The following is a 169653-nucleotide window of genomic DNA, read 5'->3' as shown; positions in this document are numbered from 1 at the left end:
GTACTCAGAGCGGGAATCGAACCCGCACGACTTTTAAGGTCACAGGATTTTAAGTCCTGCGTGTCTACCAGTTCCACCATCTGAGCAGGTGTTAAACCTTTTAAAAATAAAAACCTTCTTAGAGAAGGCTTTAGAGCGAAAGACGAGATTCGAACTCGCGACCCCGACCTTGGCAAGGTCGTGCTCTACCAACTGAGCTACTTTCGCATTGGTATAGTATTATAGGTTCTGTATAACTTTATACAGTGAGTACTCAGAGCGGGAATCGAACCCGCACGACTTTTAAGGTCACAGGATTTTAAGTCCTGCGTGTCTACCAGTTCCACCATCTGAGCAGGTGTTAACCTTTTAAATAAATGCCTTCCGGTAAAGAAGACACTTAGAGCGAAAGACGAGATTCGAACTCGCGACCCCGACCTTGGCAAGGTCGTGCTCTACCAACTGAGCTACTTTCGCATTGGTTTTATCAACATCATCCGATGTTTCCGTCACATTTGCAAGGCTTAAAACTGTATACCTTGTTTCCGTTTGGGATTGCAAATATAAGGACTTTTATATTACTGTCAAGTTATTTTTAATAAAAAAAACAGGTATTAGCTTAAGTTATTGTCCTTCAGTACTTCAGAAATCAAATTATTTTCAAAGCCCTTCCCCATAAGGTAGGTAATCAGCTTGTATTTCCTTTTATAGGCATCTTTCTCTATTAAAACTGCTGATTTTTTTTCAGCAGCAGCGAGGATAGTTTTTAAATAATCGTCATAATCAATAGAATTTAATGCTTTTAAAATCATTTTCTCCGGAATCTTTTTCAATTTAAGTCCCTGTTTGATCTTAACCTTGCCCCATTTCTTGATATTAAACTTGCCAGACACATAGGCCATCGCAAACCTTTCCTCATTCAGAAAATTATTCAGGATAAGTTCTGTGATCACTTCTTCTACTTCATCATGTCTTAATCCCCAGTCATAAAGCTTATTTCTGATTTCCTGTTGCGCACGCTCCTGGTAGGCGCAGTAACTTTCCGCTTTAACTAAAGCAGTCCTTTTGTCCAGTACAGGTTTTGAATATTCTTTTTCCAATATGAATTACTTGTTATATATAGCTGATACTGCAAATATCCGCATTATTTATTACAGCCTGTTTACAAATAAACGCTAAACTAAACTAAACAGGCTCTTAGAAAAGTTTAACTTTATCCCATTCTAGTATTCGGATCAATGAGTGAAATAAACTATACCATTCAGCAGTTGGCTGAACTTTTAAATATAAAATCCTTCGAATTAAAACATCCCGCTTTAATTAATAGCCTGCTTATAGACAGCCGTGTAGTGATCAGCCCGGAATCCTCTTTGTTCTTTGCCCTGTCAGCTACCAGAGACGGACATGAATTTATTGCAGAAGCCTATGCCAACGGCATTAAAAACTTTGTCGTTAGTAAAGCCGGGTACCAGAGGAAATTTCCTGACGCTAACTTTCTTTTAGTAGCTGATGTGCAGGCCGCCTTACAACTCATCGCTGCAAATCACCGAAGCGCATTTGACCTGGAAGTCATCGCAATTACTGGGAGTAACGGAAAGACTATCGTTAAAGAATGGCTATATCAATTACTCTCAGCAGATTTCCATATTGTCAGGAGCCCGAAAAGCTTTAATTCGCAGCTTGGTGTTCCTCTTTCTGTCTGGCAGATTCATCAGGAACATACGCTTGGAATCTTTGAAGCTGGTATTTCTAAAAATGGAGAAATGCAGCAGCTCGCTGAAATTATACAGCCCACTATTGGTATTCTGACCAATATAGGAGAAGCCCATGCCGAAGGATTTACTTCTTCTGAAGAAAAGTTGAAAGAGAAATTGAAACTCTTCAAAGACGTTAAACTATTTATTTACAGTCCCGATTATACCAAAAATATACCTGCAGATGAACTACCTGGTGAACAACAGTTCTCCTGGAGTATAAAAACTGAAGCAGATTTGTCCATTTTATTTGTAGAACCAATTAACGGTAAAAGCTATATCAAGGCACTTTACAAAGGAGAAGAAATTGAATGCCTGCTTCCATTTAGTGACCGGGCATCCGTTGAAAATGGAATTATCTGCTGGGCTGCTTTATTAGCCCTGGGATACACTCCAGAGCAAGCAGATGTTCGTTTAGAGCATTTAACGGCCGTAAACATGCGCTTAGAACTGAAAAACGGTATCAATCAATGCTCCATTATTGACGATTCCTACAGTGCTGACATCTCTTCGCTCGCTATAGCTCTTGATTTTCTGAATCAGCAAAACCAGCATCCACTGAAAACAGTGATCCTGTCAGACTTGCCCGAAACGGGAAAAACGGATGTGGAACTTTATACTGAAATTGCTGCTTTGTTAAAACAAAAGCAGGTAAACAGGCTGATCGGTATAGGGCCTCATATCAGTGCATTCGCTTCACTCTTTGATTTACCCGCAGCATTCTATGAAAGTACAGAAGAATTCATTCAGAAATTTGCTGAAATAACATTTAACAGTGAAACAATCCTGGTTAAAGGAGCAAGGCGATTTGAATTTGAAAGGATCAGTAAACTCCTGACGCAAAAAGTTCATGGAACAGTCATGGAAATTGATTTAAACGCATTAGCCAGTAACCTTAAATTCTATAAAGCAAAGTTAGCGCCTGGTGTGAAAGTAATGGCCATGGTCAAAGCCTTCTCTTATGGTAGTGGAAGCTTCGAAATTGCCAATTTATTACAATATCATAAAGTAGATTATCTTGCTGTAGCTTACACAGATGAAGGAATTGCCTTAAGAAAAGCGGGGATCACCTTGCCTATTATGGTGATGAGCCCGGAACCATTTGCTTTTGAAGCAATTCTGAAATATAAACTGGAGCCTGAACTTTATAACCTTGATATTCTGAAAGCGTTTGTTGCTTTCTTACCCGAAACGCAAACTGCTTATCCAGTGCATATTAAAATTGACACCGGGATGCACAGACTGGGATTTGAGGAACCAGATCTGCCAGAATTGCTGCCCTTGCTGAACCAGACTAAAAAGCTCAAAGTAGTTTCTGCATTTTCACATCTTGCAGCAAGCGAAGACCCGCAGCACGATGAATTTACAGGCTATCAGCTGGAAACCTATCTCCATCTTAGCGGAGCGCTGCGCAAAGGATTAGGCTATGATTTTATACAGCATATTTCCAATACCTCAGCGATAACCAGACATCCCGAAGCACAATTGGATATGGTCAGAATAGGTATAGGTTTATATGGTTTTGACAGCGGGCTGGCAGATAAGAGCGGACTCCGTACCGTAGCAGTTTTAAAAACTACGATCACACAAATTAAGACAGTAGGCCCTAAGGACACTATTGGTTATGGCCGCTGGGGAGTTTTGCCCGATGGAGGCACTACGGCAACTATAAAAATAGGTTATGCAGACGGGTACCGCAGATCTTTTGGAAACGGAGTAGGGAAGATGCTCGTCAATGGTAAATTTGCTCCTGTAATCGGTACCATTGCCATGGATATGTGTATGCTCGACGTAACCGGACTCGACGCTAAAATTGGGGATGAAGTCATTATTTTCAATAACGAGCTGACGGTTGACGATTTAGCGAAGCAAATTGATACCATTCCTTACGAGATTTTAACAAATATCTCACAAAGGGTAAAACGCATCTATTTTTATGAGTAGTTTTGTGTTATGAACAGGATTGGGAAGGCGCTGTTAAATTACCTGATTAAGGGTTTATTGATAGTATTGCCTATAGCTTTAAGTATTTACATCGTGATATGGGCAGTTACCACGGTCGATAGCTGGTTGAATGTCAATAATATTTTGGGAGTTGATCCAAGAACAGGAGAAAGCAGGAATATCCCGGGCTTGGGGCTTGCGCTGGTTATTGCATTAATTCTGACCGCAGGGATATTTGTGACCAATTTTGTAACTGAACCTATGTACAATTGGTTCAATCGCTGGATGAACAGATTACCCGGGTTAAATTTTATTTATTCTTCCATTAAGGACCTTACTGAGGCATTTGTTGGTGATGAAAAGAAATTTAATCACCCTGTTTTAGTAGAAATGACTGCGGATATCAAAAGAATTGGATTTATGACACAGAGCGATCTGTCGTCGATTGGCTTACCCGGAGATTGTGTGGTTTATTTTCCATTTTCTTACTCCTTTGCCGGACAAGTTTGTGTCGTGTCTAAGGATAAGATCAAAGAATTGAAAATGAATGCTGCAGATGCTATGAAATTAGTTGTATCAGGAGGGGTTAGTCATATCTAACCCCTGCAAAATATCAGCCTAGAAATTAGGTTTCAGAACGTATTTATCATAGAATCTGAAAATATGCTCGGTTGCTTCCTCAGCAGTATCCGCTAATCTGAACAAGTTTAAATCTTCTGCATGGATATTATGCTCTTTCTCCAACATCGTGTTTTTGATCCAGTCAATTAATCCGCCCCAGTAATCCTTACCTAACAATACGATCGGGAAACGTGCAATTTTACCGGTCTGGATCAATGTAATCGCTTCAAACAATTCGTCCATTGTTCCCATTCCACCAGGTAATACGATAAATCCCTGTGAGTATTTCATGAACATGACTTTTCTTACAAAGAAGTAATCGAATTGCAGTAATTTATTGTGGTCAACATATTTATTGTGGAACTGCTCAAACGGCAGGTCAATATTAAGTCCTACAGATTTTCCGCCATTGGTATGGGCACCTTTATTACCAGCTTCCATAATACCAGGGCCACCACCCGTAATTACACCATAACCGCGATCAGTCAGTAACTTACCGCAATCTACTGCCATCTGATAATATTTATTCGTTTCAGCAGTTCTTGCAGAACCAAAAATGGATACACAGGGGCCAATTTTAGCCAGCTTCTCAAAGCCATCTACAAATTCAGCCATTATTTTAAAGATCTGCCAGGAATCAGTTACTTTGATCTCCTGCCAGTTTTTGTTTTCAAACGCGCTTCTTATTTTCTCTTCACTCGTCATTATTATGCTTATTTATATTTTAAAATTTAGTTTGGTCAGCCGTATTTCTTCCGGTAACCCAAAGTAGTAAAAATGTAATCAAACCGTTTAGCACAATCAGCTCAAAGCTCATCGCATAGCCAAACCATTTTATACTGTGCGTATTGATCACAAAACACAACACAGGGGATGAAATACACAGATAAGGTACTAATTTATCTGCAACTGCTTTCTTTGTCAGCATCCCGAAAGCAAATAAACCTAACAGCGGGCCATAAGTGTAACCTGCCGCTGTGAATATTGAGTTGACCACAGAATCATCATTAATTGCTTTAAATACCAGGATAACAGCAACCATGACAACCGAAAAACCAATATGCACCCAGTGTCGCTGTGTCACCAGTTTAGGGTCATTCTGATCTTCTTTTTTGTCAAAATGCAGGAAGTCCATACAAAACGAAGTTGTCAGTGCAGTCAGTGCAGAATCCGTAGTTGCGAATGTCGCAGCTGTCAAACCCAGCATAAAAATAATCCCTGGAATAATATTTAAATGATTTAAAGCAATTTCAGGATAAAGATGATCCGGTGTTTTTAAGTTAGCAACTGCTATGCCATTTTTTGCAGCATACAGGTACAATAAAGCCCCTACACTCAGGAAAAAGATATTCATGACTACAAATACCCCTGTAAAAGTGAACATGTTTTTCTGTGCTTCTCCAATACTTTTCATGCTCAGGTTCTTTTGCATCAGATCCTGATCCAGTCCTACCATGGCAACAGTGACAAAAATACCTCCTAAAAATTGTTTCAGAAAGTGGGACTTGCTGCCCAGGAAATCTTCCCAGAAGAATATTTTGGAGTAACTGCTGTTTTTTACCGCTTCAAAAGTGCCTGCTATATCCAGATGTAGTGATTTTGCGATGAATATAATAGACAGGACAACTGATAATAACAAAAAAATCGTTTGCAGGGTATCGGTGATGATAATGGTTTTAAGGCCACCTTTATGGGTATAAACCCAGATTAATACCAGGCAAAGTACAATGGTTAACCAGAATGGGATATTCCAGGCATCAAAAATGAATTTCTGTAATACGATCGCAACCAGGTATAGTCTGAATGAAGACCCAATAGTTCTGGAAATAAGGAAGATTACTGCTCCGGTTTTATAACTGTAAGCACCTAGTCTTTTTTCCAGGTACGTATAAATGGAGATCAGGTTCATCCGGTAATACAGCGGTAAAAGGACGGTGGCTACAATGATAAAGCCCACGGCATTCCCTAATACAAATTGGAAATATCCGAATTCACCTTTACCAACTGCGCCCGGCACAGAGATGAAAGTTACCCCGGAAAGGGCCGTTCCAATCATTCCGAATGCTACCAGGTACCATTTTGAATTGCGGTTGGCAATAAAAAATGAGGCGTTGTCAGATGAATTTCTGGAGGTGAAATAGGCTACTCCTATTAAAAGGGCAAAATATCCTAATAGAAAGGATAAAAGTATGGCGGGAGTCATATATAATTATACTTTAGGAGCTAAATGTAATAAAATCATCTGCTAAAAGTCAAAAGGGTGTTTAAAAAGTTGATGATAAATTTTAAACAGTCTCTAAATAACAGAAGATAAATATAAATTTGTAAGATGAATTTTTCTTCCAAGCTACTTGAAGACGCTGTTAACGAATTTTCTAAACTACCTGGTGTAGGACAAAAGACCGCATTGCGTCTGGTACTGCACTTACTGAACAAGGAACAAGAGGAAGTAGACACTTTCGGGAATTCTATCATCAGGTTAAGAAAGGATATCAAGCACTGTAGCATTTGTCATAATATATCAGACCTGCCCATATGCGGGATTTGCAGTTCCAATAAACGGGAAAAAGAAATAATTTGTGTGGTAGAAGACACGCGTGATGTCATGGCTGTGGAAAATACCTCTCAATATTTTGGCGTTTACCATGTATTAGGCGGCTTAATCTCTCCAATGGACGGAATCGGGCCATCCGATCTGTTTATAGACTCTTTAGTTCAGCGGGTTGCTACAACACCTGTTAAGGAGATTATTTTAGCCTTAAGTGCAACTATGGAAGGCGATACGACCCTGTTTTATCTTTACAAAAGACTCAAAGACTTTCAAATACCAATTACCACTATTGCCCGCGGAATCGCTTTTGGCGGTGAACTGGAATATGCAGACGAAATCACTTTAGGCCGCTCAATCGTTACCAGAGTACCTTATGTCAATTCAATAACCAAATAAATCACGATGGATTTTAAGAATAAAGTAGTCATTATTACCGGTGCTTCATCGGGTATAGGAAAGTCATGCGCTGAAGAATTTGCTAAACGCGGTGCAAACTTAGTACTGGCAGCGCGGCAATTTGTGACTTTATGTGAAGTTACTGCAGACCTGGAAAAAAGATATGGGATTAAAGCCCTTGCCGTACAAGCCGATGTCAGCAAAGAAGCAGATTGTGAAGCATTAGTTAAACAAGCGCTGTTAACCTTTAATCAGGTTGATATTATGGTAAACAATGCAGGATTATCCATGCGTGCACTCTTTAACGAACTGGATTTATCAGTCCTTAAAAACCTGATGGATGTCAATTTCTGGGGTACAGTTTATTGCACTAAATATGCATTACCTGAAATCCTGAAGACTAAAGGAAGTATAATTGGCGTTTCTTCTATTGCTGGCTATCGTGGTTTACCCGGCAGAACAGGTTACTCGGCGTCCAAATTTGCGATGAATGGATTTATGGAAGCATTAAGAACAGAACTCCTGCATACCGGAGTACACGTGATGGTAGCTTGTCCAGGTTTTACCACTTCGAATATCAGAGTGGCAGCCCTGGCAAAAGACGGTACCTCACATGGAGAAACCAGTATGGAAGAAGGAAAGATGATGTCTTCAGCAGAAGTTGCAGAAAATATAGTCAATGGAATTGCTGCGCGTAAGCGTACATTGATCATGACCGGACAAGGTAAATTGACCGTATGGATTAATAAACTGTTTCCGGCACTGGCCGATAAGCTGGTGTTTAACCATTTTACAAAAGAGAAGAATGCCTTAATTAAGTAAGGAATGACCCACATAAAAAAACTACTGATGTTATTTGCCTTTCTGGGACAGTTCTTCGCTTTAACGGCTAAAGTAAAAGTAGAGAAGAATATTAATTACACTGCGGTAAATGATCAGTACAGGCAACTGGATGTTTTTTATCAGAAAGATATAACCAAAGCTAAAGATGTGGTGGTTTTTATCCATGGGGGCTCATGGAGTAGTGGAAAAAAAAATATCTATTGGTGGCTGGGAAGGAACCTGGCCCGTAAAGGAGTGGTGACTGTAAATATCAATTACGGCTTAGCACCAGCTTACAAATATGACCGCATGGCTGAAGATTGTGCTCAGGCAGTGAAATGGGTAAAAGAACATGTGAATGAATATGGCGGGAATCCTGAGCGGATTTTTTTAATGGGACATTCTGCTGGAGGGCACCTTGCCGAACTCATTAATGATGACCCGGTTTACTTTAAAAAGGCCGGTATAGCAAATCCTGTGAAAGGTGTAATTCTGAATGATGCCTTTGGTCTGGATATGAAAGAGTACATGACCAGTTCGGAAAAGGATAACAACTATTATGATTTTCTGAGAACATTCTCTAAAGATCCGGCAATTTGGGAAAAAGGTTCTCCTTTACATTACGTTGAAAACAGTAAAAATCCGCATCTGATCTTTTATGGTGCGAAAACTTATCCCGCAATACAACTGCAGTCCGAAAGGCTGAATAAATTGCTTAATAATGCTCAGGTGCCATCTGCACTGCATATTATCCCTAAAAAGAAACACGTAGGGATGATTTCACAAATGGTATTTGGCAGCAATCAGCTTTATGACTTCATAATGGATTTTTTAAAACGTACTTAAGAATTTACTACCTATCTATTGAAATTTATTTATGTTTACAATTCACAAATTTTAACCTTTAATAAGAAACAAACACGAAAATGAGATTTCAAAAAACACACTTACTATTAGCTGGTATCGGCTTATTCGCTTTTTCTCTTCAAGCTTGTAAAACGAAGAAAATCGTTGCAAAACCTAATCCACCAGTAGCAGTAGAAAAACCAGTAGAGAAACCAGTAGAAAAAGCGCCTGTAGAAGAAAAAGTGGAAACTCCTGCACCAGAGAAACCAAATTTTAACTTCGCTAATGTCCAGTTTGAATTTAACTCTGACGTGCTGAAAACTGCTTCTTTCCAGATCCTGGATAATGCAGCTAAAGAAATGAAAAAAGATCCTTCAGTTAAATTTGTTCTGAACGGAAACTCTTCAGCTGAAGGTACGCCTGAGCACAATATGTCATTGTCAGTAGACAGAGCAAACTCAGTAAAATCGTATTTAGTGAATGCAGGTATCAGTGGTAATAATTTATCAGTAAAAGGATTTGGTGCAACCAAACCAATTGACAATAACTCGACTGAAGCAGGTAAAGAATTGAACCGCAGGGTAGAGATTAAAGTAGCGCAATAACCAGCACTTTAACTATTTTATAAATGGCTGAAGGTTCTTTTTTTAAGGAGAGCCTTCAGCCATTTTTTTATAATGCCTTTTTTTATAATGCGAAATAAATAACGGAACTTACCAACCCGATAACCCAGAGACATGAGTATCCTTGAATTTATAAAGCAACCCTGGCCATGGTACGTTGCAGGCCCGCTGATCGGAATGACCGTACCCATACTGCTGCTGCTCGGTAACAAAGCATTTGGTATCAGCTCTTCCTTACGTCATATTTGTGCGGCCTGTATACCGGCTAAAATCCCTTTCTTCCAATATGACTGGAAAAAAGAAGCCTGGAATCTTTTCTTTGTTGCAGGTATATTTTTGGGTGGTTTTATTGCTGCGTCCTTACTTTCTAATCCTTCAAATATCGTATTGAACCCTAAATTGGTAACTGAATTATCGGGCTATGGTATTACAGATTATCAGGCTATGGTCCCTGCGCAACTGTTTAACTGGTCTTCGCTTTTCACATTGCGCGGGTTGATTATGATGGTTGGTGGTGGTTTTCTGGTTGGTTTCGGAACACGCTATGCTGGCGGATGCACAAGCGGGCACGCCATTATGGGGATTTCAACGCTGCAATGGCCTTCGTTAGTCGCTACCTGCTGCTTTATGGCTGGTGGTTTTATCATGGCTAATTATATCCTTCCATATATACTTTTACTTGGTTAATGATGATGAACAATATAAAATATCTTTTAGTCGGTATCGCGTTTGGTATTGTTTTCGTCAAGGCCGAAGTCATTAGCTGGTTCCGTATTCAGGAAATGTTCCGCTTGCAATCTTTCCACATGTTTGGGGTAATTGGCAGTGCAATCGCAGTAGGTATGCTCTCTGTGTGGCTCATTAAAAAGTTTAAGATCAAAACGATTAATGGGGAAGCCATAACCTTTACGCCAAAGACTTTCAACAAAGGCCAGATTTACGGAGGACTTATTTTTGGGTTTGGCTGGGCGATTACAGGTGCCTGTCCAGGACCATTATTTGCACAAATAGGGACAGGGGCAACTGTCATCAGTATTACCTTACTCAGTGCTATTGCAGGAACCTGGGTGTATGGAAGCTTTAAGGATCATTTACCGCATTAAAAAGGGGTGTCTTTCTTCAAAAAAGACACCCTTTTGGTATTTTTAAACCTCAACAAGTTATTTAAACCTCACCAATTCCACCAATTTTGGCAATCTCATTATTTTCGAGCTTTATTTCAATTCCATGTTCTGTATCTAACTGATAACGGATCGGAATACTGATATTCTGATTATCCTCAATCCTGATTTGCAGGATATCCCTCATGTATTCAAAATGCTTTTCAGCTGTAACAATATTTAATGGCGCTTCTCCTGATTTTTCCTCATGCTCATAATAATGCGCATATAATCTCTTGTAACGCTCAAAACCCTGCGCTTTAATTGCTAAAAGTACATCAGGAAGATTAGTTAAAAATGCTGAAAACGTATCAGCGTACTCATCAAGACTTATATTGTTTGGAGGAGTATCAATTTCATCCCCATCTTCATCAAATTCGCTTCCTAAAAATATTTCTATTTCCTGTTCGCTGAAATTTGGAATATTATATTTTTTTTCAGCGGTATAGCCCATCAAACTTTCTGTTATCTGACCCCAGAACTTGTGTTTGCTCATATAAATTATAGTTTTTGTTACTGTGCGAATGTAATTGTAAATAAGTAATTTGTCTTCTCAAAAAAATATTTCAACAAATAGTTGTTCTTTTCCAAAAACAATTCCATATTTGTTTCACAATGATACAAACAAACGGACTTAACATTTGGTGGTGGCACAACGCAATAGCGTAGTGTAACCCTATTTTGTACGTTTTATTTTATATACAATATTTTGAGGGTTGCTTTTTAAGCAGCCCTTTTTTTTTGACCCCCCCATGAAGAAAATACTCAACCACTTATTCGAAAACAAGTCTTTTAGCAGGGAAGAAGCCCAGCGGATTTTAATAGCAATTGCCTCAGGGGAATTTAATACTTCGCAGATTGCGGCGTTTATTACGGCCTTCGGGATGCGTAATATAACAGTTGCAGAGCTGCAGGGATTCCGGGATGCGATGCTTGATCTTTGTGTAAAAGTTGATCTGTCCAATTACGAGCTAGTCGATCTTTGCGGTACTGGAGGTGATGGAAAAGACACTTTTAATATCTCTACGCTGGCTTCTTTTGTAGTAGCCGGAGCAGGATATAAAGTAGCCAAACACGGTAATTATGGGGTGTCTTCAGGCTGCGGTTCTTCCAATGTAATGGAATACCTGGGTTATACTTTCACTGCTGATCAGGAAGAATTGAAAAGAAGTCTGGACAGGGCAGGAATCTGCTTTATTCACGCCCCATTATTTAATCCTGCGATGAAAATTGTAGCTCCAATACGGAAAGACTTAGGGGTTAAAACCTTTTTCAATATGCTGGGGCCAATGGTTAATCCGGCACAGCCGAAAAACCAGATCGTAGGCGTGTTCAGTCTTGAACTTGCCCGCTTATATGCTTATTTGTATCAGGATACCGATAAAAACTATACAATTATACATGCTGTGGATGGCTTTGATGAAGTATCCCTCACTTGTGATTTCAAAACATTCAGTAAAAACGGAGAGGCTTTAGTTAAAGTGAGCGACCTTGGCTTTGAGGAATTTGATGTACATGAAATTGTTGGTGGCGACACGATTAAATCATCAGCTCATATCTTTACCAGTGTATTACAAGGCACCGGTACTGATCCGCAAAATAATGTAGTGTTGTGTAACGCGGCAATTGCGATTCAGACCATTAAGCCAGAGCAATCTTTTGCAGATTGTTTTTATGAAGCAGAATCTTCACTGGTTGGTGGAATGGCCTTGAAAAGTTTCCAAAACTTAATCGGATGAAATATAAATTAAAGATCTGCGGGATGAAAATACCTGCTAATATAGCAAAGGTGGTTGCTTTGCAGCCTGAGTATATTGGCTTTATCTTTTATCCCGGTTCTAAAAGATTTATTGGTGACCTTGATCCTTCTCTGATTAAAAATATACCTGAAACTATAAAAGCTACAGGGGTATTTGTAAATGAAGAACTGGAAGCCGTAAAAAGTGCCATCGTAACTTATCACCTGAAAGCTGTTCAGTTACACGGTCAGGAAAGTGCAGCGTATTGTGAAGCGCTGAAAGGACATGCAGAAGTCATCAAAGCCTTTGGAATTGATGAAAACTTTGATTTTAATACACTGAATGAATATCAGGCGTATATAGATTACTTTCTTTTTGATACACAAACTCCGGATCATGGAGGCTCAGGGAAAACTTTTAGTTGGCAACTCCTGGGAAATTATAAAAACCAGAAACCCTATTTTCTGAGTGGTGGAATAGGAATTGATCAGCTTGCTGAATTAGGAAAAATTAAAGACGATAGGTTATATGCAATAGATGTCAATAGCAAATTTGAACTTTCACCAGGGTTAAAAGACACTGCATTGCTGAGTACCTTTAAACAGGGGCTTGATAAAATTTAAATATTACAGGGTTGTTATTGCAACTTATAAAAAGATAAGACTATGAATTATTTTGTAAATGAAAAAGGTTATTACGGAGATTTTGGAGGAGCATATATTCCCGAAATGCTTTATCCGAATGTAGAAGAGCTGAGACAAAATTACCTCAAAATCATTGGGGATGCAGAATTTCAAAAAGAGTTTCATGCACTGCTGAAAGATTATGTAGGCAGACCTTCTCCGCTTTACCTTGCAAAACGGTTATCTGAAAAATACAATGCGAATATCTTCCTTAAAAGAGAAGACCTGAACCATACCGGGGCGCATAAAATAAACAATACTATTGGTCAGATCTTATTGGCTGAGAAATTAGGTAAAAAGCGGATTATCGCTGAAACTGGTGCAGGACAGCATGGCGTGGCTACCGCAACAGTATGCGCATTGCGTGGTCTGGAATGCGTAGTTTATATGGGCGAAATTGACATTCAACGTCAGGCACCCAATGTAGCCAGAATGAAAATGCTTGGCGCTAAAGTTGTGTCTGCAGTTTCAGGAAGTAAAACCCTGAAAGATGCCACCAACGAAGCCATGCGCGACTGGATCAATAATCCAGTAGACACACATTATATTATAGGGTCTGTAGTTGGCCCGCATCCTTACCCTGATATGGTTTCTATCTTTCAATCTATCATTTCTGAAGAAACTAAAAAGCAATTGATCGAACAGACCGGAAATGACCAGCCTGATTATGTACTGGCTTGCGTAGGTGGTGGAAGTAATGCTATGGGCATGTTTTATCATTTTATCAATGATGAAAATGTAAAACTGATTGCTATTGAAGCAGGAGGGAAAGGAGTAGATACGGGATTCTCGGCAGCAACTACTTTTCTAGGTAAAGAGGGGGTGCTGCACGGAAGCAGAAGTATCCTCATGCAAACTGCAGATGGACAAGTTGTAGAACCACATTCTGTTTCTGCCGGATTGGATTACCCCGGAATAGGCCCTCAGCATGCACATCTTTTCAAGACTACCAGAGCGGAATATGTTTCGATCACAGATGATGAAGCATTGGATGCAGGATTGCTGTGTACCCAAATGGAAGGAATTATCCCTGCCATTGAAAGTGCACATGCACTGGCTCATTTAGAGAAAATGAAATTTAAAGGTGGAGAAAATGTAGTCGTTTGTTTATCCGGCAGGGGAGATAAAGACATGGATACCTACATGAAACATTTCGGTTTTTAGAGTCTGTTTAGACAGTCTTTTATATATACTATAGCATACAGATCAAATGAACAGGATTAATAAAATATTCAAAGAGAAAAAGGACAATATACTATCGATATACTATACAGCAGGTTATCCGGGTTTGGGTGATACGGTTGCGATCGCAGCTGCCTTGGAAAAAGCAGGAGCCGATATGCTGGAAATAGGTTTTCCCTATTCAGATCCGGTAGCAGATGGCCCGGTTATTCAAGCCAGCAGTAAACTATCCTTAGACCAGGGAATGGATTTAAACTTGTTATTTGAACAGTTAAAAGAACTGCGCAAAACAGTTACAATCCCGGTCTTGTTAATGGGGTATGTAAATCCAGTATTACAATACGGTGTAGAGCGCTTCTGTAAAGCCTGCGCTGAAGTGGGGGTTGATGGTTGTATTGTACCCGATCTGCCAATGGTAGAATATGAGGAATTTTACAAAGACGTTTTCCTGAAATACGGATTGAGCAATATATTTTTAGTTACCCCGCAAACTTCAACAGAGCGTATCCATAAAATTGACTCCCTGAGCAATGGGTTTATCTATTTATTATCTTCTTCTGCCACAACAGGGCAGAACTTGCAAGTATCGGATACCACAGAAGCTTATTTTTCAAGGATTGCAGAGCTGAAACTAAATAATCCAACAATGATTGGATTCGGAATCAGCAGTAAAGAGACCTTTGATAAAGCCTGTAAATATGCAAATGGAGGAATTATCGGTACTGCATTTGTGAAGGCTATTGCAGCAGGCAGCCTGGACGAGAATATAAAAGCGTTTATGACGAAATTTACGTCATAAACGCCGCTAATACGAATAAAATAGCCAGGTTGAATACGGGTAATTTATGAGCGCGAATACTGGTAAACTTATTATAAATAGTTTTCCAGTATTCCTTTTCCCTGACGGATAATTTCAAAGTCGCCCTGCGTGCAATCCACAACTGTGGAAGCCTCATTGTCGCCATAGCCGCCATCAATCACCGCATCAACTAATGCTTCATATTTCTCGTAGATCAATTCAGGATCTGTAGAATACTCTACCAGCTCATCATCATCCTTAATGGACGTCGATAAAATCGGGTTGCCTAACATTTCAACAATTGCTCTTGCAATGCTGTTATCGGGCACCCTGATCCCAACAGTTTTCTTATTTGAGCTCAGTAATTTTGGAACATTGTTGTTCGCATTGAATATGAAAGTAAAAGGGCCTGGAAGGGCTTTCTTTAACAAGCGGAATACAGTAGTATCAATTGGCTTGACAAAATCAGAGATATGTCTGAGGTCAGAACAGATAAAAGAAAAGTTCGCTTTTTCGGGCTTTATGCCTCTGATCTGACAAATTCGCTCAATCGCCTTCTGATTGGTGATATCGCATCCTAATCCATACACAGTATCAGTGGGATATATGATAATACCGCCCTTTTTGAGGACTTCAACCACTTGTTCAATCGCTTTCGGATTCGGATTTTCCGGGTATATTTTGATTAACATATGTAAATTTACAGATAATTTGGTTGAGTCGTTGATAAATGTTCGTACTATTGCCCCTGATTTAGTAATTACAACAATATGAGAAAAGCATTTATTGCGATTGCCGCATTTTTAGTCACGGCAACTTTGATGATTAGCCTGGCTTGGCCACCGTTTTATTGGGCCTTTATTTTTATAGGTCCCATTGTCTTATTGGGCATTTATGATCTTTACCAGCCAAAACATAGTATTGTTCGAAACTACCCTGTTTTAGGCCGCTTAAGATATCTTGCAGAAGATTTGCGCCCTAAAGTATATCAGTATTTCGTAGAAAGTGACACGAATGGAAAACCTTTCAGCAGACTAAACCGTTCGCTGATTTACCAGCGTGCAAAAAAAGAAAATGATACTATTCCGTTTGGTACACAGCTTGACGTTTATGAAAATGGATATGAATGGTTAAGCCATAGTATTGCAGCAATCAGTCACCATGAATTGAATGAAGACCCAAGAGTATTGGTAGGCGGCCCTGATTGTGCACAACCATACTCTGCGAGTATATTAAATATTTCTGCAATGAGTTTTGGTTCCCTGAGCCAGAATGCCATCCTTGCCTTAAACGGAGGTGCCTTTATGGGTAACTTTGCGCACAATACCGGCGAAGGAGGAATCAGTGATTACCATGCCGCTCCAAAAGGAGATTTGATCTGGCAGATCGGAACCGGCTATTTCGGTTGCCGTAACGATGATGGCTCGTTTAATTATGATGCTTTTGGCGTGCGTTCAAAAACTGAGCAGGTTAAGATGATTGAGATTAAACTTTCACAAGGTGCTAAACCAGGCCATGGTGGTATCCTGCCTGCAAAAAAGGTAACTCCTGAAATTGCAAGAATCAGGTTAGTGAAAGAAGGGTTTGACGTAATTTCCCCGCCTGCACACGCTGCATTTTCAACGCCTTTAGAGTTGCTTGCTTTTGTGAAAAAGTTAAGAGAGCTATCCGGTGGAAAACCAATTGGATTTAAACTATGTATCGGTCGTAAAAGTGAATTCTTCGCTATTTGCAAGGCGATGGTAGAAACAGGTACATACGTAGACTTTATTACCGTTGACGGTGGTGAAGGTGGTACAGGAGCATCTCCGCAGGAATTCTCCAATGCAGTAGGTATGCCTTTAAGAGAAGGTGTAGCTTTTGTTTATGATGTGCTTTCAGGTTTCGATTTAAAGAAACATATTAAGATTATTGCTTCAGGTAAGGTTTCATCGGGATTTGACCTGGTAAAAAACATTGCATTAGGTGCAGATTTATGTAATTCTGCCAGAGCAATGATGTTTGCTTTAGGTTGTATCCAGGCATTGGAATGTAACAGCAATACTTGTCCTACAGGTGTGGCGACACAAGATCCAAGCTTAATGAAAGGTTTAGTTGTAGACGATAAAAAAGTACGTGTGTTTAACTATCACCGTTTAACGGTTGCAAGTGCAGTTGAGCTTTTAGGTGCAGCAGGTTTACGCCATACTTATCAATTGAGCAGAGCTTATATCAACAGAAGGATTGCACCAAATGTAATGCAGTCTTATATGGAGACTTTCCCGTATATTCCGGAAGGAAGTTTGTTGAATACCCCTTATCCGTTAAGATTTGAACTGGGAATGGCTTTAAGTACTTCTTCCAGCTTTGCGCCTACAGATTACAGGGTAACCGCAATTGATTATGCACATGCGAATTCATTTACAGATACGCAGCAATCAAACAACTAGTTTAATCAGAAGATAAAAAAAGGGGATGTGTCTTAAAAGATACATCCCCTTTTTTTATCAAAATATACGCTCTACCAAACACCTACACGGTTAGCAGGCGCAACATACATCTTCGCAGTTGCTGGTATATTAAATGCTTTGTAGAAAGCTTCCAGGCTGTAAACAGCACCATTAACTCTGAACATTTCAGGAGAGTGCGGATCAGTTTTTAAACGGACACGCATAGACTCATCTCTGCTTTTAATACGCCAAACCTGCGCAAAGCTCAAAAAGAAACGTTGATCAGGAGTAAAACCATCGATCTTCTTATCGCTTTTACCATCCGGGGTTAACTTGAAGGCTTGATAAGCGATCGCTAAACCACCGATATCTGCCAGGTTTTCTCCTAAAGTCAGCTCCCCATTTACATGTTGATTGTCCAGTAAAGTAAAACCATTGTACAGCTCTACTACCTTTTTAGCTTTCTCTTTGAATTTAGTCGCATCTGCAGCTGTCCACCAATCTTTTAGATTTCCGTCTTTATCATATTGTTTACCCTGATCGTCAAAACCATGTGTCATTTCGTGGCCAATTACAGCACCAATAGCCCCATAATTGATCGCATCATCTGCATTGACATCAAAGAAAGGGAACTGAAGAATTCCTGCCGGGAAAACAATCTCATTAATAGAAGGATTATAATACGCATTTACCGTTGGCGGGGTCATTCCCCATTCTGTTTTGTCTACAGGTTTGCCCATTTTTTCTACCATCTCTTTGTAAGCATGTTTATCTGCTGATTGAAGGTTCGCGAAATAGGTGTTTTTTGAAATTTCTACGTCATCGTATTTTTTCCATTTATCAGGATAACCTATTTTTTTAATGAAGGCATTCAGTTTCTCCAATGCTTTTTGTTTAGTAGCAGGAGTCATCCAGTCCAGTTTCTCGATTCTTGATTTGTAAACTTTTTGAAGATTATCTACCAGTTCCAGCATTCTTTTCTTTGATTCTGGGGTGAAATGCTCTTTCACATACAATTGTCCAAGCAATTCACCAATGTTTCCATCTGTGCTGCTTACAATAGCTTTCCAGCGTTCTTTTGGTTCTTTTAGTCCTTGTATAGTTTTACCGAAGAAATCAAACCTGGCGGTACGGAAATCTTTGCTCAACGCGCCTGTTGCATTATTGATCGCATCAAACTTTAATTTTTCTTTCCAGATAGCGATTGGCTCTGATTTTAACAGGTTATTTAGTGCCTGGTAGTATTTTGGCTGACCTACGATGATCGTGTCAGTTTTAAGCTCTAATTTGCTCAATACTGATTTCCAGTCAATGTCAGGAGTCAGCTTCTGGAAATCGGCCAGGTAATATTTGTTGTAGTTTTTTGGAATATCACGTAACTCAACAGGAGTGGAGTGAGAATTTGCGATACTTGTTTCCAGTTTAAGAATATGGTCAGCAGATTTTGCTGCATCTTCTTTTTTTGAGCCAGTTAGTACAAAAAGTTGTGTGATGTAATTCAAGAAACCTGCTCTGATTTTCTTGGTTTCTGCATCGTTATTGAAGTAATAACTGCGCTCTGGTAAGGTAATACCAGACTGGCCAAAGTTAACTGCATTTTTATTGCTGATTTTATCATCCGGCCCTATATGGAAATCTAATAAATCTCCATTACCATTTTTATAACCATCGGCAATAAAACTGATCACTTCTTTATAATCTTTAAGTCCATCAATCTGTGCAAGTAATGGCTTTAATGGCGTATAACCTAATTTTTCAATGGTCAAAGTATCCATTCCACTGGCATAGAAATCACCTACTTTTTGTTCCAGGCTACCTTTGCTATGTTCTTCTTTTGCAGCATTGGTCAGGATCTGTTCCAGGTTTTTTATATTATCATTGTATAATGTATAGAAAGATCCCCAACCCGTTTCAGTTTTTGGGATATCTGTGTTTTTCATCCATTTACCATTGGCATACTGAAAGAAGTTGTCTCCCGGTGTAACCGTGGTATCCATGCCAGACTTATCAAAGAACTCTGTTCTGGCCTCTTTATTAGCAGCACTGCCTTTGTCCTTATTCTGACAAGCAGCTAGCAGTGCCAATCCTGCTAATGGTAAAATTATTTTTGCTTTCATCTATTTGTTTATTATTTTTTCTGTCAGATGGAGCCTTTGATGATTAAAATAATTATTGCCCTGCGGATTTAATTATTTTAATCATTTCAGGTTCATATTTGAAATTTATTCCTAAAACTAATAAATAGCGATGAAAAAGCACAAAAAAAGAGGATACCATTACTGATATCCTCTTTTTAGATAATTTATAGCGTTTAAAACTCTGCGTTTTTCGGGAAACGAGGGAAAGCAATCACGTCTCTGATGTTAGTCATACCAGTAACAAACAAAACTAAACGTTCAAAACCTAAGCCGAAACCGGCATGTGGAGCAGAACCGAATCTTCTGGTGTCTAAATACCACCACAACTCTTCCTGAGGAATATTCATTTCATCCATACGTTGAGTCAGCTTGTCCATTCTTTCTTCTCTCTGTGCACCACCGATCATTTCGCCAATACCAGGGAATAAAACGTCCATCGCAGCAACAGTTCTTCTGCCTTCAGCATCCGGCTCATTCTGACGCATATAGAATGCCTTGATATCTGCCGGATAATCCGTTAAGATTACTGGCTTTTTAAAGTGTTTCTCTACTAAAAAGCGCTCATGTTCAGACTGCAAATCAGCACCCCATTCATTAATCAGGTATTTAAATTGTTTTTTCTGGTTAGGTTTTGACGAACGCAGGATCGCAATCGCTTCTGTATACGTTAAACGTACAAAGTCATTATTGATACAGAAATTCAGCTTTTCTATCAATGATAATTCACTGCGTTCTTGCTGAGGCTTAGTTTTTTCGTCCTCTAATAAACGGTTATTTAAGAATTCAATTTCTTCTTTACAGTTGTCCAGCGCGTAAGTGATGATATATTTCATCATATCTTCCGCAAGCTGCATGTTGTCTTCCAGGTCAGCAAAAGCAATCTCAGGTTCCACCATCCAGAATTCTGCAAGGTGACGTGTAGTATTTGAGTTTTCTGCTCTGAAAGTAGGGCCGAAGGTATAAATCTGACCAAAAGCCATCGCTGCCAATTCACCTTCCAGCTGACCGGAAACAGTTAAGTTAGTAGCACGGCCGAAGAAATCTTCAGAAAAATCTACTTTTCCATCTTCAGTTCTTGGTGTCTTATCAAAATCAAGAGTTGTTACTTTAAACATTTCTCCCGCACCTTCAGCGTCAGACGCTGTAATTACAGGAGTATGCATGTAAACAAAACCTCTTTCATTATAAAATTGGTGTATCGCAAATGCCAATGCATGACGCACTTTAAAAACAGCATTAAAAGTATTGGTGCGGAAACGCAGGTGTGCAATTTCTCTTAAAAATTCAAGACTGTGTTTTTTTGGTTGCAAAGGGAATTTTTCCGCATCACTATCACCAAGAATTTCGATAGAAGCCGCTTTTACATCAACACGCTGGCCTTTACCTAAAGATTCTACCAATTGACCAGTTACAGCAATTGCTGCGCCTGTGGTAATCCTTTTTAATAATTCCTCCGCTGTATTTTCAAAGTCAACAACTATTTGAATATTTCCCATGCAGGAACCATCATTGATGGCAATAAACTGGTTGTTACGGAACGTTCTTACCCAACCCATTACGGTCACTTCTCTGTTAAAATCAGTTGTTTCTAACAGGCTTTTTATTTTTTCTCTTTTAATCATGATTTTCTTGTGGAGCGCTCAAAAATAATGATTTCCATTTAGAAATAACAGGGTTAAACTTGAAGATTTGAGTTTTTAGCAGTAGAGTCTAAATTACAGATCATCGAATTATAGTGTAAAATGAGTTAAGTTAAATTATTTTAGGATAATTTTGGTTTTTTTTGTTTTTACTGGTTGTTTTATTTGTATTTTTTTAATTATTCTATGTTATTTTAGTTTTATTGGTGGTTGTATTTTAATAAATTACTGTTTTATTTGATTTTTGATGATTTATTTTTGATTTAATTTGTGTTTTTATGTTTTTTATTAAAAATATTGTGTGTTTATTTGAATTATTGTGTCTGTTAGTCAGGTAATTAAGATTTTATTATTGATTAATGTGTTTTAAAGTGTATTAATGTTTTGTTTTGTCACAAAAGTGCCTATATTTGTATTGCTCGTTTAAATTATATTTGGTTAAAAAACCTCTGGCTTAATTGCTGGAGGTTTTTTTGTTTAAGCGAATTGGAAGAGAGGATAAGCTGAATAGCTTTTTTGAAATTAAGGGCATAAAAAAAATGCCAACTGCTTTTACACAATTGGCATTCCTTATATAGTAAGCATTCGTTTAAAGCGAATGCGAAGAGTTTCCTCTTTTTTTTATCTGTTATAGACTAAGCTAAAACCTGAGTAACTAAAGCAGCAGCATCTTTCAATGCAATTGCAGAGAACACTTTCAAACCAGACTCATCAATTAGTTTTTTCGCTTCAACAGCATTTGTACCTTGTAAACGACAGATAATTGGAACAGGAATATCTCCGATTTCTTTATAAGCGTCAATTACACCCTGAGCAACACGGTCACAACGAACGATACCACCAAAGATGTTGATTAAGATAGCTTTAACGTTTGGATCTTTTAAGATAATGTTAAAACCAGCTTTTACAGTTTGTGCGTTAGCGGTTCCACCTACGTCAAGGAAGTTAGCTGGCTCACCACCTGCAATTTTGATAATATCCATAGTTGCCATAGCTAAACCAGCACCGTTAACCATGCAACCAACGTTTCCGTCTAATTTTACATAGTTTAAGTTTGATTCACTAGCTTCAACGTCAGTTGGATCTTCTTCCAGTTTATCACGCATTGCTGCATAATCAGGATGACGGAACAACGCATTCTCGTCTAAATCTACTTTCGCATCAACAGCAATAATTTTATCGTCTGATGTTTTCAAAACCGGGTTGATTTCAAACATTGCAGAATCAGTGTTGTCATAAGCTTTGTAAAGCGCAGTAACAAATTTCACCATTTCTTTAAAAGCAGCACCGCTTAATCCAAGGTTGAAAGCAATTTTACGTGCCTGGAATCCCTGAAGACCAACTTTAGGATCGATCTCTTCTTTAAAAATTAAGTGAGGAGTGTGTTCTGCAACTTCTTCGATATCCATACCACCTTCGGTAGAATACATGATGATGTTTCTTCCGCTAGCACGGTTTAATAAAACACTTACATAGAATTCTTTTGTTTCAGAAGCTCCTGGATAGTAAACATCCTGAGCAACAAGAATTTTATGTACTTTTTTACCTTCTGCACTAGTTTGAGGTGTGATCAATTGCATACCTAAAATATCGGTAGCTCTTTGTTTAACCTCGTCAAGGTTTTTAGCCAACTTAACACCACCACCTTTTCCTCTTCCACCAGCATGTACTTGTGCTTTAATTACTACCCAGTCAGAGTTGTAGTCTGCTTTCATTTTTTTAGCAGCTTCTACAGCCTGCTCAACAGTTTCGGCAACTATGCCTTCTTGTACGGCAACACCAAAACTTTTAAGTATTTCTTTACCTTGATATTCGTGTATATTCATTTGCTGAAAAAATTTGATCCAAATCTACAATTTCATATTGGTTTTAAAAACTTAGAGTCAGTTTAAATTTATAAAATAACCTTGTTTATTGCTTATTTTTCAGTGAAAGCAGGCAAATGTTAAGACCTTAACATTTGCTATACACTCTTAGCCATGGTTTTACCCTAATATAAAAAACTGCAATTCTTGCGTTAACTGAAATTAATCTCAAATTTTGTAAGTTTGTTGCATGCTAAAAGCCACAGGTATCAGAAAAGCTTATGGAAGTCTGCCTATTCTAAAAGGAGTAGATTTTGAAGTTGCCAAAGGAGAGATTGTCAGTATCATCGGGGCTTCAGGTGCGGGTAAGAGTACTTTACTGCATATTCTGGGTACGCTGGATAAACCAGACGAGGGAACTGTCGAATTAAATGGAACCAAACTGGCACAGCTTTCTGGTGAGCCGATGAGTATCTTCAGAAACCAGAATATTGGTTTTGTATTCCAGTTTCACCATTTACTGCCGGAATTCAGTGCGCTTGAAAATATCTGTATTCCTGCTTTTATTGCTAAAAAGAGTAAAAGAGAGGCGGAAACGCGTGCATTGGAACTTTTAGAGCTGCTTGGCTTAAAAGATCGGGCGTCGCATAAGCCAAACCAACTTTCGGGAGGGGAGCAGCAGCGTATTGCAGTAGCCAGAGCTTTAATTAATAATCCTGCCATTATATTGGCCGATGAGCCATCAGGAAATCTTGATTCAGCAAATGCTGAGTCCTTGCATCAGTTTTTTATCACTTTGCGTGATAACTTTCAGCAGACATTCGTAATTGTTACCCATAATAAAGACCTTGCCTCAATTAGCGACAGGGTTGTCACCATGAAAGATGGTTTAATTGTATAAAATTTGAAAACACTGATTACCGGGGGCAAATCTGCCCAGGCACAAAAAATATTAAAGGCATTTACCGGCGACCAAATCTTGTTAGGAGATTATGGCGATATGCCTTCTTTTGCGTCCGCTCAATACCAGTTTGTAAGTTTAGGTGAGCGGAATGACGATACGATAGCGCATACGTTGCTGAACGCTTGTTTAGACCAGCAAGCAGACCGTTTATTACCATTGTATAGTTTCGAACTGGAAGCTGTAATGAGGTCGGCTGTTTTATTTGAAGAGTTCAATATTCATGTTTTATTACCCGATTTGCTTCATTTTCCGCTTTACCTGTCTGAAAAGATCACGGATAAAAATAACTGGGCTGTGTTTGACAAAGGAGAATTGCTTTATGCAGCTATACCAGCAGCTCAATTAGCCGTACTGGGAAAAGAAAAAACATTAAATGGTGTTTTCTATATGAATGAAGCGCCGCAGGAACAAGCATTATTTACGATTGCGTAATGAAATACCAAGAGCTCATTAATCCCAGACAGGCCTTTGTTTTTGGTCTGGATGATGTTTTATATCCTGTAAAGGATTATCAATTGCAGGTTTATTATCTGTTTGCACAGTTTATAGAGTATGGGGAGCAAATAGATGCACAGGAAATTGTGCAGTTTATGAATGAAACCTATCTGAAAGATGGTGCTGCGGATATCTTTGCTAAAACAGCCGCAAAGTTTAATTTACCGCAGAAATACATTATTAACTTTGATTTACTGCAACAGAATGCCAAACTCCCACTAAAATTATTACTTTTTGCACCCGTTCTGGATTTTCTGAAAGAAATCCATGCAGCAGGTAAGCCGATCTTTTTATGGGTAGATGGTGATCCGGTACAGCAATTGAATAAAATCAGGCAAATGGAGTGGAACGGTTTAGAGCAGTCCCTGGTTGTCTATTTTAGTGCAGAAACAGGTACCTTTGAACAGACGCTGGACATGATCGTGCTGAAGCATGATTTAAAGAAGAAAGAAGTTTTAGTTATTGGTAAAAGTCTGTATGTCAGTAAAGATAAAATTGAATTTTTGTCCGTAGATCAACTTTAATAGGTATTCTTTCTTTACCTTAATTGCATATTTCATATTACCTATTTATGAGGATAAATTTATTCAGTAATCGTTTAGCGATTTATACGCTGTTTCTTTTAATCGTGATTTCAAGTTCATGTAAAAAGAGCCCTAAGCCAGACACTACAGGCGGCAACCCTCCAACGGGACCAGCCACAGGGACTCTTACCCAGTTGACGCTGGATTCTCTGTTTTTATATGCTAAACAGATTTACTACTGGAGTGACGCCCTTCCTACTTACGAGGCCTTCAATCCAAGACAGTATTCCAGCAAATCGCAACCAATTGATAATTATGATGACGAGTTATTTGCGATCAGTAATCTGAAGATCAATCCTGCAACAGGCAAACCTTATGAATATAATGGTTATGGTTATCCTAAGTATTCGAGAATCGATGACCTGACCCAGGCAAATCCAAATGCTACCTCTGCGGTAAAAACTGCAAATGTAGATGTAGACAACAATGGATATGATGTGGGGATCAGACCTATATTTTATCTTTTCAGAAATTCTGATAAATATCAGTTATTTGTAACTGCAGTTTACCCGGGTTCTCCGGCCGAAGCTGCAGGTGTGAAAAGGGGATGGTTAATCACAAAAGTTAATGGCAAGACTGTAGGTGCGAGTTATACGAATGAAAATCAAACGGTATTTAACTCGTTTTCGGCAGCTTCAATAACTATCGAAGGATATAATTCAATTGACAAAGTTCCTTTTAGTTTAACGCTGAACAGAAGAGCTTCTTATAAAAGCAGCCCGGTATATACATCCAAAGTTATTACCCGGTCTGGTAAAAAAATCGGCTATTTAGCTTATGCAAGATTTGCGAAACTATCAAGCAGTACTGGTGCGAGCGATGTCAGTTTAGACCCGGTATTTGCAGATTTTAGTGCGCAGGGTGTAACAGATCTTATTGTTGATTTAAGATACAATGGCGGTGGTTATGTGAATGCAGCATCTTATCTGACCAATCTGATCGGACCATCAAGTACTTCAGGAAAGACCATGTTCACTGAGATTTATAATCCATTGATGCAGGCTGGTAATGCAACTATTCTTGCCAATCAGCCACTTCTTGATGGAGATGGAAAGATTATACGTCAAAATGGAAAAATAGTGACTGCCGCTGACGATAACTATTCAGTAGCAGCCAACACGATTACCTTTAGTAAAAAAGGAAGTTTAAGCGGAGTCAATAATATCGTTTTCATTGTAACCCGTAATACAGCTTCTGCAAGTGAGATTGTGATTAATAGTCTGAAACCTTACATGAACGTAAAACTGGTAGGGGATACTACATACGGTAAACCTGTTGGATTCTTTCCTGTTACCTTAGAAAACAGATACCAGGTTTATATGCCAATGTTTGAGACCAGAAATTCTAGAAATGAAGGTGGATATTATACAGGAATGGTACCTGATGTATTGGATGAATATGATGATCCGGAATATGTTTTTGGTGACGTAAGAGAGAATTATCTGGCTAAAGCATTAAATGTACTGGCGCCTTCAGTTACCGCGACTCAGGGCATTGCCAACACCGAGACCAGAAGAGCAAGCACAGTGGAATTCAAAAGCCAGCAGATCAGAAAAGTTAATCCGAACAGTGAATTTGTAGGAATGATTGAAACCAGACATTCCCTGAAAAAATAAGTGAGACAAACTGGCGAACCGCCAGTAAATTACGATTCATGGCCGGAATTTATTCCGGCCTTTTTTATGCCTTAAAAGCTAATTTAATTTGTAAATCTACCGCAATACACGCTTTTGGAAACTTCGTCACTCATGATATCTTTAAAAGCTATAAATACCTCATAGGTGTTATTCTTGATGTACCCGGGTTTCATGGGGAAAGTATGGGTGAGTTCATCCCTTTGTGCACCGCGTTTCCGGGCTTAAGGAGCTCTCCATCCGCCACTAAAACAGTATTCCAGTTCAGCTCCTGGTTAGGAAATTCTCCTTTAGTTTAGTTGTTGTTCGATGGCGATTGGGCGAAATTTGAAAGAGCTACGAAAGGCCTGCGAATGACGTCTGAACAAGGTAGGGTAACTACTATGTTCGTCAGTGAGTTACGATGGGCGTATTCTCGCTGTTTTTTGGGCATAACTGATTGTTTTCAGGCTGGTTTAGTCAGCTTGAAAACAGGCAGTTATAGCAAAGAAAGAGTTGAGGAATTATTGATTATCGTCTTTTAGACTGAAGTCTGTCACGCAGTATTTTTTCTACGGTACGCTCTTTATCAAAGTTATCTGTGATTTCTAAAATACCATTTGCAGCATTAATGAAAAATGCCTGGTTGATATTCTCAAATTTATCTGAAGATTTATGGTAATCTTTATGATCCTCTACTCCAAAGTAGATGAACGGGATGTTTTTAGCATTGAAAGCAGACTGATCGCTTTGATTTGTCCAGTCATCTGCTGCCAGCTTTGAGTTATCATGTCCGAAAAGTATTTTTAAATCAGGAATGGTTGTGGCAATATAGTTTTTGAGCTGCGGATATTTATAGGTTCCGGCAGCATAAAGTTCACCTTTATCGTTATGGCTGATCATATCCAGGTTAAGGTTCAGTTTGATTTTATCCAGGTTTACCGGAGGATGGTTCACAAAGTACTCAGAACCTTTCCTGCCAAATTCTTCTGCATCAAATGCAACAAAAATCAGGGTGTACATCGGTTTATTCTTTGCATAGTGTGTTGCGATTTTCAGTAATCCGGCAACACCAGAAGCATTGTCGTCTGCACCATTGTAGATCGTGCCGTTAATTACGCCTAAATGGTCATAGTGAGCAGAAATAACGATTACTTTACTCGTTGTTCCCTTGATATAACCAACGATATTTTTACCAGTGATTTTTGGATCATCGATACCTGAAAAGGTAAAGGATTGCTGGTAGCCATTACAGATTTTGTAAGCTTTGAGGCCAATTTCCTTAAAACGTTTAGTAATGTATGTCCTGGCTAATTCAGCACCTTTTGTGCCTGTTTTTCTGCCTTCATAAGCATCAGAAGAAAGGACCTTGACGTCATTGATTAACTGATCAGCGTGAACGGGTTGATTGGATGTTTTTACTGCATTGCAACCCAGTGTAAATGCCAGGGGTAATAGCAAATATAATTTCATAGCGCCAGGATTTTATTAATAGGTTGTTGTGTTGATATCCCTAATATATTACAAATTAGTGACACTTCAATGGGCTATCGTAAAAACTTAACTAAAGGGCTCCTGTTCTTATTTTACACATTTAGCTTATTGATCGGCAGAAGAATCAGTAGCCCTGTAATCCAGGTGATACTGATCAAAGTGCTGAATTGAAAATAGCTGACAATTAAAATTCATATAAAAATGGAATACAGACGTTTAGGGAAATCGGGATTACAATTAAGTGCACTTTCTTTGGGGAGCTGGCTGACATTTGGCAATCAGATCAGCGATAAAGTTGCAGATGAACTGATGGGAATTGCTTATGATGCTGGCGTAAACTTTTTTGACAATGCCGAAGGTTATGCAGAAGGAAAGTCAGAAGAAGTAATGGGTAAAATCATTAAAGCACACCAATGGGAGCGTGAATCTTACGTGGTTTCCAGCAAAGTTTTCTTTGGAACTGAAAATAAAGGCCCGAACAGGACAGGCTTATCAAGAAAACATGTGATCGAAGCTTGTCATGCTGCGTTAAAGAGGTTACAGGTAGATTACCTGGATTTATATTTTTGTCACCGTCCTGATAAGAACACACCTATTGAAGAGACGGTGTGGGCAATGAATACTTTATTGCAGCAAGGGAAGATCTTATATTGGGGAACCTCAGAATGGAGTGCTGCAGAGATTATGGAAGCTATCCGCGTGGCACGTCAGTATAACCTGATCGGGCCGGTTATGGAGCAGCCTCAGTACAATTTGCTGGAACGGAATAAATTAGAAAACGAATATTTATTGTTGTTTAAAGAGTATGGACTGGGTACTACAATCTGGTCACCTTTAGCTTCAGGATTGCTTTCTGGTAAATATACTGCTGGAGATGCAAAAAATACACGCCTGGACATGAAAGGAATGGAGTGGCTGAAGGAGTCGGCATTGGCAGAAGAAAAACTGGCGAAAGTTAAAAAATTACAAACGCTTGCTGATGAACTGAATGTGCCTCTGGCTAAATTGTCTTTAGCCTGGTGCCTGAAAAATCCGAATGTAAGCACAGTTATTTTAGGAGCTTCAAAAACAGAGCAGTTAAAAGAAAATCTGACTACTTTAAATGTAATGCCTCTATTAACGGACGAAGTGATGGGAGAGATTGAGGGAATTATGGAAACTAAACCTGTATTGCCGCAGTTTTAAGCAATAGCTTTGTAAATCTTTATAAGCAAAAAAGGGCTGGGAATTAATTCCCAGCCCTTTTTTGCTTATTTGTAAATGTGTCTAGTAGTAAGTTAAACGAACTACACCAGCTAGTTTTTTAGCCAGGCGGATCACTTGTCTTGTATAGCCGTATTCGTTGTCATACCAGGTGTAAATCACAACAGACTTATTGTCTTTTGCCATGATGGTAGCCGGGCCGTCAATAATAGAAGCATGGCTGTTACCGATTAAATCAGAACTTACCAGTTCGTTAGAGATGGAGAATTCTATTTGTTCAGACAGGTTTCCGAAAAGAGATGCTTGTTTGATCATATCTATAACTTCATCTCTTGAAGTCACTTTATTCAATGATAAGTTAAGGATGGCCAGTGAAACGTTAGGGGTAGGGACACGCACTGCATTTCCTGTTAATTTTCCACCCAGATGAGGAATTACTTTAGCTACTGCTTTATCAGCACCAGTTTCGGTAATCACCATATTTAAGGCTGCAGATCTGCCGCGACGATATTTTTTATGGTAGTTATCTAAAAGATTCTGGTCGTTTGTATAAGAGTGAATAGTTTCTATGTGTCCTTTTTCAATGCCGAAAGCATCATCAATAACTTTCAATACCGGAACAATCGCATTGGTGGTACAAGAAGCATTGGATACGATCGTTTCTTTTTTGAAATCGAAATCTGCATCGTTGATACCTGCCACTATATTTGGAATGTCTCCTTTGGCTGGTGCTGTCAATAATACTTTAGCTATACCATTAGCTGCAAGATGACGGCTAAGTCCTTCACGGTCACGGAATACACCTGTATTGTCAATTAATAAAGCGTCTTGAATGCCATAAGTTGTATAATCTACATCTTCAGGGTTATTAGCTACAATAAAATAAATGGTTTGTCCATTGATGATCAGTGCTTTATTAATGAAATCTTCAATAATAATCCCGTTAAAAGTTCCGTGGACTGAGTCTGTACGTAATAATTCTGCACGTTTAATTAATTCCTCATCACTATAAGTCCTGGTTACGATGGCACGCAGTCTGAGCTGTTCACCTTTACCGGCCTGCAGGATCAATTCTCTTGCTGCCAGTCTGCCAATTCTTCCGAAACCAAACAGAACAACGTCTTTTGGTAAAAGACTGATTTTGTCTTTGCCAATGTGACGGCTGAGTTTGCTGATCACAAAATCGTGCATAGTTGCAAAATCATTGTTTTCATCCAGCCATTCTGCCGCAAGTCTTCCAATGTCAACACGGGAAGGGGCAAGGTTACATTTGGCAATTTCATTTGCGAGCTCCAGCGTCTCATAAATGTTAATGTCTTTGCCTGAAATTTCTTTAGCGTACTGGTGGTGAGCAAGGATTTCGCTGCTGCCTACGTCGAATAATGGTTTACGAAAAAGTACGAGTTCAATAGATCTGTCGAACCATAACTGGCCAACAACATTGAGTAATTCAACTGCTTTTTTCTCTTTTTCAATCCAGTTCTGAAATTCGGATTGGTATTTATTAAACATATCGGGATTATTTGGTTAGAGTGCCACAAAAGTAAAAAAGATTGGGGGAAACCCAATCTTTTTCTATCCGATATTTAACTTAAGAATCTATTTAAATTTTAAATGACGCTCAGGCTATTAACCCAGGTATGATTTTAATATTTTACTTCTTGAAGTATGACGCAAACGTTGTAGCGCCTTGTCTTTGATCTGGCGGACACGCTCACGGGTTAAGTTAAATTTCTCACCGATTTCTTCCAGAGAAAGTGGGTGGTTAGTACTTAATCCGAAGAAAAGAACGATGATTTCACGTTCACGTTCTGTTAAGGTAGATAATGAACGTTTAATCTCTTCAGAAAGTGATTCGTTAATTAAACTACTGTCTGTATTTGGTTCATGGTTTTCTAAAACATCCAGTAAAGTGTTTTCTTCACCCTGAACGAAAGGAGCATCCATTGATACGTGTCTTCCTGAGTTACTCAAAGTATCAGAAATCTTATCAACAGTTGTTTCCAGGATATCAGCTAATTCTTCTGGAGAAGGTTCGCGTTCAAATTCCTGCTCTAATTTAGAGAATGCTTTACTGATCTTACTCAATGAACCAACCTGGTTTAATGGAAGACGTACAATACGGCTTTGCTCAGCAATAGCCTGTAAAATTGACTGACGAATCCACCATACTGCATAAGAGATGAATTTGAAACCTTTAGTTTCATCAAAACGTTTAGCTGCTTTGATTAGTCCAAGGTTACCCTCATTAATTAAATCACCTAAAGTTAATCCCTGATTTTGATACTGCTTAGCTACAGAAACAACAAAACGTAAGTTTGTTTTTGTCAGACGCTCCAATGCGGCCTGATCACCTTCACGTATCTTTCTTGCCAGTATTACTTCTTCTTCTGCGGTGATTAAATCTACTTTACCAATCTCATGAAGATATTTGTCTAGAGATTGACTCTCGCGATTGGTTATGGATTGGGTGATTTTGAGTTGTCTCATTTATGTGCTTTGGTGCTCTTTATGTGTTAGAACGTGCAAAAGTAAGGATTAAAAGGCAATTTAAAAACATAAATTCCTGAAAATGTTACACTTTACACTGGTTATTTGTATGATAATTTAATAGCAATAATTATTCCAAAGTACATTTGACAGTCTGCCTGTCTTATATTGATATATGTACATTATTTATTGCATATCAATGATAAATGCTTGTTATTTAATAATTCATCTTTTAGAATGTTCTATTATTTTTATAAAAATCATGGCGTTTTATTGATTTAATATGATAATTTAATTAAAAAAATGTTTCTCATTTAACATATGTCTGTCAGTATTGTTTGATATTGTCACGCTGATTTTTTATAATTTTTTCTTAAAATCCTGTCATTTTAGAAAAGATGTCTGCAAAAGCCGACAATTTTATCGATTTTTATCACTATAAATTCAACAACAACTTGCTTATGCCTATAGTCATTAATTTAGATGTAATGCTCGCGAAACGCAAAGTGTCCCTTACTGAATTGAGCCTGAAGGTTGGTATTACTTTATCTAATCTTTCTATCCTGAAAACGGGAAAGGCAAAAGCAATCCGGCTGGAAACTTTAGAGGCTATTTGTAAAGCACTGGACTGTCAGCCGGGAGATATCCTGGAATATAGTCCAATGCCTGTTTAATTGTGAGCTTGAGGCTAAGTGAGATTAAGCTTGATTTAAATCCGGGCTATAAATCTGCCAGTTTCAAAGTATCTTTTAATCTGATCCCTTTTTCGGTCTGCTGTACGGTACAGCATTCATTTACAGCATCGTGCTCTAAATAAAGAATATAGTTTTTTGCAGCTGCTTCTTCTAAAAATGCTTTCTTCTCTTTTAAGGTCTGTAAAGGAAACATGTCATAAGACATGACATAGGGCAGGGGGATATGACCGGTAGAAGGCAGTAAGTCTGCTGTATATATAATAGTCTGCTCTTTATATGTCAGTTCTGGCAACATCATCGCATCGGTATGACCAAATGCAAAACGTACTTTGAAGCCGGATTGAAACTCGATTCCTTCCTGATCGTCAATAAATTTCAACTGCCCGCTTTCTTGTAAGGGCAGGATATTATCTTTCAGGAATGAAGCTTTTTCTCTATCATTGGGATGAACTGCCCAGTTCCAGTGTTTTTCGTTACTCCAGTAAGTAGCTTGTTTAAATGCAGGAACCAGTTTTTCGCCTTCGCGGACAATCGCTCCTCCGCAATGGTCAAAGTGTAAGTGGGTCAGAAATACATCTGTAATATCAGCTGTACTGAACCCTTTTGCTGCCAGGGACTTTTCCATCGTATCATCGCCATGCAGGTAATAATGGCTTAGAAATTTTTCATCCTGTTTATTCCCGATACCGGTGTCAATCAAAATCAGGCGGTCGCCGTCTTCTACTAATAAACAGCGCATCGCCCAGGTACACATATTATTTGCATCCGCAGGATTACTTTTTTGCCAGATAGATTTTGGAACAACGCCAAACATCGCACCGCCGTCAAGTTTAAATAATCCGGTATTTATAGTGTGTAAGTTCATCTAAATAAAATTTGGTATGCTGTAAAAATAAGAAACCCGCTGAGTTATCAGCGGGTTTACATGGTAATATATTTAGTGATGTTTTACAAGTGAATTACTTCTCCGTAAGCATCAGCAGTAGCTTCCATGATCGCTTCACTCATTGTTGGGTGAGGGTGGACAGCTTTTAACATTTCGTGACCAGTAGTTTCTAATTTACGGGCAACAACGATTTCTGCAATTAATTCAGTCACGTTGGCTCCGATCATGTGCGCACCTAAAAGTTCACCGTATTTAGCATCATAGATCATTTTTACAAAACCATCTTTTGCACCAGCTGCACTAGCTTTACCTGAAGCTGAGAATGGGAATTTACCGATTTTCAGTTCATAACCAGCTGCTTTCGCTGCTTTTTCTGTATAACCTACAGAGGCAATTTCTGGAGAGCAATAAGTACAGCCCGGGATATTGTTATAGTCTAATGGTTCTGGAGACTGACCAGCAATTTTCTCTACACAGATAATCCCTTCAGCAGAGGCTACATGCGCTAAGGCTTGTCCACCAACGATATCACCAATTGCATAATATCCTTTTACAGAAGTATTATAGAATTCGTCTACTACTACTTTGCCTTTCTCAGTTTTAATACCTGTTTCTTCCAGACCTATGTTTTCAAGGTTTGCAACAACACCAGCAGCAGAAAGAACGATATCACATTCGATCGTTTGCATACCAGCAGCAGTTTTCACCTGAACTTTACAGCCTGCGCCAGTTGTATCAACTGATTCAACGCTTGATGAAGTCATGACTTCGATACCAACTTTTTTGAAGCTGCGCAATAATTGTTTCGAAACGTCTTCGTCTTCTACAGGAACAATGTTATCCATGAATTCAACCACAGTTACTTTTGTTCCCATCGTTGCATAGAAGTAAGCAAATTCTACTCCGATAGCTCCAGAACCAACGATAACCATTGATTTAGGCATTTCAGGTAAAACCATTGCTTGTCTGTAGCCGATGATTTTTTTACCATCTTGTTTTACACTTGGCAATTCTTTTGAACGTCCGCCTGTAGCAAGGATAATATTTTTTGCAGTTAACTCTGAAGTAGAACCGTCTGCACCTTTAACTTCAACTTTATTACCCGGTTTAACTTTACCGGTACCCATTACTACGTCAATTTTATTTTTTTTCATTAAAAACTGAACGCCTTTGCTCATTCCTTCAGCTACACCACGACTGCGTTTGATCACAGCTGCGAAATCAGCTTCAGCTTCGGCAGTTTTGATACCGTATTCTGCTGCATGATTGATATATTCAAATACCTGTGCACTTTTTAATAAAGCTTTGGTTGGGATACAGCCCCAGTTAAGGCAGATTCCACCTAAGGATTCACGTTCTACAATTGCAGTTTTTAAACCTAATTGTGACGCTCTGATTGCAGCAACGTATCCGCCGGGACCGCTACCTATTATAATTACATCGTAGTTCATATCTTTTAATAGGGGACTTTACTTAGTAAAGCCCAAAATTAAAAAAAAATGTTCGTTAAACAGCGCATTTGATTTTTGTGACATGAATTTGTAGGTATGTGAAGTGCTGATCCGGTTTTCAGGAAATAGCGTCATTTTAGCATATTCCAAATAATGAACTGATAAACTGTGGGTTAAGCATGTATGATAAATGTTAATTGTGGATAAAAAACATATATAATTAATGATTTATTAACATTGAAAGCTAAAACGTTGTGTATTTTATCTATACTTTTGTGGCTGTAAACTATTATGTACCTAAAACGCTTTGCGTTTCAAACAAAACAATTCATTAAAAAAGAAAGTATGAAGAAAGCTCTACTATTTAAAATTGTAGTAATCCTTCTGGCAGTTGCAGGAACTATCTTTTCTGCAAATGCTCAGGTAACTACCTCAGCGATGACGGGTGTCGTGAAAGACGCTAAAGGACCGTTACCTGGTGCGAGCGTTAAAGCTATCCACGTGCCAACGGGGTCAGTGTATACGACAACTACAAACGGCGATGGTCGTTTTACAATCGCTAACATGCGTGTTGGTGGTCCTTACTCAGTAACCATTACTTTTATTGGATTTGAGGCTGCTAAATATGACAACCTTAATCTTAAATTGGGTGGTTCTTATCCATTAAACGTTGTTTTATCAGACGGGGCGCAGCAATTAAGCGACGTTGTGATTACAGCGAACAAAAACAAAATCATTAACAGCTCAAGAACTGGTGCTGCGACTAACGTATCACAGAAGCAAATCGAACAGCTTCCGGCAATTTCCAGAAGTATTACTGATTTAACTAAATTAACTCCTCAGGCTAATACTAAAGGTGATGGTTTCTCTTTTGCAGGTAGAAACAGTTTGTTTAACTCACTGACATTAGACGGTGCACAAATGAACAACGTTTTCGGTTTATCATCATTACCTGGTGGTGGAACGGGAGCTCAGCCTTTCTCTTTAGATGCATTGGAAGAATTACAAGTCAACCTGGCACCTTATGATGTAAAACAAAGTGGTTTTACTGGTGCTGGTGTAAACGCGATTACTAAAGCTGGTACAAATAAATTCTCAGGTTCGATCTATACTTATTACAAAGATCAGAACTTACAAGGTTATGATGTTGGTGATACAAAACTTGATAAATCAACTCAGGCGTTTTTAAATAAGCAATTTGGTTTCAGATTAGGTGGAGCAATTGTTCAGAACAAATTATTCTTCTTTGTAAATGGTGAGATTTCAAGACGTGTTTCTCCAGGTACAAACTTATTAGCTAATCCAAACGCAGTAGCGAATAAACTGACGGATCCTAAAAATATGTCAAGAGTACTAACCAGAGATTTAGACCTGGTTAAAAATACGGTATTGAATAGATTTGGATATGATCCTGGTGTATATTCAGGCTATAGCAATCAGCAAAATGCAGATAACGTTACTGCACGTTTAGATTGGAATATCAATGATGCAAACAGATTAACTGTACGTTATAACTATCTTAAATCTTTCAAGGATGCTGGTGTAAGTACTTCGAACTCTAACCAGGGACGCGGGCCATCATTGACATCAATGATTTATGATAACATGAGATATACACAGTATAACAATATCAATTCGGTTACTGCGGAATTAAACACACGTTTCAGTGATAAATTTGCAAACAACCTGCAATTAGTTTACACTGGTTTCCGTGATTACCGTAAAGCAAAAGGGAATCCATTCCCGGTAGTTGATATTGAAGATGGAAATGGTGCAAACTATATTTCATTAGGTACAGAACCTTTCAGTGGTTTGAATACTTTAAATCAGGATATCTATACTTTAAATGAAAACTTTAACATTTTTGCAGGTAACCATACGATTACTGTTGGTGGTTCTGTAGGATATCAGAAATTTCAAAATGCATTTGCTCAGTTCTTATACGGACAGTTCAGATACAAAAGTGTATCTGACTTTGTTGCTGCAGCAAATGGTAATACCTCTATTAACCCTCTTTTATACCAGTTAACTTATTCAACTGATAAAAATAATCCAGTACCTGCAGCTGCTACTTTCAGCCAGATGCCAGTTGCGGTTTACGCACAGGATGAGTGGTATATCAAACCTAACTTTAAACTGACTTATGGTTTAAGATTAGATATGCCAATTTATACTTCGACAATTCAATCTAATCCATTGGTAACTGCGGCTACTTTCCGCGATGGTGAGAAATTAGATGTTGGAAAATTACCTAAAACACAGCTTTTATTCTCTCCTCGTGTTGGTTTCAACTGGGATGTTAAAGGTGATGGTACTATTCAGGTACGTGGTGGTTCTGGTATCTTTACTGGTGCTGTTCCTGCAGTATGGTTAACTAACCAGGCTGGTAATACAGGTTTAGGAACTGGTAACGACTTTTTAAATAATCCAAAAAACCGCCCGTTTAGTCCTGATCCAGCAGCTTATATCCCTGCTAATCCAGGAAATCCTGCAACATTTGCGATTAACCAGGCTTCTAATAACTTTAAAGTTCCACAAATCTGGAGATCAAGTTTAGCTGTTGATTATAAACTACCAGGAGGTTTAGTAGCTACTGTTGATGGATTATATACTAAATCATTAAACGAAGTATTCCACAGAGATGCAAACTTAGTTAACCCAACTTCTAACTTAACAGGTTCTGGCGATACACGCCCTTACTTCCCGGGTGGTAACTTAAACAGAATTAATCCTTTCTTAACTAATGCGATTGTGTTTGACAACACAAACAAAGGTTATGCATGGAGTTTAACTGGTCAGATTCAGAAAAGATTCGGATCATTCGCTGATATTATGGTAGCTTATACCAGAAGTGATGCACGTGATATTACTTCAACTCCAGGTTCACAAGCTGCGTCTGCATTTAATGGTAACCAGGTTGCTGGTGATCCAAATAAGCCGGTATTGGCTTATAGCAGTTTCTTAGTTAAAAACAGAATCATTGCAGCTGTTAATTTCAACTTCTCGATTATCCCTAAATTACCTACATCAATTGGTGTAGTATATGAAGGTTCTCCTTATGGTGATTCGTTTGGTAACACAAGATTCTCTTATGTTGCTGCAGGAAACGTAAACAATGATAACTCTACTTTTAACGATTTAATGTACATCCCTAAAGATCGTAATGATATCCGCTTAATAGATATTCCTGCTGTTGCTGGCAGATCTACTGCAGAAACAGCTGATCAACAATGGGCAAGATTAGATGCTTATATCAATCAGGATAAATATCTAAGCAAACACAGAGGTCAGATTTCTGAAAGAAATGGTGCTGAATATCCTTGGGCAAATCGTTTTGATATCAGAATTTTACAACAGATCAAAACTGTATTTGGTTCAAAATCTAACAGCAGATTCGAAATCTCTGTTGATATTATCAACTTCGGTAACTTGTTAAACAAAAACTGGGGTTCAACACAAATTCCTTCTTTAACAAACTTTATGCAATATAAAGGTGTAGTGAGTCCTACTAACCTGACTCCTACTTATACTGTAAGTCAGGATTTATCAACCTCTACTTTCAGAGTGAATACAGATATTGCTTCAAGATATCAGATTCAGGTTGGCGCAAGATATAGCTTCAACTAAGCTTTTAAATTTTTGATTAAGCCCCGTTCTGATTCTTCAGGACGGGGCTTTTTTGTTTTCCGTACTTATTGATCTGGATCACTTTTCTGTCATATTAGGTTAAACAATTAATTGGTATATTTAATTTGTGTTTATTTGTAACCGAATGAACGTTCAATTAGAAGATACTTCCGGAAAACGTGTCGCTGTCCTAAACAGTACACTCGCTTTGATTAAAGAGCATGGGTTCCATGGCGCTCCCATGAGTTTAATTGCTAAACATGCTGGTGTTGCTGCTGGCACTATATATCACTATTTCGACTCCAAAGAAACGCTCATTTTAGAGCTTTATGTTCACGTGAAAGATAAGCTGGCATTGGCAATATCGGCGGGTGATGACCCTGAAAAGCCCTATAAAGACCGGTTTTTCAATTTTATGATCAATCAGTTCAATTTCTATGTGGAAAATGAGAACTCTCTTTTTTTTCTCGAACAGTATATGAGCTCTCCTTTTGCGAAGAACTTCCCGGAGCGTGATAGTCAACTATTTGCAGACAAGGTGATTACATTGTTCCAATATGGCATAGAAAATGCTCAGTTCAGAAATATTGACTCGAGGCTGCTTGCCCCGACGATCAAAGGGACGCTTGTTGCCGCTGCGACTTTCCAATTATCGGAGCAAATTGTATTTTCTAAGGAAGATATTCTGGAAGTAGTTAACATCATATGGGATGGAATTAAAAGGCAATAACATGAATAATAGTAAAACAAATACCCTTAATATATATATGAAACCTCACAAATTAATTTTAATGATGCTCGTCTGCATATCAGCTCTTCTGCCAGGAGCGGTATTTGCCCAGACGACAGTTAGAGAGCAGCCGACGCTGAGCAATGCAACCTTGCAGGAATGTATTGATTACGCTTTGCGCAATAAGCCTGGGGTACAACAAGCACTGATTGACGAAGAGATAGGAGAACGGGATATCAAATCGGCGTTATCTGGTTGGTTACCGCAAATTAATGGTACTGGAACAGCAAACCATAATTTTAAGCAGCAGTCTCAGATCCTGACTACAAACGGACAATCTTCTTTACTGACTTTTGGTGGTAAGAATACTTCATCTTTTGTATTACAGGCTGATCAGCAGTTTTTAAATGCGGGATTGATCCAGGCCTCTAAATCTGCTAAGTTCTACAGACAACAGTATAAACAAAGTACAGAAAATACAAAGATCAGTACAATTGTTGATGTCAGTAAAGCATTCTATGACGTGCTGACAAGCAAGGAGCAATTGAATATCATTGCGGAGAATATTGCCAGACAAGAAAAACAGTTGAAAGATGCTAAGGCGCAGTATGATGCTGGTCTGGTTGATAAAACAGATTTTCAAAGAGCACAAATTAGTTTGAGCAATTCTCAGGCAGACAGAAAAAGAACAGATGAGCTGTTGAAATATAAGTATGCTTACTTAAGAGAGTTAATCGGTTATAGTGCTGAGAAGCCTTTCGGTTTATCTTTTACTTCCAGAGATATGGAGAATGATGTCATGATAGACACCACTCAATTGTTAAATTATCAAAACCGCGTGGAATATCGTTTGCTGGAAACACAGAGAAGCTTGCAAAAGATTACTACCAGTTATAATAAATGGGCTTATTCTCCTACACTTTCGGGTTTTATCAATTACGGCTTTAATTATCAGAATAACTCGTTGAGCAATTTGTACGACCAGAATTTCCCAAGTTCGGTTGTTGGATTGAAATTATCGGTACCGATCTTCCTTGGCGGAAAACGTACACAGGAAATTAGAAAATCGCAGTTACAGGAGCGTAAGATTGACCTTGATTTAGTGAATACGAAAAACAAGATCAATACGCAGTATGAGCAGGCTATTGCTACTTATAAAGCGAATCTGAACGATTTAAATACGAACAAGGCGAATGTTGAAATTTCAAAACAGGTTTACAACACTATCAAACTTCAGTATGATGAAGGGATTAAAACCTACCTGGATCTGACGACTTCGGAAACTGATCTTCGTACTGCACAAATTAATTATCTGAATTCATTATATAACCTCCTTTCGTCAAAACTAGACGTAAAACAAGCATTAGGGATAATCACCGTAAACCAATAAAAGACATGGACATTAAATACATAAAATTAGGCATATTAATCCTTGGTTCAGTAACATTAGCATCTTGCGGTGGTCAACCTGCACCGCAGCAAGGACCTCCTCCGGCTACTCCGGTAACCACTTATACAGTTGATGAACAGCCGGTAACTACTGTGGATACTTATCCTGGTGTAGTTGTTGCCTTGAATGAGGTTGAACTTCGTGCGCAGGTTGGTGGTTATATCACAGCGATCTACGTTAAAGATGGTCAGCGTGTAACTAAAGGACAAAAATTATATGAAATTGACCGTACTAAATATCAGGCGGCTTATAACTCAGCTCAGGCTAATGTAGCGGTTGCGAAAGCAAACCGTGATAAAGCGAAGAAAGATGCGGATCGTTATACTAAATTGGCCCAACAAGAAGCAATTGCTAAACAACGTGTAGATTATGCATTGACTGACTTAGCAAATGCTGAATCACAAATCGCTGCTGCCAAAGCAAATCTTGCTTCGGCTGCGAATGATCTGCAACGTTCGATTATTGTTTCTCCTTTAAATGGAACAATTGGTATTTCACAGGTAAAACTGGGCGCTTTAGCTTCTCCGGGTACTACACTTTTAAATACTGTTTCTACAAATGATCCGATTGCGGTTGATATTCCTGTAAATCAAGGTGAAATCCCTCGTTTTATCCAGTTAGAGAAAAATACTGCAGCAGTTAAAGATTCTGTTTTCAGCATTCAGCTTCAGGACAACAGTATTTATAAACGTCAGGGCAGAATTATTGCGATTGACCGTGCAGTTGATCCTCAGACAGGTACTATCAAAGTTAGAATCAGCTATCCTAATGAAGGTGGCAGACTTATTTCTGGTATGAACGTGAACTTACAGGTGTTGAATAAGGCGGCTGGTAACCAATTGGTAATTCCTTATAAAGCGGTTACAGAGCAGTTGGGTGAATTCAACGTTTATGTGGTTGGTGACAGCAGCAAAGCAGCACCAAGAGTAATTAAGGTTGGTACACAGGTAGATCAGAATATCGTAGTGAAAAGCGGTCTGAAAAAGGGTGAAGTTATTGTAGTGGATGGTGTTCAGAACGTAAGACCTGGTGCAGTAGTACACGCAGGATCGGCAGCAGAAGCAAATGGACAGCAACCGGCAGCGGCTGCACCAAAGAAATAGTTATTATAAGAATTTCAAGAATATGATATCAGAGGTATTTATAAAACGACCGGTCACGGCGATCGTCATTTCCATATTAATTGTACTGATAGGGGCGATTGTGATCACCACATTGCCGATCAGTCAATATCCGAGTATTGCTCCGCCTACGGTTACCGTTACTGGTACGTATACAGGAGCTGATGCGCAAACGGTAGAACAAACGGTAACTACACAAATTGAGAGTCAGATTAACGGTACGCCGGGCATGAAGTATCTTTCTTCAAATAGTACATCAGATGGTCGTTCTGCGATTACTGTAACTTTTGATGTAGGTACGAATATTGACATTGCTGCACTTGATGTACAGAACAGGGTGGGTATTGCGCAACCAGGTTTACCTGAAGCGGTTCAGCGTTTGGGTATTACCACTAAAAAAGCAAACAATGATATTTTAATGGTTATTGGTCTGTATTCTCCAAATGGAACGTATGACCAGAAATTCATTTCAAATTATGTCAATTTATATGTAAAGGATGCGTTATTGCGTATCAAAGGTGTGGGTGATGTGCAGGTGTTCAGTCAGCCGTTCAGTATGCGGGTTTGGTTGGATGCAGGTAAATTAGCGAGATTAGGTTTAACGCCGGCGCAGGTTTCTGCAGCGATTGCAGAACAGAATACACGTGCTCCGGGTGGTAGTGTAGGTGGGCCGCCTCAGCAGAATTCACAGACTTTTGAATTCTCTGTGGTCATGGATGGTGATTTAAACTCTGAAGAGCAGTTTAAAAATATCGTGGTTAAAACCGGGCAGGATGGTTCTCCTGTTTATCTTAAAGATGTAGCGCGTGTAGAGTTAGGTGAGTTTGCTTATTCTACAACTGCAAAGGTAAATGGTAAAGTAGCCTCTTTAATGGCTGTTAACCAGACTCCGGGTGGAAATGCGGTTCAAACTGCTGAAGGTATTGATCAGACGATGGCTGAGTTGAAGAAATCTTTCCCTAAGGATTTGGATTTCAAGATCAGTTACGAAACGGTTTCTATTATTAAAGTATCGATCAGTGAGGTAATTCATACTTTGGTTGAAGCGCTTATCCTGGTGACAATTGTGGTATTCTTCTTCTTACAGAGCTGGAGAGCAACCTTGATTCCTGTATTGGCAATCCCGGTTTCTATTATTGGTACTTTCATCTTCTTTACTTTGCTTGGATTCTCGATCAACGTATTAACGATGTTTGGATTCGTCCTCGCCATTGGTATTGTGGTGGATGATGCGATTGTGGTAGTGGAAGCGGTTCAGCATTATATGGACCATGAGGGACTTTCTGCTCCTGATGCTACCCGTAAAGCGATGAAGGATATTACAGCTCCGGTAATTGCGATTGCATTGATCCTTGCGGCAGTATTTATCCCGGTAGGGTTTATTCCGGGGATGGTTGGCCAGCTGTATCAGCAGTTTGCAATCACGATTGCTGTATCGGTATTGATTTCAGCGTTTATCGCTTTATCATTAACTCCGGCATTGTGTTCATTGTTGTTAACGCCAATGAACCTGACCAAGGATTCAAGAGGATTGAATAAATTCTTCTTTAAATTTAATGGGTGGTTTGCGAGAGTAACTAACAAGTATTCGAATGGAGTGAAATGGGCTTTGAAAAAAGCACCTTTAGTGATGATTATCCTGGCTTGTATTTATGTAGGTACAGTTGGTTTATTCATCAAGAAACCTTCAGGATTTATTCCGAATGAGGATGCCGGTATCTTTATTATGGGGGTGACCTTGCCAGAAGGTGCATCAGCGGTTCGTACCAATGCTTTTATCAAAAGGATCACTGATTCTATACAAACAAACATTCCTGAGGTTAAAAATATTACTTCGATTAGTGGTATTAACATTCTGAACAGATCATTCAAGTCGAATGCGGGTACTTTCTTTGTACAGTTGAAGAACTGGGATGATCGTAAAAGAGACGTAGCCACAGTTTTAGGTGAGGTTTCTAAGACATTTGCTGGTGATAAGGATGGAAGTGTGCTAGCGGTTACACCGCCGCCAATTCCTGGTCTGGGTATCAGTGGTGGTTTCTCGATGCAGATCCAGGAAAAACAGGCTGGTGATATCAAGAAGTTTGAAGGTGTTGTAGGTAAGTTCCTGGCCGCTGCGAATCAGCGTCCAGAGATTGGATTTGCGTATACGTTGTTTAATGCGAGAACGCCAAATTATCAGCTGCATGTTGATCGTGACAAGGTGAAAAGGATGGGCGTTTCTATTGGAGCGGTATACAGTACAATTTCTTCTTATCTGGGTAGTAGTTATATTAATGACTTTACTAAATACGGACGTAGTTTCCGTGTAGTTTCTCAGGCGGATACGAATTTCCGTAGCAGTATTGAAAATTTAAACCAGATTTATGTGAATAATAGTGTTGGAACACCTGTGCCGTTGAGTGCGTTTGTTTCTTACAAGATGACTGAAAATGCATCGATTATTAATCACTATAATATGTTCCGGTCGATCGAGATTGGCGGGGCTGCAAAACAAGGAAGAAGTTCTGGTGATGCATTACAGGCTTTAAGAGAGGTTGCTGCACAAACTTTACCACAGGGTTATACTTATAATTTCTCTGGTTTGAGTTTGGAGGAAACTGAGGCTGGTAACAGTACGACACTTATTTTCGGTTTGATCGTGGTGTTTGTATTCTTATTATTGGCTGCCTTATATGAGAGCTGGTCAGTTCCTTTCTCTATTTTATTAGCGGTTCCACTTGGTTTATTCGGAGCGATCCTTGCCTTGATATTCCTGCCAAAACTGGATAATAATATTTATGCACAGGTTGGTCTGATTACATTGATTGGTTTATCTGCTAAGAATGCGATTCTGATTGTAGAGTTTGCGAAGGAGCGGGTTGACTGGGGAATGGAGTTAATTGCTGCGACTATTGAAGCGGTTAAATTAAGGTTACGTCCGATTATCATGACTTCACTTGCATTTATTCTGGGGGTTATTCCTTTGATTATCTCTTCTGGTGCTGGCGCGGTATCTCGTATGACTATTGGATGGACGGTAGCTGCGGGTATGCTTTCGGCAACTATTCTTGCTTTGTTTATTGTTCCGGTACTGTTTGTACTGATCACTAAGCTGGCTTATGGTAAAAAGAAATTGGCTGAGTTAGAGGCTAATTATAAGCCAGAAGAACATGCTGATGTGCTGCATGCGGATTAGGTTTTAATAATTTGATAAAAAGGCCTGCTCATGAGTAATTGTGAGCAGGCCTTTTTTGTGGGGTATATTTTCTTTATGAGGTTTTTTTTATTCACAACATAGATATTTATTACCTTTTAAATATAAAACAGGAGTAGCTTGACCTAAATCAATAAGAATTATGTTAGCTATAACAAATAAATATATTGATCCATTATCAGATTTTGGATTCAAACATCTTTTCGGCGGTGAGCCAAATAAAGAGGTCATGATTGACTTTTTAAACGCACTGTTTGAGGGAGAAAAGCACATTACAGATATTGTCTACAACCCAACTGAACTAGCTGGCGATGACAAAGAACATAAAAAGGTTTTCTTCGACTTGCTGTGTACTGGAGACAAGGGGGAGCAATTTCTTGTGGAAATGCAGCGGGCAGCGCATGATAATTTTGAGGATCGCTGCATTTTTTATCTGAGCCGGCTGATTCAACAGCAGAAGTTAATGGGCAACTGGAGAGTTAAACTGAAAGAGGTTTTTCTGATTGCAATCCTGGATTTTAATATGAAAAATTGTCTGAGTGACCATTATTTGCAAAGTGTTTCGCTGGTCAATACTGGTACTGGTAAAATATTCCACAATGGACTGGGATTTAAGTTTTTGGAACTGCCTAAATTTGACAAGAAAGAAGATGAACTGAAGAGTCAGCTGGACAAATGGGTTTATATGCTTAAACACATGCACAGTTTGGATCAGATTCCTAAATATCTGGATAAACGTATTTTTCAAAAAATATTTAAAATTGCTGAAATGAAGAGATTATCACCAGAAGAACAACTTTTTTACATAGCTGTTTCACAGCAGGAAGAGGACGATATAGGCCTGATGGAATGTCTAAAAGAAAGAGCAGAAAAAGAAGGACTGGAAAAAGGTTTGGAAAAAGGCATGGAAAAAGGCATGGAAAAAGGCATGGAAAAAGGTTTGGAAAAAGGAAAGAAAGAAGGGAAACATGAAACTGCGCTGGCCATTGCGGGAAAAATGAAAGAAGATAATTTTGATCCGGTTAAAATTGCAGTATTTACTTCGCTTTCCATTGAAGAAATAAGACGCTTGTAAACAGAAGAGGCTGTATGACCAGTCAAATTCCGGTTTATGAATTTTGATTGGTTATACAGCCTCCTGTTCAATAAATGCCTTTCTTATTTTACTTCAAAGCTGTAAGTAGCACCTTGCCAGATAGCTTCATAAGCTTTGCCCTGATGCTCGCCTTTTACTTTTTGGAATTCGGCTACTTCGATTACATATCTTCCTGGCCAGATTGGCGTAAACTGAACGTTACCGTTTTCATCCGTTTTGGTTTCTTTAGACCATCCAGAAGGAGAGAATATCGTAACTGTTTTAGCTTTTGCAGCTTCTCTGTTTAAAGATGCAGTTAATTTGATAGTTTGATTCACTTTTACTGGCACACTGTTATCCAGCTTTAAATTCAATATGTTGGTGTTTGCCGCAATTGTGCTGGCTTTTCCAACATTAACGTTCGTGCTAGCCAGAAAATGATATTTAGTCGTACCACCAAGTTCTTTGGCTTCATGACTTACTTCCAGGTTGTATGCGCCATTTTTATCAGGTGTAAAGCTACTTGTAAATGAATTGCTGTCTGCGGTAAGCGTCAGTTGAGTTCTTTGCTGATCAGGGCCTACGAGCCATAAGGTAAAGTCTTTAACGTCAGAATACCATTTGGATACATTTTCTCTTTCGTTAGATACATATTCACCGTAATAAACTTTTACAGTTTGCGGCTGACCGATTTTTCCGGTAGTACCGGTTTCTATCCAAAGTGCGTGTGCAGAAATTTTACTGGTGATTAAGCAGAATAAAATGCTCAGGGTTAAAAAGGTTAGTTTTTTCATTGTGTTATAATTAATAGGGTTTTAAATTGTTTCCTGTAATTCAGGTTTTGATATTTTAAGGGGTTTGAGGTCTTTTGTTGTAATTGATTGTGCAGGTTTTGTGTTTTTAGTCCCCTTTTTCTTGAATTTACGACCATACCAAATCAGAAAGCCTGTGATTGGGAGTGATGCACCAATTAAGGAAGCAAGGAAGGCCAGAACCTTACCGGGAAAGCCGAGTATACTGCCCACATGGATGTCATAATTCATTTTACGGATTTTACCACCTACTCCGGCATCTGCATAAGAGGAGGAATAGATATCATCAGATTTCAGCTCTTTTAGAGTATGCTGGTCAAAGGTATAGCCTACGTTATTGTAAAACTGACCTGCACTGGGGTATACTGTGATATTTATGGCAGATTTTGCTTCAGCGGTGTCAGGGAAACTATAATAGAAACCAATTGATTTCGGGTGTTTAGCCGCAACTTTTTGCCATGCTAAATCCATCGCCTTTTCGGGGGTGTAAAATTTGTTCGCTTGCAGCGAATCAGATTCCAATCTTTTGAATTCGGTTAGTTTTTCTCCCGTAGTGACCCAGTATAAGCCTTCGCTGTACCATTGAATTCCATAAACCATACCTGTTAGTGCTATTGCCAGCAGGAACAGCAGGGAGTAGAATCCAAGCACATTATGAAGATCAAGGTTCAGCCTTTTAAAGGAGGCGCCCCATTTAATCTTAAAGCTTTTGTCGCGTGTAGATTTGTTCCATTTTTTAGGATACCACCAGATCAGCCCGGTAATCAGCAGTACGACAAATACCATTGTGCCGTAGTTAACGATCGGTCTTCCGATTTTGTAAGGCATCCATAGAAAACGGTGTCCGTTGAGTATAAACCTGAAGAAGTCAGTTTCTCCTTTTTTACGTTCTACAGCACTGATTACTTTTCCTGTATAAGGATTGATCTTTAAGGTCACTCCACCGCTTCTTCGTTCTTTAGATTTTGGGTCTTTCAGCGCGAGTGTGATTACGCGCCCTTGCTGATAGGTGGCATAAGAAGCAGCAAGATTCGGATACAGACCCTTTGCAACGCTAGTGAGCTGAGAGGGGGTAAGTACGGCTTTGTCTTGTTTCTCTACTTTAGTCTCTGGTTCGAATAGAGCCGTAATCTCTTCATTGAATACCCAGATACAGGCCGTAATACAAACGATTAAAACGATAACTCCGGAAACCAGGCCCAGCCAAAGGTGCAGCCATTTATTGATCCTTGTAAAGAGTGAATCTGTTTTCTTCTTTTTTTGCGGGGTTTGCTTAGTTCCGTTAACCATAGCCTGATTTGTTTTGTTATAATTATTAAGTCCCAATTTTAATAGCCTAGTGCTGATATAGCTGTAATTGTTCCGCCTTCTACTTTTAATCCGCGTCTGGCGACAGCTAAGTTGGCGTCAAATACATAAACATAACTGCCTTCACTGGCGGTAGTAATTCCTATATATCCTTTTACCCCATCTTTTGGAGAATAATTGGTTGTAGTTGTTTTAGTAATGTCAGCGGGGATACCTGTTACCCACTTAAAGGTTTTGTTAACGACATCTGCTATAGCAAATTTTCCAACAGGCCCGCTTGTCGTATTAGGATTGGTATATAGGTGTAAAATGAATATACCTTTCCCAATATAAGTCTGAGAGGAAATATGATGGCCTCCGGATTGTTGCTGCACGTTGAAAAAATAAGTTTTGTCAAATTCTGTTGTTCCTTTATTGATACGGATAACAGCAGATGGGTTCTTGGATACTGGTTGACTATTACTTGTAGCTGAAGCTCCTGAAAAAGCATAAGCATCTCCATTTTCGATTTCAACCAGGCCATTATTGAAGTAAGCACCGATAAAGCTGGTGCGGTTGTCTCTGATGATCTTTTCTAGTTTAAGTTCCGGATAAGAATAAACAGCTACCCAGGTACTATCTGGATAAGCGGTTCCAAAAACGTCAGGGGCAGCGCCTTTGATACTCATATAAGGTAAAAACACTTTATCACCCACTTGTGTTGCTCCGTTAAAGTGTGCGCGTTCTCCGTTTCCGGCAAGCTTTACTATGTTGACTTGTTGTTCGCCAACAATCTGATATTGGCGTGCATCAATACGAAACATACTGGCAAATTCATTTCCAGATCTGGGTACTTTAACAAGAAATACATCGTCTTTTACTGCTGCAGAAACGTGTACGGTCTCACTTTGGAAATTAGTAAGCTTCGTTAATTTACCAGAGCCATCCAAACGGTAACTGGTTACTGCGCCAGGATTCCCCTGTCCATACAATAAGCTGAAAAATCTGTTTTTATGGGAGATGTAATATCTGTAAGATCCGTCTTGTTCTATTCCATTGCCTTTAGTGGTAATCATACCTTCGTCAAGATTATTTGCTGTTAACAAATAATCAGCAATGCCTGTAGTTCCGATTGGTGTTGCAGCAATGATATATTTAGTGGCACCTGTTAATTCTGTATCTGCATCTTTTACTTCCGAAAAATCCAGTGGTGGATCGCAGGCTGTGAAAAGGCTGACCATACCCAGTGCAAGTAGTTGAAGTATATTTTTGTGTTTCATTTTCAATTTTTTTAATAGGATTATCTGTTATTACTGATAAAATATCTCACTTTGGCATAAAATGCTCTTCCTGGTTTTTGAAGAGAGAAGTTGTCATATACTCTGTTATTCGTCAGGTTTTTACATTCTAATGCGATGTTGTATTTGCCATTTCCAAGGGTGTATACGACGTTTACATCTTGCATCCATTGTCTTGGAATATCATATTTTGTATCAGATGTACCTTGGCTTGGCCACGATAAATAATAGGCGTGAACGTATAGCACATTATAACCTAAGGTCAGGGTATTGTCTTTTTTGCCTACATGATTAAAGAAGAGCGAGGCATCGGCGTTACCAAATAAGTAAGGCATGTTCGGAATTCTATCTCTGTATAAAGGACTTTCCATAGTTTGTCCCTGCTCATACTTCGTATTGTTACGCAAGTTCTGATAAGTCATGTTAACACCGGTAGTAAACAGGTTTTTAAATGAGTATCTGATTTCTCCCTCTACACCAAGATTTGTTACGTCAGCTACGTTACTCATGACTTGCTTGGTTTGGTTTTGATTTAACATTGGACGAATAAAGTCCTTCGCATTTCTGTATAGGACACTTCCGTCAAAACTAAATTTGTGTATTTGATTGAGCTGTGCCTGATAACCTAATCCCAGATTATAATTATGGCTGTATTCTGGTTTCAGTTCGATATTGCCATCCAGGTTCAGCAAATCACCAAAGAGTTCATCATTTTCTGGTAACCTGTAGCTTTTCTCATAAGAAGCTTTAAGCTGAAGTGTTGGCTTAAGAAAATAAGTGGATGCAATACCATAACCAAGCTTATTGAAACTGTTTTTTTGATCCTGATAGGCCACATCACCCCAGTTACCACTTGGGTTATAGCTTACTGAATATTTATTTTGCTGAGAGAAATACTTGGTAAATACAGAAGTATTCCAGCGCTCTGAAGCACTGTATTTATAACCAAAGCCTAAGACGTTTTTTGTGTTTTTACGCGGCTGTTCGTATTTGTCACTTTCTGGAAAAAGCTCGTCGGAACCTTTTCTGTTGAAGGAGTTAAAGACATTATTTAAGGCAAATGAATGCTGATCACTAAGTGTGTAAGTCAGGTTTACAGCACCCATACCGTTGTTGTTTTTGAACTTGTACAAGGAGCGTTCGCGTTCACTTCCCAATCCTTCATATTGTTTGTATTCCTGGAACCAGTTGTAACGACGGTATACTGTGTCGATATTTTGTTCTTGTCCAAGATTAAAATTTCCATTAATTCTCAGGTCAAGTCCATCGACAAATAAGTTTTTCTTGGTATAAAGGACATTCGGCATTACGATATTACCTTTTCTGTGCCAGTCACCAAAAACACTAACCATACGGGCGCCTGTTTGAATCTCTGCGTAGTTCTGACCTAAAGTAACTCCAAATAATAGCTGATCTGCATAAGATTTATTAACTACGCCTGCGCTGGCAATAATAGTTTCGTTATGGTAGGTATCATGGAATCTTTTTACTTTTTGATTTCTGAAATATTTTCCTGAAAAAGCGGCAACGTCTGTGGTTACTGTATAGTTATTGTCTGAGTAATTCTGGAAGGCGTTCAGTTGAAATTTAAATCCTGAAGCCGTAGTATATCCTGTATTGATAGAGGTTTTATGGGTGTTGAATGAGCCATACGAATAGGATACATCTGCATAGCTTTTCATGTCATTGGCCGTAACAATGTTAATTGCCCCGCCTAATGCATCTGAACCCAGCCAAACTGGAACTACACCTTTATATACTTCTACACGCTGGGCAAGATTAATTGGGATATTATTGATCTGGAATGATGAACCAAAGTTATCCATAGGTACGCCATCTAGAAAAAACTTCACTTGTCTTCCAGAAAAACCATTTAGCGAAAATTCCATCCTGGAACCGACACCGCCGGCTTCACGTACTCTTACGCCTGAAACTCTGTCCAGGGCATGAGAAATATCAAGTGTAGAGTTGTGTAGTTTTTTAGCATCTATAGAGGTTACGTTAAAAGCTTGCCTGTTTGCTTCCTGATTTGCTGTCCGGCCGATAACTGAAACTTCTGAAAGATTGGTCTCATCTGCTTGCAGGATAAATTGTGATTTCTTAGCATTAGCTAACGGAAGACTGATTTTAATGGTTTGTTCTGTATAGCCAATGTGTCTGATACGTATTTTGTAAGTGCCTGAAGGCAGGTCTTTGAAATTGAATTCTCCAAGAGAGTTGGTTACTGCTGATTTATTAATTTCGATTGTTGTAACTCCTGCACCTTCAAGTGGCTGGCCGTTAGTGTCTTTTACTGTCCCTTCAAAGCTGTGCTTTTGTTGTGCGATGGCATTAGCGCAATTGAATGTAAGTAAGAGTAAAATAAAAAAAAGCAAAAGGTTGTTTGGTAAAAATTTGCATGTGTTATTTCTTTTGTGTTTATTTAGACTTGTTATTAACAATAGGCAAAAATAACGTATTCGAACTACGAGTTTTGCAGCAAAGTGTACGGAATCAGCAGTCGGAATGGTAGAAGTTTATATTAAAAAAGGAGAAGAGATATTGATCGAATCAGTCAGTATCATTAAGCGTGAGTATGTTTCTGTGTATAAAGCAACAGTGAGATCAATAGATTCAGGTACTTTATTGTTTCTTCCGGACACCACTTTTGAGAATAATTTTGCTGTTAGTTTGCCTGTTGAGCTTTCTGGTCATCAGTTATATAAAATCGGATATGATATTCAGAAAGTTTTAAATGAGCTGACCAGTCGTGGCTCTGGTAAGTACACTAATTTTTATACTAAACTTAAAATCTGCGAGATTATCGTAATGGTTGTTGAAGCGCAGGAAGAGGCCGTTGGACCTGTCCACAAATGGAGTAAAAAGGATATTGCCAGTTTTGAAATGGTTTCCAGGGTAATCAGCCAGAATCTCTCCAAGAATATTTCTATAGCCGGGTTAGCTGAGAAAGCAGGGATGAACCGTACCAAACTTCAGGCGGGTTTTAAAGAGATTATGGGGCAAACGATTAATAGTTATGCTTCTGAGCTTAAAATGCAAAAGGCGAAAACATTGCTGCTTAATAAACCTGGATATAGTCTCAAACAAATTGCTGCAGTAGTAGGATATAGTTGTGGCAATCATTTTTCTGCTGCATTTAAGAAAAAATTCAGTTTTTCTCCGTCCTCTTTGAAAAACACGGCGAATCTGGTATGCTCTGTATGGTTGTGGGATTTTATGTTGCTTTAGAAAGAGCATAAAAAAAGAGCTTGTTTAAAAACAAACTCCTTTTTGTCTATATTTTATAAGGCTTATTCGTAGTTGAATTGCCCTTTTTCACTGGTAATGGTTACTTGTTTGTGTGTAGATTCTTCTACACGACCGATGATTTGTGCATCGATATTAAAGCTTTTAGAAATAGCAATGATATCATTGGCAATTTCCTGAGGTACATATATTTCCATGCGGTGACCCATATTAAATACTTTGTACATTTCTTTCCAGGCTGTTCCTGATTGTTCCTGAATCAATTCAAAAAGTGGTGGAACAGGGAATAGGTTATCTTTAATTACATGGATGTTATCATTGATAAAGTGAAGAACTTTAGTTTGCGCACCACCGCTGCAGTGTACTAATCCGTGGATCTGTTTTCTGTGTTGTTCTAATACTTTTTTGATAACCGGTGCATAAGTACGGGTAGGAGAGAGTACCAGTTTTCCAATAGTGATCTCTGTGTTTTCATCGATACTGATTTTATCAGTTAGCTTTTTACCTCCTGAGAAAACCAGGTCATAAGGTACTGCCGGATCAAAGCTTTCAGGATAGCTGTCTGCTACTGATTTATCAAATACATCATGACGTGCAGAGGTTAAGCCATTAGAGCCCATGCCGCCATTATATTCAGTTTCATAGGTTGCCTGGCCTGAAGAAGATAGTCCAATAATAACATCTCCGTTTTGAATGTGATGGTTGCTGATTACTTCATCGCGCTTGATGCGGCAGGTCACAGTTGAGTCTACAATGATCGTACGTACTAAATCACCTACGTCGGCAGTTTCGCCACCTGTAGAATAAATGGAGATACCCATTTCTCTGAGTTCAGCAAGAATTTCTTCTGTTCCATTGATAATAGCAGCGATAACTTCGCCTGTTATCAGGTTTTTGTTTCTGCCAATTGTTGAGGAGAGTAAAATATGATCTGTAGCGCCTACACAGATTAAATCATCAAGGTTCATAATGATCGCATCTTGTGCAATGCCTTTCCATACAGAAATATCACCGGTTTCTTTCCAGTATACGTAGGCTAAAGAGGATTTAGTACCTGCACCATCAGCGTGCATAATATTACAGAATGCGTCATCATTTCCTAATATATCAGGAATGATTTTACAAAATGCTTGTGGGAAAATACCCTTGTCTATGTTTTTGATGGCTTGATGCACATCTTCTTTCGAAGCCGAAACGCCACGCTGGTTATACCTGTTATCACTCATATTGCTGCAAAGATAGAGAAACGTCCGAATGTAGACGATTCAAACAAAAAAAAATAACCTCTGCGTTTTAAGCGCAGAGGTTATATCAATAAATTAATGGAATTCTATTTTAAAAATAACAACTCTCTGAATTTTGGTAATGGCCAAACGCTGTCGTCTACAATTTGCTCTAATTTGTCAATATTGTAACGGATGGTGTCAAAATGAGATTTAACTTTCTCATCGTAAGCGATAGCTTTTTCTCTTGAATCTTCAATGGTATTGGCAACTTTACGTGCTTCTAACATCGCATCAATTGTAGTTTTTACGATTGACAAGTGATCAGATAATTTGTTGATGATTGCTAATGGTGTAACTAATGCTTCTTTTGATAAACCTAATTCTTTAATGCTTTTTGCATTCTCCAATAGGGTATTCTGATAAGCGATACAAGCAGGAATAATCATGGTATTCGCAACTTCACCCATTACTCTGGCTTCAATCTGTAATTTTTTGTAATAACTTTCTAAAAGAATGTCATGACGTGCATGCAGCTCACGTTTAGTGAAGATGTTTGCTCTTTCAAATAATTCAGTTGATTTCTCAGAGATATAAGCGTCTAATGCTAATGGAGTAGTTTTGATGTTCGCAAGACCACGTTTAGCTGCTTCATCTTCCCAGTCCTGGCTGTAACCATTTCCTTCGAAACGAATATCTTTTGATTCTTTAATGTATTTTTTGATGATGGTTAAAAGAGCGATGTCTTTTTTCTCGCCTTTTTTGATCAATTTATCAACTTCAACTTTAAATTTAACCAGTTGATCTGCCATGATAGAGTTCAGGACTGTCATCGGTGCTGATGAGTTTGCTGAAGATCCTACGGCACGTAATTCAAATTTATTACCTGTAAAAGCAAATGGTGAAGTACGGTTACGGTCGGTATTGTCTAATAAGATTTGTGGGATTTTAGGGATACCTAACCACAATGCATTATCTTCTTTGATTTTTTTGCTGATACGTGAGTGCTCGATCTCATCTAATACTTCGTTCAATTGCTGACCTAAGAAGATCGAAATGATTGCCGGTGGTGCCTCGTTAGCGCCTAAACGGTGATCATTACTTACTGAAGCGATACTTGCTCTCAGTAAATCTGCGTGTTCGTGTACTGCTTTGATTGTATTCACAAAGAAAGCAAGGAACATCAGGTTGTTTTTAGGCGTTTTACCTGGAGCTAACAGGTTTTTACCTGTATTTGTGATTAATGACCAGTTGTTATGTTTACCTGAACCGTTGATGCCTGCATATGGTTTCTCATGTAATAATACTTTGAAATTATGACGGCGTGCAACTTTTTCCATCAGATCCATCAATAATTGATTGTGATCGATAGCCAGGTTGATTTCTTCGTATAATGGTGCACATTCAAATTGCAATGGTGCAACCTCGTTGTGACGGGTTTTTAAAGGAATGCCTAGTTTAAAGGCTTCATTTTCGAAATCAACCATGAAAGTGAATACACGCTCAGGAATTGATCCGAAATAATGATCGTCTAATTGTTGTCCTTTAGCGGACATATGACCAAATAAAGTACGGCCTGTTAAAGCTAAATCCGGACGTGCGTTAAATAAAGCAAGGTCAACCAGGAAGTATTCCTGCTCAATCCCTAAAGAAGCGGTTACTTTGTCAATTCCTTTATCGAAATATTGACAAACGTCAACTGCTGCTTTGTCTAATGCATTTAATGCTTTTAATAAAGGAGCTTTATAATCTAATGCTTCACCAGTATAAGCTACGAATACAGTTGGAATACATAAGGTTTTTCCTGCTTTACTTTCCATAATGAAAGCTGGAGAAGAAGGATCCCATGCAGTATAACCTCTGGCTTCGAAAGTATTTCTGATACCACCATTCGGGAAACTTGATGCATCTGGTTCTTGTTGTACCAACGCACTGCCTGCAAATTTTTCTACCGGACCATCAATCGTAGGTTCGAAAAAAGAGTCATGTTTTTCAGCTGTAGATCCTGTTAATGGTTGAAACCAGTGCGTATAGTGGGTAACCCCTTTAGACATCGCCCAATGTTTCATCGCTGTAGCGATCTGATTGGCATCATCCTGATTAATTAATTCACCCTGATCGATTGCTGAGATAAGTTTTTCGTAGACTTCTTTGGATAAGAAATCTTTCATTTTCTTTTTATCGAACACGTTTGAGCCAAAAAACTCAGAAATTTTGGCTGATGGAGCCTTAACTTCTGGTGAAACTCTGGTTTGTGCTTCTTTTAATGCGTTTGTCCTTAAGCTTTTCATTAGTTTCTTTAAAATTTGATCAAAAATATAATTTTTATAATTAATTATTGAATAATTCTGACTAAAAAATCAATTATCAATATGTTAATTAATATCATTCTGGATATTTTGGTGCATTTAACAAGCGTTTAGCTTCTTTAAGCTCGTTTTTTCGGCTTTAATGCTTGTTTGAGCCTGGATTGCTTTTTTTGTTAAATGGATGTTATTTTTCGGAATTTAGTCATTTCTATCCTTATAATTTGAAGATAATCTTGTTTTTATGTTAAATTTCTGCTCAAACCTTTATAATTTTTACATTTGATCAGGATTTAAAACAAGAAAAGAGCTTATGTTTAAAAGAATTCATCATGTTGCTATAATTTGTACAGATTATACGGTTAGTAAAAATTTCTATACTAATATATTAGGTTTAACGGTTGTTCAGGAGGTATACAGGGAGGAACGTAATTCTTATAAATTGGATTTGTCTGTAAACGGACTTTATCAGATAGAATTGTTTTCTTTTGAAAACCCTCCTGAAAGACCTTCCAGGCCTGAGGCTGCGGGTTTGAGGCATTTAGCTTTTGAGGTTGATGATGTCGCTGCTGTAGCGGCTGCGTTGAATGCCAAAGGAGTGGTGACAGAAGAACTGAGAATTGATGAATATACGGGTAAGAAATTTACTTTTTTTACTGATCCTGACGGATTACCGCTTGAAATTTATCAAAGCTAAATGGGGAGTGTTTTCAGATTTAAACAGTTTGAAGTTGATCAGGCTGGTTGTGCGATGAAAATAAATACGGATGGTGTTATTTTAGGAGCTTTAGCAGCGCATCCGTATCCTGTAAACATTCTGGATATAGGTACTGGCACTGGCGTAATTGCATTGATGATGGCACAGCGTTTCCCTTCTGCCCATGTGAATGCGGTTGAAATTGATGAGTCTGCTGCACTAGCGGCAGCAAAAAATTGTCTGAATTCTGTATTTACTGACAGAATGAGTGTGTCTTATTCTTCCTTTGAAGGTTTTACGACCACGCTGAAGTATTCTATGATTGTTTCCAATCCTCCTTATTTTGTGAATGATCTAAAGAATCCTGAAAAGAGAAAGGAGATTGCGAGGCATGCGGATGAGGATTTTTTTGCCTTATTGTTGAAAAAGACTGCGGGGATGCTGACTGAAGATGGATTACTTTGGCTGATTCTTCCGGTGAAACAGGCAGAGTCTGTTGTGGTCAACGCGGTACTTCAAAAACTTTTTCCTTCAAAAATAGTTCATGTGTATTCGGATCAGACCAAGGCTTCTTTCAGACAGATTATTTGTCTTGGTTTTTCTGACAGGCCGCCTGTGGAAGAACATTTATATATATATGAAGGATTAAATTTATACACGGATCAGTATAAATATCTGCTCAGGGATTTTTTACTGGCCTTTTAAACAATTTTTAATAAATTTTAACGGATTCTAAATGACAAAGATTGGATTAATTTCAGATACGCATGGTTACCTGGATGATGCGGTTTATAAGCACTTTGAAGAGTGTGATGAGATCTGGCATGCAGGGGATTTTGGGCCTGATGTTGCGGAAAAGTTAAAAGCGTTCAAACCGCTAAAAGGAGTGTACGGAAATATTGACGATAAGGAGATCAGGGCAGAGTTTCCAGAGCATCTGCGTTTTAACTGTGAAAATGTGGATGTTTGGATGACTCATATTGGCGGGTATCCTGGGAGATACGCTCCGAATGTAAAGGGTGAAATATACACTAACCCACCGAAGCTTTTCATTACTGGTCACTCTCATATCTTAAAAGTAATGTTTGATCCTAAAATTAGCTGTTTGCATATAAACCCGGGTGCAGCTGGTAAATCAGGCTGGCATAAAGTTAAAACTTTAATTCGTTTTTGTATTTCGGAAGAAAAAATCCATACCTTAGAGGCCATAGAAATAGGTAATAGGTAACGTATAAAGTACACTAAGTATATATGTCGGGTATAAAAACATTAGGACAATTCATTATTGAGAAACAGGCTGATTTCTCTTACGCAAAAGGAGAGCTTTCCAGATTATTGAGAGATATAGGAATCGCCGCAAAAATTGTTAACCGGGAGGTAAATAAGGCAGGATTGGTAGATATTCTCGGAGATGCAGGAACGGTAAATATCCAGGGGGAGGGGCAGAAAAAGTTAGATGTTTTTGCAAATACCCAGTTTATTTCTGCACTGACCAGCGGAGGAGAGTGCTGTATCGTTGCCACTGAGGAGGAAGATGACTTTGTTCCTATTGATTCTCCGGTCTCTAAAAATGCAAAATATATTGTTTGTATTGATCCTTTGGATGGTTCTTCAAATATTGATGTTAACGTGGCTGTGGGAACTATTTTCTCGATTTATCGCAGGAAATCTGTAGAAGGAATGGCTACTTTGGCTGATGTGCTTCAAAAGGGGACAGAGCAGGTAGCGGCGGGTTATGTGATCTATGGTTCTTCAACGATGCTGGTTTATACAACTGGTAAAGGAGTGAATGGTTTTACGCTTGATCCTTCTATTGGAGAGTTCTGTTTATCTCATCCGAACATGAAAGTTCCTAAGGATGGTAGTATTTATTCGATCAATGAAGGAAATTATGTGCATTTCCCTATGGGAGTAAAGCAATACCTTAAGTATGCACAGGTTCATGATGAGGCGACTAACAGGCCTTATACTTCGAGATATATTGGTTCTATGGTCGCTGATATTCACCGTAATTTAATTAAGGGTGGTATTTATATCTATCCGACTACGGCAAGCTCTCCGAATGGAAAGCTGAGGTTATTGTATGAATGTAACCCAATGGCATTTATTGTAGAGCAGGCGGGAGGCACGGCTTCTGATGGTTTTAGAAGGATTTTAGAGATAGAGCCTGTAGAATTACATCAGAGATCATCTATTTTTATCGGTTCAGAGAAAATGGTAAAGATGGCTGAAGAGTTGATGGCTACTTACGCGGTAACTGATTCGAAAGTTAAAACTGCTTAGTTTTAATGTGATATATGTAAACAGGGGCAACTTTAAGCTGTCCCTGTTTTTTTATAATAAAGTTGCTCTGTTTTTTTCTGCTTCGAATTCTATATCGATTTGCTGTGCGGCTCTGTCTTTGGAGGCTGCAACGGCTAATACATCGCATCTTTCGTTTTCAGGGTGATCGTTGTGCCCTTTGATCCAGATAAATTTGATGTCATGTAATTTGTGGACAGCGAGGTAACGAATCCAGAGATCTTTATTTTTTTTATCCTTGAATCCTTTTTTGACCCAGCCGAATACCCATTTCTTTTCTACAGAATCTACAACGTATTTAGAGTCTGAGTAAATGGTAACCTGTGCGCCTGGTTGTTTAATGGCATTCAGGCCTTCGATAACGGCGAGCAGTTCCATCCTGTTGTTAGTCGTCATGCGGAAGCCTCCGCTTAATTCTTTATAATGACTACCTGAACGTAATATTACGCCATATCCTCCTGGTCCTGGGTTTCCGCTTGCTGCACCGTCCGTGTAAATTTCAATCATTATGCTTTGTAATTACTATAAATAAGGTTATAGTGTCTAATTCGTATTTGGGCTAAATTACAAAAGAAAATGTAAATGGGGATAAACGCAATTGTTTTAAGAAGGCTGCATGGAGAGAATAATGGTGGGCATATTTTATTGTTGCAAAAAAATTGGAGTCAAAAAAAAAGCAGTCTGTGAAGACTGCTTTTATACTGATTTTATAATGGGGTGGAATATGGGGCTCGAACCCACGACCCTCGGTACCACAAACCGATGCTCTAACCAACTGAGCTAAAACCACCGTGTTTTTCAGTTTGACAAAAGTACGAATTATAATAACGTTAGCAAATTATTCTGAACTAAAATCGGAATTATTTTTTAAACTATTCATAGACAGTATTTTAAATTTTACTGAAATTTTAAAACATATGCTGGATTTGAGGACGTGAGAGTAGATAAATGACTTTTTTGAGAATTTTCAATGGTTCGATTTAACGTTTCTTAGGTGAGACAACTAATATGCGGAGGTTTTTTATGTTACCTTCAAAAAAAATAAATGGCTTTATCATAGTGTAAAAGGTACAATTAACATCATTGTATCATAAATACTTAAAAAGTGTTAAAATTTTCTTTTTGTTAGAAAAGAATATTACATTTGAGCTTACCCTTTCGAGGGTATGTTTTTCATAGGTAGATGTAGGGCCGGAAATTTATTTTCGGCCCTTTTTTGTTTCTATAGGTTCTGTATCTTTACTGCCTCTATGAAGAAGAAGAAAATCATCGTCGCGATCACCGGAGCCAGTGGTTCTGTTTATGCTAAACTCTTATTGAATAATTTGCTGCAGCTGGCTGACCAGGTTGAAGCGGTAGGTGTAGTGATGTCTGACAACGCAAAAGAGGTTTGGCGTTTTGAATTGGGGAATAGTGACTACGAGCAGTATCCTTTTACCTTTTATTCAAAAATGGATTTTAATGCTCCTTTTGCTTCCGGATCTGCAAAATTTGATACGATGATTATTATTCCTTGTTCTATGGGGACTTTAGGAAGAATCGCTCATGGCATCTCTAATGATTTAATTTCAAGAGCTGCTGATGTTATCTTAAAAGAACGCAGAAAACTGATTGCTGTAGTCAGAGATACGCCTTTTAGTCTGATTCATATCAATAATATGAAAACGGTGACTGAAGCAGGTGGTATTATCTGCCCGGCCAGTCCATCTTATTATAGTATTCCAACAACTATTGAAGAAGCAGCACAAACTGTAGTGAGCAGAGTCATAGATCTTGCAGGATTAGAACAGGATAGTTACAGGTGGAACGAAAACCAGTAAATTGGTATAAAGATAAGCCGCATGCATAATTTGACAATGAACAAATGTTTGGGGTTATACAAACATTAATCTAAAAACTTATCTTTGCACCTCAAATGAATGCTGATATATTCAGCACTATACAATAATGTATAATGCTTATTAGCCTCATAACAATATATTTCAATGAAGAAAGTAGCATTTTATACACTGGGTTGCAAGTTAAATTTTTCGGAAACTTCAACTATCGGACGTCTTTTTACTGATGCAGGTTATGCTGTTGTAGATTTTACTGACGCCGCTGATGTATATGTCATCAATACCTGCTCTGTAACTGAGCATGCGGATAAAAAGTGCCGTAAGGTAGTGAAGGAGGCTCTTAAATATGCGCCAAACGCTTATATTACTATTGTAGGGTGTTATGCGCAGTTGAAACCTGTTGAAATTGCTGAAATTGAAGGTGTGGATATGGTATTGGGTGCGGCTGAGAAATTCCGTATTGTAGAATATATCTCAGACCTGACCAAATTGCCAAAAGCTGTAATTCATCAGCAAAATATTGAAAAAGTTAATCATAATTTCATAGCAGCCTATTCTATAGGTGACAGAACACGTACTTTCCTGAAAGTTCAGGATGGTTGTGATTATCCTTGTACTTATTGTACGATCCCGCTTGCAAGAGGTGGCAGCAGAAGTGATACCATAGAAAATGTGGTTAACCGTGCCCGGCAAATTGCGGAGAGTGGTGTAAAAGAAATTGTACTGACAGGTGTAAACCTTGGTGATTTCGGTATCCGTGACGGAAAGCGTGAGGATAAGTTTTTTGATTTGGTGAAAGCTTTGGATGAGGTTGAAGGTATTGAAAGAATCCGGATCTCTTCTATTGAGCCTAATTTATTAAGCAATGAAATTATCAGCTTTGTAGCTGCTTCTAAAAGATTTGTACCCCATTTTCATATTCCATTACAATCGGGTTCTGATAAGATCCTGGGACTGATGAAAAGACGTTACCGCAGAGATTTATATACGGAACGTGTAGCGACGATTAAAGCATTAATTCCTGATTGTTGTATTGGAGTGGACGTAATTGTCGGTTTTCCGGGAGAAACAAAGGAAGACTTCTTAGATACTTACCAGTTCCTGAATGAACTTGATATTTCTTACCTGCATGTTTTCACGTATTCGGAGCGTGAACAGACTGAAGCTGCTGAAATGACTGGTGCTGTTGCCGGAAGTACACGTGCCGACAGAAGCAAAATGCTGCATATCTTATCTGATAAGAAACGCAGGGCTTTTTACCAGTCACAAATTGGAACTGTTGGAGAAGTTTTATTTGAAGATGATCAGAAAAATGGTTTCATGCATGGCTTCACTAAGAATTATGTAAAGGTAAAAGCTAAATATGACCCTGTAATGGTTAATGAAATTAAAATGGTTAAACTAATGGAATTAACTGCTGATGGTGAGGTAGAAGTTATGGAAACTGAACAAGTTTTAGCACATTAATCTTATATTCGCGTAAAAAAAATATACGCGTATGTTTCCTACCGTTTCTCATTTTATAGAATATCTCTTCGGTATTCAGGTCCCTTTGCCTTTTAATACTTTCGGTGTATTTGTCGCCCTGGCTTTTATTGCGGGTTACTGGGCGTTTACGCAGGAACTAAAAAGAAAAGAAGCTTTAGGTTTATTACATCCTGTAAAAAGAATCATCACTATTGGTCAGCCTGCAACGACTACAGAATTAATTTCTAATTGTATTTTTGGTTTTCTGATTGGTTATAAACTGGTTTATGCTTTATTGAACTATCGTTTATTTGTGAGCGATGCGCAAACTGTATTGTTATCAATGAAGGGAAATATTCTGGGCGGCTTATTCTTTGCCGGATTATTTGCGTACTGGGATTATAAAGAAAAAAATAAATTCAAACTTGCTCAGCCTAAAAAAGTAGAAGTTACGGAACATCCTTATGAGTTGATGGGAAATATGATCGTATGGGCTGCGGTATGGGGTTTCCTGGGTGCAAAAATATTTGATAATCTGGAACACTGGGATACTTTTATCCAGGATCCTATTGGTGGATTATTGTCTTTTAGTGGCTTAACATTTTATGGCGGATTAATCTGCGGTGGTGCAGCTGTATTATATATTGCAAAGAAAAATGGTATCAAACCTTTACATATGCTGGATGTTGGCGGACCCGGAATGATGCTGGCTTATAGTGTCGGCCGGATTGGTTGCCATATGTCTGGTGACGGGGATTGGGGGATAGTAAATATGAATACTAAACCTTTTGGCTGGTTACCTGATTGGTTATGGGCCTATACTTATCCAAACAATGTGGCGATGGAAGGTGTACCTATTCCGGGCTGTGCTGGCAAATTCTGTAACGTATTGCCTCTTCCTGTATATCCTACGCCTATTTACGAGGTGATTGTATGTTTTATCTTATTCCTTATTCTATGGCGTATCCGCCACCAGATTAAGCTTCCGGGCATGATGTTCGGAATTTATCTTATGATGAACGGGCTGGAGCGATTTTTCGTCGAGCTGATCCGTGTCAATTCAAAGTATCATGTTGCAGGTATCTCTTTTACACAGGCAGAGTTGATTTCTTCTCTCTTGTTTATCGGTGGTTTGTTATTGGTAGCGTTCTCGATAAAGAATAAAAATACACACACAAGCTAAATTTTACAATTTGAATTACGAATTACTGAGTTCACAGGTTATCGCAATCGCGCGGTTGGCGGGCAATTTTATACGGAAGGAATCGATGCGTTTTGATGCGGAGGCTATTGAATTCAAGGGATTAAACGATTTGGTTTCTTATGTAGATAAAACTGCTGAAGAGATTATTGTCGAAAATATTGATCAATTGATACCGGATGCTGGTTTTACAACTGAGGAACAAACGATCAATACAAAGGGAAAAACATATAATTGGATTATAGATCCGCTGGATGGTACTACAAACTTTATTCATGGTGTGCCAACTTATTCTATCAGTATTGCTTTGTATGAAGAGGATAAGCCTGTTTTAGGGGTTGTTTATGAGATCAACAGGGGTGAGATGTTTCATAGTTATAAAGATGCTCCTGCTTATTTAAATCACAAACCTATCCGGGTTTCTCAGCGGAATAGTCTGGCGGATTCTTTACTGGCTACTGGTTTTCCTTATTATGAGTTTGATAAACAGGCTCAGTATATGAAGTTACTGGCCGAGTTAATGCAGAAAACACATGGTTTAAGACGGATAGGTTCTGCTGCGGTAGATTTAGCGTATGTGGCTTGTGGTAGATTTGATGCGTTTTTTGAGTATAACCTGAATTCATATGATGTAGCTGGCGGTGCTTATCTGGTGCAGCAGGCTGGCGGAAAGGTGATGAATTTTGGCGGTGGTGATGAGTTCATTGAGCGCAGGGAAATTCTGGCGACCAATGGCTTGGTCGATATAGAAATGCTGGAAGCTATCCAGCGGCATTTTGAAAGTTAAATATAAAAAAAAGGTCTGTGAATTATTCACAGACCTTTTTTTTACTTAGTCTTACAGAGCTGTTTTGAGTTATAAAGCGTTGGAAACAACTTCTTTTACTTCAGGAACCATACGCTGTAATAAATTCTGAATACCAGATTTTAACGTGATTGTAGAGGAAGGGCATCCGCTGCATGAACCGCGAAGTTCAACGGTAACTACACCTTCTTCAAATGATTTATAGCTGATTGCACCACCATCCTGTTCAACAGCGGGACGCACGTAGTCATGTAGTATCTGCTGGATTTTTACTTCCAGGTCAGATCCTTCAAAAGCAGGTGCTTCTTCTGTGGTAATTTCTTTTATTTTATATTCTGATTCTACAGCACCTTTAACAAACTCCTTTAAAATAGGCTCAATATCAGGCCATTCAGCATCTTCAGTTTTTGTAATGGTTACGAAATTACTTGCAAAAAATACACCACTAACAAAATTAAACTTGAATAATTCTTTTGCAAAAGGAGAGTGCTCAGCACTTTCTTTTGTAGCGAAGTCCTCGCTGCCATTAATCAGAAGTTTATTAACCATAAACTTCATGGTGGCAGGATTCGGGGTTTGTTCTGTATATACGTTAATAGTCATTGTCTCTTTTTTCTTACAAAAATAAATAATTAGCGATTCAATTACAGATATCGATGTCTGTTTTAGGTCATTATATATTATCTTGTATTAAGGTACTATTTAAAACCTGAATTTAGTTAAAATACGCCAGTATAATTAAAAGGAGTGATTTGCTTTAATTCTTGCTTTAAATCCTCATCAATTTGAAGACCATCGATAAATGCTGCCATGGTATGTGCAGTAATTTTCTGATTGGTACGTGTCAGGTCTTTCAAGGCTTCATATGGATTAGGATAAGCTTCCCTTCTCAACACGGTTTGTATGGCTTCAGCAACTACTGCCCAGTTATTTTCCAGATCTGCAGCAATAACTTCATTGTTTAATAAAAGCTTATTCAGCCCTTTTAAAGTAGAAGAGATAGAGATTATCGTATGTGCCACTGGTACACCTACGTTTCTTAATACAGTGGAGTCTGTTAAATCTCTCTGTAAACGTGAAATAGGCAGTTTCGCAGCAAAGAATTCAAATAGTGCATTCGCCAGTCCAGCATTTCCTTCTGCATTTTCGAAGTCAATAGGATTTACTTTATGCGGCATTGCTGAAGAGCCTACTTCTCCTTCTTTAATTTTTTGCTTGAAATAGTTTTTAGAAATATAAGCCCAGATATCTCTGTCCAGGTCAATAATAATCGTATTGATCCTTTTCAGTGCATCACATTGTGCTGCAAATTGATCATAGTGTTCAATTTGTGTAGTATGCTGTGCGCGGTTTAAAGTTAATATATCATTGACAAAGTGGTTGGAAAAGTCTACCCAGTTAATTCCAGGATAAGCGATATGATGTGCATTGAAGTTTCCTGTTGCACCACCAAATTTGGCACTGTGAGGGATGTTTTTAAGCGTATTCAATTGAATTTCCAGGCGTTCTGCGAAAACTAAAAATTCTTTACCCAGTTTAGTAGGGGAAGCTGGCTGACCATGAGTGTGTGCTAATAAAGGAATGTCTTTCCAGTCAGCAGCTAATTCCTGAAGTTTAACAATCAGCAATTGAATGTTTGGATAGTATTCTTCTTCAAGTGCAAGTTTAAATGTGTAAGGGATTGCTGTATTATTGATATCCTGAGAAGTTAATCCGAAGTGGATAAATTCTTTAAAGTCTCCAAGGCCTAAATCATCAAATCTTTTTTTGATAAAATATTCAACAGCTTTAACATCATGATTGGTTACTTTTTCTGTGTCTTTTACTTCCTGAGCGTTTTCATCACTAAACTGTTCGAATATACTGCGGAGTTTGCTGTAATTTGTTTTATCAAAATGGCTTAATCCTGTTAAACCAGTTTCACACAAAGCGATGAAATATTCGATTTCAACGTATACTCTATATTTGATTAAAGCCGATTCCGAAAAATATTTAGCCAGGTTTTGTGTGGTGTTTCTATAACGACCATCAACTGGTGATATAGCTTGAAGAGGAGATAAATTCATGTATAGGGATATTTTTACAAATGCAAAGGTAGCATTTTACTCAAACCTACAGGCACAAAAAAAAGGCTTTGGAGAACCAAAGCCTTTCTGTAGATTTTATCTAGCTTATTTTTTAGCTTCAGCAGCTGGTTTAACTTCAGTAGTAGTAGTTTTAACCGCTGTATCTTTAACTGTTGAATCTTTAACAGTAGTATCAACGTCAGTAGTAACAACTGAAGAATCAGTTACTGCTGTATCAGTTGCACCAGCTTTTTTTTCTGAGTTACATGCTGCTACTGATAAAGAGATTGCTAAAGCTAAAAAGCCGAATTTGAATAAGTTTTTCATTTGAATTCTATTTAAAATAATTAATTAATTTTACAGATTAATACCACAATGATCAAAAGGTAACCCACTATTTTAAAAAAAGATTTAAATAATTTTTTTGTCTAATATTGGGTTACCATTCACGTATAAATGTATTAATTGGTGAGTAACAAGTTAAGCGATTCAGTTCCAACAGATAGAGAGGTAGTTTTAGGGATACTAAATAACTCAGAAGATGCACTTAATAAGCTGTACGTCGGGTATTTTCCGATGATTTTGCAGTTTATTATAAATAATAACGGTGATGAGGATGATGCAAAAGATATCTATCAGGAAGCGATTATTATTTTATATAATAAAATTAAAAGCGGAGATTTTGAGTTAAGCAGCAAACTTAAGACCTATATATATTCAGTTTGCAGACGTATTTGGTTAAAAAAGCTTGCGCAGCAAAGCAAAAAAACAAATAATGTTTCTGATTTTGAGGATGTAGTGTCAGTAGAGGTTGATTTAGAGTATCATGAAGAGAAAGATCTTCAGTTTGAGAAGATGGGTTCGGCGTTAGAGAACCTGGGGGAACCTTGTAAAACTATTATTCAGGATTTTTATATAAATAATCTCTCCATGCAGGATATCTGTGAGAAGTTTGGCTATACCAATACGGATAATGCCAAAACTCAGAAATATAAATGCCTGCAGAGATTAAAGAAATTATTTTTTCAATCTTAAGTACGGTATGAGGAACGACATAGAATTAGATGCTATCATTGAAGATTACCTCAGGGGTAAACTTACAGCCGCAGAAGCAGAAGCTTTTGATAAATTGCGCGCCAATGATCCTGTAATTGATCATAAAGTAGTTGCGCATAAAGTTTTTATGGATGCAATAAAGCAATATGGTAAAGTCCTTTCTTTGAAAGAGCAGATGGACAGGGCCCATGCCGGAATAAATGTAGCTGCACTGAGCGAAGAGCTTAGACCGCATCCTTCGTTTATTATCAATATGTGGCGCAAAAATAAATCGGCAATGGCCATTGCTGCCTCATTCATCCTGTTAACTATATTTTCTATCTATTCTATACAGCATAATACCTTGCAAAACGGTAGTTATGAAGTAATGCGCAGAGAAATTACCAATATCAAAAACAGTCAGAATAAACTGGTAAGAACTATCAATTCAAGCCCTAAGACTGAAAAAGGACATGTGCGGTCGGCCCAATTTGGCGGAACAGGGTTTGCCTTAACTGCAAATGGATATTTATGTACAAATTACCATGTAGTGAGAGATGCGGATTCAGTTTATGTACAAAATAATAAAGGAGACTCTTACAAGGTTAAGGTTGTTTACCGTGATCCGCAGTATGATATTGCAATCCTGAAAATTATTGATGAGTCATTTACTCCTCTTTCTGCTATTCCATATAAATTGAAGAAAAATAGTATCGGAATGGGTGAGAATGTATATACGTTAGGTTATCCAAAGGATGATGCGGTATTGGGTGAAGGTTATATCAGCTCAAAAACAGGTCATGTGGGTGATACTACGCAATATCAGGTTTCTATTCCAATCAATCCTGGAAACAGTGGTGGACCTTTATTGGATAACTATGGTAATATTATCGGTGTGATTACTGCGAAAGAAAACCAGGTTGATGGTGCAACATTTGCCATCAAGTCTAAATACATTCTGGAAGCTTTAAATGCAATTCCTCAGGATTCATTAGGTAAGAAGGCTGTCTTTGCTAAAAAGAATCCTTTACAGGGCTTAAACAGAACTAAACAAATAGATAAGATTGAAAATTATGTCTATATGATCAAAGTATATAATTAAGCGAAACGCTTTTTTTTAAAACCCCGAAACATAATGCTTGTTTCGGGGTTTTGTTTTTAAAGCCAATTTTATGGAATTTGGAAAAGTAAATTCAGATCAGGTAAAGGATATAGATTTTACGTTGCCTGAGGATGGAGCGCAGACTTTGAAAGTATTAAATGAGGCGCAAAGCGATCACAAGACCGAGGTCTTTATAGGCTGCGCGAAGTGGGGCCGGAAGGAGTGGGTAGGATTAATCTATCCGCCTAAAACTAAGGAAGCGGATTTCCTGGATGAATATGCAAAACATTTTAATGCAATAGAATTAAATGCGGCTTACTACCAGATTCCTTCTATAGAGTCGGTACGCAAATGGCGTAAAAAGGCCTTGGATAATACGCCTGGTAATTTTTTATTTTGTCCTAAATTTCCCAAAATTATCAGTCATGATCAGCGACTGACGGGATCGGAGCAGTCTACTGCTGAATATTTGAAAGCGGTTGCAGAATTCGGAGATACATTAGGTGCTTGCTTCTTGCAGTTAAGTGAAAGTTTTGGGGTGAAAAACTTGCCGGTTTTATCGGATTATCTTAAATTTCTTCCTGCAAGTCTCAATGTCTTTGTAGAACTAAGGCATGAGCAGTGGTTTGCTGATCCGGTAGTTAGGCAAAAGGTTTTTGAACTCTTTACGGCTACAAAAAAGGGAGCTGTAATTACGGATGTAAGTGGAAGGAGAGATCTGGTACATATGGAGGTTACTGTACCTGAAGTATTTATCAGGTTTATAGGTAATGGTATTGCGCATAAAAAGAGTGATTTTGCAAGGATTGAACAGTGGGGAGAAAGGCTGAGGTTATGGCAAGAGAAAGGTCTTCAAAAGATTTACTTTTTTCTGCATCAGCATGATGAGCTCGACACGCCTCTTTTAGCTGCGCATACGGTAAAGGTGTTTAATGAACAATTGGGGCTTGATATGCCGGCAATATCGCTCCAGCCTACATTGTTTGATTAGCATCATTAAATATGAATGTTCGACATTATTGATAATATTCTACTATATTAGTAGTGTTTGTAAACAGATATAATTGTCCGATTTAAAATCAAAAAATAATAAGATTATGAGTATCAGAATAGGAGATACCGCTCCAAATTTCAAAGCTAAAACATCAATTGGTGAGATCGATTTTTATGAGTTTCTTGGCGATAGCTGGGGCGTGATTTTTTCACACCCTGCTGATTATACTCCGGTATGCACAACTGAATTGGGCCGTACTGCTTCGCTTAAGGGAGAATTTGAAAAAAGAGATGTAAAGGTGATTGCCTTAAGTGTGGATTCTGTAGAATCTCACAAAGGCTGGATACAGGATATTAATGAAACACAGGATACCAATGTTGAGTTTCCAATTATAGCAGATGAAGATAAAAAGGTCGCTGATCTTTATGATATGATTCACCCTAATGCTTCTGAGACCTTAACAGTGCGTTCATTATTTGTAATTTCTCCTGATAAAAAAGTAAAGTTAATGCTGACTTATCCAGCTTCAACAGGCAGGAATTTTACTGAAGTATTGAGAGTAATTGATTCTTTGCAGCTGACCGCTAAATATAGTGTTGCTACGCCTGCGGATTGGAAAGATGGTGATGATGTTGTCGTGATGAACAGTATTAAAACAGAAGATATTGCTGCTAAATTTCCTAAAGGGCATCAGGTCATTAAACCTTATTTAAGAACTACTCCACAACCAAATAAATAATTTTTAAAACTTGTTGCTTTTCTTTAAGTTTGATATAATTGATAATTTAAAGAAATATTAATTTTTATACTTAAATACTATGAGTACGGGAAAAGTAAAATGGTTTAATACGCAGAAAGGCTACGGATTTTTAATTTACGAAGGAAACAAGGATATTTTTGTCCATTTCAAAGACGTTATAGGCGGTATTGAGAGTCTTCAGGAGAATGATAATGTAGAGTTTGATATCACTGAAGGAAAGAAAGGCTTACAAGCGATAAACGTGAAAAAAATATAAATTTAGTCTTGATGCTAAATGACTGAAGCCTCCCGTAATTGGGAGGCTTTTTGCATATTAATAATGCTGTATAATCGTACTTTTGATAATAATTTTACCCTCAGTATTGCTTTGTGTGAAGATGATGAAGGCCGTATCATCAGGTTTAATATGATATTTATCAACCAGGGTTGCTGCTTTGTCCGGATAATTTCTGACAATTACATTTCCAACCAGGTTTTTTTCCTTCTTTATTTTTGCTGCAGACATCACCTCGTTAAGCTGGAATATCCTTCCTGGAAACTCTGGATGAATGACAGAAGAGGTATAGAGTTGGGTTTGATGATGAAATTTTTGCAGTTGATATGTTTCTGCAATCAGGTTAAAAGCACCGCTTTTTAAAAGAGCCACATCAGGTTCATATAAGTATTGACCTGGAATAACCGAACCTGTGATAGCAGTGCTTCCTTCTTCACCCAGTATAAATCTGAACTGCTTTTGTGTCGCGTTTAAGGTAGTACAAATGATATCAGGGGAACCTTCAAAATCTCTTTCGATCACCCAGATCAATTCTTTGCATTCGTTTTTAACGCTAACAATATGTATTTCAGCTACATGATCCAATTCTTTTAATCCTGCGCTGAGATCTAACAGTGGAGCTGTTTTAAGAAGTATCCGTTTTACTTTTGACAATAACAGGCTGAGATTTTCTACGATATCAGGTGTACAGTCTTTGAGCATAAACACCTTTCCCGAAGTGCTTCTTCTGGCTGGATCAATATAAACGCAATCAAATTCCTGATCGGTATTTTTTAAAAATTCAAGGCCGTCTCCGGAAATGAACTGTACGTTATCCTGTTTCAGTAAAATTCCGTTGTAACTGGCAATTGCTGACAGTTCTTCATTGATTTCGCAGTGGGTAACAGACTTTAATTGTTGAGAGAAGTAGTAACTGTCTACGCCATAACCACCTGTCAGATCAATGATAGAATTTCCTGTAGCTAATCCTGCTTTATAGGCCGCGGTAATCTCTGAGGAACATTGTTCTACTGATAACAAGGGTGGATAGTAAATGAAATCGGTGTGAAACCAGGTTGGCAGTTTACGGAATGACTTTTTTCTGGACGCGATCTGATTGGCCAGTTCTTTTCCTGTAACCTCTGGAAAAGGGCTTTTGGCCATAGCAATTTTATGCACATCTGCATTTAAGTTGTTATGGATGTAATCCTGAACGGCCGGTTCTGTAAGTCGCTTATTCAATAGTTGATTTATCTTTCATTACAATCTGGCAGGTATGACGGCTTTTGACTTCCAGCAGAATATCTTTATTGACAGTCACTCTATTGATCGTATCCTGGTTATAGTAGCGGATGGTCACCAACTCCAATCCTTCGTTGTATTTTACCTTATATAAGATTGATAAATCCTGAATCAGGTTATTTATCTTTTCTTCTTCATGATCTACACTCACTGAAAAGCTCAATGCTGAATTCAGCATCGTATTTACTTTCACTTTGTGTTTATGAAACAGGCTGAAGATATCACTCAGGTTTTCTTCAATGATAAAGGAGAAATCCTTCGGTAAGATGGAAATCAACACCTGATTCACTTTGAAAATGAAGGAAGGTACCGGGAGTTCACTGTTGATCCCATTAATTGCTGTTCCTTCGCTGGTTGGATGAAGAAATGACTTCACATACAAAGGGATATTCTTATTTTGAAGGGGCTTGATTGTCTTCGGATGAATCACTGTTGCCCCGTAATAGGTAAGCTCAATTGCATCATGATAAGAAAGTTGCGGGATCCGCTCTGTTTCATCAAACCATTTAGGGTCTGCATTTAATACACCTGGTACATCTTTCCAGATGGTCAGTGCTGTGGCATCCAGGCAGGCACAGAAAATAGCTGCAGAATAATCTGAGCCTTCTCTACCTAGTGTAGTTGTAAAGTTTTCACTGGTACTGCCAATAAATCCCTGGGTGACTACGATACTTTTCTTCAATAGTGGAACAAGGTTACGTTGGATTTCTGTTTCCGTTTTCTCCCAGTCTACTTGTCCTTCGCGGTAAGTATTGTCAGTTTTAATGAAGTTTCTGGCGTCTGCCCAGACTGCAGAAATATTACTTTCATTGAGATAAGCGGCTACAATTTTAGTAGAAACTACTTCACCAATAGAAACAATCTGGTCATAAATATAATCTGGTGCATCACTTGCTTCTTCTTCTAAGAGCCATTCAATTTCTACGAAAGTATTAGCGACGTCATTAAATACAGGATGGCTATGGTTATCAAATAAATCATTTAAGATATTGAAATGATAAGCTTTGACTTCATCGAGTAAGTCATGCGTGTTTTCTTGGCCGAAGATGTAAGCGTTAGAAAGCAATTCTAGTTTATTGGTCATTTTACCCATCGCAGAAACTACGATCAGTAAATTTTCTTTTTCAGCTTGCTGGATAATAGCAGCAAGATTCTTTACTGCTTCTGCATTCACGACAGAAGCACCCCCGAATTTAAATACCTGCATTGTTTATTTGAAATTGTTTTTAAAGCTGGTCTTTGTTAAAAGACGCATTCAACCATCCTGTCTCAATCTGAGCATTATATTTATTATAGAAGTTAATGGCTGGGTCATTCCAGTCCAGCACTTGCCATGTCATTCCGTTATAATTTTTATCTCTGGCTTCTTTCATTACTCTTTCAAAAAGGATCTTTCCTAATCCTTTTCCTCTCTGACTTTCTGTAACAATGAAGTCTTCCAGATATAAGCGACAGCCTTTCCAGGTTGAGTATCTGGTGTAATAAAGTGCAAAACCCAGAATTCCTGTTGCATCTTCTGCTACAAATGCTTTCCAGACAGGTTGTGTCCCAAATCCGGCATCTTCAAATTCAGCTAAGGTAACGGTAACTTCTTCCGGAGCTTTTTCATAAACAGCTAATTCATGAATCAGCTCCAATAAGCGCGGGCAATCTTCTTTTACTGCGAACCTGAGTTGAATATCCATAAGTTTATGCTTTATAATGTTTGATTTTTCTTACACCAAAAATACTGCTTCCTATTCTTACCATGGTGCTGCCTTCTTCGATTGCTAATTTATAATCGCCTGACATTCCCATAGATAATTCTTTGAATGAATCCTCTTTTCTGAAAAAGCTGGTTTTAATGCCATCAAAAAATACTTTTAGTTCTTGAAATTCATCTTTAGTTTGTTTTTCAGGTGCATTGTTTGTCGCAATACCCATTAGGCCGGTAATACGGATGTTTTTCATAGCAAGGTATTCTTCTGATCTTAAGAGTTCGATCGTTTCTGCATGATCCAGTCCAAATTTCGTATCCTCATCAGCAATATAAACCTGCAGCAAACAGTCAATTACTCTGTCATTTTTTGCCGCTTGTTTATTAATTTCTGCCAGTAGTTTTACACTGTCAACGGATTGAATCAATTTGATAAAAGGAGCGATGTATTTAACCTTATTAGTTTGAAGGTGCCCGATCAGGTGCCATTCAATATCTTTTGGCAGCGCTTCTTGTTTTTCTACCAATTCCTGAACAATGTTTTCTCCGAAAATCCGCTGCCCTGCATGGTATGCTTCCAAAACTGCTGCTGCTTCATTGAATTTTGAGACGGCAATTAATTCGACATTTTCCCCTTCTAATTCCTTTTTATATTTTAATAAGTTATCTGCTATGCTCATTTATCAGTATTTTTGGTAAAATTAACAACCTTAGCTTAAATAGCTACGGAAAAAATAATGTTTTATAAACAATGAGAAATTTTTTGTGCATTTGCCTGCTGGTAATCGGCATAGGAGGATGTAAGCCGGGTATCCCCTCAGATATTGTCCAGCCAGATAAAATGCAGGATGTTTTATTTGACATCCATATGGTAGACGGATATATTTCAACTATTGCCAATGCAGATTCAGCGAAAAGCACCAGTGCGGCTTATTACAAAGGTATTTATAAAAAGTTCGGGATTGATTCTGTGATGTATACTAAAAGTATGAATTACTATTATGATCATCCTGAGGTTTTAAATACGATGTATGACAAGATTACAGGAAAATTAAAAAAAGTAAAAGAGAAGGAAGATAAAATCAATGCAAAACGTTTAAAGAAAATTGCAGCTATCGAAAAGGCGAAAAAAGATAGCCTGGATAAAGCTGACCCTAAAAGGGTAATCAGAGCGGCAGCAGCTAAAAAAGATAGTCTTGCCAAGGCAGAAATACTGCTGAAAAAGACTAAAGCAGATGCTGCGAAAAAAATAAAGAAAGATAGTCTTGCCAGAGTAACTGAATTGAAGAAGGTGAAAAAGGAAGAGGCTAAGAAATTAAAGGTGCGTACAGATGAGGCAGCGGCCCTGAAAAAGGAAAGTGATGCCAGTGCGGCTAAAAAGAATCAATAGAAATGATATATCCCGATAATTGTTTAGATAGACTTGGCTTCAGTGAAGTCAGACAACTCATCCTAAAGCATTGCCTGAGTCCGATGGGACAATATATGGTCAGCAAAATGCAGGTGATGAATAAATTTGATCAGATTAATAAGTTTTTAAGACAGACTAAAGAATTTAAAAATATCCTGGAAAACCAGGAGCCGTTACAAATCAGTACTTTTTTTGATATTAAATCACTGGCCGAAAAGGTGCGGGTAGAGGGTAGTTACCTGATGGAGGAAGAATTATTCCAGATTTACCTCTCTTTACAGACCGTTTTTTCAGTATTACGTTTTTTTGAGGAAAGAAAGGATGTTTATCCTAATCTGGAAGCTTTGTTTGAGCACTTGCCAGTGGAAAAAAACATTCTTCGGAAAATAGAATCTGTACTTGACCCTAAAGGTAAAATCAAACCTAATGCTTCTTCTAAATTGCAGGAAATCATTGGGGATATTGCTAAGGGTGAACAGGAAGTCCGTAAACGGATGGATGTTATTTACAAGCAGGCAGTAGCCAGCAACTGGGTAGCAGACGGAAGTTTAACGATCCGTGACGGAAGAATGTGTATTCCTATCCTGGCGGAGAATAAGCGTAAGATGAAAGGTTTCATTCATGATGAATCTGCCAGCGGGCAGACTGTATATATGGAGCCGGAAGTGGTATTTACGCTGAACAATAAAATAAGAGATCTTGAATTTGATAAGAGACGTGAAATTATCAGGATTTTAATTGCACTGACCGATGATTTAAGGCCGTTTACGCCATTATTGCTTTCTTATCATGGCTTCCTGACCAAACTGGATTTTGTAAGAGCTAAAGCTTTATTTGCTATCGAAGTAGAAGCAGATATGCCTGTGCTGGTAGCTGAACCAAGGATTAAACTGATTAATGCAAGGCATCCTTTGTTATACTTGTCATTTAAAGAAGACAAGAAAACGGTTGTGCCTCTTAATATTCATATGAATGAAAATTTAAGGATCGTATTGGTTTCAGGACCAAATGCGGGAGGTAAATCTGTTTGTATGAAAACTGTCGGGCTTTTACAGCTGATGCTGCAATCAGGATTGCTGATTCCTGCGCATGAGTCAAGTGAGGTGGGTATATTTGATAATATCTTTGCTGATATTGGTGATGACCAGAGTATAGAAAGTGATTTAAGTACCTATAGTGCGCATTTAACAAAAATGCGTTATTTCGTTGCACATGCTACGCCCAAATCATTGGTGATGATTGATGAGTTTGGTACTGGGACTGATCCTCAGTTTGGCGGGCCAATGGCCGAAGCTGTATTGGAAGTGCTGAATAATAAAAAGGTAAGAGGGGTAATGACCACTCACTATTCAAACCTTAAATTATTTGCTGGTAATACTCCAGGATTGGAAAATGCTTCTATGTTATTTGATAATGACAAGATGAAGCCTTTGTATGTACTGGAAATAGGTAAGCCGGGAAGTTCTTATGCTTTTGAAATTGCACAGAATATTGGCTTGCAAAAAGAAGTACTGGCATTGGCGCGGGAAAAAACAGGAACCAATCAAAATAGAATTGACAGCTTACTGGTCGACCTGGAAAGAGAGAAAAAACAGATTTATGATACTAAAATCCAGTTGTCTCTGCAACAGAATAAAGTAAAGAACCTGGTCAAAGAAAACGAGGAGTTACAACAGTTTTTAGAAGAAAATAGAAAAACTCTGATTAAAGAGGCTAAGCTTGAAGCGCAGACTATCATAAAAAATGCAAATAAGCTGGTAGAAAATACAATTGCTGGTATCAAGGAAAATCAGGCTGATAAAGTAGCAACCAAACAGCTAAGACAAGACTTGCAGAAGAGTTTGGTTCAGCACCAGGTTAAAGAAGAAAAGAAGCCTGAGAAGGTAGTGATTTCAACGACTGCTATTGAAGTTGGTGATTGGGTACAGCTGAATAATACGGAAACAATGGGACAGGTGATGGAAATTAACCGTGGTAATTTAGTGCTGGCACTAGGTGATCTTCGTTCTGTTGTGAAGAAAGACAGAGTACAGAAAATCAGTAATAAGCAGGCAAAAAAGGTTGTACAGAGCAATTCTTTCTCTGGAAGAATGTCTGAGGCGATCGGAAACTTTACTGCTGAACTGGATCTTCGCGGTATGCGTGGCGAAAATGCAATCCAGGAAGTTGAAAAGTATCTGGATAAGTCAATTATGCTGGGCTTTCCTTTTATCAAGCTGATTCATGGAAAGGGGGATGGTATCCTCCGGAAATTAATCAGGGAATATCTGCGTAAATATAGTCAGGTTAACCGGGTTGAAGATGAGCATGCTGATAGGGGTGGAGATGGTATAACTTATGTGTATTTCAATTAATTAAACATAATTCATTCTGGATTGTTTAATCAATAAACATTCTGCTATGAAAACAATTTTTACTTCAATTATTATTTTGTTTTTGCTGTCAGCTTGTGAAAAAAGCAAAAACAGTGATAGTCCGGACACTTTACCGGATGCCGATATAAAAACAGAAGTACTCACACAGTCTTTAAAATTCCCTTGGGAAATGATATATGGACCAGATAATTTTATCTGGTTCACCGAAAGGGCTGGGAAAATCAGCCGGTTAAATCCGCTGAATGGTGTGGTTACTTTAGTGCATACTATTTCTGAAGTAACCAGTGTTGGTGAAGGCGGCCTGCTGGGGATGGCTTTACACCCACAGTTTAGTACCAATCCCTTTGTATATGTGGTTTATGACTATGGTTCGGGAAATAATTACAAAGGAAAGGTCGTTCGCTTTACTTTTAATAATGGTGTGTTAAGTGCTCCGTTGGTCTTACTGGATCAAATTCCTGCCTCGTCCATTCATAATGGTTCAAGGTTACTTATTACCCCTGATCTCAAATTATTAGTAACTACAGGTGATGCCAGTGCTGCTGCTCAGGCACAAAATATCAATAGTCTATCCGGGAAAATTTTAAGGTTAAATCTGGATGGTTCTATTCCTTCAGATAATCCTTTGCCAAATAATCCGGTATGGTCTTATGGCCACAGGAATCCACAAGGATTGGTAATGGCAAACAACAGACTATATTCTTCTGAGCATGGGCCTGATAATGATGATGAAATTAACCTGATTCAGAAAGGCAGAAATTATGGCTGGTCAAATGTGGAAGGATTATGTGATAAGGCTGAGGAAAAAACATTCTGTGCACTTAATAACGTGGTAGAGCCGATGATGACCTGGACGCCTACCATTGCACCATCAGGGTTAACTTATTATAATTCAGACTATATTCCACAATGGAAAAATTCCTTATTGGTCGTTGCACTTAAAGGATCAAGATTATTACAGCTAAAACTGGACGAAAGCGGGACTAAAATTGCTGCTACGAAAGATTTTCTGCAAAATCAGTTTGGCAGGTTAAGAGCTATTTGCCAGTCACCGGATGGCAAACTTTATATTGGAACCAGCAATGGGACAAATGATCAGATTATAGAAATCTCTGCGCGTTAATTATTCGGTTACTTTGGTAATCCATTGTATACAGTCTTGCGGCTCTACAATAGACCAGGAATGAGGATGTCTTGTTCCATCTAGTCTGTATCCTTTTCCGATTGCAGGTATAAATTCAGCTTCTTTGTTGCCTTGCAATTTTAGAAAATTGATCATTGCGGACAAGCTAGCCGCATTCATGTCAAAATAATCACGGTTTCTTTCATTTATTGCCCATAGTATATCCGGATCTGAATAGATTCTTATTGGCATTTTGAGCAGGTATCTGGCGTTACCGCCATCCTTTTGTGACCTTGAAAACATAGAACGTTTAATATATTGCTCAGGAAACTGTTCTGGTGACCCTCCATAGGTTTTATTATAGAAATCAACGATGGATTTTGCTTCTCTTAAGCCATTCAGTTTAGCAGGTGTTAAGTGAGGTCTTCCTTCATTAATAGCCAGATCTCTTTTGGCTGCAGTATAAAGCTCCGCCACATCTACTGGTGGATCGACACCTAAAACCGCACGAGGTGTTATCGCAGTTTTAGAGTTATTTTCCTGAGCTAATTCGGCGTATCTCAAGGCTATCATTCCTCCGTTTGAGAATCCGCTAAAAACGAATTTGTCTTCTGGAGCTTTAAATTTTGTAATGACTTCTTTAAAGACAGTATTCAGGAAATTGAGTGCGAGTTGGTCGTCATCCATTCCCCGGTCATTATTGATAGATGGTACAATAATGAGAATATGATGCTGTGCCGCCAGCTGGATGAGCTGTTTATTGCAGTTAATTACGTTTTCAACGGTTTCGCCACTACTTGGCAATAAAACCAGTGTACTTTGAACATCTCCTTCTGGTAATAAGCTATAATAAAAAAGAGGTTTTAAAGTGTCTTCGGCTACATAGATTGCATTACTGTCCAGGAGTGAAGTCTTATTGGTTTTTAAGTTACTCAGTTCCCGTTCTTCTAAATTTAAAAACTTTCCTTCTCTAAAGGTTCCCTCCATTTCTAGTCCCGTAGCAAAGGTTGTTTTACCTTTACCTTCTAATGTTCCGTTTGAGAAATTACCTTCCATTGCGTAACGGGTATTTGGAAAAGTAAATTTTCCTTTGCCATTCAAATTGCCTTGATGTACAAGACCTGTATATTTTACACTTTCTTGTCCCTGATTGTACCAGGTTAGTATTCCATATCCTTCAGCAAATTTGTTTTTACAACTGCCAGTCCATGAGATGCTAACTTCTGGAGAATTATTTTCATCTATAATCCTGCAGCCGGTTTTTTGGTCTTTGAGATAGGACGGGGCTTTCTTTTGCGCAAAGGTGTGAAGTCCAAACAGACAAATTGATATAAATAGCAGTAGATTAAGGGATTTCATTCAGAATATTTTGTTTCTAAACAATTGTACGAAATTGTTTGGAAACAGATCCATGTAATAAAAAATATTAATATTTTGCCGGGGTGGTTTTTATCTATAATTTAGCAACCAAACCAAATATATGATCAATAAGAGAGTAGCGGATGCCGATGAAGCAATCCGCGATATTATAGACGGACAAACGATTATGCTTGGAGGTTTCGGACTGTGTGGTATTCCTGAGAAGTGTATTGCTGCATTGGTAAAGAAAGGCGTGAAAGAGCTTACTTGTATTTCTAACAATGCAGGTGTAGATGATTTCGGAATTGGCCTGTTACTGAAAACCCGCCAGGTAAAGAAAATGGTTTCTTCTTATGTAGGAGAGAACGCAGAATTTGAGCGCCAGTTGCTAAGTGGAGAATTAGAAGTTGAACTAATCCCTCAGGGTACATTAGCGACGCGCTGTATGGCGGCTGGTTATGGCATGCCTGTAATTTATACCCCTGCTGGTGTAGGTACAGAGGTAGCTGAAGGTAAAGAAACCCGGAATTTTAATGGAAAGGATTATCTGATGGAATATGCTTTCGAAGCTGATTTTGCAATTGTAAAAGCATGGAAAGGTGATACTGCTGGAAACCTTGTTTTCCGCTCTACAAGCCGTAATTTCAATCCGGTCATGGCTATGGCAGGTAAAATCACAATTGCTGAAGTAGAAGAGCTGGTAGAGCCTGGTGAACTTGATCCGGACCATATCCATACGCCTGGTGTTTATGTACACCGTATTTTCCAGGGTTCAGCTTACGAGAAAAGAATAGAGCAGCGCACAGTAAGACCGCGTAATTAACCAATCAAATATTTATGTTAGATAAGAACGGAATTGCGAGACGTATCGCCAAAGAATTAAAAGACGGTTACTATGTGAATTTAGGAATTGGTATTCCTACACTGGTAGCAAATTATATCCCTGATGGAATCAATGTTGTACTGCAATCCGAAAATGGTTTGCTGGGTATGGGGCCTTTTCCTTTTGAAGGTGAGGAAGATGCTGATATGATCAACGCGGGAAAACAAACAATTACTACTTTGCCTGGTTCTTCAATTTTCGATTCAGCGATGAGCTTCGGTATGATCAGAAGTCAGAAAATTGACCTGACCATATTAGGTGCAATGGAAGTTTCTGAAAATGGAGATATTGCTAACTGGAAAATTCCTGGAAAAATGGTGAAAGGAATGGGTGGGGCAATGGATTTAGTAGCTTCTGCAAAAAATATCATTGTAGCTATGCAGCATATCAATAAAGCAGGAGAAAGTAAATTATTGCCAAAATGTACCTTGCCATTAACTGGTGTAAATTGTATCAGGAAAGTTGTTACAGAATTAGCGGTACTTGATATTCTACCGGAAGGTGGCTTCAGGTTAATTGAAAGAGCGCCGGGTGTGAGTGTTGATTTTATTAAACAATCTACCTCAGGAAAGTTATTCGCTGAGGCAGATGTGAAAGAAATGGATCTAAACTGATCTTTGTGAACTCAGTATAGTTTCTTTTAATTCGTCTGATATCTCTTTAGAAGTGGCGATAATATCTTCCGCCACATGTTTATTGTTAATGATAATTTTCTGACAAGATTCCTTATAAGGAAGCAGAAATTGTTTGTAAGCAGGCATAACGTGGTTAACCCATTGGTACATAATCATATCACGGGTATAACCACGTTCTATCTCATCTCTGGAAATTCTGCGGTTAAGTGTGATTTCTTCATCTGCATCCATGAATATCTTCAGGTCGAATAATCGAGATAATTCCGGGTAATGAAATACAAATAAGCCTTCTACTATAATAATTGGTGCACTCGTTATATTCATTAAACGTGCGCTTTCCTCATTAATGTTGAAAGTATATTCTTTTCTTGAAATTGACTGACCATCAATCAGCAATTTTAAGTCCTCCAATAATTTGGAGTCATCAATTCCCTCCGGCAGGTCAAAGTTGACCCATCCGTTATCATCTACCTTTTGTTCACCAATTGGTTTGTAATAATCATCCTGTGAGATTAAACATACTTCCTCTGTACTGAAATGATGGAGAAAACACTTTAAAAAAAATGTTTTTCCTGAACCACTACCTCCAGCAACACCTATTATATAGGGTTTGTTATTGTTCATTCGCTTGTCCACTGTACGTTAAATTGCACAAAAACCTTTTATCCAATGCGCCCAATGCATCGGCTACCGCTTTTGTGACTACAATAATAACATCTTTTGTGGACTCATTCTCAGTAAATTTACCAACAACCTTTGCAAACGTAGATCTGTTGCTCATCGGATTGGTAATTTTCATGATAGTTCCGATAGGTGCAGTACGGTGAAGTACCAGCATTTTTGAAGAGTCTAAATCTTTATCCATGATCCAGACACCAGCACCTTTTTCATCCATTTGGCTCAGTCCATAACGGCTGGCTGGTAATCTTAATGAAGGGTTTTTAACGGATTCTATAGTATCAGCATCTTTTGGATCTGAGTCGCTAGTTCTCTCATTTTTAAGAGGATACTGTCCGTTTATTAGTAGTTTTTGACCAACATAAAGAGAGTTGGTCGTTAAATTATTTTTAGCTTTTAACTGATCAAGGGTCAGGTTGTATCTGGTCGCGATAGAATACATGGTTTCATTAGAAGCAACCGTATGTTCTACAAACTGGTTCTTGTCTGGAGTGCCCTGATGAACTGGCGTAACTGGTTCAGATTTAACAACAGGTGTTTCTGATTTTTTTACAATTTCAGGTTTTTTCTCTTGAACCGGTGTTGGCGGAGGAGTTGCATGTGCTGGTGTAACCGGAGTAGTTACTACTGGTTTTGTCTGAACCGTTTGAACTGGTACTGTTTGTACAGGCGTAGAAGATGTTGTTTCTGCCCCGGCTTTCACAGGCATTTTTAAAATCTGACCAATTTTAAGATTAATGGTCTTCAGTTCATTGATTCGTTTAATGTCTGCTACAGTTGTACCATATTGTCTGGCCAGCATCATTAAGTTTTCTTTCGGCTGAACCGCATGCTCGGTAAATTCTGAATTTCCCGTATCCGGAGTTGTTTCTGCTGGTTTATTTACTATTGCAGTCTGTTTGGCAGGTTCAACATGTTTAGTTGTTGCTGTTTTTACCGCAGGAGCTTGAGCAGGCCCTGAGAAAGGGACGTTTGTAGGCACCTTGATTAAAACTCCAATAGAAAGGAATTTATTTTCATTGTAAGCGATGATTTCCTTCGGGCTTACATTATATCTTCTCCCAAGGGAGTAATAAGTGTCTTTTGCGGCGACCTGGTGTAAAATAAGCTTTTTGCCATTCAGATTCTCAACACCTATGGAGTCTCTTAGATTATCGGCCTTAACTGCAGATATGTTGAGGATAAGGCCAAATAATAACGGTATATATAATTTTTGCATTAACGTTCTTGTGAATGATTAATTAGGCAATTATACGAATAATATATAAGAGCCTCAATTCTGAGTATTAAACGACAATTATATGTCTCTATTGTATCATATAGTTTTTTTTCAAAACCATTTAATGCCTGTAATTGTTATTCTATCATAGATTAACAACCCACAAAATAAATAAAAATACATTATGGACGCAAAAGAAATTAGTTTGAGTGAGAAACAAGTTAAGCCAGTAGTAGATCTATTGAATGATTATCTTGCAAACTATCATATTCATTATCAAAAGCTAAGAGGATGTCACTGGAATATTAAGGGTCAGAATTTTTTCACACTGCACCTTAAATTTGAAGAATTATATACGAATGCACAATTAACGATTGATGAAATAGCTGAACGTGTTTTAACTTTGGGAAAACCACCGCATAGCCGTTTTGAAGACTATATTAAAGAATCTGGAATTAAAGAAATCAATACAATTGGTTTACAGGATTTAGCTATGGTTGATGCTGTACTAGAAGATATGGCACATTTAATTCAATTGGAACGTGAACTGTTGGATGCAACTTCAGCAGCGGGTGATGATGGTACCAATGATATGGTGAACCGTTTCATGCAGTTCAAAGAAAAAAATACCTGGATGTTACGTTCATTTGCCGGTAAAAAATAATAGGGCATATGCTCTTCGTTTAATAAATGAAAAACCATGCTCATGCATGGTTTTTCTATTTTAATGACCTTTACAAACCAGAAATCTTAATATCTTTGATCTTGATGGGATATAAAAGCTTAGCCGAATGTGTGGCTGATTTAGAAAAACATGGTCATTTACTCCGTATCAAAGAAGAAGTAGATCCTTACTTGGAAATGGCAGCTATACACTTAAGAGTGTATGAACAAAAAGGCCCTGCATTATTCTTTGAGAATATCAAGGGAAGTCCATTTCCGGCTGTCTCTAATTTATTTGGAACTTTAGAGCGGTCCAAATTTATGTTCCGGGACAGTTTACCTCTTGTAAGTCAGCTGGTAGATTTACGTTCTGATCCTATAAAGGCACTTAAGAACCCTTTTAAATTTGCTGGTGCTGGTCTTACTGCTTTTTCAGCTCTTCCATTACAGCAGCGTTTATTTAAGACTGCATTTAAAAAGACAACAATTAGTCAGTTGCCGCAGATTGTGAACTGGCCAATGGACGGCGGGCCTTTTGTTACGATGCCACAGGTTTATACAGAAGATGTCAATAAACCCGGAATATTTAATGCTAATCTGGGTATGTACCGGATTCAGCTTGCCGGGAATGATTATATAAAAGATAAAGAGATAGGATTACATTATCAGATCCACAGAGGAATAGGCGTACATCAATCTAAAGCGAATGCAAAAGGAGTACCGCTGAAAGTAAGTATTTTTGTAGGCGGACCACCATCACATCCGCTTGCAGCGGTAATGCCATTACCGGAAGGTTTGTCAGAAATGACATTTGCAGGTGCACTGGGTAACCGCCGTTTCCGTTATTTCTATGATGAGGAAGGTTTTTGCTTATCAGCAGATGCTGATTTTATCATCACCGGAACAGTATATCCACAGGAAAATAAACCTGAAGGCCCATTTGGTGACCATTTGGGTTATTATAGTCTGACACATCCTTTCCCTTTGATGAAAGTACACAATGTATATCATAAGGAAGATGCAATCTGGTCATTTACGGTTGTTGGCCGTCCGCCTCAGGAAGATACCAGCTTTGGTGCACTGATCCATGAAATTGCAGGCTCCGCGCTGCCACAGGAAATACATGGGTTAAAAGAAGTCAACGCAGTAGATGCTGCGGGTGTCCATCCGTTGTTATTTGCGATTGGCAGTGAAAGATATACTCCATTTCTCAAAGAACGCAGACCGCAAGAAATATTAACTATTGCAAATCATATTTTAGGTAAAAACCAGTTGAGTTTAGCTAAGTATGTGTTTATCGCGGCGCGGGAGGATAATGAGACGCTGGATACCCATGATATTGAAGTTTTCTTAACCCATATATTATCACGTATAGATTTAAAAAGAGATCTTCATTTCCATACGGAAACTACAATTGATACGCTGGATTATAGTGGCGAGGGGCTGAATAGTGGTTCTAAAGTCGTATTGGCTGCTGCCGGGGATATCAAAAGAATATTGTCCAAAGAGCTGCCCACTGGTTTTACACTACCAGTATCATTTGGTGCTTATCATTTTGTAATGCCTGGGGTATTGGCTATTACCGCTGATCAATATACTACAGCAGAAGAGGCGGCTCTTTCAATAGCAGCGCTTAATCTCCAGCTAAAGGATCAGAACCTTGATGGGGTCGCTTTAATTGTACTGTGTGATGATGCCGCATTTACAGCGGAGACTATTAATAACTTTGTCTGGGTAACTTTTACCAGAAGTAATCCTGCGGTTGATATCCATGGGGTAGGGGAGTTCATCACCAACAAGCATTGGGGCTGTGCAGGACCTTTAATTATTGATGCAAGGAAAAAACCACATCATGCGCCTGAATTGATTAAAGATGTTAAGGTAGAAAAAAATATAGACAGGTTTAAAATCTGATTTACAACTGCATAAAAAAATCCCTTGCTGAAATGTCAGCAAGGGATTTTTTTATGTTCGGTATTTAAAATCTTACACCAACAGTCATGAAGATATTATTTCTTGCCACTTTAGTAGATGCTAAAGGTTGAGAATTATCATCCAGGTAGTAAGGATTAAAGAAGTTATTAGTTTCAATACGTTGATAAGCTAAATCAACATAGTACTGATTGATACGGTAACCGATACCACCAGAATAAGATTTAATAGCAGATAAGTTACCTGGATCTTCTTTATAAGGTGTACCACTGTAACCATAACCAGCTCTCAGGCTGAAAAGATCGATTTTATATTCTCCGCCGACTCTGAAATTAACAGCACTCGTATAGTTGTTTTTGATGAAATTGTTATTGCTGATAATGTCAGCAGGGTAACCATCACTTTCTGAAAGTTTAGTAGACTTATAATCTACATAATCAACATCTGCAGTTAACAATGCATTTTGACCAATAATAAAACTTGCACCAAATGAACCTTTATATGGAGTTCTTACATTGTAATTGAAGTTAGTATTCATGTAATCACTTAATAAACGGGTTCCTCCAGAAAAGTTAGCGTCTAATGTTTCAGTTGAATTTACTTCCATATGCATCCAGGTTGGTGCCTGGAATGTAGCCCCTAACCTTACCTCTTCAACTGGCTTATAGATTAAACCTAATCTCCCAGTTATACCTGCTCCGCTTGTATTGCTGTTAACCACGTTAAGCAAGTTATAGTTAGTTCCTGCATACGGATTTGGCTGATTAAATTTATCAGTAGGATCTGATGGGTTTGTTACAATAGTTCCTGTTTCAGAATAAGCTGAGCTTGTTTCGTAACGTACATTTACAAAGCCAATGCTTGCACCCAGATAAAGATTGTTAGAAATATTCATTGCTCCTGAGAAATTCAATTCTGATGTTGAACCGCGGCGAACTTCATTCTGGTTTTGTGTATTATTGCTGGCTGACGTAGCTGGCACATACTGATCAGTGGTACCAGGTACTTTGTCAATCAGGTAATTGTCAAATGCTGCCTTTTCGATACTTCCCTGGTTAAGGCTTCCAGGAGTATATCCGTTTGCACGCTGAGCCCAGTCTGTAGCGATAGAACTTTGTGTGTTTCGGCCTGAATAGTTATTCTCAATACTAAAATCGTTGTTTCTGTTATAACCTATACCAAAAACCAAACTAACTACACCTTTATTTAAGTTTGTGCCTTTTGGTCTGACAACTGGATTGTACCATACAGCAGCAGCCTGATTTAAGTTAAACTTATCTTTAGAAGTATTCGTGTTTTTACCCAGATAATTTGAATTCGCTTGTATAATATTGAACTCTGGTGTGATACTGAATTCTGAGCGGGTAAACATTCCTAAACCAGCAGGATTACCGCCAATAGAACTGATGTCTCCACCTAAACTTGTTTGCGCGTTTCCTAAACCTTTAAAACGTGCTGAGCTTCCATAGTCAGTTCGTGAAAACCTTAAAGCATCACCTGCATAGATACTTTGGGCATAGATATTACCTGTAGTAGCTACTATAGCCACTACAAAGATTTGTATGAATTTTTTCATTTAGATATTAAATACATATAAGTTAGTTTCTACCACTGCGTCCGCCGCCGCCACCGCCTGATGATCTGCCGCCGCCACCACCACCACCGCCGTAGTTGCCGCCTGATGATCTGCTTTGACTTGGAGCATAAGAAGATCTGTCACTATTTCCTCTTTGTTGAGGAGCATAGTTTTGAGATGATCTATCAGGTCTTGTTGAAGACTGACCATAATTACCCTGACTTCTGTCACCGCTTCTGCTATAGTTGCTATTTCTGCCATTTCCATAACCGTCAGCCCTGCTATTTCCGTAGTTTCTGTTTCCATCAGGATTTGATCTGCTTACGCCTGAACCGTTGTAGTTGCCTCTGCCACCGTAGCTGGTCGCTCTTCCTGAATAGTTACCATTGCCATTGCTTCTGGTATCTCTGCTGTAAGCTGGTCTGTAGATGCTATTAGACCGGTAGTAACCACCACCGCCCCAGCCGCCACCCCAGCCTCCGCCGTAGTAACCGCCACCGTAATAGCCTCCGCCCCATAGTCCGCCATAACCGCCGCCCCATCCCCATGGAGAATAGAAAGGAGAGTAAAATCCACCACCGTAGCCAAAGCCTAAACCCCATGAACTACCGTAGTAACCGTTACCGAATCCCATTCCAAAGCCTAATCCTGAGTAATAAGGAGAGTAACCACCGCCATAAAATCCATCATAATAAAAAGGATCATAATAGCTTCTATATGGGCTGCCGTAATAAAATCTGTTGATACGTGAAGAATAATCCATGTCAGCATATAAATCGCTGCTGCCATAATAATCATCATTATCGTTATAGCCGTCATTTACTGATTGCGACGAATACGTGCGCTCAGGTGCGGTATACTCTACCGCTTTCGCTGTTGAGCCATAAACATCGTCATTATGACGAGTTTGCTGGGCCATTTGAGGAGCAGAGCAGGAGGATACGGCGAGAGCCGTAACTACCAGCATGCTGTAAAATAAATGGTTAGGTTTCATAATATGTGAGTTCTTTGTGTGTGTAAACAGTTTTTTTGTAGGCATAAATTTATAAATTTGTAGCCTAGCATGCAAGTTATTTAACACAATAAACGTTCCAAACAGTTATGAGCAAAGGTATTACAAGTAAAAACGAGGATTATTCCCAGTGGTATAACGACATTGTTATGAAAGCCGATCTGGCAGAACATTCCGCTGTAAAAGGATGTATGGTTATAAAGCCCTATGGCTATTCCATTTGGGAGAAAATGCAGGCTGTTTTAGACCAGAAATTTAAAGACACAGGGCACAGTAATGCCTATTTTCCTTTATTCATTCCTAAGTCATTTTTTTCTAAGGAAGCGGCACACGTAGAAGGTTTTGCGACAGAATGTGCAGTTGTGACACATTACCGTCTTAAAAATGATGGAGAGGGCAATATTATTGTTGATCCGGAAGCAAAATTAGAAGAAGAATTGATCGTGAGACCAACTTCAGAAACCATTATATGGAATACTTTCAGAGGATGGGTACAATCGTATCGTGATTTGCCTCTGCTGATCAACCAATGGGCAAACGTAGTAAGATGGGAAATGCGTACGCGTCTTTTCCTGAGAACTACAGAGTTTTTATGGCAGGAAGGTCATACAGCACATGCAACCTCTGAGGAAGCAGTAGCAGAAACAAAGCAAATGCTTGATGTATATGCTGATTTTGCTGAAAAATGGATGGCTTTACCAGTAGTTAAAGGAGTGAAAACAGCTAATGAGCGTTTTGCAGGCGCATTGGATACTTATTGTATAGAAGCATTGATGCAGGATGGAAAAGCATTACAAGCAGGTACTTCTCACTTTTTAGGTCAGAATTTTGCGAAAGCATTCGACGTGAAGTTCACCAATAAAGAAGGTAAAATTGAACACGTATGGGCAAGTTCATGGGGTGTTTCCACGCGTATGATTGGTGCATTGATTATGGCACACAGTGATGATTTAGGTTTGGTTTTACCTCCTATGCTGGCACCTATACAAGTTGTTATTGTTCCTATTTACAAAAATGATGATGACTTTAATAATATTACTGCTTACGTTAACGAACTAACGCCTAAACTTAAAAAATTGGGCGTCTCTGTGAAATATGATAACAGAGATTCTCAACGTCCTGGATTCAAGTTCGCAGAATATGAATTAAAAGGGGTACCAGTACGTCTGGCTATTGGGGGCAGAGATCTTGAAAACGGTACTGTAGAACTGGCCAGAAGAGATACTGGTGAAAAGAAAACAGTAAGTCAGCAAGGTCTGGATATTTATATCGTTCAGTTATTGGATGAAATTCAGGAGAATATCTATAAAAAAGCTTTCGATTACAGGAAAGAACATATTACGATTGCCAACACTTATGACGAATTAAAAGACCTTTTAGACAACAAAGGTGGATTTATTTCTGCACATTGGGATGGTACGCCAGAAACAGAACAAAAAATAAAAGAAGAAACAAAGGCTACAATCAGATGTATACCGTTAGATAATAAGTTAGAAGACGGAATTTGTATTTACTCAGGTAAACCATCTATTCAACGCGTTTTATTCGCCCGTGCTTATTAAGCTTAAGGCATCAAAAATTTAAAAAAGAGCAACATGAAATTTGCAACTAAAGCCATACATGCAGGTCAGGAACCTGATCCAACAACAGGAGCGGTAATGACTCCAATCTATCAAACCTCTACTTACTGGCAAAAATCGCCGGGTGAGCACCAGGGTTTTGAATATTCGAGAGGCACAAACCCAACTCGTCAGGCATTGGAAAATTGTCTTGCTGCACTTGAAAATGCAAAATATGGTATGGCTTTCTCTTCAGGAATGGGGGCTACGGATACTGTTTTACGTTTATTACAGCCAGGTGATGAGGTGATTACAGGTAATGATCTTTATGGAGGCTCATACCGTATCTTTACTAAAGTATATGCAAAATACGGCATTAAATTTCATTTTCTGGATTTGTCAAAACCAGAAAATATGTTGCCATATATCAATGATAAGACTAAGTTGGTATGGATTGAAACACCTACTAATCCAACAATGCAGATTATCGATATTGAAGGTGTAGCTAAAATCACTAAAGAAAAAGGATTGATCCTGACTGTCGATAACACTTTTGCTTCTCCATATTTACAAAATCCGATTGACCTGGGAGCTGATATTGTGATGCACTCTGTGACTAAATACATTGGTGGTCACTCTGATGTAGTGATGGGTGCTTTATTGTTGAATGATGATCAATTGTACAAAGACCTTTGGTTTATCTACAACGCTTGCGGTGCAACTCCAGGTCCACAAGATGCTTTCCTTGTATTAAGAGGTATTAAGACGCTGCACCTGCGTATGAAAGCACATTGTGAGAATGGTGAAAAAGTTGCCCGTTTCCTTAAAACTCACCCAAAGATTGATAAGATCTACTGGCCGGGTTTTGAAGATCACCCTAACCATGACATTGCGAAAAAACAGATGCGTGGTTTCGGAGGAATGGTTTCTATCACCCTTAAAGGTGCCGATTTGGCAGAAACATTCAGAGTAGCTTCTTCTTTTAAGGTATTCACTTTAGCAGAATCATTAGGTGGGGTTGAATCATTGATCAATCACCCAACTACAATGACTCACGGTTCAATCCCAAAAGAGGAGCGTGAAAAAGTAGGTGTAACAGATAACCTGTTGCGTTTGAGTGTTGGAGTAGAAGATATTGATGATCTTTTAGCAGATTTAGCGCAAGCGCTAAGTTAATGAGATAGGTCTCTCTATCACCAATTCATAAATTATTACAAACATATAAAGCCAGTTTAAATCTTTTAAACTGGCTTTTATAAATAAAAACCATTGGAATTTTTAGAACTAAAGGACTTCCTGGACATTAAAGTTGCGCAATATAACAGGCCCGACTTCATCACAAATGATCCAATCTGCATTCCACATCGCTTTTCTAAAAAACAAGATATTGAAATCGCCGCATTCTTTGCAGCCGTTTTGGCTTGGGGACAGCGTAAAACTATTATCAATAAATGCACTGATCTCTTTGACCGCATGGATAACGACCCTTACAACTTCATGCTGCATCACGGTGATGAAGACCTGCGTCGCTTGTTAAACTTCAAACACAGGACTTTTAACGATACCGATCTTCTTTACTTCATCTCCTTCTTTAAACATCATTATGCGCTTTCAGATAGCCTGGAAACAGCCTTCCTGCCAGCGAACTTCGGTCAGCTGGAAAGCTTCACTGCGGAGCACGCGCTGAACCATTTTCGTACCTACTTTTTTAGTCTCCCTGATTCTCCCCGCAGAACCGTTAAACACATCTCTTCACCCACTCAAAAATCTACCTGCAAGAGATTAAATATGTTTCTGCGCTGGATGGTACGCAAAGACCAGACAGGAGTAGATTTCGGGGTATGGACAACCATTTCTCCAGCAGATCTCATTTGTCCCTGTGATGTACACGTAGACCGTGTTGCACGTCGTCTTGATCTGATCACCCGTAAACAAACCGATTGGAGAACTGCTGTTGAGCTGACTACAGAACTTCGCAAATTCGATCCTTTAGATCCTGTGAAATATGATTTCGCACTATTTGGCCTTGGCGTAGAAGAGAAATTTTAAACCCAAAATGCTATCTTTAAATTGGTTAAAGCATAGCTATAAATTGAATTACGAATGATAACTTTTGAAGCAGAAATAGAACGCTTCTCCAAAATGGGTGAGAAAACCGGATGGACATTCGTGACTATCCCGAAGGATGTGGCCAATCAGATCAAACCTGATTGCCGGAAAAGCTTTCGTGTCAAAGGACTTCTCGATGAATTGCACGTAACCGGTATGTCATTCATACCAATGGGGGAGGGAGACTTTATTCTTGCCCTGAATTCCAGTATACGTAAACAATTAAAAAAAGAAGAAGGTGCAAAACTGCGTATGCAACTCGAGGAAGATAAAACCTTCAAAATAGAAATGCCAGAAGACCTGGAACTCTGTCTGCTGGAAGAAAGACATTTTTTAGAGAACTTTCTTAATCTTCCCAAATCCCACCAGAACTATTATATTAACTGGCTGAATACTGCTAAAACAGAGCCCACCCGCGTTAAACGGCTCACACAAATTGTCATCGCTATGGATAAGAAGCAAAATTTCTCTGAAATGATGCGAAGCTATAAAAACGAAAAATAGCTTTCTGACCAGCAAATCTTTTAGCTATCCAATGAGGAATCCAATTAGCTATCTAATATGTAATCCAAATAGCTATCCAGTGAGGAATTCAATTAGCTATCTAACAAGTAATCCAATTAACTATCCAAGTAATCCAATTAGCTATCTAACTAAAAGAAACGTAATCAGCATTTCCGGGATGGAAAAACCTTTAGAAATCAAAAAGAGGGTTGTGTACCCTTCTGACAATGATTCCCATTTCAGGGAATTCCGTCAGAAGGGTACACAACCCTCTTTTTGATCTATTTATCTCTTATAACTCCTGAACCAACTCGTAATCTTCATCTGGATAACCCCAACAAAAGCCTCTCTGAAAATCCTTGTACTCATTTTTGAAGTCCCCTCCGTTCTATCCGTAAATATAATCGGTACCTCTACTACATTAAAACCATACTTTATCGCTGTAAACTTCATTTCAATCTGAAACGCATACCCAACAAACCTGATTTTATCAAAAGGGATTGTTTCTAAAACCACCCGCTTATAACACTTAAAACCAGCAGTAGCATCCTGAATATTAATCCTTGTAATCAACCTCACATACATCGAAGCAAAATAAGACATCAGTACTCTGCTCATCGGCCAGTTTACCACATTGACCCCTCTTACATAACGAGAACCAATGGCAACATCAGCACCATGAACACAAGCTTCCCTTAACGCAAATAAATCATCAGGATTATGAGAAAAATCAGCATCCATCTCGAAAATATAGTAGTAAGAACGCTGTAGCGCCCACTTAAAACCATGGATATAAGCCGTTCCTAAACCCAGCTTACCAGTCCTCTGCTCCATATGTAGACCCGGAAACTCCAACTGTAGTTTCTTTACAATATCTGCCGTTCCATCAGGTGATCCGTCATCAATAATTAAAACCTCAAAAGAAAAACTCAGGTTAAAAACCTTACGGATAATCTTCTCAATATTTTCTTTTTCGTTATAGGTAGGGATAATGACTAGGCTGTCTGACACGTGTGTAGAATAAATGGTAATAAATTATTTGCGAAAATATTGATTAAAATTGAAATTAACCTAATTATCAAGTGATTTAACATCCCTTAACAATAAATCTGTGCATAAAAAAAGGCTGTAGTTTCAAAAACTACAGCCCTCTATTTATAAATATTTACCAGCTAAGAAGTCGCGTTCATTGTTTTCTGTAACCACTTAGTAATGAAAAACAAGATAACCGAAGCAATACCCGCCATGACTACAAATAACATAAAGAAATCATATAGATTTTTGATCGTATAACCAAGGAAAGTAGGTTTCTCAGGATTAAGATTATAAACCTCTACTACAGAAGCCGTCTTGTCACTACCTTTGATAATATAAATTTCAGTTTGGGCAGCATTTGTACCCAATAAGAATTTACCTTCTTTTTCACCAGCAACAGCTAGTTTTGCAATTTCTTTCTCATCCAATTTTCTAGGAGAGATCCTGTTGATTTTATTGGTGTCAATAGTAACAGCTTGTTGAACTGTAGTAATTGAAAGCGCCACTAATGAATCAGGACTAAGCGAATGAGAGTTCTTTTTCACTGTACTTAAATCCCACTGCTGAATATTCTTTTTGCTGTTAGCGACCTGTTGCCAATCAATAGCACTATTTGTCAATACCAAAGGACTAACCTTATATTCCGCTACTTTGGCTTCCTCTTCAGGATACTTAGAGCTTAATTTTCCTGCCAATACGTTTGCACCTGCATTCGCAAGGAACCATACCGCCATTAAAAGAGAAGATAGTTTTAAAGGAGAAAGCTTATTCACCAATGATAATCCGATAGGAGAAAGACATAACTCACCCCAGGTGTGGAAAGCATACATACCGATCAGGTAAATCATACTCACTTTTATTCCTGCACCAACATCTTTAACACCAGTTGCAATAACCAGGTATCCCAATGCAAGCAGCATTAAACCTATAGCCATTTTAGTAGGAGCAGAAGGTTCTTTTCTACCCAGCTTAATCCATAACCAGGCAAATACCGGAGCAAATACAACTACGAAAATAGAGTTTAAAGATTGGAACCAGCTAGAAGGAACTGTAAAGAAACCTAAATTTCTTTGTGTTTGCTCCTCTGCAAAAAACGTTAGTGAAGCTCCTGCTTGTTCGAAAGCACTCCAGAAAAACAAGACAAAGAAAGCAACTATAAAAATTACTGATATTTTTTTCTTCTCAATCTTCGAAAGCGTTTTATCTGTAAAGATCATGATTGCAATACCAACTACTGCAATAATCAGCAGGTAGCTTAAATAACTCACGATTTTAGCATCAATATATAACATTCCTACGCATAACGCAGAAAAAGCAAATAAGCCAAGATAAACCAGAACAGGTGAGACTTTTTTGTCACCAGGATTAGCAGGTTTTAAACCTAAAAGATCTCCATTTGGGTCGCGAACATACTTATCTCTGAAGTTAATGAAAACTATCACCCCAATACACATTGCAATCGCAGCAGCGAGAAAGGCCCACTTAAAGTCGGCAGGATTACCTGTGTCACCAAAATATCCGCAGATAAAAGGGCCCAGTGCACCACCAACATTGATTCCCATATAAAAAATCGTGTAAGCAGCATCAATACGACGGTCACTCTTAGGATAAAGCTGACCTACCATTGAAGAGATATTTGGTTTAAAGAAACCATTCCCGGAAATCATGAACCCTAAACCTGTAAAGAACAAGAAGGTTGAAATATCAGGCATGGTATGATAAAGGGAAGCACAGCCAAACATAATCAGCTCTCCCAATGCCATCAATATACCCCCGGTTACAATAGATCGTCTGTTTCCCCAGTATCTGTCGGCGATAAAACCACCGATTAAAGGAGTCAGGTATACAAGACCTGTATAGCTTCCATATAAATTTGACGCAAATGCTTTGTCAAATAATAAGGCTTTGGTCATAAAAAGCACCAAAATAGCCCGCATACCGTAGTAATTGAAACGTTCCCACATCTCGGTAGCGAACAGTACATATAATCCTTTTGGATGGCCTTTTTGAGCGGCGTCTAATTGCTCTGGCTTAAGGATTTCAGATTGATCCATAAATATTGTTTTATAGGTTAGTTAATTTTAAAAGTTCGCAAATTAATTCTAATTATTGGTTTTTCCCCGTAACTATTTTATTCCTTTTTCTTCCATAATACCATTCAGCCATTTCAAAAGAAAGAAAGCAATAACAGCAGAGAAAAGAAGAAGGCTAAAGTTTACCCAGAAGAAATTAGCTTTGTTTTCATAAGTATCCCAAAGCGTAGCCAGTACACCAGACAATTTATTTCCAATAGAAGTAGCCAGAAACCATCCGCCCATCATCAGCGAAGTGATCCTTACCGGACTTAACTTCGAAACCAGTGATAACCCCATTGGGCTTAAAAATAGTTCACCAATAGTGATTACACCGTAACCAGCTACCAGCCATAAGACAGAAACTTTTTCAGCGCCATTACCACCAGAATAAACAGCACCGATCATTACCAGTACCGAAAGTGCTGAAATGAATAAGCCGAATGCAATTTTTGTAGCTGTACTTGGTTCTCTGTTTCTGTTGCGTAGCCAGGTAAAGAATGCGACTACTAATGGGGTCAGTAAAATCACCCAGGCCGGGTTTATTGACTGACTTAGATTAGTTGCCCAAAGCTCAACTTTTCCACCTTCTGCAGGAAGTTTAGCGGCTGGAATATTTTTAAAATAAGTTGGGTAATTGTATTCTTTTAATACGATCCCGTCTTTCTTTTGAATGCGGAATGCGTTGTCATATAAAGGTATAGAGTCTTTCGAATAGGTAAAGTTTTGTGAGAAATTAAGTTTAGAGAAGGTCTTCTCAGCAACAGGGTTTTGTAAATGTCTGTCTGTATAGCGGTCAGCCCAGGTTGTTAATGCAGTACCATTCTGTTTGAACACCGCCCAAAACAGGATTACCACAGCAAATATGGTAAGTAAGGCAGCAATTGGTCTTTTTTCATCTTTATCAGCCTTGGCAAGTAGAGAGCCGTAAAAATAGATTACAGGCACACAAGCAAAGATAAATGCATCTGTAGAAGCAGAACCAACCAGTGCATGGCCCATTAATTTAGTTGGAAGTATCCAGCCAATTACTCCAGCAATAACAGATGGAACTAAAATTACCAAGACAATTTTCAAGAAAGACATATCGCCTTCCTTTACGCCTTTTTTAACGTCAAAAGCTCTGTAATGCTTCATTCCATAAATAAAAATAGCTACGCCAATGAACATCCCAACTCCGGCTGCAATAAATGCATAGCCCCAGCCCAGCATGATATATAGTGCTGCACCAAAGAAATTACAGATAAAGGCACCGATATTAATACCCATATAAAAGATATTATAGCCCTCATCTTTTTTGTCTGAATATTCAGGTGTAGAGTAGATATTACCCAGCAGGGTAGATATATTTGGTTTGAAAAATCCATTTCCAATAATGACCAGCGTCATAGAAAGATATAGAATTGGTAAACTATGCACTGCCATCATACAATAACCAACGCCCATTAACAGGCCGCCCAGGATGATTGATTTTGCATAACCTAAATAACGGTCTGCAATTAATCCACCTAAAAATGGAGTAAGAAAAACAAGTGCTATAAAAGTACCATATAAGTCGGCAGATTCAGCTTCGGTCATCGAAAAACCAGCTTTAACATCTTTTAAATACAGGGTGAAGATCCCTATCATCAGGTAATATCCAAAACGTTCCCACATCTCAGACAAAAAAAGGAAAGTCAGTCCTTTCGGATGCTTTACTTTAATGGTTTCATTCATCAATTTCAAAAATTAGGTGTGTGTTAGCGAAGTGCCGCATCGCGCAATATAAGGACATGACCCCGTAATCACAAATTTAAGCCCTATAGAGGCGGTATTTTGCTTAAAAACTAGTTCTTTACAGTTGGTATTTCTTTAGGTTTAGGGTCTATATAAAAATCATCCTTCGCATCCGGATCATTTTTTAATTCAATATTTTCCATCAGTTTCAGTTGATTGCCTGCCAGGCGATAACCGTCAAAACTAGAATCGGAAGCATAATATTCAAAATTCCCTTCCATATTAGGGTCAAACGGAGCGAGGTGATCAAATACAATCATTTGTTCATTCTTGTCAAGCCTTAAGGTCATGGAATTCAGTTTATTGTATTCAAATACAATTCTGTTTTTTACTTCAGAATTTTTAGGCCCCTGGAAAATTGTCTTTCCAAATTTCAATTCATCATTTACAAATGAAAGAACCTCAATGACCTTTTTAGAAGTTTTACTGTTATTGCCTTTCCAGCCAAGCAATACATAAGAGGTATTTTGTCCGCTCACAATCAGCGGGACAATTTCATAATACCGTGCACCATACCATTGCTTATTGGTGGTGATCTGATTCAGATCAGTAATATGTTCTGTATCGTCAATGAGCGGGTATAATTTCAGTTTTCCGTCTCTTGTGGCTAATTGAACAGTACCAAAAAAGCGGTAAGTACCTTCAACAGTGGGAACATACCATGAAAAAATCCGGAAAGTATGATCCGGTGATTTTACAACAGAAATTGTTTGCAGGGAATCGAAGCCGAAATCAAAAGAGGAAGGAATCTTCAAAGCCGTTACCAACGTTTTGATGAATTTAGAATTCTGCTCAAAGCGGTCAATATTATTGGACGCTGTAAATAAGTTTTTAGTGATTTTTAGCAAGGAATCCTGGTACTTATTCAGCTCAACGTTACCCGGAGTAAGCTGTGCGGAGACATTGGTCGCTGCACAGCTTATCAGGAAAAATATAAAGAAGGGTTTGAAAACCTTAGACATCAATTTAGATTTTTTCAATAACCAATGCACTTGCACCACCACCACCATTACAAATTCCGGCAACGCCTATTTTGCCATTGTTTTGATTCAGTACAGAAAGCAGCGTCACTACGATACGGGCACCGGAAGCACCAAGTGGATGTCCCATCGCAACTGCACCACCATTTACATTAACTTGAGAATCAGTTAAACCCATTTCCTGGTTATTGGCTAAAGAAACTACAGAAAAAGCCTCGTTGATTTCAAAGAAATCTACCTCATTAATGCTTTTTCCAGCTCTTTGCAGTGCTAGTGGAATCGCTTTTGAAGGTGCGGTCGTGAACCATTCTGGTGCCTGCTGTGCATCAGCATAACTTAAAATACGTGCCAGTGGTTTTAAACCTAGTTCTTTTGCTTTATCTGCACTCATTAAAACTAATGCCGCTGCACCGTCGTTCAATGCAGATGCATTTGCTGCAGTAATTGTTCCGTCTTTTTTAAATACTGGTTTTAACCCAGGTAATTTATCAAAGTTAACGGCGTAAATATCTTCATCCTTATCGATAATTGTTGCATTTCCTTTACGATCAACTACTTCAACAGGAATAATTTCCGCATTGAATTTACCCTCATTGATGGAAGCCTGCGCTCTTTTATAAGAACTCACAGCATAATTATCTTGTGCCTCACGGCTAATATTATATGTTGATGCACATAATTCAGCAGCAGACCCCATATGGTAGTCATTGTAAACATCCCATAAACCATCCTTAACCAGGCCGTCAGTTAATTGTCCATGTCCCAATCTATAACCTGTTCTTGCTTTATCAAGATAATAAGGAACGTTACTCATACTTTCCATTCCGCCTGCAACAACAATATCATTTTGTCCTAAAGCAATGCTTTGGGCTGCAAGCATGATTGCTTTAGTGCCAGAAGCACACACTTTATTTATAGTGGTAGCAGGGACATCAGGTAAACCTGCAAATTTAGCCGCCTGAGTAGCAGGTGCCTGACCTACATTTGCAGATAAAACATTGCCCATGTATACTTCCTGTACATCTTCAGGTTTAATTCCCGCTTTTTCAACAGCAGCTTTAATGGCAAAACCTCCCAATTGGGTAGCTGTAAAACCTGACAGCGAACCGCCGAAACTTCCAATTGGTGTCCTTAATGCTGATACGATAACTACTTCTCTCATTTGTCTCTATTAAATTTGGTTGTTGGCAAATCTAATAATTTTAAATTTGCTCAGGAAGCTCTTTTTTAAAACCTACAATAAAAATGACTTAAACATAGACTGTGCATATTCACCCCAATTCTTTAAAGCATTAGTCAGTGTAAGCTTCAGGCCCTTTTTATCGGTCGCTTTTCCTTTAGCAGGAGGGGGTAGGTTATTTTTACCTACTGGTCTATCTGTTACAGTTTTAGCAAACCATGTAACATTTTCATGAGGTAGTGCCAGTCCTAAGATCATTCCGGGTAAACCCGTAAACGATTCGGGGCCTCCTGAAACTGGAATCTGATCTGTATAAAATGCGACTACATAAATAGAATCCATGATCAGTGCGTTCGCTCTACGGCAATTAAACCCTGCAATTTCCCTGGTTTCATTAGTTATTTTCCAGTTAATTGTCCGGGTACTATCTTTAACCAGGAAGGTTTCTTCAAAGACTTTTTTTTGTGTAATCTGCTGGTGTATATCCAGATCAGTATAAGTAATATTAATCTGACTTACGGCGGGATCTTCACCAAAGAATGGAACAGCAGGAGAATCATCTGCTACAGGCTTAAATAAAGTAGTCTGATTTGTGAATGATAAAGTGCTTTTTGTGAGCTTGAATTGTGGGGATGTTTTTTTGAATTGCTCAAAAAACTGGCTCATATAGCCTTCATTATTCTTATTGATCCTTTTTTGAATCATTGCATACATATTGTTGCTTCTTTCAAATTCTATGACTCCTTCAGTAGTGAATCTGGCATTTTGAGCAAATAATGTGCTGCTCAGACCAATTAAAAGGCAGGTTAAGATTATTATCGTACTTTGTTTCATCTTATTGTTTTTTCTGTCAGATTCATAAGTTATTTTTTTACGGCTCCTCCGCCCATTTTATTAAAGTCCCAAACAATTGAAGCCATGAAATATCTTTTGATAGTAGTATAACTGGTTTGTGTAATCATATTTCCATTGGCGTTTCTATTAAAGCCAACGTTCTGGTTCAGTAAATCATTTGCAGAAAGTGAAAACTTGAGACTTTCAGACTTCAGGAATTTTCTGCTCACCCTTGCATTTAAGAGGAAAAGATTGAAATCTGTATTAAAAGATTGTGTTTTACCCCTGTATTCATAACTCGCATCAGATCCGATTTCAAATTTACCTGGTAAATAGATGGTGAAATAGCTTTGTCCATTTAGGCCCCATCCATTGTCATTAGTTGACTTTTGCAAGGAAGACTGACTGGTTGTGTAAGCAGGCCCGAAAGATAAACGACCTTCAAACTTTTTCTCCTGATATTTCGATATTGACAACTGGCCGGAATAACTGTTGGATTGAGTTTTATTGAGCGAACCATTTACGTAGCTATAATAAGTGTTTCCATTAGAGTTTAAATTCATACCTGCGTACAGCTCGTGGAATTTCAGTTTTTGAGAAACACCCGCATACAAGTAGTAGTTACTGGTTTGATGGTCAGTAAGGTTAGTAGATTTGTAGGTGCTTTTTCCGGTAGGATCCGTGTCTACACTATTTATAATTGCATTAGAAGTGAAATTATAGGCCCCACCAAGATAAATACTCTGACCGCTTAAAATTTTATAAGAATTATAGTTGATATCTATCCTGTTATTGAATGATGACTTTAAATCAGGATTTCCAATTCTGATATTCAAAGGGTCTGTGTTGATTAATACTGGCTGGATCTGATCAATGTTTGGTTGCGAGGTATTACCAGCATAAGCTATGCGAAATGATTTTTGCTGGCTGAATTTATATTGATAACTAACTTGAGGATTCCAATTGATAAAATTTCGCTTATAGGAATTATTTGTAATTACATTCTTTTGATCAAAAGAGATGCTGGCAACTTTTGTCCCAAAATTGACAATGCTTTTATCTTTTTTGAAATTCAAAATAGCTCCCGCAAGGTTGGAAATTTGATCCAGTTTATAATTGTTGCTATAAAGGGTATCTAAATAAGAATAGTTTCCATCGGGTGACTGGTTAAATGATTTTCTATTTGCACTACTATTGCTGGTTCCGAATCCGTAATTAACAATAAGAGATAATGATTTGGATAAGGGTTCAGTGTAGGCCAGGTTAGTGGAAAACTGAGCAGACTTGATCAGATTCGTTTTGAGCTGATCGATAACCTGACTGCTATCCTGGATCCCTTTCGCATTGAAAAAATCATTTTCCGACTTTAAAAAGCCATTACTTTTACTTTCTTTAATAGACTGACTCATGTTTAAAGAAAGTGTACGTCCGGTTTTTTTAAGCTTTTTAGTCCAGAATAGACTCGCATTAAATATTTTATCATGACTGTCATTTGATAACTGCCTTGAACTTTTATTTAATAACAAATCATTGGAAAAGCTACTACCTGTATAACTGTTTTGGGTGTTAGTGTTTTTAGCAGTACCATCGGCTGATACCTTTAAGTTTGAGGTAGAGTCAAGTTTTATCTGGTAAGTGGCATCGAGCTTCTGTTTGAAAAGATAATTATTGAAACTTTCATCCGAATTTGAATTGATAATTCCTGCAGGCAGATTGTTCTGGCTTAAAGTGTTTTTTGTCCCGTCTACACTCAACGAACCTATTTTATAATTTGTATTGATTGATTCTTTATCATTATTCCATTTCGAATCATAATGCAATCCTCCAGTTCTGGCTAGCGGGATACCTTCACCATTATATTTTCCATCATAAGAATCAAGTTCATCATTTTGACTGGATGTAATATATATACCACCATCCTGGAATTGCATCTCATTTCCTGAACCATACTTGCTATTGTCCTGCCAGCCTAAGCCTAGTTTTCCATTGTTCCCAAGTGTACCATAGGCAGAAAATTTCTTTTTCCCTTTAAATGCATTAAACATCCCTTGTGCCTGGTAAAATTTATCTGTTGCTCCGCCTAAATCCAGCTTTCCAAAATATCCGTTCTTTTTATCATTTTTTAATTTGATATTGATAGTTTTCTCTTTTTTACCATCATCTATACCTGTAAAAGCTGCCTGATCACTTTTTTTATCATACAGTTGGACTTTATCTACCATATCACCCCTGATATTTTTAGTGACCAGGGTGGGGTCATCACCAAAAAATTCTTCTCCGTCAACCAATACTTTATTTACCGCCTGTCCTTGCGCGGTGATTTTCCCATCTTTATCTACTTGTATGCCAGGTAACTGTTTCAATAAGTCTTCTACCTTAGAATTTGGCTGTATCTGATAGGCAGCTGCATTAAATTCCGTAGTATCTCCTTTTATTTTTATAGCAACTGCTTTGCCTTTGATGATGACATCCGCAAGGAGAGTTGCTTTTAATGTTAGTTTTATTCTGCCAAAATCTATTGAAGTTTTAGTACTGTCTAAATTAAAATGTTCTACATAATCTGCATATCCAGGATAAGTAATCAATAAAAATAATCTCCCCTTTTGAAGATCAGTTATATTAAAAATACCTTGTTCATTGGCTCTTGTGAACTTTACCAGCGTAGAATCTTTTGCGCGAAGTATACTAATTGTCGTATGCTGCAAATTTGCACCTGAGGCATGATCAACTACAGATCCTTTTAATGAACAGGGATTTTGTGCAAATGTATAATGGAAGGAAAAACAAAAAATAATAAATAGAAGTAATCTCATAAACAATTAAGTATAAGACTAATATATGGTGTTTTTAATAGTAAATGAGTGCTTTATAATGTTAAATAAGGTTAAAGTTTTTAAAATTAATCCTGTGTGTTTTTATGTTAACTATTTTGATGTTTAAGTTTTTAATAGGTTACTTAATGTTGAATATTTTGATGGTAATGTGTTAATATGAGAAATTAAATTGTAATCTAAATGATTTCAGATTACTTCAAATAGGTAATCTGACTTGTTGAATATATCTTTTTTTATTCCTGTTTTATTGCAGTCCGGGATTTATTAGAAAAAATTACAAGGGTTTTTATTGGTGAAAAAACGTTTTTCTTAAGCTATATGTGTAGAATTACATTCAACAGTATTGTTGAATAGTAAAAAAGTATTTAATATTGAATATTAATTAGTTAGGTGTATTTGATGGAGATATTAGACAATAGAGGAAAAAGAATTGTGGAGAAAATGCCCTGGACTGAAGAAGAACTATTCAGTCGTGTCAAAGCAGGAAATAAAAATGCTTTTGAGCAACTATACAGAGACCATAGCGGTGGCATTTATTACAACCTAAGAAGAATGACCAGGGATGACGAGCTTGCTAAAGAAATTCTTCAGGATGTTTTTACAAAGGTTTGGGAAAAGAAAGCAATACTTAAGATTGATAAACCTTTTCAATACTATCTTTTCCGTATGGCTCAAAATTCGGTTACGAATTTCTACCGTAGTATTAAGCGGGATAAAAAAATGTTAGAGAACCTGCAGCTTCTTGCTACAGAAATTACGCATCAGCCAATTGAAAGTATAAAAACGGGAGTTGAAGAGGAGCTATTGCTTCAGGCGGTAGATTGTCTTTCTCCGCGGAGGAAAAAGATATTTATGCTATGCAAACTTGAAGGTAAGTCATATCACGAAGTCAGTAAAATTCTGGGAATAAGTGTTTCCACAATAGGTGATCATATTGTTAAAGGAACGAAAACAATTAAACAGCAGTTGATTAAGCCAAAGAACCGCGCTTCTTTTCAAACATTTCTGTGTTGACTGGGACCGGTTATATTTTCCGTGAAAATTATTTTGAAAAAAAATGAAAATAGAGCAGATGAAAATGGATGGTTTTGCGTCTTTACTATATAAGATCACTAAAATAAAGATATTGCTACCAACGCCCGTTGCTCTGGCAAGTTTAGGTTAATAATAGTTAATAAGCCAGTCGATGTTTGTGGATGCAACATCGACTGATTTTTTAAGCTAGCCTTATAAATTCAATAGTATAGATCGTATGAGGTGAAAAATGCCATTTACCATCTTTATTAAATTGCATTCCTTCAGGTTCAGTAGTCCATATCATCTGATCTCCGTTCACATTTAACTTATAAACTTCCGTTTCCTTACCAAAAGATTGGATCAGATAAGATTCATTACCTTCTTTAAGTATCTCATACGTGGCTTTTGAAGGAAAGGTTTCATTCTCGTTAGCTTTAAAATTTCCGCCATCTAAACCTATACTAATATCAAGTTCTGTATTGATCTGATCAGGATGTATTGTATTCCCTTTTTTATCATTGAATACATATTTATCTGACACAGCTTTCCACTTTCCTATAAGCTGTGCATTGATCTGTTCTTTATTATCCATTTATAATTTATTAATGTTTTATAGCATCAGCCGCCTGTTAATTACAGATTGGGTGATCTTTGCTACAAATATGCTACAAAAAAAGCAGCAGGTATCTTTATTATAAGATTGTGGCTGCTTTAAAAATAAGTATTTAAACAAACTGAACTGTTACAGCTATTTCAATTCTACAGGATAAGTGTTCTTTCCATCATTCCAGCTGCCTGTTAAACTTCCGTCTTGCTGAATTTTTAGTTTGAAAAATTCCTGTTTCTTTGGAATATCATAGTTCGGTTCCTCTTTCAATAAAAGAGAAGAATCTTGATTGATAGTACCTCTCAATTCAGTTTTTTTTCCATATTTATCATAGAAATAAGAAGCCTGGAAAGTGTCTTCCCCAATGTAGGTAACCAATAATGTGATTGGATAAAGCTTGTTTATTTTGCCCTTAAATACACCTTTTCTTAAAATCTGACTTTGAGGTACTGTGCATTTTGATGCTGCAGCAGCTAATAGACATTTACCATATTCATTTAAATAAGGCTCCAGGAATTTATAAGTTAACATATTGTCGTAAATATCTGTTTTACCTTCCATTGCCTGGAAATAATGAGACCCGGAGCAAGACCTTCTCGTTAAATACAGGGCATTCTTTTGAAATTTAAGATCGTCAAGATTCAGGTTATCTTTATCTTGCTCCAACAGACATGAAGAGTAGGTGGTGATCACAGATTCATCTTTACTCGCCGAACTTTTTAAAGTTTTAAGATAAGTGCTCAATCTTGTCTTACGACTTTTGATGATGAATTGACGAATGGCCTCATATCCCTCTTTTGTCACCAGATCGCTAAACTGTATAAGTCTGCCTGTTTGTGAATCAAAATTGTTAATTGCAGAATATTCGTTGAGAGAAGCATTGGTATATTCACTATTGATTTCTACAGAAAATAGTTTAGGTGTATTGACAAGGACTTTATAGGTTAATATCGTTACACCTTGATTTGAGCCTTTCTTTGGTCTTACGTTTTCAAAAATGCTTATTTTATGTTTTCCGGGAAGAACATCCAATTCTTTACCTTGTAAAAATGTATTAATCAGGTTTTGTGCAGGAGTTTTTCCAGTTAGTACAGGGAAATTATATTCTCCAGATTGTTCGAATGTCTCTTTTATCGGACTAACTTTGAAATATTGCGCTTTTGCCTGTATTGAAAATGTTAAAAGTAACAGGGCAGTAAATGATTTAATAATGGTCATTCCGATTGATTTTTTTTTATAATTGATCTTGCAGTTAAATATCTGTTTTTTATTCTAATGTATTTCTCTTTAACCAATGTTTATTCCTTAATTAAGATATAATTTTCATTAACTAACTTGTATTTTTTAATATTTTTTGTGATTACATTATCCTTTCTTACAAATTCTGTGCTAGAATAAGATTTACTCTTCTGATCAACCGTAACATTAGGTGATTTTGAAAGTAAAGTATCTAAAGAGAATAAACCAGCAGTATGATCATAGAGATAATATTTTTCATAGAAATTACCAAGCTCAACATCATCTTTGCTACTTGTTTTTAAAGAAAAGTCAGGATATCCGTCAAAATTATAGTCATCAATATAGAGCGTTGTATTCGTGGAATCTATCTCGTCGAGTTCAGTGATATACTGCAAAGTTCTCCCATCTGCCCTGGTAATTATTTTAACTGCGACCGGAGAGGACTGTTGATCTTTAATCAATTCGAAGTTATATAAAGGTGTATTTCTGATATACAATAAACTGGTTTTTGGAAAGAAGTGCTCTTTTTCGATCCACCCCTTGATCAAATGATGTGATGCCGTTGTAACTTCCACCTGAAAGAATTTTGAATTTTCGCCTTTAATCAATGCGTAATCGCCTTTTTTCAAAAGCGTTAACGACGCTATCTGTTTATCTGGGTACTGATATACAGCAGCAGTAGAAGTCAGGATCTCTGCGCCTTTATACTGATGGTCAATCCATTTTCCATTGACGAGCTCTCCGCTATTTTCCTGCACAAAAAATCCCATTCCCGCATACTGATCCCAATAAGCAGTTTTTGTGAGTTGATGATCAATGAAAGTATACCTTTCTCCACCATGATGTGCAGCCCCATCGCGCCAGTTACTACTTATGGTACGGCTTTTCACCTCTACTTCTACTTGTGAAAGCTGAGATAATTCATCATTATACTCGAAATTATCCTTTTGCGGATTATACAAATAGAAATTATTGGTGTAATTAGGGCCCGCTCCACCACTTTGCATTAAAAACATGAAGTCAGGATAGCCATCAAAATTGTAATCTCCGATCTGAATCACCTGCGTTGGAATTGATTTAAACCCGGCCCAAATATCAAGAAGCACTTGTTTGCTACCAGTTTTTTTATTGATAATCTTTACTGCATTGACAAATTCTTTATCTGCCGAAATTTCAAAACGAAACTTATTGGTTTGCTGTTGCTGCCGGACCCATGGAGAGGAGGCCAAATCTTCTTTTTTGATCCATCCACTGATCGTTTGGAGGAGTGCCGTTCCTTCCTGCATCCCGGAATCCATGGAATAATATTTTCCAGTATCCTTGCGCACCTCAATTCTATCTACCTCATACCATTGCGCTGAATCATCTGCAGTAATTGCTATCGTTTCTCCCTTTCTAAAATAATCTTTAACCAGAGGATGAGTCCCAGGTTTGTCATAGATAAGAATTTTGTCCTCGCTTACATTCGTTCGTAAATCAATATAAGCCTTTGGTCTTTTTCCTTGCCCTACAAAAAATGCCTGTTCAAATTGATAGTTCATACCATTTTGATATTTTCCTGAAATTGTATCTTTTATAGATTGGTTTTTAATCAATGGATTTTTATAAAGCCCAAAATAATCATAGCTATTATTACTATTAAAAGACCACTCTCCTGTTAAATTGCCTGTACCTGCTAAAGAACTGTTATTGCTGCTTTGCGTGATTACTGAATCTTTTTGAATAGAAAATTCCTGAGAAAAATATGAGTTTTTGGGATGATCAACAGTTGAATTCCTGGAAATGGCAATCAGTTGTTTTTTTCCTTCAGTACTCACTGTATCTCTTAAAAAAACAATCTTAATTTGAGTCTTTGCTTGATTTACCGCGATAATTGCATAGTTTAATCCATAATCATTAACCTCTTTATAGGGGATGATTTTCAAGGATAGAAAGTCATCAATTGAATTAAAGAACCTGGCATAATGATTAGCTCCGAAATAATTACTCTGCTGATTATTGAATTGATAGATGCCAGCTTGAGGGATTTGCGCATGCAGGCTGAGGCTTGTGGTGAAAATAAAGAAGGAAAATATTAAATAGCGCATAAAGATTTCTAATCTGCAAATATAGGTGGTGAGGATAAGGATACTCATTGGAATTAAATTTTATAATTTACATTACTTTTGGAATGACGTATTCCGGCATATCCTGGCCGGCATGAAAATTATAAATATGAAAAAATTTATTGCCCATGTGGCTTTAGTCGTTGAAGACTATGATGATGCGATCAAATTCTATACCGAAAAGTTAAACTTTATTTTATTACAAGATATCGTCTTAAGTGAAAGTAAGAGGTGGGTTATAGTTGCACCTGAAGGTGCAAAAGAATGTAGCTTGTTACTTGCAAAGGCTGCCAGCGAAGAACAAAAGAAAAGTATTGGAAATCAGACAGGAGGCCGGGTTTTTTTGTTTTTATATACAGATGATTTTTGGAGAGATTATCAGAATATGCTAGGTATCGGTATTAACTTTGTTAGACCTCCGGTTGAGGAAAATTACGGGACAGTAGCTGTATTTGAAGATCTATATGGTAATCTCTGGGACTTGCTGCAGATGAAAAATAAGTAACCTTGATAGAGTTAAATGCATAGCCTCACTTTAAAAAGCCTTATCGCAGTACGCGGGCCATCTGCTTCAATATAACCGTTAATGATGAGAGGTTCTAATCTTGAACTTAAAAAAGCATCACCCAGACCATTTTGTGGATCACAATTGCCCATTGCATCACCTACAACTCTTGAAGCCTGAACCCAGATAGCCGGACAATTTTCAAGAAGTAAATGATCATAAGAAACTTCATCCGCTGTATCCCATTAGCCAGTGGTCCAAGTTCAGGAATATCCATTGTGCAAAATACTTCGCCAGAAAGTAACTCGTCTTTGATAGCCCGGCGCAGTGAGCCGGCAGTACTGGGAGAGGAAACCAGATGAAGATCGATGCTCATATAATTGATTAAAGGACAAATGTCATACTATCTCTTTTTGACCAGATAAATTCCTGTAGTATAATTCAGCTCAATATTTTTTCTGCTTTTATCAATAGAGAACTGAGTCGTTTTTATCTCAAACGTAATTATGAAATTTTTCGTCTTTTTAGTGAAGCTCAGGAATGCAGATGGCAAGATATACTGCGGAGGATTATCGAGATCCGGCTTTTGCAGGTAAGGTTTTAGCTTTTCCTCTTGCTTTATCAAATCACCAGTTAACTCATTGATATTAAAAGTAGCTGTATCATCAGCTAACCTGATCTGTAATATACCGGATTTTTTCACTGCTGTTTCAATTGAAATTTTATCAATTATATAATGATTATTTGCGTCGCTATAATTGATATTTGCCTGATCAATGATAAAATCATATCCTGTAACTACTGTAATTCCCTGCTCAATATTATTTAAAATATAATGTTTCTGCTCATTCTGATCAGCACGGTCAAAATAAAACCGCTGTCCTGAAAATTTCTTCAGTCCGAAATAGCTGATTATCCATCTCATCTTTTGATCCAGTATATCATACCTTGAAGTCCTGAGGTGACCATAACTGTCTTTAGCTTTGCTTAAAGAATCGCTGACTGCTTTAAGGTTTTGAGTGACATACGGCTGGAGCACCTCGAAATCATTATGGCTAACAAGATATTCTAAAGTAGCTACTGCTTTTTCACCATTTTCTTTAGAAATCTTACTGATTCTTACAAGCTTTCCATCTTGAAAGGCATGATTTTCCTTGAAGATACGGAGCAAAATGGTTTTCTGAGAATAAGTTGAAACCGAAAAAGCACTTTGGGGCCCATAGATAGACAACAAGGTAAGCAGACATAGTGAAATCGGTATTACTTTGATATTTTGCTTTTTTGATAGTAAAAAATAGAGCGTAATAAATAGCAGCCAACAAGCTAACAACGTTAAAAAGTAGCGGGGCTCCGTGAAGCCATAAAGAGATATTCTTGTACCCAATGCTATAAATAACAAGAGCAGTAGTGGCAGCATTAAAAAATAGAAAGTGCGGGCGAAGGTTTTAATCCATTTATTCTCTGCTTTTTCGCGTATAGGATAAATAAGTAATAAAGAGAGTATGCCAAAAACAGCATAGCCTAATATTAAGTTAGATACGAGCCCTTTTGGTAATTTCCATTGTATGAGTATTTTGATTTCATAAGCTAGCAGGATAACTACATATAATGTCGCCAGTGGTATCAGGACATATTGGGTGAATATTTTCAAGCCTTTTGGATAGCTGAAGTCCTGGTCTAATTTGGAAAAATTATCAGGAACCCCAGAAAGAAAAAACACAGTATTGAATATACCAGTGATACAAACCCAGAGGATATAAAAAGTATCATGTTTAAAGTCTACACCAAATAAGAGGTTCATCGCACCTATTGCAGCTGCGATACCTGCATATAATGCGGCGCTGTAAAGCATACTAGTTAAAAAGTGCAAAAACAGTGTTTTGTTAAATTGCCAGAAACCTTGTATTGCATCAGGCTTGGTGAAAGCAGCAAAGGCGACTAATAAATGTCCGGCAAGAGTCAGTAAGAAAAACCGGATCACATCAGCAGCATTTACAAACGGATCAAATGCGAAAAATAACAGCGCAGCAAGCAATGCCGCAATGAGGTTATAAATCAACTTTTGCGGAGTTTTAATCGAACGGCTTTCACAAAACAGGGTAGTAGCCAGGCTGATCACCAATCCCAGTACCGCAGTCATCAATACCCTTTTGCACCAGCTTTCTTTCAGATAATTCAGACTTTCCAGCTCTATATATGCTATTGACGCTAAAGTTGCGATAAATGCAAAAAGCATTTCGAAAGGAAAGCGCTTTAAAACACGATATAGACTTTGCTGTAAGTTCTTAAGGGAAGGGAATGTCATCATTAGAAAGTTTAATCAAAGGTATAAGTCTTAATTTGATAAAATCAGACAATTTTCAGAATAACCCATGATTTATTTTGTAACTAAATAAGAATGTCTAAATTGGATTTATTGAATATAAAATGATCATTTATGGCTAAGACACATCAATATAAAACAAACCTCGTATGGGCAGGAAATAAAGGTTCAGGAACAATGGATTACAGATCTTATGATCGGAATTTTATTGTTTCAATTGATCAGAAACCTGATATAAATGGCTCGTCTGATTCTGCTTTTCTTGGCGATAAAACTAAGCATAATCCTGAGGACCTGCTCGTTTCGTCTATCTCATCCTGTCATATGCTCTGGTATCTTCACCTATGTTCACAAAATGATATCATTGTAATGGACTATAAAGATGAGGCGACAGGAACAATGACTGAAAATGCAGACGGGAGCGGGCAATTTACAGAAGTTATTCTGCGGCCGGTAGTGCTCATTATTGATGAAGCAAAACATGAAAAGGCGATTAGTTTACACGCAGAAGCACGTAAAATGTGTTTTATTGCCAATTCTTGTAACTTTCCCATTAAGCATTTACCTGAATGCATTGTAGAACCTAAACGCTAATCCCCAATGAAATTGAAATTGATCCTTCTTGTGCTGTTCTCTGCAAACCAATTATATGCCCAGGACACAGTAACTATGCGTAAAATCTACGATGAAGCCCTGGTGAATAGTAAATGTTATGAAAATCTCCGTGATCTCTGTAAAAATATTGGTCCGCGACTGAGCGGGTCTGATAATGCTCAAAAAGCAGTTGTATGGAGTAAAAAACTAATGGAAAGTTACGGCTTCGACAAAGTATATCTGCAAGAAGTTATGGTTCCGCATTGGGTGAGAGGAGCGAAGGAGACTGCTTTTATCATCGACGGTAAAAATCGCATTCCCGTACCAATTGCCGCACTGGGTATGAGTGTTGCTACGCCAAAAAACGGACTTACTGCCAATATTATTGAAGTGCAAAGCCTCAAAGAAGTTGAAGAGCTTGGTGAAAATAAGATAAAAGGTAAAATAGTTTTCTATAACCGTCCTTTTGACCCTAAATTTATCAGTACAGGTGAAGCATATGGCAGATCGGGTGACCAGCGTTTCATGGGGCCGGCAACTGCTGCTAAATATGGTGCTGTTGGTGTGATTGTCCGTTCGCTGACTGAAAGCCTTGATGATTATCCGCATACCGGTGCCACATTATTTAATAAAGGCGGTAAAAATATACCTGCTGCGGCTATATCAACTAAGGCGGCCAATAAATTGAGCGCTATGCTGAAAATGCGTAAGCTGCCCCTGGTTAAATTCTATTTTAAACAAGATTGTCAATTGCTTCCTGATGTATTATCTTACAATGTGATTGGCGAATTGACAGGTACAGAACATCCAGATAAATTTATTACTGTAGGCGGGCACCTTGACTCATGGGATTTGGCCGAAGGTGCACATGATGACGGTACAGGTGTTTTACAATCAGCAGAAGTGCTGCGTATATTTAAAGCTTTGAATTACCAACCTAAAAATTCTGTACGTGCAGTCTTTTTTATGAATGAAGAAAACGGCCATAACGGAGGGACTAAATATGCTGAACTGGCTGCCAAAAATAAAGAAGAACATATAGCAGCTATTGAAACAGATGAGGGTGGTTTCACTCCGCGTGGTTTCAGCTTTGAAGATGTATCAGCTGATTTTATCAAGAAGATTAATAAACAATGGAAGCCTCTATTTGAACCTTACGAAGCAGATCGTTTAACAATTGGTCAATCTGGTACTGATATTGGGCCATTAAAGGAAAAAGTTCCGGGAGTTATCCTGATCGGTTTCAGACCTGATTCTCAGCGATATTTTGATATACATCATTCTTCAAATGATGTTTTTGAAAATGTAAATAAACGTGAGCTTGAACTAGGCGCCGCGAGTATGGCCTCACTGATCTATTTAATAGATCAGCATGGATTGTAAAAACGCGTTATATCTGGGGCTTGTTATTCTTTTTACGAACCTGCCGGTAAAAACTAAAGCACAGTTATCTGCACAAAAAGCGACTTTTTCACGTGCTGATACACTAAAAGGATATCTTACTCCATTACGGAGTTGTTATGATATTAACTTCTATCATCTGGATGTGAAGTTTAATATTGACAAGAAATTTATCAGTGGTAGCAACCTGTTTAAATTTACTGCAACACAGGATTTTACCAGGTTACAGTTTGACCTTTTTGCCAATTTAAATATTGATAAAATTGTTTATCATAACCAGGTACTTCAGTATACAAGGGAAGCTAATGCTGTGTTTATTTCTTTCCCGGAATCGATTAAAAAACATAGTAAAGATGAATTTACTGTGTTTTATTCCGGTTACCCGAATGTAGCTTTTAAAGCACCCAGAGAGAGCGGAATCGTATTTGCTAAAGACTCCCTGGGTTATCCACTGGTCGCGACGGCTTGTGAAAGCAAAGGAGCAAGTATCTGGTGGCCTAATAAAGATCATCTTTCTGATGAACCGGATAGTATGCTGATTAGTGTGAGCGTACCCAAAGTGCTGAAGGAGGTGTCAAACGGGCGCCTGAGAAAAATCACCGATCTTAAGAGCGGTTATAAAAAGTTTGACTGGTTTGTTGGTAATGCTATTAATAACTATAATGTAGCGGTAAATATTGGAAATTACACGCATTTTAGTGATAACTATGCTGGTGAAAAAGGGAAACTTACACTTGATTACTGGGTATTGCCTTATAACTTGTCAAGGGCGAAAGTTGATTTTGCCAAGAATGTAAAACCGTTATTAAAAGCATATGAATATTGGTTTGGCCCATATCCTTTTTATGAGGACGGATATAAGCTGGTGGAAACACCTTATCCTGCTATGGAGCATCAAAGTGCGATTAGTTATGGTGGTTACATGCGGGGAGGTCCGAAAAATGAATTGATTGGTGTATCAGGAGGGGAGAAATGGGATTTTGTGATTGTTCATGAAAGTGCACACGAATGGTTTGGTAATAATATTACGGCTAAAGATCTTGGTGATCTGTGGATACACGAAGCTTTTGGGAGTTATGCAGAATCTTTATTTATAGAAAATTTGTATAGTAAAAAGGCAGGACAAGAATATCTATATGCCAACCGTGCAGGTATAGCTAACGACGGATTAATTGTTGCCCCCTATCATGTCAATCAAATGGGGTCAGGAGATATGTATTCGAAAGGAGCTATGCTGCTGAACACAGTGAGGACAATTATTAATGACGATGAAAAGTGGCGGATTATTTTACGTGGATTAAACAAAGAATATTACCATCAGACAGTTACTTATGACCAGATCGTTAATTACCTCAGTACGCAATCCGGTAAAAACCTGGAACCAGTATTTGATCAGTATCTCCGCTACAAAAGTCTGCCTGTTTTGGAGCTTGCAGTCAAAAATGGAAAACTTAATTGCAGATGGATTGCAGAAGCTGAAGATTTTAATATGCCTTTAAGGGTTAAAATATCAGGTGGAGAGTATCACTTCATTTATCCTTCTGCCAAGTTTGCGCCAATAGATTTAGCGGGTATATCAGCAGAAAATATAGAAGTTGATACCTCCAATTATTATATAGGCTTAATCAAACCTGATCAAATTAAAATATGAGCTGTTACAGCTGTTTCTTAATGGCAATAAGATCTTCATTACCGAATGCTGCTTCCGCCTGCTGAAAAGTTTTACAAACTGTATTCCCTAGTGGAGAATCCAGGCCTTCTGCCTTTGCCAGCCTCAGATCTTTAGTCAGGAGCTTTAAAGCAAAAGCAGGATTGTAATTTTCATTAATGATCAGCTCGCCTTTTAACTTCATGAATACGCTACCCAGTGCTCCGTTATTGATTATAGACATGATTTTTTCTGCTGAAATACCATGCTGCTCACCAAAATTAATAACCTCCGCAAGCCCTTGCGCTTCAATAGCTAAAAGTGTATTGATGCTTAGTTTAGCAAGATTTCCTGCCCCGATTTCTCCGATGAGGCTGGACGAACTCCCAATGATGTCGAATAGCGGTTTGATGTTTTCATAAACAGATTCCTCGCCACCTGCCATAACCACAAGTTTTGCTTCTTCAGCCTGCTTAACGCTGCCCGAAACAGGAGCGTCAAGATAAAATGCACCTTTTTCCTTGCAAAGTGCAGCCATTTCGCGATTGATCCCAGGAGAAACGGTACTCATATTTACAATCGTTTTTCCAGTAAGTTCAGCAGACAGAATTCCTGTTTCCGATTTAAAAATGTCATCAATGGCCCGGTCATCGGTCACCATTAAAAATAATATATCAACCGTATTGGTCAATGCTAGTACTGTGGGAGAAACCACTGCACCTTTAGTTGCCATAAGTTGTGTATCCTGTTCACTTCGGCCATAAACATAAACCTGATAACCTGCTTTTAATAACTGTCCGGACATAGGCTGCCCCATTTTTCCCAGACCAATCCAGCCAATCTTTGTATTTTTCATTTTTCTATGTTTAATTTATTCTTTTAATTTAACTGCTGTTTAGAAAAGTCAGGTCAACCTGATCAAACTCTCGAATATTCAAAATTACATTTTCAGCACTCAAATTCAATTGTGTTTCATATGAATAAAGTAATCTTCTTTAAGTTTTGACATCTATGAGATACCTGAAAACAATGCGGGATTTTTGAGAAATGTTCGTAAAACATAATAAATTATAGTTTCTTTGTCAGCAGACAAATACAGCTGATTAATAATGGAGAATAAAAGAGATTATTTAATGTTTGAGGATGTTATTGCCGATGCTTCATTAAATGAATTGTTCGATACTTGTGTTACCTCTATATTGGAAGGAAAGGCGCAGGTGTCTAATACCCGTGAAGAGCCTGGGTATCCGACTTATGAATGCTTTCTTGTGAACGGGCAGGAAATTTTAGTAGACGCTCCATTGGAATATTATTTGTTTAAACTCGATAATAGCGGTTTTGTATATGAAAAGGCAAGGGATTTTTCCGATACTATGCGAAAGCTCTGTGGATGGCAATGGCATGTGGATATAATCTTGTCTGACTGGGTACGCAAAAATGTCCTTGATCCATTTTTAGAACAGACCATCGATAATGATGGGTATGACCATTATAAGTTAAAACCCGGCAAATCTATTGAGCAGTTGCAGGAAGATTATCTGCGTTTTGCCTGCTATATTGGAGTGTGCTTTGTCAAATACGGTGGAAGCGAAGGCCAGTACACGGCAAATAATATCTTTAAAATGGCCAAAGCAATTGGCAGTGATTTACCCTTGAAACTGAAGAAACAAGGCAGCGGAGACTTGCCATTGGAGATAGCTCAATACAAAGACAGCATAGTTTCCTGCGATGCGAATGATGTTTTTGCGACTATAAAAATCACATTAAAAGAAGAGAAAGAAGAAGCTTATCTGCTAGTTTTGAATTTTCTTTGCCGTTTATTAGCATTTGGTTTTCCCGGGTCTTACACCATTATTTTCAAAAGCCCGGAAAAGAATTGGCTTCCGATCAAGGGGCTCCAGAAAAAAGGTGTTCATCAGTTGTTTGCGAATGCAGCAAGATGGCCAGCCCTGTATGGAAAAATCGAAGATTACGCAAGACTGGCCATGAAGGAATTTGAATGGTATAATGATTTCGAAGCAGAGCACTGTGCTATGCCTGGCAGTTTTGCTGTATTTTCATTAGGACTTTTAGACGTAAAGTATCAAACACTTATCTGTGATTATTTGAATATATGCGATGAAGAACATCAAAGTATACAGGGCGAATTTGTATTATCATATATTGAAAAATATGGTTTTACTAAAAATGGCCTGGAGCTTTATAACTTATGTGAGAAGAATATACAGCAAATGCCAAAGAAACTATTGGCTCAATACGCAAAGCTGAAGTAGGACGTATATCATCCTCAGCTGCTACAGAATGTACTATGTTTTAATCATAGTACATTTATTTTTTAATGAAATCCATTACATATTTTACAGCCTCCGTTTTATTACCAGATACAGGTTTAAGGTCAAATCTTTTCACTCCAGAACTTCTCATCCAATCCGACCAGACAACTTTCATGATTTCCATGTCTGTAGGATGTTTGGTGGCTGCTCCGGTCTTAGAGAGCGAGCGATCATACATTTCTATAACAATGACTTCAAGATTATTTAGAAATGGATTTTTTGCTGGATTGATTTTGAATCGCTTATTCCTGGCCAGAAAAGTTTCCATATTGTCTTCTTTCGACTTCAGAAATGCACTACGAAAATCTGAAACCTTGGCTGCGCTTAAATCGAATCCCTGGTTATAGATGCCGGCCTCAATATAACCATCAGTCATCAGCACCATGATGTTACGAAACCTATGGATTACTTTGCCAGTTACTAACTCAGGTAAAACAACCCTGTCATCAATGCCTGATTTGAAATATGTCCAGATGTCAGCCCCATTATTGGAAAGAGATGCTTTAATATTGAGTTTCCGGTATTCTGCCTTAAATTTATCTATATCTCTGGGTAATGTTTGTGATACGCCTCTGGACATAATATAATTAATTCTATCACTTTGTTTTTTAAATCTCTGAAAGTCAATGTTTAATAAATCGGAGTTTACTTTGTAGAGGCTAATCAGTCCTTTATTGATAAAGTCTACGCTATAGTGATCCAGCTGATCCTGATCTCTCTTAATCCGTAATATTTCCGGCCATATTTGTTGCAATACGCCCTTAACGATATCAGTATCATTCACCGCTTTTGGATATAATTTTGGGTTTAGCCTGTTTGATAAATCAGGTGCGAACACGACATTGTAATGTACAACCTCTTTTTGTTTCTGAGCGGATAATTTTGCTGTGGCCGTCAGCATCATCAGGCTAATTAAAAAACACTTTTTCATCAGATTTTTATACGTTTGTCTATTTGTGAACCGCTCATTTTTTCATTCTGCCAGTCTATAGCGGTGTCAAATGCCTCCCGTGATTTTTCTATGGCTATTAGGATTGAATAATGTTCATGCAGATAATCATTCCAGCCTTCCAGAAAGATATTGATCCTGTCGCGAAGTGCGTCAACAGAAATCGGAAGATGATCATTTTCTACATGACTCTTATAAATTGTGGCAATATCCCTGACGTGTTGTTTGCCAGTTATTAAGTCGGTTTTCTTCAGCTCTTTAAGTAAGTTTAACTTGCTTGGGATAGAGGTAAGTATGATTTCTGTAATTTTATATTCTGCATCCAAACTGATATTGATTCTTACGATGGAGTAAATTTCATCTTTGAGTAATATTGTTTTTTCCTCCTCCAGTTTTATCGATTCCTGCATCTGGCTAATCAACAGATCGTTTTTTAATGTTACGATATCCGGATTGCGTTCATCAAAAATAGACATCAGTTTCTCAAAAGCGAACTTCAATAGGATAAGACCAAACGCACCCAATAAAAACACCAGATAAAAATTGGGATCCTTATACGCCATATCAAGTCTCCATATATCGCTGGTCTCTCCTGTTAAATATTTCATTTGATAAATTGCTGATGAAACCTTGTATGCAATTGCTGTGTCTACTAATAAAATGCCAAATAAGAACATAAGTACGATAACCCATTGTTTCTTTGTAAATAGTTTGATCAAGGCGCAGAAAAGCGGAATGCTGACAAAAAGAAAGATGAAAAGTATTCCTGAGCCGCCTTTTTCAATAGTCAGCCCTAAAGCCTTTGGATTGAATATCTCCATAGGTACGGGATCCAGACCAGCATCTTTCGCAGCTTTAGAATCTTCAACAGCAAATAATAGTATATAACAAGCTGAGGAATAAAAAATAAACAGATAGAGCAGTAGACATAGGTTAGCGAACATCACAGGGATAAACTCATACCATTTAAAATTTGGGCTAATGAAGTCACGTTGAGCGTTCCGTACTTTTTCCTTGATCTCGTTAGTAGATTTTTCATGGAATGCAATTTTATTGATATTGATACTCTCTATATTCTGTTTATTTTTTTCAACCTCTGATTTCAGATTAATCAATTTGTTTTTTGCATTTAAAGCTTCATTTTCCGCTTCGGCTTCTGCAGATTGTAACTGCAGGCTTAGATTTTCTTCAAACGCATTCGTACTTATTATTTCCTGCTCATCGATCTTGGTCATCAACCTTCTTTTCTTATCATCTACGACATCGATATCATTGATGAAAACTGAATAAACAGTATCCAGGGCCTTAGTTAATACCTGATGATCTCCATTGTTAAATTTTGATCGCTCATATCCTTGTTTGCCTAACATAGTCCGGTCAAAATTTCCAATTTCTGCGGCAATCATCGAATCCAATACTTTGGTGAATTCGGAAATTGCATGTTCCTTGGCAGTGTGCTTTTCGATTTTTGATTCTGCGGTTAATGCTTTTTCAGGAATAATTTCACCACTCTGCAACAAAGCTTTTTGATTAATATCATGAAACGTATTAATCAGGCTTGTTACCGTTTCGGTATGATTAGTTACAATAATACTTTCGTGATTGTTTTTTCTTGCATTTACAGACCAGTTATATGAACCATGAAGAGCAATTCTTTTGTCTATTACACAGAACTTCTGATTCATATTGCCGTAGCCAACGCTTTTTATCTTGTTTACGGAAGCTCCTAATGCGACCAGTTCTTCGAAGTTAAGCTTTTGATTCTCCTGGTTGTCTGCAATAATAAGCTGGATACTTACATGCTGAGCAGCTTTTCTCTTGACAATATCAAAAAGTTCATCATCTGTAAACCAAGCACTGGCTATCAGAATTTCAAAATCTGCGCCTTCCAGTTCTTTGACTATACGTGCAAAGATTTCTTTGTTATTTTGTAAAACTTCTTGCTCAAGAGATTGCTGGGATGTTATCATTTTGGAATGGTTTAATATATCAAAAGTATATATATCACCTATGCCTTTTTTACGGTAAACCGTAATACACGTCACTGTTCTTGATAAGTTTACATAAGCTTCCAGCTCAGTTCTAGATGATTTTTATATCCTTACTATGCGCTATATCGAGGTATGATAATGTCTTTTGAACAGAAATACTTATACTTTCATGGTCTTCGGCAATCAATACTTTTTTGAACATATTTCGGGTAATTAAGAAGTGGAATTGGAGATCAATATTTTCACTCTCTTTTCAACTTTATGTTTCAAAGATAATTTCGTCATGAATATGCTTTATACGTTTTCCCTTTTTGAAGGCTTGATAACCTAGTTGACCTTTATAAAACTCTGGAAATTCTATTGTGATCGGGCGAGCTGATAATTCCGTTGCTACTACGGGTAACCGTAATAATTTTGGTAATTGTACCCTATTTTTATGCTTCAGTTTTTAAGGATGTTTGAAGAATATAAAAAAGAAGTATTAGAGTTTTACTTTCTTAAGAAGGGAGCGCAAGAACTTTCCCCTAATTTGGAAAACCCTGGACGCTCGAAATTGAAAAAAGAATGCCTTAAAATCTACGCAGAAAAGTATACTAAGAAGGATGATCAAATACTTAAACTGTTTTTCGATCCTTTAGGCAAATTTAATGATCATATAAAAAGTATTGAAAAATTCGAATTAGATAAATTCAGACCTTTAGTTAGTTTCTTGCAAAAAGGAACAGGTATCAGAGATGAAGAACCTGTAAAACTCCTCGGATGGTTAACAGGTTTTGATTCTTACCAGGATTGGAGGTCTAAAAAAGAGAATAGAGAACCGGAGAGGGCCGAAGATTCAGACCCTGATCAGGAAGATGATTCCAGGCTGGAAGTAGGAGACAAAGAAATAAATGATGAGAATGAAAATTCTCTGGGTGATGATTCAGACGGAACATCGACTGAAAATAACATCGATAGCACTGAAAAAAATATCGATTGCACTGAAAAAAACATCGATAGTACTGAAGAAAACATCGACAGCAACAAAAATGCAGATGATAATGAAGACGAAAAAGAGGAAATAGTCATTGACTCTGATCGTATTGAATCTCCAGGCACACCGGTTAAAGCTACGATCCTAACCTGTGTTGCGCTTCTGCTCCTGGTCAGTGGGCTCTTTTTTTTATTTAAGAAAAATACGATCAGGCAGCCATCCGCAGGTGAGAAATGTATGTATTGGGCAGTTGATCATTATGAACCTGCTAGGTGTGATGAAAAAATTGAAGATGTCACCTTAATCCCTATAAATCAAAAGCTCTTAAATAATTTAAGAAAAATTAATGTCATAGATACGCTAACCAGATACTCGCTTGGAAAGGTTTGGTATACAAGAGTAGGTGGTAAACATGAATTTTTTACAGATAGTGGAATGCATCCCGTCGATACACTCAAAAGGCTTAGACCATTGAGCAACTATATTTTAAGCAATCACGTTTCTCACGACAGGTATTTATTAAACCTGTGGATGTGGTCAATTTCTGGAATAATTGCAGTTATGTTATACATGATTTGCCTGATTTATTTTTTTAGAAGGCAGAAAAAGTTTAAGCACTGAATTTCAAACGGCTTATTACTTGCCGGGAAAATTGTAAATATAGGTTAAAGTATTATTTACTATCTTATGAGGCCTGATATTATAACCAGCAATAGAAATCATAAAAAAGAAGTATATTCTAATGAGTAGAAAGATAATCTCCGTATTTACAGCATTTGCGTTTATGTTGATCCTATGCAGTTTTATAAACCCTCATCCAGCTGATGAAAAAAAACAGGAAAATAAGAAAGATAGCAAGATTGTTTACGACAAGAAGAAACATAGTATAACATTAACATGGCCAGCATTCGGCTCTTCAGGAAATTATGTAATTACAAGAGGAGGCAGTCGTTTGGCATCAGATTTTGTATCGGCAGGTTCGACTTCCAAATTGACGTTCACAGATCATAAGCCAAATACAGATAAGTACGAAAATTATTATAAAATTACTCGTAATACCACGACAATAATACTCTCGTTAGAGAACCAGATTTTTGGTAGTAATATGTATTTCTACGATAGAAAATATGAAAAAGCAGAAACTGCACGAAACGAAATTAATTTGCAGTTTGGCACTATTGGTCTGGGGGGATCAAATGGCGAGTGGACTGCAAAACGTCAAGCATATTATTTCAAAGCAAATGTTGATGGTCAAACTTACGATCCGGGCGGATCTGGTTCTGCATCATCGGCAGCGGCTAACTCCATAGAATTAGGATTTTATTCTCACATTGGAGGTTTAGGCAAAGTACCAGCAGCTGTTAAATTGGGTTCTATATTTACCAGGCCTCATCTTTCGGGTGGAGCAAATGCTACGTGTACATTTTGGCGTTCTGTGGAAAATGTGGCAGTAATGCGTGACTTTGCCTGGACAGTTTCTCAATCAACCAGTGCACGAAGGATGTTGATTGAAAGCACTTCAAAATATATATCAGACGTTGGAAGTAATAATTTTTGGGGTAGCGGTGGTTTTATTGCCGATACGCATTATACATCATTCAGACCAAACTGGGGTGGACAACAACAATGGTATACCAGAAATGCTATTTTCCCATCAGGTTCGGGAGCTATGGGTGGATCTTATAATATGGTTTGGCAAGGTTGCGTCAATCCTCCCAAGGCGGATGATGCCAACTCTCCAATTCCTACTACACCTATTATCAGAGAGAAACCTTTCCTTTTTATAGATAATGATGGCGAATACAAAGTATTTGTTCCTGCATGGCAAAAGGATAGGGCAGGAGTTTCCTGGTCTTCAACAGCTATGGGTGAAGGGACAACTCAAGATTTGCTTACCGATTGGTATATTGCCAGAGAAGGTGACACCGATGTGGAAATCAATACTGCATTAAAAGCGGGTAAAAATATATTCTTCACACCAGGACATTACGCATTGAATGCTCCTATTCAAGTGAATAGAAAAGATGCAATACTTTTGGGTGCTGGTATAGCTTCAGTAACGCTGGAGCCTGCTGAAAAAAACACCTGGGGATGTGTTTATGCTGGCGACAAGGATGGAATTATCATTGCCGGACTTTTGATGGATTCTTCCAACAGTACAACTTATCAAGTTAGAATTGGTGAGGAAGGGGCAAATGCAGACCATGCTGTAAATCCTATCTTACTCACAGATATCACTTGTAGAGTAGGTGGGGTTCAATCGAAAAATATTCAGATACATACTTCTATGCAAATAAACAGCAACAATGTAGTGGGTGATCACTTCTGGCTGTGGCGTGCCGACCACGGTTCACAACGTGGCGGAAATTTACGCTGGGTAAGAGACAGATGTAAAAATGGACTTATTGTTACTGGAGCTGATGTTACACTTTATGGCCTTTTTGCAGAACACTATCAAGAATATGAAGTGTTATGGTTGGGAGAACGTGGCAGAACCTATTTCTTTCAGAATGAACCGCCATATGACGCCCCAAATCAAGCAAGCTGGACTAGCCAGGGAGGCCGGGTTGATGGGTATGCGGCTTTTAAGGTCGCCAATACTGTAAAAGAACATCATAGCATAGGAATGGGTTCTTATGCAGTTATCACAGGGACTGATGGTCATGTGAATAAGAAAAATGGATTTGAAATACCTAATAGTTCGAATGTGAAATTCGAAAAAATGATTATCACTCGTTTTGCCGGGCCGGGTAACATCCAGAACGTTATCAATGGTATTGGCGGTAGTACAGCAACTGGTGTAAAACGTGTGGCATTATACAACAATGGCGCAGGTATACAACCTTATGATGAAGAATTTGACTTGCCCAATCGTGAATCCTATCCTGTTTATATTCGTATGGACAGGTAAATTAAAGTTGGTCTCCATGCAGTTTTAGAAAGTTTATTCCATAAAAAAAGAGGCCATGAGCCTCTTTTTTAATTTTAGGTCGGGTAGCAGGATACTTGACCCAACTCTTAAAATATTGATTGTTAATTATATATCAAATAAAAATAAATTCAGGGAGCTGAACAGGTACTGATGATTAAATACGTATTGACTCAATTTAACGAACGATTGATTTTTATATTAATGATTATCAATCAATTATATTATAACTTGGTATTGTTCATTCTTTAAATATACAAACTTGTCTATTTAATACTTAGTTTTGCTGTATGATCAAGCAAAGAGGACAAGTAGTAGTTGATAAAATTCTGGATACAGCAGAAAGACTGTTTTTTAAACAGGGTTATAATGTGACAGGAATCAACCAGGTGATCGAAGAGGCAGACATTGCCAAAGCATCTTTATACAAACATTTCGAATCAAAAACTGACCTGTTACTGGCTTACTTGCAGCGCACACATGAGCGTTGGTTTGATAAACTTGGAGGCGACGTCAATAAAGTAGCCGACCCCAGGGAAAAACTATTAACGCTATTTGACTATCACCGTGAACGTCAGCTACAGAATGGATACAGCGGCTGTCGCTTTATCAAAGCAAATGACGAAGCCGGGATGAGTGATGAACGGGTATTAGCAGAGATCCAGAAGGCAAAGCAGCATTTTAAGGATTTTATAGCTGAGTTGGTGGCTAATTCAGGACATCAAAAGCTTTTAACGGATAAAGAATTGACTGATCTGATATTCATGTTGCTGGATGGAGGCATAGTAGCTGCCTCCATATTTAAACAGGCAGATGACTTACAATCGGCCAGAACAATAATTCAAAAACTACTTTGAAGGAAAAGAATTAAAAATTAATAGCCAGAAAAAAAACAATTAAACCATGTAACCATGAATTTACGAAGGAATTTTATTAAAGCAGGGGTTGCCTTTGCGGCGTGCATGCTCGTAAGTATTTTAAATCTTAAAGCAGACGCTGCTCCAAACAACAATCAAAGGCTAAATACAAAACAAAAAGAACCCGTATTAATTTCGCATACATTTACCTCAAAGCGTAATAAGACGCATTATTGGGAAGCCGGGCCAAGCAACGGCCCATTGATGATCTTCGTTCACGGGTGGCCAGAGATTGGATTACTGTGGCGTGCACAAATGGAAGCCTTTGCCTCCGAAGGATGGCGATGTATCGCACCTGACCTGCGCGGTTTCGGTGATTCATCGGTACCCACGGCAAAAGGAGCTTATGCTATCAAAGAAATCGTTGATGATATGGCAGAACTCGACGCTCACCTGGGCGGTAAAGCAGCAATTTGGGTTGGGCACGATTGGGGAAGTGTAGTCGCCGGATCCCTTGCTGCGCATTACCCTAAGATCAGCCGGGGAGTAGTACTTATGTCTGTACCTTATTTGCCTCAGGGCTGGGCATTGCCGAATTTGATACCGCTGGTTGACCGGACCCTTTACCCCGCCAATAAATATCCGGACGGGCAATGGGACTACTGGCGTTTCTACCTGACCCATTTTGACCAGGCCGTGAACGACATGGACGCTGATGTGCCAGCAACACTTGCATCTATCTTTACGAAGGGTGTTCCTGCCTCTGCCGGAAAATTGTCACCTTCAGCATTAGTGACCGCTCATGGAGGCCGTTATGGCACTGCCCACCGGGCACCCGGCACAGAGCCCGACTATACTTTATGGCCGATACCTGACTTCGATGCCTTGGTCGCTGCATTCAAAAAAACAGGCTTCCGTCCATGCAATTCCTATTATCTGAACGATGATGCCAACATTGCCTACGCCAGGACTGCGCTAAACAATGGTAAGCTGAGCCTGCCCGTTCTATTTGTCAATGATGAATATGAACCATTTTCGAATATTAATTTGAACAAAGCCGGAAATCCTATGCGAGCAGCCTGTTCAAATCTTACGGTGATCGATCAGCCTTCGGGCCATTGGGTACCTTTGGAGCGTAAATATGAAATTACAAAGACTATACGCTCATGGGTTAAGTTGAATGGTCTGAAGTAACCTAACACAGGGTAGGTGATGTTTTTACTATGCTAAATATGATAAATGGGGCACCGAACAGGGCACGTTTTCCTTGATATGGATAGGGTTAAGAAAAAACAAAAAACCCCTTAAATCTTCGATTTTAAGGGGTTTTTGTGCTTGTTAGCAATTTTGTGTCGGGGTGGCAGGATTCGAACCTACGACCTCCTGCTCCCAAAGCAGGCGCGATACCGGGCTACGCTACACCCCGAACATAATCAACATTCCAGTTATTAATAACCTTCGTTGTTGTTGGGATTGCAAAAATACAATAATATATTTAGTAAGCAAATTTATTTTTCTTTTTTATCATTAAATAATTGAAAAATATAAACAATAAGCCGACTATACTACTGTAATCAATTGATTGATTGTTTTTTACAACTCATTAAAGAGAGTTTCTTAAAGTCACCTTAAAAGGAATTTGAATGTGTTCTGATGAATTACTTAACAATAATTCGGCAGCTTTTTCTCCCATCATCTTAAAATCAGTTGAAATTGTAGTAATTCCATCCAGGATGATCTTTTTGATAGGTGTTTCATTATAAGAGATTACACCGATGTCTCTTCCTATTTGGTAATTCCCCTCAATGATCTTTTCAATCAAGATAACCAGATCATCCTCAATCAGATTAATATATACCGATCCAGACTCCATTTTATGATGATCCAGCCCATTCAATATCTCATTGTCGTAGCTATAGTGCTGACAGAAACGCAGAAAACCAATTAATATTTTTTTTGAATAGTAAGAATTCTGCGGAAAGATTATTTTTAGTTTATTATACTTTGATAACCTGTCAATCAGCTTTTCCAGCGCAGAAAAGATATCCTCTTCAAAATTCTCATATACAGCTCCAAAATCGCCCGTTACACCTTCAGCGAGTTTGTCCATCAATATGAGTTTCTCCTTGGCTATTGTATCAATCAGTTTATAACCCATTTCTCTGTTTTCATAAAAATGAGGAATAATCACACATTTAGCATAGTGATCTGCCTTATCCAGCAATAACTTCTTAAACACATTGAAATCATTGTTATAGATATAGAAATCAATGGCAGCTTCATTTCCCAATGTTTCGGAAAAAGCATCGTAGATGAGCTTTTTATGGATGCTCAGCTTATTGAAAAGCAATAATACTTTTACTGGTCTCTGGAATTGAGTATGCACAATAAAAAAGCCTTTTCCGGCAACAGACTGAACTAAGCCCATTCTTTTGAGTTCATTATAAGCGCGCTCTACCGTACTTCTGGCAGTTTCCAGCGCATAACTAAACTCATTGATGGAGGGAAGTACATCATTTTTTTTGATCTGCCCGGACTGAATCCCCTGTAGGATTGAATTGATCAGTTGCAGATACTTTGGTGTAATAGAATATGCATCAATCCTTGCAATTTTCAGGATGTTGTTCATGTTTAATGACAATTCTTTAGACTAATAAATTTACAGAATTAGCATCCCGGCAAGAAATTTAGAAAAGAATTTCGCTTTAGAGAGATAGATGGCCTTACTTGGTTACAATACTTATTGTTGTCTAATCAAAATTATCAAATGATTATAATGTACTGATATTCAGTCTTTAATATGTGAGTGAAAACTCTGTCGAAATCCTGTACCGATTAATCCTTTAAGTAATCCCCATGTCTATAGGATAGGTTATGAAATTAAATAGGTTAAAAACTAAAACACACAAAGATGAAAACATTTAGAAATCTAATGCTATTGGCAGTGGTAGCATCCCTATTAAGTTCCTGCATCGTTCAGGACCGTGGATACAGACATCACAGAGGTGGTTACGGTGGAGGTTACTGGCATCGCGGCTATTAATCTATAATCAGAAAAATCATAAGGGTGATCAGCATCAAGACTAACATTTCTAAAGGAATGGGAGCTGGATGCTGATCACCCTTTTTTTAATTAATTTTTAATACTGCTGTAACCTTTTATCTGCTTAGTCATCTTAAAGACATAACCTTTAAAAGATGAGAAGACTAACCACTGGTATTTTGGCCTGTATAATCAGCCTCTTTACACTTTCTTCAGCAAATGCCCAAACTAACACCGGTGCCGGTAAATTTAGCGGTAAAGTTCTGGATGAAAAATATATCAACCAATCCTACGTTTCAGTAAGTTTATTAGCAGCCAAAGACTCAACCCTGATTAAAGGCTCTATCACAGATGATAACGGAAGCTATCTTTTCGAACGTTTACCAGAAGGAAAATATCTTGTCGCTTTCAATATGATAGGCTATAACAGAGTCTTTAAAGGCCCTTATGTTATTGATGCGGCACATACAGCTTATAACATTGATAATGTAGAGCTGGTTCCAGCTTCTAAACAACTGAATAGTGTAAATATCGTTGCCCGCAAGCCTCTTATAGAAAGACAGATTGATAAAACAGTACTGAATGTAGAAAATAGTGTTTTGGCAGCAGGAAATACTGCACTTGAAATCCTGGAAAAAGCACCAGGAGTAAGCGTCGATAAAGACGGAAACGTAAGTCTCAGAGGAAAAACCGGGGTAACAGTTATGCTGGATGGCAAACCGACTTATCTTTCCAGCGAACAACTGGCCAATCTTTTGCGCTCCACAGAAGGAAATGCAATACAATCTATAGAGTTGATCACCAATCCTTCAGCGAAATACGATGCTGCCGGAAACTCAGGGATTATTAATATTAAACTAAAGAAGAATAAGAATTATGGTACGAATGGCTCACTAACAGCAGGGGCAGGTTACGGTAGATATTACAAAGCAAATAGTGGATTATCGCTCAACCATAGGGAGAAGAAATTTAACGCATTCGGGGAATTTAATTATGGGAAGAACAAAAGATTTCATGATCTGGATATTGACCGTGTAAACAATACCGAAGCAGATCAAACCTTTTTCAGGCAAACAAGTTCACAGATAGGGGAGAGACAGAATTATAACTATAAGGCTGGTCTGGATTATTTTATCAATGATAAAAATACCATTGGTGTAGTCGTAAACGGCTACAAAGCTACCGGAAATAATAATGATACCAGAGTAGTGACGCTGATTGGAAGTCAACCATTAAAAACAGACTCATCAGTTATCGCCCTTAATCCAAATCAGTATAAATATACAGGTATCACCTATAATTTGAACTACAAGGGTACCATTGATACTGCGGGACAGGAAATTTCGGCCGATGCAGATTATTCAAGGTATAACGGATTACAGAATTCCGATTATAATAATACCTATTTAAACGCTGACGGTCAGCCTTCCAAAGTACCATACATTTTTAGAAACAGGACACCATCATTGGTTAAAATATTAGTTGGAAAGGTAGATTATACCTTACCTATCAATAAAAAGATGAAACTGGAGACCGGGCTGAAAAGCAGTAAAGTCAGTACTGATAACATTTCTTCTTTTGAAAACTTCCTGAATAATAGCTGGCAGAGTGATCTTGCCCGAAGCGATCATTTCATCTATGATGAGAATATAAATGCAGGTTATATAAACCTGAATCGTGAATTCAAAGGATTAACTGTACAATTAGGATTGAGAGCGGAACAAACGAATTCTAAAGGTAATTCTGTTCCTAAACAACAAATTTCTGATCGTCATTATTTTGACTTGTTTCCTAGTGTCTTTGTAAACCGTGTACTTTCTAAAAATCATGAAGCTGGTTTCTCTTACAGCAGAAGAATTGACCGCCCCGATTACGAAGATTTAAACCCTTTTGTGTATTTCATAGATTTATACACTTACAGCATGGGAAATCCCTTTTTAAATCCTCAGTACACGAATTCGTTTGAGCTTTCTTACTCTTATAAAAAAACGATAAATGCTACCCTTGGTTACAGCCATACCAATAATGCGATTTCAAGAGTACTGGTTTCGGATACAGCGAAGAAAACATTGTTTATTTCTTCTCAGAATCTTGCGCAAAAGAAATCTTACAGCCTGAATATCAATTCACCTTTAACCCTGTTTAAATGGTGGACAACAAATAATAACCTGACTATTTTTTATAACGAATTCAGTACACCTAATCTTTTGGGCGTACCTTATAAAGGAGGTAAAACAGCTTTCAACTTTAACAGTAATCAAACTATCACCTTGAACAGTACCACGAATTTTGAGCTATCAGGTTTTTACCGTTCGTCGCAGGTTGATGGAACATTAGCACTGAAACCCATATATGGTATTGATTTAGGAATCAGTAAATCATTCATGGAGAAAAAACTGAGTCTGAAATTAGCTGCAAACGATGTCTTTAATTTACAGAAATTCAGAATTACCAGTGCGATCCCATCGCAGAGTTATACCGTAAATGAAAAAAGTGAAACCAGGGTTTTCCGCCTGACTTGTAGCTATAGATTTGGCAGTACATCCATTAAAGGAGCCCGTCAACGTTCTAAAGGCTCATCTGAAGAAGAAGGTCGTGTTAAATCAGGAGGATAAGTCCAGAATTGTAATTGCAGGTTATAAAGGTAAACCGATTTCTGACTTTGCCTGTGAGATCACCAATGAACTATGTACATTGCCAACATTTTCAAGTGGAGCAATCTTTTGACGAAGGAAAGCATTATAAGCATGCATATCAGGAATGATAATCTTGAGCATAAAATCATACTTGCCAGTGATATGATAACATTCCAGAACCTCAGCATAAGAAATAACAGTTTTCTGAAATGATGCCAAAGCATCCTCACTATGGCTGGTCAGTGCAATCTGAGGAAAAGCAACCAGAGAAGTTGTTATTTTTTCTCTATCCAATATGGCGACATACTTCTTAATATACCCCATCTCTTCCAGTCTTTTTCTCCGGTCAAAAATCGGAGAAATTGTTCTGTTCAGCTGATGTGCAAGCTCTTTATTGGTCAATCTTCCATTTTCCTGCAGAAGATTTAATATTCCCAGATCAGTAGGGTCTAAATGCGAATTCATAACTGGAATTATTGGCTTAGTGTAAACTTATTTGCAGGTGGATGATGACTCAAATATAGCGTATTTCATAATTGAGTAGGTGCTGAGTCATGTGAAAAATAGATTTATAGCGGAGATAGTGTAAAAATCCGTCTGTTGTTATCAAAAGATAAAACGATTTTATAATAGCGCACGACCCAAATATCGGCTGGATCGTGCGCAGTAATTTTATTTTATTAATTAAGGTTGATTCCACCAAAGCGGCGTTAGTAACCGGGTCTTTTCAGAGTTATCAGCTACATTCTTTGGATTTCTTGTCGCTTCATTAGTCTCATAAACCATGGCCTGGATCCACGGATCGGCATCATTTGATGAAAAAATAGTTGTATTAATATTTAATGGTTTTTTAAGGCCGGGACCATAAATCTCTTTGCTATAATCCATTCTGCGCATGTCTACCCAAGTCTCATTATTTAAGCACTGTGTAATATATTTCTGACGAAAAATATGACTTAACCCCTGTGTCAGACTAGAAAAATGTGAAACAAGACCATCACCAAGCTGTGCCGTCCAATAGGCATTCATATCAGCCGCACTTACTCCAAGTTTTCTCATATTGGCCTTCACACCCAATTCATAATCTGCTAAAGCGCCCGCAGTATTACCAGACCGTAATTTGGCTTCGGCTTCGATTAACTTCACTTCCGAATAAGTCATGAAAGGGAACGGAGAAGTCGTATTGGTATAATATCCACTTTTGCTAAACGGGCCATAATCAGCAATAGCAGTTTTGGTAGCATCACCATTAGACCCATCTGCTAATATGCCTTGCCCACCAGTAAGGGCGCCTCCGGATCTCAATCCTCTGTATTTTCCATCAGATGCTGCGGGAAGCATAATCTTTGTAATGCGCGGATCCTGGTAAATGTTATTGGTTACAGGAAAGCTCGTTAACATATTAACGAAAAACTGGCCCCACGTAAAATACCTTGGATCAGTAGTACTGGTAAAACCACCCCAGCTTGACCATGGGCTTTCATCAGTTTGCAATGCACCTGCGATATAGTCAAATTGCGCATCCATACCATCTGCATTAAAAGCATTTTCACAGGCCTCTATAACCTTTGCCGGATTATAAAGTGCTGTCTTTTTTGTTAAATGATTCAGGTAGCGTGCTTTCAGCGCATAAGCAAAACGTTTCCATTTACTTACATCACCCTGATATAGAATATCCCCATTTTTAGAATTCAGGGCTGCAGTTTTATTTGTCCCATCAAAAGCAACAATTGCTTCATCCAATAAAGTCTGGATACGTTGATAAGCAGTTTGCTGATCATCAAAAGAAGGGACGAGATTGATACCTGAAACTCCATTATAAAAATCATTCACTACAATTGAACCATATTGATCCGTTAACATGCCGATATTTAAAGCCAGCAGTGTTTTACCCGCTCCTGTGAAATGCGGATTTCCTTCAGTTTCACCCAGATTAATTAAATCGACACAGTTTGGCATTGTATAGACATATGCATTCTGCCAGAAAAAATAAGAAGCTGTGTAACGCCACTGTTCTGCATTTCTGTTGGTTCCAGTATTTAATTGTGTGGTTCCATATTGTACTAAGCCGGCAATTTCTCTGGACCCACGCCACATTGACGCGCCATTGGTTGTGGTGATTGCGCCGACTAAACGGTTTGCAGCCGAAACAGACGTTGGATTGTTCGGGTCTGTATTCACATCCAGATATTTTTTGCAGGAGGTAGTCATTGTTAAAGCAACAAGGCTTAAAACTGAAATAACTTTTATAGGTAATGCTTTCATGATTGATAATATTAAAATGATAATCTTAAACCCAAATCAAATCCCCTGGTTGCCGGTATACCAAGGTTGTCGAATCCAAACGACCCTGAGCCATTCACTCCGGCACCACTTCCAGAAACTTCGGGATCCACACCAGAATATTTAGTAATCAGGATCAGATTCCGGCCAGTTAATGAGACTTGTAAATTAGATAGTCCAACTCCCTTAATTCTTGTTTTCGGAAAACTATAACTTACTGTGGCATAGCGCAGGCGATACCAGCTGCCATCTTCTACAAAATCGTATCCCTGTTTGGCATATAACGTCTGATAATAATTCTGATCTAGTTTGATACTTTTTGTATTGGCCAATCCTGTAGATTCTATAATTCCATCAAAAACTCTGGTGGTTCTATCCAATGTTTTTTTACTGGTCCCCGAATAAACCATGGCATTTTCCGTGTTATTGAAAATATCACCACCACGTCTGATATCGATCATAAAAGATAAAGACAGGTTTTTATAAGTGAAAGTATTGGTAATTCCAGCTGTGAAATCTGGATTTCTGTCACCAATCAGACTCAGCGCAGGTGCTATCTGCGGAGCTCCATTATTATCTAGCAGCAATTTTCCATCACTATTGGTTTTCCATGTCGTACCATTGATCCCGAATAAAGAACCATTCAGAAATGCGGCGGCCTGTGCTACGTTAGTGCCCCCGGCAGCAACCCAGGCATCTGATAATTCTATTCTGTCTAATTCCCCTGGCAATGATTTTACTGTTGATTTGTTCTTTGCAAAGTTCAGATCTACAGACCATTTGAAGTTTTGATGCGCAATAGGCTGGATATTCAATATAGCTTCCACGCCCCGGCTATGAATAGAACCACCATTCAGGTAGGCCAGAAATGCACCAGACGAAGGAGTTGTACGCGTACCAAGAATCTGATTATCTGAAGTAGAGTTATAGTAAGTAACATCCAAACCCACTCTGCTTTTGAAAAACCTGACATCTGCTCCGATTTCAAACGAATTCGTGAATTCAGGCTGAAGCAGCGGATTTCCATAATAACCACCTGAATTTATAATGAAGCCCCTTGGATTAATCGTAGAGCTATTAGTCGTGGTACCTAATGTGGTAGCCAGTACATATGGAGGAGCATCCTTACCAACCCTTGCCCACGAAGCTCTGAACTTTCCAAACGAAAAGACCTTGTCATCCGATTTAAGTCCCATTTCCTTTAGTACTTCAGAAAATACAATAGAAGTACTTATTGCAGGATAAAAGAAGGAGCGTGCATCTTTTCTAACCGTAGACGACCAATCATTACGCCCACGGAAATTCAGATAAACCAGGTTTTTATAGTCCAGGTTCAAATCTCCAAAAACGCCCATTATTCTTCTTCTGGTAATGTTATTGATACTTGTCCTGGTATTTGGCAAAGTATTATTCAGCGACGTGAATGTAGGATCAATGAAGCCCAGACCCGTTGTCGTTACACCTTCATATGCAGTTGATTCAAGATTGTGGCCAAGCGTAAGACTGGTGTTAAAATCGGTCCAAAAAGTTTTTTTTCCAGTGATCAATAAAGTAGAAGTCGTGATCTGATTGGTAGAAGCGACTTCAGAAATGGCCCCTTTTTCTTCCCCAACCACTGTTGTCCCAGCTCCCCTGATGCTCTTAAACTTTTCATTGTAGAAATCTGTCCCTAAACGGTAAGTTACATTCAGGAACGAAAACGGATCATATACGATGTTTCCATTGGCGATGATCCTGTTCACCTTGTCGGTAATAGGCTTGTAATTGCGGCTCCAATACGGATTATCCAGACCAGTAAGTGTGCGCTGGCTGCCATCTGGATTTAAATAAATACTCATGTTATCACTTGTTGGCCAGAGGGCAGCACCCATTACCCCGCTGCCACTACCCTGCAACACATATTTCCGGTCAGATTCTATATAATTCAGTGTTCCGCCAACTTTTAGCTTATCCGAAATTTTGCTGTCACCGCTTAACCTGAATGATTTACGCTTATAACTGGTGTTTTCTACAATTCCTTTCTGATCTAATAAACCAGCAGAAGCAAAAAAAGTAGTCTTTTCATTGCCACCACTTGCTGAAACATCATGTGTCTGTGAAAATCCGGTTTTAAAGAAATCACCAAGATTATTGTAAACAGCTTCCCCCGGATTTAACAAAGATCCCCATGAGCCGGTCGCTACCGCATTAGAAACCCCCTGTTCGCCTTGTTTGTAAGTAGATTGAAGTTCTGGCAGCTTGTTGACCCGGTCAAAAGAGAAATTATTTGAATAAGTAACTTTACCGGCACCCGAGGCCCCTTTTTTAGTGGTAATTACAATTGCACCCGAGGCTGCACGTAAACCATATAATCCAGCAGCAGCAGGCCCTTTTAATACCGTGATACTTTCTATATCTTCCGGATTGATATCAATCGCCCGGTTTGAAGCCGGAGCTGCACTTGCAACTAATCCACCCTGAGAAACAGGCGTACTATTGTCAATTGGAATACCATCTACTACAAAAAGAGGCTGGTTATTTCCACTTAACGAAGACCCACCACGTATATTAATACTCGCCGAAGAACCTGGAGCACCACTCGAATTGTTGATTTGTACCCCAGCCACCTTTCCCTGCAAAGCATTCACAATATTAGGCTGATTAGATTCTACGATCTCTTTTGCCTTTACATTTTGTGTGGCATAACCCAGCCCGCGTACCTGTTGCTTCACTCCGAAAGCGGTTACAGCAACTTCAATCAAGCCTTTTGAATCTTGCTTCAGAATAATGTTGATTCTGGCTGCCGTTCCAACAACTTGTTCCTGACTTACTGAACTAATAAAAGAGAAGACAAGAATTTGTCCTGGCGTGGCTTTGATGGAATAATTTCCATCTGTGTTGGTCATCACGCCCAAAGTTGTTCCTTTAATTTTGACAGTTACACCAGGGAGTGGTAATCCATCTTCTGCTGAAGTTACTGTTCCTGATACTATTTTTTCCTGCCCCATTACCTGCATGGAAAAAAATAAAGCAGTCACCAGGAATAAGAGTATAATTTTCTTCATTTCTTAATGATTTTGGTTAATTATTAGGTTAATAGGTAATGGAAATAAGATAATAAATCCTGCTGATACTGCGTGATTTTATCTTTATATAAACCAAAAAGTAAAAACAGGATAAAAAAACCAGCCAGAAAACCGGCGATTACCATTTAAAAGAAGAAAGGGTACTATTTTAACGAAGAAACAAGGAAGAAATAAATTAAGTGATAACTTTTGAGCCAATAAGTGGGAGGTAAATTGGCTAAGGACGTAAACGAAACAACAGGGGTGGGAGAGCAGAACGGACAAAAATGACCGTTCTGCAAGTCATTAATATTCTACAAATACTTCGTCTGGATAACACCATAACCAGCGTTCTCCAGGTTCAGCAGAAGAAATTACCGGATGTTTATTTTCATGATAATGTTTGGTCATATGTTTTTGTGGAGAATCATCACAGCAAAGCGTTCGCCCGCAAGTCTGACAGACACGTAAATGCATCCATTCAGTATGCTGCTTAATACACTCTTCACAAACATAATCTTTACTTATTTTCACTTCTTTGATAGCAGTAATATGGCTGCAAACTTCTTGTTCATCCATTGCTTTATTGTTTATGTGCTATAAAGTTAAAAAATATATCCGATCAGTTTGTCTGCCTCTCTTTTGGCAGAACCTTATTTATAGTACAATCTGACACTTTTAAACTGGCGGCCATTATCGTTTGAGAAATTAGTTCTGCTGTGTATAATTCTGTGATTATTGAGGACTAAAAAGTCTCCCTCATTCAGATAATACTGCTCTCCGATTTCATTAATTATATCTTCAAGCTTTTTGAGTACATCTTTAGCAATATGTAATAAGGTCGTGGTATTAATAGTTTCCCCATTATATCGCAGTTGATATTCATCCTCTTTTTTGGTTAATACCGCAGCTTTACCTGAGCTGAATTCGAATATTGGTGTGCTTAAAATATCTATATCAATTTCAGTTAATTTGGCCAGAATACTATCGATATTGCATAAAATAGCCGGCTTATTATCCTTGTAGGCAGAATTCAGACATAAATGCGCTATAACATCATGGAAATAATCATCCTCGCTGGACACCTCAAAATATTGCGCTGTGATTGGTGAACCGACTTCATTACAAATTGATTTAAAAAGATCAAGAGGGTTGGAAGAAGTATTTTTAACAATACATCCAAATTTGTCTTTGTGTAAGTTCTCGGCTACTGATGTAGAAATGGTAGAGACATAGTCATGTCTCAACTCCTTATTCTGGAGATCAATGATGTGCATAATTGTAAAATTTAATTGTTTAAAATAGGTAGGTAGTTTTAGATTTTTTTGATTTACATTTCTCTTTATTTGCTATTTATATTCTTAATAGTTATTTGTTAATCATTACATGCAAGATTAAATACTATTTTTTGATATTCCAAAGAATATTTCACCTATTAGTGAATAGTGGAACTTGCTCATACTGATACTTATCCAGTGCCAAACTCTTAAATTTATTATACACAAAATCCAAATGATTCAAAAAAGAGCTGATAGGAGCAGGAACCTTTTGACAGGAGTCAGAAGAACCCATAAAAGAGACTGTTGATAATTGGAAAAGTAAATTTAACGGAAGAATGAAGGGAGAGATTTTACACCTTATTTTTTAGCCTTGGCATAGCTCCATTCCACAAGCTGACGAAGGCTTTTGATAATTCTTTTCTGGTCAGGCAGCTCATTAATATCCAGGCCGCAAAATGTACTGCCATTTGACTTTGCGTGTAAAACCAGGTAATAAATCCCCCCAATTAAAAGAGCCTGAATAGCTCTTATATCTACATCCGTCCCTTTGAAATGTGGATCGGTAAGTTTAAAAAGTTCGTTGCCTAAAATCTCTCTTGCATCAGCTATTTCCCGCATCAGTGCATTCTTTTCACTGATTTCCCAAAGAATAACTTTCTGCATTTCTTCGGCATCAAGGAAAAAGTTAAACTGGTCAACTAATATCTGGCTGGCAAGCTCCTGACCAAAATTACCTTGATTGGCTTCAATTAATCCTTGTATACCTTCAGAAAAGGCACTCCAATAATCCTTTTGCCGTACGTAGGTTTCTACAAGCTTGTCCACATTTCCGAAATACAGATAGATAAGTTTCTTGTCAACTTTGGCTTTAGCGGCAATATTATTCACCCCCAAACCCTTATAACCTTCAGTCTTTATAATTTCACCAACGGCATTCAGTAATTTCAGTCTGGTTTTTTCTTTATTTCTTATTGGTCCTTCGGTAATTTTTCTGACCATCTTATACACTTTGTCCTGCAATATCAAGTTTTTGATTTACAAATTCAAACGCACTCAGGGCTTTATCTAATTGTTCCCGCGTATGAGTCGCCATTAAACTCATTCGTATCCGGGCATCTTTTTTTGCTACAGCAGGATATAATATTGGATTTGTATAGATACCAGCCTTCAGTAATAACTTGCCGGCATCACCAGTTTTATGGGGATCACCGATTTTAACAGGAACTATAGCAGATGCAGTTGTCCCCGTATCTATCCCAATATCCTGAAGCCCTTTCTTGAAATAATTGATATTTTCCCATAGCTTTAACTGCCATTGCGGTTCCTCATCAATTAATTCAATCGCCTTAATGATACCCGCTGCTGCAGGTGTGCTGGTGGCTGAGAAAATCTGCTGCCTGGACTGAAATTTAAGAAAGTTGATCAGGTTAGGGTTTGCAATCACATAACCGCCAATATTTGCGAATGTCTTGCTGAAAGTTCCGGAAATAATATCCACCTCATTTAATAGATCATGCTGCTCCAGAGCCCCTCTTCCGGTCGCGCCCAGTACTCCGATTCCATGCGCATCATCTACCATCACATAAGCACCATATTGCCTCGCTAATCCGATGATTTCCCTTAAAGGTGCAAGATCACCATCCTGAGAATAAACACCGTCAACAATTACCAACTTAGTTCTGTACTGAGATCTGGCAGCTTTTAAAATTCGTTCCAGAGACTCCATATGGTTATGAAGAAATGTTTTTGTATTCGTTAATATGCAACCCTCATAAATACTGGAATGCACAGCCATATCAACTATCGCCAAATCTTCTTTTTGTAACAAGCTCATCAAAGTAGCACTATTTGCCGTATAACCGGTGGTATAAATTACTGATGAATCTTTGTTCCGCTTAAAAAAAGAAGCAATTTTCTCTTCTAAAATTTCATGGTAAGAAAAATGTCCACCAATTAATGGCGATGCCCCCGCGCCAGTACCGAAGTCTGATATTCCCTGTATAGCAGCAGCTTTTACTTTTGGATGCTGCGTAAAACCCAGGTAGTCATTAGAGACAAAGCTCACATAATCAAAACCATCCTCATGTATTGAAGTTTTTACACGCATTTCCGGCCCGCAGCCTGAGAAATTCTGAAGACGGTAATTCATGTGACCGTTATCTTTCATATATTGAAGGAAATCGCCGAAAACGGCTGCTCTATCATACATATCATGACCTTCAATGTTCTCGAAATTTTTAAAAGTAGCGGTAGTGAAATCCATTTTCATGGCTATTTAAGATTGAGAGATGAGCGAAAATAATTTAATACAATGCTAGTTAACGTTAGTTAAGTTTGCAAATAAATTTCACACTATGTTGAATGATGATGATTTGTCTATATTTACGGCGTGAAAAAGGCATGTTTATACGTACTATTTCCAATTCTTTTTCTGAATACTTCTTTCTCCGAAGTATTCAAACTGCCTCATCTTGTCTCACATTTTCAACAGCACCACCAACAAAATAGTCAGGTTGGGATTATCGATTTCTTATCCATGCATTATTTTGGGGAAGATTTAAACGATAATGATGATGAAGAGGATATGAAACTGCCATTTAAAAAGATCAGTAGCCAGGGACATATTTCTCAAGCTATTTCTTTTTCAAAAACTATTCAATTTAAACAACACTATATCTTTTTGGTAGAAGCCCCTGTTAAACCCGGGCAAAACTGGCTGTGCAATCCTGCACTCGAAAATTTATTCAGGCCACCCAGAGTATAAATTCTTCTTTTAAAATTCCGCAGAAGCCATTTAACCGGCTTTAATTAGTGTGCCATAGAAAAAATGTCTCTATAGCACTGACGTATTCCTGTTTTTTAAAATAATTAGAAATTATGCTTAACCTGATTATTAGCTTTTCTATAAAGAATAAGCTGATCATTGGTCTTTTTGTACTCGCGCTAATTGGCTGGGGTACTTATGAGGTCACCAAATTACCTATAGATGCACTTCCCGATATTACAGACAACCAGGTCCAGGTGATTACCGTATCACCCTCTCTTGGTGCACCAGATATCGAAAGATTAATTACGTTTCCTATTGAACAAGCCTGCAGCAGTATCTCCGGTCTTAAACAAATCAGAAGTTTTTCCCGTTTTGGCCTTTCCCTGGTTACCATTGTATTCGATGAAGAGACCGATGTTTACTGGGCAAGGCAACAGATCAGTGAGAAATTACAACAAGTTCAACAAGAGATTCCTGCCGGTGCAGGGTCTCCTCAAATGGCTCCTGTTTCAACCGGACTGGGCGAAATTTATCAATACGTGGTCAGACCACTCAAAGGGTATGAAGCGCAGTACGATGCTACAGAACTCCGGACCATTCAAGACTGGATTGTACGCCGCCAGCTTTTAGGAACACCCGGTATCGCGGAAGTTTCCAGTTTCGGTGGTAAACTCAAACAATATGAAATTGCTGTTCGTCAGGAACAATTAAAAGCTCACAATCTTACTATAGCTGATGTATTTGAAGCACTGGAAAGAAACAATGAAAATACAGGTGGTGCTTATATTGAAAAAGGCCCTACCGTATTATACATCAGAAGTGAAGGATTAACTGCTACTACGCAGGATATTCAGCAGATTGTAGTCAAAACACTAGAAAATGGTACTCCTTTATTGATGAAAGACGTGGCCACCGTTCAATACGGAGCTGCAATCAGGTATGGCGCAATGACCTATAATGATCAGGGCGAGGTTGCAGGTGCAGTGGTCATGATGCTGAAAGGAGAAAATTCTTCAGTAGTCGTTAAAAGAGTTAAAGATAAGATTGCTGAAATACAGAAAATGCTGCCAAAAGGAGTAGTTATTGAACCTTTTCTGGATCGGACTAAAATGGTGGATAATGCTATCCATACCGTAGAAACCAACTTATTAGAAGGTGCATTAATTGTTATTTTTGTTCTTGTATTCTTTTTAGGTAACCTCAGAGCAGGGCTTATTGTATCTTCAGTTATTCCGCTTTCCATGTTATTTGCAATTATTCTGATGAATAAATTTGGCGTTGGCGGAAATTTGATGTCATTGGGAGCCATAGATTTTGGACTGATTGTCGATGGTTCTGTTATCGTTGTAGAAGCGATATTACATCGTTTTTCGCATTCCAAACAATTCAGAAAAGCAGGACATATCAATCAGGATGAAATGGATAAAGAAGTCGGTAAATCTACCGGCTCTATGATTAAATCGGCCGTTTTCAGCCAGATCATTATTCTGATCGTTTATTTACCAATTCTCTCTCTCGAAGGCATTGAAGGAAAGATGTTTAAACCGATGGCATTTACAATTGCATTTGCTATTCTTGGTGCATTTATATTATCCATTACCTACGTTCCGATGATGTCGGCCCTATGCCTCAGTAAAAACCTGAAGCATGAAAAAAATATGACCGACAGGCTGATGGCATGGTTGGAAAGAAGATATCAACCCATACTTAGTAAAGTATTACATTTTCCCAAAACTATCATTCTGGTTACCCTTTCATTATTTGTAGTTGCAGTATTTATACTCACCCGGTTGGGCGGAGAATTTATTCCCCAGCTGGAAGAAGGTGATTTTGCCGTTGAAACCAGGCTGTTGACAGGTAGTAACTTAAATAACACGATTGAAACGACGCAGAAAGCGTCTAAAATCCTGCTGAAAGAATTTCCTGAAGTCCAGAAGATAGTCACCAAGATTGGAAGTGCCGAAATCCCTACAGATCCGATGCCTTTTGAAGCAGGTGATATGATGGTTATCCTTAAAGATAAAAAGGAGTGGACTTCAGCTAAATCATTTCCAGAACTAAGTGCTAAAATGACCAAAGCACTTGAAGTTGTTCCAGGTATCACTGTTGGATTCCAATTCCCTGTTCAGATGCGTTTTAATGAATTGATGACAGGAGCAAGGCAAGATGTGGTCTGTAAGATTTTTGGAGAAGATCTGGATTCTCTGGCGAATTACGCACATCGCCTAACCGGAATCATTCAGACTGTCAAAGGAGCTATTAATATTTATGAAGAAAAAGTAAATGGGATGCCACAGGTTGTGGTTAAATACAACAGAGAAGGCATGGCTAAATATGGCTTGAATGTGAGTGATGTAAATCGTGTCGTGAATACAGCTTTTGCCGGGCAGGTAGCAGGACAGGTATATGAAGGAGAAAAGCGATTTGATATGGTGGTCAGATTAGCCGGTGGGGCACGCAAGAATATCGCGGACATCCGTAACCTGATGATTCCGGCAAAAACCGGTGGTCAGATTCCATTATCACTGGTCGCATCGGTAGAAGAAGTAGAAGGAGTGAACCAGATTCAGCGGGAAGACACCAAACGCAGGATTATTATTGGTTTTAATATCAAAGACAGGGATGTACAATCCATAGTCGAAGAATTACAGCAGAAAGTTGGAAAAGAACTCCGCCTGAATAAGGGCTATACCATACAATACGGAGGGTCTTTTGAAAATATGACTGCCGCCAAAGCAAGGTTAAGTATTGTAGTACCTATTGCACTTTTACTTATCTTTTTGCTGCTGTACTTCGCTTTTAGTTCAGTAAAACAAGGATTGCTTATTTATACCGCAATCCCATTGTCAGCAATTGGTGGGGTTCTGGCACTGTGGATGAGAGACCTTCCCTTTAGTATTTCTGCCGGAGTGGGTTTTATCGCTTTATTCGGAGTTGCTGTTTTAAATGGAATCCTTTTAGTAACTGAATTTAACCGTTTGAAAAAAGAAGGCTGGACAGATGTTAAACGTATTGTGATACATGCTACCAAATCCAAGCTCAGAGCTGTCCTGATGACTGCTCTTGTCCCTTCTCTTGGATTTATTCCGATGGCTATCAGTACTGGTGCTGGTGGTGCTGTACAGAAACCACTGGCTACAGTTGTTATCGGTGGTTTAATTGTCTCGACCTTACTTACCCTATTCGTTTTACCTATGCTTTATATACTTTTTGAAAAAGGATTCAAATATTTCAGGCCACAGAAAGCGATAGCTGCCCTGATTATTTTATTCTCAATCAGCTTTCATACAATCGCTCAGGAAAAAATACATTTGCCAGCGGCGATAGACAGCGCATTAAAAAATAACAATGCTTTGCGTGTTTCCGCACTGGAAACCAATTATCACCGGGAATTGAAAACAAGCAGCTTTGATGTTCAAAAGGCAACTGCAGGATTTGAATTTGGTCAGTATAACAGTTTAAACAATGATAACAGGTTTTCGATCTCGCAAAGCATCGATTTCCCTACTGTATACACCAGGCAGTCGGCTATTTATAAAACAAATATCCTGATTAGTGAAACTGGACAGCTACAACAGCAGCTAGCGCTCAAAACAAGCGTTAAGTCTACCTATTACGGATTGCTGGTTTTGGAAAATAAACGCAGGCTATTGCTACAAGCTGACAGCATTTATGGTAACTTTCTGAAGAAAGCTGAACAACGTTTTAATTCAGGAGATGTAGACGCACTAGAACTCGTAACTGCCAGAAATCAGCGTTCACAGATCTCTAACCAGCTGGAAATTCTAAAAACAGACTATGAAGTGTTATTGAATCGCTTTAACCTTTTGTTAAATGGCCAGCAGAAAATGGTTCCAGAAACCGATAGCGTGTTATACAAACTTTCTTCTTTGCCATCAGCAGATAAAATAGCAGATAACCCTTCGTTAAAATTACAACAACAACAAATCCTGCTCTCTCAACAGCAGTACAAATTAGAAAAAAGTAAGCTCATGCCTTCCTTAAATCTTGGTTACAGTAACGCCAGTATTGTAGGCTTGCAGACTACAGCTTCGGGCACTGATTTATACTTTGATAAAAGTAAACGTTTCTCTTCTGTAAATGTCGGTGTTGGAATACCGCTGTTCTTTGGTGCACAGCGTTCCAGGATCAAAGCCTCGAATGTATTAATCAGGCAGCGTGAACAGGAGTTTTCTGTGATTGAACAGGAGTTGACTAACAGGATGGGAGATGCCTTGAAAATCTACGCACAGCAAAGCAGGCTGGTGACTTCTTATCAAAACTCAATTCTCCCGGATGCATCCAGGATAATTACCATTACTACCGATAAATTAAATGCAGGAGAAATCGGTTATCTGGATTGGGTGATCCTGATCAATCAATCTATTCAGATTCGTAGTGAATATTTCAATACCGTTCAACAATTGAATGAAGCGGCTTTTGAAATAGAAAAAATAAGTGCCATTAACTAAGTTTTAATAAAATATACAGATGAAACCATCAATAAAAAAGATGAAAAAAGTAATTCAATTCGCATCCCTTATGCTCTTTTTATGCGCATCCTGCAGCAATCGGCAACAAGATGAAAAGGCTGCCGTAAAGGAAGAAAAACCTCAAACAAAGGTTGATGAAGACGTGGTTCAGCTTTTGCCAGAGCAGATCAAAAACTCAGGAGTGGAAACCGGGCCTTTTGAAAAGAAGGAAATGCACACAGCCTTAAAAGTGAATGGTGTGGTTGACGTACCACCAGAAAATATGATATCAATCAGTATCCCATTAGGCGGATATGTTAAAAAGATGATGCTGATCCCAGGAATGCGGGTAGCTAAAGGAAGTATATTAGCTACTATAGAAGATCAGCAATACATCCAATTACAACAAGACTACCTGACGGCAAAGAGTAAATTGAAATTTGCAGAAGCAGATTATATCCGTCAAAAAGGTTTAAATGCAACAAAAGCAACAAGTGATAAGCTTTTCCAGCAAGCAGAAAGTGAATTTAGCAGTCAAAAAATCCTGGCGCGTTCACTAGCCGAAAAGATCAGGTTAACCGGTCTGAACCCAAATGCCTTAAACGAGAATAATATCTCAAGAGCGATTAATATCTATGCCCCTATAAGCGGCTATGTCACTAAAGTAAACGTGAATACCGGGAAGTATGTTACTTCTTCAGATGTTTTATTCGAACTCATTAATCCGGGTGCTTTACATGTGAACCTGACAGTTTTTGAAAACGATGCATCCAAATTAAAAGAAGGGCAAAGAATCATTTGTACAACCAATAAACATCCAGAGAAGAAATACCTGGCCGTAATTCATTTGATTACACCAAACATAGGCGAAGACCGCACAACCAGTGTACATTGTGATTTGAAAGATGCGGATAAAGATTTATTGCCCGGTACTTTTATGAATGCAACTATTGAACTAAACAATAACAGTGTTACTGCAGTTCCTGAAAGCGCAGTAGTGAAGTGGGAAAATAAAGAATATATTTTTTCTGCAGAGGGAGGAAATAAATTCAGAATGCGGAAGGTAGAAACCGGAGTGATTAACAATGGATTTGTAGAGATTAAATCACCACTGGATGTGAAATCAATTGTAATCAAAAATGCTTACGCGATTTTAATGAAAATGAAGAATAGCGAAGAAGAAGGATAAATAATTAATTTCATGTTATATTTACGACGAAGGTTGCCTTAAACAGGTGACCTTTGTCGTGAATAAATATAACCTTCCAGTCTGAATGAGCGCCCTTAAACCAATACTTTCAAAGAAAACTGATAAAGAATTATTGTTTTATATCAATAATATTGATAAACATACGGATGAAGCCGTACAATTAGCGCTTGCCGAATTACAGCTTAGAAATGTTGAGTTACCTGAAACAATAACGAGCGATATAACAGGAAAGCTTAATGTGAGAACAATACAGACCTTACAAGGAAAAGAAGAAGTCTGGACTGAAAATATCGACGAATACCTTGAGGCTCCAGAATGTTATACTAAAACTGCTGTTTATACTTTTTCAATTTTATTTTCTGTTCTGCTCGGTGCATATATGCTGGCTGTAAATTGTAAAGCAACCGGCAGAAGAATGTGGCCGGTAGCTTTATTTGGTGTTCTATATACTTTGTCACTCCCTTTTGTTCTGGGATTTATAAAACTGGATAGTATAGGCTTTGGCTATGTAGCTAACAGCGTTGTGACCCTGGTTATGTATGAATTATTTTGGAACAGTGAGCTTGAAAGAGATTTTAAATGCAGAGCTAAACCAATCTTGATTCCATTAATTATAGGCATTATTATCGCTATTTTTATCTTTATAAGAATTGTTATACTGAAAAATAAATAACAAACCATTGAGTAAACTAAAAACATATTTTAACTGGAGTACAGGCAAAGATTCTGCTCTTGCTTTGCACTATCTGATGCAGGATAAAAACTACAGCATAGAACATCTGCTTACCTCAGTTAACCGACAACATAACCGGGTCAGCATGCATGGTTTACGCAGAGAATTATATCAACTGCAAATTGAAGCACTAAATCTTTCATACAGTACTATAGAATTGCCAGAACAACCCTCCATGCAGGAATATGAAATGCTAATGGAAAAGGAAGTTTCTACACTACAACAACAAGGATTTACACATGCTGCTTTTGGTGATATTTTTTTAGAAGACCTGCGGAAATATAGAGAAAACCAATTATCAACCTTAAATATAAAAGCTGTTTTCCCTCTTTGGAAAAAAGACACCAGGGAATTGCTCACTGAATTTATTGACCTCGGTTTCAAATCTATCCTGGTTTGTATCAAAGCAGATTTACTCGATCAGGAATTTGCAGGAAGAATTATTGATACAGATTTCATTAAAGACTTGCCTTCGAATGTCGACCTATGTGGAGAGAATGGCGAATTCCATACCTTTTGTTTTGATGGCCCTATCTTCAATAAGCCTGTTCCTTTTGAAATAGGGGAGAAGGTTTACAGAGAATACCAAGCCCCTAAAACAGCTGATGACTCTTGTTCAACCCAGCCTGCGAAAAGTAATAGTGGATTTTGGTTTTGCGATTTATTGCCAGTTAATAATAGCTAATCATTACAAATGAAGCCGATGAACCGAAAATATTTCATTTCCTCTCTGGTCGCCTCAGCAATAGTATTTCCAAGCTTAAAAAGCCGGGCTGACTTTTCGGCAATAGAAGAAGTCAGCAAGATTAAAATCCCACCTTATCTAAAACCCGGTGATACCATAGGCATTACTAGTCCTGCTGGTTCTATTAGCTTATCTGGTATTCAGCCCGCTGTTCAGCTGATGGAAAGTTGGGGATACAAAATTGCAATTGGTTCAACCATAGGAAAAAAAGATTTTACCTATGGAGGTACAGACAAAGAAAGGCTCGAAGACCTGCAGCAACTATTAGATAATCCGGTTATCAAAGCAATTATGTGCGCCAGAGGCGGATATGGTATTGTACGTATTATTGATCAGCTGGATTTTACTGAATTTATCAAACACCCTAAATGGTTAATCGGATTTAGCGATGTCACCGTTTTACACTGCCATATCAATCAGAATTTTGGTATAGCAACCCTGCACGCTAAAATGTGTAATAGCTTTCCTGACGATTGGACTAAAGCAGAACCCATACAGATCTCTACAATCTTATCGATCAGACAAGCCTTAGCTGGTGAAGATTTTAAATATACTGCTCCAATAACGCAATCAAACCGGTTAGGTAGGGCAGAAGGGGTACTAGTAGGAGGTAATCTCAGCATTATAGCCAGTAATTCTGGTACAAAATCAGATCTGCACACCGCTGGTAAAATCCTGTTCCTGGAAGATACTGGTGAATATTTGTATAATATTGACCGGATGTTCTGGAATCTGAAGCGCACAGGGAAACTAGCTCATCTTGCAGGATTGATCATTGGCGGATTTAGTGCAAAACCAGATGACCCAGGCGAAATATTTGGTAAAACAACCGAGGAAATTGTAATGGAGAAAGTAAAGGAATATGATTACCCGGTTTGTTTCAATTTTCCTTCAGGACATCAACGTGCTAACTTTGCACTGAAATGCGGAACGCAACATATGCTTGAGGTTGGAAGGGAAGGAAGCATGCTCCGCTCGTTGAAATAATCAGACTAATAAATTACAAAGTCCGCCTTGAATTCAGGCCGGACTTTGTAATCAACTATAACTATTTTTTTGTCACGCGGATATCAATACGGCGATTCTGTGCTTTTCCATCAGCGGTATCATTGCTGGCAATTGGATGTTCTGCACCATAACCTTCAGCCTCTAAACGCTTAGGATCTACACCCAATTTTACCAGTTCCTGCATCGCTGCATTAGCCCGTTCGTTAGCTATTTTCTTATTGATTGCTGCATCTCCAGTATTATCAGTATAACCACCTAATTTTAGATTAACCTCAGGATACGCCTTTAAAATTGCCACCATATTTTTTAATTGTTCCTGTGATTCTGCCTTTAACGTGCTTTTTCCAGTTTCGAAGTATAATCTGTCAAATGTAAACCAGGTAGTTTTATCAACTGGTTTGTTTTTATCCTCAATAAATGCAATTAACCTGCTTTCTACAGAGTTCTCACCAATATTGATGACTGTGCCATCAGGCAATTTCTTATCTGTTTTAGCACCAAGATCTCTAACGAAATCCCCTGCTTCATTTAGCTTCCCGGAAATGGTACTGCTTACTGCAGCAGCTCCCGCTTTCATTGCATTACTCGCAGAATCCATTTTAGAACCCATTGAATCGACCTTAGTTGATAAAGAATCAGTAGCACTGCCAACTGCAGACTTATTACAACCCGATCTGCCCATAATCCACCATGCACCAATAATAATGATCAATAAAGGAATCAGCCATTTCAGGAATCCACCACCAGATTTAGTGTCCTGAACTGTTCCATAATTAACAGGTGGTACTTTCGGTAAATCTACTTTAGGAACCTCAACCTGAGGGATTTCTACTTTAGGTAGCGCTACCTTAGGCAAACTAAGATTTGCTAAACCCAGTGAATCACTCAAACCCGGCGGCAATGCTGCGGTAATCTCCGGTTTACTTTCAAATATTTTACCTAGCAAGTCAGAAAAATTCCATCCTTTACTAGCCATAGTCTTTGTAATAAAGCCGATAACCAGTGGCGCAATCATGGCCATTAGTCCCGAAGATTTTTCGGCACTTAACCCCGTAGAAGTGGAAAGAGAACTAGTTACAGCACCAGCATCATTCCCAAATAAACCTCCTAACAATGATTTTCCTTTATCCAGTAAAGAATCTTCACTACCATTTAATAAATCTTCAGGATTACTTTCTGCAGTTGTACCAGCACCAGCCAGGCCTGGTAATATTTTACCCAGGAAGCCAGTGTCCGATCCAGTTCCATTTTTCAGGATTCCCCCTAAAACGGCGGGGATACCAGCAGCGAAACCAGTTTTTACCTGATCTTCGCTTACGCCAGCTTTCTGGCTCAGAGATGAGATTACATGAGCACTCACCTGACTTTTTAATAGCTCAATTAAATTCATGTTGATAGTTTTTAGGTTAGAAATTTTAGTGTTTTTATCGATCTTTTATAAAATAAAAGACGCATTAACTCATAATATTCAAACAATCCCTATACACCCCGCCTTTAATTTCAATTCAGTGTTTACAGAAAAAACACTTGCACATACCTAAATATAAGCTAATTAAACTATTTAATTGCTATTCACTTTGATTAAGATCCTGTAGTAAAATTTACATCTAAGTACTAATTGGTAAAAAAACAAAGAAACCTCATAATGCCAGATTTGAAGAGGCGAATGAGCTATAATCTTTTTAATTAAACAGTTATCAGCGAATATTTAAGATCCTGCAAAACCTTACCAGAAAGATTAGACGAGAAATAGTAAATAGTTATCTTAATATAATAATTTCGGCTTTTCATCGAATTTTATTTTTCCCGGTAGTTTATTTGTCATTTTAAAGTCTTATTTTAAATCAGTCTAAATAATAACTATTTAGTAATCAGATGATGTTGTAAGTTTGTTGCCTCAAACAACACACACCAATATTTATGCTTTTTTCTACAACAAAAGTCGCTGTAACCGCATTTTTTCTTTTGCTGGTTACTTCAGTTTCCTTCGCTCAAACAGGAGGAATTAAAGGAATTATAAAAACATCAGATGGGGTACCAGTAGAACTGGCCATGGTTGCAATTAAGGGCGTTGCCAATACTGCAACTGATAAAGAAGGTCAGTACCTGCTAAAGAATATTCCAGCCGGGACTTACACTATAGCTGCACGCCTGGTAGGATTAAATTCAGTATCCCAAAATGTGACTGTAAACAAAGGAGAAACGATAATTGTGGACCTCACTTTTACTGCTTCCAGTCAGCAATTAAAAGAGGTCATTGTGAGTGGTGGAAAAACCAATAAATTCGCAGTGAAAGAAAGTAATTTTGTTGCAAAAATGCCTTTGAAGAATCTCGAAAATCCACAGGTTTATTCTGTTGTTTCTAAAGAATTGATGGCAGAGCAGCAGATCACTAACTATGATGATGCATTGAAAAATGTTCCTGGAATTGATAAGTTATGGTCTTCTACAGGACGTAGCGGAGACGGAGCAGGTTATTTTTCTCTCAGAGGCTTTGCTGTGCAGCCTACACTGGTAAACGGTTTACCAGGATTAACCAATGGAAGTCTGGATGTTTCTAATGTAGAGCGTATTGAAGTGCTTAAAGGCCCATCAGGAACTTTATTCGGGAGCAGTTTGATTTCTTACGGTGGATTAATTAATACAGTAACCAAACAACCATTTGATGGTACTGCAACAGACGTTACTTATACCGCAGGAAGTTATGGATTGAATAGAATAACTGCTGACTTCAATACCGCACTTGATAAAGACCATAAAGTACTTTTCCGGGTGAATGCAGCTTACCATGATGAAAACAGTTTTCAGGATGCAGGATTTAAGAAAACAAGATTTATCGCGCCATCTCTATCCTATAAAGTAAATGACAGGTTATCCTTCTTATTGAATACTCAATTTTTGAGCGCAGAAGGTACAAATCCGACGATGCTGTTTTTCGACAGAAGTACCGCGCTAAAAGTGAATACGCTGGCTGGTTTAAACTATGATCCTAAACAATCATTTACAAATAATAACCTGAGCATTAAGACTCCGGTTGCCAGTATGCAGGCACAGATGAATTATAAGATATCAGATCAGTGGAATTCGCAAACGGTAGTTTCCAGAGGTACAGCAAAATCTGATGGTTATTACTCTTACCTGTATGAATCCTCTAAATCTGTTGCCGGGTCTTCTAAATTTGACCGGTACATCAGTGACCAGAATTCTACTACAGAAACAACTGACATTCAACAGAACTTTACAGGCGACTTTCACATTGGTGGTATGCGCAATAGAATTGTTGCCGGTCTTGACTATTTCAACAGAACATTTATAGACAATAGCTCAGCTTATGCAGGCTTAGGTTTGGTAACTCTGGGAGGAACTGATACGGGGGTACTAACCAAACAAAACGCAGATGCTGCGATAGCTGCAGCAAACAGTTACAATAACAGCAATACAAATCAACAAGTTTACAGCGCCTATGTATCAGATGTTTTAAACTTCACCCCAGCGCTTTCAGGAATGTTCAGTTTGCGCGTAGACAGATTTCAAAATGGAGGGCAAACTGCTGCGGCTGCAGACAGGTATTCACAGACCGCATTGTCCCCTAAATTCGGGTTAGTATACCAGGTATTAAAAGATAAACTTTCTGTTTTCGGAAATTACATGAACGGTTTTACCAATGTTCCACCAGCAAATGTGTCTATAGACGGGATCTCTTCTACAAAAACTTTCAAACCAGAACATGCTAATCAATGGGAAACGGGAGTAAAGACAGATCTATTTGAAGGTAAATTGACTGCTTCATTAAGCTATTATGATATTCGTGTAGCTAATGTGATCTTGAATAGCGGTCAGAATGATGTTTCACAAGGCGGTAAGAACTTCAGTAAAGGATTTGAAGTAGAAATACAAGCTAACCCTTTCCCAGGTTTTAATATCAATGCAGGCTATAGTAAAAATACAAGTAAACTAACAGGAGCAAGTGCAGATTACGAAGGCAGAAGACCTGAAAGTGCAGGGCCGGAAGATCTTGTAAATGCCTGGTTTAGCTATAAAATTATGAATGGAAGCGCAAAGGGGCTGGGTTTTGGCTTCGGCGGAAATTATGCTGGCAAGAATTTGATCTTGAACAGAGCAACAACTGGCGTATTTACACTTCCTTCTTATACAATACTGAGCGCTTCGGTTTCTTATGGGATAAAGGCTTTTACATTTGCATTTAAAATGGACAATCTTACCAATAAAGAATATTATAAAGGTTGGAGTACAATTGAACCAATGAGACCAAGAACAGCATCAGGAACCATTAGTTATCACTTTTAATAAAAAAAAGCGCTAAAAAAGTCCTTATCTGCTATATGCAGGCAAGGGCTTTTTTTGTTTTTGATCATTTTGCGTTCGTTTTAATGATTTTTAGGTTTGAATAAGTTTTTTTTTTGAAGTAAGTATTGCTAATTCTATTGTTTTTCTCTTCTTGTCTTGTTTTGATGGTTATTTGTTGTGTTTTTTAGCTATTTTACTGGTTTTCGTATTGTTTTTAATGGTTAATCTGCGATTTTCGTAGTTGTCTTTGTGTTTTTATTCAAAGATTATTGTTTTTTCTGAGTCATTTTGCGACTGTATGTTTTAAAATTTTATTAGTCTGGTTATTGTATTGTATCGGAATTGTTATATTAAGGCAGCCACAATTAACTAAAAACTAAACTAAATTTTATGAAGAAAATTCTAACGATCTTTTTCGTGATGATGCTATTTGCAAATTTTGCAATAGCTCAGGAACGAACTATTACCGGCACAATCACAGCTAAAGAGGATGACCTTCCTCTGCCAGGCGTAACTATTCGTTTTAAAGGCGCCAAGGGCGGAACTCAGACAAAAGCAGATGGAAAGTTCGCTGTCAAAGTACCTGCAACAGTAACTACGCTTGAAATTTCCTCTCTAGGCTTTATTACCCAGGAGAAGGTAATTGGCAGATCATCCGTATGGAACATTGTGATGGAAAACAGTGCTCAAACCCTTAGCGATGTTGTTGTTGTCGGTTATGGCACACAAAAAAGAGGGGAAATTACTGGAAGCAGTTCATCCGTAACTGGAGCGGCGATTGCGCAAAAACCAATTCAAAGTCTGGAAGCTGGTTTAGCAGGACGCGCTTCTGGTGTGCAAATTACTGTTCCTTCCGGCGTTCTGAATTCACCACCCGTATTCAGAATTCGCGGAACAAATTCAATCTCATTGAGTTCTCAGCCCTTATTTGTTATTGATGGTATAGTTGCGACCTCGGGCGATGCCTCAAATGTTGCTTCACTAACCGCTGCGGCAACTAATCCTTTGGCAAGTATCAATCCAAATGATATTGAGAGTATAGACATCGCAAAAGACGCAGCATCCACTGCTATATACGGGAGCAGGGCAGCGAATGGAGTTGTATTTGTGACCACAAAAAAAGGTAAAACAGGAGTTCCCAGAATAAACTATGACAATTGGGTTGGATGGTCAAGCCCTTACCGTTTGCCAAAATTATTAGATGCATTTCAGTATACAGATTATAAAAATGAAGCTGTAGCAAATGCGAATTCAATTCGGGCAGGTAGCGTAAATATTAATGTGAACGGAGTTTCGCAATTGCCGAAATTTGCGCTTACTAATGGGCCTGATGGGCAACCAATTAATACCAGGTGGTACGATTACGCCTATCATACAGGTTTTTCTCAAAATCATAATGCGAATATCTCTGGTGGTACTGAAAATACAAAGTATTACATGGGTGCCGGTTATTCCGATCAGCAAGGTATTTACATCAAGAATAGCTTTAAAAGATTAAATGCACTGTTTAATATAGATAGTAAAATTAATGATTACCTGTCTATTGGAGGTAAATTAGCTTATTCAAATGAAAAGAATCTTGCAGGTATCAATTCAGGATCTAACTATGGTGATGCCTATGGCACTTCTGGCGTAGCAAGAACAGCATTAGTTAATGCACCTAATGTTTCTCCTTACAATAACGATGGGAGCTTTAACCTGGGCGCTACCTTTGTAGGGCCGATGAACAACGTGGTAAGTGGTAATCAGGTTGGCTTCTATAACTTTGCACAAGTGCTTTCTAAGAACAGAGAGAACAATGAAACAGATCATATCCAATCTAACGCTTATATACAGATCAATCCTTTTAAATGGTTATCACTGAGGTCTGTTTATGGGATTGATAACATCAATGCTGACAACGATATTTTTTACAATCCTGTACACGGACCAGGGCAGGGGCTAAACGGTCAGGCCTTTGGGATCTTCAGAAAAAGAAAAAACTGGGTCTGGACTAACACTGCACAGGCAAATTTGACCACTGGCAAGCATAACTTTAATGCATTACTTGGTCAGGAGCAGCAAAGAAATACTGTTACTGGTTATGGTATAGACCGTCAGGGATTAGCAGATCCGAATTATGATGTTGTACAAGCAGGTTTTACATTAAATAATGCTTCAGCAATGATTTATGGTGAAAACTATCTGTTATCTTATTTTGGACGTTTGAACTATAACTTTGACGGAAAATATTTCCTGAGCGGTAACTTGAGACAAGATGAATACTCGGCATTAGGGCAAAAGAAAGGAACTTTCTGGGGAGTTTCTGCAGGATGGGAAATCACTAAAGAAGAGTTTTGGAAAAACAGCAGCTTAGAAAATATCTTCAGTAGTTTTAAACTAAGAGGTAGCTACGGTAAAGTTGGTAATATTGGCGGTATTGACGATTACGCGACCTTAACAACTTTCACCTCTGGATTATATGGCGGCGCTGCTACTTCTATCTATAATGCTGCTGGTAACACCCAATTGAAGTGGGAGACCAGTAAAAAAACGGATATAGGTTTCAATTTTGGAATTCTAAAGAACAGGTTAACTGCTGAAGTTGCTTATTATAAAAATAATATCGACGGGCTGATTATTAATGTTCCACAAGCCCCATCTACAGGTGTGCCAACCAGTATCTTACTGAACGCAGGTACCATGTATAATAAAGGATTTGAATTTTCACTGAATGCAACCCCAGTACAGACCGCAGCATTCAGCTGGACAAGTAATTTCAATATCTCATTCAACAAAAACGAGATCACCTCTCTTGCTCCAGGACTGAAAGAAATCATCTTTGCTACCGGAAGTACCTCAACAGGAGAGAACGTAAACAGAACTGCACCTGGTTACTCCATCGGATATCTCTATGTAGTTAAAACCGCAGGTGTAGATCAGGCAACAGGTAACCGGATATTTTTAAACGCTGCCGGCAGGAAAGTTACCTATCAGCACATTGTCCCTACAGGACAATCCAACTGGAAATACCTTGATGATGGAACAGCAGCACCAGCAATCACACAAAGTGCTGACGCAGTAATGTATAAAAACTCTTCCCCAAAAGTTTATGGTGGATTTGACAATACTTTCCGTTACAAAGGATTTGATTTAAACGTGATGCTTACCTATCAATTGGGCTTTTATGTTTCTTACGGAACCAACGCAGGTTTGCACGATCAGCGCTACTGGAATAACGCAGTCGATGTGCTGAACCGCTGGCAAAAACCAGGAGATATAACTGATTTTCCAAGAGCGGTTTATGGTGATAATGTTTCTTATGGTAATACTATTCCATTGGACATCAATGTGTTTAAAGCTGATTTCGTTAAATTAAAGAATCTGTCTTTCGGTTATACTTTTCCTAAATCGATTTTAGGAAAAGCAAAGCTCAATAACCTTAGAGTTTTTGTAGCCGGCCAGAACCTTGCGATTATCACAAAATACCCAGGTCCTGATCCCGAAGTTGCTTCCAATGGTTTAAACCCGGGTGGACAAGGATCAGATAGAAACTCCGGTCCAAATTCAAGAACCTATACCATGGGACTTAGTGTAAGCTTTTAATTGATCAAAACAGAAAATCATGAATAAAAAATATATACTTATAACGGCAATATATAGCTTTATGCTAGTATCAAGTGCCTGCAAGAAGGAACTCCTTAACCCGATATCTCAAACTACTGTTGCTAGTGATAATGCATTTGATACACCACTGCGTATCGAAAATCAGGCATTGTCTCTGTATGGATCTTTAAAACATGGAAATTTCTATGGTGGCAGGTATGTGGTTTACGGAAATTTAAGAGGAGAAGACTTTATCAATGAAACCAGTAACCTGGTTACCGCATCAGATGTATGGAGTATGAATGTTGCGAACAGTGCAACTTCCGTAAAAACACTATGGTCACAAGGTTACCTGACGATCAACAGATGTAATGTCTTCATTGACGGCATGACAGAAAAGGGGACAGCAGTAGTAGGTGCTCCTTCGACCGCCAAATATATTGCTGAAGCCAGGTTAATCAGAGCCTTATCTTATTACAGCTTATTACAGGTTTTTGCAAGACCTTACTTAGATGGAAATGGGAATAAACCTGGATTGCCGCTTAGATTAACAGGGATTACAGCTCAAGGATCTTCCGATCTGGCCAGGAGTACTGTAGCGCAGATATACGATCAGATTATTGCAGATTTAAATTTCGCAGAGACAAACTTGTCTTTAACAAATACGACTTCAAATGTAACAAGAGCACATCGTAATACCGCCATTGCGCTAAAAACCCGCGTATATCTGAGCATGGGCAAATATGCAGAAGTAATCACTGAAGCCAATAAAATAGTTCCTGCTGTTGCACCTTTCAAAGCAACAAGTGGTGTCCCTAATGAAATGCAGGCTGACCTTGCTTCCGTATTTAAAACCTATACAACTACCGAATCTGTATTTTCATTGCCAATGACTTCTTCCGCAATTCCCCTGGATAATCCTGGTACTCAAAACTCCTTAGCTTCTTATTTTTATATGACAGCAAGTGTGCCCGGAACAACAGAATATTCTTTGAATTCAACTGGAATTCTGGCTAATACAGGGTGGAAAGCAACTGACCTGAGAAGGAACCTCATCTTTAACAAAGCGGATGGTAAGAAATATATTGCTAAGTTCACAGCGCCAAGCCCTTATACAGACTGGGTACCTGTAATCAGATGGTCTGAAGTGTTGCTAAACCTTGCAGAAGCCCGGGTACGCAGTTCAAATTCAATTGATTCACAAGCGCTATTGTTAATTAATGCAGTACGTCAGCGCTCAGATGCAACTACAGTGATTGCTCCCGCATCTGTTGCTGCATTTACTGATGCTTTAATATTGGAAAGAAGAATAGAGTTTTTGGGTGAAGGCTTAAGAGGCCCTGATCTAACAAGGTTACTGCTTACTATTCCAGCCAAAGGAAGCGCACCATCTAAAGCTCCTGCCGAAAATGGATATATCTGGCCAATTTCTTCGGATGAACTTTCTTTGAATAAATTAATGACAGATAATTAATGGAAACTAATTAATTCTAAACAGAAGACCTCTGAATACTATTCAGAGGTCTTCTTATAACCTATATGATCTATTTCCTTATCTGACCCATCGCATTATCTGATCCATCGCCTTATCTGTAAAACGATCTCCGCTATAAAAACTATTGTAGAAATCCAGTCGATTTCTTGAATAATTAAGCTCATCACTTACCGGGACACCAATTCCTTCGTAAGTTTTTCCATTACTATCGGTATAAATTTCATTCGATAAACTAAACTCCCACCCATTGGGAAGCTCCTTCCATAAAAGCTCTGAGAAGATACCAGCAGTTCTTGTACCCATTGTTTTAATATTCGGATAGTGCTGAGCAGCTAAGGCGAAAATTTCTGCCGCACTCGCTGTCTGACCACTTAAAAGTAAGCAGACTTTACCTTGATAGGCAGAATTTGCTGGCTGCAAAATATATTTTTGTTTCGCCGTATTACCCTGAACAGTTTTAGCTTCCACAGAAAGAACGTGTTTACTTTCAACAATAAAATAACTCAGAAGCCTCAAAGCTACCGTCTCCAGTCCACCACCATTAAAACGAAGATCAATAACTATTGAATCAGACTGCCCAATATCAGACATGATCTTTTTCATGACCTGATCGACACCGTTGAGCTCATCTTCAAATTGCATCAGAGGTAACCTGGAATCTTTAACCTGATCATATTTCTTTGTAAAATCGGGCTGATGCTGCTCAACAGAAGAAACATAAGCTGAAAAGTCATTCATATCCTTAATCATGAGATAGCCGATCCTTGTACCTTTCAACTTTCCCCAACTGATCACCCCATTATTATAAGCGTGCTTATCGACTAAGTAATTGTCTTGTATGGCCTTAATGATGTCATCCTTTTTTCGCCTGATTACTGGAGTTCCTACAGCTGCTTTTGTTTTCAGTTCATCCGGAATTTCTAATCTGATATGGCCATCGCCTATCTTTTTAACGATTTCTAATAAGATATCAGCTAGTTCCTTTTGAGAATTTATTTTCTTTACCCTTGGCAGGTAATCTTCATAAACCTGTTTCCAATTTATATTTCGTTCCCTGAAAAATGCATAATTATCATTGAAGGTCTCCCAGAAAACTTTGAAGTTTTCCTCATAAGAAGCCGTAGCGCTGTCTACGTGAGTACACATCTGAGGCAATGAATCAGCCCGTTTAAAAGTATAATTTACAATTCCACCAGGGTTAAGGACGAGCGCATCCTTATTCAATGACAGAATTGTAAATCTTCCATTTATCTTACCTTCCGCCAGCGCTTTACAGCTCATGCTATTCATATTGTAGTAAGTATAGGTAGAATCCTCAATCTTTAAGCATCTGCCATAACCCTGTTGAACCCAGGACGTGTTTTTTAATTGCTTTTCAGGATCTTGCTGTGCACTGACACCCAAGGCCATAAGCAGTACGCAAATAGTGAAATTGAAATTTATCATATTTTTAAAATCTTATTCCTGCTTTAAATATTTGGACAGATTAGCTTGATTCGCCTTGAATATATGCCATGACACACTAATTAAAGTCGTGGAAATTAAAGCGATGACTGCTAATCCAATAGGTAAAAATGAAAATTCAGAATTGGTGGATAGTTGATTGAACATGCTGTCTGTCAGGAAAAAAGAAAGTGGTATGCCCACCATAATTGCCGTGGTCAAAGCAAATAAAAACTCTTTGTATATCAGGTAAATAATATGAATGATATCGGCGCCTAAAACTTTACGGACACTAATTTCTTTCATCCTTTTTCCTAAAATAATAAGCGCCAGGCCGAAAACCCCAGAGATTGATATCACTGTCATGAGCAGGGAAGTCACCGCTAACACAGCTGAAATTGTGGAAAAGCCATTGAAGTATTCATTGAACACCTGATCCTGGTAATAAAAATCGAATGGAAGGTTGGGGTATAACTTCTGCCAGGTGCTTTTGATTTCTTCATGCGCATTTGAAAATAGATTGGATGAACTCTTAACATAAACGAACTTCACATCTTTAGGGTTGGCGCTCATGAATACCATAGGTGCAACCTTATATTCAAAACTTTCATAATGAAAATCATTTACCTGTCCAATAACTGAGTAATTATGATGATTATAGAGAATGTTTTTTCCAATAGATTTCGGCCAGTTCATCATTTTTAAAAAGGCCCGATTTACAATTACAGCATCTTTTTGATCAGTCAACTTTTTTTCGCTGAAATCTCTGCCTTCAGTAACTGTCATTCCTAACTGATTTATAAAACCTGGTAATATACTGATGCTTTTAACCTGTTCAGTTTTTCCTTCGTTTTTAATCAAAATCTCTTTAGCATAATTACCAACAGGCTGAGCGGCTCCTGTAACAGCTATTATACTTTTACTCCGTTTCAGTTCTTCTTTAAGAGTTTGGTAAGAAGACCCATTATCCAGGCTGACTACAACAGTGCTTTCGGGCTGATAGCCCCATGGTTTATGTTTGATCTGTTTGGTCTCCTGTATAAATGCAATAGCAATAGAGATGGAGATAAAAGTAAGGAAGAATTGAATACCGAGCAGCGCCTTCCTGAAACGATTATTGCTGCCCATTTTGGTATTTCCCTTCATCATACTTACCGTATCCAATGCGGATATATAGAATGAAGGATACAAAGCTCCACTTAAAGCTGAAACAAAGATCAGAAGCAACGCTGCTATCCAGGTGCGGAAGTTTAAGAAGAACCCCGGACCAAGTTCAAATCCTGAAATTGAACTAAACCATGGAAAAAAGAAGATTTCAGCCAAAAATAACCCAAGAAATACCGCAATCGTACAAATTATAATGTTTTCAATGATAAATTGAAAAATAATTTGTTTTCTGCTGCTGCCCATCACCTTTCTGACACTGATCTCTTTTAAGCGGCTGGAAGCTGATGCTATAGTGATATTTATATAATTGAAATAGACCATTAATAAAATAGAGACACCAATTACAACAAGCATAATCAAGCCGATTGGTTCCATTGTACTGAAGTAATTTCTGGCTACCTTATAAGAATGAAAGTTCATTGTTTTTAGCGCCTGATAATGAAAAGAAGTGAGCTGATCATCGGGATGTGCTGCGTTATAAAGCTTAAGATATTTTTTGTCCTCAGACCTGATGGATGACAACGTCATTACATCAGCAGTTTCTATAAAAGTGATATTTGCAGCTTGACTCCAATCACCGGTTTTGTCTATTCCTAAAGAAACCATTCTGGAATGCGGTATAAGCGCAGAAAAACTGAATGATGCATTAGCAGGATATTTACTGAAAACACCCTTAACTATAAAGTTCTCTGCTATTGTCCGGCCGTCCACATTAAAAGTAATCACCAATGAATTTCCAACAGCATTACTATGGCCGAACAGCTTTTCCGATAACTCTGAAGTCAGGACAATACCATCTTTATCTGTAAAATGTTGTTTGTCACCCCATTTTACCGGATAGTCAAACATTTTATAAAAATCATCATCAACAAAAGTAATCTTGTCCCTGAATACGTTATCTTTCTGCTTGATGATTACACTACTATAACTTAGACGGGCCACATTTTTAACCTGAGGGAAGTCATTTTTAAGTGCAGGGCCCAGGGGAGACGGGGCATCACCATGATATTGCTGTTTCCCATTTTTTTCAGTTACTCTTTCAATAACAAACAGATGGTCTATTTTGGAATTGAAAGCATCCTGGTGCATGGCCCAGTAAGAATACTCGAAAACCATTAAGCAACATCCTACAGCTAATGCAAGCCCTGAAATATTGATAAATGAAGATGCCTTGTGTTTGATCAGATTACGAAAGCCAAGCTTCAGGTAGTTTTTAAGCATAATGTATTTTTAGTCTGGTATCAATTTACCTGGACAAGCCAATCAACATGCCAAAGTAAAGACAGTTCTTACAGCGCTTATAGAGGCAGTAATTGAGTACTAAGATACATTAAGGTGTTCATTATCGAACTTTGGTGAACGAAACTGTACAGCTATAATTTGTTTACAACATCTAAGACAATTACTAATTTACTGTGGGTTCTTTGATCAACATCTTTCAGATGATTTAAGATATTCATCTTCTCTGCTCTTCGGATATAAAAATTTAAAGGGGTCTTTGAATTAGAAGTTAGATTTTCTTTATCATACACAATATAGCCTTTGATAAAGAGCAAATTCTTTTCTTTCATTTGAACTTTTGAATTCACAAGCTGATCAGAATTATTGCAGTTGACGTAATCAGTTAGCGTATTGACAGTGAAAAGTGAGAACTTATGATTTTGCGCAGCGAGACCAAAAAATCTTTTAAGTGTTGTCGTACTAATATTTCTATGCAAACAATTGAATATTTCTCTTGAAATATTTTTGCAGTCTGAGGGTTTGATAATCTCTATGCAAGATTTGATTAACAACTGGCGTTTAAGTTCAGGTAAATGAGAGTAATCTTGCATAAGCTTTGTTTTTATAGTTAGATAGGCGAGGAGCCTAACATTCCAAACAAAGTGAAAATGTTTCGTAATCAATAATACCAGTAGTCAATTGGGCCTTATCAGAACAAAAAGGATAGAATGCGAACATCTAAATCCTCTTAATCAGATTTTTTAGACGAGATAGCCAGTTGTGTTTTATTGAATTTCTGCAGATACAAAGTTGGGCTCATTCCTATTTTCTTCTTAAAAGCTAAAAAAAATGTTGTTCTTGAAGAGAAACCCGCTTCATGTGCTAAACCTTCTAAAGTTAGTTCCTTCCATTCCTGACTATGGAGCCTTTCAATAATATAGCAGATTCTGTATTCATTAATGTAATTATTAAAATGCATAGCATAGACATTTGTTAAAAGAAATGAGAAGGCATGTTTAGGGACTCTGCAATACTTAGCCAGTTGATGAAATGTTAGGCCCTTTTGTTTAAATAGATAATTGTCTCTTAATTGGAATTCAATACAATTTTGATAAACTAACAGCGCTTCATCTGAAAAAACAGGATAGATAGTCTTTGAAACTTCAGGACTAAAATCATCAATTGCCGGCTTTTTTATTTTTGGCGTATACCCACATGTCAACGATGGATGTGTATATACATAGCTACATAAGAAAATAAAAGAAACACACATAGACATTCCCGGAAGATAAATCGCAAGCTTGCTGATTCCGTTGTTATCAATATTCATAAAAGTGATTATGGTGTGGCATGTTAAAGACAAATACATGGCAATTTCTGAAAATACCAGTACTAAAACCCATTGATAATAGTCCTTATACCTGGTATCATTTAGTTTGTATTTTTCATCATCTTTCATTTTTTGCAGATGAATCGTCAAATAGCAAATATATATTACCCCTTGCGCTGGCCTTAATACAGAATGAATCCATACAGGATATAAATTATGTGCGGTTTCAAATACTTTGGCAGGATCTTTTAAAATTGAATTAACGATTTGATATCTTTCATTGCCGCCAATGACGATCCATGGTACAATATCTAATAGCATGAGGGCGGCAGGAAGGAAATGCCACCAAAAAAAACGTGGTTTATCAGGTGAACTAATTAATATAATATATAAATATATGCAAGGAGGAATTAAATAATAAAATGGTTTTGCAATTCTGTAGTAGATCGGGACATATACAATTAAACCAGTTATAAAAAGAAAATGATTTAATGCATAACTGACAATTGAAAGGAATGCGGTAGCGAGTAAGATATTAGCTACTTTGTATTTAGATTTTTTACAGAAAAGGAGTCTGAGAATTATTGGAAAAGAAAAAAATATTCCTAAAAAAATTAAAATAGTTAAAGAGCTATCCATAAGTTGGATTAATAGTATTTGGTTAAATTAAAATTAATGCTGAGACGTGTTATTAAAGGCGAATGATATTGACTAACTTATAAATGGCTAATATGACGATTAAATCTAATAGATAAGTTTCGTTCGTTCGGTAGAATTATTTCTAATTGCTAGTAGAAATAATTCTACAGCAGTAAAGTACTAATAAATATTTGCGGAGACTGCAAAAACTATTAAAATACCCTAAACTAATTGAAATATTTAATTTTTACTGAAGCATGTTACCTCATAAAAAACGCCCCCAAATAGTATCTGACTTTTTGGGGGCAGTCTAATCATGGAGGCATTTTTATAAAGATATTTTTTCTATTTGAATGCAGCTTTCAATTGTTCAGCTGCATAAGCCTGTGCTTGTTTGGCTTCTGGAACTATAATTGCCATTCCAAAGAACTCATGCGTAACGCCTTCATAATTTTTGCTATTTACTTTTACTCCCGCAGCAGAAAGTTTATTTGCCAGCATAATTCCATCACTGTTTAGTGGATCAATTTCTGCAGTAATAATTGTGGTTGGCGGCAGCCCCTTTAAATTCGCGTTAACCAGTGATATTTTTGGGTTTTTGGCTTCGGCCATTGTTGGTAAATACTTTCCGGTGAACCAAGCCATCATTGCTTTATTTAAAGGTTTTGCATTCGCGTACATTTTGTACGATTCTGTTTCCATATTGGCTTGCGCAATTGGATAAACCAAAACTTCATGCACAGGTATCATCATGTGTTTATCCCTTGCCATAATAGAGACATTTGCCGCCAGGTTTCCACCTGCACTTTCACCTACAACGGCTATTTTAGTTGGATCAGCCTTTAAGCTGGAAGCATTTTTGACGGCCCATTCATAAGCAGTAAATGCATCATTATGTGCAGTAGGAAATTTATTTTCCGGTGCTAATCTATAAGCCACAGCTACAACAACTGCCCCAACTTGTTCTGCCAAACCTTGTGCCGATGCATTGTAAACATCCAGGTTTGCGATAACAAAACCACCACCGTGATAATAAACAATTAACGGGAATGGCCCTTTACCAGATTTCGGTGTATAAACGCGTAAGTGAATTTTTCCACCACTAACATCAATGTCCTTTCCGGCAGTGTCAACCATCGCCTCTGGTACTTTAATGTTGTTTTCTTTTACTAAATCCATTACAGCGTCAGTTGGAGTATGGTTTTTACGGGCCTCAACTGCGCTTAGTGATTCTATAGGTTTGTCACCATAACTGGCTAGTTTTTCAATTACTGCCTGCATTTCTGGTTTAATTGTTTTACCCCATTCCGGGGCCGGGCCCATTGGTTTGATACCTGTAACTTTTGTAGAATCCGTGACAGTTGAATCTGTTGTAGTTTTGGTAGTTTTTGTTCCGCTGGTACAAGCCGATATCGTTATCGCTAAAATGCAAATAGCAGCAGGGGTTTTTAATAGATTGATTCTCATAAGATTGTTTTATTATAAAATTTCTGCTAGAACATCAATAAGTTAACAAGTGTTTTACCCTGTTTACAACTTTCAGGAATCCAATAATCTGAAACTTAAGCTCTAAGCTGCTGTTATATTTGAAAATTTAATCATCAAAATAAGTGAATTAGCTGATGGATAAGCAATCAATGAAAACCATAGAGACCGATACTTTACAAATTGCCTACCTTGAACATGGCCCGGATAACGGCTGGCCTGTGCTGCTGTCACATGGATTCCCTTATGATGCTCATGCTTTCAATGAAGTTGCGTTAATCCTTAGCAAAGCAGGAGCAAGGGTCATCGCCCCATTTACACGCGGGTTCGGAGAAACCCATTTCATTTCAGCAGATACTATGCGTAGCGGACAGCAAGCCGCTCGTGGTGCTGATATCATTGAACTTTCCGATGCTTTGGGCTTGAATCGACCTATAATCGGGGGTTTTGATTGGGGTGGTAATTCATCCTGTACAGCTGCGGCACTGTGGCCACAGCAAATTGGCGGCCTTGTGTCCTATGCGGGCTATGACATCGTAGATGTGAGCGGGCAAAGGCATGCAGCTACACCATCACTCGAGCGCGTCTGTTGGTATCAGCATCTTTTTAAATCAGAACGCGGACGTGAATGTCTCACTGAAAATCGTTACGAATTGTCCAGGATGCTTTGGAACGAATGGTCACCAAACTGGCGATTCGATGAAGAGACATTTGCGCGGACTTCAAAAGCATTTGAAAATCCTGATTTCGTTGATGTTGTTATACATACTTACCGCTGGATGCATGGCCTTAAAGCGGGTGATCCAGCATTACAGCCACTAGAAGACATCCTGGCACAAAAGCCTAAAGTGAGAGTGCCGAGTATAACGATCGACGGCAAGGCTGATCCGCTCAAACCAGGTGGAACATCCGGACATGCTAAAATGTTTATTGGGCTGCATGAGCATATCGTTGCAGATGCAGGCCATAATGTACCACAAGAGGAACCACAAGTATTTGCAGATGCAGTTTTGAAAGTACACAATTGGTTAAAATAAACCAGATGTAATCATTTCTTAAATTACTTTTTCTCCTCTGCTAATAACTTCTGCAACTTCTCTTTAGTTTCAGGGATTGCCTTCAACGTTAAAGCTTTTTTGAAATTTTCGATAGCTTTAGTTTTATCCTTGGTTTCAAGATAAAAATCACCAATTGAATCATAACAATTGCCACTATTGGGATTATTAGTAATATTGAGCTTGAATAAAGTTTCTGCCTTTGCGAATTGTTTAGTACCCATCATTTTGTATCCAAGGTTATTAATCTGGCTTTCATCCGGCTTAATATTATAACCCATTTTTTCAGAGACGTTCTTATAATGTGAGACTAACAATGAATCTAATTTGAAATCAGGATTGCTTAATTCGCTTTCATAAATTTTAAGCTTGTAAAAGTCGAAGATAAATCGGAGCGCATCATATTCTCCGATCAATCTTACAGAAGGATGATTGTCATCTTCATAATACTTGTATTTGAAATGTAATTGGTTTTTTTTGTTTTTAGAAAGGTCTTTAATGAGTTCTAAATTGCTGCGAATAAGTGCTGTAGCCCCGCTTGTGTCTTTTCGAACGCTTAACGTATCTACTCCTCTTTCCATACGATTGGCCATAGCCATAAATAATGTTTTGCCTTTATAATTCTGATCTGGTAAAATCGTTTTTGCTTCTTTCACAATTTTTTGATTGTCCCACCATAATGATCCATCGAGAGAAACATAAGAATTGAATAAATCCGGTTGATGCAGGAAAGTGTTCATGACTGTTAAACCACCAAGGGAATGACCAATAAATGTTTTATAAGTTGTGGTCGGATAAGTTGCATCGATATAGGGAATGAGTTCTTTCTCGATAAAGGACATGAATTTTTCGCCCTTTCCAACAATTCCGGGTAATTCCTTATCAGTACCAATTGTTAAATCGCTCACTCTGTTTGAAGGCAGGATTCCAACTACAATCATTGGCGGACAAAGGCTTGATTCACTCATATGCTCTGTAATACTAACAACGGTATTGAAATTTTCACTTCCATCCAATAAATAAATTACAGGATAATGTCCTTTGTCTTTGATTTTATTTCCTCCGTTACTATTGGGAATATGGATCCAAACTTTACGTTCTTGTCCCATGATCTTTGAGGGGAGAGTTTCCTCGAATCCAGTATTAAAGGGGCTGGTTTCTTGCGCATGGATATAAAAAGAAAACAATAGAAAGAGAACTGAAAAGGAAAAAGATTTCATAGCGTTTTTTTATTTTTTAATAGACACCAATTTTTTGACTACGTTACAAATATTTCACATTTATTTTTCCTGGTATATTGATAAAGGGTGTTACAAGCTTTGTTGTTATCTTTATCAAAAATTTTTCAATCAGTATTTGTCCTGACTTAACCTGTCACTACTACTATACTTTATTGTAAAATGATTTTATATAAGTATTATGATAGATTTATCTTACGCTGAGAATCAGATTCATTGCGTTACGAATTTTCAGGATCTTGTGTCTACGCCATTTAGTGGGGAAATGAATGCGATTTGCTGGACTCGCGAACTAAAAGGTGATTTTTCTGAAATTGTTAAAAAGATAGCGCTGAACGAAAATATAACCACAGTTGAAGAAGAGGAACTTCGTGCGCTTCAGTTGAGTGAACAAGGGCAACTTGCCCGCGAAATTCTCCTCAATGATTTGAAGGTATTGGAAGCTCATGGTGCATCGCCAATACTCAATGTGATCAGCTACTATGATCGGGATGATACCTACCCGTTTTTTCCAACCGATGTTTATTCTTTTCATGTAGATCGCTCTCCCATACCAACCGATACCTTTTTATGCACTTACCATGGCGAGTCAAGTGAAATATTGCCAAACTCACAAGGCACAAAGAAAATACTTATTCCAGAAATACGTGTTGAACTCGAAAAAATATATGATGGAGCAGAGGAAGATTTTGAATCATTCTTAAGTGAACATTTCTTTGATCTGCACTATCAAGCTAAACCTGATGCACACCCAATAAGCTTAGGCCTTGGTCACCTATGGAGATTGGCAGTTGATCATCCTGAAAGTCAGGTTCCTCCTTGTCTTCACCGTGCACCACAAGAGAAATCCGGACAGAAGAGGTTGCTGCTAATCTGTTGAACATAAATTCATCAAGGTGATAAATTCGATTTATTGTATCTTTCTAAAAAAAAGATATGAAGAAAATCAAACTACTAATTCTAACCCTGTTTATTGCCAATTTTAGTTACGCACAAACCACATTAATGGATAGTTTAATTCAAAAGAACTACTCCACCTTTAAAAAAAACAATAACAACGCTTTCGAAGGCAAAGGATGGATTACCCTACTGGATGAAATCAGCAAAAACAATTCTGTGTTATTAGGCGAGTCACATTTCTCCAATGAGGTCCCTTACTTCACAAATGCGATGATCAATAATATTAAGTTCGACAACTATATTCTGGAAATTGATCCATATACAATCAACACAATATCAACAAAAATTAAATCTTTGTCACCTGCTGAACTTGACAAATTCCGTAATGAATCAGGCTCAGCTTTATCTTTTTTACAAGGTGAAGCTGAATTTGATTTATTCAAAAACATAATTCAGCAGAATATCAAACTATATGGAGCTGATCAAATTAGTTTATTTTCAGACCGGTTACTGCTTACCGAATTAAGTAAACAATCCAAAAATGCTAAGGCAAAAGAAATTTATAAGCAGATGATCGCTAATTCCGCTGCTTATGACACAAAAAAGAACACCACATTCTATTTGTTCTCTGACGATTTTCTGGCAAAAATGAACGCATTGAGTGCTTTGAATTTATCAGCCAACGAGAAAGAGCAGCTTGAAGCACTAAAATTGAGCAGGGAACTATATTTAAATCGAATTCATCGTTTAAGAATTCAATACATGAAACACCTGGTTTTTGAAAAATACCCTGAATGGAAAGACAAGAAGAATCTTTTCAAATTTGGTGCTAATCACCTGCCTAAAGGAGAGAGTTTAATGGAAGTATTCGATATTGGCAATCTGGTTTCCAATATTGAAGAGGCAAATTACCGGAAGTCATTACACATTATGCTCATCGGAAAGGAAGAAGGTGAAACATTGGCTGATTTAGATCAATATAAATCTTTCTTAACCGTCGTAAAAGATGACAATTGGTATGCCTATGATTTAAGGCCCTTGAAACAAGCAATCTCTAAAAAGAAGCTTAAAGTAGAGGATTTGGAGCTGGAAAGAATTATAAAAGGTTACGACTATTTTGTTTTCATCCCAAACCTAACTAAAACCCCAAAAAGAGGTAAACAAGACCATTAAATCTGCTCAAGAGCCGGCTGCTTTATAGCGCAGACGGTTGTGTAAGATCTGATCAGATATGGACTCAGACCAGTCTGCGATTGGTCTGAGTCTTTGTCAGACAAAGGATAAAGTTATGGATCAAGTCATAAACTTGTGGAGGATGCTCTTTTTTAAGCATATTTTTTGACACGCTAAACAGGAAGTCTTTGCGATCAAGGATGCGCTTATGCCTCTGGAAGTTGCGCTGAAAGCTTTCAATTTGCATGGGAATGACTCAGGCGAAACAAGGCCGGGCTGTTAGTAAATAAATTCAAAAT

138 protein-coding genes and 6 tRNA genes are annotated in these 169653 nt (G+C 38.1%); 75 read left to right on the top strand and 69 right to left on the bottom strand.

The window, feature by feature from the left end; translation table 11 throughout:
• Position 1 precedes the first annotated feature (1 nt).
• The 5 genes from ABIB30_RS23005 to ABIB30_RS22985 form a co-directional block, all read right to left on the bottom strand.
• A tRNA-Leu gene (locus tag ABIB30_RS23005) sits at positions 2-86 on the bottom strand.
• 48 nt (positions 87-134) lie between these two features.
• A tRNA-Gly gene (locus tag ABIB30_RS23000) sits at positions 135-207 on the bottom strand.
• Positions 208-250: 43 nt separating this feature from the next.
• Positions 251-335: transfer RNA gene (locus tag ABIB30_RS22995), tRNA-Leu, on the bottom strand.
• Positions 336-383: 48 nt separating this feature from the next.
• Positions 384-456: transfer RNA gene (locus ABIB30_RS22990), tRNA-Gly, on the bottom strand.
• Between the two features lie 137 nt (positions 457-593).
• Positions 594-1079, bottom strand: a complete 486-nt coding sequence (locus ABIB30_RS22985; RefSeq protein ID WP_354305393.1) for a regulatory protein RecX — start codon at positions 1077-1079, stop codon at positions 594-596.
• Between the two features lie 138 nt (positions 1080-1217).
• On the opposite strand from ABIB30_RS22985, the gene ABIB30_RS22980 reads away from it, so the two are divergent.
• Both ABIB30_RS22980 and ABIB30_RS22975 read left to right on the top strand, forming a co-directional pair.
• Positions 1218-3677, top strand: coding sequence for a bifunctional UDP-N-acetylmuramoyl-tripeptide:D-alanyl-D-alanine ligase/alanine racemase (locus ABIB30_RS22980; RefSeq protein ID WP_354305392.1), 2460 nt, complete (start codon positions 1218-1220; stop codon positions 3675-3677).
• Positions 3678-3686: 9 nt separating this feature from the next.
• Positions 3687-4277 carry a DUF502 domain-containing protein gene (locus ABIB30_RS22975; protein WP_111636238.1) on the top strand — a complete coding sequence of 197 codons (591 nt, stop codon included), beginning with the start codon at positions 3687-3689 and terminating at the stop codon, positions 4275-4277.
• A gap of 18 nt (positions 4278-4295) precedes the next feature.
• Here ABIB30_RS22975 and ABIB30_RS22970 read toward each other — a convergent pair whose 3' ends face one another.
• Entirely contained in the window at positions 4296-5003 is a 708-nt protein-coding gene (locus ABIB30_RS22970) for an LOG family protein (protein ID WP_041884462.1), read from the bottom strand.
• Positions 5004-5022: 19 nt separating this feature from the next.
• Entirely contained in the window at positions 5023-6501 is a 1479-nt protein-coding gene (locus tag ABIB30_RS22965) for a sodium:solute symporter (protein ID WP_354305391.1), read from the bottom strand.
• 126 nt (positions 6502-6627) lie between these two features.
• Between ABIB30_RS22965 and recR the strand changes: the two genes are divergently transcribed.
• The 6 genes from recR (at position 6628) to ABIB30_RS22935 (ending at position 10639) form a co-directional block, all read left to right on the top strand.
• Positions 6628-7245, top strand: a complete 618-nt coding sequence (gene recR / locus ABIB30_RS22960) for a recombination mediator RecR (RefSeq protein WP_183868041.1) — start codon at positions 6628-6630, stop codon at positions 7243-7245.
• Between the two features lie 6 nt (positions 7246-7251).
• Complete coding sequence (locus tag ABIB30_RS22955) at positions 7252-8067, top strand: SDR family oxidoreductase (protein WP_354305390.1); 816 nt, start codon at positions 7252-7254, stop codon at positions 8065-8067.
• Between the two features lie 3 nt (positions 8068-8070).
• Entirely contained in the window at positions 8071-8913 is an 843-nt protein-coding gene (locus ABIB30_RS22950; protein WP_354305389.1) for an alpha/beta hydrolase, read from the top strand.
• An 80-nt stretch (positions 8914-8993) separates the two neighbouring features.
• On the top strand, positions 8994-9518 hold the full coding sequence (locus ABIB30_RS22945) for an OmpA family protein (RefSeq protein WP_354305388.1): 525 nt from the start codon (positions 8994-8996) through the stop codon (positions 9516-9518).
• Between the two features lie 132 nt (positions 9519-9650).
• Positions 9651-10223 carry a YeeE/YedE family protein gene (locus ABIB30_RS22940; protein WP_354305387.1) on the top strand — a complete coding sequence of 191 codons (573 nt, stop codon included), beginning with the start codon at positions 9651-9653 and terminating at the stop codon, positions 10221-10223.
• Positions 10224-10225: 2 nt separating this feature from the next.
• The gene (locus ABIB30_RS22935; protein WP_354305398.1) at positions 10226-10639 is read left to right on the top strand and encodes a DUF6691 family protein; all 414 of its coding nucleotides are present in this window, start codon (positions 10226-10228) and stop codon (positions 10637-10639) included.
• Positions 10640-10700: 61 nt separating this feature from the next.
• Here ABIB30_RS22935 and ABIB30_RS22930 read toward each other — a convergent pair whose 3' ends face one another.
• Positions 10701-11192: a DUF6985 domain-containing protein gene (locus ABIB30_RS22930; RefSeq protein ID WP_354305386.1), complete on the bottom strand. Its 492-nt coding sequence runs from the start codon at positions 11190-11192 to the stop codon at positions 10701-10703.
• Positions 11193-11448: 256 nt separating this feature from the next.
• On the opposite strand from ABIB30_RS22930, the gene trpD reads away from it, so the two are divergent.
• The 4 genes from trpD to trpA are packed head-to-tail and all read left to right on the top strand — an operon-like array spanning position 11449 to position 15099.
• Positions 11449-12435 carry an anthranilate phosphoribosyltransferase gene (trpD, locus tag ABIB30_RS22925; protein WP_354305385.1) on the top strand — a complete coding sequence of 329 codons (987 nt, stop codon included), beginning with the start codon at positions 11449-11451 and terminating at the stop codon, positions 12433-12435.
• Entirely contained in the window at positions 12432-13058 is a 627-nt protein-coding gene (locus ABIB30_RS22920; protein WP_354305384.1) for a phosphoribosylanthranilate isomerase, read from the top strand. Before trpD ends, ABIB30_RS22920 begins: the two co-directional genes overlap by 4 nt.
• A gap of 42 nt (positions 13059-13100) precedes the next feature.
• Complete coding sequence (trpB, locus tag ABIB30_RS22915; protein WP_354305383.1) at positions 13101-14282, top strand: tryptophan synthase subunit beta; 1182 nt, start codon at positions 13101-13103, stop codon at positions 14280-14282.
• A gap of 46 nt (positions 14283-14328) precedes the next feature.
• A complete protein-coding gene (gene trpA, locus ABIB30_RS22910) occupies positions 14329-15099 on the top strand; it encodes a tryptophan synthase subunit alpha (protein ID WP_354305382.1) in 771 nt (256 codons plus the stop codon).
• A 71-nt stretch (positions 15100-15170) separates the two neighbouring features.
• Here the strand turns inward: trpA and ABIB30_RS22905 are convergent, their stop codons facing one another.
• Positions 15171-15791, bottom strand: a complete 621-nt coding sequence (locus tag ABIB30_RS22905; protein WP_068395532.1) for an L-threonylcarbamoyladenylate synthase — start codon at positions 15789-15791, stop codon at positions 15171-15173.
• A 78-nt stretch (positions 15792-15869) separates the two neighbouring features.
• Here ABIB30_RS22905 and ABIB30_RS22900 point away from each other — a divergent pair, with 78 nt between their 5' ends.
• Complete coding sequence (locus ABIB30_RS22900; protein ID WP_354305381.1) at positions 15870-17528, top strand: FMN-binding glutamate synthase family protein; 1659 nt, start codon at positions 15870-15872, stop codon at positions 17526-17528.
• Positions 17529-17599: 71 nt separating this feature from the next.
• Here ABIB30_RS22900 and ABIB30_RS22895 read toward each other — a convergent pair whose 3' ends face one another.
• From ABIB30_RS22895 to sucC, 3 genes are all read right to left on the bottom strand, one after another.
• Positions 17600-19645 (bottom strand): M13 family metallopeptidase, encoded by a 2046-nt coding sequence (locus ABIB30_RS22895; protein ID WP_354305380.1) that lies wholly within the window; start codon positions 19643-19645, stop codon positions 17600-17602.
• A 194-nt stretch (positions 19646-19839) separates the two neighbouring features.
• Positions 19840-21288, bottom strand: coding sequence for an asparagine--tRNA ligase (gene asnS / locus ABIB30_RS22890; RefSeq protein ID WP_354305379.1), 1449 nt, complete (start codon positions 21286-21288; stop codon positions 19840-19842).
• 653 nt (positions 21289-21941) lie between these two features.
• Positions 21942-23132 carry an ADP-forming succinate--CoA ligase subunit beta gene (sucC, locus tag ABIB30_RS22885; RefSeq protein ID WP_354305378.1) on the bottom strand — a complete coding sequence of 397 codons (1191 nt, stop codon included), beginning with the start codon at positions 23130-23132 and terminating at the stop codon, positions 21942-21944.
• A gap of 229 nt (positions 23133-23361) precedes the next feature.
• Between sucC and ABIB30_RS22880 the strand changes: the two genes are divergently transcribed.
• From ABIB30_RS22880 to ABIB30_RS22860, 5 genes are read left to right on the top strand one after another with little or no spacing between them, the layout of a single operon-like run.
• Positions 23362-24012, top strand: coding sequence for an ABC transporter ATP-binding protein (locus tag ABIB30_RS22880; protein ID WP_354305377.1), 651 nt, complete (start codon positions 23362-23364; stop codon positions 24010-24012).
• Positions 24013-24015: 3 nt separating this feature from the next.
• Positions 24016-24507 carry an ATP-grasp domain-containing protein gene (locus ABIB30_RS22875; protein ID WP_354305376.1) on the top strand — a complete coding sequence of 164 codons (492 nt, stop codon included), beginning with the start codon at positions 24016-24018 and terminating at the stop codon, positions 24505-24507.
• On the top strand, positions 24507-25094 hold the full coding sequence (locus ABIB30_RS22870; protein ID WP_354305375.1) for an HAD family hydrolase: 588 nt from the start codon (positions 24507-24509) through the stop codon (positions 25092-25094). Before ABIB30_RS22875 ends, ABIB30_RS22870 begins: the two co-directional genes overlap by 1 nt.
• Positions 25095-25141: 47 nt before the next feature.
• Positions 25142-26770 (top strand): S41 family peptidase, encoded by a 1629-nt coding sequence (locus ABIB30_RS22865; RefSeq protein ID WP_354305374.1) that lies wholly within the window; start codon positions 25142-25144, stop codon positions 26768-26770.
• A 38-nt stretch (positions 26771-26808) separates the two neighbouring features.
• Positions 26809-27087, top strand: a complete 279-nt coding sequence (locus ABIB30_RS22860) for a hypothetical protein (protein ID WP_354305372.1) — start codon at positions 26809-26811, stop codon at positions 27085-27087.
• Positions 27088-27298: 211 nt separating this feature from the next.
• Here the strand turns inward: ABIB30_RS22860 and ABIB30_RS22855 are convergent, their stop codons facing one another.
• The gene (locus tag ABIB30_RS22855) at positions 27299-28240 is read right to left on the bottom strand and encodes a M28 family peptidase (protein WP_354305370.1); all 942 of its coding nucleotides are present in this window, start codon (positions 28238-28240) and stop codon (positions 27299-27301) included.
• A gap of 222 nt (positions 28241-28462) precedes the next feature.
• Between ABIB30_RS22855 and ABIB30_RS22850 the strand changes: the two genes are divergently transcribed.
• Positions 28463-29446: a potassium channel beta subunit family protein gene (locus tag ABIB30_RS22850; RefSeq protein ID WP_354305369.1), complete on the top strand. Its 984-nt coding sequence runs from the start codon at positions 28463-28465 to the stop codon at positions 29444-29446.
• An 81-nt stretch (positions 29447-29527) separates the two neighbouring features.
• Here ABIB30_RS22850 and ABIB30_RS22845 read toward each other — a convergent pair whose 3' ends face one another.
• The gene (locus ABIB30_RS22845; protein ID WP_354305368.1) at positions 29528-30976 is read right to left on the bottom strand and encodes a glyceraldehyde-3-phosphate dehydrogenase; all 1449 of its coding nucleotides are present in this window, start codon (positions 30974-30976) and stop codon (positions 29528-29530) included.
• Between the two features lie 117 nt (positions 30977-31093).
• Positions 31094-31954: a sigma-70 family RNA polymerase sigma factor gene (locus tag ABIB30_RS22840; RefSeq protein ID WP_062547391.1), complete on the bottom strand. Its 861-nt coding sequence runs from the start codon at positions 31952-31954 to the stop codon at positions 31094-31096.
• 461 nt (positions 31955-32415) lie between these two features.
• Between ABIB30_RS22840 and ABIB30_RS22835 the strand changes: the two genes are divergently transcribed.
• A complete protein-coding gene (locus ABIB30_RS22835; RefSeq protein WP_354305397.1) occupies positions 32416-32628 on the top strand; it encodes a helix-turn-helix domain-containing protein in 213 nt (70 codons plus the stop codon).
• Positions 32629-32674: 46 nt separating this feature from the next.
• Here ABIB30_RS22835 and ABIB30_RS22830 read toward each other — a convergent pair whose 3' ends face one another.
• Both ABIB30_RS22830 and lpdA read right to left on the bottom strand, forming a co-directional pair.
• Positions 32675-33514: an MBL fold metallo-hydrolase gene (locus ABIB30_RS22830; protein ID WP_354305367.1), complete on the bottom strand. Its 840-nt coding sequence runs from the start codon at positions 33512-33514 to the stop codon at positions 32675-32677.
• Between the two features lie 83 nt (positions 33515-33597).
• Positions 33598-34986: a dihydrolipoyl dehydrogenase gene (lpdA, locus tag ABIB30_RS22825; protein ID WP_354305366.1), complete on the bottom strand. Its 1389-nt coding sequence runs from the start codon at positions 34984-34986 to the stop codon at positions 33598-33600.
• 345 nt (positions 34987-35331) lie between these two features.
• Here lpdA and ABIB30_RS22820 point away from each other — a divergent pair, with 345 nt between their 5' ends.
• From ABIB30_RS22820 to ABIB30_RS22795, 6 genes are all read left to right on the top strand, one after another.
• Entirely contained in the window at positions 35332-38613 is a 3282-nt protein-coding gene (locus ABIB30_RS22820; RefSeq protein WP_354305365.1) for a TonB-dependent receptor, read from the top strand.
• A gap of 145 nt (positions 38614-38758) precedes the next feature.
• Positions 38759-39343, top strand: coding sequence for a TetR/AcrR family transcriptional regulator (locus ABIB30_RS22815; protein WP_354305364.1), 585 nt, complete (start codon positions 38759-38761; stop codon positions 39341-39343).
• Between the two features lie 37 nt (positions 39344-39380).
• Positions 39381-40733 carry a TolC family protein gene (locus tag ABIB30_RS22810; protein ID WP_354305363.1) on the top strand — a complete coding sequence of 451 codons (1353 nt, stop codon included), beginning with the start codon at positions 39381-39383 and terminating at the stop codon, positions 40731-40733.
• A gap of 5 nt (positions 40734-40738) precedes the next feature.
• Positions 40739-41896, top strand: coding sequence for an efflux RND transporter periplasmic adaptor subunit (locus ABIB30_RS22805; protein WP_354305362.1), 1158 nt, complete (start codon positions 40739-40741; stop codon positions 41894-41896).
• A 22-nt stretch (positions 41897-41918) separates the two neighbouring features.
• Entirely contained in the window at positions 41919-45092 is a 3174-nt protein-coding gene (locus tag ABIB30_RS22800; RefSeq protein ID WP_354305361.1) for an efflux RND transporter permease subunit, read from the top strand.
• Positions 45093-45252: 160 nt separating this feature from the next.
• Complete coding sequence (locus tag ABIB30_RS22795; RefSeq protein WP_354305360.1) at positions 45253-46185, top strand: Rpn family recombination-promoting nuclease/putative transposase; 933 nt, start codon at positions 45253-45255, stop codon at positions 46183-46185.
• A gap of 83 nt (positions 46186-46268) precedes the next feature.
• On the opposite strand, the gene ABIB30_RS22790 is transcribed toward ABIB30_RS22795, so the two are convergent.
• From ABIB30_RS22790 to ABIB30_RS22775, 4 genes are read right to left on the bottom strand one after another with little or no spacing between them, the layout of a single operon-like run.
• Complete coding sequence (locus ABIB30_RS22790; RefSeq protein WP_354305359.1) at positions 46269-46979, bottom strand: DUF4198 domain-containing protein; 711 nt, start codon at positions 46977-46979, stop codon at positions 46269-46271.
• A 21-nt stretch (positions 46980-47000) separates the two neighbouring features.
• Positions 47001-48287, bottom strand: a complete 1287-nt coding sequence (locus ABIB30_RS22785) for a PepSY-associated TM helix domain-containing protein (protein WP_354305358.1) — start codon at positions 48285-48287, stop codon at positions 47001-47003.
• 38 nt (positions 48288-48325) lie between these two features.
• Positions 48326-49564, bottom strand: coding sequence for a DUF4374 domain-containing protein (locus ABIB30_RS22780; RefSeq protein ID WP_354305357.1), 1239 nt, complete (start codon positions 49562-49564; stop codon positions 48326-48328).
• Between the two features lie 20 nt (positions 49565-49584).
• Complete coding sequence (locus ABIB30_RS22775) at positions 49585-51957, bottom strand: TonB-dependent receptor (protein ID WP_354305356.1); 2373 nt, start codon at positions 51955-51957, stop codon at positions 49585-49587.
• Positions 51958-52087: 130 nt separating this feature from the next.
• Between ABIB30_RS22775 and ABIB30_RS22770 the strand changes: the two genes are divergently transcribed.
• On the top strand, positions 52088-52810 hold the full coding sequence (locus ABIB30_RS22770) for an AraC family transcriptional regulator (RefSeq protein ID WP_354305355.1): 723 nt from the start codon (positions 52088-52090) through the stop codon (positions 52808-52810).
• Between the two features lie 62 nt (positions 52811-52872).
• Here the strand turns inward: ABIB30_RS22770 and ABIB30_RS22765 are convergent, their stop codons facing one another.
• Together ABIB30_RS22765 and ABIB30_RS22760 are read right to left on the bottom strand one after the other, a co-directional pair.
• A complete protein-coding gene (locus ABIB30_RS22765; RefSeq protein ID WP_354305354.1) occupies positions 52873-54054 on the bottom strand; it encodes an AIR synthase related protein in 1182 nt (393 codons plus the stop codon).
• A gap of 104 nt (positions 54055-54158) precedes the next feature.
• Positions 54159-56342 (bottom strand): glutamine synthetase III family protein, encoded by a 2184-nt coding sequence (locus tag ABIB30_RS22760; RefSeq protein WP_354305353.1) that lies wholly within the window; start codon positions 56340-56342, stop codon positions 54159-54161.
• A 328-nt stretch (positions 56343-56670) separates the two neighbouring features.
• Between ABIB30_RS22760 and gloA2 the strand changes: the two genes are divergently transcribed.
• Genes gloA2 through fbp form a run of 4 tightly spaced genes read left to right on the top strand, consistent with a single transcriptional unit; the run spans position 56671 to position 59337 of the window.
• The gene (gene gloA2, locus ABIB30_RS22755; RefSeq protein WP_354305352.1) at positions 56671-57054 is read left to right on the top strand and encodes an SMU1112c/YaeR family gloxylase I-like metalloprotein; all 384 of its coding nucleotides are present in this window, start codon (positions 56671-56673) and stop codon (positions 57052-57054) included.
• Positions 57055-57759 carry a tRNA1(Val) (adenine(37)-N6)-methyltransferase gene (locus tag ABIB30_RS22750; protein WP_354305351.1) on the top strand — a complete coding sequence of 235 codons (705 nt, stop codon included), beginning with the start codon at positions 57055-57057 and terminating at the stop codon, positions 57757-57759.
• Between the two features lie 31 nt (positions 57760-57790).
• Entirely contained in the window at positions 57791-58282 is a 492-nt protein-coding gene (locus ABIB30_RS22745) for a metallophosphoesterase family protein (protein WP_354305350.1), read from the top strand.
• Positions 58283-58305: 23 nt separating this feature from the next.
• Complete coding sequence (fbp, locus tag ABIB30_RS22740; RefSeq protein WP_354305349.1) at positions 58306-59337, top strand: class 1 fructose-bisphosphatase; 1032 nt, start codon at positions 58306-58308, stop codon at positions 59335-59337.
• Between the two features lie 51 nt (positions 59338-59388).
• Here fbp and rnhA read toward each other — a convergent pair whose 3' ends face one another.
• Positions 59389-59862, bottom strand: coding sequence for a ribonuclease HI (rnhA, locus tag ABIB30_RS22735; protein ID WP_354305348.1), 474 nt, complete (start codon positions 59860-59862; stop codon positions 59389-59391).
• Positions 59863-60068: 206 nt separating this feature from the next.
• Positions 60069-60145 (bottom strand) — tRNA-His (locus ABIB30_RS22730).
• 460 nt (positions 60146-60605) lie between these two features.
• Between ABIB30_RS22730 and ABIB30_RS22725 the strand changes: the two genes are divergently transcribed.
• The 4 genes from ABIB30_RS22725 to ABIB30_RS22710 all read left to right on the top strand — a co-directional run bounded on the left by ABIB30_RS22725 (position 60606) and on the right by ABIB30_RS22710 (position 64648).
• Complete coding sequence (locus ABIB30_RS22725) at positions 60606-61175, top strand: UbiX family flavin prenyltransferase (RefSeq protein WP_354305347.1); 570 nt, start codon at positions 60606-60608, stop codon at positions 61173-61175.
• Between the two features lie 165 nt (positions 61176-61340).
• The gene (gene mtaB, locus ABIB30_RS22720; protein WP_068395593.1) at positions 61341-62660 is read left to right on the top strand and encodes a tRNA (N(6)-L-threonylcarbamoyladenosine(37)-C(2))-methylthiotransferase MtaB; all 1320 of its coding nucleotides are present in this window, start codon (positions 61341-61343) and stop codon (positions 62658-62660) included.
• A gap of 31 nt (positions 62661-62691) precedes the next feature.
• Positions 62692-63843, top strand: coding sequence for a prolipoprotein diacylglyceryl transferase (locus ABIB30_RS22715; protein ID WP_354305346.1), 1152 nt, complete (start codon positions 62692-62694; stop codon positions 63841-63843).
• 10 nt (positions 63844-63853) lie between these two features.
• Positions 63854-64648, top strand: coding sequence for an inositol monophosphatase family protein (locus ABIB30_RS22710; RefSeq protein ID WP_354305344.1), 795 nt, complete (start codon positions 63854-63856; stop codon positions 64646-64648).
• A 69-nt stretch (positions 64649-64717) separates the two neighbouring features.
• On the opposite strand, the gene ABIB30_RS22705 is transcribed toward ABIB30_RS22710, so the two are convergent.
• The 3 genes from ABIB30_RS22705 to ABIB30_RS22695 form a co-directional block, all read right to left on the bottom strand.
• Complete coding sequence (locus tag ABIB30_RS22705; protein ID WP_354305343.1) at positions 64718-65269, bottom strand: NifU family protein; 552 nt, start codon at positions 65267-65269, stop codon at positions 64718-64720.
• 116 nt (positions 65270-65385) lie between these two features.
• Entirely contained in the window at positions 65386-66732 is a 1347-nt protein-coding gene (purB, locus tag ABIB30_RS22700) for an adenylosuccinate lyase (protein WP_354305342.1), read from the bottom strand.
• Positions 66733-66837: 105 nt separating this feature from the next.
• The gene (locus ABIB30_RS22695) at positions 66838-67059 is read right to left on the bottom strand and encodes a hypothetical protein (RefSeq protein WP_111634798.1); all 222 of its coding nucleotides are present in this window, start codon (positions 67057-67059) and stop codon (positions 66838-66840) included.
• Between the two features lie 141 nt (positions 67060-67200).
• On the opposite strand from ABIB30_RS22695, the gene ABIB30_RS22690 reads away from it, so the two are divergent.
• The 5 genes from ABIB30_RS22690 to ABIB30_RS22670 all read left to right on the top strand — a co-directional run bounded on the left by ABIB30_RS22690 (position 67201) and on the right by ABIB30_RS22670 (position 70879).
• Positions 67201-67767, top strand: coding sequence for an RNA polymerase sigma factor (locus ABIB30_RS22690; protein WP_354305341.1), 567 nt, complete (start codon positions 67201-67203; stop codon positions 67765-67767).
• Between the two features lie 7 nt (positions 67768-67774).
• Positions 67775-68869 carry a S1C family serine protease gene (locus ABIB30_RS22685; RefSeq protein WP_354305340.1) on the top strand — a complete coding sequence of 365 codons (1095 nt, stop codon included), beginning with the start codon at positions 67775-67777 and terminating at the stop codon, positions 68867-68869.
• A 70-nt stretch (positions 68870-68939) separates the two neighbouring features.
• Positions 68940-69860, top strand: a complete 921-nt coding sequence (locus ABIB30_RS22680) for a DUF72 domain-containing protein (RefSeq protein ID WP_354305339.1) — start codon at positions 68940-68942, stop codon at positions 69858-69860.
• A 103-nt stretch (positions 69861-69963) separates the two neighbouring features.
• Positions 69964-70602, top strand: a complete 639-nt coding sequence (locus tag ABIB30_RS22675) for a peroxiredoxin (RefSeq protein WP_354305396.1) — start codon at positions 69964-69966, stop codon at positions 70600-70602.
• Between the two features lie 79 nt (positions 70603-70681).
• Entirely contained in the window at positions 70682-70879 is a 198-nt protein-coding gene (locus ABIB30_RS22670; RefSeq protein ID WP_068395614.1) for a cold-shock protein, read from the top strand.
• A 57-nt stretch (positions 70880-70936) separates the two neighbouring features.
• Here the strand turns inward: ABIB30_RS22670 and ABIB30_RS22665 are convergent, their stop codons facing one another.
• From ABIB30_RS22665 to ABIB30_RS22650, 4 genes are read right to left on the bottom strand one after another with little or no spacing between them, the layout of a single operon-like run.
• Complete coding sequence (locus tag ABIB30_RS22665) at positions 70937-72118, bottom strand: class I SAM-dependent methyltransferase (protein ID WP_354305338.1); 1182 nt, start codon at positions 72116-72118, stop codon at positions 70937-70939.
• Positions 72111-73385, bottom strand: a complete 1275-nt coding sequence (locus tag ABIB30_RS22660; RefSeq protein ID WP_354305337.1) for an aspartate kinase — start codon at positions 73383-73385, stop codon at positions 72111-72113. Before ABIB30_RS22660 ends, ABIB30_RS22665 begins: the two co-directional genes overlap by 8 nt.
• Before the next feature lie 19 nt (positions 73386-73404).
• The gene (locus tag ABIB30_RS22655; protein WP_354305336.1) at positions 73405-73863 is read right to left on the bottom strand and encodes a GNAT family N-acetyltransferase; all 459 of its coding nucleotides are present in this window, start codon (positions 73861-73863) and stop codon (positions 73405-73407) included.
• Between the two features lie 4 nt (positions 73864-73867).
• Complete coding sequence (locus ABIB30_RS22650; protein ID WP_354305335.1) at positions 73868-74554, bottom strand: YggS family pyridoxal phosphate-dependent enzyme; 687 nt, start codon at positions 74552-74554, stop codon at positions 73868-73870.
• 71 nt (positions 74555-74625) lie between these two features.
• Here ABIB30_RS22650 and ABIB30_RS22645 point away from each other — a divergent pair, with 71 nt between their 5' ends.
• The 3 genes from ABIB30_RS22645 to ABIB30_RS22635 are packed head-to-tail and all read left to right on the top strand — an operon-like array spanning position 74626 to position 78783.
• The gene (locus tag ABIB30_RS22645; protein WP_354305334.1) at positions 74626-75264 is read left to right on the top strand and encodes a DUF4296 domain-containing protein; all 639 of its coding nucleotides are present in this window, start codon (positions 74626-74628) and stop codon (positions 75262-75264) included.
• Positions 75265-75266: 2 nt separating this feature from the next.
• Positions 75267-77639: an endonuclease MutS2 gene (locus tag ABIB30_RS22640; protein WP_354305333.1), complete on the top strand. Its 2373-nt coding sequence runs from the start codon at positions 75267-75269 to the stop codon at positions 77637-77639.
• Between the two features lie 46 nt (positions 77640-77685).
• Entirely contained in the window at positions 77686-78783 is a 1098-nt protein-coding gene (locus ABIB30_RS22635) for a PQQ-dependent sugar dehydrogenase (protein ID WP_354305332.1), read from the top strand.
• Here the strand turns inward: ABIB30_RS22635 and ABIB30_RS22630 are convergent, their stop codons facing one another.
• Positions 78784-80142, bottom strand: a complete 1359-nt coding sequence (locus tag ABIB30_RS22630; protein WP_354305331.1) for a hypothetical protein — start codon at positions 80140-80142, stop codon at positions 78784-78786.
• A gap of 121 nt (positions 80143-80263) precedes the next feature.
• On the opposite strand from ABIB30_RS22630, the gene ABIB30_RS22625 reads away from it, so the two are divergent.
• Both ABIB30_RS22625 and ABIB30_RS22620 read left to right on the top strand, forming a co-directional pair.
• Entirely contained in the window at positions 80264-80965 is a 702-nt protein-coding gene (locus tag ABIB30_RS22625) for a CoA transferase subunit A (RefSeq protein WP_068395628.1), read from the top strand.
• 14 nt (positions 80966-80979) lie between these two features.
• A complete protein-coding gene (locus ABIB30_RS22620) occupies positions 80980-81639 on the top strand; it encodes a CoA transferase subunit B (RefSeq protein ID WP_111634786.1) in 660 nt (219 codons plus the stop codon).
• Here the strand turns inward: ABIB30_RS22620 and ABIB30_RS22615 are convergent.
• Positions 81631-82284, bottom strand: coding sequence for a uridine kinase family protein (locus ABIB30_RS22615; protein WP_354305330.1), 654 nt, complete (start codon positions 82282-82284; stop codon positions 81631-81633). The two genes, ABIB30_RS22620 and ABIB30_RS22615, sit on opposite strands and share 9 nt — an antisense overlap.
• Positions 82274-83557 (bottom strand): DPBB and LysM peptidoglycan-binding domain-containing protein, encoded by a 1284-nt coding sequence (locus tag ABIB30_RS22610; RefSeq protein WP_354305329.1) that lies wholly within the window; start codon positions 83555-83557, stop codon positions 82274-82276. Before ABIB30_RS22610 ends, ABIB30_RS22615 begins: the two co-directional genes overlap by 11 nt.
• 184 nt (positions 83558-83741) lie before the next feature.
• Here ABIB30_RS22610 and ABIB30_RS22605 point away from each other — a divergent pair, with 184 nt between their 5' ends.
• Both ABIB30_RS22605 and ABIB30_RS22600 read left to right on the top strand, forming a co-directional pair.
• Positions 83742-84221, top strand: a complete 480-nt coding sequence (locus tag ABIB30_RS22605) for a Dps family protein (RefSeq protein WP_111634783.1) — start codon at positions 83742-83744, stop codon at positions 84219-84221.
• Positions 84222-84325: 104 nt separating this feature from the next.
• Complete coding sequence (locus tag ABIB30_RS22600; protein WP_354305395.1) at positions 84326-86134, top strand: UbiD family decarboxylase; 1809 nt, start codon at positions 84326-84328, stop codon at positions 86132-86134.
• A gap of 64 nt (positions 86135-86198) precedes the next feature.
• On the opposite strand, the gene ABIB30_RS22595 is transcribed toward ABIB30_RS22600, so the two are convergent.
• Together ABIB30_RS22595 and ABIB30_RS22590 are read right to left on the bottom strand one after the other, a co-directional pair.
• A complete protein-coding gene (locus tag ABIB30_RS22595; RefSeq protein WP_354305328.1) occupies positions 86199-87728 on the bottom strand; it encodes an OmpP1/FadL family transporter in 1530 nt (509 codons plus the stop codon).
• 22 nt (positions 87729-87750) lie between these two features.
• Positions 87751-88722 (bottom strand): hypothetical protein, encoded by a 972-nt coding sequence (locus ABIB30_RS22590; RefSeq protein ID WP_354305327.1) that lies wholly within the window; start codon positions 88720-88722, stop codon positions 87751-87753.
• Positions 88723-88829: 107 nt separating this feature from the next.
• Between ABIB30_RS22590 and proS the strand changes: the two genes are divergently transcribed.
• The 4 genes from proS (at position 88830) to ABIB30_RS22570 (ending at position 92912) form a co-directional block, all read left to right on the top strand.
• Positions 88830-90302 carry a proline--tRNA ligase gene (gene proS, locus ABIB30_RS22585; RefSeq protein WP_354305326.1) on the top strand — a complete coding sequence of 491 codons (1473 nt, stop codon included), beginning with the start codon at positions 88830-88832 and terminating at the stop codon, positions 90300-90302.
• 33 nt (positions 90303-90335) lie between these two features.
• Positions 90336-91475, top strand: coding sequence for a cystathionine gamma-synthase (locus ABIB30_RS22580; protein WP_068395646.1), 1140 nt, complete (start codon positions 90336-90338; stop codon positions 91473-91475).
• 93 nt (positions 91476-91568) lie between these two features.
• Entirely contained in the window at positions 91569-92348 is a 780-nt protein-coding gene (locus ABIB30_RS22575; RefSeq protein ID WP_354305325.1) for a TIGR02757 family protein, read from the top strand.
• A gap of 54 nt (positions 92349-92402) precedes the next feature.
• The gene (locus tag ABIB30_RS22570; RefSeq protein WP_354305324.1) at positions 92403-92912 is read left to right on the top strand and encodes a YdeI/OmpD-associated family protein; all 510 of its coding nucleotides are present in this window, start codon (positions 92403-92405) and stop codon (positions 92910-92912) included.
• 285 nt (positions 92913-93197) lie between these two features.
• Here ABIB30_RS22570 and ABIB30_RS22565 read toward each other — a convergent pair whose 3' ends face one another.
• The 7 genes from ABIB30_RS22565 to ABIB30_RS22535 form a co-directional block, all read right to left on the bottom strand.
• Complete coding sequence (locus ABIB30_RS22565) at positions 93198-93923, bottom strand: polyprenol monophosphomannose synthase (protein WP_354305323.1); 726 nt, start codon at positions 93921-93923, stop codon at positions 93198-93200.
• Positions 93924-94084: 161 nt separating this feature from the next.
• Complete coding sequence (locus ABIB30_RS22560; RefSeq protein WP_354305322.1) at positions 94085-96001, bottom strand: peptide MFS transporter; 1917 nt, start codon at positions 95999-96001, stop codon at positions 94085-94087.
• Positions 96002-96073: 72 nt separating this feature from the next.
• A complete protein-coding gene (locus tag ABIB30_RS22555) occupies positions 96074-97735 on the bottom strand; it encodes a peptide MFS transporter (protein WP_354305320.1) in 1662 nt (553 codons plus the stop codon).
• 110 nt (positions 97736-97845) lie between these two features.
• Positions 97846-98757: a hypothetical protein gene (locus ABIB30_RS22550; RefSeq protein ID WP_354305319.1), complete on the bottom strand. Its 912-nt coding sequence runs from the start codon at positions 98755-98757 to the stop codon at positions 97846-97848.
• A gap of 4 nt (positions 98758-98761) precedes the next feature.
• A complete protein-coding gene (locus tag ABIB30_RS22545; RefSeq protein ID WP_354305317.1) occupies positions 98762-99937 on the bottom strand; it encodes an acetyl-CoA C-acyltransferase in 1176 nt (391 codons plus the stop codon).
• Between the two features lie 72 nt (positions 99938-100009).
• Entirely contained in the window at positions 100010-100789 is a 780-nt protein-coding gene (locus ABIB30_RS22540) for a GLPGLI family protein (RefSeq protein WP_354305316.1), read from the bottom strand.
• Positions 100790-100818: 29 nt separating this feature from the next.
• A complete protein-coding gene (locus ABIB30_RS22535; protein WP_354305315.1) occupies positions 100819-103602 on the bottom strand; it encodes an outer membrane beta-barrel protein in 2784 nt (927 codons plus the stop codon).
• A gap of 420 nt (positions 103603-104022) precedes the next feature.
• Here ABIB30_RS22535 and ABIB30_RS22530 point away from each other — a divergent pair, with 420 nt between their 5' ends.
• Positions 104023-104637, top strand: coding sequence for an RNA polymerase sigma factor (locus ABIB30_RS22530; RefSeq protein WP_354305314.1), 615 nt, complete (start codon positions 104023-104025; stop codon positions 104635-104637).
• A gap of 202 nt (positions 104638-104839) precedes the next feature.
• Here ABIB30_RS22530 and ABIB30_RS22525 read toward each other — a convergent pair whose 3' ends face one another.
• The 3 genes from ABIB30_RS22525 to ABIB30_RS22515 form a co-directional block, all read right to left on the bottom strand.
• Positions 104840-105232, bottom strand: coding sequence for a hypothetical protein (locus ABIB30_RS22525; protein ID WP_354305313.1), 393 nt, complete (start codon positions 105230-105232; stop codon positions 104840-104842).
• A 156-nt stretch (positions 105233-105388) separates the two neighbouring features.
• Positions 105389-106465 carry a hypothetical protein gene (locus ABIB30_RS22520; RefSeq protein ID WP_354305312.1) on the bottom strand — a complete coding sequence of 359 codons (1077 nt, stop codon included), beginning with the start codon at positions 106463-106465 and terminating at the stop codon, positions 105389-105391.
• A gap of 80 nt (positions 106466-106545) precedes the next feature.
• A complete protein-coding gene (locus ABIB30_RS22515) occupies positions 106546-108621 on the bottom strand; it encodes an XAC2610-related protein (protein ID WP_354305310.1) in 2076 nt (691 codons plus the stop codon).
• 64 nt (positions 108622-108685) lie between these two features.
• Between ABIB30_RS22515 and ABIB30_RS22510 the strand changes: the two genes are divergently transcribed.
• Complete coding sequence (locus ABIB30_RS22510) at positions 108686-109096, top strand: VOC family protein (protein ID WP_354305309.1); 411 nt, start codon at positions 108686-108688, stop codon at positions 109094-109096.
• An 11-nt stretch (positions 109097-109107) separates the two neighbouring features.
• Here the strand turns inward: ABIB30_RS22510 and ABIB30_RS22505 are convergent, their stop codons facing one another.
• Genes ABIB30_RS22505 through ABIB30_RS22495 form a run of 3 tightly spaced genes read right to left on the bottom strand, consistent with a single transcriptional unit; the run spans position 109108 to position 111404 of the window.
• Entirely contained in the window at positions 109108-109284 is a 177-nt protein-coding gene (locus ABIB30_RS22505) for a DUF3658 domain-containing protein (protein ID WP_354305394.1), read from the bottom strand.
• Entirely contained in the window at positions 109257-109472 is a 216-nt protein-coding gene (locus ABIB30_RS22500; protein WP_354305308.1) for a hypothetical protein, read from the bottom strand. The genes ABIB30_RS22505 and ABIB30_RS22500 overlap by 28 nt, the downstream gene beginning before the upstream one ends.
• A gap of 27 nt (positions 109473-109499) precedes the next feature.
• The gene (locus ABIB30_RS22495) at positions 109500-111404 is read right to left on the bottom strand and encodes a DUF4153 domain-containing protein (RefSeq protein ID WP_354305307.1); all 1905 of its coding nucleotides are present in this window, start codon (positions 111402-111404) and stop codon (positions 109500-109502) included.
• A 129-nt stretch (positions 111405-111533) separates the two neighbouring features.
• On the opposite strand from ABIB30_RS22495, the gene ABIB30_RS22490 reads away from it, so the two are divergent.
• Genes ABIB30_RS22490 through ABIB30_RS22480 form a run of 3 tightly spaced genes read left to right on the top strand, consistent with a single transcriptional unit; the run spans position 111534 to position 115065 of the window.
• Complete coding sequence (locus tag ABIB30_RS22490; RefSeq protein ID WP_354305306.1) at positions 111534-112013, top strand: OsmC family protein; 480 nt, start codon at positions 111534-111536, stop codon at positions 112011-112013.
• A gap of 6 nt (positions 112014-112019) precedes the next feature.
• Positions 112020-113396 (top strand): M20/M25/M40 family metallo-hydrolase, encoded by a 1377-nt coding sequence (locus tag ABIB30_RS22485; protein WP_354305305.1) that lies wholly within the window; start codon positions 112020-112022, stop codon positions 113394-113396.
• A complete protein-coding gene (locus tag ABIB30_RS22480; RefSeq protein ID WP_354305304.1) occupies positions 113386-115065 on the top strand; it encodes a M1 family metallopeptidase in 1680 nt (559 codons plus the stop codon). Before ABIB30_RS22485 ends, ABIB30_RS22480 begins: the two co-directional genes overlap by 11 nt.
• 4 nt (positions 115066-115069) lie before the next feature.
• Here the strand turns inward: ABIB30_RS22480 and ABIB30_RS22475 are convergent, their stop codons facing one another.
• Positions 115070-115918, bottom strand: coding sequence for an NAD(P)-dependent oxidoreductase (locus ABIB30_RS22475; protein WP_354305303.1), 849 nt, complete (start codon positions 115916-115918; stop codon positions 115070-115072).
• Positions 115919-116171: 253 nt separating this feature from the next.
• Here ABIB30_RS22475 and ABIB30_RS22470 point away from each other — a divergent pair, with 253 nt between their 5' ends.
• The gene (locus ABIB30_RS22470) at positions 116172-117335 is read left to right on the top strand and encodes a DUF6138 family protein (protein WP_354305302.1); all 1164 of its coding nucleotides are present in this window, start codon (positions 116172-116174) and stop codon (positions 117333-117335) included.
• 55 nt (positions 117336-117390) lie between these two features.
• Here ABIB30_RS22470 and ABIB30_RS22465 read toward each other — a convergent pair whose 3' ends face one another.
• Positions 117391-118326 (bottom strand): hypothetical protein, encoded by a 936-nt coding sequence (locus tag ABIB30_RS22465; RefSeq protein WP_354305301.1) that lies wholly within the window; start codon positions 118324-118326, stop codon positions 117391-117393.
• On the bottom strand, positions 118326-120314 hold the full coding sequence (locus ABIB30_RS22460; protein ID WP_354305300.1) for a phospholipase D-like domain-containing protein: 1989 nt from the start codon (positions 120312-120314) through the stop codon (positions 118326-118328). The genes ABIB30_RS22465 and ABIB30_RS22460 overlap by 1 nt, the downstream gene beginning before the upstream one ends.
• A 475-nt stretch (positions 120315-120789) precedes the next feature.
• On the opposite strand from ABIB30_RS22460, the gene ABIB30_RS22455 reads away from it, so the two are divergent.
• The 4 genes from ABIB30_RS22455 (at position 120790) to ABIB30_RS22440 (ending at position 126288) form a co-directional block, all read left to right on the top strand.
• Entirely contained in the window at positions 120790-121929 is a 1140-nt protein-coding gene (locus tag ABIB30_RS22455) for a hypothetical protein (RefSeq protein ID WP_354305299.1), read from the top strand.
• A gap of 121 nt (positions 121930-122050) precedes the next feature.
• Positions 122051-124219, top strand: a complete 2169-nt coding sequence (locus tag ABIB30_RS22450; RefSeq protein ID WP_354305298.1) for a pectate lyase-like domain-containing protein — start codon at positions 122051-122053, stop codon at positions 124217-124219.
• A 308-nt stretch (positions 124220-124527) separates the two neighbouring features.
• Complete coding sequence (locus tag ABIB30_RS22445; RefSeq protein ID WP_354305297.1) at positions 124528-125094, top strand: TetR/AcrR family transcriptional regulator; 567 nt, start codon at positions 124528-124530, stop codon at positions 125092-125094.
• Between the two features lie 54 nt (positions 125095-125148).
• Positions 125149-126288: an alpha/beta hydrolase gene (locus tag ABIB30_RS22440; RefSeq protein ID WP_354305296.1), complete on the top strand. Its 1140-nt coding sequence runs from the start codon at positions 125149-125151 to the stop codon at positions 126286-126288.
• A 158-nt stretch (positions 126289-126446) separates the two neighbouring features.
• Here the strand turns inward: ABIB30_RS22440 and ABIB30_RS22435 are convergent.
• Together ABIB30_RS22435 and ABIB30_RS22430 are read right to left on the bottom strand one after the other, a co-directional pair.
• Positions 126447-126520, bottom strand: a tRNA-Pro gene (locus ABIB30_RS22435).
• Between the two features lie 177 nt (positions 126521-126697).
• Positions 126698-127723: a GntR family transcriptional regulator gene (locus ABIB30_RS22430; protein WP_354305295.1), complete on the bottom strand. Its 1026-nt coding sequence runs from the start codon at positions 127721-127723 to the stop codon at positions 126698-126700.
• Positions 127724-128005: 282 nt separating this feature from the next.
• Between ABIB30_RS22430 and ABIB30_RS22425 the strand changes: the two genes are divergently transcribed.
• Together ABIB30_RS22425 and ABIB30_RS22420 are read left to right on the top strand one after the other, a co-directional pair.
• On the top strand, positions 128006-128137 hold the full coding sequence (locus tag ABIB30_RS22425; protein ID WP_257722235.1) for a hypothetical protein: 132 nt from the start codon (positions 128006-128008) through the stop codon (positions 128135-128137).
• A 155-nt stretch (positions 128138-128292) separates the two neighbouring features.
• A complete protein-coding gene (locus ABIB30_RS22420) occupies positions 128293-130752 on the top strand; it encodes a TonB-dependent receptor (RefSeq protein ID WP_354305294.1) in 2460 nt (819 codons plus the stop codon).
• Positions 130753-130773: 21 nt separating this feature from the next.
• Here the strand turns inward: ABIB30_RS22420 and ABIB30_RS22415 are convergent, their stop codons facing one another.
• The 7 genes from ABIB30_RS22415 to ABIB30_RS22385 form a co-directional block, all read right to left on the bottom strand.
• Positions 130774-131238, bottom strand: coding sequence for an Lrp/AsnC family transcriptional regulator (locus ABIB30_RS22415; protein WP_354305293.1), 465 nt, complete (start codon positions 131236-131238; stop codon positions 130774-130776).
• Between the two features lie 219 nt (positions 131239-131457).
• Positions 131458-133038, bottom strand: a complete 1581-nt coding sequence (locus tag ABIB30_RS22410) for a SusD/RagB family nutrient-binding outer membrane lipoprotein (protein ID WP_354305292.1) — start codon at positions 133036-133038, stop codon at positions 131458-131460.
• Positions 133039-133049: 11 nt separating this feature from the next.
• The gene (locus tag ABIB30_RS22405) at positions 133050-136100 is read right to left on the bottom strand and encodes a SusC/RagA family TonB-linked outer membrane protein (protein ID WP_354305291.1); all 3051 of its coding nucleotides are present in this window, start codon (positions 136098-136100) and stop codon (positions 133050-133052) included.
• A 306-nt stretch (positions 136101-136406) separates the two neighbouring features.
• The gene (locus ABIB30_RS22400) at positions 136407-136679 is read right to left on the bottom strand and encodes a UBP-type zinc finger domain-containing protein (RefSeq protein ID WP_354305290.1); all 273 of its coding nucleotides are present in this window, start codon (positions 136677-136679) and stop codon (positions 136407-136409) included.
• A gap of 74 nt (positions 136680-136753) precedes the next feature.
• Positions 136754-137377, bottom strand: a complete 624-nt coding sequence (locus ABIB30_RS22395; protein ID WP_354305289.1) for a Fe(II)-2OG oxygenase family protein — start codon at positions 137375-137377, stop codon at positions 136754-136756.
• A 360-nt stretch (positions 137378-137737) separates the two neighbouring features.
• Complete coding sequence (locus tag ABIB30_RS22390; protein ID WP_354305288.1) at positions 137738-138379, bottom strand: TetR/AcrR family transcriptional regulator; 642 nt, start codon at positions 138377-138379, stop codon at positions 137738-137740.
• A 1-nt stretch (position 138380) separates the two neighbouring features.
• Positions 138381-139643, bottom strand: coding sequence for an aminotransferase class I/II-fold pyridoxal phosphate-dependent enzyme (locus tag ABIB30_RS22385; protein WP_354305287.1), 1263 nt, complete (start codon positions 139641-139643; stop codon positions 138381-138383).
• A 126-nt stretch (positions 139644-139769) separates the two neighbouring features.
• Between ABIB30_RS22385 and ABIB30_RS22380 the strand changes: the two genes are divergently transcribed.
• The 6 genes from ABIB30_RS22380 to ABIB30_RS22355 all read left to right on the top strand — a co-directional run bounded on the left by ABIB30_RS22380 (position 139770) and on the right by ABIB30_RS22355 (position 148294).
• On the top strand, positions 139770-140144 hold the full coding sequence (locus ABIB30_RS22380; protein ID WP_354305286.1) for a hypothetical protein: 375 nt from the start codon (positions 139770-139772) through the stop codon (positions 140142-140144).
• Between the two features lie 113 nt (positions 140145-140257).
• Complete coding sequence (locus tag ABIB30_RS22375; RefSeq protein ID WP_354305285.1) at positions 140258-144619, top strand: CusA/CzcA family heavy metal efflux RND transporter; 4362 nt, start codon at positions 140258-140260, stop codon at positions 144617-144619.
• A gap of 40 nt (positions 144620-144659) precedes the next feature.
• Positions 144660-145808 (top strand): efflux RND transporter periplasmic adaptor subunit, encoded by a 1149-nt coding sequence (locus ABIB30_RS22370; RefSeq protein ID WP_354305284.1) that lies wholly within the window; start codon positions 144660-144662, stop codon positions 145806-145808.
• Between the two features lie 85 nt (positions 145809-145893).
• Positions 145894-146502, top strand: coding sequence for a hypothetical protein (locus tag ABIB30_RS22365; protein WP_354305283.1), 609 nt, complete (start codon positions 145894-145896; stop codon positions 146500-146502).
• A 7-nt stretch (positions 146503-146509) separates the two neighbouring features.
• Complete coding sequence (locus tag ABIB30_RS22360) at positions 146510-147247, top strand: Dph6-related ATP pyrophosphatase (RefSeq protein ID WP_354305282.1); 738 nt, start codon at positions 146510-146512, stop codon at positions 147245-147247.
• 9 nt (positions 147248-147256) lie between these two features.
• Entirely contained in the window at positions 147257-148294 is a 1038-nt protein-coding gene (locus ABIB30_RS22355) for a S66 peptidase family protein (RefSeq protein WP_354305281.1), read from the top strand.
• A 61-nt stretch (positions 148295-148355) separates the two neighbouring features.
• Here ABIB30_RS22355 and ABIB30_RS22350 read toward each other — a convergent pair whose 3' ends face one another.
• The gene (locus ABIB30_RS22350; protein WP_354305280.1) at positions 148356-149705 is read right to left on the bottom strand and encodes an OmpA family protein; all 1350 of its coding nucleotides are present in this window, start codon (positions 149703-149705) and stop codon (positions 148356-148358) included.
• A gap of 530 nt (positions 149706-150235) precedes the next feature.
• Here ABIB30_RS22350 and ABIB30_RS22345 point away from each other — a divergent pair.
• From ABIB30_RS22345 to ABIB30_RS22335, 3 genes are all read left to right on the top strand, one after another.
• Positions 150236-152623 (top strand): TonB-dependent siderophore receptor, encoded by a 2388-nt coding sequence (locus tag ABIB30_RS22345; RefSeq protein WP_354305279.1) that lies wholly within the window; start codon positions 150236-150238, stop codon positions 152621-152623.
• A 390-nt stretch (positions 152624-153013) separates the two neighbouring features.
• Positions 153014-156208, top strand: coding sequence for a SusC/RagA family TonB-linked outer membrane protein (locus ABIB30_RS22340; RefSeq protein ID WP_354305278.1), 3195 nt, complete (start codon positions 153014-153016; stop codon positions 156206-156208).
• 61 nt (positions 156209-156269) lie between these two features.
• Positions 156270-157682 carry a RagB/SusD family nutrient uptake outer membrane protein gene (locus ABIB30_RS22335; RefSeq protein WP_354305276.1) on the top strand — a complete coding sequence of 471 codons (1413 nt, stop codon included), beginning with the start codon at positions 156270-156272 and terminating at the stop codon, positions 157680-157682.
• 78 nt (positions 157683-157760) lie between these two features.
• Here the strand turns inward: ABIB30_RS22335 and ABIB30_RS22330 are convergent, their stop codons facing one another.
• The 5 genes from ABIB30_RS22330 to ABIB30_RS22310 all read right to left on the bottom strand — a co-directional run bounded on the left by ABIB30_RS22330 (position 157761) and on the right by ABIB30_RS22310 (position 164970).
• Entirely contained in the window at positions 157761-159149 is a 1389-nt protein-coding gene (locus ABIB30_RS22330; RefSeq protein WP_354305275.1) for a S41 family peptidase, read from the bottom strand.
• Positions 159150-159161: 12 nt separating this feature from the next.
• Entirely contained in the window at positions 159162-161534 is a 2373-nt protein-coding gene (locus tag ABIB30_RS22325; protein ID WP_354305274.1) for an ABC transporter permease, read from the bottom strand.
• A 152-nt stretch (positions 161535-161686) separates the two neighbouring features.
• The gene (locus tag ABIB30_RS22320; RefSeq protein ID WP_354305273.1) at positions 161687-162145 is read right to left on the bottom strand and encodes a hypothetical protein; all 459 of its coding nucleotides are present in this window, start codon (positions 162143-162145) and stop codon (positions 161687-161689) included.
• A gap of 137 nt (positions 162146-162282) precedes the next feature.
• Positions 162283-163503, bottom strand: a complete 1221-nt coding sequence (locus tag ABIB30_RS22315) for a helix-turn-helix domain-containing protein (protein WP_354305271.1) — start codon at positions 163501-163503, stop codon at positions 162283-162285.
• A gap of 345 nt (positions 163504-163848) precedes the next feature.
• Entirely contained in the window at positions 163849-164970 is a 1122-nt protein-coding gene (locus tag ABIB30_RS22310) for an alpha/beta hydrolase (protein ID WP_354305270.1), read from the bottom strand.
• Between the two features lie 170 nt (positions 164971-165140).
• Here ABIB30_RS22310 and ABIB30_RS22305 point away from each other — a divergent pair, with 170 nt between their 5' ends.
• Complete coding sequence (locus ABIB30_RS22305) at positions 165141-166025, top strand: alpha/beta fold hydrolase (RefSeq protein ID WP_354305269.1); 885 nt, start codon at positions 165141-165143, stop codon at positions 166023-166025.
• Between the two features lie 23 nt (positions 166026-166048).
• Here ABIB30_RS22305 and ABIB30_RS22300 read toward each other — a convergent pair whose 3' ends face one another.
• Positions 166049-167263, bottom strand: a complete 1215-nt coding sequence (locus tag ABIB30_RS22300) for an alpha/beta hydrolase-fold protein (protein WP_354305268.1) — start codon at positions 167261-167263, stop codon at positions 166049-166051.
• Positions 167264-167462: 199 nt separating this feature from the next.
• Between ABIB30_RS22300 and ABIB30_RS22295 the strand changes: the two genes are divergently transcribed.
• Complete coding sequence (locus ABIB30_RS22295; RefSeq protein WP_354305267.1) at positions 167463-168161, top strand: DUF1826 domain-containing protein; 699 nt, start codon at positions 167463-167465, stop codon at positions 168159-168161.
• Positions 168162-168217: 56 nt separating this feature from the next.
• Positions 168218-169354 (top strand): hypothetical protein, encoded by a 1137-nt coding sequence (locus ABIB30_RS22290; RefSeq protein ID WP_354305266.1) that lies wholly within the window; start codon positions 168218-168220, stop codon positions 169352-169354.
• Positions 169355-169653 lie beyond the last annotated feature (299 nt).

This window comes from Pedobacter sp. UYP1 (assembly GCF_040547305.1).
In the GTDB taxonomy this organism is placed as follows: domain Bacteria; phylum Bacteroidota; class Bacteroidia; order Sphingobacteriales; family Sphingobacteriaceae; genus Pedobacter.
This window is presented reverse-complemented; position numbering and strand designations above follow the sequence as displayed.

Excerpts from the sequence above, each read along its gene's own strand:
- ABIB30_RS22550 (WP_354305319.1), bottom strand. The coding sequence starts at position 98,757 with ATGTCTAAGGTTTTCAAACCCTTCTTTATATTTTTCCTGATAAGCTGT.
- ABIB30_RS22530 (WP_354305314.1), top strand. The coding sequence starts at position 104,023 with ATGGAGATATTAGACAATAGAGGAAAAAGAATTGTGGAGAAAATGCCC.
- ABIB30_RS22715 (WP_354305346.1), top strand. The coding sequence starts at position 62,692 with ATGTTTCCTACCGTTTCTCATTTTATAGAATATCTCTTCGGTATTCAG.
- ABIB30_RS22390 (WP_354305288.1), bottom strand. The coding sequence starts at position 138,379 with ATGGTCAGAAAAATTACCGAAGGACCAATAAGAAATAAAGAAAAAACC.
- ABIB30_RS22320 (WP_354305273.1), bottom strand. The coding sequence starts at position 162,145 with ATGCAAGATTACTCTCATTTACCTGAACTTAAACGCCAGTTGTTAATC.
- ABIB30_RS22610 (WP_354305329.1), bottom strand. The coding sequence starts at position 83,557 with ATGCAAAAATTATATATACCGTTATTATTTGGCCTTATCCTCAACATA.
- ABIB30_RS22620 (WP_111634786.1), top strand. The coding sequence starts at position 80,980 with ATGTTAGATAAGAACGGAATTGCGAGACGTATCGCCAAAGAATTAAAA.
- ABIB30_RS22425 (WP_257722235.1), top strand. The coding sequence starts at position 128,006 with ATGAAAACATTTAGAAATCTAATGCTATTGGCAGTGGTAGCATCCCTA.
- ABIB30_RS22400 (WP_354305290.1), bottom strand. The coding sequence starts at position 136,679 with ATGGATGAACAAGAAGTTTGCAGCCATATTACTGCTATCAAAGAAGTG.
- ABIB30_RS22645 (WP_354305334.1), top strand. The coding sequence starts at position 74,626 with ATGAGAAATTTTTTGTGCATTTGCCTGCTGGTAATCGGCATAGGAGGA.
- ABIB30_RS22810 (WP_354305363.1), top strand. The coding sequence starts at position 39,381 with ATGAAACCTCACAAATTAATTTTAATGATGCTCGTCTGCATATCAGCT.
- ABIB30_RS22330 (WP_354305275.1), bottom strand. The coding sequence starts at position 159,149 with ATGATAAATTTCAATTTCACTATTTGCGTACTGCTTATGGCCTTGGGT.
- ABIB30_RS22500 (WP_354305308.1), bottom strand. The coding sequence starts at position 109,472 with ATGAGCATCGATCTTCATCTGGTTTCCTCTCCCAGTACTGCCGGCTCA.
- ABIB30_RS22340 (WP_354305278.1), top strand. The coding sequence starts at position 153,014 with ATGAAGAAAATTCTAACGATCTTTTTCGTGATGATGCTATTTGCAAAT.
- ABIB30_RS22760 (WP_354305353.1), bottom strand. The coding sequence starts at position 56,342 with ATGAAAAGCTTAAGGACAAACGCATTAAAAGAAGCACAAACCAGAGTT.
- ABIB30_RS22865 (WP_354305374.1), top strand. The coding sequence starts at position 25,142 with ATGAGGATAAATTTATTCAGTAATCGTTTAGCGATTTATACGCTGTTT.
- proS (WP_354305326.1), top strand. The coding sequence starts at position 88,830 with ATGAGCAAAGGTATTACAAGTAAAAACGAGGATTATTCCCAGTGGTAT.
- ABIB30_RS22980 (WP_354305392.1), top strand. The coding sequence starts at position 1,218 with ATGAGTGAAATAAACTATACCATTCAGCAGTTGGCTGAACTTTTAAAT.
- ABIB30_RS22945 (WP_354305388.1), top strand. The coding sequence starts at position 8,994 with ATGAGATTTCAAAAAACACACTTACTATTAGCTGGTATCGGCTTATTC.
- ABIB30_RS22525 (WP_354305313.1), bottom strand. The coding sequence starts at position 105,232 with ATGGATAATAAAGAACAGATCAATGCACAGCTTATAGGAAAGTGGAAA.
- ABIB30_RS22445 (WP_354305297.1), top strand. The coding sequence starts at position 124,528 with ATGATCAAGCAAAGAGGACAAGTAGTAGTTGATAAAATTCTGGATACA.
- ABIB30_RS22880 (WP_354305377.1), top strand. The coding sequence starts at position 23,362 with ATGCTAAAAGCCACAGGTATCAGAAAAGCTTATGGAAGTCTGCCTATT.
- recR (WP_183868041.1), top strand. The coding sequence starts at position 6,628 with ATGAATTTTTCTTCCAAGCTACTTGAAGACGCTGTTAACGAATTTTCT.
- ABIB30_RS22480 (WP_354305304.1), top strand. The coding sequence starts at position 113,386 with ATGGATTGTAAAAACGCGTTATATCTGGGGCTTGTTATTCTTTTTACG.
- ABIB30_RS22765 (WP_354305354.1), bottom strand. The coding sequence starts at position 54,054 with ATGAGTGATAACAGGTATAACCAGCGTGGCGTTTCGGCTTCGAAAGAA.
- ABIB30_RS22655 (WP_354305336.1), bottom strand. The coding sequence starts at position 73,863 with ATGGATATTCAACTCAGGTTCGCAGTAAAAGAAGATTGCCCGCGCTTA.
- ABIB30_RS22660 (WP_354305337.1), bottom strand. The coding sequence starts at position 73,385 with ATGCAGGTATTTAAATTCGGGGGTGCTTCTGTCGTGAATGCAGAAGCA.
- ABIB30_RS22325 (WP_354305274.1), bottom strand. The coding sequence starts at position 161,534 with ATGCTTAAAAACTACCTGAAGCTTGGCTTTCGTAATCTGATCAAACAC.
- ABIB30_RS22420 (WP_354305294.1), top strand. The coding sequence starts at position 128,293 with ATGAGAAGACTAACCACTGGTATTTTGGCCTGTATAATCAGCCTCTTT.
- ABIB30_RS22640 (WP_354305333.1), top strand. The coding sequence starts at position 75,267 with ATGATATATCCCGATAATTGTTTAGATAGACTTGGCTTCAGTGAAGTC.
- ABIB30_RS22385 (WP_354305287.1), bottom strand. The coding sequence starts at position 139,643 with ATGGATTTCACTACCGCTACTTTTAAAAATTTCGAGAACATTGAAGGT.
- ABIB30_RS22935 (WP_354305398.1), top strand. The coding sequence starts at position 10,226 with ATGATGAACAATATAAAATATCTTTTAGTCGGTATCGCGTTTGGTATT.
- ABIB30_RS22955 (WP_354305390.1), top strand. The coding sequence starts at position 7,252 with ATGGATTTTAAGAATAAAGTAGTCATTATTACCGGTGCTTCATCGGGT.
- ABIB30_RS22470 (WP_354305302.1), top strand. The coding sequence starts at position 116,172 with ATGGAGAATAAAAGAGATTATTTAATGTTTGAGGATGTTATTGCCGAT.
- ABIB30_RS22440 (WP_354305296.1), top strand. The coding sequence starts at position 125,149 with ATGAATTTACGAAGGAATTTTATTAAAGCAGGGGTTGCCTTTGCGGCG.
- ABIB30_RS22650 (WP_354305335.1), bottom strand. The coding sequence starts at position 74,554 with ATGAGCATAGCAGATAACTTATTAAAATATAAAAAGGAATTAGAAGGG.
- ABIB30_RS22450 (WP_354305298.1), top strand. The coding sequence starts at position 122,051 with ATGAGTAGAAAGATAATCTCCGTATTTACAGCATTTGCGTTTATGTTG.
- ABIB30_RS22750 (WP_354305351.1), top strand. The coding sequence starts at position 57,055 with ATGGGGAGTGTTTTCAGATTTAAACAGTTTGAAGTTGATCAGGCTGGT.
- ABIB30_RS22405 (WP_354305291.1), bottom strand. The coding sequence starts at position 136,100 with ATGAAGAAAATTATACTCTTATTCCTGGTGACTGCTTTATTTTTTTCC.
- ABIB30_RS22920 (WP_354305384.1), top strand. The coding sequence starts at position 12,432 with ATGAAATATAAATTAAAGATCTGCGGGATGAAAATACCTGCTAATATA.
- ABIB30_RS22930 (WP_354305386.1), bottom strand. The coding sequence starts at position 11,192 with ATGAGCAAACACAAGTTCTGGGGTCAGATAACAGAAAGTTTGATGGGC.
- ABIB30_RS22815 (WP_354305364.1), top strand. The coding sequence starts at position 38,759 with ATGAACGTTCAATTAGAAGATACTTCCGGAAAACGTGTCGCTGTCCTA.
- ABIB30_RS22395 (WP_354305289.1), bottom strand. The coding sequence starts at position 137,377 with ATGCACATCATTGATCTCCAGAATAAGGAGTTGAGACATGACTATGTC.
- rnhA (WP_354305348.1), bottom strand. The coding sequence starts at position 59,862 with ATGATTGAAATTTACACGGACGGTGCAGCAAGCGGAAACCCAGGACCA.
- ABIB30_RS22515 (WP_354305310.1), bottom strand. The coding sequence starts at position 108,621 with ATGAGTATCCTTATCCTCACCACCTATATTTGCAGATTAGAAATCTTT.
- ABIB30_RS22490 (WP_354305306.1), top strand. The coding sequence starts at position 111,534 with ATGGCTAAGACACATCAATATAAAACAAACCTCGTATGGGCAGGAAAT.
- ABIB30_RS22520 (WP_354305312.1), bottom strand. The coding sequence starts at position 106,465 with ATGACCATTATTAAATCATTTACTGCCCTGTTACTTTTAACATTTTCA.
- trpD (WP_354305385.1), top strand. The coding sequence starts at position 11,449 with ATGAAGAAAATACTCAACCACTTATTCGAAAACAAGTCTTTTAGCAGG.
- ABIB30_RS22680 (WP_354305339.1), top strand. The coding sequence starts at position 68,940 with ATGGAATTTGGAAAAGTAAATTCAGATCAGGTAAAGGATATAGATTTT.
- ABIB30_RS22460 (WP_354305300.1), bottom strand. The coding sequence starts at position 120,314 with ATGATAACATCCCAGCAATCTCTTGAGCAAGAAGTTTTACAAAATAAC.
- ABIB30_RS22600 (WP_354305395.1), top strand. The coding sequence starts at position 84,326 with ATGGGATATAAAAGCTTAGCCGAATGTGTGGCTGATTTAGAAAAACAT.
- ABIB30_RS22485 (WP_354305305.1), top strand. The coding sequence starts at position 112,020 with ATGAAATTGAAATTGATCCTTCTTGTGCTGTTCTCTGCAAACCAATTA.
- ABIB30_RS22975 (WP_111636238.1), top strand. The coding sequence starts at position 3,687 with ATGAACAGGATTGGGAAGGCGCTGTTAAATTACCTGATTAAGGGTTTA.
- ABIB30_RS22855 (WP_354305370.1), bottom strand. The coding sequence starts at position 28,240 with ATGAAATTATATTTGCTATTACCCCTGGCATTTACACTGGGTTGCAAT.
- ABIB30_RS22695 (WP_111634798.1), bottom strand. The coding sequence starts at position 67,059 with ATGAAAAACTTATTCAAATTCGGCTTTTTAGCTTTAGCAATCTCTTTA.
- ABIB30_RS22630 (WP_354305331.1), bottom strand. The coding sequence starts at position 80,142 with ATGAAATCCCTTAATCTACTGCTATTTATATCAATTTGTCTGTTTGGA.
- ABIB30_RS22510 (WP_354305309.1), top strand. The coding sequence starts at position 108,686 with ATGAAAATTATAAATATGAAAAAATTTATTGCCCATGTGGCTTTAGTC.
- ABIB30_RS22805 (WP_354305362.1), top strand. The coding sequence starts at position 40,739 with ATGGACATTAAATACATAAAATTAGGCATATTAATCCTTGGTTCAGTA.
- trpB (WP_354305383.1), top strand. The coding sequence starts at position 13,101 with ATGAATTATTTTGTAAATGAAAAAGGTTATTACGGAGATTTTGGAGGA.
- ABIB30_RS22295 (WP_354305267.1), top strand. The coding sequence starts at position 167,463 with ATGATAGATTTATCTTACGCTGAGAATCAGATTCATTGCGTTACGAAT.
- ABIB30_RS22535 (WP_354305315.1), bottom strand. The coding sequence starts at position 103,602 with ATGAGATTACTTCTATTTATTATTTTTTGTTTTTCCTTCCATTATACA.
- ABIB30_RS22800 (WP_354305361.1), top strand. The coding sequence starts at position 41,919 with ATGATATCAGAGGTATTTATAAAACGACCGGTCACGGCGATCGTCATT.
- ABIB30_RS22965 (WP_354305391.1), bottom strand. The coding sequence starts at position 6,501 with ATGACTCCCGCCATACTTTTATCCTTTCTATTAGGATATTTTGCCCTT.
- ABIB30_RS22785 (WP_354305358.1), bottom strand. The coding sequence starts at position 48,287 with ATGGTTAACGGAACTAAGCAAACCCCGCAAAAAAAGAAGAAAACAGAT.
- ABIB30_RS22795 (WP_354305360.1), top strand. The coding sequence starts at position 45,253 with ATGTTAGCTATAACAAATAAATATATTGATCCATTATCAGATTTTGGA.
- ABIB30_RS22375 (WP_354305285.1), top strand. The coding sequence starts at position 140,258 with ATGCTTAACCTGATTATTAGCTTTTCTATAAAGAATAAGCTGATCATT.
- ABIB30_RS22745 (WP_354305350.1), top strand. The coding sequence starts at position 57,791 with ATGACAAAGATTGGATTAATTTCAGATACGCATGGTTACCTGGATGAT.
- ABIB30_RS22540 (WP_354305316.1), bottom strand. The coding sequence starts at position 100,789 with ATGAAACAAAGTACGATAATAATCTTAACCTGCCTTTTAATTGGTCTG.
- ABIB30_RS22455 (WP_354305299.1), top strand. The coding sequence starts at position 120,790 with ATGTTTGAAGAATATAAAAAAGAAGTATTAGAGTTTTACTTTCTTAAG.
- ABIB30_RS22845 (WP_354305368.1), bottom strand. The coding sequence starts at position 30,976 with ATGTTTAATAAATACCAATCCGAATTTCAGAACTGGATTGAAAAAGAG.
- ABIB30_RS22370 (WP_354305284.1), top strand. The coding sequence starts at position 144,660 with ATGAAAAAAGTAATTCAATTCGCATCCCTTATGCTCTTTTTATGCGCA.
- ABIB30_RS22685 (WP_354305340.1), top strand. The coding sequence starts at position 67,775 with ATGAGGAACGACATAGAATTAGATGCTATCATTGAAGATTACCTCAGG.
- ABIB30_RS22345 (WP_354305279.1), top strand. The coding sequence starts at position 150,236 with ATGCTTTTTTCTACAACAAAAGTCGCTGTAACCGCATTTTTTCTTTTG.
- ABIB30_RS22580 (WP_068395646.1), top strand. The coding sequence starts at position 90,336 with ATGAAATTTGCAACTAAAGCCATACATGCAGGTCAGGAACCTGATCCA.
- ABIB30_RS22900 (WP_354305381.1), top strand. The coding sequence starts at position 15,870 with ATGAGAAAAGCATTTATTGCGATTGCCGCATTTTTAGTCACGGCAACT.
- ABIB30_RS22590 (WP_354305327.1), bottom strand. The coding sequence starts at position 88,722 with ATGAAACCTAACCATTTATTTTACAGCATGCTGGTAGTTACGGCTCTC.
- ABIB30_RS22315 (WP_354305271.1), bottom strand. The coding sequence starts at position 163,503 with ATGGATAGCTCTTTAACTATTTTAATTTTTTTAGGAATATTTTTTTCT.
- ABIB30_RS22310 (WP_354305270.1), bottom strand. The coding sequence starts at position 164,970 with ATGAGAATCAATCTATTAAAAACCCCTGCTGCTATTTGCATTTTAGCG.
- ABIB30_RS22365 (WP_354305283.1), top strand. The coding sequence starts at position 145,894 with ATGAGCGCCCTTAAACCAATACTTTCAAAGAAAACTGATAAAGAATTA.
- ABIB30_RS22780 (WP_354305357.1), bottom strand. The coding sequence starts at position 49,564 with ATGAAACACAAAAATATACTTCAACTACTTGCACTGGGTATGGTCAGC.
- ABIB30_RS22850 (WP_354305369.1), top strand. The coding sequence starts at position 28,463 with ATGGAATACAGACGTTTAGGGAAATCGGGATTACAATTAAGTGCACTT.
- ABIB30_RS22835 (WP_354305397.1), top strand. The coding sequence starts at position 32,416 with ATGCCTATAGTCATTAATTTAGATGTAATGCTCGCGAAACGCAAAGTG.
- ABIB30_RS22790 (WP_354305359.1), bottom strand. The coding sequence starts at position 46,979 with ATGAAAAAACTAACCTTTTTAACCCTGAGCATTTTATTCTGCTTAATC.
- purB (WP_354305342.1), bottom strand. The coding sequence starts at position 66,732 with ATGAATTTATCTCCTCTTCAAGCTATATCACCAGTTGATGGTCGTTAT.
- ABIB30_RS22905 (WP_068395532.1), bottom strand. The coding sequence starts at position 15,791 with ATGTTAATCAAAATATACCCGGAAAATCCGAATCCGAAAGCGATTGAA.
- ABIB30_RS22605 (WP_111634783.1), top strand. The coding sequence starts at position 83,742 with ATGGACGCAAAAGAAATTAGTTTGAGTGAGAAACAAGTTAAGCCAGTA.
- ABIB30_RS22430 (WP_354305295.1), bottom strand. The coding sequence starts at position 127,723 with ATGAACAACATCCTGAAAATTGCAAGGATTGATGCATATTCTATTACA.
- ABIB30_RS22350 (WP_354305280.1), bottom strand. The coding sequence starts at position 149,705 with ATGAATTTAATTGAGCTATTAAAAAGTCAGGTGAGTGCTCATGTAATC.
- ABIB30_RS22625 (WP_068395628.1), top strand. The coding sequence starts at position 80,264 with ATGATCAATAAGAGAGTAGCGGATGCCGATGAAGCAATCCGCGATATT.
- ABIB30_RS22635 (WP_354305332.1), top strand. The coding sequence starts at position 77,686 with ATGAAAACAATTTTTACTTCAATTATTATTTTGTTTTTGCTGTCAGCT.
- ABIB30_RS22860 (WP_354305372.1), top strand. The coding sequence starts at position 26,809 with ATGGCCGGAATTTATTCCGGCCTTTTTTATGCCTTAAAAGCTAATTTA.
- ABIB30_RS22840 (WP_062547391.1), bottom strand. The coding sequence starts at position 31,954 with ATGAGACAACTCAAAATCACCCAATCCATAACCAATCGCGAGAGTCAA.
- fbp (WP_354305349.1), top strand. The coding sequence starts at position 58,306 with ATGTCGGGTATAAAAACATTAGGACAATTCATTATTGAGAAACAGGCT.
- trpA (WP_354305382.1), top strand. The coding sequence starts at position 14,329 with ATGAACAGGATTAATAAAATATTCAAAGAGAAAAAGGACAATATACTA.
- ABIB30_RS22545 (WP_354305317.1), bottom strand. The coding sequence starts at position 99,937 with ATGAGAGAAGTAGTTATCGTATCAGCATTAAGGACACCAATTGGAAGT.
- ABIB30_RS22670 (WP_068395614.1), top strand. The coding sequence starts at position 70,682 with ATGAGTACGGGAAAAGTAAAATGGTTTAATACGCAGAAAGGCTACGGA.
- ABIB30_RS22705 (WP_354305343.1), bottom strand. The coding sequence starts at position 65,269 with ATGACTATTAACGTATATACAGAACAAACCCCGAATCCTGCCACCATG.
- ABIB30_RS22895 (WP_354305380.1), bottom strand. The coding sequence starts at position 19,645 with ATGAAAGCAAAAATAATTTTACCATTAGCAGGATTGGCACTGCTAGCT.
- asnS (WP_354305379.1), bottom strand. The coding sequence starts at position 21,288 with ATGATTAAAAGAGAAAAAATAAAAAGCCTGTTAGAAACAACTGATTTT.
- ABIB30_RS22970 (WP_041884462.1), bottom strand. The coding sequence starts at position 5,003 with ATGACGAGTGAAGAGAAAATAAGAAGCGCGTTTGAAAACAAAAACTGG.
- ABIB30_RS22355 (WP_354305281.1), top strand. The coding sequence starts at position 147,257 with ATGAAGCCGATGAACCGAAAATATTTCATTTCCTCTCTGGTCGCCTCA.
- ABIB30_RS22465 (WP_354305301.1), bottom strand. The coding sequence starts at position 118,326 with ATGAAAAAGTGTTTTTTAATTAGCCTGATGATGCTGACGGCCACAGCA.
- ABIB30_RS22820 (WP_354305365.1), top strand. The coding sequence starts at position 35,332 with ATGAAGAAAGCTCTACTATTTAAAATTGTAGTAATCCTTCTGGCAGTT.
- ABIB30_RS22940 (WP_354305387.1), top strand. The coding sequence starts at position 9,651 with ATGAGTATCCTTGAATTTATAAAGCAACCCTGGCCATGGTACGTTGCA.
- ABIB30_RS22555 (WP_354305320.1), bottom strand. The coding sequence starts at position 97,735 with ATGAATGAAACCATTAAAGTAAAGCATCCGAAAGGACTGACTTTCCTT.
- ABIB30_RS22305 (WP_354305269.1), top strand. The coding sequence starts at position 165,141 with ATGAAAACCATAGAGACCGATACTTTACAAATTGCCTACCTTGAACAT.
- ABIB30_RS22570 (WP_354305324.1), top strand. The coding sequence starts at position 92,403 with ATGATAACTTTTGAAGCAGAAATAGAACGCTTCTCCAAAATGGGTGAG.
- ABIB30_RS22335 (WP_354305276.1), top strand. The coding sequence starts at position 156,270 with ATGCTAGTATCAAGTGCCTGCAAGAAGGAACTCCTTAACCCGATATCT.
- ABIB30_RS22615 (WP_354305330.1), bottom strand. The coding sequence starts at position 82,284 with ATGAACAATAACAAACCCTATATAATAGGTGTTGCTGGAGGTAGTGGT.
- sucC (WP_354305378.1), bottom strand. The coding sequence starts at position 23,132 with ATGAATATACACGAATATCAAGGTAAAGAAATACTTAAAAGTTTTGGT.
- ABIB30_RS22410 (WP_354305292.1), bottom strand. The coding sequence starts at position 133,038 with ATGAAAGCATTACCTATAAAAGTTATTTCAGTTTTAAGCCTTGTTGCT.
- lpdA (WP_354305366.1), bottom strand. The coding sequence starts at position 34,986 with ATGAACTACGATGTAATTATAATAGGTAGCGGTCCCGGCGGATACGTT.
- mtaB (WP_068395593.1), top strand. The coding sequence starts at position 61,341 with ATGAAGAAAGTAGCATTTTATACACTGGGTTGCAAGTTAAATTTTTCG.
- ABIB30_RS22300 (WP_354305268.1), bottom strand. The coding sequence starts at position 167,263 with ATGAAATCTTTTTCCTTTTCAGTTCTCTTTCTATTGTTTTCTTTTTAT.
- gloA2 (WP_354305352.1), top strand. The coding sequence starts at position 56,671 with ATGTTTAAAAGAATTCATCATGTTGCTATAATTTGTACAGATTATACG.
- ABIB30_RS22950 (WP_354305389.1), top strand. The coding sequence starts at position 8,071 with ATGACCCACATAAAAAAACTACTGATGTTATTTGCCTTTCTGGGACAG.
- ABIB30_RS22475 (WP_354305303.1), bottom strand. The coding sequence starts at position 115,918 with ATGAAAAATACAAAGATTGGCTGGATTGGTCTGGGAAAAATGGGGCAG.
- ABIB30_RS22415 (WP_354305293.1), bottom strand. The coding sequence starts at position 131,238 with ATGAATTCGCATTTAGACCCTACTGATCTGGGAATATTAAATCTTCTG.
- ABIB30_RS22770 (WP_354305355.1), top strand. The coding sequence starts at position 52,088 with ATGGTAGAAGTTTATATTAAAAAAGGAGAAGAGATATTGATCGAATCA.
- ABIB30_RS22870 (WP_354305375.1), top strand. The coding sequence starts at position 24,507 with ATGAAATACCAAGAGCTCATTAATCCCAGACAGGCCTTTGTTTTTGGT.
- ABIB30_RS22725 (WP_354305347.1), top strand. The coding sequence starts at position 60,606 with ATGAAGAAGAAGAAAATCATCGTCGCGATCACCGGAGCCAGTGGTTCT.
- ABIB30_RS22830 (WP_354305367.1), bottom strand. The coding sequence starts at position 33,514 with ATGAACTTACACACTATAAATACCGGATTATTTAAACTTGACGGCGGT.
- ABIB30_RS22595 (WP_354305328.1), bottom strand. The coding sequence starts at position 87,728 with ATGAAAAAATTCATACAAATCTTTGTAGTGGCTATAGTAGCTACTACA.
- ABIB30_RS22495 (WP_354305307.1), bottom strand. The coding sequence starts at position 111,404 with ATGATGACATTCCCTTCCCTTAAGAACTTACAGCAAAGTCTATATCGT.
- ABIB30_RS22290 (WP_354305266.1), top strand. The coding sequence starts at position 168,218 with ATGAAGAAAATCAAACTACTAATTCTAACCCTGTTTATTGCCAATTTT.
- ABIB30_RS22560 (WP_354305322.1), bottom strand. The coding sequence starts at position 96,001 with ATGGATCAATCTGAAATCCTTAAGCCAGAGCAATTAGACGCCGCTCAA.